This is a genomic window from Chryseobacterium sp. G0162, assembly GCF_003815715.1.
Taxonomy (GTDB): Bacteria; Bacteroidota; Bacteroidia; order Flavobacteriales; family Weeksellaceae; genus Chryseobacterium.
This window is the reverse complement of sequence record NZ_CP033922.1, coordinates 3,419,043-3,649,728: the sequence shown is the minus strand read 5'-3', so window position 1 is coordinate 3,649,728 and position 230,686 is coordinate 3,419,043. Positions and strand designations below refer to the sequence as shown.

Annotated in this window: 211 protein-coding genes, 1 tRNA gene, 1 other RNA gene and 1 pseudogene (2 of these 214 only partly in view); 80 read left to right on the top strand and 134 right to left on the bottom strand. The window is 34.6% G+C overall.

Annotated features, from left to right (window positions below; all coding sequences use genetic code 11):
• Window positions 1-771, top strand: partial view of a hypothetical protein gene (locus tag EG344_RS16530; RefSeq protein WP_185145567.1) — the 3' portion only. Its footprint begins 45 nt before the window's first position; only the last 771 of its 816 coding nucleotides appear in the window; its start codon lies off the left edge, out of view; the stop codon is at window positions 769-771.
• A 100-nt stretch (window positions 772-871) separates the two neighbouring features.
• On the opposite strand, the gene EG344_RS16525 is transcribed toward EG344_RS16530, so the two are convergent.
• A complete protein-coding gene (locus EG344_RS16525; protein WP_123910475.1) occupies window positions 872-1,594 on the bottom strand; it encodes a phytanoyl-CoA dioxygenase family protein in 723 nt (240 codons plus the stop codon).
• Window positions 1,595-1,597: 3 nt separating this feature from the next.
• Window positions 1,598-2,848, bottom strand: a complete 1,251-nt coding sequence (locus tag EG344_RS16520; RefSeq protein ID WP_123857330.1) for a dicarboxylate/amino acid:cation symporter — start codon at window positions 2,846-2,848, stop codon at window positions 1,598-1,600.
• Between the two features lie 220 nt (window positions 2,849-3,068).
• Here EG344_RS16520 and EG344_RS16515 point away from each other — a divergent pair, with 220 nt between their 5' ends.
• From EG344_RS16515 to EG344_RS16500, 4 genes are all read left to right on the top strand, one after another.
• Complete coding sequence (locus EG344_RS16515; RefSeq protein WP_123910473.1) at window positions 3,069-3,551, top strand: BON domain-containing protein; 483 nt, start codon at window positions 3,069-3,071, stop codon at window positions 3,549-3,551.
• Between the two features lie 10 nt (window positions 3,552-3,561).
• Window positions 3,562-3,981 (top strand): SH3 domain-containing protein, encoded by a 420-nt coding sequence (locus EG344_RS16510; protein ID WP_123857332.1) that lies wholly within the window; start codon window positions 3,562-3,564, stop codon window positions 3,979-3,981.
• Window positions 3,982-4,058: 77 nt separating this feature from the next.
• Complete coding sequence (locus EG344_RS16505; protein ID WP_123910471.1) at window positions 4,059-6,764, top strand: TonB-dependent receptor; 2,706 nt, start codon at window positions 4,059-4,061, stop codon at window positions 6,762-6,764.
• Window positions 6,765-7,155: 391 nt separating this feature from the next.
• Complete coding sequence (locus EG344_RS16500; protein WP_123910469.1) at window positions 7,156-9,015, top strand: CocE/NonD family hydrolase; 1,860 nt, start codon at window positions 7,156-7,158, stop codon at window positions 9,013-9,015.
• Window positions 9,016-9,215: 200 nt separating this feature from the next.
• Here the strand turns inward: EG344_RS16500 and EG344_RS16495 are convergent, their stop codons facing one another.
• From EG344_RS16495 to speB, 3 genes are all read right to left on the bottom strand, one after another.
• A complete protein-coding gene (locus EG344_RS16495; protein WP_123910467.1) occupies window positions 9,216-9,827 on the bottom strand; it encodes an alpha-ketoglutarate-dependent dioxygenase AlkB family protein in 612 nt (203 codons plus the stop codon).
• A gap of 230 nt (window positions 9,828-10,057) precedes the next feature.
• A complete protein-coding gene (locus EG344_RS16490; protein WP_123910465.1) occupies window positions 10,058-10,900 on the bottom strand; it encodes a bifunctional helix-turn-helix domain-containing protein/methylated-DNA--[protein]-cysteine S-methyltransferase in 843 nt (280 codons plus the stop codon).
• Window positions 10,901-10,969: 69 nt separating this feature from the next.
• On the bottom strand, window positions 10,970-11,830 hold the full coding sequence (gene speB, locus EG344_RS16485) for an agmatinase (RefSeq protein WP_123857337.1): 861 nt from the start codon (window positions 11,828-11,830) through the stop codon (window positions 10,970-10,972).
• A gap of 262 nt (window positions 11,831-12,092) precedes the next feature.
• Between speB and EG344_RS16480 the strand changes: the two genes are divergently transcribed.
• Complete coding sequence (locus EG344_RS16480; protein WP_123910463.1) at window positions 12,093-12,752, top strand: HAD family hydrolase; 660 nt, start codon at window positions 12,093-12,095, stop codon at window positions 12,750-12,752.
• Window positions 12,753-12,867: 115 nt separating this feature from the next.
• Here EG344_RS16480 and EG344_RS16475 read toward each other — a convergent pair whose 3' ends face one another.
• From EG344_RS16475 to EG344_RS16455, 5 genes are all read right to left on the bottom strand, one after another.
• Window positions 12,868-14,262: an arginine decarboxylase gene (locus tag EG344_RS16475; protein ID WP_123857339.1), complete on the bottom strand. Its 1,395-nt coding sequence runs from the start codon at window positions 14,260-14,262 to the stop codon at window positions 12,868-12,870.
• 122 nt (window positions 14,263-14,384) lie between these two features.
• Complete coding sequence (locus EG344_RS16470; protein ID WP_123910461.1) at window positions 14,385-15,260, bottom strand: tyrosine-protein phosphatase; 876 nt, start codon at window positions 15,258-15,260, stop codon at window positions 14,385-14,387.
• Between the two features lie 217 nt (window positions 15,261-15,477).
• Window positions 15,478-16,107, bottom strand: coding sequence for a thiamine diphosphokinase (locus EG344_RS16465; protein WP_123910459.1), 630 nt, complete (start codon window positions 16,105-16,107; stop codon window positions 15,478-15,480).
• Window positions 16,097-16,666, bottom strand: a complete 570-nt coding sequence (locus tag EG344_RS16460) for a cob(I)yrinic acid a,c-diamide adenosyltransferase (protein WP_115969229.1) — start codon at window positions 16,664-16,666, stop codon at window positions 16,097-16,099. Before EG344_RS16460 ends, EG344_RS16465 begins: the two co-directional genes overlap by 11 nt.
• A gap of 324 nt (window positions 16,667-16,990) precedes the next feature.
• A complete protein-coding gene (locus EG344_RS16455; RefSeq protein WP_123910458.1) occupies window positions 16,991-17,575 on the bottom strand; it encodes a hypothetical protein in 585 nt (194 codons plus the stop codon).
• A 176-nt stretch (window positions 17,576-17,751) separates the two neighbouring features.
• Here EG344_RS16455 and EG344_RS16450 point away from each other — a divergent pair, with 176 nt between their 5' ends.
• Entirely contained in the window at window positions 17,752-18,243 is a 492-nt protein-coding gene (locus EG344_RS16450; RefSeq protein WP_123910456.1) for a DinB family protein, read from the top strand.
• 78 nt (window positions 18,244-18,321) lie between these two features.
• On the opposite strand, the gene EG344_RS16445 is transcribed toward EG344_RS16450, so the two are convergent.
• The 3 genes and pseudogenes from EG344_RS16445 to lptB form a co-directional block, all read right to left on the bottom strand.
• Window positions 18,322-19,278 carry a helix-turn-helix transcriptional regulator gene (locus EG344_RS16445; RefSeq protein WP_123910454.1) on the bottom strand — a complete coding sequence of 319 codons (957 nt, stop codon included), beginning with the start codon at window positions 19,276-19,278 and terminating at the stop codon, window positions 18,322-18,324.
• Between the two features lie 40 nt (window positions 19,279-19,318).
• The gene (locus EG344_RS16440; protein ID WP_123911839.1) at window positions 19,319-21,046 is read right to left on the bottom strand and encodes an ABC transporter ATP-binding protein; all 1,728 of its coding nucleotides are present in this window, start codon (window positions 21,044-21,046) and stop codon (window positions 19,319-19,321) included.
• Window positions 21,047-21,594: 548 nt separating this feature from the next.
• Window positions 21,595-22,320, bottom strand: a pseudogene (gene lptB / locus EG344_RS16435) (LPS export ABC transporter ATP-binding protein); the annotation flags it as partial.
• A gap of 148 nt (window positions 22,321-22,468) precedes the next feature.
• On the opposite strand from lptB, the gene EG344_RS16430 reads away from it, so the two are divergent.
• From EG344_RS16430 to EG344_RS16425, 3 genes are all read left to right on the top strand, one after another.
• Window positions 22,469-22,765, top strand: coding sequence for a TM2 domain-containing protein (locus EG344_RS16430; protein ID WP_123910451.1), 297 nt, complete (start codon window positions 22,469-22,471; stop codon window positions 22,763-22,765).
• A 68-nt stretch (window positions 22,766-22,833) separates the two neighbouring features.
• Window positions 22,834-23,007: a hypothetical protein gene (locus tag EG344_RS23995; protein WP_164464452.1), complete on the top strand. Its 174-nt coding sequence runs from the start codon at window positions 22,834-22,836 to the stop codon at window positions 23,005-23,007.
• Between the two features lie 267 nt (window positions 23,008-23,274).
• Entirely contained in the window at window positions 23,275-23,457 is a 183-nt protein-coding gene (locus EG344_RS16425; protein WP_123910449.1) for a bacteriocin, read from the top strand.
• A gap of 63 nt (window positions 23,458-23,520) precedes the next feature.
• Here EG344_RS16425 and EG344_RS23990 read toward each other — a convergent pair whose 3' ends face one another.
• Both EG344_RS23990 and hemB read right to left on the bottom strand, forming a co-directional pair.
• The gene (locus EG344_RS23990; RefSeq protein ID WP_164464451.1) at window positions 23,521-23,664 is read right to left on the bottom strand and encodes a bacteriocin-like protein; all 144 of its coding nucleotides are present in this window, start codon (window positions 23,662-23,664) and stop codon (window positions 23,521-23,523) included.
• A gap of 141 nt (window positions 23,665-23,805) precedes the next feature.
• Window positions 23,806-24,795 (bottom strand): porphobilinogen synthase, encoded by a 990-nt coding sequence (gene hemB / locus EG344_RS16420; RefSeq protein ID WP_123910447.1) that lies wholly within the window; start codon window positions 24,793-24,795, stop codon window positions 23,806-23,808.
• 118 nt (window positions 24,796-24,913) lie between these two features.
• Between hemB and EG344_RS16415 the strand changes: the two genes are divergently transcribed.
• The 3 genes from EG344_RS16415 to EG344_RS16405 all read left to right on the top strand — a co-directional run bounded on the left by EG344_RS16415 (window position 24,914) and on the right by EG344_RS16405 (window position 27,596).
• Entirely contained in the window at window positions 24,914-25,264 is a 351-nt protein-coding gene (locus EG344_RS16415) for a T9SS type A sorting domain-containing protein (RefSeq protein ID WP_123857350.1), read from the top strand.
• 105 nt (window positions 25,265-25,369) lie between these two features.
• Entirely contained in the window at window positions 25,370-26,281 is a 912-nt protein-coding gene (locus EG344_RS16410; protein ID WP_123910446.1) for an ABC transporter ATP-binding protein, read from the top strand.
• A gap of 4 nt (window positions 26,282-26,285) precedes the next feature.
• Window positions 26,286-27,596 carry an ABC transporter permease gene (locus EG344_RS16405; RefSeq protein WP_123910444.1) on the top strand — a complete coding sequence of 437 codons (1,311 nt, stop codon included), beginning with the start codon at window positions 26,286-26,288 and terminating at the stop codon, window positions 27,594-27,596.
• Window positions 27,597-27,816: 220 nt separating this feature from the next.
• On the opposite strand, the gene EG344_RS16400 is transcribed toward EG344_RS16405, so the two are convergent.
• The 8 genes from EG344_RS16400 to EG344_RS16365 all read right to left on the bottom strand — a co-directional run bounded on the left by EG344_RS16400 (window position 27,817) and on the right by EG344_RS16365 (window position 35,559).
• Complete coding sequence (locus EG344_RS16400) at window positions 27,817-28,488, bottom strand: porin family protein (RefSeq protein WP_123910442.1); 672 nt, start codon at window positions 28,486-28,488, stop codon at window positions 27,817-27,819.
• Window positions 28,489-28,505: 17 nt separating this feature from the next.
• Complete coding sequence (gene sucD, locus EG344_RS16395) at window positions 28,506-29,378, bottom strand: succinate--CoA ligase subunit alpha (protein WP_123910440.1); 873 nt, start codon at window positions 29,376-29,378, stop codon at window positions 28,506-28,508.
• A 90-nt stretch (window positions 29,379-29,468) separates the two neighbouring features.
• Window positions 29,469-30,371, bottom strand: coding sequence for an LpxD N-terminal domain-containing protein (locus EG344_RS16390; RefSeq protein WP_123910438.1), 903 nt, complete (start codon window positions 30,369-30,371; stop codon window positions 29,469-29,471).
• Window positions 30,372-30,438: 67 nt separating this feature from the next.
• The gene (gene efp, locus EG344_RS16385; protein ID WP_123910436.1) at window positions 30,439-31,005 is read right to left on the bottom strand and encodes an elongation factor P; all 567 of its coding nucleotides are present in this window, start codon (window positions 31,003-31,005) and stop codon (window positions 30,439-30,441) included.
• 39 nt (window positions 31,006-31,044) lie between these two features.
• Window positions 31,045-31,839, bottom strand: coding sequence for an acyl-ACP--UDP-N-acetylglucosamine O-acyltransferase (gene lpxA, locus EG344_RS16380; protein ID WP_068944369.1), 795 nt, complete (start codon window positions 31,837-31,839; stop codon window positions 31,045-31,047).
• Window positions 31,840-33,237, bottom strand: a complete 1,398-nt coding sequence (locus tag EG344_RS16375) for a bifunctional UDP-3-O-[3-hydroxymyristoyl] N-acetylglucosamine deacetylase/3-hydroxyacyl-ACP dehydratase (protein WP_045500260.1) — start codon at window positions 33,235-33,237, stop codon at window positions 31,840-31,842. It abuts the gene before it with no gap.
• Window positions 33,230-34,261, bottom strand: a complete 1,032-nt coding sequence (lpxD, locus tag EG344_RS16370) for a UDP-3-O-(3-hydroxymyristoyl)glucosamine N-acyltransferase (protein ID WP_123910434.1) — start codon at window positions 34,259-34,261, stop codon at window positions 33,230-33,232. Before lpxD ends, EG344_RS16375 begins: the two co-directional genes overlap by 8 nt.
• Window positions 34,262-34,332: 71 nt before the next feature.
• Window positions 34,333-35,559 (bottom strand): HD domain-containing protein, encoded by a 1,227-nt coding sequence (locus EG344_RS16365; protein ID WP_123911838.1) that lies wholly within the window; start codon window positions 35,557-35,559, stop codon window positions 34,333-34,335.
• Between the two features lie 285 nt (window positions 35,560-35,844).
• On the opposite strand from EG344_RS16365, the gene EG344_RS16360 reads away from it, so the two are divergent.
• The 4 genes from EG344_RS16360 (at window position 35,845) to EG344_RS16345 (ending at window position 40,329) form a co-directional block, all read left to right on the top strand.
• On the top strand, window positions 35,845-37,485 hold the full coding sequence (locus EG344_RS16360; RefSeq protein ID WP_123910432.1) for a S41 family peptidase: 1,641 nt from the start codon (window positions 35,845-35,847) through the stop codon (window positions 37,483-37,485).
• 132 nt (window positions 37,486-37,617) lie between these two features.
• On the top strand, window positions 37,618-39,162 hold the full coding sequence (locus EG344_RS16355; protein WP_123910430.1) for a bifunctional response regulator/alkaline phosphatase family protein: 1,545 nt from the start codon (window positions 37,618-37,620) through the stop codon (window positions 39,160-39,162).
• 112 nt (window positions 39,163-39,274) lie between these two features.
• Window positions 39,275-39,565 carry a YciI family protein gene (locus EG344_RS16350; protein ID WP_123910428.1) on the top strand — a complete coding sequence of 97 codons (291 nt, stop codon included), beginning with the start codon at window positions 39,275-39,277 and terminating at the stop codon, window positions 39,563-39,565.
• Window positions 39,565-40,329 carry an exodeoxyribonuclease III gene (locus EG344_RS16345; RefSeq protein ID WP_123910426.1) on the top strand — a complete coding sequence of 255 codons (765 nt, stop codon included), beginning with the start codon at window positions 39,565-39,567 and terminating at the stop codon, window positions 40,327-40,329. The genes EG344_RS16350 and EG344_RS16345 overlap by 1 nt, the downstream gene beginning before the upstream one ends.
• Window positions 40,330-40,405: 76 nt before the next feature.
• Here the strand turns inward: EG344_RS16345 and EG344_RS16340 are convergent, their stop codons facing one another.
• The 36 genes from EG344_RS16340 to EG344_RS16165 all read right to left on the bottom strand — a co-directional run bounded on the left by EG344_RS16340 (window position 40,406) and on the right by EG344_RS16165 (window position 81,077).
• Window positions 40,406-40,777: a septal ring lytic transglycosylase RlpA family protein gene (locus tag EG344_RS16340; protein WP_103293848.1), complete on the bottom strand. Its 372-nt coding sequence runs from the start codon at window positions 40,775-40,777 to the stop codon at window positions 40,406-40,408.
• 1,064 nt (window positions 40,778-41,841) lie between these two features.
• Window positions 41,842-42,594, bottom strand: coding sequence for a hypothetical protein (locus EG344_RS16335; protein ID WP_123910424.1), 753 nt, complete (start codon window positions 42,592-42,594; stop codon window positions 41,842-41,844).
• Between the two features lie 19 nt (window positions 42,595-42,613).
• Window positions 42,614-43,288, bottom strand: a complete 675-nt coding sequence (locus EG344_RS16330; protein WP_123857362.1) for a hypothetical protein — start codon at window positions 43,286-43,288, stop codon at window positions 42,614-42,616.
• 382 nt (window positions 43,289-43,670) lie between these two features.
• Window positions 43,671-44,972, bottom strand: a complete 1,302-nt coding sequence (rimO, locus tag EG344_RS16325) for a 30S ribosomal protein S12 methylthiotransferase RimO (RefSeq protein ID WP_123910423.1) — start codon at window positions 44,970-44,972, stop codon at window positions 43,671-43,673.
• A 96-nt stretch (window positions 44,973-45,068) separates the two neighbouring features.
• The gene (gene rfbC, locus EG344_RS16320; RefSeq protein WP_123910421.1) at window positions 45,069-45,614 is read right to left on the bottom strand and encodes a dTDP-4-dehydrorhamnose 3,5-epimerase; all 546 of its coding nucleotides are present in this window, start codon (window positions 45,612-45,614) and stop codon (window positions 45,069-45,071) included.
• Between the two features lie 15 nt (window positions 45,615-45,629).
• On the bottom strand, window positions 45,630-46,199 hold the full coding sequence (locus tag EG344_RS16315) for a sugar transferase (protein ID WP_123910420.1): 570 nt from the start codon (window positions 46,197-46,199) through the stop codon (window positions 45,630-45,632).
• Window positions 46,200-46,212: 13 nt separating this feature from the next.
• On the bottom strand, window positions 46,213-47,349 hold the full coding sequence (locus tag EG344_RS16310) for a DegT/DnrJ/EryC1/StrS family aminotransferase (protein ID WP_123910418.1): 1,137 nt from the start codon (window positions 47,347-47,349) through the stop codon (window positions 46,213-46,215).
• 38 nt (window positions 47,350-47,387) lie between these two features.
• Complete coding sequence (locus tag EG344_RS16305) at window positions 47,388-48,029, bottom strand: HAD family hydrolase (protein WP_123910416.1); 642 nt, start codon at window positions 48,027-48,029, stop codon at window positions 47,388-47,390.
• Window positions 48,019-48,990 (bottom strand): ATP-grasp domain-containing protein, encoded by a 972-nt coding sequence (locus tag EG344_RS16300; RefSeq protein ID WP_123910414.1) that lies wholly within the window; start codon window positions 48,988-48,990, stop codon window positions 48,019-48,021. Before EG344_RS16300 ends, EG344_RS16305 begins: the two co-directional genes overlap by 11 nt.
• Window position 48,991: 1 nt before the next feature.
• A complete protein-coding gene (locus tag EG344_RS16295; RefSeq protein WP_123910413.1) occupies window positions 48,992-49,597 on the bottom strand; it encodes a sugar transferase in 606 nt (201 codons plus the stop codon).
• Complete coding sequence (locus tag EG344_RS16290; RefSeq protein ID WP_228412751.1) at window positions 49,597-50,559, bottom strand: glycosyltransferase family 4 protein; 963 nt, start codon at window positions 50,557-50,559, stop codon at window positions 49,597-49,599. The genes EG344_RS16295 and EG344_RS16290 overlap by 1 nt, the downstream gene beginning before the upstream one ends.
• Window positions 50,560-50,799: 240 nt before the next feature.
• Window positions 50,800-51,939, bottom strand: coding sequence for a non-hydrolyzing UDP-N-acetylglucosamine 2-epimerase (wecB, locus tag EG344_RS16285; protein ID WP_123910409.1), 1,140 nt, complete (start codon window positions 51,937-51,939; stop codon window positions 50,800-50,802).
• Between the two features lie 15 nt (window positions 51,940-51,954).
• The gene (locus EG344_RS16280; protein ID WP_123910406.1) at window positions 51,955-53,073 is read right to left on the bottom strand and encodes an NAD-dependent epimerase/dehydratase family protein; all 1,119 of its coding nucleotides are present in this window, start codon (window positions 53,071-53,073) and stop codon (window positions 51,955-51,957) included.
• A gap of 2 nt (window positions 53,074-53,075) precedes the next feature.
• A complete protein-coding gene (locus EG344_RS16275) occupies window positions 53,076-53,483 on the bottom strand; it encodes a WxcM-like domain-containing protein (protein ID WP_123857374.1) in 408 nt (135 codons plus the stop codon).
• Between the two features lie 23 nt (window positions 53,484-53,506).
• Entirely contained in the window at window positions 53,507-54,541 is a 1,035-nt protein-coding gene (locus EG344_RS16270) for a polysaccharide biosynthesis protein (protein ID WP_123857375.1), read from the bottom strand.
• A 3-nt stretch (window positions 54,542-54,544) separates the two neighbouring features.
• On the bottom strand, window positions 54,545-55,555 hold the full coding sequence (locus tag EG344_RS16265) for a glycosyltransferase (protein ID WP_123910403.1): 1,011 nt from the start codon (window positions 55,553-55,555) through the stop codon (window positions 54,545-54,547).
• Window positions 55,542-56,813: a glycosyl hydrolase family 28-related protein gene (locus EG344_RS16260; protein ID WP_123910401.1), complete on the bottom strand. Its 1,272-nt coding sequence runs from the start codon at window positions 56,811-56,813 to the stop codon at window positions 55,542-55,544. The genes EG344_RS16265 and EG344_RS16260 overlap by 14 nt, the downstream gene beginning before the upstream one ends.
• 29 nt (window positions 56,814-56,842) lie before the next feature.
• Window positions 56,843-57,943, bottom strand: a complete 1,101-nt coding sequence (locus tag EG344_RS16255; protein WP_123910398.1) for an EpsG family protein — start codon at window positions 57,941-57,943, stop codon at window positions 56,843-56,845.
• 1 nt (window position 57,944) lies between these two features.
• Complete coding sequence (locus EG344_RS16250; RefSeq protein ID WP_123910395.1) at window positions 57,945-59,102, bottom strand: glycosyltransferase; 1,158 nt, start codon at window positions 59,100-59,102, stop codon at window positions 57,945-57,947.
• A 2-nt stretch (window positions 59,103-59,104) separates the two neighbouring features.
• Entirely contained in the window at window positions 59,105-59,980 is an 876-nt protein-coding gene (locus tag EG344_RS16245) for a glycosyltransferase family 2 protein (protein ID WP_123910392.1), read from the bottom strand.
• An 11-nt stretch (window positions 59,981-59,991) separates the two neighbouring features.
• Window positions 59,992-61,089 (bottom strand): glycosyltransferase family 4 protein, encoded by a 1,098-nt coding sequence (locus EG344_RS16240; protein WP_123910389.1) that lies wholly within the window; start codon window positions 61,087-61,089, stop codon window positions 59,992-59,994.
• A 1-nt stretch (window position 61,090) separates the two neighbouring features.
• Entirely contained in the window at window positions 61,091-62,260 is a 1,170-nt protein-coding gene (locus EG344_RS16235; RefSeq protein WP_123910385.1) for an acyltransferase family protein, read from the bottom strand.
• Window positions 62,261-62,277: 17 nt separating this feature from the next.
• A complete protein-coding gene (locus EG344_RS16230; protein WP_123910383.1) occupies window positions 62,278-63,777 on the bottom strand; it encodes a lipid II flippase MurJ in 1,500 nt (499 codons plus the stop codon).
• 29 nt (window positions 63,778-63,806) lie between these two features.
• Window positions 63,807-64,796 (bottom strand): mannose-1-phosphate guanylyltransferase, encoded by a 990-nt coding sequence (locus tag EG344_RS16225; protein ID WP_123910381.1) that lies wholly within the window; start codon window positions 64,794-64,796, stop codon window positions 63,807-63,809.
• Window positions 64,796-67,156 carry a GumC family protein gene (locus tag EG344_RS16220; RefSeq protein WP_123910379.1) on the bottom strand — a complete coding sequence of 787 codons (2,361 nt, stop codon included), beginning with the start codon at window positions 67,154-67,156 and terminating at the stop codon, window positions 64,796-64,798. The genes EG344_RS16225 and EG344_RS16220 overlap by 1 nt, the downstream gene beginning before the upstream one ends.
• Before the next feature lie 73 nt (window positions 67,157-67,229).
• A complete protein-coding gene (locus tag EG344_RS16215) occupies window positions 67,230-68,522 on the bottom strand; it encodes a nucleotide sugar dehydrogenase (protein WP_123910375.1) in 1,293 nt (430 codons plus the stop codon).
• A 65-nt stretch (window positions 68,523-68,587) separates the two neighbouring features.
• Entirely contained in the window at window positions 68,588-69,409 is an 822-nt protein-coding gene (locus EG344_RS16210; RefSeq protein ID WP_123910373.1) for a polysaccharide biosynthesis/export family protein, read from the bottom strand.
• A gap of 37 nt (window positions 69,410-69,446) precedes the next feature.
• Window positions 69,447-71,375: a polysaccharide biosynthesis protein gene (locus EG344_RS16205; protein ID WP_123910371.1), complete on the bottom strand. Its 1,929-nt coding sequence runs from the start codon at window positions 71,373-71,375 to the stop codon at window positions 69,447-69,449.
• Window positions 71,376-71,661: 286 nt separating this feature from the next.
• Window positions 71,662-72,126: a regulatory protein RecX gene (locus EG344_RS16200; RefSeq protein ID WP_410494003.1), complete on the bottom strand. Its 465-nt coding sequence runs from the start codon at window positions 72,124-72,126 to the stop codon at window positions 71,662-71,664.
• A 51-nt stretch (window positions 72,127-72,177) separates the two neighbouring features.
• The gene (glyA, locus tag EG344_RS16195) at window positions 72,178-73,443 is read right to left on the bottom strand and encodes a serine hydroxymethyltransferase (RefSeq protein ID WP_123910369.1); all 1,266 of its coding nucleotides are present in this window, start codon (window positions 73,441-73,443) and stop codon (window positions 72,178-72,180) included.
• 186 nt (window positions 73,444-73,629) lie between these two features.
• Window positions 73,630-74,544, bottom strand: coding sequence for an NAD(P)/FAD-dependent oxidoreductase (locus EG344_RS16190; protein WP_123910367.1), 915 nt, complete (start codon window positions 74,542-74,544; stop codon window positions 73,630-73,632).
• 108 nt (window positions 74,545-74,652) lie between these two features.
• Window positions 74,653-76,176: a glycosyltransferase family 39 protein gene (locus EG344_RS16185; RefSeq protein WP_123910365.1), complete on the bottom strand. Its 1,524-nt coding sequence runs from the start codon at window positions 76,174-76,176 to the stop codon at window positions 74,653-74,655.
• Between the two features lie 208 nt (window positions 76,177-76,384).
• Window positions 76,385-77,596 (bottom strand): efflux RND transporter periplasmic adaptor subunit, encoded by a 1,212-nt coding sequence (locus EG344_RS16180; protein ID WP_185145565.1) that lies wholly within the window; start codon window positions 77,594-77,596, stop codon window positions 76,385-76,387.
• 109 nt (window positions 77,597-77,705) lie between these two features.
• Complete coding sequence (locus tag EG344_RS16175; RefSeq protein ID WP_123910362.1) at window positions 77,706-78,977, bottom strand: ABC transporter permease; 1,272 nt, start codon at window positions 78,975-78,977, stop codon at window positions 77,706-77,708.
• A gap of 93 nt (window positions 78,978-79,070) precedes the next feature.
• Window positions 79,071-80,303 carry an ABC transporter permease gene (locus EG344_RS16170; protein WP_123910360.1) on the bottom strand — a complete coding sequence of 411 codons (1,233 nt, stop codon included), beginning with the start codon at window positions 80,301-80,303 and terminating at the stop codon, window positions 79,071-79,073.
• 84 nt (window positions 80,304-80,387) lie between these two features.
• The gene (locus tag EG344_RS16165; protein ID WP_123910358.1) at window positions 80,388-81,077 is read right to left on the bottom strand and encodes an ABC transporter ATP-binding protein; all 690 of its coding nucleotides are present in this window, start codon (window positions 81,075-81,077) and stop codon (window positions 80,388-80,390) included.
• Between the two features lie 423 nt (window positions 81,078-81,500).
• Between EG344_RS16165 and EG344_RS16160 the strand changes: the two genes are divergently transcribed.
• The 5 genes from EG344_RS16160 to EG344_RS16140 all read left to right on the top strand — a co-directional run bounded on the left by EG344_RS16160 (window position 81,501) and on the right by EG344_RS16140 (window position 87,279).
• A complete protein-coding gene (locus tag EG344_RS16160; RefSeq protein WP_123860591.1) occupies window positions 81,501-82,475 on the top strand; it encodes a ribonucleotide-diphosphate reductase subunit beta in 975 nt (324 codons plus the stop codon).
• A 108-nt stretch (window positions 82,476-82,583) separates the two neighbouring features.
• Complete coding sequence (locus tag EG344_RS16155) at window positions 82,584-82,874, top strand: hypothetical protein (protein WP_123910356.1); 291 nt, start codon at window positions 82,584-82,586, stop codon at window positions 82,872-82,874.
• A 56-nt stretch (window positions 82,875-82,930) separates the two neighbouring features.
• Window positions 82,931-84,589 carry a ribonucleoside-diphosphate reductase subunit alpha gene (locus tag EG344_RS16150; RefSeq protein ID WP_123857397.1) on the top strand — a complete coding sequence of 553 codons (1,659 nt, stop codon included), beginning with the start codon at window positions 82,931-82,933 and terminating at the stop codon, window positions 84,587-84,589.
• A gap of 542 nt (window positions 84,590-85,131) precedes the next feature.
• A complete protein-coding gene (locus EG344_RS16145) occupies window positions 85,132-85,704 on the top strand; it encodes a hypothetical protein (RefSeq protein WP_123910354.1) in 573 nt (190 codons plus the stop codon).
• Window positions 85,705-85,710: 6 nt separating this feature from the next.
• Window positions 85,711-87,279: a hypothetical protein gene (locus tag EG344_RS16140; protein ID WP_123910352.1), complete on the top strand. Its 1,569-nt coding sequence runs from the start codon at window positions 85,711-85,713 to the stop codon at window positions 87,277-87,279.
• A 178-nt stretch (window positions 87,280-87,457) separates the two neighbouring features.
• On the opposite strand, the gene EG344_RS16135 is transcribed toward EG344_RS16140, so the two are convergent.
• On the bottom strand, window positions 87,458-90,643 hold the full coding sequence (locus EG344_RS16135; protein WP_123910350.1) for a TonB-dependent receptor: 3,186 nt from the start codon (window positions 90,641-90,643) through the stop codon (window positions 87,458-87,460).
• A gap of 203 nt (window positions 90,644-90,846) precedes the next feature.
• Between EG344_RS16135 and EG344_RS16130 the strand changes: the two genes are divergently transcribed.
• Together EG344_RS16130 and EG344_RS16125 are read left to right on the top strand one after the other, a co-directional pair.
• On the top strand, window positions 90,847-91,737 hold the full coding sequence (locus EG344_RS16130) for a DUF72 domain-containing protein (protein ID WP_123910348.1): 891 nt from the start codon (window positions 90,847-90,849) through the stop codon (window positions 91,735-91,737).
• 133 nt (window positions 91,738-91,870) lie between these two features.
• Window positions 91,871-92,101 (top strand): hypothetical protein, encoded by a 231-nt coding sequence (locus tag EG344_RS16125; protein ID WP_123857402.1) that lies wholly within the window; start codon window positions 91,871-91,873, stop codon window positions 92,099-92,101.
• Window positions 92,102-92,149: 48 nt separating this feature from the next.
• On the opposite strand, the gene EG344_RS16120 is transcribed toward EG344_RS16125, so the two are convergent.
• The 6 genes from EG344_RS16120 to EG344_RS16095 all read right to left on the bottom strand — a co-directional run bounded on the left by EG344_RS16120 (window position 92,150) and on the right by EG344_RS16095 (window position 98,661).
• On the bottom strand, window positions 92,150-92,668 hold the full coding sequence (locus tag EG344_RS16120) for a hypothetical protein (protein ID WP_164464450.1): 519 nt from the start codon (window positions 92,666-92,668) through the stop codon (window positions 92,150-92,152).
• Window positions 92,669-92,782: 114 nt separating this feature from the next.
• Window positions 92,783-93,430 (bottom strand): HD domain-containing protein, encoded by a 648-nt coding sequence (locus tag EG344_RS16115; protein WP_123910344.1) that lies wholly within the window; start codon window positions 93,428-93,430, stop codon window positions 92,783-92,785.
• Window positions 93,430-94,272 carry a serine aminopeptidase domain-containing protein gene (locus EG344_RS16110; protein WP_123910342.1) on the bottom strand — a complete coding sequence of 281 codons (843 nt, stop codon included), beginning with the start codon at window positions 94,270-94,272 and terminating at the stop codon, window positions 93,430-93,432. Before EG344_RS16110 ends, EG344_RS16115 begins: the two co-directional genes overlap by 1 nt.
• Window positions 94,273-94,362: 90 nt before the next feature.
• Complete coding sequence (locus tag EG344_RS16105) at window positions 94,363-95,253, bottom strand: ribokinase (protein ID WP_123910340.1); 891 nt, start codon at window positions 95,251-95,253, stop codon at window positions 94,363-94,365.
• A gap of 66 nt (window positions 95,254-95,319) precedes the next feature.
• The gene (locus EG344_RS16100; RefSeq protein WP_123910338.1) at window positions 95,320-95,955 is read right to left on the bottom strand and encodes a DUF4241 domain-containing protein; all 636 of its coding nucleotides are present in this window, start codon (window positions 95,953-95,955) and stop codon (window positions 95,320-95,322) included.
• A 90-nt stretch (window positions 95,956-96,045) separates the two neighbouring features.
• The gene (locus tag EG344_RS16095) at window positions 96,046-98,661 is read right to left on the bottom strand and encodes a valine--tRNA ligase (RefSeq protein ID WP_123910336.1); all 2,616 of its coding nucleotides are present in this window, start codon (window positions 98,659-98,661) and stop codon (window positions 96,046-96,048) included.
• 128 nt (window positions 98,662-98,789) lie between these two features.
• Here EG344_RS16095 and EG344_RS16090 point away from each other — a divergent pair, with 128 nt between their 5' ends.
• Together EG344_RS16090 and EG344_RS16085 are read left to right on the top strand one after the other, a co-directional pair.
• Entirely contained in the window at window positions 98,790-99,254 is a 465-nt protein-coding gene (locus EG344_RS16090; protein ID WP_123910334.1) for a DUF1573 domain-containing protein, read from the top strand.
• 208 nt (window positions 99,255-99,462) lie between these two features.
• Window positions 99,463-100,332: a polyphosphate kinase 2 family protein gene (locus EG344_RS16085; RefSeq protein ID WP_123910332.1), complete on the top strand. Its 870-nt coding sequence runs from the start codon at window positions 99,463-99,465 to the stop codon at window positions 100,330-100,332.
• A 69-nt stretch (window positions 100,333-100,401) separates the two neighbouring features.
• Here EG344_RS16085 and rnpB read toward each other — a convergent pair.
• An RNA gene (rnpB, locus tag EG344_RS16080) (RNase P RNA component class A) lies at window positions 100,402-100,725 on the bottom strand.
• 154 nt (window positions 100,726-100,879) lie between these two features.
• On the opposite strand from rnpB, the gene EG344_RS16075 reads away from it, so the two are divergent.
• From EG344_RS16075 to EG344_RS24525, 4 genes are all read left to right on the top strand, one after another.
• Entirely contained in the window at window positions 100,880-101,371 is a 492-nt protein-coding gene (locus tag EG344_RS16075) for an RNA polymerase sigma factor (protein WP_045500386.1), read from the top strand.
• On the top strand, window positions 101,364-102,038 hold the full coding sequence (locus EG344_RS16070) for a beta-carotene 15,15'-monooxygenase (RefSeq protein WP_123910330.1): 675 nt from the start codon (window positions 101,364-101,366) through the stop codon (window positions 102,036-102,038). The genes EG344_RS16075 and EG344_RS16070 overlap by 8 nt, the downstream gene beginning before the upstream one ends.
• 60 nt (window positions 102,039-102,098) lie before the next feature.
• Window positions 102,099-103,724, top strand: coding sequence for an AMP-binding protein (locus tag EG344_RS16065; RefSeq protein ID WP_123910328.1), 1,626 nt, complete (start codon window positions 102,099-102,101; stop codon window positions 103,722-103,724).
• A gap of 95 nt (window positions 103,725-103,819) precedes the next feature.
• Window positions 103,820-103,984, top strand: coding sequence for a bacteriocin-like protein (locus tag EG344_RS24525; protein WP_410493983.1), 165 nt, complete (start codon window positions 103,820-103,822; stop codon window positions 103,982-103,984).
• 46 nt (window positions 103,985-104,030) lie between these two features.
• Here the strand turns inward: EG344_RS24525 and rpoN are convergent, their stop codons facing one another.
• From rpoN to EG344_RS16040, 5 genes are all read right to left on the bottom strand, one after another.
• Window positions 104,031-105,494 carry an RNA polymerase factor sigma-54 gene (gene rpoN, locus EG344_RS16060; RefSeq protein ID WP_123910326.1) on the bottom strand — a complete coding sequence of 488 codons (1,464 nt, stop codon included), beginning with the start codon at window positions 105,492-105,494 and terminating at the stop codon, window positions 104,031-104,033.
• Between the two features lie 159 nt (window positions 105,495-105,653).
• Window positions 105,654-107,102, bottom strand: a complete 1,449-nt coding sequence (gene asnS / locus EG344_RS16055) for an asparagine--tRNA ligase (protein WP_123910324.1) — start codon at window positions 107,100-107,102, stop codon at window positions 105,654-105,656.
• A 111-nt stretch (window positions 107,103-107,213) separates the two neighbouring features.
• On the bottom strand, window positions 107,214-107,813 hold the full coding sequence (locus tag EG344_RS16050) for a CDP-alcohol phosphatidyltransferase family protein (protein WP_123910322.1): 600 nt from the start codon (window positions 107,811-107,813) through the stop codon (window positions 107,214-107,216).
• An 11-nt stretch (window positions 107,814-107,824) separates the two neighbouring features.
• Window positions 107,825-108,400, bottom strand: a complete 576-nt coding sequence (locus tag EG344_RS16045) for a hypothetical protein (protein WP_228412750.1) — start codon at window positions 108,398-108,400, stop codon at window positions 107,825-107,827.
• Window positions 108,397-109,047, bottom strand: coding sequence for a hypothetical protein (locus EG344_RS16040; RefSeq protein ID WP_123910320.1), 651 nt, complete (start codon window positions 109,045-109,047; stop codon window positions 108,397-108,399). The genes EG344_RS16045 and EG344_RS16040 overlap by 4 nt, the downstream gene beginning before the upstream one ends.
• Window positions 109,048-109,222: 175 nt before the next feature.
• Here EG344_RS16040 and EG344_RS16035 point away from each other — a divergent pair, with 175 nt between their 5' ends.
• From EG344_RS16035 to EG344_RS16015, 5 genes are all read left to right on the top strand, one after another.
• Window positions 109,223-110,152: a helix-turn-helix domain-containing protein gene (locus tag EG344_RS16035; RefSeq protein WP_123910318.1), complete on the top strand. Its 930-nt coding sequence runs from the start codon at window positions 109,223-109,225 to the stop codon at window positions 110,150-110,152.
• Complete coding sequence (locus EG344_RS16030) at window positions 110,149-110,955, top strand: helix-turn-helix domain-containing protein (RefSeq protein ID WP_123910316.1); 807 nt, start codon at window positions 110,149-110,151, stop codon at window positions 110,953-110,955. The genes EG344_RS16035 and EG344_RS16030 overlap by 4 nt, the downstream gene beginning before the upstream one ends.
• Window positions 110,956-111,075: 120 nt before the next feature.
• Window positions 111,076-111,915, top strand: coding sequence for an SDR family NAD(P)-dependent oxidoreductase (locus tag EG344_RS16025; protein ID WP_123910314.1), 840 nt, complete (start codon window positions 111,076-111,078; stop codon window positions 111,913-111,915).
• A gap of 101 nt (window positions 111,916-112,016) precedes the next feature.
• Window positions 112,017-112,931, top strand: coding sequence for a helix-turn-helix domain-containing protein (locus EG344_RS16020; protein WP_123910312.1), 915 nt, complete (start codon window positions 112,017-112,019; stop codon window positions 112,929-112,931).
• A gap of 84 nt (window positions 112,932-113,015) precedes the next feature.
• On the top strand, window positions 113,016-114,659 hold the full coding sequence (locus tag EG344_RS16015) for a serine hydrolase domain-containing protein (protein ID WP_123910311.1): 1,644 nt from the start codon (window positions 113,016-113,018) through the stop codon (window positions 114,657-114,659).
• A 77-nt stretch (window positions 114,660-114,736) separates the two neighbouring features.
• Here EG344_RS16015 and rimM read toward each other — a convergent pair whose 3' ends face one another.
• The 4 genes from rimM to EG344_RS15995 all read right to left on the bottom strand — a co-directional run bounded on the left by rimM (window position 114,737) and on the right by EG344_RS15995 (window position 117,091).
• Window positions 114,737-115,279, bottom strand: coding sequence for a ribosome maturation factor RimM (gene rimM / locus EG344_RS16010; RefSeq protein ID WP_123910309.1), 543 nt, complete (start codon window positions 115,277-115,279; stop codon window positions 114,737-114,739).
• A 14-nt stretch (window positions 115,280-115,293) separates the two neighbouring features.
• On the bottom strand, window positions 115,294-115,848 hold the full coding sequence (locus EG344_RS16005) for a 30S ribosomal protein S16 (RefSeq protein ID WP_123910307.1): 555 nt from the start codon (window positions 115,846-115,848) through the stop codon (window positions 115,294-115,296).
• Window positions 115,849-116,022: 174 nt separating this feature from the next.
• Window positions 116,023-116,532, bottom strand: a complete 510-nt coding sequence (locus EG344_RS16000) for a nitroreductase (RefSeq protein WP_123910305.1) — start codon at window positions 116,530-116,532, stop codon at window positions 116,023-116,025.
• A gap of 109 nt (window positions 116,533-116,641) precedes the next feature.
• Window positions 116,642-117,091, bottom strand: coding sequence for a hypothetical protein (locus EG344_RS15995; protein WP_123910303.1), 450 nt, complete (start codon window positions 117,089-117,091; stop codon window positions 116,642-116,644).
• A gap of 130 nt (window positions 117,092-117,221) precedes the next feature.
• Here EG344_RS15995 and EG344_RS15990 point away from each other — a divergent pair, with 130 nt between their 5' ends.
• On the top strand, window positions 117,222-117,584 hold the full coding sequence (locus EG344_RS15990) for a DUF805 domain-containing protein (RefSeq protein WP_123910301.1): 363 nt from the start codon (window positions 117,222-117,224) through the stop codon (window positions 117,582-117,584).
• A gap of 36 nt (window positions 117,585-117,620) precedes the next feature.
• On the opposite strand, the gene EG344_RS15985 is transcribed toward EG344_RS15990, so the two are convergent.
• Window positions 117,621-118,145 carry an SRPBCC family protein gene (locus EG344_RS15985; RefSeq protein ID WP_123910299.1) on the bottom strand — a complete coding sequence of 175 codons (525 nt, stop codon included), beginning with the start codon at window positions 118,143-118,145 and terminating at the stop codon, window positions 117,621-117,623.
• Window positions 118,146-118,360: 215 nt separating this feature from the next.
• Here EG344_RS15985 and EG344_RS15980 point away from each other — a divergent pair, with 215 nt between their 5' ends.
• The 7 genes from EG344_RS15980 to EG344_RS15950 all read left to right on the top strand — a co-directional run bounded on the left by EG344_RS15980 (window position 118,361) and on the right by EG344_RS15950 (window position 124,310).
• Window positions 118,361-120,379: a M3 family metallopeptidase gene (locus EG344_RS15980; protein WP_123910297.1), complete on the top strand. Its 2,019-nt coding sequence runs from the start codon at window positions 118,361-118,363 to the stop codon at window positions 120,377-120,379.
• Window positions 120,380-120,417: 38 nt separating this feature from the next.
• Window positions 120,418-120,801 carry a tetratricopeptide repeat protein gene (locus EG344_RS15975; RefSeq protein WP_123910295.1) on the top strand — a complete coding sequence of 128 codons (384 nt, stop codon included), beginning with the start codon at window positions 120,418-120,420 and terminating at the stop codon, window positions 120,799-120,801.
• 4 nt (window positions 120,802-120,805) lie between these two features.
• The gene (locus EG344_RS15970; RefSeq protein WP_123910293.1) at window positions 120,806-121,219 is read left to right on the top strand and encodes a hypothetical protein; all 414 of its coding nucleotides are present in this window, start codon (window positions 120,806-120,808) and stop codon (window positions 121,217-121,219) included.
• 21 nt (window positions 121,220-121,240) lie between these two features.
• Complete coding sequence (locus EG344_RS15965) at window positions 121,241-121,939, top strand: M949_RS01915 family surface polysaccharide biosynthesis protein (protein ID WP_123910291.1); 699 nt, start codon at window positions 121,241-121,243, stop codon at window positions 121,937-121,939.
• Window positions 121,940-122,021: 82 nt separating this feature from the next.
• Window positions 122,022-122,222 (top strand): YqaE/Pmp3 family membrane protein, encoded by a 201-nt coding sequence (locus EG344_RS15960; protein WP_185145564.1) that lies wholly within the window; start codon window positions 122,022-122,024, stop codon window positions 122,220-122,222.
• A 147-nt stretch (window positions 122,223-122,369) separates the two neighbouring features.
• Window positions 122,370-123,101, top strand: coding sequence for a class I SAM-dependent methyltransferase (locus EG344_RS15955; protein WP_123910289.1), 732 nt, complete (start codon window positions 122,370-122,372; stop codon window positions 123,099-123,101).
• 108 nt (window positions 123,102-123,209) lie between these two features.
• Window positions 123,210-124,310 (top strand): serine hydrolase domain-containing protein, encoded by a 1,101-nt coding sequence (locus EG344_RS15950; protein WP_123910287.1) that lies wholly within the window; start codon window positions 123,210-123,212, stop codon window positions 124,308-124,310.
• 62 nt (window positions 124,311-124,372) lie between these two features.
• Here EG344_RS15950 and EG344_RS15945 read toward each other — a convergent pair whose 3' ends face one another.
• Both EG344_RS15945 and EG344_RS15940 read right to left on the bottom strand, forming a co-directional pair.
• Window positions 124,373-125,773, bottom strand: coding sequence for an MFS transporter (locus tag EG344_RS15945; RefSeq protein ID WP_123910285.1), 1,401 nt, complete (start codon window positions 125,771-125,773; stop codon window positions 124,373-124,375).
• A 39-nt stretch (window positions 125,774-125,812) separates the two neighbouring features.
• Window positions 125,813-126,376, bottom strand: a complete 564-nt coding sequence (locus EG344_RS15940) for a TetR/AcrR family transcriptional regulator (RefSeq protein ID WP_123910283.1) — start codon at window positions 126,374-126,376, stop codon at window positions 125,813-125,815.
• Between the two features lie 147 nt (window positions 126,377-126,523).
• On the opposite strand from EG344_RS15940, the gene EG344_RS15935 reads away from it, so the two are divergent.
• From EG344_RS15935 to EG344_RS15925, 3 genes are all read left to right on the top strand, one after another.
• A complete protein-coding gene (locus EG344_RS15935; protein ID WP_123910281.1) occupies window positions 126,524-127,192 on the top strand; it encodes a hypothetical protein in 669 nt (222 codons plus the stop codon).
• A gap of 11 nt (window positions 127,193-127,203) precedes the next feature.
• Window positions 127,204-127,599, top strand: a complete 396-nt coding sequence (locus EG344_RS15930) for a VOC family protein (RefSeq protein ID WP_123910279.1) — start codon at window positions 127,204-127,206, stop codon at window positions 127,597-127,599.
• A gap of 339 nt (window positions 127,600-127,938) precedes the next feature.
• Entirely contained in the window at window positions 127,939-128,553 is a 615-nt protein-coding gene (locus EG344_RS15925) for a hypothetical protein (protein ID WP_123910277.1), read from the top strand.
• A gap of 2 nt (window positions 128,554-128,555) precedes the next feature.
• Here EG344_RS15925 and EG344_RS15920 read toward each other — a convergent pair whose 3' ends face one another.
• Together EG344_RS15920 and EG344_RS15915 are read right to left on the bottom strand one after the other, a co-directional pair.
• Window positions 128,556-129,575 (bottom strand): NAD-dependent epimerase/dehydratase family protein, encoded by a 1,020-nt coding sequence (locus EG344_RS15920; protein ID WP_123910275.1) that lies wholly within the window; start codon window positions 129,573-129,575, stop codon window positions 128,556-128,558.
• 59 nt (window positions 129,576-129,634) lie between these two features.
• Window positions 129,635-130,210, bottom strand: a complete 576-nt coding sequence (locus EG344_RS15915) for a Crp/Fnr family transcriptional regulator (RefSeq protein WP_123910273.1) — start codon at window positions 130,208-130,210, stop codon at window positions 129,635-129,637.
• Between the two features lie 129 nt (window positions 130,211-130,339).
• On the opposite strand from EG344_RS15915, the gene EG344_RS15910 reads away from it, so the two are divergent.
• A complete protein-coding gene (locus tag EG344_RS15910) occupies window positions 130,340-132,712 on the top strand; it encodes an outer membrane beta-barrel family protein (protein ID WP_123910271.1) in 2,373 nt (790 codons plus the stop codon).
• A gap of 144 nt (window positions 132,713-132,856) precedes the next feature.
• On the opposite strand, the gene EG344_RS15905 is transcribed toward EG344_RS15910, so the two are convergent.
• Both EG344_RS15905 and EG344_RS24395 read right to left on the bottom strand, forming a co-directional pair.
• Complete coding sequence (locus tag EG344_RS15905; RefSeq protein WP_123910269.1) at window positions 132,857-133,252, bottom strand: hypothetical protein; 396 nt, start codon at window positions 133,250-133,252, stop codon at window positions 132,857-132,859.
• Window positions 133,252-133,386, bottom strand: coding sequence for a hypothetical protein (locus EG344_RS24395; RefSeq protein ID WP_262697020.1), 135 nt, complete (start codon window positions 133,384-133,386; stop codon window positions 133,252-133,254). Before EG344_RS24395 ends, EG344_RS15905 begins: the two co-directional genes overlap by 1 nt.
• 102 nt (window positions 133,387-133,488) lie before the next feature.
• Here EG344_RS24395 and EG344_RS15900 point away from each other — a divergent pair, with 102 nt between their 5' ends.
• The 5 genes from EG344_RS15900 to EG344_RS15880 all read left to right on the top strand — a co-directional run bounded on the left by EG344_RS15900 (window position 133,489) and on the right by EG344_RS15880 (window position 137,388).
• Entirely contained in the window at window positions 133,489-134,109 is a 621-nt protein-coding gene (locus EG344_RS15900; protein ID WP_123910267.1) for a TetR/AcrR family transcriptional regulator, read from the top strand.
• On the top strand, window positions 134,087-134,575 hold the full coding sequence (locus EG344_RS15895; protein WP_123910265.1) for a GNAT family N-acetyltransferase: 489 nt from the start codon (window positions 134,087-134,089) through the stop codon (window positions 134,573-134,575). Before EG344_RS15900 ends, EG344_RS15895 begins: the two co-directional genes overlap by 23 nt.
• A 389-nt stretch (window positions 134,576-134,964) precedes the next feature.
• Window positions 134,965-136,164, top strand: coding sequence for a tyrosine--tRNA ligase (tyrS, locus tag EG344_RS15890; protein ID WP_123910263.1), 1,200 nt, complete (start codon window positions 134,965-134,967; stop codon window positions 136,162-136,164).
• Between the two features lie 138 nt (window positions 136,165-136,302).
• On the top strand, window positions 136,303-136,851 hold the full coding sequence (locus EG344_RS15885) for a hypothetical protein (protein ID WP_123910261.1): 549 nt from the start codon (window positions 136,303-136,305) through the stop codon (window positions 136,849-136,851).
• 96 nt (window positions 136,852-136,947) lie between these two features.
• Window positions 136,948-137,388: a GNAT family N-acetyltransferase gene (locus EG344_RS15880; protein ID WP_123910259.1), complete on the top strand. Its 441-nt coding sequence runs from the start codon at window positions 136,948-136,950 to the stop codon at window positions 137,386-137,388.
• 353 nt (window positions 137,389-137,741) lie between these two features.
• Here EG344_RS15880 and EG344_RS15875 read toward each other — a convergent pair whose 3' ends face one another.
• The 8 genes from EG344_RS15875 to panD form a co-directional block, all read right to left on the bottom strand.
• Window positions 137,742-139,253 carry a helix-hairpin-helix domain-containing protein gene (locus EG344_RS15875; RefSeq protein ID WP_123910256.1) on the bottom strand — a complete coding sequence of 504 codons (1,512 nt, stop codon included), beginning with the start codon at window positions 139,251-139,253 and terminating at the stop codon, window positions 137,742-137,744.
• A gap of 6 nt (window positions 139,254-139,259) precedes the next feature.
• Window positions 139,260-140,528, bottom strand: a complete 1,269-nt coding sequence (locus tag EG344_RS15870; protein ID WP_123910255.1) for a PP2C family serine/threonine-protein phosphatase — start codon at window positions 140,526-140,528, stop codon at window positions 139,260-139,262.
• 12 nt (window positions 140,529-140,540) lie between these two features.
• Window positions 140,541-141,584, bottom strand: a complete 1,044-nt coding sequence (locus tag EG344_RS15865) for a TerY-C metal binding domain-containing protein (protein ID WP_123910253.1) — start codon at window positions 141,582-141,584, stop codon at window positions 140,541-140,543.
• An 18-nt stretch (window positions 141,585-141,602) separates the two neighbouring features.
• On the bottom strand, window positions 141,603-142,241 hold the full coding sequence (locus EG344_RS15860) for a vWA domain-containing protein (protein WP_123910251.1): 639 nt from the start codon (window positions 142,239-142,241) through the stop codon (window positions 141,603-141,605).
• A gap of 81 nt (window positions 142,242-142,322) precedes the next feature.
• The gene (locus tag EG344_RS15855) at window positions 142,323-142,997 is read right to left on the bottom strand and encodes a TerD family protein (RefSeq protein WP_123910249.1); all 675 of its coding nucleotides are present in this window, start codon (window positions 142,995-142,997) and stop codon (window positions 142,323-142,325) included.
• Between the two features lie 25 nt (window positions 142,998-143,022).
• Window positions 143,023-143,598 (bottom strand): TerD family protein, encoded by a 576-nt coding sequence (locus EG344_RS15850; RefSeq protein ID WP_123857455.1) that lies wholly within the window; start codon window positions 143,596-143,598, stop codon window positions 143,023-143,025.
• Between the two features lie 183 nt (window positions 143,599-143,781).
• A complete protein-coding gene (locus tag EG344_RS15845) occupies window positions 143,782-144,807 on the bottom strand; it encodes a lysylphosphatidylglycerol synthase transmembrane domain-containing protein (protein WP_123910247.1) in 1,026 nt (341 codons plus the stop codon).
• A gap of 3 nt (window positions 144,808-144,810) precedes the next feature.
• Window positions 144,811-145,161: an aspartate 1-decarboxylase gene (panD, locus tag EG344_RS15840; RefSeq protein WP_002976902.1), complete on the bottom strand. Its 351-nt coding sequence runs from the start codon at window positions 145,159-145,161 to the stop codon at window positions 144,811-144,813.
• A 399-nt stretch (window positions 145,162-145,560) separates the two neighbouring features.
• Between panD and EG344_RS15835 the strand changes: the two genes are divergently transcribed.
• Window positions 145,561-145,851: an HU family DNA-binding protein gene (locus EG344_RS15835; RefSeq protein ID WP_027379880.1), complete on the top strand. Its 291-nt coding sequence runs from the start codon at window positions 145,561-145,563 to the stop codon at window positions 145,849-145,851.
• Window positions 145,852-146,331: 480 nt separating this feature from the next.
• On the opposite strand, the gene pdxH is transcribed toward EG344_RS15835, so the two are convergent.
• Window positions 146,332-146,973 (bottom strand): pyridoxamine 5'-phosphate oxidase, encoded by a 642-nt coding sequence (gene pdxH, locus EG344_RS15830; RefSeq protein ID WP_123910245.1) that lies wholly within the window; start codon window positions 146,971-146,973, stop codon window positions 146,332-146,334.
• A 24-nt stretch (window positions 146,974-146,997) separates the two neighbouring features.
• Between pdxH and EG344_RS15825 the strand changes: the two genes are divergently transcribed.
• The gene (locus EG344_RS15825) at window positions 146,998-147,549 is read left to right on the top strand and encodes a YqgE/AlgH family protein (RefSeq protein ID WP_123910243.1); all 552 of its coding nucleotides are present in this window, start codon (window positions 146,998-147,000) and stop codon (window positions 147,547-147,549) included.
• 104 nt (window positions 147,550-147,653) lie between these two features.
• Window positions 147,654-148,238, top strand: coding sequence for an N-acetylmuramoyl-L-alanine amidase (locus EG344_RS15820; protein WP_123910242.1), 585 nt, complete (start codon window positions 147,654-147,656; stop codon window positions 148,236-148,238).
• An 82-nt stretch (window positions 148,239-148,320) separates the two neighbouring features.
• Here EG344_RS15820 and EG344_RS15815 read toward each other — a convergent pair whose 3' ends face one another.
• The 9 genes from EG344_RS15815 to EG344_RS15775 all read right to left on the bottom strand — a co-directional run bounded on the left by EG344_RS15815 (window position 148,321) and on the right by EG344_RS15775 (window position 159,345).
• Window positions 148,321-149,136 carry an aminotransferase class IV gene (locus tag EG344_RS15815; protein ID WP_123910240.1) on the bottom strand — a complete coding sequence of 272 codons (816 nt, stop codon included), beginning with the start codon at window positions 149,134-149,136 and terminating at the stop codon, window positions 148,321-148,323.
• Between the two features lie 78 nt (window positions 149,137-149,214).
• A complete protein-coding gene (locus EG344_RS15810; protein ID WP_034696870.1) occupies window positions 149,215-149,601 on the bottom strand; it encodes an START-like domain-containing protein in 387 nt (128 codons plus the stop codon).
• A 189-nt stretch (window positions 149,602-149,790) separates the two neighbouring features.
• Window positions 149,791-150,966: an aspartate aminotransferase family protein gene (locus tag EG344_RS15805; RefSeq protein WP_123910238.1), complete on the bottom strand. Its 1,176-nt coding sequence runs from the start codon at window positions 150,964-150,966 to the stop codon at window positions 149,791-149,793.
• Window positions 150,967-151,129: 163 nt separating this feature from the next.
• Window positions 151,130-152,872: an OstA-like protein gene (locus EG344_RS15800; RefSeq protein WP_123910236.1), complete on the bottom strand. Its 1,743-nt coding sequence runs from the start codon at window positions 152,870-152,872 to the stop codon at window positions 151,130-151,132.
• Window positions 152,873-152,875: 3 nt separating this feature from the next.
• A complete protein-coding gene (locus tag EG344_RS15795) occupies window positions 152,876-153,349 on the bottom strand; it encodes a Fur family transcriptional regulator (protein ID WP_002976876.1) in 474 nt (157 codons plus the stop codon).
• 67 nt (window positions 153,350-153,416) lie between these two features.
• Complete coding sequence (locus EG344_RS15790) at window positions 153,417-155,408, bottom strand: KUP/HAK/KT family potassium transporter (protein ID WP_123910234.1); 1,992 nt, start codon at window positions 155,406-155,408, stop codon at window positions 153,417-153,419.
• 125 nt (window positions 155,409-155,533) lie between these two features.
• Window positions 155,534-156,514: a pyruvate dehydrogenase complex E1 component subunit beta gene (locus EG344_RS15785; protein WP_045500521.1), complete on the bottom strand. Its 981-nt coding sequence runs from the start codon at window positions 156,512-156,514 to the stop codon at window positions 155,534-155,536.
• A 360-nt stretch (window positions 156,515-156,874) separates the two neighbouring features.
• Window positions 156,875-157,294, bottom strand: a complete 420-nt coding sequence (locus EG344_RS15780; protein WP_123910233.1) for a DUF2147 domain-containing protein — start codon at window positions 157,292-157,294, stop codon at window positions 156,875-156,877.
• 122 nt (window positions 157,295-157,416) lie between these two features.
• Window positions 157,417-159,345, bottom strand: coding sequence for an LTA synthase family protein (locus tag EG344_RS15775; RefSeq protein ID WP_123910232.1), 1,929 nt, complete (start codon window positions 159,343-159,345; stop codon window positions 157,417-157,419).
• Window positions 159,346-159,434: 89 nt separating this feature from the next.
• Between EG344_RS15775 and EG344_RS15770 the strand changes: the two genes are divergently transcribed.
• The 5 genes from EG344_RS15770 (at window position 159,435) to EG344_RS15750 (ending at window position 162,572) form a co-directional block, all read left to right on the top strand.
• On the top strand, window positions 159,435-160,148 hold the full coding sequence (locus EG344_RS15770; protein WP_123910231.1) for a CDP-alcohol phosphatidyltransferase family protein: 714 nt from the start codon (window positions 159,435-159,437) through the stop codon (window positions 160,146-160,148).
• Between the two features lie 59 nt (window positions 160,149-160,207).
• On the top strand, window positions 160,208-160,972 hold the full coding sequence (locus EG344_RS15765; RefSeq protein WP_123910230.1) for a 3'-5' exonuclease: 765 nt from the start codon (window positions 160,208-160,210) through the stop codon (window positions 160,970-160,972).
• A gap of 6 nt (window positions 160,973-160,978) precedes the next feature.
• Window positions 160,979-161,380 carry a DUF2007 domain-containing protein gene (locus tag EG344_RS15760; RefSeq protein ID WP_123910229.1) on the top strand — a complete coding sequence of 134 codons (402 nt, stop codon included), beginning with the start codon at window positions 160,979-160,981 and terminating at the stop codon, window positions 161,378-161,380.
• A gap of 80 nt (window positions 161,381-161,460) precedes the next feature.
• Window positions 161,461-162,066: a fumarylacetoacetate hydrolase family protein gene (locus tag EG344_RS15755; RefSeq protein WP_123910228.1), complete on the top strand. Its 606-nt coding sequence runs from the start codon at window positions 161,461-161,463 to the stop codon at window positions 162,064-162,066.
• Between the two features lie 59 nt (window positions 162,067-162,125).
• On the top strand, window positions 162,126-162,572 hold the full coding sequence (locus tag EG344_RS15750; RefSeq protein WP_123910227.1) for a universal stress protein: 447 nt from the start codon (window positions 162,126-162,128) through the stop codon (window positions 162,570-162,572).
• Window positions 162,573-162,651: 79 nt separating this feature from the next.
• Here the strand turns inward: EG344_RS15750 and EG344_RS15745 are convergent, their stop codons facing one another.
• On the bottom strand, window positions 162,652-162,885 hold the full coding sequence (locus tag EG344_RS15745) for a DUF6341 family protein (protein ID WP_123910226.1): 234 nt from the start codon (window positions 162,883-162,885) through the stop codon (window positions 162,652-162,654).
• 42 nt (window positions 162,886-162,927) lie between these two features.
• Between EG344_RS15745 and EG344_RS15740 the strand changes: the two genes are divergently transcribed.
• Together EG344_RS15740 and EG344_RS15735 are read left to right on the top strand one after the other, a co-directional pair.
• On the top strand, window positions 162,928-163,833 hold the full coding sequence (locus EG344_RS15740) for a DUF6427 family protein (protein WP_123910225.1): 906 nt from the start codon (window positions 162,928-162,930) through the stop codon (window positions 163,831-163,833).
• Between the two features lie 6 nt (window positions 163,834-163,839).
• The gene (locus EG344_RS15735; RefSeq protein WP_123910224.1) at window positions 163,840-164,424 is read left to right on the top strand and encodes a DUF3109 family protein; all 585 of its coding nucleotides are present in this window, start codon (window positions 163,840-163,842) and stop codon (window positions 164,422-164,424) included.
• A gap of 159 nt (window positions 164,425-164,583) precedes the next feature.
• Here EG344_RS15735 and EG344_RS15730 read toward each other — a convergent pair whose 3' ends face one another.
• The 12 genes from EG344_RS15730 to EG344_RS15675 all read right to left on the bottom strand — a co-directional run bounded on the left by EG344_RS15730 (window position 164,584) and on the right by EG344_RS15675 (window position 177,958).
• Window positions 164,584-165,270 (bottom strand): hypothetical protein, encoded by a 687-nt coding sequence (locus tag EG344_RS15730; protein ID WP_123910223.1) that lies wholly within the window; start codon window positions 165,268-165,270, stop codon window positions 164,584-164,586.
• Window positions 165,271-165,466: 196 nt separating this feature from the next.
• On the bottom strand, window positions 165,467-166,801 hold the full coding sequence (locus EG344_RS15725; protein WP_123910222.1) for a trigger factor: 1,335 nt from the start codon (window positions 166,799-166,801) through the stop codon (window positions 165,467-165,469).
• A gap of 136 nt (window positions 166,802-166,937) precedes the next feature.
• A complete protein-coding gene (locus tag EG344_RS15720) occupies window positions 166,938-167,510 on the bottom strand; it encodes a hypothetical protein (protein ID WP_123910221.1) in 573 nt (190 codons plus the stop codon).
• A 55-nt stretch (window positions 167,511-167,565) separates the two neighbouring features.
• Window positions 167,566-169,950, bottom strand: a complete 2,385-nt coding sequence (locus EG344_RS15715; RefSeq protein WP_123910220.1) for a TonB-dependent receptor — start codon at window positions 169,948-169,950, stop codon at window positions 167,566-167,568.
• 292 nt (window positions 169,951-170,242) lie between these two features.
• Window positions 170,243-170,596 (bottom strand): hypothetical protein, encoded by a 354-nt coding sequence (locus EG344_RS15710; RefSeq protein WP_123910219.1) that lies wholly within the window; start codon window positions 170,594-170,596, stop codon window positions 170,243-170,245.
• Between the two features lie 144 nt (window positions 170,597-170,740).
• Window positions 170,741-172,669 (bottom strand): ABC-F family ATP-binding cassette domain-containing protein, encoded by a 1,929-nt coding sequence (locus EG344_RS15705; RefSeq protein WP_123910218.1) that lies wholly within the window; start codon window positions 172,667-172,669, stop codon window positions 170,741-170,743.
• A gap of 267 nt (window positions 172,670-172,936) precedes the next feature.
• Window positions 172,937-174,280: a T6SS phospholipase effector Tle1-like catalytic domain-containing protein gene (locus EG344_RS15700; protein WP_123910217.1), complete on the bottom strand. Its 1,344-nt coding sequence runs from the start codon at window positions 174,278-174,280 to the stop codon at window positions 172,937-172,939.
• A 153-nt stretch (window positions 174,281-174,433) separates the two neighbouring features.
• Window positions 174,434-175,111 (bottom strand): response regulator transcription factor, encoded by a 678-nt coding sequence (locus EG344_RS15695; protein WP_123910216.1) that lies wholly within the window; start codon window positions 175,109-175,111, stop codon window positions 174,434-174,436.
• Window positions 175,080-175,844: a sensor histidine kinase gene (locus EG344_RS15690; protein WP_228412749.1), complete on the bottom strand. Its 765-nt coding sequence runs from the start codon at window positions 175,842-175,844 to the stop codon at window positions 175,080-175,082. The genes EG344_RS15695 and EG344_RS15690 overlap by 32 nt, the downstream gene beginning before the upstream one ends.
• Before the next feature lie 17 nt (window positions 175,845-175,861).
• Window positions 175,862-176,485 carry a hypothetical protein gene (locus tag EG344_RS15685; RefSeq protein WP_123910215.1) on the bottom strand — a complete coding sequence of 208 codons (624 nt, stop codon included), beginning with the start codon at window positions 176,483-176,485 and terminating at the stop codon, window positions 175,862-175,864.
• Between the two features lie 17 nt (window positions 176,486-176,502).
• The gene (locus EG344_RS15680) at window positions 176,503-177,273 is read right to left on the bottom strand and encodes a hypothetical protein (protein ID WP_228412748.1); all 771 of its coding nucleotides are present in this window, start codon (window positions 177,271-177,273) and stop codon (window positions 176,503-176,505) included.
• 64 nt (window positions 177,274-177,337) lie between these two features.
• Window positions 177,338-177,958: a DUF5715 family protein gene (locus EG344_RS15675; protein WP_123910213.1), complete on the bottom strand. Its 621-nt coding sequence runs from the start codon at window positions 177,956-177,958 to the stop codon at window positions 177,338-177,340.
• Between the two features lie 220 nt (window positions 177,959-178,178).
• On the opposite strand from EG344_RS15675, the gene aqpZ reads away from it, so the two are divergent.
• A complete protein-coding gene (aqpZ, locus tag EG344_RS15670) occupies window positions 178,179-178,895 on the top strand; it encodes an aquaporin Z (protein ID WP_123860595.1) in 717 nt (238 codons plus the stop codon).
• 251 nt (window positions 178,896-179,146) lie between these two features.
• On the opposite strand, the gene EG344_RS15665 is transcribed toward aqpZ, so the two are convergent.
• The 4 genes from EG344_RS15665 to EG344_RS15650 form a co-directional block, all read right to left on the bottom strand.
• Complete coding sequence (locus tag EG344_RS15665; RefSeq protein ID WP_123910212.1) at window positions 179,147-179,692, bottom strand: hypothetical protein; 546 nt, start codon at window positions 179,690-179,692, stop codon at window positions 179,147-179,149.
• 88 nt (window positions 179,693-179,780) lie between these two features.
• On the bottom strand, window positions 179,781-180,773 hold the full coding sequence (locus EG344_RS15660; RefSeq protein ID WP_123910211.1) for an acyl transferase: 993 nt from the start codon (window positions 180,771-180,773) through the stop codon (window positions 179,781-179,783).
• A 194-nt stretch (window positions 180,774-180,967) separates the two neighbouring features.
• Window positions 180,968-181,738 (bottom strand): UDP-2,3-diacylglucosamine diphosphatase, encoded by a 771-nt coding sequence (locus EG344_RS15655; RefSeq protein WP_123910210.1) that lies wholly within the window; start codon window positions 181,736-181,738, stop codon window positions 180,968-180,970.
• Window positions 181,739-181,762: 24 nt separating this feature from the next.
• Window positions 181,763-182,209: a 6-pyruvoyl trahydropterin synthase family protein gene (locus EG344_RS15650; protein ID WP_123910209.1), complete on the bottom strand. Its 447-nt coding sequence runs from the start codon at window positions 182,207-182,209 to the stop codon at window positions 181,763-181,765.
• Between the two features lie 269 nt (window positions 182,210-182,478).
• Between EG344_RS15650 and EG344_RS15645 the strand changes: the two genes are divergently transcribed.
• Complete coding sequence (locus tag EG344_RS15645; protein WP_123910208.1) at window positions 182,479-183,945, top strand: tetratricopeptide repeat protein; 1,467 nt, start codon at window positions 182,479-182,481, stop codon at window positions 183,943-183,945.
• Window positions 183,946-184,250: 305 nt separating this feature from the next.
• Here the strand turns inward: EG344_RS15645 and EG344_RS15640 are convergent, their stop codons facing one another.
• From EG344_RS15640 to aceB, 7 genes are all read right to left on the bottom strand, one after another.
• Window positions 184,251-185,492: an erythromycin esterase family protein gene (locus tag EG344_RS15640; RefSeq protein WP_164464449.1), complete on the bottom strand. Its 1,242-nt coding sequence runs from the start codon at window positions 185,490-185,492 to the stop codon at window positions 184,251-184,253.
• A 48-nt stretch (window positions 185,493-185,540) separates the two neighbouring features.
• On the bottom strand, window positions 185,541-186,983 hold the full coding sequence (locus EG344_RS15635; RefSeq protein ID WP_123910206.1) for a serine hydrolase: 1,443 nt from the start codon (window positions 186,981-186,983) through the stop codon (window positions 185,541-185,543).
• Window positions 186,984-187,072: 89 nt separating this feature from the next.
• Window positions 187,073-187,456: a hypothetical protein gene (locus tag EG344_RS15630; RefSeq protein ID WP_123910205.1), complete on the bottom strand. Its 384-nt coding sequence runs from the start codon at window positions 187,454-187,456 to the stop codon at window positions 187,073-187,075.
• A complete protein-coding gene (locus EG344_RS15625; RefSeq protein ID WP_123910204.1) occupies window positions 187,446-187,847 on the bottom strand; it encodes an acyl-CoA thioesterase in 402 nt (133 codons plus the stop codon). Before EG344_RS15625 ends, EG344_RS15630 begins: the two co-directional genes overlap by 11 nt.
• A gap of 139 nt (window positions 187,848-187,986) precedes the next feature.
• Window positions 187,987-188,562 carry an OmpH family outer membrane protein gene (locus EG344_RS15620; RefSeq protein ID WP_123910203.1) on the bottom strand — a complete coding sequence of 192 codons (576 nt, stop codon included), beginning with the start codon at window positions 188,560-188,562 and terminating at the stop codon, window positions 187,987-187,989.
• A 227-nt stretch (window positions 188,563-188,789) separates the two neighbouring features.
• Window positions 188,790-190,070, bottom strand: coding sequence for an isocitrate lyase (aceA, locus tag EG344_RS15615; protein ID WP_123910202.1), 1,281 nt, complete (start codon window positions 190,068-190,070; stop codon window positions 188,790-188,792).
• Window positions 190,071-190,188: 118 nt separating this feature from the next.
• Entirely contained in the window at window positions 190,189-191,763 is a 1,575-nt protein-coding gene (gene aceB, locus EG344_RS15610) for a malate synthase A (RefSeq protein WP_123910201.1), read from the bottom strand.
• 127 nt (window positions 191,764-191,890) lie between these two features.
• Between aceB and EG344_RS15605 the strand changes: the two genes are divergently transcribed.
• From EG344_RS15605 to EG344_RS15595, 3 genes are all read left to right on the top strand, one after another.
• The gene (locus EG344_RS15605) at window positions 191,891-193,363 is read left to right on the top strand and encodes a helix-turn-helix domain-containing protein (RefSeq protein WP_123910200.1); all 1,473 of its coding nucleotides are present in this window, start codon (window positions 191,891-191,893) and stop codon (window positions 193,361-193,363) included.
• A 58-nt stretch (window positions 193,364-193,421) separates the two neighbouring features.
• A complete protein-coding gene (locus tag EG344_RS15600; RefSeq protein WP_123910199.1) occupies window positions 193,422-194,075 on the top strand; it encodes a ComF family protein in 654 nt (217 codons plus the stop codon).
• Between the two features lie 136 nt (window positions 194,076-194,211).
• Window positions 194,212-194,898 carry an alpha/beta fold hydrolase gene (locus EG344_RS15595; protein ID WP_123910198.1) on the top strand — a complete coding sequence of 229 codons (687 nt, stop codon included), beginning with the start codon at window positions 194,212-194,214 and terminating at the stop codon, window positions 194,896-194,898.
• Between the two features lie 2 nt (window positions 194,899-194,900).
• Here EG344_RS15595 and upp read toward each other — a convergent pair whose 3' ends face one another.
• Window positions 194,901-195,551 (bottom strand): uracil phosphoribosyltransferase, encoded by a 651-nt coding sequence (gene upp / locus EG344_RS15590; protein WP_123910197.1) that lies wholly within the window; start codon window positions 195,549-195,551, stop codon window positions 194,901-194,903.
• Window positions 195,552-195,692: 141 nt separating this feature from the next.
• Here upp and EG344_RS15585 point away from each other — a divergent pair, with 141 nt between their 5' ends.
• Window positions 195,693-199,613, top strand: a complete 3,921-nt coding sequence (locus EG344_RS15585; protein ID WP_123910196.1) for a Pls/PosA family non-ribosomal peptide synthetase — start codon at window positions 195,693-195,695, stop codon at window positions 199,611-199,613.
• A 31-nt stretch (window positions 199,614-199,644) separates the two neighbouring features.
• Complete coding sequence (locus tag EG344_RS15580; protein WP_123910195.1) at window positions 199,645-200,127, top strand: GNAT family N-acetyltransferase; 483 nt, start codon at window positions 199,645-199,647, stop codon at window positions 200,125-200,127.
• 119 nt (window positions 200,128-200,246) lie between these two features.
• On the opposite strand, the gene der is transcribed toward EG344_RS15580, so the two are convergent.
• Complete coding sequence (gene der, locus EG344_RS15575; protein WP_123910194.1) at window positions 200,247-201,557, bottom strand: ribosome biogenesis GTPase Der; 1,311 nt, start codon at window positions 201,555-201,557, stop codon at window positions 200,247-200,249.
• Between the two features lie 257 nt (window positions 201,558-201,814).
• Here der and EG344_RS15570 point away from each other — a divergent pair.
• Window positions 201,815-201,885: transfer RNA gene (locus EG344_RS15570), tRNA-Gln, on the top strand.
• Between the two features lie 177 nt (window positions 201,886-202,062).
• Here EG344_RS15570 and EG344_RS15565 read toward each other — a convergent pair.
• The 3 genes from EG344_RS15565 to EG344_RS15555 are packed head-to-tail and all read right to left on the bottom strand — an operon-like array spanning window position 202,063 to window position 209,114.
• Window positions 202,063-202,494, bottom strand: a complete 432-nt coding sequence (locus tag EG344_RS15565; protein WP_123910193.1) for a hypothetical protein — start codon at window positions 202,492-202,494, stop codon at window positions 202,063-202,065.
• Between the two features lie 8 nt (window positions 202,495-202,502).
• Window positions 202,503-208,670: an RHS repeat-associated core domain-containing protein gene (locus tag EG344_RS15560; RefSeq protein ID WP_123910192.1), complete on the bottom strand. Its 6,168-nt coding sequence runs from the start codon at window positions 208,668-208,670 to the stop codon at window positions 202,503-202,505.
• Window positions 208,671-208,676: 6 nt separating this feature from the next.
• Window positions 208,677-209,114 carry a T9SS type A sorting domain-containing protein gene (locus EG344_RS15555; protein WP_123910191.1) on the bottom strand — a complete coding sequence of 146 codons (438 nt, stop codon included), beginning with the start codon at window positions 209,112-209,114 and terminating at the stop codon, window positions 208,677-208,679.
• A gap of 849 nt (window positions 209,115-209,963) precedes the next feature.
• On the opposite strand from EG344_RS15555, the gene EG344_RS15550 reads away from it, so the two are divergent.
• Genes EG344_RS15550 through EG344_RS15535 form a run of 4 tightly spaced genes read left to right on the top strand, consistent with a single transcriptional unit; the run spans window position 209,964 to window position 219,478 of the window.
• Window positions 209,964-211,565 (top strand): T9SS type A sorting domain-containing protein, encoded by a 1,602-nt coding sequence (locus EG344_RS15550; protein ID WP_123910190.1) that lies wholly within the window; start codon window positions 209,964-209,966, stop codon window positions 211,563-211,565.
• A gap of 3 nt (window positions 211,566-211,568) precedes the next feature.
• Window positions 211,569-215,213, top strand: a complete 3,645-nt coding sequence (locus EG344_RS15545) for a DUF5977 domain-containing protein (RefSeq protein WP_123910189.1) — start codon at window positions 211,569-211,571, stop codon at window positions 215,211-215,213.
• 5 nt (window positions 215,214-215,218) lie between these two features.
• Window positions 215,219-218,797 (top strand): DUF6443 domain-containing protein, encoded by a 3,579-nt coding sequence (locus EG344_RS15540; protein ID WP_228412747.1) that lies wholly within the window; start codon window positions 215,219-215,221, stop codon window positions 218,795-218,797.
• Entirely contained in the window at window positions 218,798-219,478 is a 681-nt protein-coding gene (locus EG344_RS15535; protein WP_123910188.1) for a hypothetical protein, read from the top strand.
• Between the two features lie 59 nt (window positions 219,479-219,537).
• On the opposite strand, the gene katG is transcribed toward EG344_RS15535, so the two are convergent.
• The gene (gene katG, locus EG344_RS15530) at window positions 219,538-221,814 is read right to left on the bottom strand and encodes a catalase/peroxidase HPI (RefSeq protein ID WP_123910187.1); all 2,277 of its coding nucleotides are present in this window, start codon (window positions 221,812-221,814) and stop codon (window positions 219,538-219,540) included.
• A 503-nt stretch (window positions 221,815-222,317) separates the two neighbouring features.
• Between katG and EG344_RS15525 the strand changes: the two genes are divergently transcribed.
• Together EG344_RS15525 and EG344_RS15520 are read left to right on the top strand one after the other, a co-directional pair.
• Window positions 222,318-222,785, top strand: a complete 468-nt coding sequence (locus EG344_RS15525; RefSeq protein ID WP_123910186.1) for a heme-binding domain-containing protein — start codon at window positions 222,318-222,320, stop codon at window positions 222,783-222,785.
• 5 nt (window positions 222,786-222,790) lie between these two features.
• A complete protein-coding gene (locus EG344_RS15520; protein WP_123910185.1) occupies window positions 222,791-223,201 on the top strand; it encodes a thiol-disulfide oxidoreductase DCC family protein in 411 nt (136 codons plus the stop codon).
• Between the two features lie 144 nt (window positions 223,202-223,345).
• Here EG344_RS15520 and EG344_RS15515 read toward each other — a convergent pair whose 3' ends face one another.
• A complete protein-coding gene (locus EG344_RS15515; RefSeq protein ID WP_123910184.1) occupies window positions 223,346-224,785 on the bottom strand; it encodes an alpha-amylase in 1,440 nt (479 codons plus the stop codon).
• 187 nt (window positions 224,786-224,972) lie between these two features.
• Between EG344_RS15515 and EG344_RS15510 the strand changes: the two genes are divergently transcribed.
• Both EG344_RS15510 and murA read left to right on the top strand, forming a co-directional pair.
• Window positions 224,973-225,641 carry a DUF4290 domain-containing protein gene (locus tag EG344_RS15510; RefSeq protein ID WP_123910183.1) on the top strand — a complete coding sequence of 223 codons (669 nt, stop codon included), beginning with the start codon at window positions 224,973-224,975 and terminating at the stop codon, window positions 225,639-225,641.
• Window positions 225,641-226,948: a UDP-N-acetylglucosamine 1-carboxyvinyltransferase gene (gene murA / locus EG344_RS15505; RefSeq protein WP_123857510.1), complete on the top strand. Its 1,308-nt coding sequence runs from the start codon at window positions 225,641-225,643 to the stop codon at window positions 226,946-226,948. The genes EG344_RS15510 and murA overlap by 1 nt, the downstream gene beginning before the upstream one ends.
• Window positions 226,949-227,382: 434 nt before the next feature.
• Here the strand turns inward: murA and EG344_RS15500 are convergent, their stop codons facing one another.
• Window positions 227,383-227,694 carry an NIL domain-containing protein gene (locus EG344_RS15500; protein WP_123857511.1) on the bottom strand — a complete coding sequence of 104 codons (312 nt, stop codon included), beginning with the start codon at window positions 227,692-227,694 and terminating at the stop codon, window positions 227,383-227,385.
• Window positions 227,695-228,007: 313 nt separating this feature from the next.
• Complete coding sequence (locus tag EG344_RS15495; protein WP_185145563.1) at window positions 228,008-228,640, bottom strand: YiiX/YebB-like N1pC/P60 family cysteine hydrolase; 633 nt, start codon at window positions 228,638-228,640, stop codon at window positions 228,008-228,010.
• Window positions 228,641-228,762: 122 nt separating this feature from the next.
• Between EG344_RS15495 and EG344_RS15490 the strand changes: the two genes are divergently transcribed.
• Together EG344_RS15490 and EG344_RS15485 are read left to right on the top strand one after the other, a co-directional pair.
• Window positions 228,763-229,464: a response regulator transcription factor gene (locus EG344_RS15490; protein ID WP_123857513.1), complete on the top strand. Its 702-nt coding sequence runs from the start codon at window positions 228,763-228,765 to the stop codon at window positions 229,462-229,464.
• Between the two features lie 16 nt (window positions 229,465-229,480).
• Window positions 229,481-230,686, top strand: partial view of an ATP-binding protein gene (locus tag EG344_RS15485; RefSeq protein ID WP_123910181.1) — the 5' portion only. It continues 162 nt past the right edge of the window; the window shows 1,206 of its 1,368 coding nt (coding positions 1-1,206); the start codon lies at window positions 229,481-229,483; the stop codon falls past the right edge of the window.

Genomic DNA, 230,686 nt, shown 5'->3' with positions numbered 1-230,686 from the left:
ATTGATGCACAAAATCATTCTCAACCTAAAGATCATACTACTACTCTTCAGGAGGTCATTGCTTCTCCTCACATTAAAGCAGACAGAATCTTTGATTTTTCTACAAAAGTTGAGATCATTCCACAAAGTCCGGGTGATAAAATTTATTATATGGTGATGGATGCTAATGATGTCAATAAAAAAAAGAAATTCATAGTTTACAAAAAGCCATTCACTATCAGCAGGACCACACGGATTCAAGCCTATACAGAAAGAAAAAGGGAAAAAAGCTCAATTGCAACTGCAAATTTCAACAGAAGACCTAATTACTGGGAAGTAACCACTCTTTCAAAAGTTGATCCTCAATATGAAGCCACCGGAAAATTAGCATTAATCGATGGGATCAGAGGGGATATAGACTGGAAAAAAGGAGACTGGCAGGGATATCTGGGACACAATTTTGAAGCGGTAATCGATTTTCAGTCCCCTTTGCAAATCACCCAGATTTCCTCTACTTATCTTCAGGACAATAAAGCACGTATTCTAATGCCTAAAAAAGTAGAATACTATGCCTCCATGAACGCTAAAGATTTTATTTTACTCAATACTATAGACAATGATATTGATCCCAAAGATGAAAAAATTCAGACCAAAGATTTTACCACAGAAATTCTTCCTACCGAAGCAAGATACCTTAAAGTAAAAGCTTATTATTTTGGAAAACTTCCCGGATGGCATCAAAAAACCGGTGGTGAAACGTATATCTTCGTTGATGAAATTACTGTACAATAGTAAAAATGATGAAAAATGAAGGTTCATCTAAAATAATTGACTTCAGCTTTTCAACCCAAAGATAAAGCCCTTCGAAAAGTTCGAAAGGCTTTACCTTTTATTAATTCATCCTTTCTGCCCATTGCAACACTTCCGGAAGCTCCATATCAGAAAATTCAATGTGAATGACTCTTCTTTTTTTACCATTGGTTGTTCGGTTTGAGCCATGCAGCGTAAGAGGTTTCATAAGCATCACACCACCTCTCTCAACCTTACAAATCTCTTCAGTTTCTACATTCCAGTCTATTGTTTCCGGTCTGTAAATTCCTTTTGCATGAGAGTGAGGAACTACTTTTAAAGCTCCGTTATGTTCATCCGTATCATCCAGATGAATTCTGATCGTATAGATGTTTTCTAAAATATTCAATGGCGGTTGTACAGCGAACTGATTTTGTTTTGTAGTCCAGGGGCCAAAATTAGGTAGCTCCAGTTTTTTATCAACTGAAATGGTCAGATCCTGATGATAAGCCACATACCAATTGGAAGTTTCCGGTTTATCAAAATAGATACTTTTTACCACAAAATATCGATCACCAAATATCTCCTTGATGAGGTTTTTAATATTGTCATTAAAGATGAGGTTTTTAATTTCCGGAACTTCTTTTAAAAACTGTCTGATAGCAAACAGGTCTTCGGATTTCCTAAAGTTCTCTTTTGAAGTGTCTATATTATCGAGAATGTTAATGATTTGAGCAACTTCTGCCTCTGCAAATACTTCATTAATAACTGAAAAGCCATATTTTTCAATATGGCTTTTAGAATGTGATAAGTTTGTTAAACTCATTATTTAAATTTTGTCTAAAGGTTCGGTTAATTGTCCTTCCCACTTCGATACTGCTGATGTAGCCAGCGTATTTCCTAATACGTTAGTCATACTTCTTCCCATATCACAGAAGTGGTCAATCGGTAAGATTAAAGCAATTCCTTCTGGTGGAATTCCAAACATTGAACAGGTTGCTACGATAATTACCAAAGAAGCTCTCGGAACTCCGGCAATTCCTTTTGAAGTTAGCATCAATACTAAAAGCATGGTGATCTGTTGTCCGATTGTCATTTCAATTCCATAGATCTGAGCAATAAAAATAGAAGCAAATGTCATATACATCATACTTCCATCCAGGTTAAAAGAATATCCTAAAGGTAAAATAAAAGATACGACTCTACTGTTACAACCGAATTTTTCAAGCTCTTCTACCAATTTTGGAAATACCGCTTCTGAACTGGTTGTAGAGAAAGCAATCAACAAGGGTTCTTTAATTCTTTTTAATAGATCAAATAGTCTGTTTCCTAAGATAAAATATCCTACCAATAAAAGAACCAGCCAAAGTACTCCCAATGCGAAGAAGAAATCTCTCAGATAGATGGCGTACACTTTAAAGATTTCAAAACCGTTGGTAGCCACCACAGCTGCAATTGCTCCCAATACTCCTAAAGGGGCAAACCACATGATATATCCTACCATTTTAAGAATACCATGAGCAATGATATCAAAAAGCTTCACCACTGGTTTAGAGTATTCTTCTCCTAAATTAGCTAAAGCAACTCCGAACATAATCGCAAACACTACAATCTGCAATACTTCATTGGTTGCAAAGGCTTCAAATAAACTTTTAGGAATCATATGCTTTACAAAGTCTTCTAATGAAAAACTTTTACTGCTTTTCAAAAGATCTTCTGCTGAGGCAACGTCCTGAACCGGTAATTTAGTTACATGTCCTGGCTCCAGCCAGTTTACAAGTATCAATCCGATAAAAAGAGAAATCAAAGAAGCGGAAATAAACCAAAGCATTGCTTTTGTTCCTACTCTTCCGATCATTTTGATGTCACTCATTTTAGCAATTCCTACCACAAGTGTAGTAAATACTAAAGGTGCAATAATCATCTGTACCAACCTGATGAAAACCGTTCCCAACAGTTTTATGTTCTTAGAAAAAGGTACTGCACTTTCCGGATACTGCACGTGTACAATTCCTCCAATTCCTACTCCCAGGATAAGCGCGATGATAATTGCTATAAAAAGTTTATTCTGTCCTTTCATATATATAGTTCAATTTGCGCAAATATAATGGTTTTTGAATTGACAGAATATTTTATTCTCATCATGTGAAAGCCGTATTAAGTTTTTGAAACATAAAAATTAAATCGCTGGTTCAGAAAATATTGTAAAAAATTTAAGAAAGATTTATTGAATTTTTATTCTTTTGGTACAAATTTTATTATTACATTTGATTGTATAACAACATTAATAAATATACAATATGAAAAAAACTATCGCAATGGCTGCATTAGCTGTAGCTGTATCTTTCGGGGCAGTTTCTTGTAAGAAAAAAGTTTCTGATGCCGAACTTCAGACTCAGGCTACCACTGTAGTAACTTCTAATCCCAATGCTTCTGTTGAAGTAAAAGAAGGTGTGGCTCACTTAAGCGGAACTTTCGCGGATCAACAATCTAAAGATGCAATGATTGCACAATTAAAAGCAATTAAGGGAGTAAAAGAGGTAATGGATATGTCTAAAGTTGAAGTAGCTCCAGCACCTGTTGAAACTAAATCTGCTGTAGATCCAGCTGTTCAGAAAAAAGTTCAGGATGCAGTAAAAGATTTCCCTACAGTAAAAGTAGAAGTTATCAATGACGAGCTTACTCTTACAGGAAATGTTTCTAAAGAACAGGCTAAGAAAATTAAGCAGTCTGTAGATGCGTTAAAAGTTGGTAAAGTAAAATTTAACTACACAGTAAAATAATTAATTTAAAATGAGCACATTACAAGATAAATATTCAGGCGTAGTTTCAGCGGCTCAGTCTGCTGGAATTTCAAATTTACAGGTTCAGGAACAAGACGGAATTTTATATGTTTCCGGAGATGCTTCCAATACAGCAGCGAAAGATGCTGTTTGGAATGCTTTAGGAGCTATTGATTCTACCTATTCTGCTTCAGATATCAATATTGATGTACAGGTTGCAGGTCTTGCTTCAGGAGCTTCTCTTACGGTAGCTACAGATGAATCTAATCTGAACATCAGACAAGAGCCTTCTACTGAAGCTGCTGTAGTAGGAAAAGCTGCAAAAGGTTCTGCTGTAACGCTAATTGAACAGACTTCTGATGACTGGTGGAAAGTAAAAACTGCTGACGGTCAGGAAGGATATGCTTACTCTAGATATTTAAGAGCATAAAAAATATTTTTTGAAATATTCTTAAGAGACATCCCTATATTGGGATGTTTTTTTATTTTTACGTTTTGGAAAGCTCAATGAAGAAAATCTTATTATTCGTGTTTTTGGTATGCAATTTCCTGATTGCCCATGCCCAAAGACTCCATATTGATGGAAAAATATTTGATCCGGAAAAAAAAACGGTAGAAAATGCCACCATATATCTGCTAAAGGCTAAAGATTCCTCCATCATCAACTATACAGCAACCAATAAAGAAGGTAAATTCTCATTACAAACTGATGAGATAAGAGAACCTTCCTTTTTAAAAATTGATACCGAAAAATTATCTTATTCAAAGGCTCTCGAAAAAATTGAGCAGTCATTATCCCTGGGCGACATAGAACTTGAAAAAAAGAAAGTGATTAATATCGATGAGGTAAAAATCACTGTATCTCCTGTGAAAATTAAAAATGACACCATAGAATTTAATGCTTCTGCCCTTAAAGTACGACCGGACAGTCAAATAGATGAACTTTTGAAACAGATTCCGGGAGTAGAGATAGGCAATGATGGAAAAATTACAGTTAATGGAAAAGCCGTAGACCAGATTATGGTCAATGGAAAACCATTTTTTGATAAAGACGGAAAGACAGCATTACAAAATCTTCCCGCAGATATCATTAAAAACATCCAATTTACCACCACTAAAACTAAAGAAGAGGAACTGACCAAAAGAGCTCCGAAATCTCAAAACACCACCATTAATTTTAATATTGATGAGAAAAAGAACAAGGGCCTTATGTCAAAAATATTGGCGGGATATGGTTCTGATAAGCGGTATGAAGGAAATGTATTCTTAAATTATTTTAAAGGAGATACCAAAATCAGTGCTTTAGCATCCGCTAATAACATTAATTCAAAGAGCAGCTCGGGAGATCAGATCTTTGACACAATGGGACGTGGCAGCGGTCAGCAGGGAGGTGGAATTCAAAAATTCAGCAGCTTTGGACTGAATTATAATGACAAGCTTGGAAAAGATGCTAATCTTGACAACCTCAGCTTACAATATACAGATTCTGAAACAGAAACCCGTTCCAAAGCTTCAAAAACGACCCTTCTTCCCGACTCTACTCTTAAAACGGATTCTGAGAGCAGTAATGAAAATGAATCAAGGCAATATAATTTCAACAGTTCAGTAGGAATAAAACTGGATTCACTGACCAACGTTTATATAGCTCCTTCCTTTTCAAAATCAGAAACATTCAGCACAGGACGATCCATATCTTCAACTTTAAAAGATAATCAACTTTTGAATGAAAGTAAAAACATCACTCAAACTAAAGGAGAAACCAATACTTTCAGCCCCAATATTAATTTTTTCAGAAACTTCCGAAAAAAGAACAGATCACTGATGGCCATGATCAATACTTCTATTACGGAGTCTAACAATAATAACATCAATCAGTCACTGAATACTTTTTATAAAGATTCCGGGATGACTACCGACAACCGCGATCAGTTGCAGAAAACCCGTTCCCAGGATAATAATTATAGTTTTATGGCTAAGTATACGGAACCTGTCTCAGATTCTGCAACAATAGGTTTTAGTTTACAATACAACTCAAAATTAACCAGAGATCTAAAGGATTTCAATGATTTTGATCCTGCCACAGGACAGTATTCTCAATACAATACTCGTCTTTCCAACAGTATGGATCAAAGAATCAATCAATTTACCCCTGAGTTATCTTATTATCTTTATAAAAAGAAATTCGGCTTATGGGCTATGGTAAATGCTGATATCTCAGATATGAATGTAAATTCAGTTTTTAATGGGCAATTATACAACCTTCAGAAAAACTTTGTCCTTCCCAGGTATTCAACCAATATCCGATATTCTTTTAAGGATCGCCAGTCATTGATTTTATCCAACTCTTCCAGTTTCACGATTCCTGATCCCGGAAAAATGATTCCTTTTAAGGATGAATCTAATCCTTTAATTACAAATACTGGAAATCCCGATCTTAAAAATACCTGGAGCAACGAAACAAACCTATCTTTCAACAGTTATAACATCATCAAGAATCTAAACTATTATATCATGGCTGGATTCACCTATAGAAATAATGATGTTATCAATTATTCCAAATATGATAATTCAGGAAGACAGATTATTACCTACAGCAATATCAGCGGAAATAAAAGCTTTAGCTTCAGCACGGGCTTAACCAAAACGTTTAAATGGAATGACCATAAGCTAAGAATAGCTCCAAGATTCAGTATGAATTACAATTACAATAATGGATTCATCAATGGTGAAGCATATAAAAGCAGGGCCTATAGCTTCAACCCTGGGCTTAATCTGAATTATGAAATCAAAGATATTTTTACCATAAAACCCTCCTATAGTCTTGGATATAGCTTTTCAAACTATACAAACTATAATGTGAACACAGTGAACACAACCAACCAGTCTTTAAAGGTTGAAGTCACCAATTATTTGTTTCAAAAAGCTTTTTTCATCGGGAATGATTTTTCTTATAATACCAATTCAAATATTGCTCCGGGATTTAAAAAAGATTTCTACTTCTGGAATGCCAGTGTAGGATATTCATTCTACAATAAACAGCTGACTGCAAAAATAAAAGTGTATGATATACTGAATCAAAATCAAAGTGTAAAAAGAACGATTACGGATTCTTATTTTGAAGACCGTGAAGATCTGATCCTGAAACGATACATCATGTTTTCCCTTAGTATGAAACTCAATAAGTTTGCCGGTAAAAAACCTAAAAAGAACTAAACACCATACTTTTATATATTTTTATAAATTGCCGGAAATTTTCCGGCTTTTTTAGTTTTAACCGAAAAAGTCACAAAAGTTCTAAACACTTAAGTTATTTTTAATTGGCTACTAACTGTTTGAGAAGTATATTTAAGCTTCCGAAAACCTAAGATTTCATTAATATCTCAGTTGAAGACGTAAGTATTCGCCTCTATTGGAGAAGTGACAAAATCTACGATTTTGACAGGGTAATTCTATCCGCCCACGACCATCCTTCTACCCCAAAATTCTATTACAAATTCCACAATCAACAGTAAAAAATCAAAACAAATCCACTTTTAAAGGAAGATTCATCTGAGAAAATGCTGGGAAAGTATTTTTATTTCTAAATTAGCCACAAATTTTACTTATGAAGACCCATATTTCAGTTGTATTCATTCTTCTTTTCATTCTTGGAAAGGCTCAGAATACGGAACAAAAAGACAATTTCGTTAAGGATAACTTTACCAAGAAGGAATTTTATATCCCCATGCGTGATGGCGTGAAACTTTTCACTGCTGTTTATATTCCTAAAGATATTTCAACCAAGAACAAATATCCGTTTCTAATGCAGAGAACGTGCTATAGCATTGCTCCTTATGATGAAAATGAATACAAAACCAAAGTGGGCCCTAACACCTATCTGATGAAAGACAAATACATTTTTGTGTATCAGGATGTACGTGGAAGATATATGAGCGAAGGAACTTTCACCAATATGACTCCACAGGTAGAACGTAAAACTAAAAAAGATGTTGACGAAAGTACAGATACCTATGATACTATAGACTGGCTTTTAAAAAACGTTAAAGATAACAATGGTAAGGTAGGACAATTCGGAACTTCTTATCCCGGGTTCTATACAGCTGTAGGAACATTAGCACAGCACCCGGCCTTGGTTGCTTCTTCACCGCAAGCTCCTATTTCTGATTTCTGGAATGATGATTTTCTTCACAACGGAAGATTTATGCTGGGATATTTCAGAACATTCCCTGTTTTTGGAGTTCAGAAAACAAAACCAGAGCAAAAGGCTTGGTATATGGATTCCTTCATTAAACAAACTTCTGAAGATGGTCTAAAATTCTACAGAGACATGGGAACCCTGAAAGATGGCTATGAAAAGTACTATAAAAATAATTTCTTCATGACGGAAATTATGAATCATACCAATTATGATGAATTCTGGCAAAAAAGAGGACTGCTTCCACATCTTAAGAATATCAACCACGCAGTAATGACTGTTGGAGGCTGGTTTGATGCGGAAGATCTTTCCGGACCTTTAAATATCTACAAAACGATTGAGAAAACAAGTCCAAAGGCTAAAAATACGATTGTAATGGGCCCGTTCTCTCATGGTGGATGGTCTCAGGAACAAGGTAAGCATTTTCACAGTGAGACTTATTTTGGAGACAGTATTGCAACGTATTACCAGAAAAATGTAGAAACAAAATTCTTCAATCATTATCTGAAAGGAAATACTAAAGAAGATGCCGGGCTTCCTGAAGCTTTGATGTATGATACCGGAGCAAAACAATGGAAAGAGTTTACCTCTTATCCTCCTAAAAATGCTCAGAAAGTAAATTTCTATCTTTCTGATAAAACATTAAAAAATACTTCAGGACAAGGATATTCAGAATATTATAGTGATCCTAATAATCCGGTTTTAAGTTCTGACCATTTAAAGGATTTCAATGGTTTTACTCCTAAAAATTATATGTCGGAAGATCAGAGATTTGCTGTAGGAAGGCCTGATGTATTAACGTTTACAACCGATGTATTGACAGAAGATATGACTTTTGCAGGAGAAATTATGGCAAAATTGAATATTTCGTCATCTTCTACAGATGCAGACTTTGCGGTAAAACTAATTGATGTTTATCCCGAAGATTTCAAACCGGCTGAAAAAAAAGACGGTGTGATTTATGGAAACTATCATCAAATGGTAAGAAGTGAGATTATGCCTGCAAGATTCAGAAATACCAAAGAGAAAGGAGAAGCATTAGTTCCTGATCAGAAAACAGCGGTAAACTTCAGGCTTCAGGATGTGGTTCATACCTTCAAAAAAGGACATAAAATCCAGATTCAGATCAGCAGTACTTGGTTTCCATTATTTGCTTTAAATCCTCAGAAATTCATGGATAATCCAAATTTTGCTTCTAAGGAAGATTATACCAAAGCATTTATTAAAATATACGGTGACAGTTCTATTGAGGCTGAAATCTTAAAATAAATTGAAAAAGCTGTTCGGATGAACAGCTTTTTTATTTTTGGGTTCCCACAGATCTCACAGGTTTACACAGATGATGACGTTATAAATTTGCATGATTTGCTTAATCCGCGAGAGCTTTTTATTCTTCAATAAAGATGATTATTTCCCACTGATTACACAGATTTTCACAGATGATTGCGTTATCAATCTGCGAGAGCTTTTTATTCTTCAATCGTTCTGAAAGTAAGGTTTACTCTTGGGGTTTTCACTTTTGTTGTAGGTGGAAGTCTGTGAAGCCAATTGTCCTGAGTGGTTCCTTTCATAATAAGCAGACTTCCGTTTTCAAGAAATATTTCTACCTTTTCTTTAGTTGTTTTATGCTTAAATAAAAACTTTCTTTCAGCTCCGAAAGTCAGGGAAGCGATGGCTCCATGTTTTTTCAAATCGGTTTCTCCGTCACTGTGATAAGCCATTCCTTCACTGCCGTCATGGTATAAATTAAGTAAACAGGAATTGTAAGTTTCACCTGAAACTTCCTCACATTTCTGTTTTAGTTTCAACAGCTCTGGCGTCCAGGGTTTTGCATATTTTGTTCTATTGGAATAGGTATATTCAAATGCTTTTTCTCCGAACCAAGCTACTTTCCGTTTAGTAAGAATTAATTTTCCGAAAACTACAGCCTCATCATTTTGCCATGGGATCTGATTAAATAAATAATCATAATACACATCAGATTCATCTTTTGAAAACACTTTTCCATAGTACAGAACGGTGCCATCATAAGATAAGAGGCTTAGAGGATAATCCGGTGTTTCGTCGAATAGGCTGAGCATTATTTTTTGTTTTTAAGAATACAAATTACGTAATGTTTTGGAAATAATTAAGGTAGTGAACCATCCCGTCAAAAATTCAAAGAATTTGTGACACCCTCCGCAGGAAGAGAATATTTTTCTCTTTAACTGAGATATTGATAAAATCAGAGATTTTTTAAGAACCTAAGTGGACTTCTCAAGCAGTTAATTGTCACTTAAAAAACTTTTGTGACTTTGTGGTTAAAAATATCTTAGGAGTAAAGTTGTGAACTCTCCCACTCCACAATCATCTGCTTTCTATCACTTCCCCATCGGTAACCGCCGAGATGTCCCGTAGACTGAATGACACGGTGACAAGGGATGAGAAATGCCACAGGATTACTGCCTATCGCCGTCCCCACTGCTCTTGAAGCTTTAGGATTCCCTATTTTTTCTGCTAAACTGCCATAAGTAGATAGTTTTCCCATAGGAATGGTTAATAAACTTTCCCAAACCTTTAACTGAAAATCGGTACCTTTTAAATGAAGTTTGATCGTATTGAGTTTCGTCCAGTCTTTATTGAATATAGACAAGGCGTTTTTCTGAAGGGTATCTTGCTTTTCAAAAAAAGAAGCATTAGGAAATTTATGCTGTAAATTCCCTAATGCTGTTTCTTTATCGTTTTCAAAAGCCATATAGCAGATTCCTTTTTCTGTAGAAGCTACCAGGATATTCCCAAACGGACTTTCTGAAAAACTATAATTGATAACAAGGCTTTTTCCACCATTTTTATATTCTGCCGGAGACATTCCTTCTATTTTCACAAACAGATCATGCAATCTGCTTGTACTGGAAAGTCCCGTTTCATAAGCGGTATCAAAAATACTTGCCTTTTCTTCCTTCAGTAAATTTTTAGCATGTTCAAGACTAATGAACTGTAAAAATTTTTTCGGACTTGTTCCTGCCCAATCTGTGAAAATCTTCTGAAAATGGGCCGGACTCAAGTGAATATTCTCTGCCACTTCCTCCAAACTTGGCTGAAGCCTGAAATTGCTCTGGATATACTCTATCGCTTTAGCAATTCTGTTGTAATCTATTTGACTTTGTGTGGACATTTTGTATTGTTTTTACCTCACAAATTTCCAAAGAATATACGGCAGAAAAAATCCGATTCTTGCGGAATATTAGTTATCGTTGTTATAAATATCGTTATAAGCAAGCATTTTATAGTATAACTTAGCCGCAAGGAAAGCTGTTGGCTTAGCCATTGGAGAATCCATTAATTCTACAATATCAAATGCCACTACGTTACATTTTTCAAATACTTTTCTTAATAATTCCAATGTTGGATACCATTGTAATCCACCCGGTTCAGGAGTTCCTGTAGATGGAGCAATAGAAGGATCGAAAGCATCAAGGTCAATTGTGATATATACGTTTCCTGAAACTTTTTCCAATACATCATTCACCCAGTTCTCGTTGTGAGCAATCTCATGAGCAAAGAATACTCTACCTTCTGGTAAATACTGAGCTTCTTCAGCATCCATAGAACGGATTCCCACCTGAACTAAGTTATGCTTCTGGTTTGCTTCAAACACAGCACAAGCGTGATTAGAAGTAGAACCATGGAACTCAGGACGTAAATCTGTGTGAGCATCTAACTGAAGAACTGTAAGGTTTTCAAATTTCTCACCTACTGCACGAATAGAACCAATAGAAACAGAGTGCTCACCACCAAATAAAGTGAATACTTTTCCTTCATTGTTCAATAGCTCTTTTGTTTTTTGATAAACAGCTTCTGTCATTGCTTCAGGACTAGAATTTTCTGAAACTTCTCCAGCCAGATATACTCCCTGAAGGTAAGGCTCAGTTTGTGTTTCAATGTCATAAAGCTCCATATTTTCAGAAGCGTCTAGGAATAATTCCGGACCTTTATCAGCTCCTTTTCCCCATGTTGAAGTTCCATCATAAGGAACAGTTACCAACATTACTTTCGAATTCTCTAACGTTGCGTTTTCCTCGGGAATTCCTGCGTATGTTTTCATGCTTTATTTTAAAATTTTAATGTTGTAATTAATGACAAAGATACGAAGAGTTTGTGAGTTGGAGAGTAAGAGTTGAGAGAGTTTGTGAATGAAGGTTTCTGAGTAAATATGAACTTTCCCTATAATAACTTCCAGCCTCCAGCTTCTGGTCTTACTCTACTCCTTATCTCAAAACCAGTCAGTTAAGAAATGATATTTCCCTAATTCTGCATTAACTTTCACCTTTCAGCTCAATTTCCTACTTTTGTGAAAAACTTAGAATATGTCTTTAAAAGCTGTTCTTTTCGATATGGATGGGGTAATTGTAGATACAGAACCATTGCATAGAAAAGCCTATTTCAAAACGTTTGATGAATTGGAAATTGCAGTTTCCGAAGATTTATACACTTCTTTTACCGGTGCTTCAACAAAAAGGGTTTGTGAAACATTAATCAGTCAATTTGACTTGAGTCATACACACGAAGCGATTGCAGGGATCAAAAGATCACATTTTAAAGATTATTTTTATAATGATGATGAGTTTGACCTGATTCCAGGAGTAAAAAACCTGATTCAGCATTATCACGAAAATGATATCAAGCTTATTTTAGCTTCTTCTGCAACGATGATAACCATTAATATGGTGTTTGAGAAATTCGGACTGGAAAAATATTTCAGTGGAAAGATCAGCGGTGCGGATTTAAAGGAATCCAAACCTCATCCGGAAGTTTTTCTATTGGCAGCTGAAATGGCAGCTGAATCTGTTGAAAACTGTATGGTGATTGAAGATTCTACGAATGGCATTCTGGCAGCCCACAGAGCTAAAATATTCTGTGCTGCTTATAGAAGTCCACATTCAAAAAATCAGGATTACACATTAGCTGACACTGTGGTTTCTGATTATGAAGACCTTGAACTGGATAAAATTTCAAAATATTTTTAAATAAAAAAGCTCTCAGATATCCTGAGAGCTTTTGTTATGTATAAGTTGTGGCTAAAGCCAATCGACTTATTATTTTTTGTAAACAGGGTTTAGCCCGTTTCTATTGATTACAAAATTATTTATAACCTAAAAGTCTCAATATATCTTCCGGTTCCTGTTTTTCACGGAAAATTTCATACTGTAATTCACCGTTTTCATCTTTCTGAATAAGGACGTGTCTTGGCTGAGGCATCAGACAGTGGTGTACTCCACCATATCCTCCGATGGTTTCCTGATAAGCTCCTGTATGGAAGAATCCGATATACAACGGCTTCGTATCACTGAAAACAGGCAGATAAATGGCATTCGTATGTTGTTCAGAGTTATAATAATCATCTGAATCACACGTCAATCCCCCTAAAAATACTCTTTCATAGCTATCCTCCCAACGGTTTAACGGAAGCATAATAAAGTGTCTTGAAATGGCCCATGTATCAGGAAGTGTCGTCATGAAAGAAGAATCAATCATGTTCCACTTTTCTCTGTCATTCTGACGTTTCTGAGAAATGATCTTATAAAGGTTTGCCCCACTTTCTCCAACGGTAAAGCTTCCAAATTCAGTATAGATGTTTGGTTCTTCTACTCCTTCTTCTTCACAGAATTTTTTGATCTGAGAAACAATTTCCTCTACCATATATTGGTAATCGTAATCAAAATTCAGAGAGGTTTTGATAGGAAAACCTCCACCAATATTCAATGAATCCACTTCAGGAGCGATTTTCTTCAAACGTGCATATACACGAAGACATTTGTACAATTCGTTCCAGTAGTAAGAAGTATCTTTGATTCCCGTATTAATGAAAAAGTGAAGCATTTTCAATCTTGCATTCGGGTGTTCAGCGATCTTCTGGCTGTAATAAGGAATGATATCTTTATATCCGATTCCTAATCTTGAGGTATAAAATTCGAACTTAGGTTCTTCTTCTGAAGCGATTCTGATCCCGATATTGAACGTAGAATCTATACTTTCTGTAAGCTTATCCAGTTCACGGTAATTATCCAAAATCGGAGTAATGTTTCCAAAACCACTATTGATCATATCTGAAATATTGGTCAGATAGTCATCAGTCTTGAATCCATTACAGATTACCTCAATGTTTTTATCTACTTTCCCTTTCTCATAAAGAGATTTTACAATATCCATATCATAGGCAGAAGACGTTTCTATCGAAATATCGTTCTTCAGTGCCTCTTCCAATACGAAATTGAAATGACTGGATTTTGTACAGTAACAGTAGGTATAATTCTTTTTATATTCAATTTTTTCAAAAGCTTCTTTAAACCAGCTTTTGGCTTTTTGAATATTTTGAGAAATTCTCGGCAGATAGCTAATCTTTAGCGGAGTGCCAAATTGTTCAACTACGTCCATCAATGGAACGTCGTGAAACAACAAATTGTTCTCAGAAACATTAAATTCCTCCGTAGGAAAATATAATGTCTGATCAATAAGTTCCGAGTACTTTATTTTCATTTCTAAACAAGTGAATTAAGAAATGCAAAATTGCTAAAAAAGTTTGATTTTTAGGTGTTAAAATTATTATAATTTTAAATAAAACAACAATATTGTTGTTTAGAGAAATTTACCCCTGATAATCAGAGGGTAAACTTTTGAATATATCCCTCTCTTTTGACTTCAGAAATACCTAATACCTGTTGAATATAAGCATCAATAGAACCATATTTTTTATCAATCGCTCCAAAAGCTGCATCAAGGTATCTTTTTTCTACCCAACTTAACTTCTCCAAAACCTGTAAATCCATCTTCGGATACAGGAAATGAAGGTTATTTGCTAATCGAAGTCTTTTCTCTATCAAAGGCTTTCGAAAATTGTTGGACAAAAGATATTCATTATAGATGGTTTCTTTATCAAATTTCAATATTGTAAGGAGTAAAGCGGTTACAATCCCGGTTCTATCCTTACCTGCTGTACAATGATAAAGAACAGGTTTCTCAGATTCCAGGATCTCTGTAATGATGGTTTTTATGATTTCCGGATTTTCGGTAACATATTCACGATAAAAATCAATCATTCTTTTGTCTGCATCAGAAGCATTTACCTTTCCTTTCAGCACAAGTTTTCTTGCCTGTGACAACTGATCTCCTTCATCTTCAAATGCTGAATATTTTTTATACGTAATTCCATTCGGCAAATGATCAGGGCTCTCAAAAATCTCTTTTGAATTCCTTAAATCTATAATTTCTGTAATGCCTAATTTTTCAAACTCATCAAAAGATTTCTCTTTAAGTTTATGAAGATGAGCACTTCTGTAGAACATTCCTTCTTTTAAAGATCGTCCTTCGGTATTTTTAATATTGCCAACTGCCCGGAAGTTATGAACCTTTTTAATCTTAATCACCTTTTCCGTTTGGTTTTTACCATATTCAGGGCGCTCAAAATGCTGTGTTTTGCATGAGAAAATACAGAATAATGAAATAGTGACAACCGATATTTTGATGAATGTATTCAATATTTTTTTTGTTTAACCACAAAAGGCTCAAAAAAAGCTTCTCAGAACATATTTTGAGACTTCTGTGGTTTAAAATTTTACTTTATTATTAGGTTTTGGCTAAAGCCAATAGACTTTATTTTATACTAAAACCCATTTCTATTGATGTAATATCAGATTAATTTTATTATCTGAAAAAATGGATTAACACCATTTTTGTGATTCATGCTTTTTTAAATTACAAATAATTTTTGCCAATAAAAATCAACAGATCTCCTTTTTCATAGGTAATGGAAACCTCATCTTCCACTGCAAAATTCCGGGTTCCGATTCTTGAGGTAATGTTTAAACTTCCATTATCCAAGGGCCAGTTCAATCCTTTTGTTGTAATTTTTTCAGCTGCAGGAAATGGATATAGGGAAACCATTTTATCTTTTATTCCTTTTATTATAAAATTTTTAGGAATGAAGTAATATTCTGAAAATTCATCATAAAACTTCACTTCCAATTTATCTTTAAATGCATAAGCAACCGTCAGATTTCCTAAAAAGTGATCCTGCTCACCCCCACTTCCGCCATAAACATCTACATTCTTCCCTCCTTTTTCAATGATAATATCCAGTGCTTTATAAAAATCGGTGTGATTCTGATCCGGCGTATGGATAAACTTTTCCTGGTAAATATTTTCATCAGATCCGGAATGGGAATCAAAATCACCGGAAATAAAATCCAGTTTATCTAAAGGAAATCCAATCCTTTTAAGATAATGAAAAGCACCATCTGTACAGGCAATCAAATCATAATGATCCGGATTTGGAAAAGTTTTGGGAGCTTCCCCGTTGATGAAAAGTAATACTTTATCTCTCATTCGGGTTCCAATATTCTTCCGGTTCGTTGTTTAGTTTTGATATATACCTTGCCAATACGAAAAGATAATCTGATAATCTGTTTAAATATTTTATTAATTCAGGACGTACCTCTTCAGCCTCATTTAAGAACACCAATGAACGTTCTGCTCTTCTACAGATGGTTCTTGCCGCATGTAAAAAGGTTGCAGGTTTTCCACCTCCGGGAAGAATAAAATATTGAAGAGGTTCCAGTTTTTCGTCAAAAATATCCATCCACTGCTCCAATTCCTCGATTTCTGTTTCTGAAATAATGATGGGAAGACGCGATTTTCCGTTTGCCAACATCAGTTTATCTACAGGTGTTGCCGCTTCTGAACCTACCGTGAATAAATCAAACTGGATTTTTTTCAATTGTCTCAAAACTTCTTCATCCTCAATATGACTTTTTGCAATTCCGATGAATGAATTGAGCTCATCTATATTTCCATAACTGTCAACTCTTGCACTGGCTTTAGAAACTCTTGTTCCGCCATAAAGTGCCGTCTGACCTTTATCTCCTGTTTTTGTATAAATTTTCATAGTACTAAAATACCTTTTTTTGGACAATGTAAAAAGTAAAATGTATTCATGATAGGTATGTAACACTATTATTAGAATATATTTAACCACAAAAGGCGCAAAAGTTTTTAAACACTTAAGTTATTTTGGTTGACCACTAACTGCTTGAGAAGTGCACTAAAGTTTTCTGAAAATCTCCGATTTCCAACCATATTTCAATTGAAAGACTGTACACATTCCCTCTTCATCAGAGAAATGGCAAAAATTCAAAGATTTTTTGTCGGAGTCGTCTTCACTCGCAATGACTCTCATAAAAAACGGCCGGCAAAAGCCGGCCAATCCAAATTATTTATTTACCTCTACGTATTGTATGATGGTCTGGTTTTTAGGGTTGTAGATAAGCGTACTACTGTTAGGGAATCTTTTCAGCTTATAATACTGAATACTTTTATCCGTTTTAATATCTTCTAAAAAGCTTGTATCAAAAGTATTATCCGGAAGAAATTTTGAAAGAAGACTTATTTTACTGACGATGCTTTGTCCATCAATTTTTCTTGCTGTTTTATCTGATTTTCCTTCATCAGAAGTCGCCTGCTTTTCTAAAAAAGGAAGCACTACAGCAATATCTGCTTTGTATTTAAAGATATACCCTTCGGTTCCTGTAGGAAGTTTTATTTTTTTTCCTTTTTCTTCTGAAATCATATCAGATCCGGCATTAGAAAAAACAGTATTGAACTTTACATCCTCAGAATTTGTTAGTGAATTAATAGATTCATTCACTGTTTTTTTAACAGTCTCTTCTACTGCTTCCTGAGCTTTCTGCTGTACCTTTTCTGTGGTTTCCTGAACCGTTTGATCTATCTTTTCTTCAATTTTATTACATGATACTAATAAAAAAGTGGCCATAACAGGCAAAATATACTTCTTCATAATTCTAAATAATCATTTTCTTTTTATTAATATACTTCTCTTAAACGGAAAAGTAGTCTTTAATATTTTAGCAAAGAAATAAAATATTTTTTCAGCATCAAAAATCCTACTGACAAACTGTTGTCATCACCCGCTCATACCTTTGTATCAACAATAACAAACAAAAACGATACATTATGACAACTACAGCAACAGCAACCCAGCAATTCATGACTACTGAGCAATTATTAAAGGATTGGCAAGGGCACAGAAACCTGACAAGAAGAGTAATTGAAGCTTTTCCAGAAAAAGAATTATTTGAATTTTCAATTGGTGGAATGAGACCATTCGCTAAAATGGCAACAGAACTACTCAATATTGGAGGAGTTGCTTTAAAAGGAATCATTGAAAATAATATGGAAGCTTACAACGAAGAAGGTTTTACTCCAAAAACCAAAGAAGAACTCCTTAAAAAATGGGATGAAGAAACTGAAGTTATCAATCATTACTTCAGACAAATCACTGAGGCGCGCTTCCAGGAAACGTTTAATTTATTCGGACAATATGAGTTCCCGGTATATGAGAACATTCTTTATTTTGTAGATAACGAAATTCACCACCGTGCACAGGGATATGTTTATCTGAGAGCTTTAGGAATTGAACCGCCTTTCTTCTGGGAAAGATTCTAATAAAAGTATCCTTAATAAACCATTTCATCTATTTGCCAATAAAAGTCAATCTCCCTCAGCAGTTTTCTGCTGAGGTTTTTATTGATGTCTTTCCATCATTTTGACAAGCAATTCGCCCATTCTAACCCGAAGACTTTCCGGCTCAAGGATGGTGGCATAGTCTGCAAAAGTAATAACCCAGCGGGGAAATCCATCGTTGATCCATTCTGTTTCAAAAGTAAGTTCCATTCCCAGGTCGGTTTCTACTTCTTCAATCAGACCATAATATTTTTTAGAATTGACAAGGTGAGCCATTATCTTTTTATCTACCAGGAGTTTTGCCTTCACTTTATTCCCATGTGATTTTCTGTAATCATTAATCTGGCCATATTCTTGCAAAAAGGGAGTCTGTGTTTTGAAAATCTGCAAAATACGATCTACCCTGAATTGTCTGAAATCTTTCCTCAACGTACAGTATGCCATGATATACCAAAAATTAAATTCAAAGAAAATCCCAACAGCTTCAATCGTTCTGTTAGTTACTCTTGAATCCACCGTCTGGTATTCAATATTCAACTGTGTTTTCTCGGCAATACTTTCCAGAATAATGGGAATAACATTCTTCAGAGAATCTTCCTCCTTCTGTTGGGCATGAAAATTAAAAACATCAATCTGTTTTTCAATATTCTGAATCAAATTTTTATCTGAATACCTCAACACCGAACGTACCTTTTCCATAGCAGTCTGATAATGATTCCCCAAACTCTGGTGGGAGAACTTCTGCATAAGCTTTTCAGCAGTAATAAAACTCAAAACCTCTTCCTTGGTAAACATCACCGGTGGAAGTTTATAGCCTTCCATCAGAGAGTATCCGTTTCCTGCTTCTCCAATGATTGGTATTCCTGCATTCTCCAAAGTTTTTACGTCCCGGTAAATGGTTCTTACACTGACATCAAATTTTTCAGCCAGATCCTGTGCCCTTACTACAGGTTTAGACTGCAGCTGGGTAAGAATGGCTGTGACGCGGTCTAGTTTTTTTAGATAGTGATCGTTCATGTTCTGACACTTGTTGGCTGAAGATAAGCCAACAAAATTATTAATTTTCTTTAAGAGTATTCACCAATTTATCGAGATTTAAACTTCTTGCTGAGGCATCAAAGATTTCACGATAGGTTCCTTCTTTATTGTACAGTTCATCATGAGTTCCATTCTCCACCACTCTTCCTTTTTTCATAACATAGATCATATCTGAATCCAGAATCTGAGATAATGAATGGGAAATTATGATTACAGTTCTTCCCTCTTTAATAGCATCTAAAGAATTTTTAATCTGTTCGGTAGCAATGGCATCCAGACTTGCTGTAGGTTCATCCAGAAATATAATCGGAGGATTTTTCAGAAACAGTCTTGCGATGGCAATTCTTTGTTGTTGTCCTCCGGAAAGTTGGGTAGCATCATGTTGATAACCGGTAGGAAGATCCATAATCTGATCATGAAGGTATGCTTTTTTAGCTGCGGCCTGAATTTCTTCAAAGCTGGCATTCATATCTCCGTAGCGGATATTGTCTTCAATACTTCCCTGAAAAATGTGATTCTTCTGAAGAACGAGTCCCAAATCACTTCTCAGAAATGTATTATCAAATTCATTTAAGTTCACATCATCCAGTAGAATTTCTCCTGAATCTGGCAGATAAAATTTACATAAAAGATTAATTACCGTTGATTTTCCAGCTCCGCTTAATCCCACCAATGCGGTTGTCTTGCCATTTTCAATTTTCATGGAAACATCGTGTAAGGCTTGTGTTCCGTTAGGATAAGTAAAGTTTACATTTTTCAGTTCAAAAGTTCCTTTAATTTTCTTTTCTACAAAACTTCCATTCGGTTCGGCTTCATTATCAGCATTAAGAATATCAAAATATCCTTCTGCATAGATCATTGCATCATTCATATCATCGTATATCCTATGTAGTTGACGAATTGGTGCTGATACATTGTTGAAAAGCATAATATGAAGCATAATGGCTCCGATAGTCATCTGTTGATCGAGTACCAGATAAACTGTTAGAAGGATAATTAAAACCACTCCAAACTGTTCTATGAAAGTTTTTAATCCATCATAAATAAAGTTGGTTCTTCTGGTGAACATCTGGCTTTCCATCAGCTGCATCTGCAGATCATATTGTTTTTTACCTTCAAATTTTTCACGAACAAAACTTTTAATGACCATAATAGAATTAACCAGATTCAATAGACCGGAGGTTTTCTTTTCCCTCTGATTTCTAAGTTGCCGACGTACTCCACTTAGTTTTTTAGCTTGTAATGAACTGATGTAAAAATAGATTGGAACAATGATCGTAGAAACTGCTCCCACATATACATTCTGCATATACATAATGATAAGCGCAATAATCGCATTGGAAAAAAGCGGAAGAATATCAATGAAAAAATTCTGTACTAGTTTTGTTAAACTTTCAATACCGCGGTCAATTCTGATTTGTAACTTTCCAGATTCGTGGTTTTCATCATTAAAATAAGCCACACGATAGCCCAAAATTTTATCAATGGCAGATTGTGCCAGCACAGAACTGACATTAATTCTAATCTTTTCCCCATAAAACTTCTGCCCGAAGTTGATAAAAATATTCAATAGCTCCTTTCCCAGTAAAATAATAGAAATAATGATCAGGATATGAATTCCTTCTGTCATCGGATGAGGAAGATGAGTAAGCTTGGTTACCTCATCTACTGTATACTTCAATACAATTGGGTTTACTTGTGCGGCTAAAGCACCAAGAAATGTAAGAAACAAAGTTCCGTAAATCATCGGCCGATAAGGTCTGATGAATGGAACAAGTTGTTTATAAATCCCAAATAAAGTAACTGTTCTGTTGAATGGTTTTGCCATAGGAATTATTTAAACTGAAAAACGTACCGTTTCGAAAAGAAAAGGTACGTTTTATTATAATTTTTAGCAAGTATTTCTTGCTTATTCTAAGATTTATCAAATATTAAGATATATATGATCCGGGACTATTTTTATCCCTCATACATATATGTCGTCAGATAATGAAGCTCTGGTCTGCTTACCTCTTTAGATTCAGCTTCTGCCTGCTCCAGAGAATATTGTGAATTGATTTCTTTTTTCTGGAAAACAAATGAGTTGTTTGCATTTTTATCCACTACGTCATTAAAGATATGTTCGATCTCAGAATTAGCCAGTGAAGCAAAGCTGATATCCTCAAAACCATACATGAGTCTCAAGTCATCAAATTGCTTAAAGTTTTCATCTACAAATCCTTGTAGTTGAGTTTTTGAGTCAAAATTACCTGCCCAGATATTGTAGGCATATTTTTTCTTTTTCGGTTTGTCTAAAATGCTTTGGTATACAAAGTTTTCTCCAAGATAAGCTTCTCTTACCTGTGGATCATTAGCCAAATCTTCCGGAAGTCCTTCTTTAAGAATCTTCCCTTCAAACATAATATACGTTTTGTTGGTAATAGCAAGCGTCTGCTGTACATTGTGGTCAGTGATTAGAATTCCGATATTTTTATCTACAAGACTTCTTACAATCTTTTGGATATCTTCCACTGCAATTGGGTCTACCCCAGCGAAAGGTTCATCCAGAAGAATAAAATTCGGGCTTGTAGCTAAACAACGGGCAATCTCCGTTCTACGTCTTTCTCCTCCGGAAAGAAGATCTCCTCTGTTTTTACGAACGTGCTGTAAAGAAAATTCCTCGATCAGTTCATCACATTTGATTTGCTGTTCGCGTTTTGAAAGTTTTGTCAACTGCAATACTCCCATAATATTTTCCTCTACAGACAATTTTCTGAAAACGGAAGCTTCCTGTGCCAGATATCCGATTCCCTTTTGGGCTCTTCGGTACATCGCATCTGTAGTAATCTCCTGTTTATCCAGAAAAATTTTTCCTGAAGTAGGCTTAACCAACCCTACGATCATATAAAACGATGTAGTTTTTCCTGCCCCGTTCGGACCAAGCAAACCAACAATTTCTCCCTGCTGAACCTGTACAGAAACGCCTTTTACAACTTTTTTAGGACCGTATTCTTTGATTAAGTTTTCTCCGCGTAAAATCATAGGGCAAATATATCAAAAATATAAACTTCACTTATAGGTTAATGTAAACTTGTTGATCTTAAATGTAAACTTACTCACTTCCAAATCATTGTAACTTTTCATTATTTTAAACTACTTATTGTAAAAAATCAATTACAAACATTAAGAAATGGAAAATTACGGTTACACCAAAACAGAAAATACAGGAAATCAGCAACAGACTAATATGCCTTACCGTTCAGAGAAAAAACTTCCTGCTGCTCTATTGGGTATTCTTGTAGGTTGGCTAGGCCTAAATAAATTTTATCTTGGATATACCAAAGAAGGCATTATTCAGTTAGTTCTGAACATTGTTACCTGCGGGATTGCCTCTATTATTCCTTTTATTGAAGGCATCATCTATCTTTGTATGGATGACAGACAGTTTGATGAGACCTATGTCTATGGAAGAAAACCATGGTTATAATTAAATATCAAAAACAATATGATATATTTTCATTATTTTAGAATAACTAATTAATAAAAATATTCACCATGAAAAAATTAACAAAAAAAGATTTGAAAATAATCAACGGCGGATACATTGGATACCCAGATGACTATGGCAATTGTCTTCCAGGGTGGTATCTTTGCCCTACCAATGTCTGTATTTTTGATGACGGCGGGAACAAACCTATAGATCCAAAAGATTCGTTTTGCTTTGGGTAAAAAAATGGCTGTTCAAATCTGAACAGCCTATTTTATATATTATTTCTATGATCATTATTCCCCTTGAATAATAAAATGGTTTGCTTTTTTGATCATCTTTTCTGTTTTATCACTTCAGCAGTAAAAGACTCTTATAATACCCATCTTTAAGAAGGATAAATTAATACCAATATATTGAGCATTCATTTTTTCGCAAAAGAAAAATATCTCAAAACAGTGTGATATTTTTTATTATCTTAGGCTCACAAACCAATAAAAATAATTATTATGAAAAAATTAAGTAAAAAAGATTTGAAAACAATCAATGGCGGAAGTATTCGTTTTCCTGATTCACAAGGCAGATGTCCTGCTGGTTGGTACCTATGCCCTACCAATGTTTGTGTGGATGATAAAGGCGGAGAAAGTCCTATTCGTGAAGGACATCGTGATTATAAAGCATGTTTTGGATAAAAAGCTACATTATACAAAAAAGAGATTGCTGATGAAGCAATCTCTTTTTTGTATGTATGTCAATTAATCAGGACAAGCTACATGATTGATTGTGCATGGGTGCCAAATACCTTTACATAATGTCCCGCAATTTGGGTCATCAATGATTACTTCTCCTCCTTTAATTCCTTTCAATTGGTTTCTTTCGATCTTCTTTAAATTTTTCATAATTAACTATTTTAATTTTTAGAATTCTAATATAAGAATATTCTCTATATAAAGAATTATTTCGAAAATATTTTTTGAAAGCTCACAAAAAAAATAGACTGCCTTACTGACAGTCTATTTTAAAAGATATTTGAATTTCTTTTATTTGTTTAAAATCATCGCTGCTTCCTTAGCAAAATAAGTAAAGATTATATCTGCACCTGCTCTTTTGAAACAAGTAAGACTTTCAATGATCGTTTTGTCGTTATCCAGCCAACCGTTCTGAACCGCTGCTTTCACCATCGCATATTCACCGCTTACGTTATAAACAGCAATTGGAAGATCAATGGCTTCACGTACTTTAGAAACGATATCCAAATAAGGAAGACCTGGTTTAATCATGATAACATCTGCTCCTTCATCAATATCTTTAAATACTTCGTTCAAAGCTTCACGAGTATTGTGGAAATCCATCTGATAAGTCTTTTTATCTTTCGGAATTTCAACATTTTCTTTAGGAGCACTGTCTAAAGCGCTTCTGAAAGGTCCATAGAAAGAACTTGCATATTTTGCAGCGTAACTTACGATACCAACATCTGTGAATCCACTTTCTTCCAATGCTTCACGAATTACCTGAACTCTGCCATCCATCATATCACTTGGCGCCACAAGGTCTGCTCCTGCTTCTGCATGAGATACTGACATTCTTGCTAATGCCTCGTTGGTAGCATCATTTAAGATTTTTCCGTTTTCAATAATTCCGTCGTGTCCGTAGATTGAATAAGGATCTAAAGCAACATCAGGCATTACCACCATCCCTGGAACAGCATCCTTGATCGCTTTGATTGTATTCTGCATCAATCCGTTTTTGTTCCATGCTTCTTTTCCTGTATTATCTTTTAGATTTTCGGACACCTTCATGTACAAATTGACAGCTTTTACGCCCAAAGAAAATAATTCCTTACATTCTTTTACTGTTAAATCTATGCTTCGCCTGAAAATTCCCGGCATCGACGGGATCGGTTCCTGCATGTTTTCGCCCTCCATTACGAAGATCGGCATTACAAAATCATCAGTTGTAAGCACATTTTCTCTTACCAAACTTCTGATAGATTCATTAACTCTAAGTCTTCTATTTCTTGAATGTATCATTTTGGAATACTTTTTGAATAAGTTTCTACAAATTTACTATAAGTTATACAAAAAACTATTGTATGAAATTATAGAATTTGTTATATTTGTTATATATATTCGAGAAATTATAAATTTGATGAAAAAATTTTTACTTTTATTTTTATTTGTAGGCGCTTTTGTTGGATTTTCCAACAATTTACAAGCTCAGCTTAGAGAGCCGGGTTCCATCACTCAGAAGGCAGATGATGGTGTTTTGCTTGCCTATCCAAATCCTGCAAAGGATTTCCTTATCATTAAGGCAAAAGATTCTTCTTTGAGAATCAAAAGTGTGACTTTTTATTCTATTTTGGGTATGCAAGTTGCCAATTATACAGTCAATATGAACTCCGGAGAGATTAATATTGAAAAATTAAAACCCGGAAAATATCTGATTCGTTATATTTTGAGCGACAACACGCAGAAAGTTACTCAAATCGTGAAACAATAAATTAAGATCCTGATAATCATCAGGATTTTTTCTTTTATAGCAATCTCTTTTAATATTTACGTAACTTTAAGGACTTTTTTCTACTAATTGTAAAAAAACAACTTAATGCTAAGAGCTGAACATATTAAAAAGACCTATAATACCGGAAAAAAGGTCGCATTGGATGATTTCAGCATCCATGTTCCTAAAGGAAGTATTTACGGGCTTTTAGGACCCAACGGAGCCGGAAAAACTTCATTCATTCGTATCATTAACCAGATTACCCAGGCAGACTCCGGAGAGATCTTAATCAATGGAGAAAAACTGAATCCAAACCACATTAAAGATATCGGTTATATGCCTGAAGAAAGAGGTCTATACAAAAATATGAGTGTAGGTGATCAAATCCTGTACTTTGGAGAACTAAAGGGAATGAGCAAGAATGATGCTCTGAATGAAGCGAAAAAATGGTTTGAAAAACTGAACATCGACCAATGGTGGAAGAAAAAACTTTCCGAACTGTCTAAAGGAATGGCACAAAAGATTCAATTTGTGGTAACCGTACTTCACCGGCCTCATCTTTTAATCCTTGATGAACCTTTCTCAGGTTTCGATCCTGTAAATGCCAATCTCATCAAAGATCAGATCATTGATTTGAAAAATAACGGAACGACCATCATTCTTTCTACCCACAGAATGGAAAGTGTGGAGGAAATGTGTGATTATGTGGCACTGATTAACAACTCCAAGAAAATCATTGATGGAAGGGTTTTTGACGTTAGAGAGAAATTCAAGAAAAATATTTTTGGAATTACCCTTTCTGAAGTGAATAGTGAACAATTAGAGACCTTCAGGAACAAATATGAACTTTTCAACTTTTCCAATGAAAACAGTCTCGTTTCTTTTGATCTGAAAAATGAATCGGATCAAAATAATATCCTTCTTGACCTTGTGCAGGTAGGAAAAGTAAGATCATTTGACGAAAGAATTCCTAGTATGAATGAAGTGTTTATTAACGCTGTAAGTAACCATTCTTAATTTTATGAAAAATATTTTTTTAATTACAAAGAGGGAGTTTCTTACGCAGGTTAAGAAAAAATCCTTTATCATATTGACTTTATTGGCACCTGTTATGATTATTGCCTTTGGTGCAGTAATCGGATTAATGTTTAAGGCCAATGAATCGCACAGTATTATTGAGGTTGTTGACAAAAGTGGTTTATTCACGAATCAGTTGAAATCTAACGATAAACTGAACTATGTATTTGTTTCTGCAGCAGATGAAAAATCCAAGATCAATAATTTAAAAGGAAATGAATCTCTAGACGGGATCTTAATTTTACCTGAATTAAAAGGGCAAAATTATGAAGAGCTTGAATCAGGAGCAAGATTGGTTATCAACAGTAAAATGGGCTTTGACACCAAACAGAAAATTGTTTCTGATATAAGTAATGTTGTTAAAAAAGAAAAAATCAAGCAATTAGGAATCCAGGAAACTCAGCTGAATGATCTTGATAAGAGTTTTAGCCTGAAAACGATTAATGTTGCAGATAACAACAAGGAAGATTCTGACCTTACTTTTGGTGTTAAATCCGGACTTAGTATGGTTCTGATGTATGTTACCTTTATGTTCATTATTATCTACGGAGTAAGAGTAATGCGAAGTGTACTGGAAGAAAAGAACAACCGTGTTGTAGAGATCATTATTTCTTCTGTAAAACCTTTTGAACTAATGATGGGTAAAATCCTTGGAGTAACATTGGTTGCTCTTACCCAGTTTTTGATCTGGATTACCATGTCTGTGATCGGAGCTTTGGTTTTAAATACGGGATTCTCTCCACTTCAACAAAACGTTCCCGGTGCCAATGAACAAATGGCAAGTAAACTGGATATGACACAGCTTGCTACCCAAATTTCCCACAGCTTACTGGAGCTTAACTTCCCATTGATTATTTTTGTATTTATTGTTTTCTTCCTTTTAGGATATATATTTTACAGTTCCATTTATGCAGCCATTGGTTCTGCGGTAGATAATGAAACAGAAACACAACAATTCACTTTATTTGCAATTTTACCGTTAACTCTGGGAATGTATGGAAGTTTTTCATTAATGAACAATCCTGACGGTCCAATGGGCTTCTGGTTATCTATTATTCCATTTACTTCACCGGTGGCGATGATTGCCAGAATACCGTTCGGAGTTCCGGCATGGCAAATTGCCTTATCTATTGTGCTATTATTGGCTACCACCGTCTTTATGATATTCCTTGCTGGAAAAATCTATCGTGTAGGAATTCTGATGTATGGAAATAAGGCTACTTTAAAAGAGCTTTGGAAATGGATTAAAGGTTAATTCCCAGGATAAAAACTTTGAAAATTTAAAGGGCCAATTTGTAACAAGCGAATTTGCTCTTTTTTATTTCTAAAATAAATAATCCTGGTTTTAGCTAAAACTTTCACATCATAGAATACAATGGTTTCATCTACTATCTGACTGGTCAGTTTACTAGTATATGGCATAAAAAATCCCGGAAAGTTATTTCCGGGATTTTTATATATTCTGAATAAATAGTTTATTTGAATATGTAGTTTAAGGTAAGAGCGATCACCTGTTCAGATTTTTTCTTGTCAGAACCACCTTTTTCTTTTCCAAGATTCGGGTAAGTATCTGAAAGGCCTAAGTCATATTTTACAGCTACTTCAAGTTGTCTCTTATAGCTATATCCTACACCGAATCCTATCCCCCAGTTAAAGCTATTTGCTTTTCCATTTACACCAGGAGGTTGTGAAGGATCACTTCCATCCGGATAATAATAAGGTCTGGTTGCAGGAGCATCTTTAACATTTTGATTGAGCAAAAAGTTAAATCTAGGTCCTAATAATCCAAAGAACTCAGATTCTGATTCTGAAAAGTACCCTTTGAAATAAAGAGGTACACTCAAATAGTTATTAGCATATACTGCGTTATAACCACTCGCATTCTTAGCGTCACTATCTTTCCCAGTTTCTCCTGCCCCGTAGTATAGAACTTCAGGTTGGATATAAAACTGGTTTGTTTTTCCTACGGGAATTAAAGCCAAAGCTCCACCTTGAAAGGCGTATCTTGGGCCTGAAGGATTATGGGCATTTGAAACTCTTGAATAGTTTAATCCCGCTGTAACCCCGAATCTTGTATTTTTCCATTGCACTTGTGCAAAGGATAAAGTGGAAAGGGTTAAAGCTGAGGCTAATAAAAGTTTTTTCATATTGTTTGGTTTTTATATTATCCTAGAATTTTCGCTACAGTAGCACCGATATCTGCAGGAGAATCAACAACGTTGATACCATTCTCTCTCATGATTTCCATCTTTGCCTGAGCTGTATCTTCTGCACCTCCTACGATAGCACCAGCGTGTCCCATTGTTCTTCCTTTTGGAGCTGTTTGTCCAGCGATAAATCCTACAACTGGCTTAGTAGATCCACTAGCTTTATACCATCTAGCAGCTTCTGCTTCAAGTCCTCCACCGATTTCACCAATCATTACAACAGCTTCAGTTTCAGGGTCGTTGATGAATAATTCAAGAGCTTCTTTTGTAGTTGTTCCGATAATTGGGTCACCACCAATACCGATTGCTGTAGAAATACCGTAACCTGCTCTTACTACCTGATCAGCAGCTTCGTAAGTAAGGGTTCCTGATTTTGAAACGATACCTACTTTCCCTTTTTTGAAAACGAAACCTGGCATAATACCAATTTTAGCTTCTTCAGAAGTAATGATTCCAGGGCAGTTTGGTCCGATTAATCTGCAGTCTCTGTCAGCGATGTAAGATTTTACTTTTACCATATCAGCTACAGGAATACCTTCAGTAATACATACAATTACTTTGATCCCTGCTTCAGCAGCTTCCATGATAGCGTCTGCTGCGAATGCCGGTGGTACGAAAATAATACTTACGTTTGCTCCTGCTTTTTCAACAGCGTCAGCTACTGTGTTGAATACCGGTTTTCCTAAGTGCTCGCTTCCTCCTTTTCCTGGAGTAACACCACCTACTACATTTGTTCCGTATTCAATCATCTGACCAGCGTGGAAAGTTCCTTCGTTCCCTGTAAATCCTTGTACAATTACTTTAGAATCTTTGTTTACTAAAATTGACATTTTATTGTTGTTTTAATTTATTTATTATTTTATTAATGCTCACAAATTTACTCAAATTTCTTTGATTTTGGACAAAACCTTTGGAATTGTTTATTTGAGATTTCTCAGCTTTACTTCTTTTTTCAGATAAGTTTTGAAATCTTCTGCAAACATGCCGATATAGGTTCCTTTTTCAAGGTCTCTGTTCACTCCGGTTTTCCCTAAAAGCACAGATCCGCTCTCGATTTTATTCCCGGAAGCAATTCCCACTTGTCCCCATAAAGTTACTTCATCTCCAATGATACAACAGCCGGCAATTCCAACCTGAGAGGCTATCAGACATTTTTTCCCGATTACAGTATCATGTCCTATCTGAATCTGATTATCCAACACTGAACCTTCACCAATGATAGTAGAATCTGTAACCCCTCTATCAATGGTACATCCATTACCTATTTCCACATTATTTTCAATCACTACATTTCCTACAGAAATTAAGCGGTCAAAATTCCCATTTAATTTTCTGTAATAGAAGGCATCACCTCCTAATACTGTATTAGACTGAATGATTACATTATCTCCGATAACAGTTCTGTCACCGATCACAACATTTGGGAAAATTAAGGTATTTTTTCCAATCTTCACATTGTTTCCAATGACTGCAGAGGAGTGAATTTTTGTCCCTTCCCCAATTTCCACATCATGAAGTTGTTCTGTAAAGTTGTAAATTCTTGTAAAGTGGGTATTGATCTTATTAAAGTCTCTGAAAGGATCCTCAGAAACAAGAAGCGCTTTACCTTCGGGACAATCTACTTCTTTATCAATTAAAATGATAGTTGCTGCAGAATTTAGTGCCTTGTCGTAATATTTAGGATGATTCACAAAAACGATATCACCAGGTTTTACCATGTGAATTTCATTGGTTCCCAATACTTCAAAGTCTTCAGGGCCAATAAATTTTGAACCTATTAAATCTGCAATCGTTTTAAGCTTTTGTGGAGAATGGAATCTCATAACAATAGATTTTCTTATAAAACAAAATTCGGAGTGCTAATGCAAACCGAATTTATGTAAATTTTATTTATTCTTTTACTCTTTCTAAGTAGCTGCCGTCTTCAGTGCTCACTTTAATTTTGTCTCCCGGTTCAATGAACAACGGCACCATTACTCTTGCCCCTGTTTCAACGATTGCGTTTTTAAGAGCATTGGTTGCAGTGTTTCCTTTTACACCCGGATCAGCTTCAATGACATCCAGATATACTGATTGTGGAAGTTCAGCAGAAAGTGGAGTTTCATCAGCTTCTTTCAAAATGATTGTTACTTCTTCACCTGCTTTCATCAAGTTTGAGTTTTCAATCATATCTTTATTTAAATATAACTGAGAAAAATCATCGTTATTCATGAAGTGGAATCCGTTCTCATCATCATAAAGATACTGGAACTTTCTTGTGATTACTTTTACTTCTTCAATTTTGTGACCTGCAGAGAATGTATTATCTAATACTTTTCCATTTGTCACAGATTTTAATTTTGTTCTTACAAATGCAGGACCTTTTCCTGGTTTTACGTGAAGGAACTCAATTACTTTAAAAATATCATTGCTGAATTCGATGCAAAGACCTTTTCTGATATCGTTACTTGTTGCCATTAATATATATTATCTTTTTTTACTTAATTTTTAGCACTTTTAGTTGCTGTCTTTTCCTGTACCGTATCCTTTCACAATACCTCTTGGTGAGTTCTGGATAAATTGAAGAATCTCATCTCTTTCTGCCGTTGGAAGCATTTCTTTTTCAATATAAGCTAATGCTTGGGAAACGTTCATCTTCATTTGGAAAATAGCTCTGTAAATCTTTTGAATTTCAAAAATCTTCTCATTGGAAAAACCTCTTCTTCTAAGCCCTACCGAGTTAATACCAGCATATGAAATAGGATCTCTTGCTACTTTTACATAAGGTGGAACGTCTTTTCTGATCAAAGACCCTCCGGAAATCATCGTATGTTTTCCGATCTTACCAAACTGCTGAACAGCAGATAATCCTCCCATTACAGTAAAGTCTCCGATCTCAACATGTCCTGCAATACCGCAACCATTGGCAATAATTACATTATCTCCTATGATACAGTCATGCGCAACGTGGGAAGTAGCCATAATAAGGCAGTTGCTTCCTACTTTGGTGTACCCTAAAGCTTTTGTTCCTCTATTTATTGTTACACATTCCCTTAAAGTAGTATTATCTCCAATAATGGTTCGTGTATCTTCACCATCGAACTTTAAGTCCTGAGGAATAGCAGAAATTACAGTCCCGGGAAAAATTTTACAATCCTTCCCTATTCTTGCTCCATCCATGATGGTAACATTTGGACCAATCCATGTTCCTTCTCCAATTTCTACGTCCCCTGCAATTGTAGTAAATGGTTCTACAATTACATTTTTGCTGATTTTCGCACGTTTATCTACGGCTGCTAACTGATGAATCATTTAATCAACTTTATTTTTTGCAACTTGAGCCATAAGCTCTGCTTCTACTGCCACTGTATCTCCTACATATCCGTACCCCTGCATGTGCACAATACCTCTTCTGATAGGTTCTATTAATTCAATTTTAAATATAAGTGTATCTCCCGGAATTACTTTTCTCTTGAATTTCACTTTATCAATCTTGATAAAATAGGTAGAATAGTTTTCTGGATCAGGAACACTTGCTAAAACTAGAATACCACCTGTCTGAGCTAAAGCTTCAACCTGAAGAACTCCAGGCATTACTGGCTCTTTAGGGAAATGACCAACGAAGAAAGGTTCATTCATTGTTACATTTTTCAATCCTACTACATGAGAGTCTGAAAGTTCTAGAACTTTATCAATTAATAAGAACGGAGGTCTGTGAGGCATTAGCTTCATGATTCCGTTGATATCGAATACCGGTTCTTTTGTTAAGTCAAAATCCGGAACGTTTTTCTTTTTCTGCAATTTCCACTGACGGTTTAATTTTTTTGCAAATTGAGTATTTACAAAATGTCCAGGTTTGTTAGCAATAACCTTCCCTTTAATTTTTACCCCTGCCAAAGCTAAATCACCAATTACATCCAGTAATTTGTGTCTTGCCGCTTCGTTAGGATAGTTTAGGTTAAGATTATCAAGAATACCGTTGGGTCTGATGGATACATTATCTTTACCAAAGGCTTTTTTCAATTTTTCTGTAGTTTCCGGAGTTAAATCCTTATCTACATAAACGATCGCATTGGAGATATCTCCTCCTTTGATCAATCCGTGGTCTAAAAGCATTTCCAATTCATGTAAGAAACTGAATGTTCTTGCAGAAGAGATTTCGTCTTTAAACTCGGAAATATTTTTAAGGGTAGCATTTTGAGTTCCTAACACTTTAGTCCCAAAATCTACCATGGTAGTTACTTCGTAAGTATCTGAAGGAATAATTGTGATTTCCGAACCTGTAGCCGGATCACTGTAAGTAAGCACTTCTTTTACAACCAAATATTCTCTGGCCACATTCTGATCTACAACTCCTACACTTTCGATAGCTTCTACAAAATACTTTGATGATCCATCTAAAATAGGAGGCTCAGATGCGTCCATTTCCAACACTGCATTGTCTATATCACAACCTACTAAAGCTGCCAAAAGGTGCTCACAGGTAGTAATTTTTACGCCAAGCTTTTCTAATGTTGTACCTCTTTCTGTTGCTACTACATAATTAACATCAGCTTCAACCTGAGGGTGTCCCTCTAAATCGGTTCTTACAAATACAAATCCCGTGTTTTCTTTTGCGGGTTTGATGGTAAGTTTTACTTCTTTACCAGTATGAAGGCCTATTCCAGAAAGGGTTACTTCTTCCTGAAGCGTTTTTTGCATATCACTCATTAGTATTATCTTTTGAGTTATTCTCAAGATTATTTATTCTGTTAACTATTTCAGGGAAATTTCTGAAATGAACATAGCTTCTTAAATAGTCATTATAGCTGATTGCCGGTGAACCATATAAAGTTTCTCTATCGTTAACACTTGAATTCACACCACTTTGGGCCTGAATTTTCACTTGGTTTCCGATTTTGATATGTCCGACAACTCCTACCTGACCTCCAATTTGATTCCAGTCTCCGATGGTAGTAGAACCTGCAATTCCAGCTTGTGCTGCAATGACATTATTCTGTCCTATTTTCACATTATGGGCAATCTGGATCAGATTATCAATTTTTGTCCCTTTTCCAATGATGGTAGAACCTATTGTTGCTCTGTCAATACTACAGTTTGAACCAATTTCTACATCATCTTCTATGATTACGTTTCCTAGCTGTGGAATTTTTTTGAAGCCTTCAGCAGTGGGCTGAAACCCAAAACCATCTCCTCCTACTACTGTATTGGAATGAATAACACAATTGTCCCCAATAATACAGTAATCGTAAATTCTGGCACCACTGTCTATTTTACAGTTTTTACCAATTTTTACTCCTTTACCAATATATACATGTGGATAAATTTGTGATCTATCCCCGATCTTAGCTTTCTCAGAAACATATGTAAACGCTCCTATATACACTTGATCACCTATCACAGCTGAATCATGGATGGATGAACCATCTTCAATACCTTCTTTTCTTCCTCTCATCTCCTGATATAAATTCATCAGAATCTGAAAAGATAGATAGGCATCTTTTACTACAATTAAGGTTGGGTTATAACTATTTTCGTTCAGAAGTTTTTCCGAAACGATGATTACGGAGCATTTTGAGGTATCTAAAAAATGAGAAAATCGATCTTGTGCTATAAAAGAAAGATGTCCTGATTCTCCATTTTCAATTGGAGAAACCCCTGTAATAAGTGCGTTCTCATCACCTATTATTTTTCCGTCAATAAAACTTGCAATTTGCGAAGCTGTGAATTCCATATTCTGCAAAGATAAGAAATTCTATAATTTGCAAACATTTTTTGATTTCAGATATTCAATTTTAATATTATTTAAGAATCCAAGCGAGAGATATCTCTTGGAAACATAAGGATATAGCGTGTTGTTTTATTTACCATCAACCCTGATAAAAGCTGATCTTCTGATTCGTGTAGTTTCATTCTTTTACCATTTTTCTGCAATAAATAAATCGGCTGCTTTTCAGTATCGTAAGGTAAAAGTTTCCTTTTGATCTCATAAACCAATTCTTTCCCGTTATCAATTCCAAAAAAATCATTGGTGATTTTTGTTTTTTCTTCAATAATCTTCTCATTAAAAGGGTGTGATGAAATAATAGTCTTCGGAAGGTTTCTCTGAATAACACTTTTACACCAATAGGATAAAACAAAATCATCAGAATTCTGCCATTCTTTCATAGCCTGAATCACATCATTATCATCTAATCTTGTAAATCTTTCTATATCTTCATCTGTTGCTGCACTCTTTCCACGGTATAAAAAATATTTCAGATTTTCTGTTGCTGGAAGTTCAATCCCCTGAGAAATCAGATATTTTGCTCTTTCAAGAATCTTTACCAACAGGAATTCAGCTAAGGCTGAGGTTTTATGATAATATACCTGCCAGTACATAAACATTCTGGCCGTTAAAAAGTTTTCTATAGAATAAATTCCTTTTGCATCAATAACCAGTTCTCCTTCTTCACACACATTCATCATGGAAATAATTCTCTGGGTATTAATATTCCCTTCAGATACGCCTGTAAAAAAGCTATCTCTTTTCAGATAATCTAATCTGTCCACGTCCAATTGAGATGAAATCAGCTGGTTAAAAAACTTTCTATGATATTGTCCCTGAAACATTTCAATAGCCATGGATAGCTGACCATTAAATTCTTCGTTCAGTTTATTCATTAGCAATAAAGAAAGTTTTTCATGATGCCAGTCATCCATCAGCATACTCTCCAAAGCATGGGAAAACGGTCCGTGTCCGATATCATGCATTAAAATAGCCAACATCGCTCCTTTTTCCTCTTCTTCAGAAATCTTAACCCCTTTCTGCTTTAAGGTTTCCAAAGCAGTAAACATCAAATGCATCGCACCCAATGCATGATGAAACCTTGTATGTGTAGCACCTGGAAAAATCAGATTTAAAAGACCGGTTTGCCCAATCCTTCTCAATCTTTGAAAATAGGGATGTTCAATAATATCAAATAAAATTTCGTGAGGAATCTTGATAAATCCATGAACAGGATCGTTGATAATTTTTAGCTTATTCTGCATTGGAACGTCTGTATGAATAAACAAAGTTAGGGATTTTTAATTTGAAGGATGATTAAATTAGTATTAAAAGGCTGGAAACAGGAAGAGGGAAGTTATTGTTCACAACAAGCAGTGAATGCCAATTCATTTTGAGAATAAATGATAGGTACAGACTTGTTATCATAACGAACCTCTATTAACTTCCCTCTTCCGGTTCACGGCTTGCTTACCTTTTCCCATATTCATCAAAAAACCTTTGCGGTTCTTGCCTTAATCACTTATCTTTGAGAAAACTCAATTCTTTTGATGAGAAAACGTTTTCTTTTCATTTTTTTATTTTTAAGTCTTCATTTTTCCGCACAGGTTTTATCTGAAAATCAAAAACTGGAATCCCTTTGCAGAGTTTGGGGATTTCTAAAATATTATCACCCTCAAGTAGCAAAAGGAAATCTGAATTGGGATCTGCAACTTTTCAAAAAAATTAATGAACTTGAAAGAATCAATGACAAAGCAGCGTTGAACGATTTATATTCCCGTTGGATTGAAAGTCTTGGAAAGATCAATGAGTGTACAGAATGTCTACAAGAAACTGATAAAACATATTTCCTGAAAAACTTTGATCTGAGCTGGATCAAGAATTCAGATATATTCACTCAAGCCACGTCTCAGAAACTTCATTATATTGAAAACAACCGTAACATCGGTAACAATCATTATATAGGAAAAGGAGGGAGAAAAATATTTTTCAGAAATGAAAATTCTTATGGATCAAAATTCACTTCCAAACAGATCAGTTTATTAGAGCTGTTCAGATATTGGAATTACGTGGAGTATTTTTTTCCTTATAAATATGAAACGGATCAAAACTGGAATGATGTTCTTACCGAAATGATTCCAAAATTTCTTACGATTAATAATGACCAGGATTATCAATTGACTTTGGCTGAACTGGTGACAAAGACTGATGACTCCCATGCCTTTCTTTTTTCACCATTAATTAGTCTTCATCAATATGGAAACAGAAAACTTCCGGTAGAATATTCCTATGCAGAAGGAAAATTAGTTATTACAAAGATTAACGACAATCGATTTCATGAAAAAACGCCATTCAATATTGGTGATGTTATTTATGATGTAAATGGAAAAACAATTCCTCAAATGGTCAACAGCCTCGGAAAATACATTCCTGCCTCCAACTCCTGGGGAAAAGTAAATAAGGTAAAAAGTAAACTTCTTTTCAGTAGTAGCGATTCGCTTTCCGTTAAACTAGAAAGAAACGGACAGAATATGGAGGTAATTGCTAAAACTTATTTTATTAAAGATATTATTATCAAGAAAGTTCCGGCTCCTCAAAAATGGGAGTTCCTGGATGAGGAAAAAAAAACAGGCTACGTCCATATGGGAATCCTTGCTAAAGATGATGTGAGTGAAATGTACAGAAACCTAAAATCTGCGGAATCAATCATTTTTGATCTTAGAAATTATCCCAAGCTTACCATCATCCCTCTAAGTGAACTGCTACTCCCCCAATCCACCACTTATTATCAGTTCAACTTCCCGGAAACAAATTATCCTGGTAAATTTTATAGCAGAAAGAACAATATTGGCCGCAAGAATCCCGATTATTATAAAGGAAATGTAATCGTTTTGGTAGACGAAAATACCCAAAGTCAGGCGGAGACTACCACAATGATGTTCAAGCAGCATCCAAAGTCTAAAGTGATCGGCAGCAATACTTCCGGTGCTAATGGAGATATTATCAAGTTTAAAATTGCAGACCTGGATACTTGCTTTACCGGCCTTGGAGCCTACTATCCGGATGGCAGAGAAACCCAAAGGATTGGAATTATTCCGGATATCCTGGTAAAACCAACTGCAGAAGGGCTCAAAAACGGCAAAGATGAAGTTTTGGAAAGAGCTTTGCTATATATAAAAAATAAGAATTAACTCATACAGAAACAGGAAGTGTGATAGGCCATTTCCATTTAACTAATATTTAACTTTTAAACTTCCTATTTTGTGAGATTTTAAAAGGATTTGGTCAACATTTTGATACAATAACCATGTAAAAAATAAATTATGTCAGAAAAGATATTATGGATCGATGATGAAATAGATTTACTTAAACCTCATATCGTATTTTTAGAAAAGAAAGGTTATCAGGTAACCCCTGTTAACAATGTAAATGAGGCTTTGGAACTTATGGATTCAGAGAAATTTGCCCTAACGCTTATTGATGAAAATATGCCTGGTATTTCCGGGCTGGAAGCAATTCCTATGATTAAGGAAAAAGACAACTCCTTAAAAATAGTAATGGTAACCAAAAGTGAAGAGGAACACATCATGGAAGAGGCTATCGGTTCCCAAATTGCAGATTACATCCTAAAACCAGTCAATCCTAACCAGATCTTACTTTCGTTAAAAAAGAACCTTCAGCAGGAAAATCTTGTAGAACAAAAAACTATTTTACAATACCAACAAGAATTCAGAAACCTTTCTATGGAACTTTCTTATTTAAGAACCTACCAGGACTGGGCTGAATATTATAAAAAGATACTAAGCTGGGAAATCAAGTTCGATAAAGTGGCAGATAATGAATTTGCGGATCTTCTACAGTCTCAAAAGGAGGAAGCTAATATTCAGTTTGCCAAGTTTATTGAAAAAAATTATGCAGACTGGCTTACTGATTCTGATAAACCTCTGATGAGCCATACCCTTTTTAAGGAAAAAGTAAAGCCTGAGGTTGAAAAAGAAAAAGTTCTTTTATTAATGGTTGATAACCTTCGTTACGATCAATGGAAAGTGGTTGAGCCATTATTTACAAAATATTACAATAAAATTTCGGAGGATTATTATTACAGTATCCTTCCAACTGCTACACAGTATGCAAGAAACTCCTTCTTTGCAGGTCTGATGCCATCGGAAATTGAAAAACGTTTCCCTGATAAATGGTTTAATGACAATGAAGAAGGAAACAAAAATGAGTTTGAACGTGACTTCCTGGAAGATCAGATGAAGAGAATTGGTCTTGGTTCGAAATCTATGAAGTACCTGAAAGTATTGAACGCTGATTTTGAAAGAAAGATCTATGATGATTTCAATCAGCATAAGAACAATGATCTTTTGGTGATTGTTTACAACTTTATTGATATTCTTTCTCACGCTAAGACCGATAATCATATTGTAGACCAGCTTATCCGTGATGATAAGACTTTCCGTTCTCTAACGCTTAATTGGTTTGAAAATTCTTCTTTATTGAAGATTATTAAAACAGCAGCTGAAAACGGTTATAAATTAGTGATTACCACTGACCACGGAACGGTTTATGTTAAAAAGCCAAGCAAAGTAGTGGGCGACAGAGAAACCTCTACTAATATCCGATATAAAACAGGTAAAAGCTTAACGTATGATGATAGTGATGTTTGGGCGATTACCAATCCGGAAAAACTTTTCCTTCCCAAAGGAAACCTGAGCTCGAAGTATATTTTTGCTAAAAACAATATATTCCTTGCTTATCCTAAGAACTACAATCATTTTGTAAATTACTATAAAGAAACCTACCAACATGGTGGAATCTCATTGGAAGAATGTATCATTCCTATCAGCATTTTAGAACCCAAGTAGTTTTTTTCATAGTTTATTTAATTTTGGGTTTAAAGCGGGAAAAATCAATTGATTTTTCCCGCTTCTTTTTTTATAGTCTGTAAGAGTTCCTATCTTCGTAAAAAAATAAAAAATGTTCATTATTTCACTTACGTATAAAGTACCTATTGAAAATGTGGAGCGCTATATTCCGGAACATAATTCCTTTCTTCAAAAACATTATGACTTAGGGTTTTTTATTGCTTCGGGAAGAAAAGAGCCAAGAACCGGGGGAATTATTATATGCAGAGCTGCTTCTAAAAATGAGGTTGAGCAGATCATCAAAGATGATCCTTTCAATATCCATCAAATAGCGGATTATGACATTACCGAATTTATTCCCTCGAAATACAACGAAAATTTTAAAATATTTATAGAAAACTAATGAAATTAATTACATACAATGTCAATGGAATCAGAGCCGCGTTTACCAAAGATTTCTTGGGTTGGCTTACAGCTGCAGATCCGGATATAATCTGTATTCAGGAAAGCAAAGCCGGAAACGACCAGATAGACATCGAAAGTCTTGAGAAATTAGGATACCACAGCTATTGGCATTCAGCAGTAAGAAAAGGCTACAGTGGTGTAGGAATTGCCTCCAAAGTAAAACCTAATCATGTGGAATATGGTTGCGGTATTGAAAGTTACGATAATGAAGGAAGAGTCATCCGTGCTGATTTTGATGGATTCTCTGCCATTTCAGTATACGTACCTTCTGCATCGAATATTGAAAGACTTGATTTCAAGATGCAGTTCTGCCATGATTTTCTCACTTATATCAAAAACCTAAAAAAGGAGATTCCCAATCTTATTATATCAGGGGATTTTAATATCTGTCACGAGGCGATTGACATTCACAATCCTGTTGGCTTAAAAAACGTTTCTGGATTTCTTCCTATGGAAAGAGAATGGATGACCGATTTCATCAATGAATGTGAATTGATTGACAGTTTCAGGTTTTTCAACAATGAGCCTGATAATTATACATGGTGGAGCTACAGACAAAATTCAAGGGAAAGAAATAAAGGCTGGAGACTGGATTATAATTTCACGTCTTACAGTTTAAAAGATAAACTTACCCGGGCTGCTATTCTAAAAGAGGCAGTACATTCAGATCATTGTCCCGCCTTATTGGAACTGGATGTATAATATACCTCCATATCCATATCTATCAACACAAAAGCCAGCTGAAATCAGCTGGCTTTTTTTAATTTAAATCATAAAATTAATCGACAATTTCATATTCGACCGGAATGGTACCATGATTGATATCTCCGATCTCATCGAACGCAGCTTTAGACATGTCTAAAGATCTTGATGAATGGAAAGGTCCTCTATCATTAATCCTTACTATTACCTCTTTCCCATTTTTAAGGTTTGTTACCTTAACATTTGTTCCAAATGGAAGCGTTCTGTTTGCTGCAGTAAACTTTGAGTTATCAAAGATTTCTCCGCTAGCAGTTTTTCTACCGTTAAATTTATCGTGGTAGTACGATGCATAACTTGTTTTTTTCGCATCTAAGGCATTACTTGTAAATGAGTAAACACCTAAGGTTGAAATCATCATTATGATTACGAGAATGAATCTTTTCATCATTTTGAACTTTTATTGGTTTTGACAGGGCAAAAGTATCAGGAATCTCATTAACTCCCTATTTCAATTGTTAAAAACTGTTAACAAAATCTAAATTAAATGTTAACCAACCCTGCAAGCTCCTATGAATAGGGATTTTAAAGACCAGTGTTAAAAAGTGTTAAAAAAATGAGCGAAATGTTAATTTAATTAACTAATTTATGCATAATTCAAATAAAACCAAAACACAAATAATTAATAACCAATAACTTACAAAAAAGTAAAATATAAATTAAATGTATAAAACTAATTTTTGAAAGACTAAAAATGTTAAGAGTCTCTACAGCATAAAATAGCTGATAGAATAGCTCTAACGTGACAAATTTTAATTCTAAGGAATTATTTTAACAGCAATATTAGGTTCAAAATTTAAGGTTAATTAATTGTTACCTCAAATCATATCCTATTTTTATTCATTATTTATTTAAAAGATCAACTTCTCTTGGTAATTCTCTTTCAAAAATAAGGGTTAAGAATCAGATGAAAAAATTTTTTATAAGAAAAGTAAACGAGTCTCTTATATGTATATACATATGCTTCATCTATTTCATATGAAAATCTTATCCCTAAAAAGCAACAAATTATATTTAATACAGTACTTCTTTCCAATTTATTTTTAATTGGTTTTAAAAGGCCATTATCAAATCTTCTCCATTACGAAACTTATCTCTTGAAACGTAAACGATCTAAGTATCCTATATATCAGTAATTAATTCATAACATACTTAAATACCAAAAAATCAAATTAGATTCAATTTTTCTTGTTCTTTTAATTTTAACCAGGATTTATTTTAAATGATATCTTGTTCTGATTCTTATCTAATTAACATGAGAGGTATTCTAAATAAAACATTATTACAGGATAAAAACCAACGAACTAGCTGCTGGTTTTAATTTGCAATAAAATACTTTTATGCTCTTTCAATTCAACACGGTCATAAAATATTCTGATAACATTTGGGCGGATTAAATAAAAAAGCCGATGAAAATTAAATCATCGGCTTCTATAAGTTATAATTAATCAAAAATTAATTGTTTGTTTTTGTATACTCTACAGTATAGTTATATGTTCCTGCAGGATAAACTACAGACATACTTGGTGACCCTGTTACAAAAGAACCATCAGCGGCATATGAATATACACTGTTTGAGTATACATTATTTGTTCCTGACTGATAAATTGTTATTCTATAAAGGCTTCCTGGGCTTGCAATTGCAGCCTGGTTTGAATAGGCTGTAGGAGCTGTAGAAGTTCCACTCGTGGTGAAGGTTCCTCTCTTAGCATATATCTGATTTCCGTTGATTGCTGTATTTGTAGTTGTTTCAGCAGTAGCGATATTCACTCTTGGGCTTGATCCTATTGGCAACCATCTTCCTGTTGAAACAGCAGCACTCCCTGTAGCAGTACCTGCTACTATTGGGTTAGAGAAATAATAAAAACCTGGAGTTACAGCAGAAGCAACAGTTGGATTATTAGTCCCTGTTAACGTGTTCCCTGTTCCTGTATTGTAAACAATCATTCCATCAAAACCTGTAGGAAAATTGATTCCATCCACATTGTCTGTTTTAAATACCCATGTAGTAAGATTAGTTCTTGGATATACTAACCCTTTACCATTTGTATTAGATGAATTGGCACTTGGATCGAAATTTGAACTTGCGTCCAAGAATACATTCTCATCTGTAACTGTAGAAACAGGTTGCTGGTTAGTTGCAATCTGAGCATGGGATAAATTAGATGAAAGGAAACAAAATATGCTAAATAATACTATTTTTTTCATTATATTGGATTTTTAAATATTAGTTATACGATATTGAAACCCATTTTGTACCATCAGACACAAATTGTTTTCCTCTAAATTGTAGAACAGTAGCAGTACCTGCAAGTGCAACACCATTTGCAGATATTACAGTAACCGTAGTTGCTGATGTATTCTGATTCGAGATTACCACTACTCTACCTGCATTTGTAGCATCAGCAGCAGGTAATGTTATTGTAACTCCTGCAGCAGCAGCTGTTACAATAAGGAAGTCACTATTAGCAACTGTATAAGCAGCACCGGTAACAGATGCAGTAGTCCCTACAATACCTTCGTATCTTTGAGTTCCACCACCACCTACAGGTTTCCAAACGTTATTCCCGTTTGTACCATCATAATAATAAAATCCATTAGCTGTAACATTAACTGTTTTACCAGTTCCTGTACCTCCTAGTGCGTTAATAAATACAAGCGCTCCATTTTGAGCACTCGCCGCAGTAGCATTACCATTAGCATAAGCTGCAGTTTTGGCTTCAAGATCAGCTCTTGATAGACGAGGGACTAATAAGGCATCAGGTCTAGTAGCATCGGTACTAGCTACTACATCTAAAGTCGCGGCAGGTGTGGTTGTGTTAATCCCCACTCGCCCCTGCTGAGCCTTTGAAAGAGCCGTAAAGGCAACGAGCATCGTCGCTGTTAATAAAAATTTTTTCATAAGTTTTTAAAGATTTTAATTACATTATTTTTCATCAATATTTCCAAAAGGAAAATGAATACCAACTTGCGATTATTATATTATACTAATACAATTTACAAAAACATTTTTTTGTAAATTTTAGCCAATTTTAACAAATAACTTATTGATAGCACATGATTTAAAAACATTGCTTATGGCGCAAATTTAAGACATAATTTTCTAATTTTCATACTTTATAAAAGAAAATTAAAAATTCTTAACACACAAATCAACAAAATATTGAAAATCAACTATATAAAAACATTAATACGAATTATTTTTTGTTAAATTTAATTAATATTTCATATTTTATTCTTCAAAATACAAAACTTTTCGTTCTGATTAATAATGGTTTATATTTTTATATTAATTCACCATATAGGTCAAATTCTTCAGCCGAAGTAATCTTCACATCTGCGAATTCTCCAATGGAAATATACGTATCCTCAGCTGACACCAAAACGGTATTATCTACATCCGGAGAATCATATTCTGTTCTTCCAATAAAGTAGTTTCCTTCCTTACGATCAAACATACATCTGAACACTTTCCCCACTTTTTCCTGGTTCTTTTCCCATGAAATCTGAGATTGCAGTTCCATGATCTCTTCTACCCTTGATTCTTTTACTTCCTGTGGAATATCATCTTCCAATACATAAGCACCAGTATTTTCTTCATGAGAATAAGTGAAGCATCCCAATCTGTCAAATTTCTGTTCTCTTACCCAATCTTTAAGTTCCTGGAATCTTTCTTCAGTTTCTCCCGGATATCCTACAATCAGGGTTGTTCTGATTGCCATATCAGGAACTTTCTCTCTGAATTTTCCTAAAAGAGCATCAGTCTTTTCATGGGTAGTTCCTCTTTTCATAGATTTCAACAAATCAGAATTGATATGCTGAAGAGGAATATCTATATAATTACAAACTTTAGGTTCTTCACGGATGATATCCAAAACATCTTCAGGAAAACCGCTTGGGAAAGCATAATGAAGACGAATCCATTCTACTCCTTCTACTTTTACCAATTCTTTCAGTAAGTCTCCCAATGCTCTTTTTTTGTAAATATCCAACCCATAATAAGTAAGATCCTGAGCAATAAGAATTAATTCTTTCGTTCCTTTTTTTGCAAGTTTTTGAGCTTCAGAAACTAACTTTTCAATTGGAGTGGAAACGTGCCCGCCTCTCATCAAAGGAATTGCACAGAAAGAACATGGTCTGTCACATCCTTCTGAAATTTTTAGGTATGCATAGTGTTTTGGTGTAGTCGTTAATCGCTCTCCTACCAATTCATGCTTATAGTCTGCTCCAAGATGCTTTAATAATAAAGGAAGATCTCTTGTACCAAAATACTGATCTACATCAGGAATTTCTTTTACCAAGTCTGGTTTGTATCTTTCGGAAAGACATCCTGTAACGAATACTTTTTCTACTTCACCTCTGTTTTTAGCCTCTACATAATCTAGAATGGTATTGATTGATTCTTCTTTAGCATTATCAATAAATCCGCAGGTATTAATAACCACAATATCTCCGCGATCTTCATGAACCACTTCCTTCCCATTGGCTTTCAACTGGCTCATTAATACTTCAGAGTCATATACATTTTTGGAACATCCAAGTGTAACTACATTGATTTTTTTCTTCCCTACAGATTTTGTACGCATCTTTTTGATTTTGAGTCTGCAAAGATACAAAATATTAAAGAGTTAGGCTTACAAAAATAAAAACCACTTTAAAAAAGTGGTTCTCAGTATTATACTTTAAAAGTTTTTTTCTTTAAAGCCAGGGGCATTCTGGTCCTTATCTGAAAGCAAAGCATCTTTTTCATCAATTTTCCAATCTATATCAAGATCAGCATCGTTATATTTCACACTTCCTTCAGACTCTTTATTATAAAAGTTATCACATTTATAAGAGAATACTGCATGGGTACTCAATACGGAAAAACCATGCCCAAAACCTCTTGGTACATAAAGCTGTAATTTGTTTTCCGCAGAAAGTTCAATTCCAAACCATTGGCCAAAAGTTGGAGAATCTTCTCTAAGATCAACTGCTACATCCCATACACTTCCTTCAAGGCATGATACTAATTTGGCCTGGGCATGTTCGCCTTTTTGAAGATGAAGCCCTCTTAGAACGCCATAAGAAGACTTGGAAACATTGTCCTGAACAAAATGTCCTTTCATTCCTGTAAGTTCTTCAAACTTTTTCTCGTTGAACTTTTCAAAAAAATACCCTCTATCGTCTTCGAAAATAGTAGGTTCTATAATGTAACAATCTTTAAGTGGGGTTTCTTTAATTTTCATAATAGTCAGAAAATTTTATTTTAAAATAGTTATTAGGGTTCTCAATAGGATTTTGATATCATTGCTGAAAGATATATTTTCCAGATAATCCAGATTCATTCTTACTTTATGTGGAAATAATACTTCATCATTATATTGCAACGGATCTTTCTGCATCTTAAGAATATTTTCTTCATCCCTGTATACAATACTGGCTTCACATGTCAACCCGGGTTTTAATTCCAGTACCTTTCTATCTACACCTTTAAGTTTATCATAATATCCTTCAATATCTGGTCTCGGTCCCACAAAACTCATATCTCCTTTTAAAATATTGAACAATTGGGGAAGCTCATCCAGTTTTAATTTTCTGAGAATTTGCCCTGTTTTTGAACAGGTTCTTTTTTTCCCATGAATGGTTTTAAACTTAAAAATCGTAAAAGTTTTTCCATACTGACCAACTCGTTTTTGAAAAAAAACACCATTGGAAGATGTATCTAAACTAGCAATAATGAATAAAATAATCAGCAGTGGTATCAGAAAAACAGTCAACATTATCGCAAGGATAAAATCAAAAACAGTTTTCCAATATGTATACTGATTCATTTATTTCTAAAAATTAAGATCCGAAGAATGCTTTTATGACATTTGATATTCTTACTCTATCTTCATCAGATAAATTAGAACCTGAAGGTAAACATAATCCGTTATCAAATAATTCTTCTGCTACTTTTCCCCCATAATAAGGTGCATTGGCAAAAACCGGCTGAAGGTGCATTGGCTTCCACAAAGGTCTGGATTCAATATTATCTTCAAGGAAAGCTAAACGAAGCTCTTCACGGGTTTTTCCTGTAACTTCAGGATCTACGACGATGGCGGAAAGCCAATGGTTAGAGTAATAATCAGCATCTGGTTCAGAAAAAACAGTTACTCCATCAATGGTAGCGAATAAATCTTTGTAAAATTCATGCATTGCTCTACGTGCATCAACACGACTTGACAAAACTTCCATTTGCCCTCTCCCAATACCTGCCGTTATATTCGACATTCTGTAATTGTAACCGATATGTGAATGCTGATAATGAGGTGCATTATCTCGTGCCTGAGTTGATAAAAAAACCGCTTTATCTTTATCTTCCTGAGAACGGCAAACTAATGCTCCACCTCCGGAAGTGGTAATAATTTTATTTCCATTAAAGGATAATACTCCAAAACGTCCGAAAGTTCCGGCTGCTTTTTCTTTGTAAGTTGAACCTAATGCTTCAGCAGCATCTTCAATGACAGGAATATTATATTTTTCGGCAATAGCAGAAACTTCATCCACTTTATAAGGCATTCCATATAAATGAACCGCTAAAATAGCTTTAGGAGTTTTCCCTTTTGCAATTCTGTCTTGTATGGCTTCTTCCAATGCTTTTGGACAAAGGTTCCAGGTTTCAGTTTCTGAATCTACAAAAATGGGAGTTGCCCCTTGATATGCAATAGGATTTGCTGTTGCAGAAAAGGTCATGGATTGACAAATAACTTCGTCTCCATACCCAACACCCAATTCAATTAAAGCCAAATGAATTGCAGCAGTTCCCGCAGATAATGCCGCTACTTTTACCTCTGCATTTAAAAAATTCTCTAAATCTTCTTCAAATCCATTAACATTAGGTCCAAGTGGAGCCACCCAGTTTGCATCAAATGCTTCGTGAATATATTTTAATTCTGTTCCTCCCATATGGGGTGAGGATAACCATATTTTTTCTGACATTATTTTGTTTTTACTAGTGCAAAATTACTTATTCAACTTTATAAAAGTTTACTTATTTCGTTTAAATTTTTAATTCTATACTGTGGTAAATATTCACTTTCCAGTTCAAAATTCTGTTGATGAATATTTTGACCATTATCTAATAAGCAAATGCTTATCCACCCCAATTTATTGGGTGTTATAAAATCTTTCTTTGGATTATCCGCAATATAATAATAGTCTTCTATTCCTTCTTCTATAAAGATAAGATAATTCTTTTGGTCTGGTTTAGTAGATCCAAATTCTTCTGAGACGATCACTTTATCAAATATTGCTTCAACCCCCAATGCCTTCAGTTTATTTCGTTGAGTTACAGATCTGCCATCAGTTATAAGCCCAATTTTATATCCCTGATTTTTTAAATTCAAAAGCAATTCTTGAGTATCCTTATTTAAATGAATTTTTGGAAAATGATTTCTGTAAATTTCTAATAGATCTTTTACCTCAAATTTTGAATATTGAATATTTAAAAATTCAAAAGCATTTTCCCCTCTTTGATATTTAGAAAACATTTCTTCGTAGAGCTTTTCCTGAATTTCAGGATCTACAATTGATGCAATTTCTCTATAAGCGGATTTGAGGTAATCAACCTCATACATCAATGTATCATCCAAGTCAAAAATAATGTACTTAGCCTTCATAGTTGCGAACTAAAACTTCGTCATCATATCGAAGCATTAACAAATTATTTTCCCAGCTATCAAAATATTCAATAGAATGATTTAAAATATATTCATCAATTAAGTATTTAGGATAATTGGCTCCTGCTAAATAACTCAATGGGTAACCTCCTCCAAATCTTGGATTAATTTCAATTCCTATTATTCGCTTTGATTCCTGATTAAAGAAAAACTGCATAGTCAAACAACCAACTGCTCCTTCAATGTGAGACAACCGTTGCTTTACATACTCTACGATTTCGTTTTTATTTGTAACCCCTTTATTGACTTCTCCGGCACGAACAAAAATTCGTTTCCTGGGAACAATACATTTTAGGTCTCCATTTTTATCAAAATAAGTATCTACCGTATATTCATCATGTTTTGCATGATCAATATACTCCATAAACATCAATTTGGGATTTTGAAAATGATAATCAGTAAGATCTGATTCATTTTCAATAAGAAAGGTATCTTTGCTTAAAGAACCATCGTATGGCTTTATAAATAAAGGAAATGAAAGATTATTTTTGTCTAAATCTTGGGGAATATCAATATTATTTTCAACAAAAAATTGATTGATGATTCTTTTATCCCGACATGCTTTTACAAACCCAAGTCCTGAAACAATCGGAATAATTCCTTCTTTTAAAAACAATTCTTTATGCTCTGCTAATACTAATAATTCAGTATCAATTGTGGGTATAATTAATTTTATACTTAGCTCTTTACAGATCTGAATAAGCTCTGAAATATAATTAGAATCTGTTACTCGTTTTACTGTTCGGTATCCATCAGAAACATGACAAGCTGGTGCCAGTATAGGGTTTAAGTCAACCGTATAAACTTTATTATTTTCGTTAAGTTTTTTTATTTCTTTTTGAAATGCTTTCACTAAAGAAACCCGTTGTCCTGCTGAAGTGATTAATATGTTTTGATTCATCTTAATTATTTCCGTTAAATACTTCCATTGTTGCCTGCCCTTCTTGTGAAATTCCTTCTCGTACAAATACTTTTTTTAAAGTAAGAAAAAATATTTTAATATCTAATACAAAGGAAACATGTTCTACATACCATACATCTAGTTCAAATTTCTTTTTCCATGAGATTGCATTTCGACCATTCACTTGAGCCCAACCTGTAATTCCAGGTCTAACGTTATGTCTTCTTTTTTGCTCTATATTATACAAAGGAAGATATTGAGGTAATAAAGGCCTTGGTCCTATTAATGCCATATCCCCTTTTAAAACATTTATTAATTGTGGAATTTCATCCAACGAAGTTTTTCGTACAAAAGAGCCAATTCCCGTCAGTCGTTCAGCATCTGATAAAAGATTACCATTGGCATCTTTTTTATCATTCATCGTTTTGAATTTTATGATCTTAAAGATACGCTCATTCATTCCTGGGCGAAGTTGAAAAAAGAAAGGCTTACCGTCATTAGCAAAATACAACCCAATAGTAACGATTATAAAAATTGGAGAAAGCAGTATTAGTCCAATTAACGCAGCAAAAAAATCAATAAAACGTTTGAAAAAATTTTTATACATTATTTTAATTTGCTAGATATCAAAAAATAAGATTTATCAACAGTATATTTATTAAGAAGCAGTTTTTCAGCATTGTTTCCTAAAACAGATAAATCTTCATTTAACAGTTTGTTTAAACAATTTTGCATAGATTCCTGATCTCCCGATAATACTTTATATCCGCATCCATTCTCTTCTACAATATCCCCAATGTCTGTATTCGGATCAGTTGCGACCAGTACAGGCATCTTCATTTCTAAATAAGATAATAAGCGTGAAGGAAAATTAGGAATTAAAAATCTTTTATCCAAGAATATCAATCCAATATCACATGCTGCTAACATTCTATCATAATCTTCTTTAGGAAGGCTCTGTAAAAGTTTAGCATTTTTAGGTTGTTTTGCATCAAACCATTCTTTCATTCTTGCAAATTCTGTCCCACCACCAACAATCAGAAAAAAAGCTTCTTCATTTGTTGTTACTTCAATTGTTTCTAACAGAAAATCCAAGCCTTGAGGTTTGCCCAAGTTACCACCGTAAACAAATACTTTCCTGTCTGCAGGAATATTGTATTTTTCACGAATTGCTTTTTTCTCTTCATCGGAATAACTGAACTTTATAGGCTCAATGGTATTCGGATTAACCTCTACTTTTTTCGGGTTTACTTCCGGATTATGTGTTAATACAAAACTGACATTTGCAGGGGACATACATCCTATGGTATCAGAAATCTGGTAAAGTTTTTTTTCTTTTTTTAAAAATTGTTTATGAATAAAACCACCTTCTTTCAACATCGCCATATCTACTGCGTTTTGAGGAAAAATATCCTTTAATAACAGATAGCTATAAGCATGATCCCGTTTTTTTATAAATTCAATTACTTTTGCGAACGTAATAGGAGGTGTTGAATACAACACCAAGTCAAATTTTTTATGAGCCAGATACTTTTTTATGGCTGACAAAAACTGAAATTCAATTGCCAAAGTACCAATACCTTTTTCAACAATATTCGTTTTTTGGATATTGAATGTTTTAACCTGAAGTATTGAAACTCCTTCTTTCTGTTTAAAATTCGTAGAAATTTTCTGACGTCTTTCTACAGGAGTAACAATGGTAACGTCATGACCTTCATCTCTAAACTTCCGCAACAGATCCTGATAGATACCCCGCTGTTCAACCGAATCTATACTGGCTAACGTGAGAAAAACAACATTCATATTATCTTAAATTTCTTCGGACCAAACCGTTCTTTTGATATAATCTGTGTAAGAAATAATAATTCTTACTACTTTTTCTGAAACATTTGGCATCGAGTAATCTGCTACGGGTCTGAAGTTTCTTTCTTCATCTACTTTTTGCTGTAATACCTGAACTAATCCCTGCATAATTCTTTCTGGAGACAAACCAACCATCATTACAGATGCTTCTTCCATCGCTTCCGGACGCTCATGTGCCTGGCGAATATTTAAAGCTCTGAAATTTAAGATTGATGACTCTTCAGAAATGGTTCCTGAGTCTGACAGACATGCATAAGCATTCATTTGCAATGCATTATAATCGTGGAAACCTAGAGGTTTTAAAAACTGAATTTCAGGACGCATTTCAATTTGCATCTTATTAATCATATTTTGTGTTCTAGGGTGTGTAGAAACAATAATCGGGTATTGATATTTTTCTGCAATAGCGTTAAGAGATGTCATTAATCCACGGAAATTCTTTTCAGAATTGATATTCTCTTCACGATGGGATGATACTACAAAGAATTTACCTTTTTCAAGGTTTAATTTTTCTAAAACATTAGAAGCTTTAATTTCAGGTAAATAATGATTTAAAACTTCAAACATCGGCGAACCGGTTTTGATAATTCTATCTGCCGGAAGCCCCTCTCTTAACAGATATTCACGGGCAATATCAGAGTAAGTAAGATTGATGTCTGCAGTATGATCTACAATTTTACGATTGGTTTCTTCAGGAACTCTTTGGTCAAAACATCTATTTCCGGCTTCCATGTGGAAAATTGGAATATGCCTTTTTTTAGCAGGAATTGCACAAAGACAGGAGTTAGTATCCCCTAAAACTAAGAAAGCATCGGGTTTCAACTCTTCCAAAAGCGGATCAATTTTAATTAAAATATTTCCTACCGTTTCAGTTGCGGTCTTACCAGCTGCTTCTAAAAAGAAATCAGGTTTACGAAGACCTAAATCTTCAAAGAAAATTTGGTTAAGTTCGTAATCATAGTTTTGTCCTGTATGGACGATAATATGTTCAACAGCTTCGGATGCATCCAAAGCTGATAATACTCTTGATAATCTAATAATTTCTGGACGTGTCCCAACGACCGTCATTACTTTTAATTTTTTCATTTTTATGTTTAGCTATTAAACAGTTTCAAAATAGGTATCTGCATCTTCCGGGTTGAAAGGCTCATCAATCCAGAAAATTGTATACAAATCTTCGTTTCCGATGTTTTTGATATTATGGGTATACCAAATCGGCATATCTACATAAGCAGGCTCTGTTCCATCTAAATAAAAGTCTAAGACTTCATTCGTATCAATTTTTCTTAATTGAATTAAAGCTTTACCCTTAATTACGGCAAATCTTTCAATTTTACGAGTGTGGTAATGATTTCCTCTGGTAATATCCGGAACTGTAGTTGAGAAAGAACATTGGCCACCAATTCCTAAACGAATTACTTCTACAAATGCACCTCTCGGATCTGTATGTTGTGTGAATTTAACTGGAAAATGAGTTTTATAATCCATATAAGAACGATAAGTGTTGAACAAATTATGTTCGAATTTATCTTTCAGGACCGGGATCTCTCCACCATCAAAATATTTTACTTTATAGTCATTCAATAAAGCTAATACTTCTGAAACTTTTTTAGTTGAAGTTGGCTCTATAAATAATTCCGGTTCACTTTTTTCTGATCGAATTTCGTTAATAATATTCATGACCAATTCCTGAACATAAATCAATTTAACTTCACCGTCATTTACTATTGTTGGCATTTCGCCATGTGTCAATTGATAACAAAAAGTAGCAACAAATGAATTATAAAAAGGTTTTCCAAAGGCTCCAAAAACATTTGGAATAATCAAACCGGTTACTTTCCCTCCATTTTCATTGGCCCAGTTTACAATGGCTTCGCGGCCCTCACGTTTTGATCTTCCATACAGATTATCTCGTTCTTCCTGTGTAGAAGACGAAATCAAAACATGAGCTTTAGAATGGGTTCTTTTTAACGATGCAACCAGCTTATTTGACAATGCAACATTTGTCTCATAAATCACTTGCTCAGAATCATGACGATTCATGGCTGCTAAATGTACAATTACATCACATTTTTTAGTGAATTCATCTAATTTATCGTCGTCTTCAAAGAATTCTTTTTGAAAATCAACAGTTTCAAATTCTTCTGGAAATAATCCCAAAGTATTGTATAGATGGCTTCCAACGAAACCTTTTTGTCCAGTAATTCCTACTTTTTTCATAGTTAATTTTTAAAGTAATCTAATGAGAATCGGTATTCGTCTTGGATTTCGCCCAAGGCATAATCTGCTAAAACCAGTAATTTACTTCCTTCTTTTTTTGCTTGAATTGCAGTTATATACCCTGCTGGAATATGCAGATAAGTTAAGGATTCGCAATCTAACTGATATTTCGTAATCATTAAATCTTTTGAAGGTTGAGTAAAGTCATCAATTTGGATCACTGACACTTCAAACTCCCCTTTCATACAAGCAAACCAACGTTGCTCTATTTTATGGCCTTGCCAGCCTCTTATAAACTCTGTAGAATGATTCTCTATGGTATAAATACGTTTAACTTCTGAAGCATCAAATTCATTATTGAAAGTGATAATTCCTCTCTCATCTTCATGTTTTTTACCAGCCAGAATCATAATTTCCCGAATTTTAAATCTAATTAATATGGATATTGCATAACGTCTTCTCCAAAAATTTCTTTTCGAATAAGCGGTAGTTTAGAAATTAATTTTTTAAGCCCTTCAACTCCTTGCTGTTCTGTGTTATGAGAATGGTAATCTTCTATTTTGGAAACATCTTCTTCACCTTCCGAAAAATACTTAGCATAATTTAGGTCTCGATTATCAGCTGGAATACGATAAAAGTCTCCCATATCTTCTGCTTTAGTCATTTCTTCACGGGTACAAAGCGTTTCATATAATTTTTCTCCGTGACGTGTTCCAATAATTTTAACAGGAACTTCTTTTCCTGTCATTTCGATTAATGCCTGAGCCAAATCTCCAATACTTCCTGCTGGTGCTTTGTTTACAAATAAATCTCCCGGATTTCCATTTTCAAAAGCAAATAAAACCAAATCAACGGCATCTTCCAATGACATGAAAAATCTTGACATATTAGGATCTGTTATCGTAATAGGCTGCCCTTTTTGAATTTGATTTAAAAACAAAGGAATAACTGACCCCCGGGATGCCATCACATTGCCATAACGTGTTAAGCAAACTACAGTATCGGTAAGGTTTCTGGCCTCAGCAACTGCAACTTTTTCCATCATTGCTTTAGAAATACCCATGGCATTAATTGGATAAGCCGCTTTGTCTGTAGAAAGACATATCACTTTCTGAACCTTGTTGGCCGCAGCTGCCCGAATTACATTTTGGGTACCTTCCACATTGGTTTTTACCGCTTGCATCGGAAAAAATTCACATGAAGGAACTTGCTTTAAAGCAGCAGCATGAAAAATATAGTCTACACCTCGTGTCGCTGGTTCTACCGAACTATAATCGCGTACGTCACCGATATAGTATTTAATTTTATCATCCTTATAAAGATTTCGCATATCATCTTGTTTCTTCTCATCACGAGAAAAAATACGAATTTCTTTAAAGTGGTCTGTTTGTAAAAAACGATTCAAAACAGCTGTTCCAAAAGAACCTGTTCCACCTGTGATTAATAGTATTTTATCTTTTATTTGCATGTCTTAATTTAATAATTTAATCAATTGATTTATTTCATTTTTAATGATTTGCTGTGTTGAATGTACGTTATTTTTTATACTTTCTACCAATGCGAGATAAATACTTTTTTCTTCAAAAGGATCAAAAGTAACACTTGGTTCGCATACCTGAAACATATAAGGTAAATTAGCCCCAATCACTTTACAGCCACACTCTATAGCTTCTACAATACCTAGCCCAAAGCTTTCTTCCAAAGATGGAAAAACTAAATATTCGGTTTTATTATATCGTTCTATTAACTGTTCTCTTTTAACAAATCCTAAATTAACGATAGGATATCCTTGGTTTATTTTCTCTTGAATGAATTCTCCCAGAGAAATAAATGTGCCAAGATCCACTGTTATATATAATTTCCCTCTTTTTGTTTCATCATAAAATTTGCAAAATGCATTTAATAACCGAATATGATTTTTATGCGGGGTACCTGCACTTACATAAATATATGAATCAGCTTCCCTCTGATTTTCTTTATTTATTAAATCCTCGTTTGGATAAAATGGCAGTGTTACTACATTATCAGCGTTAAATGTATATTTTTTCAAAAAGCTTTCTTTCATCAAATTGCTTTGCACTAAAAGAAAATTTGTATTCTTCAAAAATTTAGAAAAAATAAAGGATTTTACTCTAAACAATAATCTTTGGGAAATATTAAATTCTTTCGGAATAGTAAGAAATAGTCTTTGTTGAAGATAGGTATAGACCGGTATATTTAGCTGGAGCGTTGGAGGTAAATTTCCAAAACAGAATACTTTAGTAAACTTTTGAGAATTATTCTTATAAAACCTATGTCTGTTAGATAAGGATGCTTTTAAATACTGCTTTCGATCAGATGGAATGTAGCCAAAATCATTTGAACATCTTTCATCAAAGAGATAAAAAACTTCCAATTTATGATCCACTAACTTCTGAACTAAATAATCAAGAAGAACTTTCCCCCCACCATTGTTAATATACAAAGCATCAATTAATAACATTATTATTCAAAATTGTGTTTACATTCGACTCTATTTCATAGTTCCTATTCGTATTGTATTTTAGTTTTCTTAAAATACCAAATTCCTTAGCAGCAATTATTTTAAGGTTTTTCGCACCGCCCTGACTTGTAAATGCTAAACATCCTTCGGAAATATTATAAATGGAAACCTTCGGAATATAAAAATCAGTTTCAAAATTAACAAATCGCATATTATTAAAAAAATAATTTCCATTAATTACATCATTGTTAATTTGTTTTACTCCATACTTTCCTGAGCCAAGATAACAATTATCTATGATTACATTGCCTGGGCCAGTTAAACCAAATCCTATCTCGGTAGTTTCAATATGACAATCCCGTACTTCTGTTGATGCACCACACATAATGGCGATTCCACCTTCTGCATATCCTTTATTTCTAAGAGTACCAATCTGCTCAATATCTACTCTCTGTATCATTAATCTTGAACCTTTTTCTTCTATTCCTATTTCCGAACAACCTGTAATTATTCCATCAGTAATTGATGTAAAATAACTTCCATTTTCAAAAACTATTCCTTTTCTACATGCACCAACAAAAAAGTCACGTATTTTATTATTGACAGCTGTATTTCCTTTAATTCCAATATCAAAATTTGAAATTCTTAGTTTTTCAAGAAAATAAAAATTTGAATTATTAAGGATTAAACCGGTTGTAGAAGGTTTATTAGATCCACGAATACTTAATTCACTTACTTTAGCACTTGAAACATCTTTATAAGGTGAAAGTCTGATACCATCCGCTAAACAGTTGATAACCGTTGCATTAATTCCTTCTCCAGTAATGCTGATAAAGGGATCTCTCACTTCAATCACTTTACTTGTCTTATAGATTCCTTTTGGAATAAATAGGGTTCCACCATCAAAAGCCGCAAGATAGTCTATTGCCTTCTGAATACCTGCAACATCATCATTTTTACCATCTCCTTTACTGCCAAACCACTTTGCGTTAACATTTCCAGAAAAGTTTCTTTTATACAATTGTCCTTTTATATTAATAAAAATAACCTGGTCTGCTTTATAGTTTTTAGGAAGTGAATTTTCATATTTTTCAAAAGTAAACACTTCATTTACATTTTGATCAAGAAGAAAAACTTTATCTGTTACATTAATATTCTTACTATTTTGTACAGCATCGTTAATTGACATATACTTAACATCTTGAGAAAAACAAAATGTGATATTAAAAAACAAAATGATTAAACAAATATTTTTCATACATTAAATAATTATGAGTTCAACTTATATTATCCGACTTTGACAGGAAACTCTTTATTAAAAATTGACTTATAAGGAATATATAGATCTTCATAAGCACTAATCACTCCACTAAATTTAAAGCCTAAGTAAATAATCATCAATAGCATCAACATATTCTTATAAATTTTATTTTTTGTCAAAGAAACGAGTACTGGAAATAAAAATATTTGGAAAATTTCGTAGTATCCAGAAAAACGAATCAATGCAACTGAAATAGGAACAAACAAGATAAATAGTACAACACTTATTAAATAAAGATTGAAAATACCTCTAAATTTTTCTTCTTTTTCATATTTATCAAAAAAATACACAATAAAAATGGCCAATAGTCCTAATCTATAAATAACTCCCCTTATCATTGTCTCCATGGGCGAATAAGCAGAACCAAATGCCTCATCAGAGCCTGATTCCAGGTATAAAGTACCTCTTTCAGAAACAGATCCCAAACCACTACTCGCTACTATTGCTAAAAGTGAACTTGCAACAAGGGTTAAAGCAAAACTGGAAGCAACAATTATAATTACTTGCTTTCTGGATAATTTTAAAGTATATATCCAGTATGCAGGTAGAAAAATGAAGGCCGATTTATGAAAAAGCATTGCAATGAAAACTACTAGTAAGTACAGTAATAGTTTCCGTTGAAAAATATAATGAAAAGAAAACACACACACAGCAATTGCTATGGCTTGTCTTGTAAAGAAAATACTCGCAATGGAAAGGCTCAACCAAACCAACAAAGATATGAGTAAGCCATCTGAATATTTCTTAAGTATATAGTAGAAACAAAAAAATATAATAGCGCCTTCACAAAATAACAGCACTGAAAGATTTCCTGTTAGATCATAAACAATTACATTAAGTTTACTAAAAAGGAATTCGTAGCTATTCTTTAAATATTCATTAGATCCAATATTTTCAAATATGAATTTGTAGGCTTCCCAATCTGAGCCTCTTTCCCATCGGAGAAAAGACAAGCAAAAAAATAAGAGTATAAAAAATAACATCACAGGTTTGCCAAAACGCTTACCTATATTGAGTTCAATAAAGCTTAGAAATGCTATTATATAGAAAATAAGATATAAATACATTCTAGTTATTTTTTATAATTAAGGGTAAAACAATATGCTTCCAATCAAAAATATTTTTAATTTTCTCAAATTCAATTCGTAAATCAAAATTTACATTTTTTTTATCCACAACATCTTTTATAATATCTTTCATTTCTTCTATGTTTTCACAAAGATACCCTACTTTTCCGTACGAAAATACATGATTAAAATAGCTGTTTTTTAAGGCAATTATTGGTTTATTATGATTAATTGCATCAAAAATGGCACCGCTTGCTGTTAAGCGATATTGATTTTCATTATAAAAAAACAAAATGAAATCTAATTTTTGAATGGCATCATTATATTCTTTGGTAGGTATCGAAGTGTTAGGCTTTGCTAAAAAACGTAACAACGGATAGTTTTCAATATTATAATTATGTTTTCCGATAACATGAAATTCAATTACGCCTTGATGAATGGAACTTTCTAAATGTTGTGACAATTTAATAAAGTCACTCATTCCTTTGTTTTCACCCACAGTACCTACTATTCCCATTCTAATTATATTAGAATCCGAACTTTCAGACACGGCATTGCTATCAAAGAAATAAGGATGCTCAATGCTCTTAATAATTTTGGAATTAACGGGAAATATTTGTTTAAGGTTATCTTCTATAGATTTCCCCAATGTTAATATTTGTATGTTTTCCGATATTTTATTTTTAAAAAAATGTTTCAATAAGCTTTTATAAAGAAATATCGGTTTATTTTTGGGTACGTCTTGGATCATATACTCCAATTCCCCATGGGTTATTATCCCTAATTTTATATCAAAAATATTGACTAATGAATTCAGATACAAAGTGCTAAATTCATTCAAATTAGCCAAAATTATTTTTTCTTTTCTATTTTTAATAAGTAAAAAAAACAATAAAAAACTTGCTAATAGTTTTCTTAAAAAAATATGATAAGACTGGCTTCCCTTTAAAACTTTAATTTTTTTAAAATGAATCTTAGACTGATCATATGACAATGCTTTGTCATTTAAAATTTTCGTAATTGCCTCAATACAAGAATCTGATGATATATAGGTTATTGAATCATAATTTTTTTCTAAAATTTTAAAAAAAGCTGTATTAAAAATCTCATGAAAATTCCCTATTGAATTTGTATCGATAAAAACAATATCATTTTTCATATTTAATAAGATTTAAAATTTGCCTTTAGAAAATCAACCTTTTCTTTGATTGTATACTTCTTACTCCCCAACCTTCCCAACGTTGCAAAAAAATCTAAGAAGACATACTTATAATAATCTTTGCTATCATGTTTTTTTAAGTAACGATTTCTACTTTGGTGTATTACAGTTCTTTTGAAATTGGAAACAGTAGCTCCCAGATCACTTCCACCCTCTAAATGTATAATTTTTGTCGTTGTTAGAATATAATTCTTATATCCAAGATTTGCTAATCTTTTTTGTAAATCTGTTTCTTCATAATATAGGAAGAAATTTTCATCAAAGCCTCCAATTTCTTCGTAAATATCCTTTGAAATCATCAAATCTGCCCCTGTGACAAAATCAATTTCTTGTGATTCTTTTTTTGTTGAAATTTCAAGTTCTTTGATCGTTTTTCCCAAATAACTGTTGATATAATTCTTAGCTTTCGGAAAAAAACCACCACTATTTATAAAATTATTTCCTTCATCAATTAAGATACAGCCCAAAGCTCCAATATTCAATTCTTTTTGATTTGCAATATAGAAATCCAACATTTTTTTTATAGAGTTTTCTAACAAGATCGTATCAGAGTTTAGTAAAAAAAGATATTGACCTTTTGCTGATTTTGCTCCCATATTATTGGCAGATCCAAAACCCAAATTACGATCAGATTGAATATATCTAATATTTTCAGTTTTTGAAAGAATTTTTGAGGATTCATCACTAGAAGCGTTATCTACTACTATGATCTCATAAGTGAAATCACTTGAAAATTTGCGAATACTTTCTACACATTCCAATGTTAGTTTACAAGTATTATAATTTACAATAATAATAGAACATTCTAAATTTTGCATTTTTTTTAAACTTATTTTGATTCTAGTAATTCATATAATCTTTTTACCAAAACACGCCAATCGTAGTTTTGTTCTGCATACTCCATAATGCTTTCTGCAGAAGGTAAATGCATTTTTTCATCTATAATATCTTGAAGAATTGAAGATAATTTTTGAGAATCACCTATAGGAAATAATTCCCCAAATTTACCAAAACTAGAAATTTCTTGTGCTGGTAATAAATCGCTGGATACTAAAAAATTCCCATGTGCGAGAGCTTCTACCAATACTAAGCCAAAGCTTTCATATTTTGAAGTTAAAACAAAAATCTTTGATTTAGCATAATACTCATCTAAAAGCTCTCGACTAGAAATATTGCCAGTAAATTCTATTTTTCCCTTTAACCCCGGAGCATTTAAAAAAAAATTATCAATCGTCTCTGAGAAACTACTATCATAGGGTCCTACAATATCAACTTTCCAGTTTTTTAAATCTATGTTTGATAAAGCAGATAAAAAATACTTAATACCTTTTTCTTCTCCACTCACTCTTCCAACCCATAGAAGCCTATTCTCTTTTGGGGTGTTATTTTTTGAACTTTTGATAAATCCATTTGGAAGGAAACTTACGTTAATATATGAAAACTCATTTATAAAGTTGGCAACTTTATTAGTCTCAACCGTAAATTTTCCAGTTTTATTATATAAGAAATTTCTAATTTTATAGTTAATAGACTTAGGATAAAATTTCTCATTTAAAAAGGCATCATTTGCATCCATTTTAAAGTAAAATTTAAGCCTATTAAAAGATAGTATTTTAAATAGGAAACTAATGAGAATTTTTTTGAAGGAAGGATGAAACATCATTATATAATTCATGCTCCAAAAATGACAAAGCAAAAAAAGAAAAATATTTAGATCTTCATTCTTAAAAACTTTTTTTATCGGCTTATAATGTAACCCTTTAACTTCATTTTTTAAATAAGGCAAGTTTTCAGGCTTTTCATAGAATGAGATGTAAGACTCATAGTACCCCTCCTTTTGCAACATGTAAGGAATCATCCCAACATCTTTTACCAGGTGTACATTTTGTCCGATAGGAAATATACAATGAAACTTCTTTTTCCCCATACTATTTTTTTTGAATTAATGAAGTGATTTTTCCTGTTTTCTTCATTATTGGTTCTTCTATTTTTTTAAAGGTCAAATAACAAATTGAAATTAATATCGGTGTTAGGACTGCAATTATTAGCCAATATTCAAGTGGTGACAGATTTTTTGCAAATTCATATGGAATGATAAATTTAAAAGTAGTAAATAATAATATCGGATGTAATAAGTAAATACTATAGGATATTTGTCCCAAAAATCTTGAAAACTTTGTGGTTAATAAACCAAATAATGTGTTTCCAATTGCAATAAGTAAAAAAATAGCAAATAATAAGATAGCCACCCAATACTGGTGTTCATTAACTTTCATAAATAAAAAATAAAAGAAAATTAATATCAATAATATACTATTCCAAAAAGGAGTGTTGGGATTTTTAATATTTACTTTTCGAACGGCATAGGCTGCAATAACGCCTCCGGTGAAAATGTAAAAATAATAGACATCCGGTTTTAAAAGAACTGTAAATACACTGAATAGAATCGTTGAAATAATGAATATTAAAGTATTGCTCTTTGATCTAAAAAAGATCAAATTCAATAGGGGTAATGAAAAATAAAATAACCATTCATACTGTAAACTCCAAACAACCTGTGCAATGATTATAGTTGTTTCTTTACAAGCGTTAATATCAGTAATTCCTAATAAATTAAAACTCAACCATTGCAAAATTTGTCTTATTAAAAGCAACGGTGGTACATTTAATTTAAAATTTGATAGAACAAATACAAAAAAAAGAATAAAAAAGAATGCAAAATAATACAGAGGCATTAACCTTGTACATCTCGATATGTAAAGCCTTACCCAATCTATTGGCTTCGTTTTATTATCATATAATTTCAAAAAGAAAAGAAATGATGTGATCATGAAAAAAAACAAAACACTGATAGATGCGCTTGCATAAAATAGTTTTGAATTAACAAATGTCCAAATTCCATTTTTGAGATAAAAATACCAGATTGCAGAATGCCCTATAAAAACAAAAAAAGCTAGATATCCTCTCAATCCATCAATGCTAAGATATTTTACATGTTCAAGCTTTTCATTAGATAATTTTTGCAATACAAAACTACTCAAAATACCTACAACAAGTATTAATACAAAAAAGATTGGATTTAAAGCATCTACGCTCATTCTTAATAATTTAATATTTATTTTTTTATTTTATTCTTGATTGCCTTGAAAACTACTTCACGTTCCTCAATTTTTAAAACTACACTTAGTCCCAATGTAAAAACACAAAGCAAGAATCCCATACAAGCCATTTTTAGAATTGAATTACCAATACCAATGTATTTCCCGGCACAAAACATAAGTAAGCATAATAATAATATGAACAAAATATATTTAAACAATTCTAGCCTCAATTCTTTTTTAAATGGATACTCTCTACTCATCAGGAAAGCAAAAACCCCATGAGCAATAGCTATTGATATTGGAAAAGTGTAAATTCCTAAGATTGGCCTGCAAAAAAGATTAAGTAGCACAACAAGAACTTGTGTGAGCATCCCCATTAATGCATAAAACTTTTGTTTTTCAGATGCCAACAAACTCATTCCAAACAAGATATAAGAGAACAAACCAATTAATGCAACAGCATACAAAACAGTCATTTCTGAAATAGCAGAAAGCTGTTCATGAGAAATACTTCCTTTATCATAAAGAAAATCTACGACAGCAGGTGCTGCCCCTACCAGAAAACCAATAATTAGCCCTATTAATAAAATACCTAACTGAAATACCTTTCTAAATTCGCTATTGAAATTTTCTCTTTCAGATCTTATGTAATATTTAGATAATGTTGGTACCACAACTGTTGTTACAACACTTAGAACTATACTATATAATAGCATAGGTACACGGTTAGAAAAATCTAAGATAGAAACTGAACCTGTTCCTAATTCTGCTGCAAATATTTTTTCTAATAATGTATTTATTTGTCCAAAAAAATAAGGTAAAAAAAATGGAATAGCAAAGAGGAAAAACATCTTAAATCCATCAAACTTAAAATTCCAGCGATAGTTAAAAAGCGGAATTTTTTTCCTGTAAAAATAAAATAGAATAAAAAATATCAGTAATAATGTTGAAATATAATAAGATATTGCTAAAGCGTAAATTCCGAACTGATTTACAAACAATAACAGTAAAATGATATTTAATATATTTGAAAAAAAGCTTGATATTTCTGCAACAAAAAAAATTTCATAAGCATTTAAAATACTTATACCAATTTGCATTAATTGATTGAATAATAATGCTGGAGCTACATAAATGAGCATCTTTTGGAGAATTTCCAATTGAGCTTCATTGTAATCAGGAGCAATGATATGAGCAAAAAATGTATTAAATAATACAATTAATACAATTCCTAAAATTGAAAAACAAATAAAATAAAATAAAAGAGACTGTGTTTTATTGATAGCATACTCTGCATTTTCTTTTTCTTTAAGAAAAACAAATTTTGTACGAAATGTTTCATTGATCGGTCCCCAAATAGCAAGATCCAAAGTGGTAATGGTTGCAAAAGCAAGTAACCAAATGTCTTTTTCTATGCTGACTCCAAAGTAGCGTGCCGTAAGAGACAACAACAATAAATTAACAGGTATCTTGAGTAATTTCAAAAAAAACAAGATACTAATTTGCTTTCTCATTCTATATATGCATTAATGAAACAGCAAAACTATTGCAGATTGGCGGGAACATTCTCACAAATCTTCTTCACATCTTGGGACTTCTCTCTTTTCAAAACTAAGATAGCATCTTCAGTAACCACCAAAATACTTTTTTTAATTCCTAAAAACTCTGTATGTATATTGCTTCCAATAACCATATTTCCATTTTCATCCGTCGGATGTCCATTGTTCTTTAAATAATTATACAGAGACTCAAAGGATCCCATATCAGACCATTTAAAATTTGATTTTACGACTTTAAGCCGGTCAGTCTTTTCCATTACTGCATAATCTACAGATATAGATGGAATATCCATGCTTTCTCTAAGAGGCAGTTTATCCCCTATTCTTGCATTAAAAGCAATTTCGGACTTTGTATACACTTCAGGTTGATATTTTTTAAGCTCTTCTAAAAAAATGCCAGCCTTAAAACAAAACATCCCTGAATTCCATAAAAAATTACCCTTTACTATAAATTCCTGGGCAGTTTCCAGATTAGGTTTTTCTCGAAATCCTAATACATTATTACCGTGCACCTGAATATAGCCAAAACCTGTTTCCGGTTTAGTAGGAACTAATCCAAATGTAACAATTGAGTCCTGTTTCGCCAGCTGAATTGCTTCATTAACAGATCTTGCATATTCTTCCTCATCTTCTATTAAATGATCAGAGGGTGTAATGAGTAAAATATCATCTTTATCTGCTGAAAATGCAGCAAAAGCTATGGCTGCCGCAGTGTTTCTGGGTGAAGCTTCTACTATTTGCTGATATTCTTGTATATTAATCTCTTGTAAAGCTTCCGAAGACAATTCAAAATTATCTGTATTCCCTATCACAGTCAAACGGTCACATAGACTTATATTTCTAGTTGCTGTCAATTGAAAAAGAGATTTTTTTCCAAAAATATTCAGATATTGCTTGGGCCTGTGTTTTCTGGATAAGGGCCAAAGCCTGCTCCCCACTCCCCCAGAAAGTATAATATTAATAATTTTAGTCATTATAGTCTCTCTTTAATCTTTTCCAACCAGGTTTTTTCCTTCGCTGAATAACCATAGCCATATTTATTACCATAACCATAATGGTTTTTATCCACATCATTAAGCACAAAACCTACATTCTTAATTTTATGGTTATCAATATTACTATTAGCAAACTCAATAAGAGATTTTTCGGTATATCTCGATCTTGTAACGTATAATGTGGCATCAGCTAAGTCTGCAAATAAGAACGTATCCGTTACTAATAATAGAGGTGCAGTATCTATAATGATATAATCATACTTAGTTCTCAAATGATTTAACAACAACTCATATCTTCCATTACTTAGTAATTCTGTTGGGTTTGGTGGAATCATTCCTGAATAAATTACATCGCAATGTGGATTAAATGAAGTGACATGTATTATATCTTCTACTTTGGTTTGATCTGAATACAGAAACTCTGTCAAACCAGTTAAGCCCCTTCTCGATGTATTGTAACGTTGAAGCTGAGGGTTTCTTATATCTGAACCTATAATAATCACTTTCTTATTAGGCGTTGCTAAAGTCAGAGCTAAATTAACAGAAACAAAAGTCTTTCCTTCTCCTTTAACCGAAGAAGTAACAAAAACAATTTTTCCATGATCCTTTTTAGGTAGTAAAAAGTTCATATTAGTAATTAAAATACGGAAGGCTTCTGCCATCGGTGAAAGGTCATTAACCTGTACAATATCCGGATCTCCCTTTAAAACGCTTGGTAATTCTCCTAATACAGAAGCATGAGAAAGTTTCTCTAAATCATGCTTACTTTTAACTTTATTATTAAGCAATTCTTTAATGTAAATAAAAATGACAGGTAGAAAAAGTCCCAATAATAGTGAACCTCCAAGGAAAAGCATTTTTTTAGGAGCTACAGGACCAGGTGATGCATAAGCATAGTCTATAATTCTGGCTTTATTTGCTGTAACGGCCAATGAAATTGCCGTTTCTTCTCTTTTCTGTAATAGAAGCAGGTATAAGCTCTCTTTTATCTGTTGCTGTCTCTCAATACTTCTAAACATTTTTTCCTGTGCAGGAATTTTGGTGATTTTTGAGCTTATTATATTTTGTTCGCCCTGATATTGATTTTTAGCTAATTGTAATCCTGTTCTATTCTTCAATAGACTTTCCATAACAGAGCTTCTTAGAGAAGATATTTGCTTATTAAGATCTATGACTACAGGGTTCTGAGGAGTTGCATTTTCAAGTAACCTGTTTCGCTCTAAAACAAGCTGATTGTATGCTGTTATACTAGCAGCAGCGGCGGTATTATTTAATCCGACATTGGAAGGTAATATATGAGTATTATTTTGCCTTCCCATAAAATCGATTAAAGCATTGGTAAGCTCAAGTTGAGATTCTAAATCAATTTGTTTTGATCTAGCTTCAGCTGATGTTTCAAGACTTATTTTAGCTTCTGTTGATAAATCAGTAATTTGGTTGCTCGATTTGAAACGTTCTTTTTCATTTTCAACCTGTCCTAATTCTTTTGATATAAGATTTATTCTATCGTCAATAAAATCTTTAGTCTTTTTTGATTCTGAATTCTTATCACTAATAGCATCATTATTATATGCTTTTACTAAAGTATTTACAATATCCTTAGCTTTATTTACATTCGCATAATTCAATGATAAATTAATAACTGTTGATTCTTTATTAATTAAGCTTACATTTAATATTTTCTGTAAATAATTCACAGTACCTTCTATAGTAGAATAGATAAAATGTATATTACTCAGATCTTCAGCCTTAGACTTATTATACATCGGGTTTTTAATGATCAATAAATTAGCATAAGGTAAGCTGACTGTTTTATTGAACTGTGTTTTAATTTCCGGAAAGCTATCACTTGTTAAAACAATATTTTGACCAGAAATTTTAATGTTTACCGGTGTTATTCTTTGGGTATACTCCTTTTCGTTAATAACTTGAATGGTTATAGGAGATGTCTCTTTGTAGAGTTCCTCATCATTTAATTTGGATTTTGTATATATTGAAGTCTGCAGATTATTCTGCTTTACCACTTCATACATAAGTTTTTTAGACTTGAAAATTTCTATTTCATTCTCAATACTATTCGTTCCCATTCCTCCAAAACCAGATAAGTCTTGTAAAACACCAAACTCACCTCCTCCCACAGTAGGACTTTTTTTAGCGTCTTTAATAAGAACGGATGACTGAATATTATATATAGGTGTAACAAACTTTAAGTAAAAGTACGTTGCAACTAAACATATAATAGGAACAATAATAAACCACACCCAGTTTCTCAAATAGGGTTTAATTATCTCCTGAATATTAATTTCTTTTTCTGATCCTTCAATAACTGGATTATCCATTATTTAGTTTTAAATTTTACAATTTGCTATGTTGTCTTATTTTAACAACACATATTAATTAGTTTTTTAATAATTAGAGCCTTGCATCTACTAAACTTCGATCAATACAAGCTTTAGTATCAAAAATAATACTATCCTCTTTTTTTATTTTTTCAAAATCTAATGTGAGAAATTCTTTGTGAGATACAGCAATGATAATTGAATCATATTTTTTATTTTCCTTAAACTGATCTAGAATAGTTACCCCATATTCATGTTTTACTTCTTCTTTATCTGCCCACGGATCAAAAATATCTACCTCTACCCCATAATCTTTTAATTCATTATAAATGTCAATCACTTTTGTATTTCTTACATCAGGACAATTTTCTTTAAAAGTTACTCCTAAAATTAAAGCTTGAGAATTTTTGATAACATTTCCTTTAGCTATAAGCAATTTTACCACTTTTGATGCTATAAATTTTGCAATTGAATCATTTACCCTACGCCCTGATAATATAACGTCCGGATGATAGCCCAATTGCTCAGCTTTATGTGCCAGATAATATGGATCTACAGAAATACAGTGTCCTCCAACAAGGCCAGGTTTATATTTCAGAAAATTATATTTTGTTCCAGCTGCTTCAAGAACGTCATTGGTATCAATCCCCATTCTATCAAAGATAAGGGCCAACTCATTAACAAAAGAAATGTTTACATCTCGTTGAGCATTTTCAATCGCTTTTGAAGCTTCTGCTACTCTAATACTAGGCGCTTTGTGAGTACCTGCTGTAATTATTTTTTTATATAAATCGTCAACTTCCTGTGCTATTTCAGCTGTAGATCCGGAAGTGACTTTCATTACATTGGTTAAGGTATTTATTTTATCTCCCGGATTGATTCTTTCAGGGGAATATCCTACAAAGAAGTCTTCATTAAATTTTAATTCTGAATATTTTTCCAGAATTGGAACACATTCTTCTTCAGTACAGCCAGGGAAAACAGTAGATTCATATATGACAATATCTCCTTTCTTGATAATTTCTCCCAGCATCTTTGAAGCTGTAAGCAATGGGTTCAGGTCCGGAGCATTATATTTATCAATAGGTGTAGGTACCGTTACAACAAAAACATTACAGTCGGCAATTTCCCGAATATTACTTGTTCCTCTATAACCAATAGTTCCTTTTGACTCATTATAACGGTTTAAACAATCTTTAAGTTTATCAATATCTGCTTCTAATGTCGTATCATGACCATTATTAAGCTCATTAATTCTTTCTGTATTAATATCAAAACCCAAAACCGGATAATGATGAGCAAATTCCAAAGACAAAGGTAATCCTACATACCCTTGTCCTATAATGGCTATATTATATGATTTCATTTTTTGTGATTCTTTCAAATAATTAAATTAACAATATTATTTTTGATAGTTTAATTACGTAACTTTTATTTTTTAAACAAACCAATAACAACAGCAAGAGCTGTCACACCAATAGAAATAGCAGTAAGGTAAAGTCCTGTATTAGGATTCTGTCTTGATACTATTTCTTTTGCTTTAGTTGACTGAACAATAATGGCGTCACCTTGTTTTAAATTAAAAAACGGAGAATTAATCAAGTTAGCGTCCTGTAGATTAATTCTACCATGAGTAACTTTTCCATCTTCAGTTCTTACCACCAATACGTCTGTTCTTTTTCCATATCCGGTTAAATCACCAGCAAGTCCTAAAGCATTCCAAATAGTTGCCTGTCCGTTAGTAATGGTATAATCTCCTTGCCTGTTAACCTCCCCAAGTACTGTAATTTTAAAGTTAGTAAGTCTTACACTTACAGTTGGGTTAATAACATATTGGCTTACTTTTTCTTTTAATTCATTTTTAACATCAATCAGTGTCTTACCTGTTGTATTAATTGTACCAATAACCGGAAAATCGATATTACCATTATTATCTACAATATAAGTAGGTCCTGTTATTGTTGTTGTTCCCTGGCTAGGCATATTGCCTCCTGCATTGGTATTACTAGGCTGAACCATTTCAGAAGAAGAATAGCTCTGATTAAATGGCTTTACTACATCCATATCTTTAGCGGTAATCAGGATAACCAGCTGATCTCCTGTCTGTATTGTATTACCAGAATTTTTTGCAGATGATTCAATAGCCACTTGTTCTATATTCTGCATATAGTTTAAATCATTCTGAGCATTATCTTTAACCTTACATGATACTAATAAGAGTATAGAAAACAGTCCTAATATTTTACTTTTCATATTTTAAAATTGTACAAATATACATTTATATTTTTTCCTATTTATCCAAAACCTCGTAGATAGAATTATTACTTATAAATTCTGGTACGATAAGCTTAAGAATCTTAACAACTTCTACTTTTTCCTGCATTACAGAGGCTTCCGTTATCTGATTTACCAAACGTTCTATTTCCGAAAACGACATGGTAGGATCTTTAGAAACCATAATTTTTTCATTATGTGTAGGAAGCGTTTTTGCATTATCACTTAGGAGTTCTTCGTATAGTTTTTCCCCTGGTCTTAATCCCGTATAAATAATTTTGATATCAATATTAGGCTCAAAACCTGATAGTTTTATCATTCTTCTTGCTAAATCAAGAATCTTCACAGGTTCACCCATATCAAAAACAAAGATTTCTCCTCCCTGTCCCATAGTTCCAGCCTGAAGAACAAGTTCACATGCTTCAGGAATGGTCATAAAGTATCTTACAATATCAGGGTGGGTGATGGTAACAGGCCCACCTGCCTCAATCTGTTTTTTGAAATGAGGAATAACAGATCCATTTGACCCCAAAACATTTCCGAATCTTGTGGTAATAAATTTTGTTGTATTACCTTCAGCGTGTTGTAAAGACTGAACAAATAATTCGGCTGCCCTTTTCGAGGCTCCCATTACATTGGTAGGATTTACCGCCTTATCTGTTGAAATCATTACAAATCTGTTGACCTTGTAACGACTGGATAAAACAGCTATATTTTTTGATCCTAAAACATTTACACGGATTGCCTCGTTTGGATTATCTTCTACAAGAGGAACATGCTTATAAGCTGCAGCATGGTATACCATTGAAAAGTTATACGTCTGGAATAACGGCTCAATTCTGTGAATATTGGAAACATCAGCTAATACAAATTTAAATCTGATATGAGGAAATTTCTCCTTCATTTCAAGTTCAATATCATATAATGGGGTTTCAGCCTGATCAAGTACAACAATCAAAGAAGGGGTAAACTGAGCTACCTGTCGGATAATTTCGCTCCCTATTGAACCAGCTCCCCCGGTAACTAATACATTTTTACCGTAATGTCTGCTTTTAACTTCCTCGTTCTCAATCTTGATAGGTTTTCTATTAAGAAGGTCCTCAATTTGAAGATTTCTTATTGATCCGCCTAAATCACTATCTCTCAATTTTTGAACAGAAGGAGCTTTAAATACATTCAGATCTTTCTCTAAAAATAAATTGACCCAGGAATTCATTTCATCCTTTGCCATCATTTCTTTTACAATAATAACCCCGTCAATAACAAGATCATCTTTTGTACTAGTCTCAATCTTTTCTTTTGCATAGATTGGCTTTCCAAGCAATGATGCTCTTTTTGAATCGGTTCTCTGTGTTAAAAAACCAACTACCTGATAAGGAAGATTGGGGTTATCTAAAATGGCTCTTGCAATAGCAATAGATTGTTCATCAATTCCCAGTACTAAAATCCGTTTTTTCAATGCACTTCTTCTGTATTCTCTTACAATGTGAAAAAATTCTTTAACATAAAGTCTAAAGAGAAATAATCCCATAAAAGAGATCACAAAATACAGTACCAGATAAGGAGTTAAAATAAACTTTCCACCTGTAGTCCAAAAGTATACTACATTAATTGTAGCAACAACAAACATCGTACTGAAACACGATACAAGTAATTTGAACAGATCTATAAAAGTTGAATGCCTGATGATCCCGGCATACGTTTTAAAAATATACATAAAGAAAGTGTTCACCAAGATTATAAAAGCAAAAACAATACTTTTATCCTGATGGTAAATAAATTCTTTTTGTGTAATTTTTTCTATAATATAAGTAGAAAGAAATAGGGATATAACCAGGATAATAATATCTATTACCAATATTATCCATCTAGGAAGATATCTTACGTCTGAGAGATTGACAACATTATCTCCTCCAAATATTTTTTTTCTAAGAGAATTGTACATTGTCTATATTTGTGTCCATATTTTTAATTAGTGTAAGATCCAATTATCCACCAATGATAATTTCGATACAATCATGCAAAAATAAAATAAAATTCTATTTAGATACTGAAATCAAAAATAAATTTGATGTTTAACTATTTTATGAAACCTTTAGGAGTCAATCAATAGAGCAAATGGTTGACAAAAATCATACCATAAAAATTCAGCTAAGGGTGATATTTACCCATAATACTCTTTCTTATTTTTTTTAAGCTCAAAAAAGATAACTTTAAATTTTATTCAATATTTAGTCAAAAATATCATTTATTTTCTCATATTCAAAGCCTCTGCTCATTAAATATTTTATAGTCTTCACTTTTTTCTGATATTCCTGCAATCCTTTCTGTTTTGAAGAATAGTCTTCATAGATTCTTGTGATCGTTTTGATGTAATCATCTTCATATATTTCATCAAAACACATACTGATCAGTTTTTCAGAGATTTGCTTCTGCTTAAGGTTCATTCTGATCTTATTCCTTCCCCAATGTTTAATGTAAAATTTCCCTCTGATATAGCTTCTGGTAAACCTTTCTTCATTGAGGTAATTTTCTTTCATCAGATAGAGAATAATTTCTTCTTTTGCCTCTTCAATCAGGAGAAATTCTCTCATTTTCTGCTCCACCTCCGCATGACAGCGATCCTGATACACACAATAACTGACCAGTTTCTGCTTGATTTCATCAAAAGTAAAAGATTTCTTTTCCATGTGAATAAAAAAAGAATGAGCTTTCTGCCCATTCTTTATAGTATATTATATTTTATATTAGTAGTTGAATAATGCTTTACCTTCCATTAATTCATTTACTTTCTTTCTTACAGATGCAAGAACTTCTTCATTTTTGATGTTGTCCACTACTTCAGAGATTAATCCTGCAATAGTTTCCATATCATTTTCTTTAAGTCCTCTTGTTGTAATAGCAGCTGTACCTAATCTGATACCAGATGTTGTAAATGGAGACTTGTCATCGAAAGGAACCATATTTTTATTACATGTAATATCAGCAAGTACTAATGCTTTTTCTGTTTCTTTACCGTTTACTCCTTTATTTCTAAGGTCTACCAACATTAAGTGGTTATCTGTACCTCCACTCACGATATCAAAGCCTTTATCGATCATTGCTTTTGATAACGCCTGAGCATTCGCCTTCACCTGTTTTGCATAAGTTTCGAACTGACCATCCAAAGCTTCCCCGAAAGCCACTGCTTTACCAGCAATTACATGCTCTAACGGACCTCCCTGAATTCCTGGGAATACAGCTCCATCTAATACCTGGCTCATCATTTTTGTTTCTCCTTTTGGAGTTTTGTGGCCATAGGTATTTTCAAAATCTTTCCCCATCATAATCATTCCTCCTCTTGGACCTCTTAGGGTCTTATGAGTAGTAGTGGTCACTACGTGGCAGTGTTCAAATGGAGAGTTTAATAATCCCTTAGCTACTAAACCTGCAGGATGAGCAATATCTGCCCAAAGTGTTGCTCCGATTTCGTCAGCAATTTCTCTAAATTTAGCATAGTCCAGATCTCTTGAATAAGCAGAGAATCCGGCGATAAGCATTTTTGGTCTTTCTCTTAAAGCAACTTCTCTCATTTGGTTATAGTCGATAAGACCAGTCTCTCTTTCTACTCCATAAGAAACTACTTGATATTGAATTCCTGAGAAGTTAACTGCAGAACCATGAGTAAGGTGTCCTCCCATAGAAAGATCCATTCCCATGATCTTATCTCCCGCTTTCAAAACAGCAAGATAAATGGCTGCATTCGCCTGAGATCCGGAATGTGGCTGCACGTTTACATAGTCTACTCCGAAAAGCTCCTTTGCTCTGTTGATCGCTAATGTTTCAACCTCATCTACTACTTCACATCCTCCGTAATATCTTTTTCCGGGATACCCTTCAGCATATTTATTTGTCAGTACACTTCCCATTGCTTTCATCACGTTTTCAGAAACAAAGTTTTCTGATGCGATAAGCTCTAATCCATGGGCCTGTCTTTGTCTTTCCTTTTCAATCAGGTCGAAAATAATATCCATTTTACTTTTAGTTTTTGAAATTTTTCACCCCAAATGTACGGAATTTTCGTTGAGATTTTGGCATCAAAAAATATGATTTTAGACCTGATTTTTTATAAAAGCTTCAAAATATTGCCTATTTATAAATTTTCTTCAATCAACGGTCTTCTGTAGTTTTCCATATTACATTTCATACAGATCAGTATATTATTTGTATCCAAATTCTTCTTCTGAGAGCTCTTTATTGACCATTGCTCCAGCAAAATTACCCTGAGCCACAGCATTCGCTACAGATCTCATCATGGTTACATTATCACCACAGGCAAAAACTCCGGGAACTGATGTCTTCTGCATAAAATCTACTTTAATAAAGCCTTGTTCCGTCAGTTCACAACTTAAAGTTTCTGACACATCAATATTCTGTTCAAAAGGAATTTTCGCATACAAAGCTTTTAAAGAAACTGTTTTTCCGTTGGTAAAGATGAGTTTTTGAATATATCCGTTTTCATGTTCAATACTTTTAATTTCATCTTCGTTAAGCTTGATTTTATTCTGCTTCAATTTCCCAATCTGCTCACTGGTAAGTTTAGTTTTTCCGTTCGTAAATAAGGTTAACTCTTTTGTTAAATTAAAGACCAATTTAGAAAACTCGTACGCCATATCTCCGTCAGAGAGAATTCCCGTTACTTCATTCTTGACTTCATAACCGTGACAATAGGGACAGTGTATGACAGAAATTCCCCAACATTCAGTGAACCCCGGAATATCAGGCATCATGTCCTTAATTCCCGAAGCTAAAATGATCCTTCTCGCATAAAATCGATCACCAGAAGATAGCTCTACATAAAAATCATCAGTATTCTTCCCTACTCTCATTACTTTACCATCATAAAACTGAATTGTTTTATATTTTTCCACATCCTTTTTAGCGAGCTCTCTGATTTCTTTTGGCGTTTTTCCGTCGTGGGTAATAAAATTATGCGAATGAGGAGTCTGCCTGTTACATGGTTTCCCATGATCTATAATCAATACATTCCTTAAAGATCTTCCTAAAGCCATCCCTGCTGATAAACCGGCATAACTTCCTCCTATGATAATAACATCAAAATTTTTGCTTTGCATATTTTCTGTTGAGATATAATTTATTGCAAATACAAAACTACAACAAAAGCTCATTAATGCAACTTGATTGCGTTATTTTTTTTATATTATCTTACTTTACATCAAAGTTTATTTTTTCCATCGATCTTTTATTTCAATTATTTCATCTTTAAGTCTCTTTCGTATATCAATTTTCGCGTCTTCAAAACTAAAAATCACAGTTCCTTTTTCTCTTGCATATGGATTGGTAACAGAATCCGCCATTACAGAATGATTAAAGAAAGCACCTGTCTTTTCTAGTTCATCTTCTGCACTATCTTTGATCCTAATTAGATTTTTATACTTTTTACTTAAATCAAACCAATTGACATAATCTGCATTGAACGACACTGCCTTTATTCCCTGCTTAGAATAGAAATTAATTGCTCCCGCCTGCCCATAATTATCACAAAGTACTAAGGTGTTTCCTGATTTTGACAAACGCGCATATTGTTGATCTACTTTCTGAGCCAGTTCTTTCCATCCCAACATATCTGCAAAATCCTGAGGTAAGGAATGGTCTTTACCATCTTCCCAGCGCAAAAGTCCATACTTTTTATAAGCTTCGGGATTCTCCGCTATAGATTCTGGAGTTTTATTAGGAAATGCTAAATTATATATAGGTACAAACAGAAGAATAGGGTGTAAAATACAAACAGGTTTGAGAAATCTCTTCCATCCACTATTCAAAATACTCTCAAGATAAACCGCTCCAAACCCTATATAAATTGGATAAATACCTATTGCATAGTAATCTTTTGCTCTAAAAAACATAAATACTGATAGGGTGATAATATACCCCCAGAAGAAGAACCTGATTTTCTCAAAAGACTTAAAAAACAACAAAGCATAAAAACCAAACAGGATAACAAAAGTTACTCCAATAAAGAATAAAAGCTGTGATTTCAAAAAGTCGAACCGGTTGACATTCACTAACTGGATTTCGGATAATTCTTTCATATGATGAATTACCGGAAAGCCGTTATGATACTGCCAAATAAGGTTGGGGAAAATAATCACCAAAGCTAGAAGGGCAGCTCCATAAGTATGAGGATTTGCAAAAATTCTTCTTTGTTTGGTTAGTAAAAGAGCAGGTAAAAATCCTAATGCGAGAAAAACGATATTGTATTTATTCAAGATTCCTATCCCAAAAATGACTCCGCCCCAATATAGCCAACTTACTTTTTCAGTATTGATATATTTTATCAGTATATAAAAAAAGGAAGTCCATAACAAAACATCCAGTGAATTGGGCTGATACAGCATATTCAAGCGAAGTAATGAGGAAAACAATAGCCCTAAAGCAGCAAGAATACAAGCAAAAAGCCCTCCTTTTAATTCTTCGACAGCTTTCCAGACAACCACTATCGTCAACGCTCCGAATAAAGCCGGAAAAAACCTGATCCAAAATACAGAATCACCCAATACTTTTATCAGCCATGATATCCACGAGCTCACAGGAGGAACAGAAATATACCCCCAGGCAATATGATTTCCCTGGTCCAGGTGCAAGTACTCATCTCGCTGCAAATCGTATTCGGGACTTACCAATGTATATTGAAGAATAAACTTTACAATGATAAAAAGAATAAGAATCAGACTGCTTTTCTTCATGATTATAATTTAAAAACTAAAAATAAGACATTTTAAACTTCATATTTATTACATATTGCAATACTTTATCATAAAAAAGCAGAACATTTTAAACTGATTTAATTTTTTGATGAATCATTTCAACCTGTACCTTAAGGTTTTTCATTCAAAAAAAATCCCGAAGTATATACTCCGGGATCTTACAGTTTAAAATGTATAGTGTAGTTTATTATTTTGCTTTCGCTTTTTCTTTCAACTCTTCTTTGTCTTTATCGGATGGGTTCCAAACTTTTACTTCTGAATCTTTTGTAATATTTGATCCCGGAAGAATCTGAACATTAATTCCATCACTAGCTCCAAGTTTCAGGTATACCTTCTTAAATTTCCCGTCTTGCTGCTTTACTTCTACAAAAGGTACATCTTTCCCTTGCTTCTTTTCATACTGAACAAGAGATTCATCAAGCAGTAAAGCATTTTTCTGAGAACTTAACACGATTTCTCCGTTAGCAGAGAATCCAGCTCTGATATATTCATTATTAGGATTATCTACGTTTCCTTCTACCGGAAACTTAATGGTCCCAGCATTATCTTTTCCTTTGGGAGCAATCATTGTCAGTTTTCCAGGGAAAGTTTTATTCTGTAAGGCACCGATAACAATATTCATATCCATACCTTGCTTCAGTTTTCCTGCCTGAGCTTCATCAATTTCTCCTTTAAAGATCAGAGAGTTCAAATCTGCTACTGAACAAATTGTAGTTCCTGCATTAAAGTTGTTCGCTTCAATTACCTGACTTCCCAGTTTTACAGGAACTTCAAGAACTGTTCCTGAAGCTTTGGAACGAATTTGTGTGGTTGCCAAACCTTGCCCCTGAAGTTCAGGAGTAGCTCCGGTTTTAGCAATCTGCAATCTTTTCTGTGCGGTATTCAACTGCTGCTGGGAATTCTTAAGAGTTTGTTGCTGAGAGAATAATTGTTGCTGAGCATTAAGGAACTCCTGTCTTGAAGCTACTCCTTGCTTATACAGTTTATCTTGCATCTCAAATTGCTTCTGCATATTCCCAACATTCATCTGCGCATTGCTGATCTGAATCTGTGCATTCTGAACTTCCTGCTGAGCAGCATTCACTTCAGAAATACTAGGTACAATTTTCACGGTAGCAATTAGCTGACCTACTTCTACTCTGTCTCCTTCTTTTACTAAAATTTTATCGATAATCCCTGTAATATTGGGCTTAATTTCAATTTCTTCCTTTGGAACAATTTTTCCGGTGGCCATTACCTTATCATCCATATTCTGAATGCTCGGTTTGCGGGTAAGGAAAGCCTCGCTTTCTTTGGAGTTCGATTTCACAAGATAACCAATCCCTGAGAACAATGCCACTGCAAATAAAAGCCCCAAGACTATATAAATGGCTTTTTTCCAGGTGAATTTCTTTTTCATATGTATAGTTTATTTTTTAATTAAAGGATTGAAAGATTTAAAAATTAAAAGATTAATACCCTATGGTTCTGATCATTTTCAAATTTTCAAATTATTTCATTTCAAATTATTATTCTGTTCTTAATGCTTCAATCGGCCTGATCTTTACTGCTCTCTGTGCAGGGATCATCCCGATAATTAATCCCAATATGACCATTACTGCCATGGCAGCAAATACATTCCCATAGTTTACCGTTGGGTTATAAAAAGGAAATGAGTCCTGTCCCTGAGTAGCTATATTTAAAATCATCAGCACAAAGATTCCAAACATAAATCCTAACAATCCGGAAGAGAGCGTAATGACAACACTTTCAAGCAAGATCTGGTTTCTTACCTCAGCTGGCTTTGCTCCTAATGCCCGTCTGATACCTATTTCCTTTGTTCTTTCTTTTACGGTAATCAAAAGAATGTTTGAAATGGCAATAACCCCTGCCAGGATCGTTAATGTTCCTACAATAATGGTCAAAAGCTGCATCCCAGTAAGAAAACCGGTCAGTTTTTTAAACTCTTTGGCTACGTTTGCACTTCCGAAAGCATTGGTATCTTCAGGCGAAACTTTATTCTTTGATTTTAATATTTGTTTTATCTGATCCTCCAGGGTATTAAGGTTAGCATTAGGTTTCCCTACAATAGCAAACAGATCAATCTGATCTCCTGCATTATACATTTTAGTATAAGTAGATAATGGGATAAAAGCACTCTGGTCACTTTCAAAACCACCTCCTTTTTTCACTCTGAAAACTCCGATTACATTAAAAAACAACCCTTTGATGTTAATCGACTTTCCGATTGGATTCTCTTGTTTCTTGGAATCAAAAAGATTCTTATAAATTTCTTCACCAATAACCACTACATTTTTATTTCCAGAAACGTCTGCATCATTGATGTAGCGTCCGTAAATAAGTTTCTTTTCTGAAATTTTATTTCCTACAGAATAATCTCCTGTAAGAGAATAGGTAGCACTTTTTCCGTTTCTTGACATGGATTCACCTGGGGTTCCTGTGAAGCTTCCTCTTGCGTTTTGTGGTGATATGTAATCAATATCGGTCAATTTCTTTTTCAGCATTTCCATATCGGATAAGTTCAAATGAACATCTCTTCCCTTTGGAAATCCTTCATACGGAATAGATGTTTTCTGTGCCCACAGGAAAATGGAATTGGTAGCAAACCCGGAAAACAATTTATCGAAACCATTCTCCATGCCTTTTGCTGCCCCAAGAAGGCTTACATACAAAAACATGCCCCATCCTACTCCAATCATGGTAAGAAATGTACGGAGTTTATTATTCCTCAATGAATAATAGATCTCCTGCCAAGTATCTTTTTTAAATATGATATTCACCTTTCTGAATTATAAATTATTAATAGTTGTAAAAGAGTAAATCAACAGACTGTCATCATTACTGCATTTCCAAATTATTTCATTTTCAAATTACTATTCTGTTCTTAATGCTTCAATCGGTTTAATTCTTGAGGCTCTGTATGCCGGAACAAATCCTGCAATCAATCCGGAGAACACTAATGCAACAAATGCCATAACGATGGATCCCCAGCCTACACTTGGACTTTTAATAAAAAACTCTTCCAGGCTATCACCAATCAGGTTTAATGTTAAGACACCTATTCCTATTCCTACAAATCCAGAGACTACTGTAATCACAACACTTTCCTGAACAATCAGGGCAACAATTCCTGCCGGTTTGGCACCTATGGCTTTTCGTACTCCAATTTCTTTGGTTCTTTCTTTTACGATGTACACCATGATATTACTGATCCCGATAATACCTGCCAATAAAGTTCCCAAGCCAATAAACCCTACGATTGCGGTTAGTACTGCCATAAAAGTGAAGGTATCATTCATATTTTTGGCATTATTCCAGACACGGACTCCATTTTCATCATCAGGAGAAACATTTTTTCTCGCTTTCAGCTTATCTCTCAGTTCATCTCCATATTTAATAGCTTCCTGAGGGTTCAGCAGTTTATCATTATAGGCAATATAAACCGTATTCACAGTGTCAGAACCTTTTTTCATCTGCTGTAAAGTAGTAATGGGTACCGTAATATGTCTTTCATCTCTATCTCCACCATCATCTGAAAATACCCCTACAACTTTAAACATTGTCCCGTTAATATCTAACTCCTTCCCGATGGAACCTCCATTTTTAATAAGGTCTCTCTGAACCATTCTTCCGATAACGGCTACATTCTGTTTTCTTGCTAAGTCGAAGGAGTTAATATACCTTCCATCAACAAGCTTTCTGTTTTCAATAACCTGCTCTCCCGGTTCTGCACCATGCACCTGATAAAGACCACTCTCCTTACCATATTTTACCATTAAATTGGTAGCATACCTTGGGCTGGCTGCATCTACTTTCTCTTTATCTGTATTGACAAGAAAATTGTAGTCATCATTATTCATATTTACCGTCCTGTCGGATTGTAATCCTTTATAGGCTAAAGTTGTTTTTCCTGTATAAATGGTAATCAGGTTTTTGGCATCTCCTGCAAACCCTTCTGAGAAAGCATTCTGAAGCCCTTTTCCTATTCCAAAAAGTACAATAAAAATAAACAGCCCCAAAGCTACCGTAAATCCCGAAAGTACCGTCCGAAGTACATTACTACGGATAGAACTGAATATTTCCTGCCAACGATCTAGGTCAAACATTTTTATTACTATTAAAAGACTGAAAAATCAAAAGATAAAATCATTCAATTTTCAAATTATCTCATTTTCAAATTATCAAATTGTCTAAAGCACAATCTGCTTAATAAACTCATCGCTTTCAATGACACCATCCTTCAGAATTACATTCCTTTTCGTCTGTGCTGCTACATCCGGTTCGTGAGTTACCACAATGATGGTTTTTCCTTCATTATTAATATCCTGAAGAAGTTTCATAATATCATGCGTGGTCTTTGAATCCAATGCTCCGGTAGGCTCATCGGCCAATACTACTTTTGGGTCCGTGATAAGTGCTCTCGCAATTGCCACTCTCTGCTTCTGTCCTCCTGAAAGTTCATTGGGAAGGTGGTTTGCCCACTGAGTAAGACCTACTTTCTCCAGATATTCCAGAGCTTTCTGGTTACGTTCTTTTCTTGGCACATTCTGGTAATATAATGGAAGTGCTACATTTTCAAGCGCTGTTTTATAACTGATAAGATTAAAAGACTGGAAAATAAATCCTAAAAATTTACTTCTGTACTCTGCTGCTTTTACTTCTGATAAATGCTCAATAGGAACGCCATCCAATTCGTAGGTTCCCGAGTCTTTTTCATCCAGAATACCAATAATATTAAGAAGTGTAGATTTTCCGGAACCGGAACTCCCCATGATGGAAACAAACTCTCCTTCTAAAATATCCAGATTAATACCCTTCAAAACATGAAGTTTACTTTTTCCCGTATCGTATGATTTGTGTAAATCCTGAATTACTAGCATTAAGTGATGTATGTTTTATACCCAATAAGTAGATGATATTTTCAAATTGTTACAAGAATGAAAATTTATTCAAATATTTTTTTGTTTAACACCTTAAGCCTTTATTTAAAATAGTTTATCAAATTTTGTTTAACTGTAACTTAAGTTTTCCATGTATTTATCCCCTATATACCCTTCTAGCCTATTATTCGAGCCTGTTTCATGTAAATGTGGAAAACTTTTACAGCTAAAAGTCAGTCTATTAGTATTTACCTCTTTCAAAATCAGTTCTTTTTTTCGAACTTTGTCATTAGATTTTGCTCAGAAACGAAAACTTGCAGTGTGAATAACTTAAATTCACAACCACCACAAAAACAAAAAGTTACACACCTTCTGAACATTATCCACAGAGATCTGAATTATTTAATTATAAAGATATTTAATATGGGAATTTTTGATAAGAGAGTAAGCTATAAGCCATTTGAATACCCGGAGGTTCTTCAATTTGTAGAAGCCATCAACAAATCGTTTTGGGTACATTCGGAAGTGGACTTTACTGCAGATGTACAAGATTTTCATTCGCAGTTGGAACCACATGAAAAGAATGCTGTGAAAAATGCGCTTTTAGCCATTGCACAGATTGAGGTGTCTGTAAAGACATTCTGGGGGAATTTATACAACCACCTTCCGAAACCGGAATTCAATGGATTAGGATCTACTTTTGCAGAATGCGAATTCCGTCATTCTGAAGCATATTCCCGTTTACTGGAGGTATTAGGATATAATGACGAATTCCTTAATGTCATTGAAATTCCAGCGGTAAAAGGTAGAATTGAGTTCCTTGGAAATGCCTTAAAACATGCTAACTCTGCTACTCCAAAAGAATATGTTTCTGCATTATTGTTATTCAGTATCTTGGTAGAAAACGTTTCTCTTTTCTCTCAGTTTGCCATCATCCTTTCTTTTACAAGATTCAAAGGATTCATGAAAAATGTTTCCAATATTATCGCATGGACTTCTGTAGATGAGCAAATTCACGCTAACGCAGGAATCTATCTGATCAACAAGATCCGTGAAGAACAGCCTGACCTTTTAACAGAAAGCGATATTGAAGATATCTACACCCTTGTAGACGAATCGATCGAAAAAGAAGGAGATATCCTTAGCTGGATCTTCGAATTAGGAGAAATCGACAACGTATCCAAAGAAGATCTATTAAACTTCATGAAGTACCGTGTGGATGACAGCTTGAAGAAAATCAACATGAAAACAAGATACAACATCACTCCGGAACAATACAGACCAATGGTATGGTTCGAAGAGGAAGTTTTCGCTAATTCACTAGATGATTTCTTTGCAAAAAGACCTGTAGACTATACAAAACACGATAAGAGTATTACAGCAAACGACTTGTTCTAACGTAAAGGCGCGAGCGAAGCGAGCGTCAAAGCTGATAGTATTAGGAACAAAAAATTTCTTATATTTCAAAAAACAGAACAATCGTTGACTTAATAAACACAAATAGATATGATTAATGTAATGGTAAGCTATACCGTAAAACCTGAATTTGTTTCTTCAAATAAAGCCAATATTCAAAAGTTTTTAGAGGATTTTAAAAACCTGGATCAGTCAGCATTTGAATATAAGGTTTTCGTAAAGGAGGATGGCGTTACATTTCTACATTATTCAAACTACATCAATGAAGAAGTTCAGCATGAAGTTTTGAATATTCCGTCTTTTAAGGAATTTCAAAGAGTAAGAGATGAAAGTGGGTTGAACGACTCTCATAAAGTAGAATTTTTACAATCAATAATATAAAAAAAACAAAATTCCGGAGTGGTAATCTCATTCCGGAATTCGAAAATATAACATCTATGGAAGAGCAAAATTCAAATATATGGTGGCTCAATGAAGAGTCTGAGCAAATGCTGAACAGAGGATATCTGTTGAAAGGTGAAACGGTAGACGGAGCTATCGACAGAATTACCACTGCTGCTGCAAAAAGATTATATAAGCCGGAACTTCAGCCCGCTTTCAAAGAAATGATTACAAAAGGATGGATCAGTTTCTCTTCTCCTGTATGGGCTAATATGGGAACAGAGAGAGGTCTTCCCATCTCTTGTTTCAACGCTCACATTCCGGACAGCATTGAAGGAATTACTCATAAAATGGGTGAGGTTATCATGCAGACAAAAATCGGAGGAGGAACTTCAGGGTATTTTGGAGAACTTAGAAACAGAGGAACAGCTGTAACAGATAACGGAAAATCTTCCGGAGCGGTTTCATTCATGAAGCTTTTTGATACAGCAATGGATGTTGTTTCTCAAGGAGGTGTAAGAAGAGGAGCATTTGCAGCTTATCTGGATATTGACCACGGAGATATTGAAGAATTTTTATCCATTAAAGATATCGGTAGTCCTATTCAAAACCTGTTCACCGGAGTATGTGTTCCGGATTACTGGATGCAGGATATGATTGATGGGGATATGGACAAACGTAAAATCTGGGCAAGAGTATTGGAAAGCCGCCAGCAAAAAGGCCTTCCTTATATTTTCTTCACCGATAACGTCAACAGAAACAAACCACAGGTGTATAAAGACCTTGGAATGACGGTAAACGCAAGTAACCTTTGTTCTGAAATCATGCTTCCTTCCACCATGGAAGAATCATTCATCTGCTGTCTGTCTTCCATGAACCTTGAATTGTATGATGAGTGGAAAGATACCGATGCTGTTAAATTAGCGGTATACTTCCTGGATGCTGTATTATCTGAGTTCATTGATAAAACTGAAGGAAACTACTACTTACAAGGAGCAAGAAACTTCGCCATGCGTCACAGAGCTCTTGGATTAGGAGTTTTAGGATACCATTCTTACCTACAGAAAAACATGATTCCTTTTGAAAGTTTTGAAGCAACTCAGTTCAATGCAAGAGCATTCAGACACATCAAAGAACAGGCTGAGCAGGCTTCAAGAGAGTTAGCCAACATCTACGGAGAGCCGGACGTACTGAAAGGATACGGATTAAGAAATACTACTACAATGGCTATTGCTCCTACCACTTCAAGTTCTGCCATCTTAGGACAGACTTCTCCTGGAATTGAACCTTTCTCTTCTAACTATTATAAAGCAGGTCTTGCTAAAGGAAACTTTATGCGTAAGAACAAATACCTGGCAAAATTATTAAAAGAAAAAGGCTTAGATAACGAAGAAACATGGAGAACAATCATGTTGAACCACGGTTCTGTACAGCACCTGAATGAGCTTACTCCTGAAGAGAAGGCAGTATTCAAAACATTTAAGGAAATCTCTCCGATGGAGGTTATTTCTCAGGCTGCACAAAGACAACAGTACATTGACCAGGCACAATCATTGAATCTTCAGATTCCTTCTACAATGCCTGTAAAAGATGTAAACTATCTCTATATTGAGGCTTGGAAAAAAGGAGTAAAAACACTTTACTACCAAAGAAGTTCTTCTGTTTCAAAAGAAATGATGGTGAACTTTGTATCTTGTTCAAGCTGCGAGGCATAGAGGAACAAATAATAAACATCTATATAGTAAGACACGCTTTTTAGCGTGTCTTTTTATTATAATTAAAATTTAACAAAAATTTAACATTTAGGTTTAAAAAACTTATTTTTATTTAATCATCTATTAATACTGAAAATATCAGACCTTCGCTCCCCAAACAGTGAATCAAGTCCTTATATCATTGACTTTCCATTATTAATATGAAGTAATTTTATTTACATTTGTTGAAGATAAACCAAATAAATCAGTTTTTAACAAATAAAATACTAACAATCAAGCTTATTATTAAACATAAATTTAATACAAAATAAAGATTGTATTCTATTTAAATTAATAAACCTCTTTGGTGATTGGGAAAAATTATTACAACTGATTATTTTTTTAAAACACAACATAAAGAGAAAAAAATACACCATCAATACAACACAATATAGAGTGTTCTAATTCTTCCTTTAATTTAAAAACACAAAAAATAAAATTCAGATAACGAATTACTCTTAGCAAAAATTGCTACAATATAAACACAAAAAATTATTTCGAAAATGAACAAAGTTATTACCCTAATGATGGCTATGGCCAGTATTACTTTCTACGCACAGGTAGGAATCAATACTACTACTCCTGATCAAAGCGCAGCTTTAGATGTTACAAGTACTTCCAGAGGCGTACTTCTACCAAGAATCAGCAATCTATCTGCTATTACCAATCCAGCTACGGGACTTATTATTTTTGATGCCAACAAAAAATGCATCAGCCAAAATGTAGGAACTCCTGCAACCCCGGATTGGACCTGTCTTTCTCCGTATGTATCCAAATTTTTCTACATGCCGAGTGTTGTTTTTGACACCACAACAACTTCAACAGGCCAAACGAAAGATCTGTACACATTGTATAAAAATCAGTTTTCTAATGTCCCAACAAATGCAAGAAGTGCATCTGCTCCGGCTTCAATCCCTTTTTTCCCCAATGCAACAGATTTATATTATTACGTGACGGGTTATGACCCATCTGTTTTTAAAATAAACAGCGTCAGCAGCACAGGTGTATTGAATTATGATGTTTTATCAAATGCAACTTCAGCATCTTTTATCAACATCGTATTCGTTGTAAAATAAGCAGCCATGAAAAAGAATTTTAAAAGGCTGTCTTTGATGAGCCTGGTTTTTGGATTGCTTACAAACTTTATGTATGCACAGACAGACAGTACTGAAGTCGCAAGTATTTATGGATTTTATTCCTATTCTAATTCGCTTATGAATGCAGCTTCAGCTTCTGAACTTACGATACAGGGAAATGCCTCCCATACTTCTACAGGAGTGCAGCTTACTCCTGCAAGCTCTGGGCAATTTGGAGGATTATTTATCAATGGAAGGACGTTTACTTCGGTAAACGGACTTCATGTTGAGTTTGAATATGATATGAAAAACGGGACTCCTTTAAGTGGTACTTATGGAGACGGTTTATCATTTTTCTTATATGACGGAGCCGTGACAAGCCCTACAATTGGTGCTCCGGGAGCAGGCCTTGGCTATTCATATAACAGAGCGCAGAATACCTACGCAAGTCAGAGAAAGGCAGGTTTATCATCCGCCTATCTCGGGATTGCACTGGATGAGTTTGGGAATTTTAAATCCAAGCGTTTTCAGGGTGAATCAAGGGTAAATGGAATTGCAGGGGTAACCTGGTCTCAACCCACAAGTCATGTCACCTTAAGGGGTGCAAAAGGCGCTGCGATCAATACAACAGGGTTAGGAGATGGTTTTACAGGATATCCTGTTCTGATTACACGATCTACTTTAAGCAATTCGGGAACTGTGGGCAGGGTATTACAAACTGACAGAAGCTACCTGACTACTTCCAACACCCTTTCGTCAGTGTTTGATCTTAGAAACAATGCTGGAGAATTCAGAAAAGTGTACCTTGACCTGATTCCCCATTTTATAAGCAGTACCACCACAGACGGATTTGATATAAAAGTTGATATCCAGACAACACAAAACGGAACACCTATTAATGTCATCAATTATTATCATTATAAAACCTCTGTACCTTATACAGAAAATGCCAATCCTCAAACTACTGACTTTAATAGTTCGGATACAGAAGGCGCTGCAACTTCCCAAACGCTTAATGCAGCAACTCCAGCCTTTCTAAAGCTAGGTTTTGCAGCTTCTACGGGTGCCGCATTCCAGCAACATATTATCCGAAATGTAAAATTAACACTACCTTATTCAGCAGTGACAAATGATGATGCAGCTTCTACGTGTAAGTTTCAATCAGTTAACATCCCGGTTTTCAATAATGATATAGCCTACAAAGGTCCTATCAGCATTACGACTCCCCCCACTGGAAGCAATACCAATATTGATTATTCAACCTTCAGTTTTGCAAAGACCAGCGATACAGATCTTACGTTGTACCGTAAAAAAATAACTACTGAAGGGACATGGACCTACAACAAGTCAACAGGTATTGTCACATTCAGTCCTTCAAGTGGATTTACCGGAACAGCAACTATGACTTATACAGTAAAAGGAAGAACAGTGAAAGATTCCAATGGTAAAATTGTTGAACCTTATGGTGACACTGCTTATCGATCTGTTCCGGCTACAATTACTGTCAGTTTAAAAACTACCGGCTGTATTTACTCTGCCATTTCAAACAGAATGGTAACACAAACGATAAAATAAATAAATAAATAAATAATCAAAAAAAGATCTTTTTTTGATGGAATAGAAGAGATAATATTGCTCAATTAGTATTAAGTAATATTATTTCTTCTTTTATTGTACACAGCAAAAAAAGGCCCGGAAAGAAAATCCGAACCTTTGAAAAAGAAGTATATTGAGTAATATAAAAAAGTAGTAATTAGAAGTTATACCTTACTCCTATCTGAGCCTGGAATCTTGATGCAAACTGATCTATTGTATAAGCAGATCCCGGTGTTTTGAAGGTATAAGTAGGATCTCCGGCTGAAGGTTGTCCCGGTGCCACATTTCCAACTTTTGTAAGCCCTACGCTGGCGGTAGAGTTGAAAGTATTAGGAACAAAGTACACTTTACCCCAATCTTTATTCAATAAATTAGTGAAATTAATGATACTTAAAGAGATCTGGATATTGTTCTTAGATTTTTCACTCAATCTGATCTCATCCATAATTCTGATATCTGCCTGAATATTCCAAGGGGTGGTATCTCCATTTCTTTCGGTAAACTTTCCTCTTCTTGATTTCAAGTAATCATTGTTATTAACGAAGTTCTCGTAATCTGCAACCTGTTGCTGAGCAGTTACCAGTACATTTCCTGATCCATCTTTTATAGGAACAATATATTTAGCCGCTTCAGCAGCATCTTTAAAGATATAAGCAAGGCCTGCCGCTTGCCCCGTATTGGCAATTGTACTGTTTATAAATCCCCATGAGAAAGGGTTTCCTGATTGAGCATTAAAATATACATTGGTAGATAACCTGTTAGATTTGGAAATATTAAACGCATATCCAAGGTTAGCTACGATCCTATTCTTGATCGCAAAATTGGAAGTTGTCAACTTAGGATCATTTGGAGTCAGAGACTGATTCATCTGCCAGTTACTTTCCATCGAGTTTCTGATACCATTCGTTATATCTTTCGCATCACCATACGTATAGGCTGCAAAGAAATTAAATCCGAAATTGTATGATTTTGAAATCTGAGCCGTCAGGTTGTAACGGTACCCATCTTTTGTATTGGATAATAGATATGCATTAGAAAAATTACTATTGATATTCGTTGTATAAATCGGCATTTCGTGATTAACATCATAACTGTAGTAGGTCACATTATCCGTTTTATTTACCTGTTGGAATTTAAGGTCATACAATACTTTGGTGTAAATCCCTTCTAATGTCAGTTTATATCCGGAAAGGGTATAATCGAATGCAAGGGAGCTTCTCCATACTCTTGGCATCTTAAAGTTATTATCAATAAGGTCAACCTGTACTTTTGAAGAATTTTGCCACTTCGGGAAATTAGCTCCCACCAACGGATCTCCGTTAGCAGCAATCTGTGCAGTAGTAGGAGCATTATAATCATAGCTTCCGAAACCTACTCCATCATTATAATAAGCATATCCTAACCATGCAAATGGGATTCTTCCTACAAAAATACCCGAACCTCCTCTTAATACCATAGACCGGTCTTCCGTAACATCGATGGTAAACCCAAGTCTTGGAGATAAGGTAGGCTTGTTAAGATAACTATTGGTTAGCTGGCTTAACGGAGTATAACTATAAGTATTTCCGAAATAAGGGTCTTGAGGAGAGTTATTAACAGCCTGACTTAATTGGGGTTTATTAGGTAAATCTGTATAATCAACCCTTACTCCCGGTGAAAGTCTCACTCTTCCCAAATTGATCTCATCCTGCAGATATAATGAAAGAAGGTTAACTTTATATTGCGCATAAGGATTGTCGAAAAGCTCTTGTCTGCTGTTTCCGTTAAAAGGATAGGTTCCTCTTATCCTTGCAGGCGTACCATTATAAAAATCATTTAGTGACTTATAAGATATTCTTCCATTCAAGGCGTTTACAAATCCATAATTGATATTATATAACTCATTGTGAGTTCCTAATAAGAAAGTATGATTTCCGGTTTTATAGGTAAGATTATCCGTAATTTCAAAAGTTTTCTGTTTCATATTGAAAACAGTAGCTTCTCTGTCATTTCCTAACAAAATAGTTCCACCGTTATGGGTAATTTCAACCTGCGGGAACATCGAATTCGCAGAAGTAGGATCTCTATAATCGTGAATAGAAGAATAACCAACCACTAAATTGTTATTCCATCTATCATTAAAACGGCTTTTCAATTCAAGGGTAGTTGTAGAAGCCGTATTTTTTTGAACAAAATCCATACTTGAAAATCTGAAATTGGCACCATCTCTTTCAAGGTTGGATGCCTGGGAAAATACCGTATTATTTTTGATGGATAAAGTATGCTTATCATTGATCTTCCAGTCTAGCTTATTAAAAAGCTTAGCACTTTCAGAAAAGTTATTGTAACCGTTAAAGCTTCCTACATTGAATCCGTACTTCTTTTGCACGAAATCTGAAATGTTCTGAGCCACAGACTCGTTTATCAATCCATTGGGATCATTGGCGTTATAAAATATCGGATCTACCCTTTTGGTATATTCCAGATTTGTGAATAAAAACACTTTATCTCTCACTACTGGCAGCCCTACTCTTCCTCCATAAATAAAATCAGAGAAATCACTTGGCATTTTCGAATTATCACCTACTCTGTTTCTTCCTGTGATTGCTGCATTTCTACCATACACATACATAGAACCCGTAACGTCATTGCTTCCGCTTCTGGTTACCGCATTGATACTTCCCCCAAGGAAATTTCCAAGCTTCACATCATAAGGAGCAATATACACCTGTACATCCTGAATGGCATCCAAACTAATTGAATTGGAACGCGTGCTGCTTCCAGGCATCCCTGAAGTACCGGTCTGGCCTCCTAATGAAGGACTGAAACCAATTGCATCGTTGTTGATCGAACCATCAATCGTAACGTTATTATAACGGAAATTGGTTCCATTGAAAGAGTTGTTGGCACTCTGAGGAACTAATTTGGTAACATCCTGGATCCCCCGGTTAATATTGGGAAGCCCTGAAATCTGCGCCTGGCTAATCCCAACTCCATATTTTACATTAGTCTTTTTCGAGGTAATCTTCACCTCATCAATGGTCTTTTCCTTGTTTCCAACTTCTACCACCGGAAGATCGTTGTTTCCTAATGAAAGTTGTAAATTAGGATTTTCATAAATAACCTGTGACCCGTCAGATATCTCCAATTTATAAGGACCTCCCGGTTGAAGATTATCTAAACTAAACTGTCCTTTACTATTACTTTTGGTTTCAAAGGTACTATTGGTAGGAATATGTACTACCCTTACTGTAACTTCAGAAGAAACACCTTTTAATCTTCCAAAAATTTTAGAGCTGGTTTCCTGTGAGAATGCAAATCCAAAAGATAATAAAGCAAAAGCACAGATCAATTTTTTCTTCATATTTTTATTGCTACAAAACTTGTTGCAAAATTAGATTGAGGAAAGATGAAGTATGGTAACATAGAATTAACATTGCGTAACATAAAGTTTAACATTTCCTTAAAAAAAGCTTAATGTTCATGTAATTTTCTTCTTCATTTTATACCCTTTCTATGAAAATACAGTGAAAAAATGATTAATTTTAAACATTAAAACCGCTTAATATGAAATTCGGACAAGTAGAAGACCCATCAAAAATAGATTTCACCCTTCCTAAAGATCACTCCAGAACTAAAGAAATTTTAAGTCTTAATAAAAAAGGACTGGAAAATATTTCAATCGGATGTGCCAAATGGAACAAAACGGACCTTAAAGGATTCTATCCCAAAGGAACCAAAGATGAGTTAACATATTATGCCACTCAATTTAATTCCATTGAATTAAACGCTACCTTTTATGGAATGCCCACTCCGGATCAGGTAAAAACTTGGAAAGAAAAAACTCCGGAAAATTTTAAATTTTTTCCTAAGATTACCAACACTGTTTCTCACTTCAGAAGACTGATTGACGTTACAGATCCCGTTACCCATTTTGCATCAGCCGTGATGAATTTTGATGAAAAACTTGGAATGGCTTTCCTTCAGCTTCATGATAACTTTAAACCAAAAGATTATGACAGGCTGGAAAAATTTGTAAAAGAATGGCCTAAAGAAGTTCCTCTTGCTATAGAACTCAGAAATACGGAATGGTTTACTGATGAAGAAATTCTAAACACTACCTGTGAGCTTTTTGAAACTTATAATATCACTAATATTATTGTAGATACCGCCGGAAGAAGAGATATGCTTCACATGCGTCTTACCACCCCCAATGCGTTTATCCGATATGTAGGTGCCAATGCAGAAAGTGATTATGAAAGACTGGATGATTGGTTAAAACACCTTACTCAATGGAAAAAAGACGGGCTTCAGAATCTCTATTTCTTTGTCCATCAGAATATTGAAAAAGCCTCTCCACTTCTTTCCGCTTATTTCATCAAAAAAATGAATGAAGAATGGAAAACAGAAATCCATATTCCTCAAATGGCCACTGAAAATATGGGAAGCCTATTTTAGTTAAAATTTTAAATAGACTAATTTTAATTTACAGTTCAAATTACAACAAAAGCTTTTTCATAACGGAAAATTTTATAAATTAGAGTAATACCCATTCATAGTGAATAATGGTATACTTAAAAAAATCAATGTCATGAAAAAGGAAATTTGTACAATCAGCGTCTCCAGCAACTGGCTTGGCGACGAATATACCTTCTATGAAGACCATACTATAAAAAGGGTATATGATAGCCATAGCCTGAACTCCAATAAAATTGAATGGCTGGAACCTCATCAGATCAGTAAACAGAACAAAGATAAATTAGTAAAAGAATGTCCTGAGGAATTTAAAGAACAGATTATGCACCTTCTGGATTATCCTTAATAATAAAACTCTCGCAGATTTTGTGAAATCTGCGAGAGAATATATAACTTATTTATTTTTCTTCAGAAGCAATACCAGATTGAGAAATAAAAGCAGAAAGTCCAATGTAATCCAGATTCCCAGCTTTGTATTTTCATAATTGTAAGCATCCACCTGTTTTTTAGCAGCTTCAGACAGCTTCATGCTTTGGTTGATATAATTCTGTACTTCCACAATCTGATCCATATTCTTATTAGGAACAGAATGCTGTGAAAAATACACCAGATTTTTCTTTCCAAGATAACCTACAATCCAATACTCATCAGACTTGTCCATTTTCAGATATTCTATCCTGTAATATTCCGGACGTATTTTCCCAATATGCTTAGGTTCAAGGCTAGTGGTATTATCAATTTTATTGACATTAATAAGATAAAAATCCAATGCTTGAGGAAGTTTATTAACAACTTGTAGTCCTACAGAGTTATCCACAAATGCCACAGCACTTTTCTTTATAAACCAATACGTAAAAATTGAGATAGAAGAAACTACTGTTACAATACGGAACAGTCTTGCCCATTTTGCCATTCCTCCTGATTTTACTTTATATAAAATCAAGGAAAATATACACGCCCAAAAGATAACAAGAATGAAAAATACCATACTGCAAAGATACTGATTTCAGATTTTTTAAGAGAATGTCTAATCTACATTCCACTCTTTATAGAATTGGTCAAGGAAATTCAGCATATAATCATGTCTTTCCTGTGCCATTTTTTTCCCATGTTCGGTATTCATCAGATCCTTCAGCAACAATAATTTTTCATAAAAATGATTGATGGTTGTACCATTAGACTTTTTATATTGCTCTTTTGACATATGGAGATCAGGCTGGACGTTGGGATCATACATCGGATTATTTTTAAACCCTCCAAAATTGAATGTTCTGGCAATTCCTATGGCTCCAATAGCATCAATACGATCAGCATCCTGCACAATTTGTAGTTCAATAGATGGATCGGCAGGTGCCTGACTTCTGTTTTTAAATGAAATATTTTCGATCACAAATAAAACCTTTTCAATGGTTTCATTGGGGACATTTTGCTTTGCTAAAAATTCTCTGGATATTTTCGGAGCTATGGTTTCATCTCCGTTATGAAATTTAGGATCTGCGATATCGTGTAATAATGCAGACAATTCTACTACATTGGGATCACAATTCTCTTCTGTTTCAGCTATTTTCTTAGCAAGTTTCCATACTCTTTCAATATGGAACCAGTCGTGTCCTGCCTCTGCACCCTCTAGTTTTTCCTTTACAAATTCTACGGTGTTGTTAATTGTACTTTTCATTAATCTATCAGTTCATTTAAAATAATATTCCAGAGCTTGTGATTATAGCTTCTAAAAAAATTAACATGACCTATTTCTTTTTTCTCAGATTCTGCAGTTTTCACCAGTCTATACGTAGGTTTAAGATTAGGATAAGTATTATTTAAAAGGCTCAGAACTCCTTTTTCTGTTAACCATACATCATCCTCTGCACGAACTACAAATACTTTCTGTGTCAAATTTTTAGAATAATCATCAATTTTCTCCAACAGTCTGTTGGTTGATTTTTTGTTTAAAATTAAGGTTCTCCAGTCATATGCACAATTTTTTGGAAGACTTTCTCCCAGCCCGAACCAATTGGCAGGAAAGTATCCTAGCAATGAGGTGGTTAATGGCTGTACAATTCCGAACCCGAGGTATGCTTCAATTTTTGTCTTTAGCCTGAGGTTTCCTACAAAGGCATTCTGGGTTCCTACAAATATCAATTCTTCAAACATTTCAGAATCTTTATTCATTCCCAAAATCAAAGCTCCTACAGAATGTCCCAGACAGAATTTTCTATACTCAGAAAACCTATTTTTAATGTATGTGGTTACTATTTTATAATCCTTTGAACCCCAAATTCTCATAGATCCCTGGAAACCTTTCATATGGTCCGGTTTAGACAATCCTATTCCTCTATAATCATAAGTCATTACAGTAAATCCCTGCTCCGAAAAGTATTTTGCAAAAGAAAAATATACCTGTTGCTTAACTCCCGTTGCAGAGTTAATGAGCAATAATTTTCCATTATTTTTTTCAGGATGAAAAAGATGGACAGCCAGGGAGGCATGATCTTCTGTGGTAAGTATTAGTTTTTCCATAGGATAAAAAGAAAAAATCCACTATAAAAGTGGACATTTTCAGTATATTATTATGTTTAGTTTTGAACTTTCGATATGCCGTAAATAGCTTTAAGAAAAGAAATCTGACATTCTTGGTAAGCCAGTTTGTGATCCTTTACTTCCGGAAACCCGGGATGAAACATCATTTCCAAATTTCACACAGTCTTCAACAGAGTTCCCATGGCAAAGTGCAATTGCAAATCCTGAAGTAAATGCATCACCCATTCCCATTTTATAAACAGTTTTATCTTTATTCTTCCTGTAATACTTCATTTCTGTACCGTCAAAATAAATGGTAGAATTGGTATCATCTCTTACAAATACTTTATTAAAATATTTTTTAAGAACTTCTTCTCTTTTTTCTTCACCAAAAATAATAAACAGTTCATTACTTTTGGCTACAATAAAATCTACCGCTTCCAAAATTTCATCACTCACCCTCATAGCAGGAGAAGCATACAGTCCTACTTTTTTACCATATTTTTTAGCCTTTTTCACTGTATATTCCACAACATCCATCGAAACCTCAAGCTGTATAAGGACAAGGTCAGAAGTATGGAAATAACGGTCAGCCTCATCAATATGAGATTTATTAAGGTATTTATTGGCAGCAGGGACCACTACAATAGCGGCATTTCCCTCAGAAGTGGTTACATAAGCTGTTCCTGTTGACTCTTTATCTGTTTCATGTACAAAGCCTACATTCACATTTTCCCCCACCAGATTTCTCATGATCTGCTGTCCCAAAGGGTCCATTCCAACACAACCTATAAAATAAACACTGGCTCCCAATCTTGCAGTTCCTACTGCCTGGTTGGCTCCTTTTCCACCAAAATAGCTTTCTGAGTTAACAGCTAGAACCGTTTCGTTAGGTAAGGGAAGTTTATCGGTTTCCAAAACAAGATCTATTGAGGAGCTGCCTACAACGATAATTTTTGGTTGTTCTGATGAGAAATTCATTGTGTTTTGATATTAGTTTAAAAATTATAACAGACTAAATTCCATGCCAAAAATAACTAATTTTACCTAACTTATTTCAATAAATTCTGTAATAATCTTCACTGGTGATTGATTTTTATCAAAAGCAATGTAGCTGGCATAAAAACCTTCCCCATATCCGGTCTCAAAAGCAAATATTGTCCCAGGATGAGTTTCTGAAGGCTTTAGAAATGCATATTGATCTATTGCACCATTTTCATCAAAGAAATGTCCATGGAAAAACTCTTCATAAATTCCCATAAAGTCTCCACCTTTATTCTGATAAAGTTTCTGTTCCAATTCATTCAGACTGTTTTGAGTATCCACATCCATAAAACAGCCCATACCGCTTTCTACCGGATATCCAAAAACCTCTCCTTCTGCCAGTTCTTTAATATTCTGTCCCGCAGTAGTTGCGAGCTTCCAGTCTTTAATTTCTTTAGTATTGAAAATAATTTCCGCATAGGCTACGCAATTGCTTTCTCTTTCCTTATGTAGCATCACAGAAAATTCTCCTTTTGGAAATTCTGTAGAAAATGGAAGCATATCATTAGTGATTAAAGGATCACAAGCGACCAGCTTTCCACTGGAAAGATAAATTTTCCCTACTTCAAAGCTTTCTAATAACGGATTTTCTACAAAGTCCTTCGAAAATAGCTTTTTTATGTTTTCTATATGTGTCATTTTATTTATTCTTTAAACCATCAGGCTGGATACAAGTTTTCATCTGTACCCAGCCTGATATTAAGACAACGCATTGTCTTTATTGTAAATTTATAAACTTTTCAGCTTCTCTTCCAAGATCGCAATCTTGTCAAGAGCATCTTTTTGTTTCTTACGCTCTACCTCTACAATTTCAGGTTTAGCATTAGCCACAAACTTTTCGTTGGAAAGCTTTTTATCTACTGAAATTAAGAATCCTTTCAGATACTTTAATTCTTCTTCAGTTTTAGCTTTTTCTTCTCCTAAATCTAAGTTTTCACTTAAAGGAATAGAAACCTCAGTTGCGCCAACAAGGAATGTAAAACTTGGCTTATCTGTTTTCGTTCCGAAATGAATTTCAGATACATTTGCCAACTTTCTTACTACCGCTTCATTTGCAAATTCAGTAGCATTCGTATATATCTCGGCAGCTTCTCTTGGTGAAATTCCTTTTGTCTGACGGTAATTTCTAACTCCAGAGATCAATTCTGCCGCAGTCTCAAAATTTTTAATGATAGCTTCATCAAATGCACCTGCTTCTTTCTGCTGAGCAATCACTAAAGCTTCTTCAATATTTCTTTCTGAAATCGTCTGCCATAATTCTTCAGTTAAGAAAGGCATGAACGGGTGAAGTAACTTCATAAGTTCTTCAAAGAAATATATTGTTTTTTGATAAACTTCTTTAGAAATACCTTCTCCGTAGTTTGGTTTAATTGCCTCAAGGTACCAACCACAAAAATCGTCCCAAATTAATTTATAGATCAAGTGAAGGGCATCAGAAATTCTGAATTTCTCAAACTGATCGTTGATCTCAACAATCGTTTTATTTAATTTATTTTCGAACCATTCGATTGCCTGGTGATCTGTAGCGATTGCAGGTTTGTCTTCATGATTCCACATGTTGATCAAACGGAAAGCATTCCAGATCTTTGTCATGAAGTTTCTTCCCTGAAGCATTAAATCTTCATCAAAAAGAAGGTCATTTCCTGCTGCAGAACTCAGTAGAATCCCTACACGAACTCCATCAGCTCCATATTTATCCATTAGCTCAAGCGGATCCGGAGAATTTCCTAAAGATTTTGACATCTTTCTTCTCTGCTTGTCTCTTACGATTCCTGTAAAATAAACATTCTTAAATGGAACTTCTTTTCTATATTCCAATCCGGCCATAATCATTCTCGCTACCCAGAAGAAAATAATATCCGGTCCTGTAACCAGGTCAGAAGTTGGATAGTAATAATTGATATCTTTATTTTCAGGATCAAGTAATCCATCAAATACAGACATTGGCCACAACCATGAAGAGAACCAGGTATCTAATGCATCATCATCCTGTCTAAGGCCTTCTATAGTCAGGTCCTGATTTCCTGTCTTTTGTTTTGCTAATTCTAAAGCTTCTTCTTTGGTTTCAGCAACTACAAAATCATGTTCTCCGTCTCCATAATAAAATGCAGGAATCTGTTGTCCCCACCACAGCTGACGGGAGATATTCCAGTCACGGATGTTCTCCATCCAGTACTTGTAAGTATTTTTAAACTTATCCGGATAGAATTTTACTTCATCATCCATTACTACATCCAATGCCGGTTTAGCAATTTCAGACATTTTAAGGAACCATTGTACTGAAACTTTAGGTTCAATAACTGCTCCAGTTCTTTCAGATGTTCCTACTTTATTTACATAATCTTCTGCTTTTAGTAAAAGATCTTTTTCTTCTAATTCTTTCGCGATCTGCTTTCTTACATCAAATCTGTTTTGTCCTGCATAATGAAGACCGTGTTCGTTAAGATTTCCGTCATCATCTAATGCATCAATCATTTTCAGCTGATGTTTCTGCCCGATCTCATAGTCATTGGTATCGTGTGCAGGAGTAATCTTTAAAGCTCCTGTTCCAAATTCAATATCAACATATTCGTCTTCGATAATAGGAATTACTCTGTTAACGATCGGTACAATTACATGCTTACCTTTTAAATGAGCATATCTCTCATCATTAGGATTAATACATACCGCAGTATCCCCAAAAATAGTTTCAGGACGTGTAGTGGCTACCGAAAGGAACTCTTCTGAACCTTCAATCTTATATTTAAGGAAATATAATTTTCCGTTCTGTTCTTTAAAAATTACCTCTTCATCTGAAATGTTTGTTTTTGCTTCAGGATCCCAGTTTACCATTCTGTATCCTCTGTAGATTAATCCTTTATTATAAAGATCTACAAAGCTTTTGATAACCTGTTGCGAAAGCTTATCCTCTAAGGTAAAACGGGTTCTGTCCCAGTCACATGAGCATCCTAATTTTTTAAGCTGCTCAAGGATTGTTCCTCCATATTTATTAGTCCATTCCCAAGCGTGCTCAAGGAATTGTTCACGGGTAATATCTGACTTATTGATTCCTTCAGACTTCAGTTTAGCAACAACTTTAGCTTCGGTAGCAATGGAAGCATGATCTGTTCCCGGAATCCAACAAGCATTAAATCCGCGCATTCTTGCACGACGGACCAGAACATCCTGAATGGTATTGTTCAACATATGTCCCATGTGTAATATCCCCGTCACGTTTGGCGGTGGAATGACCACGGTATATGGTGGTTTTTCATTAGGCTCTGAATGGAAATACTTATTTTCCAACCAGTAATTGTACCATTTCTGTTCTGTTTCCTGTGGATTGTACTTTTCTGAAATCTGCATAAATTCTATTTCTTTGGCTTGCAATTTGCAAAAATAGTCTAAAGAAAAAAATTTTTAAGCATGAATTAAAATAATTTTTAACTTTGTTTCACAAAATTTATCTAACAAACATATTAACATTCAAGAATATGAAGAAATTAATCGCAGGAATTGCATTATTCGGAACATTTGCTCTTGCATCTGCACAAACTATTACGTTTGATAAAACTACTTTCGACTATGGTAACATTAAGCCTAGTTCTGATGGTACAAGATTCTTTACTGTAACAAACACTGGTGATAAGCCTTTGATCATTTCAAACGTAAAACCATCTTGTGGATGTACAACTCCTGAATTTAGCCAGGATCCGATTATGCCAGGAAAATCTGCTAAGATCAAAGTTGGATACAACACAGCTCTTACAGGAGGATTCAACAAAATGATCGAGGTTTTCTCTAACGACCCTGCCAACAGCAGAAGTGTAATCTACATCAAAGGAAACGTAGATGCTAACGCTCCTGAACCAAAAGTATTAACTCCTGCTGAGCAGAAAGAAGCGGCTAAAGCTGAGAAAAAAGCGGCTAAAGTTGCTAAAAAAGCAGCTGCGAAGTAATCTCTACTCAAAAAATAATGAAACCGTCTCTATTGAGGCGGTTTTTTATTATATTTATATTGAATATGAAAGATTAATATTTAAGTTTGGACTAAAACCAAATGGATGATATATTAGCTAAAGCTCACCTCTATTCATATTAACATTCTAGTATATTGCTGTTTAGCAATAAGATCTCGTATCTTGTATCTTCAAATAAAAAAAATATATGGACACCAATTTCTCAGATGACTTTAAGGTAAATGGAAAATTTTCAATAAAAAAAGCTTCTACCTCTTACAAAGGGAAACTTACAAAAGAAGAAGGAACACAATTATTAATCCAGGAAAAAGAAAAACTTCGTGAACTGCAGGAAAGACTTTATGCTGATGGAAGTCAATCTCTTTTGGTTGTACTTCAGGCTATGGATGCTGCCGGGAAAGACAGCATGATAGAACATGTTTTTGGAGGAGTAAATCCTCAAGGCTGTAATGTAACCAGTTTTAAAACTCCAAGTTCAAAGGAATATTCTCACGATTTTCTGTGGAGGCATTATCTGGCATTGCCTCAGAAAGGAATGATAGGAATCTTCAACCGTTCTCATTATGAAAGTGTTTTAGTATGTAAAGTTCATCCTGAATATAATTTAAGTGAAAAAACATGGTCTTCTGTAAAAGATTTTGACAATAAATTCTGGGAAAACCGCTATGAAAGCATCCGAAATTTCGAAAAACATCTTGCTCAAAACGGAACCACCATCATCAAAATATTCCTGAATGTTTCGAAGGATGAACAAAAGAAAAGACTACTGGACAGAATCAATGAGCAGGAAAAAAACTGGAAATTTTCGGCAGGAGATCTTCCTGAAAGGGCACTATTTGACCAATACATGGAGGTTTATGAAACAGCAATCAACGAAACGGCAAAGGATCATGCCCCATGGTATGTACTTCCTGCGGATAATAAATGGTTTGCAAGAACGGCAGCTATTCAGATTATTATAGACACACTGGAAAAAATGAATCTTAAATATCCCCAGCTTTCGGAAAAAGACAGATTGGGCTTACAGGAAGCAAAAAAACAATTGGAAAGTGAATAGAAAAATCCTCAGATGAATACATCTGAGGATTTTTTATGCTGATAAACTATAGCTTATAATCATCAAAAAATCACGAGAAAATCTATAAGCCGGATTTTGTACTTCCGAAGAAGCGCCTGTTATTTATCTACGTGGTACATTGCTGCAACACTTGAGCTGATTACCCCTCGGTTTTCAGGACGAGCCGCCCCTATTTCCATTGCTGAAAAGAACCGATATACTTACCATTGCACCGCAAAGAGTTTACCTGGTTTCACTACAGCCGAACTGTACTTGCTTTCTGTTGCACTTGTCCTACCCTCACGGGTGACGGATGTTATCCGCTTTGCTGCTCTATGGTGTCCGGACTTTCCTACCTCCCGTAAACGGGAAATCAACAAGCCGATTTTCTCGTAGGTACAAAGATACATAAATTTCACGGGAAAAAATATAAGAGTGCTGGAAGCTTCAGGCTTCATGGTATGATGAGAATTATCTTTGATAATTTCACTATAATTATTCTTCCCCAATTACCACATTATTATTATCTTCGTGCCATTATACATCTATGGATTCCAGAGAGAAAGAATTTGCGCAGCTCATCAAAGATAATCAGGGCCTGATTATTAAGGTATCGCGCTTATATACCAATTCGCTGGAAGATGAAGAGGATCTTTTCCAGGAAATTGTCTTACAACTCTGGAGAAGTTATGACTCTTTCAAAGGAAATTCCAAGATTTCAACATGGATGTACCGTGTAGCGCTTAATACAGCCATTACCCTCTTTAGAAAAAAAAGCAAAAGCCTTCCTACAAATGAGCTGGACATCAACCACAAGGACTTTGTGGAAGATGATGATGAAAAACAGCAACAGATTTCGCTTTTGTATACTGTAATCAAGACTCTTCCTAATATAGAAAGAGCCATTGTCATGATGTATCTTGACGATCTGCCTTACAAGGACATTGCAGAAAACCTCGGAATTACTGAAGTTAATGCACGTGTGAAAATGAACAGATTAAAGAAAACCCTTAAAGAACAGATGGAAAAATATGCCTGAATTTGATTTAGATAACTTTAAAAAGACCTGGCAGGAACAACCTGTACAGCCAAAATATGATAACAGCGAGATTCGTCAAATGCTGAATAGAAAATCACGTAATTATGTAAAGTATATTTTCTGGATCAGCGTATTTGAGTTTTTGTTCTTTTCCGTTTTGGGCCTATTCTACTTCTTTCAGGATGATGAATCTGACGGATTCCGTAAAATATTGGAGAAACTGGGCACTCACGAAGCTCCCGAAGTGGAAAACAATTTCAGTCACTTTTATTTGGCCATTAAAATTCTGAGCGTATTAATTACAGCCTATTTTGTACTGAAATTCTACCAGAATTACCGTAAAATAAAGATCGAAGAGAACCTCAAAGGTCTTATTACCAGAATTATTGGTTTCAAAAAAACCGTCAATGCTTTCATTCTGATTAGTATCGTATTGCTACTTGCCTTTACTTTTGTATTGGTAGCTTTTATCTTTTACACTTTAAATTCCCAAAATATACAGCCTTCCGGTTCTGACCTTACTGTCATTATTGTTGCCATTACCATCAGTACCTTATTAGCCATATCTATGATCTGGGTCTATTACAGATTGGTGTATGGAAGTATCATCAAAAAACTTGATAAAAACCTGGAGCAGCTTAAAGAAATAGATTCTCAGGAAAATTAGCATTCATAGGCTATAGTTCAAGATATTATTGTTAATTTTATTTCACCAAATCTTTTTACTATGCCTTTATCATACGTTTATGGAGCATCTGACGTTCCATTATTAGGACAGACCATTGGAGGAAATCTTAAAAGTACTGTCGAAAAATTTCCTAACCAAGAAGCTCTTGTCTGTGTTCATCAGGGTTACAGAGCTACTTACCAGGAATTTTACAACCAAACAACCGCTATTGCAAAAGCACTGATATTTTTAGGAGCAAAAATCGGTGACAGAATAGGAATATGGGCTTCTAACCGCTATGAATGGGTACTTTTGCAATATGCCACTGCCAGAATCGGAACCATTTTAGTCAATATTAATCCTGCTTACAGAACCCATGAACTTACGTATGTGCTCAATCAGTCCGAAGTTCGTTTTATTTTTTCTTCCTTAAGCTTTAAAAGCAGCAACTACAAAGAAATGGTTGAATATGCCAAGGAAGTATGCCCCACTTTAGAACATGAAATTTTCTTTGATGATAACTGGGAAGCCTTCGTAAACAATGGACAAGAAGTTTCTGATGAAGTTCTCCATAGTTTTGAAGAACATGTACAGTTTGATGACCCCGTCAACATTCAATATACTTCAGGAACTACCGGGTTTCCAAAAGGAGTTACTCTTTCGCATCACAACATTTTAAATAACGGATACTTTATCGGTATCCGGTTAAAGTACACAGAAAAAGATCGTGTATGTATCCCTGTTCCCTTCTATCATTGCTTTGGCATGGTGATCGGAAATATATGCTGTACAGCTCATGGTGCCTGCATGGTGATTCCTAATGATAGTTTTGACCCTGATATTACATTAAAGGTTGTTTCAGATGAAAAATGCACCTCTCTATATGGTGTTCCTACTATGTTTATTGCTGAACTTGCCGTAAAAGATTTCGATACTTATGATTTTTCAAGTTTAAGAACCGGTGTAATGGCCGGTTCTGTATGTCCACCGGAAATTATGAAGAAAGTGGAAAATCTTATGAATATTAAAGAAATGAGCATCTGCTATGGAATGACAGAAACTTCTCCCGTATCTACACAAACCTTAATTGGGACTCCATTGGAAAAACAGGTCAGTACAGTAGGAACCGTTCAGGATCATCTTGAAATAAAAATCATTGATGAAAGTGGAAAAATTCTGAAACGCGGTGAACATGGCGAGCTTTGTACAAGAGGCTACTCTGTTATGCTGAAATACTGGAATGATCCTGAAAATACAAAAAAGGTATTAGATGATGCCCGATGGATGCATACCGGTGACATGGCTGTTATGGATAAAGATGGCTATATTACCATTTCCGGAAGAATCAAAGATCTGATTATTCGGGGTGGAGAAAATATTTCTCCTAAAGAAATTGAAGACTTTTTATACACTTACACCAACATTCTGGATGTTCAGATCATTGGAGTACCCAGTGAAAAATTCGGAGAAGAAGTGATGGCTTGGGTAAAAGTAAGAAAAGGCTTTACGATTACAGAACAAGAGCTATTAGAATATTGTAAAGGAAAAATTGCCCATTATAAAGTTCCGAAATACTGGAAATTTGTAGATGAATTCCCAATGACTATTTCCGGAAAGATAAGAAAAGTGGAAATGAGAGAGGTTTCCATGAAAGAATTAGGATTGGGCAGTCTAAAAGAAATTTAATTCCCATTAACTTGTTAAGTTACAACATAATTACAAAAATAATTGTATATTAAAGCTAATACAATCTAATCAATAACACCCAATCTAAAACAACTATGAAAAACCTAAAAAAATTACAAAGAAATGAGTTGAAAAGTGTAACAGGAGGAGAAATTTGCTTCTGTCTGGTTAGTCCGGATGCCTGCTTTGAATTAAATATTAATAATGAAGGAAAACATTATTCTTTTGACTGTTGCACAATGACATGTAAACAGGATTAAAATCAATAAAAAAAGCATTTCAAATTTGAAATGCTTTTTTTATATTTTAAAGTTCTTTTCTTAATCTGGCAACAGGAATATTGAGCTGTTCACGATATTTTGCAATCGTTCTTCTGGCAATATTATAGCCCTGTTCTTTTAAGATCACTACCAAAGCATCATCTGTTAATGGTTTTCTCTTATTTTCTTTACTGATAACCTCCTGAAGGTGGGTTTTGATCTCCTTAGTAGAAACCTCTTCTCCGTCATCATTGGTTAAGCTATCTGAAAACAGATCCTTAAGGTAAACAATACCATTTGGGGTATCTGCATATTTACTTTTTACCACTCTGGAAATGGTAGAAATATCAAATCCGGTAATATCTGCCACATCTTTTAAGATCATTGGCTTCAGAGATTTCTCATCACCCGTAATAAAATAATCTTTCTGAAACTTAACAATAGCAGTAATGGTCTGTAATAAAGTATTCTGACGCTGATTAATTGCATCAATATACCATTTGGCAGCATCCAGCTTTTGTTTGATAAACAAAGCCGCCTGTTTATGCTCAGAAGAGTTCTTATCATGTGAATAGGTGGTAAGAATATCTTTATATTCTTCAGATACTCTTAATGTAGGCGCATTTTTACTGTTAAGCATAGGAATAACCAGCCCATCTTTCACCTGAATTACAAAATCCGGGATAATTTCCTGGTTGATGGTAATGGTTTGGGTATCAAAGTTTCCTCCAACTTTTGGGGACAGTTTTGAAATTTCCTCTAATGCATCTTTCAGATCTTCTTCCTCAATATCATACTTCTGGATAATCTTATTATAATGCTTATTCGTTAAAGCATCAAACTGATATCTCAGGATATTGGCAGCTAAAGAAACAGCTTTATCAGAGCTTACTTTCTTTTCGATCTGTAGTAATAAACATTCCTGAAGGCCTCTTGCTCCTACTCCAGGCGGATCCAGCTTCTGAACGTAATTTTCAAGGATATCATCTACTTTTTCCTTAGTAGTATAAATTCCTTGTGAGAAAGCAAGATCATCTACGATAGATTTAATCTCTCTTCTCAAATATCCGTCCGTATCAAGGTTACCGATCAGGTATTCTGCAATCTTCAGATCTTCTTCACTGATATTAACCAGATGAATCTGTTCTCTCAGATAATCATATAATGACTGGCCTTCCGTTAAAAGACTTTCATTGTCAAACTCTTCATCATCCGGAGAGTAGTTGCTGGAAGCGGTTTTATAGCTTGGTTCGTCGTCATAAAGATATTCATTAACGTCGAAATCTGTTTCAATACTTTCTGTACCCTCATCCTGATACGCATCTTCCAGGGAAGAATAATCATCTTCCTTAGAATCCTCCTTTACAATTTCCAAAGCAGGGTTTTCTTCTAACTCTCTCTCCAACTCCTCTTCAAATTCAAGAGTATGAAGCTGAATAAGCTTCATCAACTGGATCTGCTGAGGAGCCAGCTTCTGTCCTAATTTGAGTTGTAAGTGTTGTTTAAGCATATTAATATTGGCGTTTTAACATAACATATTCTACGAATTTAATAAATTTATTTGATAAAAAATACATTTAGCATGATTTTTGCTTTATACTTTTTACTTAATAAACTATTGAAAAATAAAAAAAGCCTTATCTTGATGATTAAGGCTTTTTTTATAACTCTAGAATTCAGCGCTTTTCGGTGTCCTTGGGAAAGGAATTACGTCTCTGATATTCGTCATTCCTGTTACAAAAAGAACTAGTCTTTCTAATCCTAAACCGAAACCTGCATGCGGTACAGAACCGAATTTTCTGGTATCTAAGTACCACCAAAGTTCATGTTCATCTACATGCATATCTGCCATTTTCTGTTTTAAAACGTCTAATCTTGCTTCTCTTTCAGAGCCACCGATGATTTCACCAATACCTGGGAAAAGAACATCCATTGCAGCTACTGTTTTGTTGTCTTCGTTCAGCTTCATGTAAAAAGCTTTGATTTCTTTCGGATAATCGAACAATACAACCGGGCATTCAAAATGTTTTTCAACCAAAAATCTTTCATGCTCAGACTGAAGATCTGTTCCCCAACTTTCAACAGGGTAAGCAAATTTTCCTTTTTTGTTCTCTTTTGAGTTCATTAAAATTTCGATAGCCTCTGTATAGCTCACACGCTTAAAACGTTTAGCAATTACATTTTCAAGTTTCTCAATAAGACCTTCTTTTGCTCTTTCTTTTTCTGGTTTTGTCTTTTGTTCTTCAGCAAAACGGTTGTCTAAGAACGCAAGATCATCTTTACAGTGATCCAATACATACTGGATTACATATTTTAAGAAATCTTCTGCAAGATCAATGTTATCTTCAAGGTTGTTGAAAGCAACTTCCGGCTCTATCATCCAGAATTCAGCAAGGTGTCTTGTTGTGTTTGAATTTTCTGCACGGAAAGTAGGTCCGAATGTATAAATTCTTCCCAATCCCATGGCTGCAGTCTCTCCTTCAAGTTGTCCCGAAACCGTAAGGTTGGTTTTTTTACCGAAGAAATCCTGTGCGAAATCAATTTCGCCCTCTTCAGTTTTTGGCATATTGTTCAGATCGAAGTTGGTTACTCCGAACATTTCTCCTGCTCCTTCAGCATCGGCTCCTGTAATTACCGGAGTATTGATATAGAAGAACTGGTTTTGGTTGAAGAATGAGTGAACGGCAAAGCTTACTGCGTGACGTACTCTGAAAACAGCTCCAAATAAGTTGGTTCTGAATCTTAAGTGTGCCTGCTCACGAAGTTTTTCCAAGCTGTGTTTTTTAGGCTGAAGAATGGTGCTTTGAAGCTCTTCTGTAAAGTTATCTCCTAAAATAATAATCTTTTTAGCAACAATTTCTACAGATTGTCCTGCTCCCTGGCTTTCCACTACTTCACCTACAACTTTAAGAGAAGAAGCTGTGCTAATATTCTTGATAAGTTCTTCATCAAAATTTTCGAAATCAACAACTATCTGCAAATTATTAATCGTAGAACCATCATTAAGTGCAATAAAGCGATTAGCACGGAATGATCTTACCCATCCGTAAACTGTAATGTCATGATGTAATACTTTCTTGTAATCCTTTAGGATTTCTTTGATCGTTTGCTTTTTCATTTGTTGATAATAAATTTTTGTATAAAAATTAATGGTCGCAAAGTTACAAAAAAACGGCGCAACTTGATGATTGCACCGTCTTTAAAAATCATTTATCAATTATTTAATACTTTAATTAAAGAAAATGGTCTTTTTTCTTTGCTTTCCATTTCTGATTTTCAGCGCATGATACCAACTGGGAACATCATATTGCCACTGGGGAAGGAACATAATAATCAGAATAACATCAATATGAGAAATCAATCCTAAGATTACTGCCAGATCAAAGGTCCAGCCTGCTTTCTGAAAGGCTATCAAATAGGTAAAGGCCAACAAAAGGCTTAATCCCCACATTTTTGACAAAAAGGCATGCGTACAGATTTCTTTTCCAAATTTCCAGATGCTTATGATATAACATAAAGCTTCCATGATGAAGATCAGCAGTATACTTTTCCATTCATTAATAATCAGATCCGGGTTTAGGAAATAAGAAGCAAATCCCAATGAAAGCCAGAAAACAAGATCGGTCTGACTATCCATTCGTCTTAATTTTTCCGAAGAAATACCGGTTTTACGGGCAATAATTCCATCAAAAATATCAGTAAACAATCCAAAATACATTAGAATCAGAATAAGTTGACGAGCTGATTCTCCTACATAATATCCCAGATACAGAATAACAAAGGCTGTAATAAAACGCGATAAGATCAATAAATAAGGAATATTTTTCATGACTATTATTTTTAATTAATTCTTTTATATTTTTCTGCATAATTGATGGTGTATCCTGACCAGAAAAAGAGTAAAAAAGCTCCGCTGTTATCATAATAATCCTGAATCAGAAGGTTATAATCTTGGGTTAAACCTATTCTTGACCGGAAATTACGGCAGCCTCCAAACAAATAAGGAATTTCATCACAATCAGAAGTGAAGTTATCCAGTAAAAACAAACCATTCTTCAACCTGGCTTTATATTTAAAGGTATATCCAATAGTATTGTCTTTCAAAAATAGGAGCTGTACTTCATACGTTTTATTTTTTGCTAACGGTACGGATTTTATAATGAGCTTATTAAAATCCATCACTTCTCCATTTTTCATAGCCAACATTTCTCCAACACTCTCTGTTTTATCAGATTTTGTATTGTTATTCCCAATATGTTCATAGCCTTTATATTCATATTGCCCATCAATCATCTGAACATTTTCTTTATTCAGCTCCAAAAGATCATCCTGAATCATTTTTCTGCTGAAACTTACACACGAATTCAGGCTCAGTGCTACGACTGTAAAAGCAGTTATTAAAGCAAGATTTTTCATGGCTGTTCATTGTTTTTTTGTTTCTTAAAATTCCAGTTGATGAAAGGCAGTTTCCGCTTTCCATTTTCATTCCACGCCCCAATCTGGAGCCCACGGAAATCTTTGCAGCTGTTATAAAGACCGATCTGAAGACCGAGGCATTTCTGTCCCACATTAGCCAATGGTGCCACAGAAACTCCTTTTATTTCATGATGAAAATTAAGAATGGGAGAAACAGCTATTCCATTTGTTACTGCATAAGTATTGATATTACTTGAAATATTAATCTCCAAACCATTGGTTACTGTAGGTTCCATATTGATCAATGACAACTGAACTCCATTAATTTTATTCATTTTATTTTCTGGAATAACACCATAATTATTGTTCAGACTCCATCGGTCTGCACCGGGTAAATACACAATGAGTAATGCAGGAAAAAATAACCCTAATGGATTAAAACCCATTCCCAATCCATTTACTTTTTTAGGAGTAAATCCATCTTCCTGATCAAAGTATTTAAGCAAAACTCCATTGATATTTCTGGTATTTTTCGAAGGTGAAAATCCAATAACTTTATGTTTTAAAGAATCTACTCTTATTGTGTCTGAAGCATAGCACAGACTGTTGAATAAAAGCATTGTTATTAAAAAAAATTGTGCTTTCATAGCTTATGATTTTAAAATTATATTTCAAAATTATCAGCCGAAAGCCCAGGAATGAATGTGAAAAAAAATTAAAAAATTCATCCTATTTGTGAAAATCGCAAAACATATGGATAAGATATTATCAAAAAAGGCTTTTTACTCTCAAAAAATATTACATTTGTGAAAATCACAAGCCATGCATCAGGAAGCTTTATTAAAGGAAATCCGAAGAAAGATAGGTGACAGATCGTTGAATGATGAGATTGCTAATATTCTTAATATCAGCTATGATGCTGCCCATCGGCGGACTTCACTGAAGGCCAAATTCAGTTTTGAGGAAGCCCTTGAACTCGCCAGGTATTACCAGATATCACTAGATCAGTTTCTGGGAACAGAAAATCAATTGGTTGTTCAAAGAACACAGCCTGTAAAAACAACTGATGATCTTTTACATTACTTTGAAAATTCTCTTAAAATACTCAATGTTTTCCAGGATATTACAAACTCTAAAGTTTATTATTCAGCCAAGGATATTCCGTTCTTCTATACAATTTCAGACTCTATTTTATCCCGTTTTAAGTTTTATGTATGGATGAATTTATTGAATCAGGATAAGTTTTTAAGTCCTTTTCAGGATTTTAATATGCAATATCATTCAGTAAAAAATGAAATGCTCAGAGATTTATATAATAAACAGAATGTTACGGAGATCTGGAATGACACTACAATAATGAGTGCATTAAGGCAAATCAAATTTTATTCTGAAATGAGGTTACTGAATAACAATGATATTGAATTGATTCTTGAAGATCTTAAAAACCTGTTGATGGAACTGGAAAATAAAACGCTGGAAAAATCTAATTTTCAGATTTACATCAATGATCTGGTGATTCTCAACAACAGCATTTTATTTAAAAATGAACAGCAATGTTCCTTTTTTATTCCGTTCAGTATGTTCGGATATATGATGACGAATGATAAAATAACCTGTGAAGATTCATTGAGTTATTTCGAACATCAGATCAAGAATTCAAGATCACTGAATGAATCCGGAAACCGGGAAAGAAAAATGTTCTTCAATACAATGTATGAACAGATTGACCAACTAAAACAAAACCTATCATGAACACTCTTCGTAACGGCGAATATTTCGGAGAAACCAATCAAATAATCAATCTAGAAGGATTGACCATCACCGATACGGAATATACCCATTCTTATGTAGACTGGCATTATCACGAAAATGCTTACTTTACTTTTCTCTTGCAGGGCAATATGACGGAAGGCAACAAAAAAGAAACATACGGATGCTCAGCAGGAACATTGTTGTATCATCATTGGGAAGATCCACACTATAATATTAAACCGGATGTTTTTACCAGAGGTTTCCACATAGAAATCACTCAAAATTGGTTTGAAAAGTTTAATATTCAGAAAAACAAAGTTGAAGGCAGTTTCAATATTAAAGATCCAGCCTTCAAATTATTGGCACATCAGATTTTTAAAGAAACAAAAACCAATGATATATCTCTCGAAATGGCAGTTAATCAAGTGTTATTACATCTTTTGAGTAGATTAACCCATGAGAAGGAAATCAAAGAAACAAAACCGTTGTGGGTAGGCCAGATTAATGAAATCTTACATGAAAATGTTGCTGAAGCCCTAAATCTCACCGAACTTTCTAAAATGTTGAATATCCACCCTACTCATTTAAGCAGAGATTTTCATAAATATTTCCATTGCAATCTGGGAGAATACCTCCGAAAATTAAAGATTAATAAATCTATGGAACTTCTCAATTCGCCTTCTTCATTAACGGATATTGCCCTGGAGTGCGGTTTTGCAGATCAAAGTCATTTCATCCGGTGCTTCAAAGAAAATATAGGAATTACTCCCTTGAAATACCGAAATCTATTGAAAGTTCATTGAAATCTTTTCGAATACAATCACCATTCACGATTTGGATACATCATTCCCCGATTTGGCTACATTTTACCTCCTGTAAGTTTTCATCTTTGTACCATCATTTAAACAAAAAAATATTTAAAAATGGAAACAAAAAAAGTATGGTTCGTGACAGGAGCTTCAAAAGGCTTAGGATTCGAGCTGGTAAAAAAATTATTATCCGAAGGATTTCAGGTTGCTGCTACCAGCCGTACCGTTGAATCCCTTATTTCTACCATTGGAGAAACTTCAGAAAATTTCCTTCCACTCAGCGTCAACATCACAGATAACGATGATATAAAATCCGCCATTGTTAAAACGGTGGAACATTTCGGCCGAATTGATGTAGTTGTCAACAATGCCGGCTACGGACAAATCGGGACGCTGGAGGAACTTACTGATGAAGAAGCAAGAAAAAATTATGCTGTGAATGTTTTCGGAACCTTAAATGTAATCAGAAATGCCATGCCTTATCTTCGTGAGCAAAGATCAGGAAACATCTTCAATATCTCTTCTGTCGGTGGATATTCTGCTAATTTTCCGGGTTGGGGAATTTACTGCTCAACAAAATTTGCTGTTGCCGGATTTACAGAAGCATTAGCTGAAGAGGTAAAAGATTTTGGGATTCATGCTACCGTTGTATATCCGGGATATTTCCGTACGGATTTCTTAAATAAAGATTCTGTGAGAACTCCATCAAATCCTATTCAGGCCTATGAAGCCGCAAGGAATTCTGAACAGGCTCACCTTAATGAAATCAATGGTAATCAGCCTAATGATCCAGTGAAAGCAGCTGATGTTCTGATCCAGATCAGCAAAGAGAAAAATCCTCCTGTTCATTTATTATTAGGAGTAGGAACAATGGAATTTCTAAATAATAAAATTGATATTTTAAAGAAAGATGCTGAAAAATGGGAAAATCTGACTGTTTCAACAGCAATTTAATATCATCATGATACCCTTCAGCTCCGTTCATTCTGAATGGAGCTGAAGGCTTTGTAAAACAATGTATTGTACTTTTTATAAAAACAATTACCTTAGCCTTTATGAAACAGCCTGTTCGTTTTAATACTATTGCAGATTTTCATGCTTTCTGCAGTCTTCCAAACCCTGAGCATCCCCTGATCAGCCTGATAGATTATAGTAAAGTACATTATATGGTGGAGGATGAAGAATTAAAATGGATACAGAATTTTTATTCCATCGGATTGAAGAAAAATGTCAATCCAAAATTCAATTATGGGCAGCAGCAATATGATTTCGATTCGGGAGTGTTGTGTTTTGTTTCACCACAGCAGTTTTTAAGTCTGGAAATAAGACAGGATATTCAGGTAGAACCTACTGGATTCTTATTGCTGATTCACCCTGATTTTCTTTGGAATACGTCATTAACAAAAAAAATAAAATCTTACGATTTCTTTAGCTACCAGGTGAAAGAAGCCCTTTTTCTTTCAGATAAAGAAGAAAAGATCATTCTTGAAATTCTTAAAAATATTGAACGTGAATATCAGTCAAATATTGATAAGTTCACCCAGGAACTGATTATTGCACAGATTGAATTGTTATTGATTTATTCTGACCGTTTTTATGAACGTCAGTTTTTTACCAGAAAAAAATCAAGTCATGAATTGCTGCATAAATTTGAAGAGCTACTCTCCGGATATTTTGAAAGCGGAAGTCTCGTAGAAAATGGAATTCCCTCTGTGAAATGTATAGCTGAACAGATGAATATTTCACCCAATTACCTTGGTACCCTACTTCGTCTTCATACCCAGCAAAATACACAGCAGCATATTCAGAATAAATTAATTGATTCAGCGAAAGAACGGTTAAGCACGACAAGTTTATCCGTGAGTGAAATTGCTTATGAACTTGGTTTTGAACATCCACAGTCTTTCAGTAAGCTGTTTAAACAAAAAACGAATCAGTCACCAGGAGAATTTAGAAAGCGGTTCAATTAGAATACATGATTATAAAATAGCATGTTAATTTCATTCTATTTTACTGTAAAGAAGTTTATTATTTTTGTTTAAATACTTCTTGCCATGAGAACAGCTCTATTATTGATTTTTATTTTCACCTTCTATCTTTACCAGGGACAAAGCAAAAATATTATCAATCCAGAAAAAATTGAAAATCCCATTCAACAAAAATATTCCGGGAAAATTGTATTCCTGAACAAAGCTGTTTCACTTGAAAACCTCAAAGATTTAGATATTATTACTTCTTCAGTATTTCAGGAAAACGGAGATCTTGGTATTTATGTTTTTTTTGACAATTCTCTGATCAACTACCTTCATAAGCTTGAACCTAATTGGACTGCGGATGAACTCCTTAAAAAAGGAAACTTTCAATTCTCATTTTATGTTGACGAAAAACTGATTTATAAAGAAAATCTCAATACAGGTGCCGAAACTTCAGAAAATAAAAAAATGAAGACCACATTAAGAATTCCTCTTCTCAGCAGTAAGAATGAAGATTCATGGGGAAGGTACTTATGGATGCGTTTTTATAGGGGTCATGACGGAATTGATGCCCTGGCTGAGGGAGACCACGTTTTAAAAATTGAAATCCGTCCCTATCTGAATACAGGATCTATTATTACAGGAAACATTATTGCAGAAGGGCAAATCCGTCTTAATGTTCCTAAACAGAATATTCCTGAACATCAAATCGCAATTCAGCCTGTCATGCCTGACATCGGATGGAAGGTTTCTGAAGAAAAACTGAATATTGCAACGATCAGAAATCTAAACAAAAAAATTGCGGAAGAAAGGTTCAAAAATATTACCAGCATTGTTGTTATTAAAAATGAAAAGCTTCTTCTTGAAGAATATTTTAACGGATCAGGAAGAGACTCTTTACAGGATACACGTTCGGTTGGAAAAACATTTGCTTCCGCATTGATGGGAATCGCTATTCAAGAGGGTTTTATTAAAAACGAATATCAAAATCTAAAGGATTTTTATGATTTAAAATCTTTTGAAAATTACTCACCCCGAAAAGATAGTGTTACTATAAAAAGCTTATTAACAATGAGCTCGGGTTTTGATGGTAATGACCAGGACTCTGAATCTCCAGGGAATGAAGAAAATATGTATCCTACCGATCATTGGGTAAAATTCACATTGAATTTGCCTATGACTGAAAATAAAATCGGTAAAAACTGGAATTATTTTACAGCTGGAGTTGTAGTAACAGGTGATATTTTAGATAAATCTCTTCCCAAAGGATTGAAAGACTATGCTGATAAAAAATTATTTCGGCCTCTTGGAATTAAGAGCTATAAATGGCAGTTTACTCCTCAACAAAAGCCTTCTTTAGCAGGCGGCTTACGGATGAGAGCCTTAGATTTTGCAAAGTTCGGACAATTATATAAAAATAAAGGGAGCTGGAATGAAAAAATGATATTAAATACGAATTGGATAAAGAAATCTTTCACTAACTATTTCTCAGATAATAAAGATTTTGAAGGCTATGGATATTTGTTCTGGAGGAAAATTTATAAAGTGGGAAACAAAAATCTGGAAGCTTATCAATGTAGTGGGAATGGAGGAAACAAGATTATTGTATTTGTAGATGTACCAATTGTAATGGTTATTACAGCTACAGCATATAATAAACCCTATGCACATTCACAGGTTGATAAAATTATACAGGAATATTTATTACCAGCTATTTATGAGTAATAAAATGGGTAATGAGTAATAAAAAATGGTGAATAAAGTGAATAATCAATAGTGAATTGATTATCAAAAAAGAAAATTTATTCGTCTTTCTTAGATGGAACTAGAAATACATCAATAAGACCTTCAGGAAGTTTCATTTTGATTGTTCTTTGTTCCCTGTCAACTTCAAGAATCCAGTCTTTAATCATAGGAATAACCACTTCTTTTCCATCCAGATTGGTGATGAAATACACCTGTGCTGTCTGATCGTTTACAGATCTGATAACCCCACAGTTGTTATCATGTTCATCAAGAATTTCAAATCCGATGATTTCGTGGTAATAGAATTGTTTTCCTGAAAGTTTAGGCAATGTAGTCAACGGCAGGTAAACACTTTTACCTAAAACCTGATCTACTATTGCTTCAGAAGAGTTTTTGAATGCAAGATTCAGAGCATCTAATTTGCTCCATGATGATTTTTCAATAAAAAATGGAACCAATAATCCGTTGATTTCAACGAATATTGATTCCAATTTATTGTAAAGCTCGGGCTGGTCGGTATCCAATTTAAGGATAACGTTGCCCGCAAGTCCGTGTCTGCGTGTTATTTTCCCCAACAAATAGCAATCTTCTTTACGCATAACCGGAAATGTTCTTAAGCTTCAGTGTTTTCTTCAGTTTCAGCAGCAGCTTCTCCTTCTGTAGCTACTTCTTCAGCAGGTGCGTTTGCAGCCTCTTCAGCAGCTTTAGCATCAGCTTCAGCTTGTGCAGCAGCAGCAATTCTAGCTTCGTTTACTTTTGCTTCAGCTTCTAAAGCAGCTTTTTTAGCATCAGATTTAGCAGTTGCTAAACCTTCAACTTTACCTTGTACTTTAGATTCTTTAGTATCTAACCAAGCGTTAAATCTTTTTTCAGCTTCAGCTTGATCAAAAGCTCCTTTAGCAACACCACCTTGTAAGTGTTTTTTGTAAAGAGCACCTTTGTAAGATAAAATAGCTCTAGCAGTATCAGTAGGCTGAGCACCGTTGTTTAACCACTGTACAGCAGAATCAACGTTCAACTCGATAGTTGCTGGGTTAGTAATTGGGTTGTAAGTTCCTAGTTTTTCGATGAATCTACCATCTCTTCTAGCTCTAGAATCTGCAACCACGATGTGGAAGAAAGGTTTTCCTTTTTTACCGTGTCTTTGTAATCTGATTTTTACTGACATAATGTTTGAATTTTACGGGAACTCGTCCCAGTTAAATATTTAAGAGTGCAAAGATAGACAAAAATTCTGATTGAACAATGGTTTAATGTAACAATTTATCAATCTAGCAATGTAACCATATTTTGCCCCTCTTTTGTAAGAATTTAACTGGTGCATTGGTAAACTGTTATATTGTTATATTTTTCCCATATAGAAAAGCCCCAGACACTTCTGGTTTTCTTCTATCGTCAAAGATACTTTCAAATGGTCAACAATTGTAGGAGAACTCCAGTAACAGCCAATATTATTAGCTGTACAGCTCAAATACATATTTTGTACAGCCATTGAAGTAGCCGCAATTTCTTCCCACTCAGGAACCATTCCGCTGAAATTAACGACAATAGAAACAACTACATTAGCTTTATTGATTTTAAAACCAATATCATTATATTTTTTCTCTAAGAATAATTGTTCAGGCTGAGTGGCTTTATAGATCGCCTGCATTTCTGAAGCCAGTTTTGCCTTTTCCTCTCCTTTGAATATTTTGAAACGCCAAGGCTTAGTACGCTTATGATTGGGAGCTAAAGTGGCTGAATGTAAAATTTCATCAATAACTTCCTGAGAAATTTCTGCCTCCGTATAATCTTTCGGGAAAATACTTCTTCTTTGCTCTATGATTTCTTTTAAAACTTCTGCTTTATTCATAGAGACAAAAATACAACATGTAAGTTAATTTACAGGAGAATAGATAAAGATTTTGATTTGGGATACGAGGTTTTGAGTGGTAAGAGTGGTATTGGTTGAAGAAATAATATCACAACACTTCTATGATTTTCTGATGAATTTTATTCAATGTAAACTCATCTCCTGCTTTCATTCCCATCATTTTTTTGGCCATAGGACTTTCAGAAGAAATGGCGTAGAATCGGTCTCCTTCAAAGAAAAATTCGCCTAATGACACAGAAATATAAAAACGGGCTTTATTAGTAATCACTAAGGAGCCCAGCTGAACTCGGTCTGTAGAGGTATTCAAAACTTTTCCCATATTTCGTTTGAGATCATTTAAAGCACCAAGCTGTCGCTGCATCTGATAGATTTCCTCCTGCATTTCTTCCCGCATGCTATCATACTTTGGTGTTTTTTTGATATCACGACTGGCCTCCAGAGTAAATTCAATGAAGTTTTTAAGCTTTTCAATTTTTTCTGCAATGGTGTTTTTTACAAAGTCTCTGATATCTCTTTTTTCAAATACGGTCTTCTCCATACAATCGTTTCTTTATATAAAGATAATATTTTTCTAATAATATTGTTTGACTTAGTCTACAATTACTCTTTTCAAAATATTTCTTTTTTGAGAATTATGTTTAGATTTGCCTTTTTTAAAACTAAAAATCATGTTTAAATCACCATTTTCATTTGATGGGAGAATCAGAAGAACAGAATATGGATTATCATATCTTATATACCTGGTATTTTATGTTCCTTTCAATATTTATTTTCAGCTTAACCAGGAACCTTCAGGAATGGTTATGATACTTTTCTTTATCCTTCTTATTCCGTCTCTTTGGTTTCTTCTTGCACAGGGTGCAAAAAGATGTCATGACAGAGGAAACTCCGGATGGTTTCAGCTAATTCCTTTTTATAGTTTATGGATGCTATTTGCAGAGAGCGACCACGGGCCTAATGAATACGGACCTAATCCTAAAGGAGAAGGAAATTATAACGCGATTAACGAGATCGGTAGAAAAGAAATTTAATCAATAAGCCTTGCACAATGTACAAGGCTTCTATTTTTATTTTTCTGATAATTTCTTCAGGTCATTCAGTCCCTGCCCAAACATTTTATCCATATTGCTTTCCATCATAGGTTTCATAATCTTCATCATGGCATTCAGTTCATTATCAATCATCCAGGTTACTTTTGTTCCATTACCTTCAGGAGTCAGTATCATGTTACTTTTAGCATTTCCTTCAAAGGGTTTTATGAAATGAAGCTGCGTAGCCAATTTTTCATTGGGGCTAATGGCTGTGATGGATTGTTCTCCTTCACTGTCATCTCCTTTCCAGTGATAAGAATCTCCTATTTTATCTCCTTCACCGGAATAAGTAATTTTAATATTTTTTATTTCTTTAGAAAAAGGATCCCACATATTATATCCTTTTAAAGAACCTGTATATTGCCAAACTTTTTCTTTGGGAGCATTAATGACAATAGATTTTTCATAATGATAATCTTTACTGAAAGCCAGCATAGCAATAACAGCATATACAATAACCAGCAAAAGGATAATGCCGATAAATTTTAAGAGTGTTTTCATAGTCTATATAATATTTAAGGTTATTTATTTCAAAATGAAGATCTCATCTGCTTTCAAAATTAAATATTCTGACATCATCCCCTCTTTGCATAGGACAAGATTATTTAAAGATAAGGCATTTTTGTCATAACTTGGCTTTAAGGCATTATTTTTGAGACTTTCAGCTTGGATTCTCCGATGAATCCTTACATTTACGTTTAACTAAAAATCGAAAAATGAATATTTTAATAGAAAAATTCAACACACCATATCACTCAGCACCTTTCGGTGACATTAAAAATGAAGATTACCTTCCTGCTTTCAAGGAATTAATTCAAAAATCTGAAGAAGAAATCAATGCTATCGTTGACAACCCTGAAGCACCCACTTTTGAAAATGTTATTGAGGCATTAGCTTATTCCGGTGAGCAACTGGATGTGGTATCGAATATCTTTTTCAATTTAAATTCTGCTGAAACCAGTGACGAAATCCAACAGATTGCCCAGGAAGTTTCCCCGATTTTAACGGAATACTCTTCCAAAATCTCTCAAAATGAAGCCCTTTTCAATAAAATCAAAAAGGTATATGATGAAAAGGAACAATATAACCTTAATGAGGAACAGGAAATGCTTTTGAATGAAACCTATAAAGGTTTTGTAAGAAGTGGTGCCCTACTGAATGAAGAAGACAAAGAAAAATTAAAGAAGATCAGCATGGATCTTTCTATAAAATCCCTACAATTCGGACAAAATGTACTGGCTTCTACCAATGCTTATTTCAAACATATTACAGATAAAGAACAATTAGCCGGAATTCCGGAAGCGATTGTTGAACAATTTGCTGAGGAAGCTAAAGAAAGAAATCTTGAAGGCTGGGTGGTTACGTTACAATATCCAAGCTATATCCCATTCATGACGTATGCTGAAAACCGTGAACTGAGAAAGGAACTGGCATTGGCGAATGGTAAAAAGTCTTTTGATGGTGGAGAATATGACAATCAAAACCTCATCAAAGAACTTCTCCAGTTAAAACAACAGAAAGCTGAACTTTTAGGCTATAAAAATTATGCAGATTTTGTTCTGGAAGAAAGAATGGCAAAATCTCCGGCAAAGGTTATTGACTTTCTCAATGAGCTTTTAACGAAGGCTACTCCTTACGCTGCCAAAGAAATTGACGAATTAAAATCTCTGGCAAAAGCCAATGGAGTTGAAGAAATGCAAAATTATGATCACGCTTTTTATGCTGAAAAATTGCGTAAAGAAAAATATGATCTTAATGATGAAGAACTGAAGCCTTATTTCCCGTTAAATCAAGTTCAGGATGCTGTTTTTGGATTGGCAGGTAAACTATTCGGATTAACTTTTGAAGAAAGAAATGACATTCCGAAATACCATGAAGATGTAAAAGTTTATGAAGTAAAAGAAAACGGGAATTATAAATCTCTCCTTTATGTAGATTATTTCCCAAGAAAAGGGAAAAGAGCCGGCGCATGGATGACCAGCTATAAAAATCAATATAAGCAGAATGGAGAAAACTCCCGTCCGCATATTTCTATTGTTTGTAACTTCAGTAAACCTACAAAAGATACCCCTAGCTTGCTGACCTTCCAGGAAGTAACGACTTTATTCCACGAATTCGGACATGCTCTCCACGGAATGATGGCTGACACTCAATATCCTACTCTATCAGGAACTTCTGTAAAATGGGATTTTGTGGAACTTCCCTCTCAATTTTTAGAAAACTTCTGTTATGAACCTGAGTTCCTGAAAACATTTGCCAAACATTATAAAACCGGAGAAGTTCTTCCTGACGAAAAAATTGAAAAGATTGAGCAGTCTAAAAACTTCATGGAAGGATACCAGACTTTAAGACAACTAGGTTTCGGATTACTGGATATGAACTATCATACAAAAGTTGCAGAGCTGGAGAATGAAACTGTAAAAGAGTTTGAAGATCAATACACCAAAGCGACAGCACTTTATCCAACCAATCCTGAAACCGCGATGAGTCCAAGTTTCTCTCATATTTTCCAGGGTGGATATTCTGCAGGATATTATTCTTACAAATGGGCAGAAGTATTGGATGCTGATGCATTCCAGTATTTTAAGGAAAATGGAATCTTCAACCCTGAAATTGCATCCAAATACAAAGTACTTCTTTCTTCAGGTGGAACAAAAGATCCTATGGAACTATATAAGGCGTTCAGAGGAAGTGAGCCCAAGGTAGAAAGTTTATTAAAAAGGGCTTTTGGATAGTAAAAAATTTAATACGAAGGAAAAACCTTCAAAAACAAATGAATAACATATCACAAAGACTTGAAAATGTAAAAAAACTCCAGGCGAAAAGGTGGGAGAATGAAGATCATTGGGATGAACTAAACGATCTTTTAGTGAAAGAATTAGATGAAATTCTGCTTATTGAACCTGAGAATACTTCTGCACTCATCAACATGGGTGCAATCTATTCCGATATGGGAGAAAATGAGAAAGCTTTGGATTATTTAAAAATGGCTTTAAATCTGGGCTCGGTAGATAAAAACCTTTTCGTAAATCTGGCCATCGTTATGATTTATATGGAAAAGCATCAGGCTGAATATTTAGAATATCTGGAGGACGCTGAGGGAAAAATTGAGAATCCGCTTACTTTTAAAGCTTATTTTGACCCTCAATCTCATTAAAATTATGATAGAGAAATTAAAAAAATTAGAAGCAGCTTTTAATGAGTCATTAAAGGCTGCTCTTGTCAATATTACCCCTGAAAAGATTGATGAAATCCTCAACAACAGAGATTCTTCAGAATTTTCTGATGCATGGATGAAAGCATACCAGGCAGTTGATGGAAAAGAAATAGACGAAGAAACCGAAGATGCTGTTACGCATATCCGTAAAGATATTTTTATCTCTATGTTCAAAGCTACCAGTTCTTCTGAGCTGCCAGCGTATATTTCTGATGACTTTGGATTAATTTCGTCTTACTATATTCACGATATTGAAAACAGTTGGGTAACCAATTTACTGTTTACTTATCTTAAGCATCAGATTCCTCAGGGAGACTTGATGGATACAGAGAAAACGATAAATGAATTGATTCAATAAATCAGAAAAGAAAAATAATCTATGAAAAAAACGCACCTACTCTATTGCCTTCCGTTTCTATTCTTTTTACACTGTAAAGAAGAAAAGAAAAATTCAATTTCAGAAACTCAATCACCGGAAGTTAATCAGGTAGAAAAAACAGATTCTTTGGTTACTACAAGAATTGATTCTTCCCAAGTTCCAAAAGCATTAAAATATAAAGGAAATTTCAAAGAAGGATTCCAATGGAAAGATAAAACAGGAGAATATATAGTTGTTACATCTGAAACCGGAAAGTACAGAAATGAAAATTTTCCTCATGAAAATGATGATAGTGCAGATGCTGAAGTTTTTGGGCAATCTTACTCTTTAGAAAATAATCAGCTGGTATGGAAAGTCAATGATTTTGTCAAAGACTGTATGGTAGATATAGATGCTGAGTTTAAGAAAAATACTTTAAGCGTAACAGATCTTGATAAAAACGGTATTGCTGAAGTCTGGATCATGTATAAAATTGCCTGCAAAGGTGATGTAAGTCCTTCAGATTTAAAGATTATCATGTATGAAGGAAAGCAAAAGTTTGCCATGCGTGGACAAACAAAAATCCGAACAGGAATGGAAAATCATGGTAAACCTGTATTTGAAGGAGGATCTTATACCTTTGATAAGGCTTTTCAACAAGGCCCAAAAACTTTCAGGGATTATGCTGAAGAATTATGGAATAAGAATAGGGAAGATTAATTGTCTGTGATTTTCTACTTTGTCCTAAAAATCAATACATTTGACAAATAAAAACGATATCATAACCTTAAAAATTTAAATCATGTTTTTAGCAATTGTACTTCCTTTTCTATCTTTTATTGTTAGGGGAAAAGTTCTCACCGGAATCATTTGTTTTTTCTTACAGATTACCTTAATTGGCTGGCTTCCTGCTGCCATCTGGGCAGTGATGTCTTTAAATAATGAAAGAGCCAATGAGCGGAACGAAAAATTAATCCGTGCTGTACGTGAAAGTCAAAAATAAATCATTTGCAATTTATACTCAATCCTTTATTTACATAAAGGATTTTTTTTTGAAAAATTTTGAATCAGCGTTTTAAAACTTTTTCAGCTAATAATCGTAAATTTATAGTTCATTAATTCCGTTTAAAAGCTGTAAATTTTTCCCGCCATGAAAGAAAATAAATACGATAACCCGTCTTTTTTTGACCAGTATGAGAAGATGCTCCGTTCCCAGTTGGGATTAGAGGGAGCCGGAGAATGGCATGCCCTGAAAAATATGTTACCGGATTTTAAAGATAAAAATGTGCTTGATCTTGGCTGCGGATTCGGGTGGCATTGTCGGTATGCTATGGAAAATGGAGCAAAATCTGTTATTGGTATTGATCTTTCAGAAAAAATGCTGACCAGAGCACAAGAAATTAACAATCTCGAAGGAATTCTCTATGAAAGAAAAGCATTAGAAGATGTTGATTATCCCGCAGAACAATTTGATGTTATCTTAAGTTCATTAACACTGCATTATGTGGAATCATTCGATAGAATTTCTCAAAATATCTATCGATGGCTTACTTCAGGCGGCCATTTTGTATTCTCTGTGGAACACCCTGTTTTTACTGCTGAAGGAGGTCAGGATTGGATGTACAATAAAGATGGAGAGAAAATAGCCTGGCTAGTTGACCGGTATTTTATGGAAGGAAAAAGAAATACTACATTCTTAGGGGAAAATGTCATCAAGTATCACAGAACTGTTACCTCCTATCTGAATGTCTTATTAAAACATGGCTTTAAGATCAAAGAAATCATTGAACCTGAACCTAATCATGAAATGCTGAAAGAGATCCCAGAAATGAAAGATGAACTCCGAAGACCCATGATGTTACTAATTTCAGTAGAAAAATAGAAACTTATTTACCCGGTATACAACAAAAATAATTTTTAATGTCACTTAGTATATTGTATAACATAGTAATTAAAATAATACATATCTTTGTATAACAAATTACATGATATGATTACCAAAAAATTAATAACCTTCCTAATAGCTCTGCTGATTTGCAGTACTGTGGATGCACAATTACTCACCCAAAAAAACGAAAAGAAAATAGACAGCCTCATACTTACCGGATTTGGAAACCAAGATGAGCCGGGAGGTGTTTTTATGGTCGTTCAAAAGGGTAAAAGCCTTTATAAAAAAGCTTTCGGAAAAGCTAATCTGGAACTTGGTGTTACAATGACGCCTGAACATGTTTTCCAAATCGGTTCTATGACCAAGCAATTTACTGCTGTAGCTATTCTAATGTTGGAACAACAAGGAAAACTTAAGGTAAATGATCCCATCTCAAAATATATCACAGATTATCCTAATGGTGATAAAATCACGATTCATCATCTTCTTACCCACACTTCAGGAATTAAGGATTTTACAAAGATGAAAACTTTGTCTTCCATTGCTCAAAAAGAAATGGAACCCAAAGCTATGGTTGATTTTTTCAAAAATGAACCTGTTGATTTTGCACCAGGTGAAAAGTTCGATTATAATAATTCAGGATATGTTGTTCTTGGTTATATTATAGAGCTTACTTCAGGAGATACCTACGAAAATTTTATCAAAAAAAATATTTTTGATAAAATTGGGATGACCTATTCTTATTATGCTTCAGACCGAAAAGTAATTCCTCAAAGAGCTTACGGATATCATAAAAAAGAACATGGATACGTGAATAAGACTATTATTAGCTTCAGTGTTCCTTTTTCTTCAGGCTCACTGATGTCTACCGTTGATGATTTATGGAAATGGCAACAAGCTTTGAATCAAAATATACTATTAAATCCTCAACAAATTCAAAAAGCCTTTCAAAAATATAAACTTAACGATGGGGAAGAATTTACGTATGGCTATGGATGGCATTTGAAAGAAATCAACGGAACTCCGGATCGCGAGCATGGCGGAAGTGTATTTGGTTTCAAAAGTATGGGCGTTTATATTCCTGATGCAGATATTTATGTAGTAGGGCTAAGTAATTGTGATTGTCATTCTCCAACCGATATTACCCGGGATATTGCTAAAATAAAATTAAGTGAAATAAAAGCACCCTTAAAAAAGCCTTAAAACAAAACTCCAACGACGATGAATGTCATTGGAAAAATTAGCACCTGGATGATTCGGTGGATTTATCTTCGTCTTTCGGGAAGAACAGACTGAGGAACTTTAAAAATACACACAAGTACAATCGCCAAACATAGAATATTAATCAGTATTGCTATGGTAAAGGCATTATGATAATGCTGTATTAAAGGTTTTTCTCCCAATAAATAATAAAATACACTTCCAACAACAACAATTCCCATAATTGCAGCAATCTGCTGAAAGGTATTGTAAACACCGGAAGCATTTCCTATTAGTTTTTCAGGCATTCCGGAAAGCGCAATATTGGCCAGTGACGGAATTACAGAACCTACTCCTAGCCCATGTAAAAATAATAACAGATATAACTGGTAAAATTCAATGGATCCATTGAAGAAAATAATCTGAAGAACCAAAATCAGTATAATAAAACCAAGTCCTGCCACCAGGGCTTTTTTTCCATACCTCAGGATCAGTTTCACTGAAAAAGCTGAAGCCAGGATAAAACCTAATCCCTGAAAAACAATTACTTCTCCAGCCCTCAACGGATTAATCATTAATCCATCCTGAAAAAATAAAGAGAGAATATAGAAATAAGAATCCAGCATAATAAAGAAGAAAGAAACAGCTACAATACCCAAATTGAAATTTTTAAAGTGTAACAACTCAAAGTCAATCAGATAAGGCTTATTATTTTTCAGTTTATCTTTCTGATTTTTTATAAAGAAGATTAAAATCCCCATAGAAACAGCCATGAGCAATATATTCAGAACAGAAAAAATTTTCTTTTCAGAAACGGTAAGTGTATAAGTCATGCTGAAAAGCCCTGCAGACAACAGCAAAACACCCCAGTTATCAAAGGATTGTTTTGTAGTGACTCTGGATTCTTCTAAGTTTCTTACACTGAAAAATAAAGCTACCAGACAAATAGGAATATTGATCAGAAAAATAAGTCGCCAAGGCTCTTCTAAAGTGGTTAGAGATGAAAAATATCCTCCCAGAAACTGTCCCAGGATTGTCCCGATCCCAATGGTAATTCCATACCAGCCCATGGCTTTAGTACGTTGTTCATGATCCGGAAATAAGATCTGGATCATAGAAAGAACCTGTGGGGCCATTAATGCAGCGCTTATCCCTTGGGCTAATCTTGAGATCATCAGCTGAAGAGCGCCTTGTGAAATGCCACAGGTAATGGAACTTATCATAAAAAAGACCAAGCCGATAATGAAAACCTTCTTTCTTCCATATACATCACCCAAGCGTCCACCAGTAATAAGAAAAGAGGCAAACCCGATGAGGTAAGCAGCAATCATCAATTGCATTTCTCCGTTAGATGCCTGAATATCATGTTGTATGGAAGGTATGGATACATTGATGATAAAAATATCCATGATTGTAAGCAACTGACCAAACAGTATAACAAATAATTTCAAATAGTTACGTTTCATTTTTATATAGATATATCTATTTTTTAATTTATAAAAAAATTAAGGTAATAAACCCTGAATCATTTTTTTCACCATATCAAAAGAGTCATTTTTCTTAGTAATGGTGGAAGTTACTACCGCTCCTTCTATCAATAAAAATATATTTTCGATGATTAAATCAGGATCTGAGCATTGCTTTCCTTCACAATATTCATGCACAATCTCACGGATAATTTCTTTCTGTTTTTCTTTATGATTTTTTGCAAAACCGGATACTGCCGCATTCCCCTCTCCTATTTCAGAGACAATTTTAATGAAATGACATCCTGCGAACTTTGATGATTGCTGTAGTTTTTTACGATAATCAATGATTGCTGATATCTTTTCTTTAGAATCAGAAAGATAAGCAATACTTTTCTCAAGACCTTCAAACCAATCCTGCTCTTCTTTGATTAAATAAGCCTGAAGAAGATCATTTTTGGATGCAAAATGATTATACAGCGAACCAATAGCGATATCAGCTTCAGCAATAATCTGATTGATTCCCGTAGAATTATAACCTTGCTTATAAAATAATTCTGAAGCTACTCTGATGATCCTGTCTCGCACTTTTTCTTTTTTCATCCTGAAAATTTTAGCAAAGCTAAGTAAAAAATAGAGAAGTCTATCTATTTTTATAATAAAGAATTTCTCTCTGTTCATTAAAATTCTTCTTCATGAATCATTATTATTGATAAAATAGCCCGATATTTAAGCTATAAAAGACAAGCCATGTTCAACATTTTCAAGAAGAAGAAAAAAATTAAAGCTAACCTTCATTCTGTAACCATTCCCGATCAGGCATGGACAAAAGTTTCGGAAGATAATGAAGCTATAAGATGGGTAAATCCACAACAATCTGCCTTAATTGTCCTTCATTTTTTTGATAAAGAACCTGATCTTCCTACGGCAAAAGATCTTGATTACCTACAAAAGTTTTATCGAAATATTGCAGCAGCATCTAATGGTGGTATTATTGAAACGGATATTATTCATATCCATAACATCCCTTGTGTAAAAACCATTATTAAATATCCCCAACAGGAAACAGGGATGATTTATATTGCTTCCATCACTATTCCTTTTGAAAATTGCAGTTATGTAATAAAAATTCAGGCTGATGAAATAGGAATTACAGGGATGAGAGATGCGCTTATTCTTGACAGATTACACAAAGCCGGAGAAGTCGAAATTGATGAAGAAAATATGAAAAACTGGTTCGGAGATCCTTATGATCCGGAATTTAAGCAGGGAACTTTAATGAATCAGTCTGAATTGGAAAAATACGATCACGAATTCCCTGAGCATCCACTTTCCATCACCAGATCTCTTCTTAGATCCATTGCTACAACAATGATTTTCAAATCAGAAATAAAAGCGCTTCCTTCATTTAAAAAATAAATAACATCTCAATGAATTCATCCAATCCTGTAGTTTATTTTGAAATTCCTGTACATGATCTTGAACGTGCAGAAAACTTCTATTCTGCTGTTTTCAATTTCAGTTTCGAGAAAGACATCATCGATCATTATGAGATGGCCCTCTTCCCTTTTGAAGAAAAGAACAGTGGCATTACCGGTGCACTGGCTAAAGGCGATGTTTACAAACCTACCAAAGATGGGGTTATTATTTATTTTAAAACCGAAAGTATTGATGCTACCCTTGAGAAAGTTCTTCAACATGCAGGAACAATTCTTTATCCCAAAAGAACAGATGAGAAATATGGTTTTGCAGTGGCAGAATTCGAAGACTCAGAGGGAAACAGGATTGCTTTGCATGAAACAATGAGTAAGGAAGATGGAGACTGAGAGATGGAAGTTATTAAGTACATAAAAGAAAAAACTCCACTATTGAAACATTGAGCTATAGAAGTATTTTATAAAATAATTTATTACTTCTGTGTTAAATGTGAACCCCATAAGCACATAGGATTATTATCAATGACTGTTTTCGGTCTAAAATAACTTTTGAAACGCTTTTGGCATCAAAAAGATCTATGTTTCTATGTGGTTTACAACTTCCTGCCTCGATCTTTCAGCTTACATCCCCAAATGCATTCCATTCATCGCATAACATTTTTCAATCTATGTTTCAGCATATTTTGTATCTTTAATTACCATTTCAATAAAAATATTTGGTAATTCGTTATGACAGAAGAACTTTATTTCATCAAAACCAATCCAAATATTGCCAAAATCAATTTGTACAATAAGCTTTGTCGTGAAGAGGAAAATTTTCTGAGCTTTCTCCAGCCTGATGGAAGAGCAAGTCTTGAAATCATCAAGGATAAAGTAAAAGATTCTGTGGAAGAACTTAACAGACAAGAACTTTTAAATATATTTTTATGGTTTAGCAAAGCTTACCCTTCTGATCATGAAGAAATAAAAACTCAGCTGTTTATCAATGGAATTGATCTTTTTTATGAAATTCAATCCCCATTACACACTGCAAATTTCCTACAGGTTCTTTCTGATTATGAAAAACTTTCTCAGGAAAATATGAATTATATTGTCAATGCTCAGAATTTTAATCAATTCCTGATCTACGGAATATTCCTTACAGAAATAATCAACAGGGAACAAGGTAAAGAAAACATTCTTTCTGATTATCTGAAACCTGATTACCCAACTTTATATACATTGGCAGAAAGTCATTCGGCATTAAAAAATATTGATGAAAAAAGCAATACAGATCTCCAAAAATACTTCAATGACCTGTATGACCTGACTAAATTTTATAAAGGTTCTATTATTCAGCTATAATTCTAAACTTCCTTTAAAAGTTCTGGATTCTTTAGTAAATAATCAAAGGCTTCCTTTACAGCCTGTTCAGGACTTTTTGGATTAAAACCCAATTCATTTCTGGCTTTGGAAATATCAAAATCCTGTTGCAATCCGGAAAACATTGAAATATCTTTCCTCGTCAATACCGGAGCTTTACCACTCAACTTTGCCGTGAATTCCATCAAAGCAGCAATCGTATAAAGAATTCCTTTGGGAACAGAATTGGGAACTTTTAATTTTAGATCCGGATATAGTCTATTGGCCAAAATCGTTGTATCGGTAATGGTCATGCATTTTTCATTGGCCAGAATATACCGTTCTCCAGAGCGTCCTTTTTGGGCTGCCAGATAACATCCTTCCGCAACATCTTTCACATCTACCCAATTCAGGGTAATCTTTGTATCTACGGGAATCTGTTTATTCAGAATAAGCTTTAGTACTCCATAAGATACATTTAAAGGCAGAAATGATTCACTTCCAATCATCGCAGATGGCATAACGGAAACAAGTTCTACCCCAAGCTTTGCTGCCAGTTCAAAAGCTAATTTTTCACCATCATTTTTAGAATTATAGTACATATCCCTACGATCCGGATTATACCCATTGCTTTCCTTTATGGGTAATTGAGTATAATCAAGTGCTGCAATAGAACTTACATAGACTATTTTCTTTACTCCAGCTTCGGCTGCCGCTTCAATAGTATTTCGGGTTCCTTTGATATTGACATCATAAATTTCTTTCTTAGGATCTTTAGCCCATAATTTAAAGGAAGCTCCTACTGCATAAAAGGTTTCTACTCCCTGAAGAGCTTTTACAAAAGAGGCTTTATCTGTAATATCAGCCTGCATCAGCTCGCAGTTCAGTCCTTCAAAAGGTTTTGTATTTTGGATATTGCGTACTGTTGCCCTTACCTGAACGCTTTGTTTCAATAAAAACCTGACTAAATTATTTCCTAAATGTCCATTAGCTCCTGAAACGAGGCTTAGATTATTCTTTGTCATTGCATTGATTTTAATGCAGCAAAGTTCATGCTCCTGCTTACGAAACCACTTGACTTTTGTTAGTTAATTATTTTTCTTCTGATTCTGCTCAGACTTTCCGGTTTCATCCCCAAAAATGAAGCAATATATTGAATAGGAACATGCTGAATAATTTCCGGATAATCCTTTAATAGTTTAACATAGCGTTCTTCGGCGTTCAACGTTGACAATTCTCTGGAACGGTTTTCATTATAGGCAATAGAATGCTGAAATACTGAAATACTAAAATCTTTCATTACCTGACTTTCAGCGACAAGATGATCGAGATCTTCTTTGCTAATTCTCAAAAGTTCACAGGCCGTAATGCACTCCACGCTATGATCAGAAACGGTTCTGTTGATAAAATGAGAATAAGAGGTGAAAAATCCGGGTGGACAATTGATATGTGTTGTTACTTCATTTCCGTTCTGATCCAGATAAAAAAGTCTGAGATACCCCGAAACAATATAATAAAGATAATTAGGAACCTTACCAGGCTCTTCTATCACAGTATTTTTTAAAAAAGATACAGGCTCGAAATACTGTTGAACCATTTCAATTTCTTTTGGAGAAAAATCATGGCTGGAACACATGTATTGTAGAAGCTTATCGTGCATTGAAGTTGAGTTTATATCTATTACAAAAATAATCAAAAGAATACTCAAATATTTTTGCAAAGAAAAAGATTTTTCACAGCCCCATGTAATATTCTCTGCAAAATAATTGTCTTGTATAAAAAGCTAAATATGAACCGGAAAATTATTCTTCTTTTAAGTCTTGTTTCATCTTCATTCGCATTGGCACAAAGTGTAGAAGGGACTGTTACAGACAAAGAAAATAAACCGATAGCGGAAACTGAAGTACTCATCACAAAAAATGATATTAAATTTTCTGCAATCACAGATGAAAAAGGTTTATTCAAAATTCCTTTGAAGGAGGATGGGAATTATCTACTTGAGATTATAAAAGACGGGGTAAAAACCAACAGTGAGAAAATTACAGTAAAAGGAAATGCAAGAAAGGACATTCAGATCAAGGATGAACCTGTGGTACAGAAAGTAGAAGGAGTAACCGTTACTGCAATGAAAAAATTATTCGAGAGAAAAGTAGACCGTTTGGTCTTCAATGTTGAGAATTCTGTAGCATCTCAGGGAATTGATGCTATAGAAGCTCTCGCTAAAACACCTATGGTAAAAACCAGTGACGAAGCGATAAGTATTGCCGGGAAAAGTAATGTCGCTGTAATGATTAATGACAGACTCCTGAACCTGAATGGACAGGAACTTATCAATTATCTGAAGACAATCCGTTCTGATGATATTCTTAAAATTGAAGTTATTACCACACCTCCTGCAAAATATGATGCAGAAGGAAAAAGCGGACTCATTAATATTATTCTTAAGAAAAATGCCAATCTGGGCTGGAATGGTTCCATTCAGACCTCAGGAAATTATTTTTGGGGAAAACCTACCGTTTCTTCCAGAGGAGGTGCTACCTTTAATTATCAGGGAGAAAAGCTCTCATTAAGTACCAATCTATCAGCCGGAGATAACTATTGGCAGTATAATATTTACAATAATATGTCCGGTATCACCAATAACAATTACTGGAACAAAGATGGTGACAATCTTAATAATTACAAATACAAAAGCGGAAATATAAAGGCTGAATATAAGATCAATGATAAACATCTTTTCGGAATCAACTATAACTACTCCCATAGTAATCCTAAAGAAATAGGCGTAAGTGAATCGACCCGTTTCAATGGAAAAGAAATCATTACTATTTCTTCTGATTTCAACAACAGAAACAGCAGAGATGTTCATAATGCCACTGCATTTTATGAAGCTAAAATAGACAGTACAGGAGGAAAGCTGAATGTAACAGCTAATTTGATGCTGAATAATTCCAACGCGAGAAACTTCTCCAATACCTATACTCCGCAAGAAGTTTATACCATGGCTAATCCTATCAGTAAATACAGAATTTATTCAGGACAGGCTGATCTGGAAAAAACATTTGGTAAAATAAAAACAGAATCCGGGCTAAAGTATACAAAGATCAAAAATGATTCGGAGTTTAATTTCTTCGACATTATCAACGGACAAAATCAGCTTAATGCCGGTAAAACCAATACATTCCTTTATAACGAAGAAAACTATGCTGCTTATTTTTCAACCAACTTTAAGATCAATGATAAATGGGATGCAAAGGCGGGACTACGTTACGAATACACAACACTGGAGGGTATTTCTATGAATGATAATATTTCCACAACGATCAAATATGGTAAATTCTTCCCCACGGCTTATTTAAGTTATAAGCCTAATGAAAACAATTCTTTTTCACTAAGCTATTCCCGCAGAATTTCACGTCCTTATTTTGGAAATCTGAATCCATTTAAGTATTTCACCTCCAACTTTGAGTATACTACCGGAAACCCGTATCTGCTCCCTTCATTTTCGGATAATTTTGAATTCGGATATGTTTTGAATAACAAATTCAACATTACGCTGTATCACAGTTACAATAAAGACAGCTGGGACAGAATTCAGATGATAGATGAGAATTATAGATACACCATTGCTAAGAATTTCTATAATGAAAATCAAACCGGAATCAATATCAGTTACAACTACAACAAATTGAAGTGGATGGAATCTAATATTTTTGTTAATGGCTATTATACCAAAGCAAAATCTTATGACCCATCTATTCTGCCTGTTCCTCCAGGATATAGTGCCAATATCAACATAGACAATAGTTTCTTCCTCAATAAAGATAAAACAGTGACTTTCTTACTGGGATTTTGGGGAAGCCTTCCTAATAGAGATGGAAATACCTATTACTACACCAATTCTTCATTGTATACAGGGCTAAAGTTGAGTTTTATGGATAAAAAACTTCTTGTCAACCTTTATTTGAATGATGTACTGAATACCAACCGTGAAAAAGGAATCGAGTATTATCCGGATTACAATATTGATTACCAATACAAAGGAATAACCAGAAACGTTCATCTTTCCCTTACTTATAAATTCGGAAATAACAATGTAAAAGGAGCTACAAAACAGGTGAAATTTGAAGACTCCAACAGAGCAAATGGTGGTAATAATTAAGACCCCATTCTCTTTAGCATAAAAAACAAAAAACAGGATAAAAACAATAACCCGCGACCGGCAGTTCCTTTTCAATAAGGTTCTGCCGGTCTTTTAAAATAATCTGCATTTTAAATAAAACTTTGTGTCAAATTCAAAAAAGCTTCAAATCTTTAATATTGATCCAATGTACTCCACCCCTTTTTTTAAAACAGAAAATGATCTGATCTTAAAAAAGTAATACAACATTCCTCCAAGAAAATAGGATAATACATCAAAAATATCCCCTGTGAATAAAGGTGAAAGTTTCGGGCAAAGGATTTCAAACAAAAAAGATAGATATAAAATGGATGTGAGGACAAATTTAAAATCCGGTTTCCAGTGAAATCCCAACAATGAATTCATGATATATTCTATCAGATAACAGTACATCGGAATGGTAATAAAATCAGTAAAATGATTATTGATAACAGGAATAAAAATACCATTCTTTCTCAGCAGGATCATCACTGCCCAGACAGCCAATCCCAACAAAAACCAATATGAAATCTGCTTTTTCATCACATGTGCAGTACGGCCATGATAAATCCGATGATAACCTGAAGTACTTTGGCCATGATATCCTGAATATCGGTTTCATTGTTCTTTTCACTCTTTCCAGCAGCCTCGTAATCAAACTTTTGTTTTCCTTCCATTGTAATAAGATTTGATATAACAAATATACCTAAATTAGAACAATTGTTCTAATTTTTAAAATATGATTTATTACCAGCCTTTATTATTCTTATCTTTGAAAGATGAGCACAAAAGAAAAAATTTTGTTCAAGGCACTGGAACTCTTTAATGAAAAGGGATACAACAATATTACAACAAGGCATATTGCAGCTGAACTTTCCATCAGCCCGGGAAATCTTCATTACCATTTCAGGCATTCTGAAGACATCATCAAAATCCTATTTGCTGAGCTTACCCTTAAAATGGATGAACTACTGAACAAAATGAAGGCAAAAGAAAACAAAACATTGGAAGATCTTTACATTTTAACCTCTTCTACTTGTGAAATTTTCTATCATTATCGGTTCATTTTTGTCAATCTTGTTGATGTATTAAAAAAAATCCCGGAGGTTGAGGCAAAGTATGAAGGAATTAATTTTAGCAGAAGAGAGGAGTTTCAATTGATCTTCACCGATCTTCAAAAAAACAATATTTTAAAAAAGGATATTCCTGATTTTATCATCAATAGTCTTACCGAACAGATTTTTATTCTAGCAGACAACTGGCTTACTCACAACAGACTGATCTCAAAACTGAATAAAAAAGCCGCTATTGAGTCTTACACCCTTTTACTGATGAATCTCTTCTATCCTTTACTCAATAAAGAACAGCAAAAAATTTATGAAAAACAGTACATCCAATAATCCAATCACCATCAGAAAATCAAACCAGGAAGATCTTTCTGAGATGCTGCTGCTTTTTAAGGATACTATTACAGCTGTTTGCAAAGAAGATTACAATACAGATCAGCTGGAAGCCTGGAAATCCGGATCAGAGAATACAAAAAGATGGCTGAACGTCATGGAAGAACAATATATTCTAATTGCTGAGTCCGAAAATAAAATAGTTGGTTTTTGTACCCTTGACCAGGGAAATTATATCGATTTGTTATTTGTTCATAAAGATTATCAGCATCAGGGAATTGCTTCCCAGCTCTACCACCTCATCGAGGAAAAGGCTTTAGAGCAGGATCAAAAATTACTGACTGCTGAAGTCAGCAAAACGGCAAAACCTTTTTTTGAAAGGATGAATTTTAAGGTCATTCTGGAACAAACAGTGCATGTAAAAGGGATTGATATCATCAATTATAAAATGGAAAAATACTTATAACATGATAAAAAACATATAAGCGTATTTTTAAGAATTTGTGGCACAAAATTAGCTTCAGAAATGGCAAGTAAAATTGTTTTGAACCATTATTTTAGACCATTAAGATACGTAAATGGTTAAGTTTTTTCTTTAAAAAACAAATCTTGTTATAACCACTACACTACATCTTAATGGTTTAAATATTGGAACTTCAGGAGAAATCCTATATATTTACAATATTAATGAAACACTTAAACAGCATATTGCGTCTTCCATTCTTCAGTGAATATTACACTCCGGGCTATCGTTCGGGAAGACTTTCTATATCTGTATTCTAAATTAAATAATCTAATTAACATATAGAGCCCGGACAGTATTGTCCGGGCTTTTTTCATTTAAAACTATTCAACATGATTAATACATTACAAGAAAATGTCTCTATTATTCTGCCTGAAAACGGATTGGAAGAGAAATTAAAACAAGCTAAAGAAGAAAATCGAACACTTTCTATCAAATTAGGGTTTGATCCTACTGCTCCTGATTTACATCTGGGACACGCCGTTGTTCTTAAAAAACTGAAGCAGTTTCAGGACCTGGGCCACCAAGTTATTATTGTAGTGGGAAGTTTTACCGCAAGAATTGGTGATCCTACCGGAAAGAACAAAGCAAGAAAACCATTAAGTACTGAGGATGTTCAGCATAATGCACAGACTTATATCAATCAGCTCTCGAAGATTATTGATGTTGAAAGAACAAAGATTGTCTTCAATTCTGACTGGCTTGACGCATTGAATTTTTCTGAGGTGATTCAACTGCTATCAAAAGTTACGGTTGCACAGCTGATGCACAGAAATGATTTTAATAAAAGATTTACAGAAAATACCCCTATTGCCATGCATGAATTGGTATACCCTATTCTTCAGGGCTTTGATTCTGTAAAAATTGAGTGTGATATCGAAATGGGAGGCACCGATCAGCTTTTCAACTGTACGATGGGAAGACAACTACAGGAGGTTCATCAGATGCCGGCGCAGATTGTAATGTGTATGCCGCTATTGAAAGGATTGGACGGAAAGGAAAAAATGAGCAAGTCTTTGAACAATATTATCGGGTTAACTGATGAACCGAATGAAATGTTTGGAAAAACCATGTCTATTCCTGATGCATTAATTGATGAATTCATCGACCTTACCACTGATTTTTCAATGGAAGAGAAAGAGAGCTTAAAATCAAAAATAGAAAACGGTGAAAACCCGATGAATATAAAAAAACTCGTGGCTAAAAATATTATCCGTCAATACCATAATGAGGAAGCCGCTGAAAATGCAGAACTGTTCTTCAATAACCAATTTCAGAATAAGAATTTTGAAGAAAAAAACTTTGATCCTGTTTCTATCAGCGTACTGAATCATGTTCAGCATAAAACAACTATTCTTGAACTTTGTCATCAGTTAAAAAAAGACCTCAGCAAATCTGCAGTTCGAAGACTTATCGAAAGTGGCGGTGTGCAGATAAATTCTGTTAAAACCATAAATCCGGATGAGGAAATAGTGTTGACAAAAGAGGTCAAAATAAAGATCGGTAGAAGAAGCTTTTTTGAATTGGTCTAAAATAAGAGATTGAATGCCGGAAGTATAAAGAATTCTAAATTCAACAACTATTTCCGGTATTCCTCACCTCTCTAAGGTGATCTTTTTATTTCCAAGTCTAATTAAATCAATATCTTCGCCTTCAGAAATAAAAAAGTAATGACGCAGGCTGAAATCCTTACCCTGATTGATGAAGAATTATCCACAGATCATATAAAAACTGAACTTAGTCAACAAAAGATTGTCTGGATAGATCATTTGGGTACTGAAAATTCAGTGTCACCCCACCAAACAGCGATCAATAAAGATGGGATTATTGCCTGGTGGCAATGTAATGAAGCGGGAAAAGAAAAGGTTCATATCAGACTGAAAAAAAAGAAACTGCTTACATGGAAACCACCTATTAATACCTTGGGACAAGCAATTTTCCGGGATGGTCTTTTGTATTTTCATGAAAATTATCTTATCATTAAGTATAAAGATACTTATTATCAGAGATTGTTTATTTTTAATATCGAAACTTTAAAGGATGAAGAAATCCTTATCAATGCACTTACCATCCAGGTCAAAATAATAGAAAATGAGTTGTTTTTAGGAGGTCTTTACCCGGATGAAGAGTTTATAAAAATAACAATGTATCCGGATCGCATTGAAAAAGAAAATATTAATGAAGCATATCTTCAACAAAGAAATATTACATTTGATTAAACTTTAAATCAAGTTCAGGAAATATTGTTAAAGATAGGTACTTATTAATTTTTCCGGTCAGGGAAAGTATGGCCTGAAATTCGAATTAAAAAAACTATGAAAACTCCACTTACTTATCAAAAAGCTACAGAAAAAGATATTGATTATCTCCTTGATCTGAGAACAAAGACCATGGTTCCGCACTATGCAGAATCTAACCTTCCTACAGACCAGGAAACGACACTTCAACGGATCCTCTATCAGTTTGACAAGGCCTCTATTATTTTTCTGGACCATAATCCTATTGGGCTTCTGAAAATAGATCGAGCAGATACCAATATCGATATATTACAGCTTCAGATTGATCCCAGCCAACAAGGCAAAGGATTAGGAAGAATGATCCTGGCTGATATTTTAGAAGAAGCTTCTGCAACAGGAAAAACGGCTTCTTTAAGTGTTTTAAAAACCAATAAGGCTCAGCATCTATATTCGAGTTTAGGGTTCAAAATCGTAAACGAAGATGAGCATTCTTACTTCATGAAGTTCTCTCCTTTTTAGCACAAATACTTTACACTAATAATCTTATGCAGAAAGCTTTTAACTTAAAGTTTTTTAAGTGTGAAAAGAGCTTTTGTGATTTTTATGGTTGATTTTATTTTCCCACAGATACGGATTTTCACAGATAATTGTACAAAAAATCTGTAGAAATATTTTACTCTCGTTGATTGAGCAGATGATTGTGTAAAAATCTGTAAGAGTATAAAAAAATAGAGGTTTGGTCTAAAGCCATTGGAGTTGGGTAAAATATAAAAAAGCGGGCTAAAACCCACTTCTATTGAATTTAAATACTTTTATTTTATTGTTGAGATTATATTTACGGCTTCATTCTCCTCGCTTTCTGCCTAATTGAACTACTGATTTGCCATTGTTACATAGATTAATCTTCCTCCATCTTCTGCAGACAACAATATTTTCTTTCCATCAGTCAGTTCAACCATAGATCCCGGCGGAATTTCTTTCTGTTCTGTAATATCTTTCATACCTGATAAACTTTGATTGACCAATACCCACTTTCCCTGATGAAATGTAAAATATCCTACAGGTATTTTATCCTGCATAGCCAGGTTTTCATTTCTAATCACCTTCCTTGAAACATGCCATTTGAACAAATATTGATTATGGTACACCATCAATCGGTGGTTTTCCGGTTTCCAGACCTCATCATCAAATCTAAAGTATAAATCAAGAACCGGAAGTGTTCCCTGATGTGGAGTTCCGCAGAAAGGACATTTCGGATTGCTGGTATTGTCAAAGACGTACCATTTTTCAGTACATTCCGGATTCTTACAAGGCTGTATCAGATCTACTGTTTTCAGCAAAGCTGTTTCCCATTCGTTGGCAGTGGGGCGCCTGATCGGGTCGTGTAATCCCTCTATAAATGTTTTTCTGAACAAATCTGTAATATACGGACCTGTTACGGTATAAGGGTTCTTTTGCGGATCGCCCCAGAAAACATCCCATTTCCTAAGATGATCGGCTCTTACATTATTGGAAGGATCATTAGGATGTTCTACAAACAGTGCTTTTTCACCCATAGATATGAGTTCATCCTTTTCAGAATCCAGATCCCAGATCTTTCCACCTCGAAGAGGGTGTCTTCTTAACAGATACATGTAAATCAAAACTGCAAGAGCATGCAGATCGGTTTTTTGATTAGGCAGATGTCTTCCCGGATCCTGAAGTCCCAAATGTTGGGTCTTTAAAACTTCAGGAGCTATAAAATCTGCCGTCCCTATGACTTCCGGTGGAAATAATTTGGGGACAACAAGACCATCAATATCAATAATACAGGCTGATTTGGTTACAGGATCTACTAAAATATTGTTATAAGACAAATCTGAATGAGCTAATCCCATCTGATGAAGCTTCTTTACTCCTCGGCTGATATTAATGGCAATCTGAAAATAGCTTAACCAGTCCCCAAGTTCAGACTGATCCAGCCTCAGTGGATACTGCGGATTTCTAAACATCGGAGCTGTAAACCATTTTCCTACTTTATCTTCACCCTGAATATTATCAGAACCTACATATCCTTTAGCAAAGAAAAATTTTTGATTGTAAATAGGAACAATAATTCCAGTCAGCCTATCTTTTTCAACAATATCATAAGGCCATCTGAATATTTCATTCAGAAAATATTCTGCAGCATTTCCATTTTGTATACTTTGAAGATAAATAGAAACAATTCTCATAATTCTTTCCTTCTGCCCCTCATCCAATGGATTTCTATAAAAAGCAACTACATACTTCCTATCCGGCGAGAAATAAACATCTTTTACTCCACCCTGAATGGGCTTTTCATCTACATACTCATAGGACTTGGCTGCATCCAGAACAGAAACAACCTTAATGGTATTTTTCATATTGAATTAATAAATTATGGCTAGTGTACGGTCGTCATGATTACCTTTGCTCCAGAAATCAGTCCAATGCAGAAGCTGTTGAGCAATCTTGGCATCATTGATAAAGTCTATCTTAGCAAGATCATCGTTATCTCCGTTAAGATCATTAAAAAACATTTTCCAGCTTTCTGTATCTTCCAGTTTGTTCTCTGTAAGGAATTTCGGATCATAAATACCGTCTGTCATGAGCACCAGATATGAAAAATCTTCAACACAAGTTATCCTGAAACGGGAAGCAATATGATTACTGAAAATTTCCTTCATCGTCATAAAACGGGTACCACCACTGAATTCTCCCACATCCATAGTATTCAGAAGTTCTACCGCGGAAAAATCTGTATTGATGAGGTTAATTGGGCAGTCTCCTACTCCGAAACTCAGGATAACATATCCAAAACTGAACTTTTTAACCAAAGCAAAAATAAGAGTAGCATGAAGATCATTAATGGAGAGTTTATTTTCTGCAGCGGTTTTTTCCAATGTGTTATGAACGTATAAAACCCCTTTATACAGAACTCTTATTACATTTTCTTTCGCTTCATCCAGTTCTTTTTGCAAATTTCCTGGGGTATAAATGATAGTGATATTATTTTCAATTTCATTTAAAACATCCGGATCACTTAAAAACTGATTGATAGAAACTGTTGCCAGCCTTGAACCTTCCCGTGCCATTACAGCAGAACCGGCACCATCAGAAACGGAAATAACATTCCATTCTGCAAAAAGTTTATTCACAGCAAAATCATCTTCTCTGAATTTTCCTTCATGAGCATGAGAACGGCCCCTTTTAGAAGCTACAACAATTTTTTTATCAGAGAATGTTCCCTGAAATGAAACCTCATCTTCTTTATAAAAATCGGCATTTCTATCACTTGGAATACTCTTCCATAAATCTTTGGGATCAACATTAACCAATAGCTGAACTCTCTTAATCTCAATATTCTCTCTATCCTCGGTGTGGAAAAATTCAATATCCAGATGATAAAGATTATGGGCCACCGGAATTCCGGAAATGCTGTTATTTTCAAACACAAGACCGGTTTCTTCTAAGTTGTTGACAGTTTTAATCCTGATATTTGGAAAATCAGACATTCCAAAGCTGCATTCATAGAACTTCCCTGAATGGGCATGTTGCAATACCCAGTGAGCTTCTTTAAATTCTTCTTTCTCTTTATAAATTGCCCCTTTTCCCATAGGCTCTTTCCCGGTTCCAAAATAAAATGAAGGTATTTTCATGGCTCATATGATTTAACCTAACGTTCTATTGATATCAAATCCTCCCCCGGAATATCCGTAATAATCTGAAGTTCCACACCAAGGGCATTTATTATATCCTTCTCCTTGAAGGCAATGAATTCCACCGCAAGAGCAGGTGGCAAGAGCAATAGGATTGGCACATTGCGGACATGAAGTTCCGCCCTGAAGTTCTTCTATTGAAATTTTCAGATGACTCCTTTGTGCAGAAGACAGTCTGTAATAGGATTTTTCATCAATTTTATAAGCTCCTTCCAATTTATAATATCTGGTAGACATCCCCGGAATACTTGATTCCCCGAACGTTTTTTTTAATTTCATCAGATAGAGCTTGTCCGTCTCTGAGCATTTACCATTCAAAACCACAAAATTATTATCTGGAAAACGCTGCTCCATCTGTGGATCTACCTTTTCAAGAATAACAGAATCAATTTTGGAAAGATTGATTCCTTCTTTTTTTGCTTCAGTAACACTTTGGCTGGTTGTTTTAATAGAATCTGTTACCCATTTGAAGAATTCTTTATATGAATTTTCATCTGTATTATTGAAGAGTAAAACGTTATCCGCCAATGAGCCTAAAAGCCTATAATTTGTATTTTCCCCTATAGAAACGGCAATGGTATTAGCCTTTCCATTATACTTGGTATTCCATCTTTCGATCGCTTTAGTCGCATCATCCGTTGGAACACCGTCTGTAAACAGAAAAACAATAGGTTTCCAGTCACCTTTACGGTCATAAGTTGTCTTTACTACATCCTTATCAATACAATCCATAATTTTAATCAACCCCTGAGACAACGAGGTTCCGCTTCCAATCGGAATTTTAGGCGGATAAAAACTGATAATATCCTGCAATGGCGTAATCACTTCAGCCTCTCCGGCAAAACCTACCACGGAAATATAAACTGTTTCCAGTGAATACGGATCTTTTTTCAGCTCTCTGACGATATTGGAAATTCCTTCCTGTACCTGCTCAATTGGATCTCCTACCATAGATTCGGAGACATCGATCAAAAAATAAATGGGTAGCCTTCTCATATCTGTAAAGACATTTTTTTAAATAATAATAGTAAGCTCCGACGGTGGCGGAGGCAATGTTACATGATCTGCTGTATTTTGTGAATGCCCACCTTGTGTAATAGAAGAACTCACCCATTTGAAAAAGGAAGAAAGGGTAATAGCATCTGTAGTATCAAGCTTTACGACATGATCTGTAAGTTCCTTAAGAAACTGCTCATCAGCTTTGGGACCTGCTGCACAACCTACAATACCGCCAAACTCAAGACCTCTAAGTACAGGAATCATTTGTCTGTATTTCTGAATATCAGAAGGTTTTCCGTCTGTAAATATAAAAAGTAACGGCTGCCAGTCCCCTTTTTCATCAGCAGATCCTTTTACAACATCTTTCTGAACAAGTTCAGCTACCATTTCTAGCGCTGCTCCCGTATGGGTGGGGCCACTATCCGGACAGGTAATCTCCATGGGATAAAAATTGGCAAGAGCAGTTAACGGAATAATATTCTTAACCTCTCTATCAAAGGTTATGACACTTAAATGAAGGCTTTCCATCGCTTGCGGATCTGTACGAAGCATGCTGATGAGTCCATTGAAGCCGTTGTTCAGCGCCTGGATGGGTTCCCCATTCATGGAACCGGAAGTATCCAGTAAAAAATAAGCTAATAATCTTCTGGTCATAAGGCGGTTATTAATTCTGAAGCCGGCGGAGGAAGTCGAAGACTTCCCAGCCGGCTTATATGTTGAATAGAAATTTACAATCTAGTTTGAATATGAGTACTGCTGTCTCAGAATATCAATAAAGTTATCCGTATTGTGAGGTTCTCCTACTGCACGGAACTTCCAATCTCCATTATGACGATAGGCCTCTGCAAAAACCATTGCACACATTCCGTTCATACTTGAATCTCCGGAAAGGCTGTATTTTGTAATTTCTTTACCTGTAGCATCCACGGCACGGATAAATGCATTTTCAATCATTCCAAAGTGTTGGTTATTGGTTCTTCCCTGGTAAATGGTAACCAAAAACACAATTTTCTGATAGCTTTGATCCAGCTGATCCAATTTTACAATGATCTGCTCATCATCCCCATCTCCGGCACCGGTTCTATTATCTCCCGTAAGCCATACATTTCCACTCGGATGCTGCATAGAATTGAAGAAAACCACATCTCCCTGATACAATCCCATCTGTCTTCCGTCATTGGTCTGAACCGTTCTTCCCAAATTGGCAACCTTTCCGCTACCATCCAGAAGAAATGCTACTGCATCAAGATCATATTCAGCTTCCTTATTAAAAAGTTTCCCAAAGAAACCTCCTTGTTTTCTTACATCCCATCCTAAACCGATCGTTACTTTCGAAAGGTCATAAACACTTTCTCCACGGTCATTTTTTCTTAAATCAATCGTTTGACCTTTCTGTAAATTAATTGCCATAGCTATTGTTTTGTGTATTTAATGTTTATTTGATGATTTGTCCTTTATAATATTTTTCAAGGAAGAAGCCAAGATCTGCTCTGTATCCGATTCCTGAAGCTTCAAACTTCCAGCTTCCGTTTCTTTTATACAGTCTTCCGAATTCTACTCCTGTTTCAATGGAAAAGTCTTCATCCAGTTCATATTTTGCAATCTCCTGGTGAGTACTGTTATCTACCACTCTGATATAAGAATTTCTTACCTGTCCGAAGTTCTGTTTTCTTCTTTCAAAGTCTTCAATAGTTACCACAAAAAGAATTTCCTCAACTCTTGAATCTACTTTATCAAGATCAATAATGATTGCCTCATCATCATCCCCGTCACTGTTCTTTCCACTTGGATCATCTCCGGTATGGGTAAGAGCTCCATCCGGTGAATTTAAATTATTATAAAAAACAAAATATTCCTCGCTTACTAATTTTCTGTCAGAATCGATCATAATTGCTGAAGCATCAAGATCGAAGTCGTAGCCTGTCCCTTCATTAGGATCCCAACCAAGTCCTATCGTCATTTTAGTCAGTCCGATCTCGATCTTTTGTCCTTTCTGTAGATTAATTGCCATAGTATTTTATGTTATGAATTATTTTTTCCATTAAGATAGATTTGATTTACGAACTGACCAAATTTATTTGCTAAAAATAATGGATATAAGACAAGTAAATCTAATTTCCTCCTTGAAATAAAAGACAATAAAAAAGGTCCAATTAAAAAACTGGACCTTTATATCATATAATTGTTGAATTAATTATTTAAAAACCTTTTCTGAAGCGGCTTCATTTCTTGCTTTGGCTAACATAGGAATAGAAATAAGTCCCATTACCAACATAATCACTATCTGAAGCGGTAAAGAAATAAAAGAATAGGTCAGCCCCATTTCACCACCAAGGTCAGCACTTTTTCCTACTGAGATAAAAAGAGCCATGAAACCATACTTCATCGCCAGATTATAAGCACCTATCCCACCACTCGCCGGAATAATCATTCCTAATGTTCCTACGACAATAATGAAGAAACCATCTGCAAAGGTAAATGCAGAAGTTTCAGGAAGTGCAAAACATACCAGATAAGCTGCAAAATAATAGGAAATCCAGATTCCCAGTGTATATAATATAAATTTCCCTTTTTGTTTTAATTTGAAAATAGTAGTCAATCCCTGAAAAATTCCATCTATAAAATTGACAATCTTACCTAGAAATGGAATATTTGCCAATCTCTTTTTAAAAGCAAAAAACAAAACCGTACCTCCAATTAATACAGAAAGAACAAGTAAAATTTTGTTAGGATTAATAGTAACTCCTGAATTTTCATAGAATGACAAAATAGCTTCATATTTAAACAATAATGTCAGCCCGAGAAAACCAAGCATACAGATTAAATCTACCACTCTTTCCAGAATAATTGTTCCAAAAGATTGGTCTACAGGTACTTTTTCTACACCATATAAAGCGGTAGCTCTTGCCAGCTCTCCACTCCTTGGAATTGTCAGGTTCATTAGATATCCAAATGAAATAGACCAAAGTGAGTTTGAATTGGAAATACTATGTCCCATCGGTTCCAGCATCAGGTTCCATCGAATCGCTCTGAACCAATAAGCAAGAAGGCCAAAAACAGAGGCAAATAATACCCAAAGATAATTAGCTTTAGCCAATGACTGTTGAATCACTTTAAAATCAAGTCCCCGTAAGGCAAGCCATAAAAAAAAGCCTGCAAAAGCAAGCGATATTACTATTGTAAGTATTGATTTTAAAGGATTTTTTGATGTTTTCTCCATGAATTACGTAAGAAGGTTTGTTTTTTCATCCGGGAAAACGATCTTCGGCTGGAAGTCTTTAGCTTCTTCAGGAGTCATCTGCGCATAAGCAATAATGATGATAATGTCATCCTTCTGTACTTTTCTTGCAGCAGGCCCGTTAAGACATACTTCTCCGGATTTTCTTTTCCCTTTGATAACATATGTATCAAAACGTTCTCCGTTGTTCACATTGACGATATAGACCCTTTCTCCCACTACCAAACCGGCAGCTTCTATAAGATCTTCATCTATCGTTATACTTCCTATATAATTAAGGTCTGAGGCTGTCACTCGTACCCTATGGATCTTGGACTTAAAAACTTCTATTAACATGCTGCAAATTTATTAATAAAAATTAATAAAACAGACCTTCACTACCATTAAAAAACTCCCATAAACAACGGGGTTTAATTTTATAAAACACAAAAAAAGAGATCATTAGTTATATTATTAACAATTATATTCTTAAAAACATCAATACTTTACACACAATTTAGGATTTAATAAATACAGGAAATAATATTAACTTTTTGCTAAAGTCAATAAACATAAGCATTTGGCATGATTTTAGTAACCCGTAACGTAGATTTTTCGTTGAAATACGAATTATCATATTTTAACTGTTTTCACTGAAAAGTAAAAAATTTGCATAAGTTTTTATAAAAAAATTGCACAATTAGAAAATAGTATTATATTTGCTATAATTACGAACTAACTTTAATATTAAAAATTATGAACAAGTCTGAATTAATCGACGCAATCGCAAAAGATGCAGGTATCACTAAAGTTGCAGCAAAAGCTGCTTTAGAATCTTTCATTGGTAACGTAACTTCTACTTTAAAGAAAAAAGACGGAAAAGTTTCTTTAGTAGGTTTCGGTACTTTCTCAGTAGCTGAGAGAGCGGCTAGACAAGGGATCAACCCTGCAACTAAAAAACCAATCAAAATTGCTGCTAAAAAAGTTGCTAAATTCAAGGCTGGAGCTGATTTATCAAACGCAGTTTCTGGTGCTAAGAAAAAATAATCATTCAGATTACAAAAATTCAAGACCGTTTCCTGGAAACGGTCTTTTTTTTGTCTTATAATTACAGATATTAGATTATGAATTCCTATATGTAAATATAAGTCAATAGAGTAACAGAGGAATATTCACATATTAGGAAAACCTTTTATAACAGCACTCTGCTTATTAAAATATTATGATTTAACATGAACCGGGTCTTATTCTAAACACTCTACAAGCCTTCTAATTTCTTTTATCAATATCTCTACGGTTTAGATCCAAATTAAGTGATTAGAATGGAGGAAGGTTGTAAAGAGAATGAAAACATTAATATTAGTAAGTTTTGGCTAAGCCTTTAGGTTAGGTATAATAAATAAGCGGGCTAAAGCCCGCTTCTGTCGATGTATACAACTTTATGTGATACTTTCCTTCTTGTCTTTGACAATGAATAGATTTTAGGTAAACTCTGGACATCCTATCCCTATACCTACAACCTATTCCTTATGGAGCCAGTCGGGAAATCTTCCAGTCCAGACCATCCAACGTATAAACAATTCTGTCGTGAAGACGGTTAGGTCTTCCCTGCCAGAATTCAATTTCATAAGGTTTTGCAAGGTATCCTCCCCAATGATCTGGCCTTGGAACTTCTGCGTTTTCGTATTCTTTTTCAAGGTCTTTTAATTTTTCTTCCAGAAATTCACGGTTAGGAATTTCCTGACTTTGTGGAGAAACTACAGCACCTAACTGGCTTCCTTTCGGTCTTGAATGAAAATAACCATCACTCAAGTTCTCTGCTACTTTTTCAAGATCAGCTTTAATGATAATCTGCCTCTCCAGGTTAGGCCAGAAAAAATGCAGGCAAGCTTTATGATTATTTTCTATTGCTTTTCCTTTTCTACTGTTGTAATTGGTATAAAAAATAAACCCTTCATGAGTGTATGCCTTCAACAATACCATTCTTGTTCTCGGACAACCATCTTCCTCTACCGTAGATACTGCCATGGCATTAGCTTCTGAGACCTCAGGGCTCTCGCTCGCATCCAAAAACCAGTCTCTAAACTGCTCAATTGGATTTTGTTTTATCTCACTTTCAATAAGTTGGGATTTATCATACACTTTTCTTTTGTCGTGCAGGTTTTCCATAAATATTTTTTATTAAATTTGAGTATGAATCACTCATACAAAGGTAAAATATTAATCTCGACACCTGACATTTCCGGCGATATTTTTTCCAGATCGGTAGTATTGGTTATTGAACATAACGAAAGTGGAGCTTTTGGTTTGATCCTGAATAAAAAAAACAGCCAGATGAGTAGCAAATTCAAAGATTTCTTCGATTTTAAGATCGAGGTCTATGATGGTGGTCCTGTAGAAAATGACAAGGTATTTTTCATTGTAAAAGGAGATGAAAAAGTGACTGAAATTTATACTGATATCACTGATGAATTTTATCTTACTGAAGATATTGAACGGATCATCAATGCTGTTTTGGCCAATGAACTGGATATTCACAATATCAAAATCTTTTCCGGATATTCTGGATGGGCTCCTAATCAACTGGATAGTGAGGTTCAGAGAAAGATGTGGACCGTAGTAGATGTTTATAATCTGGATTACACTCTTCCGAATGATCAGACTTTATGGAAATCTATCATGCAGAATCTTGGCGGAGAATTCTTACTTTGGGCTAATTCTCCTGAGGATATTTCATTAAATTAGCAATATCTCTTTCAGATCAATAAAATAATTAACAAATTTTAATATTTCGTTAACCAATTTTAAAGAAACTTTTCCCGTTCTTTGGAAAACCAAAAATCACTGAAATGAAAGGTATTACATTACTTGCTTTATCAATCTTTTCGACTGCTTTTTTATCATTCACTCCTCTTAACAAGAAATATATTGTCATCGATGCCGGCCATGGCGGAAATGATAATGGTGCCGTCTATGGGCGCTTTAGTGAAAAAGATATCACATTAAAAATCGCGAAAGAAATTCAAAAGCTTAATGAAAAGCAGGAGCAATACGAAGTGATTTTAATAAGAAATGAAGATACTTACCCAAGTCTTTCTGAAAGAACGAATCAAATCAACAAACTGAATCCGGAAATGGTCATTTCACTCCATGTTAATACTTCTCCTCAGGCAGAAACACCTAAACATGGAACTGAAATATATGTTCAAAATGCTGAAGACTCTAAGAAACTGGCGGGAAAAATCTATAAAAAATTTAATGTCCGTAAAATTGAAGAACGTAATAATCTTCATATTTTAAGAGAAACCAAAGCACCTGCTGTATTGGTTGAGCTTGGATTTATTAATAATTCTGCAGACAGAACTTATATTACCAGTGAAAGCGGACAAAAAGAAATCGCAAGAAAATTCGTTGACATTATCAACGGAAATTAAATATAGAAACAATTTCTGATTTACTCAGAATAAAACCCGGTAAAGGACTTTGTAACTTTGTTGTTTACCGGGTTTGTCAATTTTATGAGTTAAAACTCTTTTTCCAACTTTCTACCAATTCTGTAAATCGGGAAGTTTCAAAGGTTTTATTTCTTATTTTACCTACAGAAAATATGCCTTTCTCATCAGAAATCATTAAAATTTCTTCTGCTTTCTGAGATTCAAATGCAATAATTTCATGCTCCTGGATATCAGCCAGTTTATTTTTATGTAAGAAAGTAACAAAATTTTCCATTAAAGGCGAGATGTAAGCCCCTTCCGTCTGTTTTGGAACTTTAATAATATCACCTTCCATCAATAAAAGGTTACCGGAAGTAGTACGGGCAATTCTTTTATTAGGGTTTAAAAGAATAACATCATCAAGATCATTTTCCTGAGCATAAATTCCTCCATAGATATTTTCCGGACTGTGTACTCTGATATTGCTTAACAGATTATTATTTACATTAATTTCCTTAATCATATCCAGCTCCAAAGGTCTCTGATGAACCGCAAGTATATCGTCCATCTCTTCAACTTCATAAAAATAAGAAATTGAAGATTTCGCCAATGTCACAGCATCCTGATTTCTAAATACCTGGAAATTAATAATTCCATTTTTTATTCCTTTGCCGTCTATAATATCCTTTTGGAATAAAGACTGAAAAAACTCCAGGGTATAAGTTAAAGGAATATTCATTCTCATCTTTCTCATGGAAGCCATCAGGAAGAAATAACATTCTTCATCCATGATCAATTTACCGTCTCTTACAAAGAAAGAAACCTTCACTGCATCGCCCCAAAGAAAGGCTCTGTTCTTTACATTCAATGCGTCCGATGTAAAATATTGATTTTCCAATTTTTGATGTGATTTATTTACAAAAAAATAATGAACGATAAATCGTTCATCAGTTTTATCATTTGATACAGCCCTGCATTATGCAGCACCTAATTTTATTCTGAGATTCTCAATAAGATTTTCCCAATACATTGCGTTTTCTTCTTCGTCACCTTCTTCACAGAAATCTGTAATATTCAGTGCCAAATCTTCTGTAATATCATCTATAGTGATAGTCATTTCAAAGAAGTTTTTCGTTCCTTCATCTTCTTCCCATCTGAAACGCACGAAACCTTCAGGCTTATATCTGATCAAAGTGGCCTTTTCAGCAGGTCCTCCACCCCAGCTAAAAAAGAAATCATCGCCTTTCTCTGTAACCTCATCCGCAAACCATTCAGACAACCCCTCCGCTGTAGCCAGATATTCGTATAAAATCTCTGATAAACAATGCATTGGGAATTCGTAATGGACTTTATGTTTCGCCATATAATCTTTGTTTTTATCGTCCCGCAATATATAAATTAATTTTTTTATTACACAAAATTGCAGTTACTTTTTTAAAGAATATGCATGATATTTATCAGAGATTATAAATATGTATTATGTTAAGTATTAGCCTTTAAAATTACCATGTAAAGCATAAAAAAAATCTCCCCGTTTGGAGAGACTTTATCTTTAATCTTCATTCAGAATATCAAGTATAATCTGACAACCTTCTCGAATTTCATCAAGAGATAATGTAAGGGGTGGAGAGATTCTCAAATATTCATTTCTGTACAACTGCCAGAATACAATAAGTCCTTTTTCCATACATTTTTTAGCAACATGTAAAGTATACTCAGGTTCTCCAAGATTTACTGCCAGCATCAGACCTTTACCATTAATATTTTTAATCTTCGGATGTACCAAAAGTTCTCTGAACAGCTTCTCCTTCTCTTCGATCTCTTCCATTAGACCGCTTTCCAGCACTTCTTTCAAAGTAGCATAGCTGGCTGCAGCAATCAGTGGATTTCCTCCAAAAGTAGTAACGTGTCCTAACTTCGGAGAATGAGATAACGTTTCCATAATTTTTCTGGAACTCATGAAGGCTCCTACCGGAACACCGCCTCCCATTCCTTTTCCCATCACAAGAATGTCCGGAACAATTCCGAAATGTTCAAATGAAAACAGTTTTCCTGTTCTTCCAAACCCAGGCTGAATTTCATCCAGAATTAAAAGTGCTCCTACTTCTTCACATCTTCTTTTCAGTTTAATCAAATAATCGGTATTCGGTACCAGAAACCCCGCAGCCCCTTGAATGGTTTCCAGAATTACACAGGCTGTTTTTTCTGTAATCTTATCAAACTCATTTTCATTATTGAATTCAATAAAAGTAATCATAGGCAACAATGGGCGGAATTCTCTTTTATGATTTTCATTTCCTGAAACACTTAATGCTCCATGGGTGTTTCCATGATAAGAGTTTTTAAAAGAAATAATCTCCTCTCTTCCTGTATATCTTTTAGCCAGCTTCAAACTTCCATCAATAGCTTCTGCACCGCTATTCACCAGATACGTTACCTCCAGAGGTTCCGGAGTAGCTTCTGCAAGTAATTTACATAATGCAATTGGTTTTTCCTGAGCATACTCTCCGTATACCATTACATGAAGATATTTATCAGCCTGTTCCTTGATCGCGTTGACTATTTTGGGATGGGAGTGTCCCAATGTATTGGCAGAAACTCCCGCTACAAAATCAAGGTATTTTCTCCCGTCTGTCCCATAGATATAATTTCCTTCCGCTTTTTCAACTTCAAAACCTGCAGCAAATTTTGTGGTTTGTGCCTGATATATAAAAAAATCTTTGTGCATTTCCATTGTCTCAAAAAATTTCAGCAAAGCTATAAAAGATTCGTCAAACGCCGAAATTATTGATCGGGAATAAAAATTACTCTTAAGTTATTAAGAGTAATTTTATCAGTCTAAGCATAAAAAAACAAAAAACCGCTTTAAAATAAAGCGGTTTATATTGTAATTATTTTCTTACTCTTTTTGGCTTCTTAGCCTCTTCTTTGGCCCGTTGTTTTTCTATAACTTCCTGGGCCTGGTCATACAGCTCGTTATCAGAAGAATATTTGGTTTCTTCATAATTTGGAGTATCTACCAGTATATCCTGCCATTTCCTGATCCGGTCTTTAGTATTCCAGTTAAAATCAGGAAACTTTCTTCTTGAAGGTTCTATTTTACTCATCGGATAGGTATCTGCGGTAGCCCCAATACTGCAAGAAATAATCTGCAAGGCTCTTTCCTCAAACAAGGCACCAATAATACCGCAAGCTGAAAGTGTGATTCCAATTCTTTCCGGCTTTTGGGTTTCTTTGTTTACATCATCTACATAGGCAATAGACTGTGCATTTCCAACCACTCTGGCCTCTTTAATATCATTACCCTGATAGTAAACGGTCATATATTTCCCTTTCACCTGATTGAATTCATCTTTCAGGGTTAAAGAATCTACTTTACTAATAGCAAAGGCATTTCCGATTACTTTTAAGGAGTCTATATTTTCATTCTTAGTATTAAAATAGGCTTCCACTTTATCTCCTGTCACTTGCTTTTCACCACTCCATAAAATAGGTTTTGTATACATATGCATAACACCATCCGTCTCATTAAAAGCAATAGAGTCTGCTCTTCCTTGTGCATTGGATTTATACATTCTTGCTTTTTTATAGGCTCTTAAAAAGCTTTTCTTTATACTGATATCTAAAGAATCCGGTTTTTGATAAGAGATAATCTTTTCTGCTGCAAAATACGCGGTATCTTTTTCCATAATTTTTACAGCATAGGGATTTTTAGTCATCATTGAAGAATCTTTTTTCTCAAAGATTTCACCATATCCCCCTTTCATGTATCTTCTTTCTTTCGGATCATCCAGTTTTACATTACCTGTAGCTTTTCCAAAACCTGTGATCTGATTAAAATACATATCATCACCGGTAAGGATTTTATCATTATAAAAGATCTTGGAATTTTTATTCAGGAAAGCTTCTTTGGTTTCCATTCTATAGGTTCCTCTTTCTGTGTAAACCCTGTTTTTAGGATTAGCTCTATTGGTAATGGTAGTCGGTCCAAAAAATTCGGCTACTTTGGTATTTTGATTCTGCTTGATATTAACTCCTTCAATGATGTATTGAGCATTGTCTATTTTCACATTTCCTACAAAATCAATCATTTTGGTATCGAGAAAATAGGTTGCGGATTTGGTATACATCACATTCCCTTGGTTGTCAGAAATGGTACCTCCTGTATTAAAATAAGCCTGGCTCGACAGTTTATCATAATACAAAATATCAGTTTTAATGGTCTGCTTAGGATCTGTTAAAACAACATTTTTTCTGGCAACACCTTTTTGGGTATTCCCATCATATTCCATTTCTCCTGCGGTAATCACAGAACCATCGGCATTTTGAAGTTTTGCGTTTCCAATTGCTTTAGCAAAGTTTTCTTCACTATACAAAACAACTTCATCTGCGGTAAGTATAGATCCCTTTTGTTCTATCTGAACATTTCCTACGAAATACTGATTACCATCATACTTTGTGGGATCTTTAATAATTTTATCTGCGTTGATAAGTTTTATTTTATCTTCAGGTTTCAACGGCTGTGGTTTTGCAGGTGAAGGAGTCTGTAAATAGGGATCTCTCTTCACAGGAGTTTTATCCTGCGCAAAACTAAGCGTAGAAATAAAGATAAACAGAAAAAGGATTTTTCTCATTAATTAGTCATTCTTAGTGCCATAGAAATATAGCGAATGAGAATCAATTTTTACGCCAAATGCTTCTTCAATGGCTTCTTTGATTCCTTGAATTCTTGGGTCACAGAATTCAATAATTTCTTCAATTTCTTTATCAGAGTCTTTTTTGTAGATCACCAGGTGATCATGCTGTTTGTCAAAATAAGACTTCTCATAAGATGAAGAGGTAAGGGTCTTTTCTCCGAATTGATGCTTACGGATTAAACCGGCATCAAGGAAAATTTCAATAGTATTATAAATAGTTGCCTTAGAAACATGGTATTTCTTCTGCATCATCAGAAGATACAGATCATCAACATTGAAGTGATGATCCATATTATAAATTTCTTCTAATATCGTATATCTTTCAGGAGTGTTTCTGAACCCTTTTTCTAATAAGTAGTTTCTTAAAACATCCTTGATCAAAGCTATATTTTTTTCTTTTTGTATTGTATCCATTAAAAAAATTATCTACAAATTTATTGAATTTTATTTAAATAGATAGTATGGTTTAAATACTCCAGAATTATGAGTTGTGACGGAAGTACCCGGACTGTTCAATTTTATTGTCATAAACTGTAAGTTCCGTAATAGGGGCAGATTCTACTTCTACGTTGTGCGAAGACACTCCCCATGCTTTAAAGTCATCACTTCCGATATACTTCACAAAGTTGTAAATATTAAGCGTAATCTTCTGTTTAACAGTTAAAAGTATATCGTTGATATAGGTGTTATCTATGATCACATATTTCAAATCTGGCGGTATATCATGCGCTCTTAGAGACGGATGACTGCTTCTTGAAGGAATGGTTCCATCTGCCATAAGATCTCTCAATACCATATTGAAATAGTCATTGATTCTTCGGTCTACCTTAAATCCTAAAAGGAAATTAATCTTATACACGGTTCCAGGAAGAATTTCATCTACCGTATACTTGAATGTATATGGATCCTCCTGATTCACAATACTCAGGATAAAGTAATGATCTGCTCTTTTTGGCTGTTTTTTGATGATGGAATAAATAATTTTGGATTCTACTTCATCATTTCTTTTAGCCCTGCTCAGATAAGCAAGGTTTGTTGCATATTTTGGAATGGTTTCATCCAGCTTCATATCCTTAAGGATGGAAATGTATTTATCAATTTTTACATATTGGATGAAATTTGCTTTAATTAATCTTCCGTTGTACCATGCGTACATACATACAGCGATAAATCCACCTAACACCATTGTTAACCAACCTCCATCTACAAATTTAATGACGTTGGCATAGAAGAATCCTGATTCCAGGAACAGATATACAACAGCAAAACCTGCAATAAAAATCTTACTCACTCTTGTACGGCTCAGCCAGAATAAGAGAAGAATTGTAGTCATCAACATGGTAATGGTAATGGTAAGTCCATAGGCAGCTTCCATACGTTCTGATTTCTGGAAGAATATTACTACTACAAAACAGAAAGCCATCAACCCCCAATTAATTCTAGGAATATACATCTGTCCTTTAATCCCTGAAGGATATTCAATATGCTGATTGGGCCAGAAAGAAATAGACATAGCTTCTGAGAACATGGTAAATGATCCTGTAATAACCGCCTGACTGGCAATAATTGCTGCCGCAGTAGCCAGGATTACACTTGGTAGAACAGCCCATTCCGGCATAATTCCAAAGAATGGATTCACTCCGTTATGTACCTGATGGTAGTTATCCAATAGCCAAGATCCCTGCCCTAAATAGTTCAGGATAAGCATAAGCTTAACAAAAATCCAGCTGATTCTGATATTCTTTGCTCCACAGTGTCCCAAATCCGAGTATAAAGCTTCGGCTCCGGTAGTACACAGGAATACGGCCCCCATAATTACAATGGCACTTGATGAATGCGTAATCAGATTATACGCATACATTGGATTGAAAGCCCTGATGATCTCAATATGGTCAAAAATATGCATTGATCCGGAAATTCCTAAAACAAGGAACCAGGTCACCATCACAGGTCCAAAGAACTTTCCAATAGAAGCTGTTCCGAACTGTTGTACGACAAAAACAATGAATAGAATGATTAAGGTAATGAGAACTACCGGAGTTTCGGGGTTATAGATTTTTAACCCTTCAATTGCAGACATCACCGTTAAGGAAGGGGTGATTACACTATCTGCTACGAGCGTGGAGGCTCCAATAATGGCGACTACATACAGCCATTTTTTCTTGAGTTTTTTTACCAGTGAATACAACGCAAGAATTCCACCTTCCCCTTTGTTATCTGCTCTTAAAGCAATAATCACGTATTTCAGGGTAGTCTGAAGCGTCAATGTCCAGATGATACAGGATAATGCTCCTTCAATGTATTCATCAAATGGCATCGTAGCGCCTTCTTTTCTTGCATTCACAATCGCCTTCATTACATAGAGTGGTGAGGTACCAATATCTCCGAAAACGATTCCAAGCGAAACTATAACGCCTACAAATGAAAGCTTCTTTAGGTCAAAGTGATGACCGCCTTCTGTAACTTCTGCCATATCAGCCAATTTATTTTTTTAAAAGCGCAAATTTATATCAATTTTATGACCCTAAGAATTTTTCTTCATGAATATAATAAATGAAAAAACTTCCTTTCGGAAGTTTTTCTCTATAATCTATATCATTATTTAACGTACATCGCTTTTTTGATTTCCTCTTTTACTTTTTCAAGCTTAGGGAACCATTCTGCAAATAATGCAGCAGAGTAAGGTGCAGGTGCATCAGGAGTAGTAATTCTCTTGATTGGAGCATCTAAATAATCGAATGCTTTTTGCTGTACCATATAAGTAATTTCAGAAGATATTGATCCAAATGGCCAAGCTTCTTCTAAGATCACTAATCTATTTGTTTTCTTTACGGATGCTAAAATAGTATCAAAATCTAAAGGACGAACTGTTCTAAGGTCAATAACTTCAACAGAGATTCCTTCTTTCTCCATATCTTCAGCTGCCTGCATTGCCAACTTCATGATCTTACCAAAAGAAACTAAAGTAACATCTTTACCTTCTCTCTTGATATCTGCTTTTCCGATAGGTAAGTAGTACTCTTCTTCAGGAATTTCCATTTTATCACCATACATTTGTTCAGATTCCATGAAGATCACCGGGTCATTATCCTGAATAGCTGTTTTCAACAATCCTTTTGCATCATAAGGGTTTGAAGGTACTACCACCTTAAGTCCAGGACAGTTGGCAAACCAACCTTCAAAAGCCTGAGAGTGAGTAGCTCCTAATTGTCCTGCAGAAGCAGTAGGTCCACGGAAAACGATTGGGCAGTTCCACTGTCCACCACTCATCTGACGGATTTTCGCCGCATTATTAATAATCTGATCAATTCCTACTAAGGAGAAATTGAATGTCATAAATTCTACGATAGGTCTGTTCCCATTCATTGCAGCTCCTACAGAGATCCCTGTAAATCCAAGTTCTGCAATCGGTGTATCGATTACTCTTTTTGGACCAAATTCATCCAGCATTCCTTTTGAAGCTTTATATGCACCATTATATTCTGCAACTTCCTCCCCCATCAGGTAAATGGATTCGTCTTTACGCATTTCCTCGCTCATTGCCTGCGCAATTACCTCACGAAAAGTATATTCTGCCATATTTTCTTGAAAAATTTAGACTACAAAAATAGTGTTTTTTTATTATACACATAATAAAAAGGTGCCTCATTTGAATGAGAAGTCTCAATATTAATAATAAGCTAAGAACGAATATTTTGTGATGGAGGGAAGCTGGAGGCTGGAAAAGAGAGGTTATGTAGGCTTAAAAGAATAACCAAATATCTTTTTATTGCCTTTTTTCACTGACGGAATTATCATAAAACCAACAATAGTTTCCAGCTTCTTCTATCCTTTGCTCCTATCCTTATAAGTGGGGCGATTTTATTTTCGTTACCTATTTTTCAAAAAAATGACATTTCATTTCTGAAATGTCATCTTAAAATTCTATTTAAACTTATATTAATTAGCTTTCTCCCAAACCTGGGTTCTTCCTAATAATGATAATCCCAAATACCCTCTTACATTAAGCTTATCACCGCTTTTTGTAATGGTACATTTGTAAGTTTTTCCTGTTTTAGGATCTGTGATACTACCTCCGGTAAACTCATCCCCTTCTTTTTTCAATCCTCTGATGATTTCCAATCCTAAAATTGGTTTACCTTTTCTGTCATCTTTACAAACTGTGCAATTAGGATCAGCAGGTTTTATTAATAATTGAGAAACCTTCCCATAATACTTACCATCAGATTTTTTGAATATCTCTACAATAGATTTAGCTTGTTTTGTTTCATCATCTATTGTCTTCCACTTTCCTTCTATCTGCGCAAATGTCATCACACCAAATAAAGAAAGCGCGAATGTTAACATTATTTTTTTCATATTTCTATAGTTTTAATTTTAATACAATATACTTTTCTATGTATTGATAAAAATATAAATTAATTCTTAACGAACAAAAACTTTTATTATACAAAGCATAAAAGAGCAAATAATTAGATTTATTAATTCAGCTTTCTATTAATCACTCTATCCATATAATCCTGATACCATGCTTTTGCAGTCTGTTTTCCCTGTTCTACTTCAGGTGTTTTTAACTGGTTAATCAGGTTCTTCTCAAGAGCAAGATCAGATTTATTATATACTCCGACAATTTCCTTGCCATCAAAACGATAGATATAATTTCCAATCATAAACTGTTCATTATTTCCATCCGAATTGACCATAATACTTGGGTATTTCTTATCACTTACCAAACTTCTCCCCCAGCTTCTGATAGGTTTATTATACCCAATCAGGTCTGCAAGTGTAGGATAAATATCTATTTGCTGAGCTATTTCAGGGTTTTCTCCTTTAAGCTGATATGCTGGATTGGGGGAATATAATACCAATGGAACGGCAAAACGGTTCATCGCTTTTTCATATTCCGGATAGTAAATCTGATTGGTATGATCTCCTGTGAAAACAAAAATCGTATTATGAAACCAAGGTTGCTTTTTAGCCGTTTCAAAATATTTTTTTATTGCATAATCCGTATACTGTATCGGCTCGTGCATTTCTATTTTTCCTTTTTTAAATTTCCCTTGATACTTCTCAGGAATTTTGAATGGATGGTGAGAAGACGCCGTAAAAACGGTAGTCATAAAAGGTTGTTTTTTTCCTACATTCTTAGCAAAATACTGAAGGAAGGGTTCATCCCAGATGGCCCACATTCCATCAAAATCCTCATCATGATTGTATTCTGTTTTCCCAAAATAATGTTTAAACCCTAAGATATTACCAAATCCAAGGAATCCCATAGAGCCATTTGGAGCTCCGTGGTAGAAAGAGGTATCATAGCCCAGATCATTACAGACAGAAACAATAGACTGAATTTTCTGATTGGAGTATGGAGAACCTGTAAAAGCGTCAGTAAGACTCGGAATTCCTGCCAATACACTGCTCATTCCATGAATAGACTGCCTTCCGTTAGCAAAAGTATTTGGAAAAATAAGACTCTGAGTCGCCAGACTATCCATAAAAGGAGTGTACGAAACGTAATCTTTAATATTTTTATCTTTATTAAATGCTCCTGAATACTCTCTCCCAAAAGATTCTACTATAAAAATTACAATATTGGGACGGTTTTCTACCTTTCTATCATATATTTTAAGAGGCTGTACATTCTCTTCAATATACTTTTGATCTACAAAATGAACTTCCTTAAAATTATTGGTATTTAAAGTTCTGAAGAATGAGAATGTACTATTGAGAACCAAATTACCCTGTAATGGATTGGCTACAAAACGAGTGGCATCCACCATATTGATCGGCCTCGTACTGTGTTTGAAATCTCCTCTGATCCCTCCTACTACCAAGACTGCTGTAATACACAAAGTAACGATGGAAGATAAAAAATAAGGGAGTAATTGAGCCGGTTTTGCTTCATCAACTTTTACTTTTTTATACAGGAAAACCCATAATCCCATTAAAACAATAAACCAAATCAGCACAAAAGGATGCTGACCAACAGAAATCATGAGCGTCTGGGAAACATTGGATTCATGCTCTGCTACCTGAAATACTGCTGAAGTAAGCCTTGATTGGGAGAACTTATAATAAATAAAATCTCCGAAATTCATACTATACGCCAATCCGTTCGTCAGAAAATAAATCCAGAAAAGGACTTTCTGAAACCCTTTTTTGGTATTAATGACCAATGGAAGAAGACTTAATAATATAAATAGCGCATTGACGTACAATATAGCAGTGGTATCGAAAGCAGCACCATGATAAGCCAGTTTAAGATACTCTGAAACAGAGTCTACTTTAATCAGATCTTTATTAAAATACCAGAATAAAAGTCTTGCAATCTGATAAAAAGCATAGGCTAAAAAAATCCTGTAAAGCAATGCCAGAACTTCCTGTTTTCTAAATCCTTTTAAAAATTTCATGTGGCAAATTTACATCAAAATCACTTTATTGCGTTTTTTAGTACATATTATTTTGAGTTAGAATTTTTAAAAACTGTAATTTTGTACTTATGAGTTTTATAAAGAATAATCTGGCTAATGCCTTAACCCTGGCTAATCTATTTGCTGGATGCGTGGGTGTAATACATCTTATTTTGGGAGACTATCAAACAACGGCAATATGCCTTGTCCTCTCCTCTATTTTCGATTTTTTTGACGGTTTTGTAGCCAGAGCCTTAAAATCAAACTCTAATCTGGGGCTTCAGCTCGATTCTCTTGCAGATATGGTGAGTTTTGGAGTTATCCCCGGGGTTACTTTGTATAAAGCCCTTGAGCCATTCGGAACTGAGCTTCTTGGACTTCATTTCCCTTTTGAAATTAAGTATATTGGTTTGGTAGTAACTGTTTTCTCCTGCTTAAGACTTGCAATCTTCAATCTTGATGAGGAACAGAGATATTATTTTAAAGGATTAAATACGCCAACCAATACCGTTCTTTTATTTGGTTTGTACTATGCTTTTAAGGAAACCGGAAATTTTAGCTTCCTTTTTGAAAATGCATTACTGCTTATCATCCTTGTATTCCTTACGTCATGGCTTCTTATCAGCCCGATCAAAATGATGGCAATGAAATTTAAATCCAAGGCGTTAAAAGATAACTATCCAAAAGTAGTATTATTGATTGGCGGGATTGCTATTCTTTCCATCTTCAAGATTGTGGGAATTCCGATGCTGGTCATCTATTATATATTGGTATCACTTATTTTTCAAAGACAATTAAAATAGAAATCAGAAAGGACTCTGATTTTTAACATTAACACATTTTCAAATTATTAATTATAGACATGAACTTAAAACTCCATAAACCCCTTTGCATTTTTGACCTGGAAACGACAGGAACCAACATCGGAAAAGATAAAATTGTTGAAATTTGTATCTTAAAAGTAAATCCGGATGCCTCCAGAGAAAGCAAAACATGGCGTGTGAATCCGGAAATGCCAATTCCTAAAGAAAGCAGTGAAATTCACGGAATTTATGATGAGGATGTGAAAGATTCACCTACCTTCAGGGAAATCGCTTCTAAAGTAATGGAGATGATTGCCGGCACTGATCTGGGAGGTTTTAATTCTAACAGATTTGACGTCCCTCTTCTAGCTGAAGAGCTGCTAAGAGTGGGTATGGATTTTGACCTTAGCAAATTCAGATTGGTAGATGCACAGACTATTTTCCATAAAAAAGAACCTAGAAATTTAGGCGCTGCGTATCAGTTTTACTGTGGAAAAACACTGGAAAATGCACACTCAGCAGAAGCGGATGTAATGGCTACTTTTGAAGTTCTGGATGCTCAGGTAGGAAAATATGATGACATTCCGAATGAAATTGCTCCATTAAGCGAGTTTACTTTCCATAATAAAAATGCAGACCTTGCCGGATTTATCGGATATAATGATAAGCAGGAAGAGGTGTTCAACTTTGGAAAATATAAAGGACAGGGAGTAAAAGCTGTGTTCCAGAAAGATCTTGGATACTTTGCATGGCTTCAGAACGCAGATTTCCCACTGTATACCAAAAAAGTATTCACCAAAATTCAACTATCAAGTAGATTTTAAATAAATATGTCTGGTCTGGTTCGTTTTAAATTTTATGAAACTGCCCTTGAAGCAAATAGGGACAAACAGATTCTGGCTGAAAACGGAATTAATAGTTTCATTGCCAATGAACAGCTTATTCAATCGGATTGGCTGCTGTCTCAGGCTGTAGGTGGCATTCAGCTTCAGGTTTTTGAAGAAGATCTGGAAAAAGCAGGTCAGATTCTACAGGATTATAAAGACAATGAACAATACTCATTGGAAGTAGAACATACTATTGAAAACCCGGAGTTTGATTTTGTTTGTCCTAAATGTGGTTCTAATCATATTTACAGGGATGACAGGGCTACCAGTTTCTTTGGAATTTCATTTCTGACAAGCCATAAATTTGTATGTTACTATTGTGGGAATGAATTTACCCATGAATAAATACTCCAATAAAATATTTACATTAATCAGAAGATTGCCTCGTTCCTCATAACCATGCAGTCCAAAATAAATAAAGAATTATGAAGATCATTTGTATAGGAAGAAACTACAGCGAGCACGCTAAAGAATTAGGAAATGAAGTTCCTGAGAACCCTGTTATTTTCATGAAGCCGGATACAGCGGTTTTAAAAGGAAATGATTTTTATATTCCGGAATTCTCCAATGATATCCATTATGAACTTGAAGTAGTGGTAAAGGTATCAAAAGGTGGAAAATACATTCAGAAGGAAACCGCCCACAAGCATTACGAAGAGCTTAGCTTAGGAATTGATTTTACAGCCAGAGATCTTCAGAGTGAATTGAAATCAAAAGGATTACCATGGGAGCTTGCTAAAGGTTTTGATGGTTCTGCTGTGGTAGGAAGCTTCTTTAAAAAGGAGAATTTTAACCTTAATAACCTTTCTTTTTCGTTATTAAAAAATAAAGATAAGGTTCAGGATGGTAATACAAAAGATATGTTATTCAATATTGATGATATCATTTCTTTTGCCTCTCAGTATTTCACTCTAAGAGTGGGAGATCTTATTTTTACCGGTACCCCAAAAGGAGTTGGAAAAGTAGATGAAAATGATATTCTGGAAGCTTATCTGCAAGATGAAAAAATCCTTGATATCCGAATATTATAAGTATTTAATATAAAAGTCTGATAAATTTTTCATATCTTTAGGTAACAAAATGAAAGGTTATGATAAATATTGTATTACCCGTAGATTTTGGGGACAAAACAGACCAACTGGTGGAAGGTGCCATAAAATTTGCAAAACAACTTAATGGTAGAATTTACCTGATCCATGTTGCACCATCAGATATCGGCTTTGCCATTGGTGATATGGGATTTCAATATTTTCCGGAAGTGGAAGCGAATGAAATCAGGGAAGAATTGGTTCAGCTTAATAAAATTGAGCAAAGAATCATCGCCCATGATATCGATTGTGAACATCTTTTAAAACAAGGATTGGCAAAAGATATCATCCTGGAACACGCCAAAGCAAAAAATGCAGATTATATTGTGATGGGATCACATGGGAGAAGCGGAATTTATGATGTCTTTGTAGGAAGTCTTACCAAAGGACTGACAAAAAGCTCAACTGTTCCTGTTTTAGTACTTCCTATCCACGACACGACTAAGTAAGAAAAAATTTTAATCGTTAGTAATAAAAAAACCGATCAAATAAATTATTTGATCGGTTTTTTACTATATAACCAATTAATTAACCTTCTTTTTTATAGATATTCGGATCGTAGTAAGGGTGCTTACCCTCTGTTGGAGAATAATAATCTTTATCTTTATCACCACCTAATGTTACTACCAGCACGTAGCACCAGTAAGTAAATAATACACAGCAAACTATAAATAGAATCCAGTTTAAAACATTTCCAAAAGCATCAAAGAACCCGAAACTCGATTTGAAAACTTTGCTTAAGAATAGAAAGAAAGACGTCATTATTTTCCTTTTTTAAATTAACTTTGTACAAATTTATAAAAAATGTTTAAATTACTTTCAAAAGAAAGCAATATTTTTTCAATTCCTGTTTATATTGGTTGTCTTCTTTTAGTAGTCGTAATATTTAACATACTGAATTTCAATACTTACGAAGCAATTATTGCCGGAATTACTTTTCTGGGAATTGCTTTGGGATATTTTTGTTTTCACAGCATTGCTCTTAATTATCAGACGCATCTTCCATTATTCTTATATACGTTTTTTATTTTTGGGCTGTATCCGGGTAATCTAGACATAGGAATTGCGGTTTCATTATTAACCAATTCCTTTCTGATCTTACTTTTAACCAGCGCAGATGAAGATATAAGGAAGAAGTCATATGTATTGGTAGGTGCCATCGTAGCATTAAACTTTATTTTCCTTCCAACCACCTGGCCGATGGCTGTTTTTGTAATTATTCATGTGGTGGCTACCTCTGCCAAAGTAGGGCTAAACCTGTTCAGATTCCTTTTAGGGGTTATTCTGATTACATTCAGTTATTTTTCTGTCATGTATTTCGTTCAGTTCACTACATGGAATATTGATTATTTTCCGTTTGGAAAGATGAAACCGGTGACAGATTATACAGAATTACTCCCTTTAATTCCTGTGGCATTGATGCTTATTTATGCCGTATATGACCATTTTCAAAATTATAATAAGAAAAGCCCGATAAGCAGATACAAATATACTTTTCTGCTGGTCTTTTCATTAGCTCAGCTTGTTACCATCATTTTATATATGAATAAAAGCTACGAATATTTGCTGCTTCTGGCATTTCCGTCAAGTATTATTCTAAGCAGAATGATGAGATTCTTACCCAAATATTGGATGCAGGAGGCCAGCTTATGGCTTATTATTTTGAGTTTACTTACCTTTAAAGCAGGTACGTATTTTGATTTATTTTAAAAAATTATGATTCAGATAGACGATAAATTGATTTCTGAGGAAATCTTTTCCGAAGAATTTGTGTGCAACCTTACCAAATGTAAGGGAGCATGTTGTGTAGAAGGTGATGTTGGAGCTCCACTGGACAAAAATGAGCTTGAAATACTGGACGGTATTTTTGACAAAATCAAACCTTATCTTACTCAGGAGGGCATTAAAGCTCTTGAGGAGCAAGGTACGTGGACTACTGATCCACACGACGGAATGTATGTTACTCCCATGGTAGAAAACCGTGAATGTGCTTATGTAACTTTTGATGATAAAGGAATTACAAAATGTGGTATTGAAAAAGCATATGAAGACGGTGCTGTAGACTGGCAAAAACCTATTTCATGTCATCTATACCCTATCCGTATTACAGAATATTCTGCATTTACGGCTTTAAATTATCATGAATGGAATGTATGCAGCGATGCCTGTACGCTTGGAAAAGAGCTTCAGGTTCCTGTTTATAAATTCCTGAAAACCCCATTGATCAGAAAGTACGGTGAAGAATTTTACTCCGTTCTGAGCGGAGCTGCTGATGAATGGAAGAAAGAATATGGTTCATAGATAATCTTCTTTACATAAAAAAGCCGGAATTATTAATTTCCGGCTTTTTTATATGTAAAGAATGAAAACTGCGTGACGGATAATGGAGATTATTAACACTAAAATTAATAATTGCTCTCAATAACTTCCGGCTTCCAGCCTCTGGCTTCTTACTTTTACCTATTTAAAATCAGCATCCGTTACTCCGGAATTAACTGTAATCTTAGTGGTTTTAATATTCACTTTCTGACCTGCCCCTTCTGCTTCTACATCTGCAGGAAATTGTAGCCCGTCTACAGCCATATAACTTTTTATCGTTACATTTCCTTCTCCGGCAATTGTCTTATATAAAAGTCCTGTAGCAGCATCAAAATAAAATTTTCCTTTATCTGAAGATAACACATTGTAGTCTTTACCATCTAGTTTTTCTACAGCAACATTTTGAAAAGCAGCTCCGTCAAAAGCTAGAGCATCCACCGGTTTTGCTTTTTTCAGTTCAGCAACTTTGTCTGCAGGGATTGCGGTTTTGTTTCCCATCTGATCAAAATATCCTTTTTCACCATCGAAAAACTGAACCATCTGCTGCCCCATAAGCGACTGTACAGACTTGAATTTGTTACCCATTTTTTTGGTAGTCATGTTAATTTCCATTCCTTGAGCAGACATGGTATTTTCCATATAAAGCGTTTTTACGCCTTCTAATTTTTCTTTTCCTCCCAATGCCTTAAAGTAATTATCTAATACTTCTTTAGCTGTTAAGGTTGATTTGGCAGCCTCCGTTTTTACAGAAGCGGCATCTTTCTTCTGAGCTGTTGCCGGAACGGAGAAAAGTACGGCACAGAAAAATGGAATGATGATCTTTTTCATATATATAATAAGTTTAAAGGGTAAATATATGAATATTGGCGGACATGGCTAAATATGAGTAATGAGTAATAAACAATAGGTAGTAAGTGATGATGAATAAATGATACTGAGAAGATTCAGAGAAAATTCAGAAAGGAATAGAAGTAAAAAAACCGCCAAAAATTGGCGGTTTTGAAATATTTATATCTGAGTATAATTATTTTTTAAGCTCTTCTAAAAATTCGTCGTGAGAAATTTTAGTTTCTTTTTTGCTCGCTTTTTCAAGAATTACATCTTTTAATTTAGCCATAGCTACTTCAGAAGAGATTTGTCTTACTTGCTCCTGATCTTTCAACATTTCAACAGCATATTTTTGGATCTCCTCATCACCTAAGTGGTGGATTCCGTAGATAGCCAATTGGTTTTTCACTAATTGCTCAGCTTGTGCCAATACATCAGCATAGTCAAGGTTGATTTCGTTATCAGTCATCAATTTACCTTCGATGATCTGGTATCTCAATTGGTTTTTCTCAGCTTCAAGGATTTCTTTAGCCTGATCTTCAGACTGGATGTTCTGGTTAGAGAACATTAACCATTTTACTAAGAAAGTTTCAGGAAGAGATACTTCTTCTTTTTCAGTAACTTGCTCTAATACTTTATTCACAAAGTGAACATCAGCATTTTGTTGGAAATACTCATCTAATTCAGTCTTAACTTTATCTTTAAGCTCGTCTTCAGATGTAATGTTTCCTTCTCCGTATACTTTGTCGAATAACTCCTGATTAAGTTCAGCTAAGTTTAATGAATAGAAGTCTTTTACTTTCACTTCAATTTCATTGTGGTGTAAGTGTTCTACTTCTTCTTTTCCGAATCCTAATTCTTTAGCTAATTCTTCATCACCTGCAAGAGTTTCTTTAGTTACTTTTACAGATCCATCCATTTTCAAAGCTTTTACTAATTTGAAAGCTTCTTTGTTTTCACCTGTAATGGTAACGTTCTTTGGGTGGTGGTGGTGCTCTCCTTCAGCATCTTCTTCCACAACTTGAGAAACTTCTAAAGCGATGTAAGAATCTTTAGTGATTTTATCTTGAGGAACCTGCTCAGCGAAACGCTTCTGCATATTTTCAATACTCTTGCTGATTTCTTTTTCAGAAGCTTCTACTTTGTAGTGAGGTGCTTCATATTTAGCTAAATCTATAGTGAATGCAGGCTCATATCCTACTTCGAAAGCAACTGTTACCTGATCAGCGTTGTAATCTAATTCGTTTACTGGCTGAGGAATAGGCTGACCAACTAATCTTAACTTGTTTTCGTTAACATAGCTGTTCAAAGCATCAGAAACCTGTCTGTTGATTTCTTCAAATGCAATTCCTGCTTCATATTGTTTTTTAACCATACTCAAAGGCACTTTCCCTTTTCTGAATCCAGGAACTTGCGCATTTTTAGCATAATTAATCAATTGCTTTTCTACTTTTTCTTTGTAGTCAGATTTCTCCAATGTTACAGTAAGTAATGCACTTACATCATCATGGTTTTGTGCGGTAACCTTCATTATTGATTAAAATTTTAGGTTGCAAAAATATGAATTTTTTATTAGAATCACTCATTTAAAATCAACTAATACAGCCAAATATTGTTAAATAAAAAACCGCCGAGATTTTCGGCGGTATAAACAAGATTAATTATCCTTAATTGCTTAAGTTATATTTAGCTTCGGCATCAGTTTCCCCTCCTGTTACGCTTCCCCAGGCAGTTCCTGATTTAGCGTCATTTACACTTTGTGGAGAGTGAATAAGTGTTAATTTTAGGAATGGTGCATCCCCATTCACTGCTTTTGTAACAGTCCATTTTGTTCTTAGTCCTACTCTTTTTCCATCATTTCTTAAATCACTTCCATCCAATCTTTCTACTGTAATATCAGACTTTGGAAAATCAAAAATAAGAAAGTGCTCATTTTTAGCATCAATAATTTCCTTCGTAGCATCTTCACTTCCATTTCTGAATTTTGCTTCAACAGTATAGCTCTTTCCATCTTTAAGAGGTATAGTAGGTATTCCTCCGGCTCCGATACTGTAGTCATATGGAATTGTATTTGTAGTTCCATCTTCAGTCACCAACAGTACGATGTTTGTAAGCTCTTCCTGAGGAAGGTCATCTTCTTCCGCAGAACCATTTCTCTGGCAAGAAATAACCGTAGTAACAGTAATAAATAAGACAGCTAATAATTTGATTATATTTTTAGTATTGAATTGTTTGTTCATTGTTAATAAATTTAAAATTTGTAAAATTTTGATTGAATAGTTTTAAAAAAAATCTTTAGAATTTGTACCTAAAGTTTAAAATAAAGTTTCTTCCCGGTTCATCTGCAAAGAATCTCAAACGATTCAGGTACTCCCTGTAAGAAGTATTGAAAAGATTGTTTACAATAAGTCCTGCCGAAAAGTTTTTGCTGATATTGATTCCTGTTTGAATATTCCATAGTGAATATCCACTTGGCGGTGTACTGATATCAAGCATTTTATCCACCAGTTCTCCATTTACATAAAGTTCCAACGGCACATTTCGAATCGGGAATCTGGTTTGTTTTAGGAATGTTTGATTTTCAACGGTGAAATAAAAATTATTCCATTCTTGTTTTTTAAACTGCAATGCATTGGAAAAGTTTGGTGGCATCATTAGAATCAACGGTTCGTTGTTCGTATCATCCTGTCCATAGACATAGCTTCCTCTCCCTACATAAGTCAAATCATCTGTCAGTTTCCAGTTAACATCCAAATCCACCCCATACATTTTCGCATCAATCTGCTGGTATACCCATTCTGGGAACACTCCTCTGATTGTCCCTTTTATACCTACCGGAACTTCATTAATGAAATTTTTTGTGATGAAGAAATAAGGATTTACAGAAACATTCAAGCCTTTCAGAATATTAAACTTTGAGTCTATATTCAAGTTAAACTGATGTCCCTGCTCATTTTTTAGCCCCATATCTCCAGTTTCGATCACTCCAGCTGAGTGATGCAGACCATCTGAAAATAATTCCGCTACATTTGGAGCCCGCCCTACTTTTGCATAATTAAATTTCACATCAAAATTTGCATTAGGACGATATTCCAACCCTGCATTGAAGGAAACATTATTATAATTAAGTTGAGGACGTGTCAAAACTCTGTTTTGATCTGTTTTTACATAAAATTGGGGATAAGTATCTGCATAGGATTTCTCCCAGTCACTTTTATCGTACCATTTGGTCACATCATAACGGGTGAAGTCATATCTTGCTCCTGCCTCAAAATTAAATTCAGAAGAAATTTTGTATTTGAAAACAGAATAAGCTCCTGCAGAATATTTATCATAATTCGGGATCAGACGTCTTGCCTTTGTCGCCGGGTCTGAATAATTATTCTGAAAACCGGCATCAATCCCTGTTTCTAATGACCATTTTCCTCTTTCTATCAGATCATTGATATTAAACTGGTGGGTCATCAGTTCCAAATCAAGAGCCGGTGTATCTTTCAATTCACCTCTTCTGATATCATATTCCTGTCTGTGATTATACTGATAACTGTATGTAGCCGACAGTTTTCCGATATTTTCAAATCTTTTGAAAGCCGAAACTTTGGCAATATGATGTTCAACGACCTGTCTTGGATTATCAATATCATAACTGAACTTACCAGAATACACTGGAGGGTTTGCATTCATTGCTCTATCATAATCCCCGGTTGTAGAGACATGTGAATCTCTTAAAATCCCAATATTTTGATTGGTCAAATAATAGTCGAAAGAAATTCCCCTTTCAAAAGTATTATTCTGAACGGTAAAATTAAATGATGAAAAATCCATTCCTGTATTTTTCAAATTATAATCCGGAGCGCTCTGATCTCCTAATTTTTTGATGCTTCCCCCGGATTTTATGGCCCAACCATTCTTCCATATTCTGGCAACATCTACATCAAGTCCCAGCCCTCTTCCGTTGGAAATTCCCGTAAGTCCTATTGAACCTTTAAGAGTATCTTTTTTAGGAAAAACTTCTGGTTCCAGTACTACTACTCCCCCTATGGCATCACTACCATACTTCAGGGCAGAGGCTCCTTTGATCACATCAATATGCTGAAAATTATTAATATCAACATTGGGAGCATGTTCTACTCCCCATTCCTGCTCTGCCAATCGTACTCCATTATTTAAAATGCTGATACGACTTCCATAAAGACCATGAATAACCGGCTTTGAAATATTATTTCCAGTTTTCAGAGCAGTTACCCCTGAGATTTTAGATAACAAGTTTCCAAGATTATCTGTAGAGTTTTTCTCTATATCCGATTTACTAAGTGTCTTGATTACCAATGAACCATTATTTTTATGATTTCCATGTATGGTAATGGTTTCAATATCATTACTGTGATGCTCCAGTGTAATGACCAGATGTACATCCTGATCAACTCCTATATTTTCAGTATAATCATTGCAATCAGGATGTTTTGCAATGAGTGTATACTTCCCTGCAGGGACTTTATCAAAGGAGAACACTCCTTTTTTATTTGTTTTGGCTGTAAGATTCCCAATTTTCACCACTGCATTTTCCAACATGGTTTTATCATGAAAATCCTGAACCGTTCCTTGTACAGTATACGTTTTCTGTGCACTCGTAAATGCTGATCCACAAAAGATCAACAACAGGCAATATATCAATTTCATTGTAAAATAGATTGATTGCGTACCCTTTTAATAATAGGTACATTTTTCGTTAAAATTTATTGAATGGGCTTGGATTCATAATACAATGCGTGATATGCATGTAAAATGTATTATTAATAATGACAATCGTGAAGTTAAATATAGTAAAAGTAAGTAACTGAGTAATTTTAATTAGTATTACTACTTACGCAAAACCAGCAGTTGCTTTTTCAACTACTTTAGACATTAAACTTCAAATCTTGAACATAAAACTCTAGAAAACAGAGCTATAAACCCAATAAGAATGTATTGTTTAGGAAATTGTGGGCGGTCCCCGAAGTTGAAAGGTAAATTTGGTCTGAGACCAGATTTTTTCCTGAATAGCAATAATTTGCTTTACTTCGTGCGTATAATGCTCAAAGCTAAAGCTAAATTCTTCAGGAGCTAATGTGTGTCCGGTCACCAAAAAGTGGCAGGCCAGACAGTCACCCGCTTTCTCTTTAGTAACGGCTTTCGTCACAGAATTTTCGACTTTTTTAAAGTTAAATGCCTTAAAATAATCTACCGATTCGTGGTGGTGAAAGCTCTGAGAAAGCAGCGCGATGAAGTACACCCCAAACAATAGCCTGGAGATAAATACTTTTAAGTTTCTGCTTTCTTTAATCATGGTTCAAAATTATGAAAATAATTTAATTTTCAGCTACAACTTCTATTAAATTACTTTTACAGTTCACTATTGATAAGTAGAAAACTATATTTTGTTACAAAAAAAAGCTTCATAAAGTAAATTATGAAGCTTTTATATGATTAATTAATCAAGTTGGGTTCCTAAGTATTCCCATTCCTGTAGAGCATTATCCAGCTCTTCTTTAGCTTTATTGTAGTTTTCTAAAGTTTCATCGGAAGGATTTTCTTTAGCGAAAGAAGCTTCCATTTCTTCTACTTTAGCTTCAAGTTCGGAAATTTTCTCTTCTACTTTCTTAATTTTATTCTGAATATTTTTTTGTTCCTTACTGACAATATTAGATCCCTGACTATTGCTAACAACAGGTTTTTCTTCTACTTTCTTAGGTTCTTCCTTCACATCACTATGAAGTTTCGCCTTTTCTGCGGAAATCTCTCTGATGGTTTCTTTTTGTCTGTACTCAAGATATTCATTGATGTCTCCAAGGAATTCTTTCATCTTCCCGTCACGGAATTCATAAATTTTATCACAAAGTCCCTGCAGGAATTCTCTGTCGTGAGAGATTACGATCAATGTCCCTTCAAAATTCTGTAATGCCAACTTAATGATCTCCTTAGACTGAATATCCAAATGGTTGGTAGGTTCATCCATAATCAATGTATTGAAAGGACGAAGTAACAGTTTACAAAGTGCCAGACGGTTTCTCTCCCCTCCGGAAAGTACTTTCGTTTTCTTGCTAACAGCATCTCCCTGGAACAGGAAAGATCCTAATAGGTCTCTTACTCTTGGTCTGGTTTCTTCTGTAGCAGCATCTTCCGCTTCTTCAAGAACCGTTTTATTAGGTGTTAAAACCTCTTCCTGATTTTGGGCAAAATACCCGATATTTACATTATGTCCAAGATTCCAGGCACCTGAATAATCTTTGATGTCTCCAGCTAAGATTTTAGCCAGGGTTGTTTTTCCCTGTCCATTCTGTCCTAGAAGTGCAATTCTGTCTCCTCTTTGAACAATAAAATCTACGTCGTCAAAAATCTGTTTCTGACCATAAGCTTTCCCAAGATTTTCTGCTTCAAAGATCACTTTCCCTGGAACCATAGACTGTACGAAACGGATATTGAATTTTGAAACGTCTTCATTATCCACTTCAATACGCTCAATTTTGTCTAATTTCTTAATAAGGGATTGTGCAAAAGAAGCTTTGGTAGCACTTGCACGGAACTTATTAATGTTATCTTCCATCTGCTTGATTTCCGCATCCTGATTCTTTTTAGCCTGAATCAGTTTTTCACGGCGGTCTTCGCGCATAACAAGATATTTGGTATAATTGGCTTTATAGTCATCAACCTTCTTATTATTGATATCAAAAGTACGGTTACAAACAGCAGTCATGAACTGTTTATCGTGACTTACAAGAACAATGGCTCCAGGATAATCTTTTAAGAAGTTTTCCAGCCAGATAATAGATTCCATATCCAGGTGGTTGGTAGGCTCATCGAGAAGCATAATGTCATTCTTTTGAAGAAGCAGTTTTGCCAATTCGATTCTCATTCTCCACCCTCCTGAAAATTCATCAGTAATTTTTTGAAAATCATCAGCTTTAAATCCTAAACCAAACAATACTTTTTCCATATCGCCTTCCAGATTGTAGGCATCATGGTTCATTAAAAGGTCATTCAGTTCGGTCATTTTATTAATCAAATCCGCATAGGAATCACTTTCGTAATCGGTTCTGATTGTCATTTGGTGATTAACCTCTTCGAGCTCATTTTTCCATGCATTAATTTGCTCAAAAGCCTGCATCGTTTCAGCCCAAACGGTTCTTCCTTTCACGAAATCAAGATCCTGCTTCAGGAAACCAATGGTAATGCTTCCTTCTTTAACCACTTCTCCTTCGTAGAAGTTAATTTCTCCGGACAGCATTTTCAATAAAGTAGATTTTCCTGCCCCATTTTTTCCTACGAGCCCTACTTTATCATCCTTTTTAATGGTGAAATTTACGTTTTGAAATAAATAATTTCCTGAATGATGTAATCCTAAACTTTGAACCGAAAGCATTTTAATTGATAATTAGTAATGAATAATGAATTTTCGGGTGCAAAAATACGGAAAAAGAAATGAATAGCCCAGAAATAAAAAAACTGACCATTTTGGCTGGTTTTTTATCCGTCAATTTTCCAGTAAGGTTTATTAAAAAACATTCAGAAGCTATGCTATTATGTACGAAATTTAAAATTCAGTAATTCTAAAAAGAGGTATTATCGATAAAGGGAACATCTAAAACGATGCTCCCTAACCTAAATTTAAAACTAAAAAGAAGTGAGATTAATTATTGATTTCATCCAGTTTTGTTGTTTTAGTCTTGATAACTGAACGAGTCCAGATATCATTATTGGGAACACTTGTTCCGTAAAGAAAGTCAGCTACAAAACTGTCTTCAGGAAGATGAAGTTCGGCAGAAAGTCTTGCATGACTGTTTTGGTCTACAATAGTACTGCTTGAAACATTCAGTCCGTTGTTGAGAAGTTCAACATTCATTTCATATTCGGATCGTTTTGATAAACCATCGTGATAAAGCCCGAAATTTGCAGCAATATGGATATAATCGGCCAGTTTACTGTAATTGTATTTTGGTCTTTTATCTAGGGAAAGGTCTTTTATATACATCGTCATTTCTTCATATAAACTTTCTAACAAAGGATGTCTGCTATAATCTGTCTCCAAATCTTTTCCTGACGTAAAAACGGGTGAAATTTCATTGGTTTCTTTCAGCATCAGTTTCCCATATAGTTTTGAGAGTTCATTGTAAACTTTATCTCTGCAGACATAAGCTTTAGAAAAAGCATCTTTTCTTTCCACTCCGAATCCGGAAAGTAAGGCATTCCATATTTTATTTCCTTCAGTATTCGCTTTTCTGCTTCTTATATTTTGAACATAATTCTTCAGATCCTCTGTATTGGCAAAATCTGTAGATATATATACAGATTGTGGTCCTTCCAGATACCCACCTCCAATATCTGCATGGGCTCCCGGAACAAAAATTTCTTTCCAAACGGCAGTCGTATTCCTGAACTGATAATCCTGCATCATTTTTGAATTTTCAAAAAATCCCGTCAGTGGAAAAAAGAATCGGCATTCATTGATTGCACAGATATGCAATACATTTTCCACATGATAAGCCCCACTAAGATCATATGTATTAAATGGTTTGGACTCTACCGTATCAAAAGCTCCCAAAAACTTCACTTTAATCTTAGCTAAAGAATAGTTGGAGAAAAGCCAATGACTAAAAGTTCTGGCCAGCATTCCTCCTCTTCCGAAACCATATAAATAAAAATGATATTCACAGTCTACATCATGAATAATCTTCTGTACAAAGTTTTCTGCTTTCTGAAGTTTATCATCTGAAGAATATCCTTTTCCATAAGGTGGATTGGCACATGTTGTGATGGCAAAATTGCTATCCTCCCCGCCTGAAACGGTTCCTATTCCCTCAATATATATTTTTTCGTTACCGATAAATAACTTGTATAATTTATAGATATTGGTAAATGCCCCATGATAGCTTTCATTATTATTCAGTGGTTTATCTGCTGAAAGTGCATTTACTCCATTATTTCCTGTGCCGTCAAAGAAAATTCCGACGGAAATCACTCTACTGTCATTCATTCTGTTGTTAATTTTTTATGACAGATCTTCTCTGTACATTTATGTTTTTATTTAAAATCCCTCAAAGAGACATTCCAAAATAACGGAAGAAAGAGCAGTTTGACTAGAGTGAAAAGTACCAAATAAAAAATTCCGTATTTCTACGGAATCCAATCAAATTTTTTCGAGTGAGTAAATATTGTTTACAATAGCATAAATGACTATTCCCACAGTATTTTTGGCACCTATTTTTTCAAGAATACGTTGTCTGTGACTTTCAACGGTCCTGGGGCTGATAAAAAGTTTCTCACCAATTTCATTGTTTGTAAATTCCTGGCAGATCAATTTTACAACATCTTTTTCTCTTTCAGACAACTCATCTTCAGTTTCAAAGAGTGAATTTTTCTTGGCTGAACTGTTCATATAGGTAAACAACATCTGATGATCTTCAGCCGTAAAGTAAACTCCATTTTTATCAACCATCGTAATGGCATCAATAAAGGTTTTCTTATCTGAGTTTTTAGGAAGGAAAGCTGAGACGCCCAACTTAACCATATATCCTAAAACGGATGTTTTGTAGTGGGAAGAAAGAATAATGATTTTAAGATCCGGATATTTTTCTTTGAGAATTTCTACCAGCTCAAAACCATTCATCGGCTTCATCTGAATATCTACCAATGCTATATCTGGAAATTCTTTTTCTGAAAGTTTTTCCAGATATTCTATAAAATCAGGTCCGTTATCTGCAGTGAGACATACAGATATATTTTTTTCATTGGACAGCAGCATTTTTACCCCTTCAAGGATTAGCTGTTCATCATCAATCAGTGCTATTTTGATTTGGGAACTCATGATGTTTCGGAATTTTAATGATTAAACGACTTCCTTTATTTAAAAAAGATTTTTTCCATTTATGAAGGGCATTCATCGATTTGATCCTGGATTCGATGTTCTTAATTCCCATCCCTTTTTTCACTTCTTCATATTCGAATCCTTGTCCATTGTCTGAAATAACGACCGCCATATTTTGTGGATAATCTTTAATGTAAATCCAAAGATCCGTCGCTGTTGAGTGCTTAATGACATTGGTAGTAAACTCCTGAATGATCCGGTACAGCTGTACTTCTACAAAGAGATCCTTCTTTTCATATCCGGGCATTACCTGCATGGATATATTAATTTTGTGAGAAAGGTTGGCGATGAGTTCTTCTACATATAAAACCAATCCCACCGATTCAAGATTAACAGGATATAATGAATGGGAAATACTTCTGGCAGCATCAATCAGTGAAGACATCTGGCTGTAAATATTTTTTTTAATCAAATCATCTCCCCTGGTATCCAGATTATTAAGCCATAAGGAAAGGATATTGAGTCTGTTTCCTATATCATCGTGAATCATCACGGCTATTCTTTTACGTTCTTCTTCCTGGGCCTTGATGTTTTCCAATGCCAGCTTTTTCTGATGAAGAACTTCTGCTTCATGCTGTACATTTTTTTCCTTGATAATCCTGCTTATAAAAGTTCTGTAGGCAAGCAGAATAAAAGATACTATAATTGCTATGGTAACAATTATAAGAATCAAAAGGTTGATATTTAAGGTTACTTCTTTAATCGGATGAAGGTGTATATAAGTGAACAGTATAAAATACTTGAAAACACGTTATTGGCACTGAAAAGAATATAATAATTATTTTCTGAAAGATTGGCGATCTGATGCTGAATGATAAAAATAAATACTGAAACGGAATAATAGAAAAAAATACTGGCATCTACCCATAGAAAACGATTCTGGTCTGATGTCTTTTTAATTTCATTAATCAGAGCAACTCCTGAAAGGCAGATGATAATGATATTGGAAACCACCTTTGCAATATCGGCATTGACAGGATAGTCAAAACTATATTTTGAGATCATAAAACTCACTGCAATTACAGCTCCCAATCCTAAAAGATATTTAGGCCAATTCAGCTTTCTGACAAACAGGCCTGTCAATAAAAAAAACTCTCCGGCAATGTAGAACGGATAAAGAAATGAGGTATCATTAAGCCTGAATACGTAAGGCAGAGCAAGATTCAGTAATTCAATAAAAAACAGAAAAGCAATACAATAAAAATATTGCTTTTCCTTAAGATTTAATATGCGGTATTTAATAGCTCCCAACACTATAACAGCCAGAAGCAATCCGTAGTTTAGGAATAAAATCGTCTTATAAAGATCTGCCATTCCTTTTATTTATTATTTTAAAATTCACCTTCCATTCCTGGTATACGGCAGATAGGTGGACATGGTTTTGCCCAGTCATACATATTGGAAATTGTCTCTGCACGTTGTGAGTTTTGAAGATCTTCGCGGAAAGAAATGAAAATAAGAGTTACCAACATTTTTCCATATACTTTATTGTACTTAAGCCCGAAAGAACACTTAATTTCTCTCAGCCCAGGATCTGAAAGACATAGATCTGCAGTAGGTACATAAAATCTTTTAAAGATGCCCAATCCTTTAGATTCCTCATGCTCTTTATAAAACCAATCCATTCCTGATTCTCTCCAGGTTTCAATAGCTTCTATAGCAATATCCTGATCTAAAATAGGTTTATTGGATATAGGGAAAGCCATATCTGAATTTTGCTCTACTTTTTCAAGTCCTTTCGAAAGAATGGCATTTTTAACAATAGTATATTCCTGAACTTCCTGGAGTTTTACATCTTCATTAAGCTCAGTAAGAACACTGAAAGGATATTCTTTTTGATCTATTCTGTCTCCCTTCTCATTCATAGGGTAAAAAATCAAGATTACCTGATCTTTCCAAATTCCCATTGCTGCACAGAACTCAGGATAGTCTTTATAACTTTTCATCCAATTGAGTGGGCCATCTGCAATATTAAAGACATAATTAGTAGGAAGTAAATCTTTTATTTTGAAAAAATTGCAACGGCAAAGTTCCCATTCGTCTGCAGCAGCTTTACAATCTCCTACAGGAAGCAAATAATCTACGATGTTTAATGTTGTCATAAGCATGGTTTTTTAGTTGTATAAAATTATATAAACTAAACATGCTGTGCAAGTAGCAATTTAATTAATAATTACGCACTGTAATATGATAGCAACTTTGTTGTTTTTCTTTGATGTAATAAATTCTACCAGCATCCGCGTAGTGCTTTAAAACTTTCTCCAAAGCTACCTCCATCTTGGGATTGTATTTTAGAACATTATTAAATCGTATATAAGAAATATCAAAGGAATTCCCATAGTTGTGGGAGCTGATTCCTAATGAAGCATTAGAATTGACTCTTCTCAATCTGCATTGATCTTCCAGAGTCCGGGTAATGGATGAAACAGTGAATGTGCCTCCTTTTGTTGCCTTACTGAATTTGGAACCTATATTTTCCAGCGTAGTCTTTCCTTTAGAAACCATATAAGCTTTACTGTAATCAAGTTTTTGTACCTGATATCCTTTTCCGGACTTCTTAATTTTATGAAATTTTCCGTTGCTGATATATTTCTGTACAGTCTTGGAGTCCTTCAGTAAGTGTACTCCAAAACTTTTGGAGGCATCCAGATGGGGTTTGTAAAGTGCAGTAGGTTCAACCTTCAAAACAGTTGTAAGATCATAGCAGGGAAGCATTTTTTTGGCCGCCTGCGAATAATGTAAACTATACATAAAAGGTACAAAAACCACGCAAAGAAACTTTCTCATTAACCACCACTTTAAATTACTAACGAAGGATAAAACAATTATGTCAGCTCATTTAGCAACAACGATAATCGTATCCCGACAAATCCCAAACAAACATCAAACCAATTTGTTGAATTTACAATTTTTGTTCCTCTAATTTTGAAATATTTTTTCAGTTTTAACTTTTTACTTTAAGATATAAATTCTACATTTGAGTTACATTTTTAAAATAAACAACATGATAAAAAAACTTTTCGCTGAATTTTTCGGCACATTTTGGCTTGTTTTCGGAGGTTGCGGGAGCGCTGTTTTTGCAGCCGGTGTTCCTGATATTGGCATCGGACTTTTAGGGGTTGCTCTTGCCTTCGGTCTTACTGTTCTTACCATGGCATATGCTGTAGGACATATTTCAGGCGGTCACTTCAACCCGGCAGTTTCTTTCGGACTTTTAGCGGGGGGAAGATTTTCTGCAAAAGACCTTATCCCTTATATCGTAGCGCAATGTCTTGGTGCTATTGTTGCTGCAGGATGTCTATACACAATCCTTAACGGAGCCGGAGTTGTAGATTTCTCAAAACCGGGAGCATTTGCTACCAATTTCTATGGAGAAGCGGTCTACAACGGAAAAGCATTCAGCATGGGTGCAGCATTCCTTGCGGAATTTTTACTAACAGCTTTCTTCCTTATTGTTATTATGGGTGCAACGGATAAATGGGCTAATGGTAAATTTGCTGGTATCGCCATTGGTCTTGCTCTTACTTTGATTCACCTGATCTCTATTCCCATTACGAATACTTCTGTAAACCCGGCCAGATCTCTTTCACAAGCAGTTTTCACAGGCGGATTGGCTATGTCACAACTTTGGCTGTTCTGGGTAGCTCCAATTCTTGGTGGAATTGTAGGTGGATTAATCTACAAATTCTTACTTCAGAGAGATACTGAAGAAGTAACCGACTAATAAATTTTAGAATTATAAATATCTATAAAATCCTGTCTGATGACGGGATTTTTTTTACGCTATGTAAGAGCTTGATTTTATTTTATGGAGGTAAAAAAACGACTTCATTATTAATAAAGGACTTTAGCTATGCCCCTATGTGGTAAAAAATAATACATATTTTCTTTCAACTGATGAAAATATTACAAAACCTGTTAGGTTTATATTCAGCTCCTAATCAATTCCTTTCGATCTTGGAATAAAATATTTTCTTACTTCTTATTTTTAAGATCAAAAGGATTTTTGAAAATGAGTTCTTCATGCTTTCCTTTGATTTCCATTTTACGTTGAAGTAAGTTCAATGCCATTTTTCTGATAAAAAGATCTTTATCATTCAACTTCCAGTAAGAATCTTCGTGGAGCCTTTTGGGTGGACGGATGAGATAAAACTCCGTATCCCAGGTATCTGCATTATGATAAAACTCAATAATACCGCAATGCTTCGGAATAGTATCAGAATCTACCATTCCCATGGGTAATAAAAAACTGAAAGCATTGCAGACATAATCTCCACAGGAAACTTTATCGTGTTTCAGAAATTTTTCTCCTGAATCTTTATTAATATATGATTTTTTGAAGTCATTTTTAAAATCACTTTTTGAAAGCTTGATTTCAATTTCATGGCTCATTCCTTCAGCATCTATGATGAGAATATCCGCCTCCCAATCAGCCTGGAAATAGTTGGTGAGTACGAGTTCTTTTTCAAAATCGCAGTGGGTATGAATATAGGCGTGAACAAGCTCTTCTATTTTTAGCATACTATAATATTTAGATCGGAGATATTAAGACATGAGATATGAAACTCTATCCAAAACCCTGCATGATGAATTCCGAAATTGGCTTTATTTAGCTCACTAATAAGCTGCAGCCTCTGATATCAGAGTGATCTATTCTTCCCAGCACCTGAAATTTGTCGCCTATTATTTTTCCCAAATCCTGGGTAGCAATAAAGGAGCAAGAATGCGTATTGGCCAAATCGATGATATTAATTGCACCTGTTCTTCCTTCTTTTTCATAGGACAAAGGGTCTTCTACATTTCTGATCTTAATCCGCATCCAACTAGGGCACTGGTATTCGTTATTTCCAAGAGAATAAGCCTGAGACAACAACTCTGTCATTGAATACTCTGAGTAGATTTTATCTGTTTTGAATCCTTCCTGTAAAGTTTTCAAAAGTTCGTCTTTTGTCATTTCTTCTTTTCGTCCTTTCATCCCACCGGTTTCTATAACGATTAGGTTTTCAAGAACCTTTAGAGATTCTTCACTTCGCTCAGAATGACAGTAGTCTAAGAAGTCTAACAACGCAAAGGAAACTCCGAAAAGAATTACTTTTTTATCCTGTAATTGGTTTAAAAGATTGAAAAGATCGGAATGATTGTAAAGGAAGTACCCGTTTTCAGGCTTTTCAGATTTTTTCATCAGATAATCCACCATATAAATCAGTGATGAATTCTGTCTTTCCAGATAACTTGGAAGTAGTCCAAGGAAAATAAAATCTTCTGGTTTACCAATGAATTGTTCGAAGCTTTTGTAAATACTTTCTTCATACAAATTCGTATTGGCTATGAAATGCTTTGAAAGATTCATCTGTGTGGTCCCTGAACTCTGAAAAAATAAATCTGTAGTCACATTTCTATCCAGAATCTGATGGTTTTTAAACATTTCAATCGGAAGAAAGGGAATTTTCGACAGATCATCAACCTCATCCGGACTGATGTTTAAAAAATCTACAAACTTCCTATATATCTCAACATTTTCATACTGATAACGAAATGTTTTCAATGATGCATTCAGGAAATCCTGTTCAGTCTGTATGTTGAATATATTTTTCGTCTCCATAATTTTTTCAATCGTCTTATTACTTCAGTGTAAAGCAATTATTGGAATAAAATATTTTTATTTAATGTTTTTTTAATATGAGAACCTGACTTTGGTAAACTTCTTGCAAGTACTTCATTGGAATATGGATTAAAAACAGAATGAGTCCCCCACTCATTCTCAAATTACCTCTTTTTAGGGGTAATTTTTTTGTTTTATTTCTCGAAAGTATTCAGTTCAAAGTCTTTTTCAAAAACGCCATAGGTAAAATAGGAAATCCAGTCTCCCAAATTGATGTATTTTGAATTTTGTTCTAAATCTAATACCATAGGAAGGTGACGGTGCCCATATACGAAATAATCAATCTTTTGGGTCCTCAGCTTCTCCTTCGAATAAATGATAAGGAATTCCTTATCTTCTCCTAAGAATGCTTTGTCTTCTTCTCCTGAGATCATTTTATTTTTTTGAGAAAGATACAAGGCCACTTTCATAGCGATATCAGGGTGAAGCCATTTGAAAAACCATTTTGCCACCGGATTGGTAAAAACTTTTTTCATTCTCTTATATCCTTTGTCACCAGGTCCGAGACCATCTCCATGAGCCAGCAAAAACTGTTTCCCACCCATTTCAAAATATTGCTTCTGGTAAAAAACCGTGCATCCAATTTCCTCTTCGAGATAATCTTTCATCCAAAGATCATGATTTCCCACAAAAAAATAAATATGGATTCCTCTGTCTTTCAGCTCTGCAATTTTCCCTAGAACACGGATATATCCTTTAGGTACCACATGTTTCCACTCATGCCAGAAGTCAAAAAGATCACCCATTAAAAATAAAACCTGAGCATCTTCTTTGATCTGATCCATCCATCGTATAAATTTTTCTTCACGTACCTTACTTTCTTTAGGAGTAGGTGCACCGAAATGCTGATCTGAAGCAAAATATACTTTTTTTCCAGGTTCTAAATTAATTGTTGTTTTTAACACCTTCTGAGCTTTATGAGATAATAATTATTGATTGTCTTCTGCAAACCATTCTCCATAAGAGTTTTCTGTCTCGTGAAGTTTAAGATAAGCCAAAGAAATTCCTTCCGGAAGTCTTGATTTTATTTTGGCTGCAATGGCATACAGCATATTTTCACAGGTGGGCTGAAAGCTGCAATAGATTACCTTATGCCCTTTCTGTTCAAGATCCTCACCCAATTCTTTATGAGGAGACAGGGCATTTAAAAGCACTGCATGATCCCAAACGTCTACGATCTCAGATTTTACGATACTTTTGATATCTCCGAAATCAACTACCATCCCGTTTTTAGGGTTATCAATATCATTAATCGGCTTTCCTTTCACTGTTACAAACAGCTTATAGGAATGTCCATGCATATTTTTACATTTCCCATCATAGTTGTACAGTACGTGAGCTGTTTCGAATGTAAAAATTTTTGTAATACGTATCATAGTGCAAAGATAAGGAATTTGAGATGAGTGTAAAATGATGTTCGGAAAAGAAAAATCCTTATATTTTACCTGACCATACTCATAATTCGGAGCCTTTTTTACAATATATATCCCGTAGTAATACCAAAGAAGGGATTGATTATTATTTTTTAAATAATTAACTTTGAAGTATGTAATAATCTTGATCAGAATTGATTTCTTAAAAGTATTTTAATTACAGTTCCCGAAAGACTATTGGTTTATTTATTGAAATTTAAATTCTTAATACAATGAAAAACCAGGCGTATAAAATAATATTCGTTTTTTTTCTTTTTTTCCTGTGCGTTGTAAAAGCATATCAGTCTGAAAATACAATACCTGATAAACAAGAGCAGTATAAAAAAGAACTGATGCAGTATGCCAAAGATTTTGGTGATGCTCCCAAGAAATATATTGATAAGTTTGAAACATTACGCAAAAAAGCGATACAAGAAAACATCAGAGATGTTGCTACCGAATGTCTGTATTATCAAGCTTATTGCTTTTATTTTACCAATAAAAATGACAGTTCCAGTATTTATTCTCAAAGAGCGATTGAAGAAGCCGAGAAATATAATAATAAAACGATCAAAGCAAAAGCTATGGGACTGCTTGCTATGGTATATTCCAGACGTGGATTTACAAATCGAGCATTCAGCTTATTGGATGAGGCAGTAAAAGAACTGGCCCCGGACGACCACAAAACCAAAGCCCAGCTCTATGCACAGGGACTACAGATTTCAATGTATGCCAATAACCAGGATAAAGAAGACCGCTATTCTATGCAATCTCTTAAAGAAGCAGAACTTTCCGGGGACAAAAGAACACTTCGTATGGCATACATAGGCCGGAGCCGCATCGAAAACTATAAGGGAAATGGTGAGCAGGCAAAAAAACTACTGAGAAAAGCAATAACAACACTCAATGGTGCCGAAGATAATTATATCAGCGCTCATATCAATATGGGATTTGGAGAAATTTATCACAATCAAAATAAGCAGGATAGTGCAATAATCTATCAACTGAAAGCTTTAAAGTCTGCTATGGCGATAGGCGATAAAAAATTTTTAGCAGATATTTATAATGCCCTGAAAGCATCTTATAAAGCAAAAAATGACTTTGAGAATTATAAGATTGCTGATGAAAATGCCGAAAAATTAAACGATAGCCTAAGAGTAATAAATATTTCAGAACAGGAAACAGTATTAAATTCCCTTGAAAAAGATGCGAAGGATAAGCAGCTCAGAGAAAAAAGAAAGTATCTTATTGTTACCGGTGTCTCCATTCTTTTATTATTGATATTCCTCTTTATACTGATAAGATATTACAGACGTCTATATAAGCTGAAGCTTACTACCAGGGAAAAAGAAGAAATAATCCAAGAAAAACAAAACAAGATCAATACATTGGAGGATGAGATCCAAAAGGATTCTATAGATGACATTTTGCGCTATGCCAGAGAGGATCAGCCCGTTTTCTTAAAAAAATACAAGGAACTTTATCCTGATCTTTTCAAAAAACTGGAAACAATTGCCCCGGAACTGACTTCCGATGATCTTAAATGCTGCGCTATGATGCATCTGAACTTTACCGCAAAAGAAATAGCTTACTACACCCATGCATCCATCCGTACAGTGGAAAACAGAAAATACCGTATCCGTAAAAAACTAAATGTGAAATCTTCTGTGGACCTAAACGAATTTTTAATGAACTTATAGAAAGAACTTATACTTGCCTGAATATCCATAATTGATAATAATATTTTCATATTTAATTATTAATCAATAATTTACAATAGACACATTTAGTTTTACGGCGTATTTTAGAAGCGAAGAAGATTGTAGCAATCACTTCCATAAACCTAGAGATACGAGCCTGTTTGTCCAATGGTTAATAGACTACGGGGTTCGATGAGATAAAGAGATTTACTGTATACTCTGCAAGATATTATAGAATTTGACAGGACTTATTTCAATATGGTTATTAATTAAATCGATATTTTTGAAAGTCAATTAAAACTTAATTAATTCACTAAATGTTCTGAGGCATTGGTTTGTTTTATGAAAACAATTCCATCAAAACACTCATTAAGCTTTAGAGGCTCTGTGATTGTAAATTTCTCTGTTGCAGGAGTGATAGGACCATACCCTACAAATCTCATTTTAAAAGCTTGTCCGTATATTTTTTCTGAGCTTTCATTAAAATTCACAAAATAATTTTCATAATGATGATTCCCCAGCTTCACCTCCCAACTGTTTTCCAATGGATTTGGGAGTTGATATGATGTATATTTATTACTTTTCACTGCACGTGGATCAGTGGTAGCACTGTAGTTTCCAAAAGAGGTAGAAGTTGCTAATGCATAATACTTTTTTCCATATTTTTCTTTAATGTATCCCCCCATTCCATCTACCAGAACCGGTTTGAGAGCAATATGACCGTTATGGGCAAAAAGAATCATTTTTTTATTATAGGTAGTTTGAATCTTCCCGATCATTTCAGCCATAATAAGGTCTCTGGAAACATCATAATTTTTTTTACTTGCTTCATAAGGAATTTTAAACCCTTGTTCAAGGTTGTATAAAGCCAGTTTTGAGCTCTGATCCATTTTTTTTCCATACAAACTGTCTACTTTTTTAACTAATAAAAATCCTTCTGTTCCATTTTTTATGACTGCTTTCATGTCTAATTTAAAAGAAGGGTCATTCTGTTTTTCCCACATTTCATCCTGTGACCCGGCTTTTAGTTTAATCTCATTTGCTATCGCGGTGTATTCTTCTCCTAAACCAACAGATTTCTTCAAAATTTCCGCACTATTTGTCAGAACATCTGTATCGAACCCGGAAATAATTACTTTGTCTTTATGATTTTTATTATAATCTCTGATCCAAGTCAACAGATTGTAGATTTCTTTTGTCTGCCAGATGGAAGTTATATATTTTTTTAAGGCCATATTTAAATCAACTTCCGAGTTAACAGCTTCATTCAGAAAAGAAGCATCCCCATAGGCACTTTCAAATGCTATAATTTTAAAATCATTTTTACCAATTAACTGTTTTGATATCTCACTTCTAATTTCATTAAACTCTTTGGTTCCGTGTGTTCCTTCTCCCAGTCCGACTATGGTATGATCCTTCAGTTGTTCACCGATATTTTTTATAGCTTTAGCCATATTTTTATGATCTGTAAACTGTTTGGGAACTTGAATTTCGTTTTTAGTATTTTGTGAAAAAACCATTAAGGAAGATGATAGAAAGACTATCATTAAGTATCTATTTAACATATAATATATTTTAAAATTTTTAAACCCTTTTTAATCAATTGTTAGGACTAAATTATTATCCTGAGTTCCGTCGGTATTGGCTGCATTGTAAGGAATAGTAAGCCACCCATTTTTGTTCATCACAAACTTAAAACCATAAGTTTTTCCTTTTTCAAACTGGGATTTTGGCAATGCAACCTCGAAGACATTATCCTTTTTTGGAGTCATCTGATAAGAAGGATCATTCATATTCCAATTGTTAAATGCACCTGCTACAGAAATATTTTTAATGAATTCCGTACTAGAATTTTCAGGATATTGATAGGAAAAAATCAGTTGGTCATTTTCTATTCTGTATCCATATATTTCCTTCTTCAGATTGGGATGAACAAAAGGCTCTGCAATCGTGATTTCTTCAGCCAGCATATAAGGATTCATCAGGTTTTTATCTATAATTCCTGCAATATGATTCACCATTTGATACATCACAGGAAATCCCTTATTTGCATTATACATGACAACAATTGCCAAATTTCTATCCGGAAAAATACTGTAGGCACTTACATTTCCTCCAGAAAAACCATATGACTTTGTATTATTGTTATCTGTAATTTCCCAACCATGCCCGAATTCCCAGTCATTATTTTTATAATGGAATGGTTTCCACATCATCTTTTTTGTTTCCGGTTTCACAAAATCATTTTTACTGAAATGGATGCTCCACTGTAAAAAAGCGGGAAGTGTAACCGCCAAACCATTCGCTGAATGAGATCTCACTCCATCGATAGAGGTTAATTTCTCATACTGCTTCTTCTCCGGATTATAATTGTATTTCCCTACTCTATTAGGGATTTTCTCAATAGAATTGGATGAAAAAACCACCTGATTATGAGAGTCCGGGAATTGGTTTTCCAAAATATACTCTTCAAAAGTCTTTCCTGTTATTTTTTCAATAATCATGGTAATCAACAGATAATTCGTCTGATTGTACCGATAATGGTCCCCAGCTTCAAATTCATTTTTTTCCTTAGACAAACGGCTAATGACTTCACTATGGGTTGCTTTTTCTGAGAAATCTTTAACATCAGCCATATCCGGAAGTCCCGAAGAATGGGAAAGAAGATTCTTAACCTGGATATTTTGCCAGTCTTTTGGCAGATTGCCTATAAATTTTGAAATCTTATCATCTACTGACAATTTTCCTTCCTCAATAAGTTTAAAAAGGCCAATATTAGCAACCAGCTTTGTATTGGAGTATATCCTGAACATGGACTTGGAATCCACTTTTTTATCACTTTCCAGGTTTTCACGCCCGTAGTATTGCTGGAATGTTACCTTATCATTTTTTACAATTCCTACGGCCATTCCGGGAATTTCATTGATTTTGATAACATCTTTTATATAGCTGTCAATTGCTTTTGACTGTTCTGCTGTCTGGCTGAATCCTAAAATGGATACATTAAAAAATATAGCTGTTAAAATGGATTGTTTCATTCTTTGTTCATCTATTATTCATAAGACAACAAAAAACTTTATTATGTTACAATCTTTTTTTATTTTTTTGATAAATGATTCGGTAAATTTCAATTAGGCTGTAATGGTTCAATTTTGTACCCTAACTCAGCTAAATAATTCAATCCATTTTGTTTCTCTATCTTATTCTTTCCGGTCCAACCCTTTTCTATTCCCTGTAAAATAAATTGATGTATATATTGGGGTTCATTGATATTGACCACTTCTATGGAATTTGTTTTGGTATTCATCAAACTGATTCCCGATTTCAGAGGCTGCCCCATAATATAATCATCAAAGGTTAGAAAATCAATGATTAAGGGAGCCTGTTTTTCACCATTTAAAAATATCTTTACAGTAAGCGTATTGGTTTCCGTTTCGGCATGAAATTGATCGGTAACAGAATATAAATACGCTCTCTGATTTATAATTATTTTTCTTAATTTATTCTTCACTCTGCTTTTTTAATTTTTCCAGCCAATTGTTTTCCAGCCTCTTAATCTTCTTTGCATTTGTATCAAATAGCACCCAAAGTGTACTTGAATCCACTACCAGTTCGTCATTACAATAGAATTCTACTTTCCTTGGCTGCTTAGCTCCTTCCGGGTTTTGCGGATAAGTTTTTACTGTAATTATATCATTGAGATATACTTGTTTTTTGTAACGAATATGATGATCCAGAAGCATCCAGGCATCATTCTCATATTCAGTTTTCTGTTTTAAAAGATTCCAGTGTTCTGCTGCTACTTCTTCTACCCAATGTACATATTGCACGTTATTGACGTGGTTATTCTGATCGATATGTTGTTCTGTCACTTTAATCTGTTTTTCATACACTAAATCCATCTTGTTGAAATATTTACCCAAATTTATGATTTAAAATAAAAGATTTCCAATGCTTTCCGTGCAAAAAAAACTATTTATGGTAAAGAAAAACGGAACCAGATAAATCTGATTCCGTTTTATAGTATTCAATACATTGAAATTATTTTTTAGCTTTTCCTGCTGCAGGTTTAGAAGTTGTTGCTGTAGCTCCTAATTTTGCTTTTACTTGTGCAGTAATATCTTCACTTTCATCTGTGTAAACAAGGTTACTTCCCTGCGTGGCAATATCAAATACAAAGCTTAAGTTTCTTTCTTTCGACACTGTAAAAATAGCTGTTTTTATTTTTTGTTGTATTGGAGTAAACAGTTCGCCCTGCTTAGCAGAAATTTCTTTAGCTGCCTGTGCTCTTGCCTCTTCAATTTTTTTACCCAAATTGTCTAATTCCGTCTGTGCTGCAATCAGTTCTTTAGTTAAAGCTTCTTTATTAGTATCGTTGAATGTTTTTTCTTTATCCTGTGCTACTTTCAGCTTTGTCTGATATTCATTAATCAGTTTGTCAATTTCAGACTGTTTTGTTTTAGTCAGATTATCAATAGATTCGCCAGCTGTTTTTACTTCAGCCATATTGTCAAAAATATCTGCAGTATTTACACTTCCGATCTTCTGTTGAGCATTTACAGTATTAGCCGTTAAAGTTAATCCTGCTGCAATAAAAAATAATTTAATTAGTTTCATTATAATATATACTTTTTCGAAAATTCTTTTTTTCCGTGTCCAAATATAGTATAATTTTTCATTTAAGGTCATCCTCATTTTTTAGCCTTACTTAAAGTATAAAAACTATTCAAAAACAGTGTAAAAATCATACAAAAACATTCATCACCAAAAGTTCCTTCAACATAAAGCCCTCCCCAAAAATTGAGAAGAGCTTCGATAATATGTATAATGCAAAAAACTGAGCTTTAGTGAAACTGAGCCGTCTCTGTAGAATCTTTCATCGCTACGGTAGCTGAAGATCCGTTGGTAACAATATTCTGAACCTCATCAAAATATCCTGTTCCTACAAAGGACTGATGTTTTACAGCCCTGAATCCTTTCTGCTGTAAAGCAAATTCACGCTCTTGAAGTTCTGAATACCCGGCCATTCCTTTCTCTTTATAGGCTAAAGCCAATTCAAACATCGCCGTATTCAAAGCATGGAATCCTGCCAATGTAATAAACTGGAATTTATATCCCATTTTAGCTAACTCTTCACGGAAAGTAGACATTTCTTCAACACTTAGTTTAGCCGCCCAGTTGAATGAAGGCGAGCAGTTATATGCAAGCATTTTTCCGGGAAACTTTGCATGAATTCCATCGGCAAATCTTTTAGCCTGCTCTAAATCCGGATTTGAAGTTTCCATCCAGATCAGGTCAGCGTAAGGTGCATAAGACAATCCTCGGTCTATCCCCTGTTCTACTCCATTTCTTACTACATAAAATCCTTCGGAAGTTCTTTCTCCTGTTACAAATTTTTTATCTCTGTCATCAATATCTGAAGTGAGTAGGTCTGCAGCATCTGCATCTGTTCTCGCAATAATAAGACTTGGAACTCCCAATACATCAGCGGCCAAGCGTGCTGCAATCAATTTATTAATGGCTTCCTGAGTAGGCACCAGTACTTTTCCACCTAAATGTCCACATTTCTTTGCAGAGGAAAGCTGATCTTCAAAGTGTACACCGGCAGCTCCTGCTTCAATCATTTGCTTCATCAGTTCAAATGCATTCAGGTTTCCTCCAAAACCGGCTTCAGCATCTGCGATAATGGGAACTAGATATTCTTTATCTCCGGCTCCACTTACTGACTGAACCTGATCTGCTCTTAATAAAGCATTATTGATTTTTTTCACTACAGATGGTACTGAATTCGCTGGATACAAAGACTGATCGGGATACATTTCCCCAGAGAGATTTGCATCTGCTGCTACCTGCCATCCTGAAAGATAAATTGCTTCTAAACCGGCATCCACTTCCTGCACAGCCTGATTACCTGTTAATGCTCCCAATCCTGCCACATAATCCTGAGTATTTAATTTCTCCCAGAATTTCTTAGACATTTCTGTTGCAATCGTATAATCAATAGTATAAGAGCCACGAAGTTTTAAAACTTCTTCTGCGGTATAAGGTCTTTTTACACCATTCCAGCGTGGGTTTGTCAGCCAATCTTGCTCTAGAGCCTGGATTTGTTCTTGTCTTGTTTTCATAATATTTGGATTTTGTTTGTTGAGTTATAGGGTTCGAGATTCGGGATACGAGGTTTAGAGTGATTATCAACAGATGTAAGATTAAAACTCTTAAACACTCAAGTCTTCTACTCTCAAACTAAATAAAAGGATATGCTTTCAGGGTTAAAAATTCTTCAAAATTTTCTGAGAAGATCAATTCATTAAATAATTCTTTGGCAAGGTTGAATTTTCCGTTTTTAAAACGGGCTTCTCCCACATATTTTTCAATATTGTCCATTTCTTCGGATTCCCATTGAAGAACCATATTTCTGGTTAATGTTCTGTCGTCGCTTAATACCGCTTCATTTTTCAGCCATTGCCAGATTTGTGTTCTTGAAATTTCAGCAGTAGCGGCATCTTCCATCAGGTTATAAATTGCTGCTGCTCCTGTTCCCATCAACCAGCTTTCGAGATAGAGGATTCCTACATTGATATTCTTTCTTACTCCTTTCTCTGTAATTTCACCTTTCGGGATTTCCAGCAGATTACTTTCCTGTATGTTGTATTCAAATTTTTTATCGATCTGATTTTTGGAAGGCATATATTCATCAAAAATATCTTTAGCTACTGAAACTAATGCAGGATGTGCTACCCAGGTTCCATCATGGCCATTCTTTACTTCCCTTTCTTTATCGCTTCTTACTTTTTCGAACGCAATATTATTGGCTTCATCATCATTTTTTACAGGAATTTGCGCTGCCATCCCACCCATCGCATGAACATTTCTTTTGTGGCAGCCTTCAATCACTCTTTTTGAATACGCACTCATAAAAGGCGAGGTCATTGTTACCTGATCTCTGTCCGGAACAATAAATTCCGGAAGGTTTCTAAACTTTTTGATATATGAGAAAATGTAGTCCCATCTTCCGCAGTTCAAACCGGAACTGTGTTCTTTTAATTCATATAAAATTTCATCAATCTGAAATGAGGCTGTAATGGTTTCAATTAAAACCGTTGCTTTGATAGTTCCTTGTGGAATTCCCAAATATTCCTGAGCAAAGACAAATACTTCATTCCACCACCTTGCTTCTTTATAATGTTCCAATTTCGGAAGATAAAAGTATGGACCACTTCCCTTTTCCAGAAGCTTTTTTGCATTTTTGAAGAAGTAAATTCCAAAATCTATCAGGGATCCTGATGTTTCTTCATCATTAATCTTAATATGTTTTTCAGGAAGATGTAATCCTCTCGGACGGACTAACAAAACGGCTGTCTTTTCATTCAGCTGATAAGCTTTTCCTGCTTCGTTGGTAAAATCAATGGTTCTATTAATAGCATCGGAAAGATTAATTTGTCCCTCCATACCATTTTCCCAAGTCGGCGAGCTACTATCTTCAAAATCTGCCATGAAGGTAAAGGCTCCGGAATTCAGCGCATTAATAATCATTTTACGGTCAACCGGACCTGTAATTTCTACTCTTCGGTCTAATAAATCTTCCGGCAATGGTGCGCAAACCCAATTTCCATTTCTGATCTCTTCTGTTTCCTTCAAAAATTTCGGAAGAATTCCCTGATCGAATTCTTTCTGCGTTTTTTTTCGTTCTTCCAGAAGTGCTATTCTTGTATGATTGAAATTCTGGTGTAATGCGATTAAGAAATCTATCAAATCGGGAGTGAAAATTTCTTCAAACTGCTCTTGAGCCGTAATTTTTAATTGAGTCTTAGTTTCCATAACATGTTGATTTTGTGATTTGATATTACAAACATAAACAAAAACTTTTATAAAACAGCGAACGTTCGCTAAATTTATTTAAAAATTATTATGCGAATAATCGCATCTAATTATTTATATTTGAGTAATGAATTCAGAAAGCGACTTTATCAAAACAGTCTTCGGACTAAAACTGAAACAACAGAGACAAAAGAAAAACTGGTCTCTACAGGATCTTGCAGTAAAGACGGGATTATCAAAATCTTACCTTAATGAGATTGAAAACGGGAAGAAATACCCAAAACATGATAAGATCATCCAGCTTTCTGATGCACTGAACTGTACTTTTGATGATTTAGTTTCTACAAAACTGGATAAAAGCCTTGCTCCTTTTAATGAAATTCTACAATCTGATTTCTTCAAGGAAGTTCCTTTGGAATTATTTGGGATCAACAAAAATAATCTCATCAGTATCATTAGTGATGCCCCTAAAAAAGTCACCGCTTTTATCAATGCTCTGATAGAAATTTCCCAAAATTACAATCTTGGAAAGGAAAGGTTTTATTTTGCTGTTTTGAGATCTTTTCAGGAATTGTATGATAATTATTTTCCGGAAATTGAAGATAAAGTAAGTTTATTCACGGAAGAAAATCATCTTCAAATTGATAAAGATTTAAAGTCTGATATTCTGGAAACCATTCTTACTGAAAAATTTAGTTATACAATTCAATGGGAAGATTTTGAAAAATATGGAACACTGGATAATTTACGATCCTTATTTTTTCCGGAAAAAAAATTATTACTTCTGAATAAAAAGCTTGAAAAGGATCAGAAAACATTTATCCTGGCAAAGGAAATAGGGTTTAATGTTTTGGAATTGAAAGTTCGTCCTACCACTTATTCATGGCTTGATTTTGGGAGTTTTGAAGAAATCCTTAATAATTTTTATGCTTCTTACTTTGCAGGCGCCTTATTAATTTCTAAAGAACCAGCCATTGAAAAAGCCTCTGAATTTTTCCAGCAAAATACCTGGGAACCGGAGAACTTTGCCAATCTCATTAACAGTTTTACCCATTCACCTGAAACTTTTTATTACCGACTCACCAATATTCTTTCTGCGGAAATGGGAATTAAGGATCTGTTTTATTTATGTCTGGTTAAAAAGAAAGGCTCTGAAAAGATTCAAATTCTTAAAGAACTTCATCTAAATCATCAACAGGCTCCTCATGCCAATGCAATGAATGAACATTATTGCAGAAGATGGATTGCTGTAAAAAACCTACATCATTTAAAGGAAAATGAAACTCTTACGGATGCTCAGATTTCTCATTATAAAGATCAGGGAATAAGCTATCTGGTTATTTCTACCTCTCAGAAAAATCCTTTTTCTGATGGAAGCAACAGAAGTTATTGCCTTGGGATTTTACTAAACTCACAAACGATCAAAAAAATCAGCTTCATAAAATCTCCATCATTAAAGACCATTAATGTAGGAGTTACCTGTGAAGCCTGCAGTATCCCAGACTGTGAAGTAAGACAAGCGCCACCGGTTAGATTAGAAAAAGAACATTTTAACCTTAGCATGAAGAATGCCATTGAGAAGATAAAGAAGGATTTTTAAGTTGAAGGTTTGGGTATAAAGACTCAAAACTATTTTATATCTTAGTAAAAACACACTTATGATATTAGATCTGCTCTTTCCCAACCGGTGCCTTCATTGTAATAGAATTATTGAGAGTGATCTCTTAATATGTGATCTATGTTTTGGTCAAGTTCATTTTACACACTACAATTATTTCGAAAATAATCCAGTAAAGGAAAAATGCAAACTTCTTTTTCCTGTTGAAAACACTTATGCCCTTATTCAGTTTGAGGAAGATAGCTTAAGCCGAAAAATTATTCATGAATTAAAATACAGAAACAGAGAAATTACAGGAAAAATTATTGCAGAATGGACTACCGAGCGATTGGATTTTAAAGATCAAAAACCGGATCTTCTGGTCAGCGTTCCTCTTCACCCTAAAAAACAGAGAGAAAGAGGTTATAATCAGCTTCATTTGTATACAGAAACCCTTTCAAAATATTATGAAATCCCGTTTAATCATCAAATCATCAAGAGAAACTACTATTCCAAAGCCCAAGCGCTAAAGAATAAGAAGCTTAGATTGGAAACGATCAATACCTTTTCGATTACCCAATCTATAACGGGAAAGCATATTCTGCTCATTGATGATGTTTTTACAACAGGAACTACGATTTCCTCTATTGCCTGGGAGATTTTAAATGCCGGAGATAATACGGTGAGTGTCCTGGTGATAGCAATGGATGTATAGAAAAGTGAAGAATCAAAGTTTAAAGCTTATAGGTTTCTATTGTACATCTACCAACCCTTTAAGGCTAAATTCTGGTATGATTCCTTCGTTTTCGTGTTCCGAATCTTTTGCTTAATTTTCCGGAAAACAAATAATCATGCCGAATTTGGTTTTATTGCATGGAGCTTTAGGTCACTCCGAAATATTCAACCCTTATCTGGATGACCTTTCATCCTATTTTACGATTCATACCCCTTTATTTTCAGGACATGGAAATAGTGAACTTCCTTCAGATGGAATTAATATAGAGAAATATACCCAGGAGTTAGCAGAATATTGTACAGAAAACAATCTAACGGATGTGCATATCCTGGGACACAGCATGGGTGGTTATACTGCTCTTTGCTACGCCATGAAACATCCTGAAAATGTACATTCGATTATGACTTTGGGGACAAAATTCGATTGGACTGAGGAGCAAGCTTTAAAAGAAAGTAAAATGCTTAATCCGGATGCTATTCTTGAAAAAATCCCTCACTATGCTCAGACTTTAGAGAAGCAACATGGTTCAAAATGGAAACACTTACTTCCTGCTATTGCTGATTTAATGATTGATCTGGGTAAAAATCCACCATTGAAAAATAATCTTTCTGCCATTAATATTCCGGTTCAGATTATGGTAGGAGATAAAGACAATATGGTCACTATTGACGAAAGTACAACCGTTTACAGAGAACTTCCCAATGCAAAATTGGCCGTACTTCCTGAGACAAAGCATCCCATGGATAAAGTACGACCCAATTTATTGTTGAATTTAATAAAAGATTTCTGGAATCTTTCCTAACATTACCTTTGAAGTTTTTCTCCGTAGCTTAAATCTCCGGCATCGCCCAATCCTGGTGTAATATAGCCTTTGGATGTCAATTCTTCATCAATAGCTCCTACCCAAATATGAGCTTCAGGATAAGCATTTTGGACCGTTTCAACACCTTGCCTTGAAGCAATAGCTGCTACGATATGAAGTTGAGTTGGACTTCCGTTAGTCAATAGATCTTTGATGGCTTCAATCAGAGAAGCTCCAGTTGCCAACATAGGGTCTGCTACGATTAAAGGTCTGCCCTCAATACTTGGACAAGTCAGATAATCCTGCTTGATAGAGAAATAATCATTGGCATCGTGCTTTCTATAAGCTGCTACGAAACCACAATCTGCTCTGTCAAGATAGTTAAGAATCCCTTCGAATAATGGAACACCCGCTCTTAAAATGGTTGTAATCACTGGTTGTACTGCAATTTCCCTAGTTTTAATGGTATCTAAAGGAGTTTGGATTTCAACATCTCTTACTTCTAATCCTTTACTGATTTCAAATGCCGCAATTTCTCCGATTCTTTCCATATTTCTTCGGAATCTCATTCGGTCATGCTGAACTTGAACGTTTCGAAGTTCATTAATCCATTCATTAACAAGGGAAAAATTTTGCGATAAAATAGTAAGCATGAAGATTTTAGGTTTTAATTACAGTTAGTAAAACATTAATTGCTGCAAAATTACAACTAAAAAACGAATTTGCAGATTGGATATGAGTAGAAATAAACTACATTTATGTAATTTTCCCAACACATATATATTATATTTTTAATGATGAAAAGTCTGATTTTAGGAAAAATCAGTCCAGAGTTTATAAAAGACGAAACTCTGCCTGAATTACTGGTTCCCACTTTTGAAAAATATGAAGGAAAAACGGCCTTTATATTTAAAGATAAAAAAATATCTTATGCCGAACTGGATAGTTGGAGTAATGCTATTGCTCTACAATTGCAAAGCCAGGGTGTACAACCCGGTGACTGTGTAGGGGTCTGGTATCCAAGAAGCCTAGAACTTCCAGTAGCGATACTTGGAATTTTAAAAGCAGGTGCTTCTTACATTCCTCTAGACCGGGAAATGCCTGAAGACAGAATCAAGAAAGTTTTTACTGATATTCATGTTAAAACTTATTTTTCAGATACGGATGCACACATCCACTGTCGGCCATTGTCAATTGCTTCTCAACCGCAAGAGATCGTTCCACCTCCTGCAATCCGTTCTAATCCGGATAGCTGGGCGTATGTATTATTTACTTCCGGAAGTACTGGAAACCCTAAAGGAATTCCCATTTCCCACCGAAACATATGCCACCTGGTACGTTCCGAGCAGGATTTTATAGAGATAAGAGATACGGACATTGTTTATCAGGGGTTTTCCGTTTCTTTTGACATGTGGTGTGAAGAGGTATGGATCAGCCTTTTTGCCGGAGCCACCATTTGGATTGCCGATGCTACAACGGTAAAAGCGATCGATGAACTCAGCCACGTTTTAACAGAAAACAATATCACGGTACTTCATGCGGTGCCAAGTATTCTGGCCATTATAGATGAGGTCCCTGCCATCAGGTTTATTAATACCGGTGGTGAGGCCTGCACTAAGCAGGTTCAGGAGAAGTGGGCCAAACCCTACAGAGTATTTATTAACAGCTACGGCCCAACAGAAACCACTGTTTCATCTAATATGGTAAGGCTGAACAGTCAGGAAGATCTTACAATTGGCCCTCCGCTTCCCAATTATCACATTGCTATTATTGATGAAAATATGAATATTCTTCCAAGAGGAGAACGTGGTGAAATGATTATTTCAGGACCAGGAGTAAGCAATGGTTATTTTAATCTTCCGGAACTCACTGAACAAAAATTCCTGCCCAATCCTTTTCCGGAGCTTCCCGGAGACAAGATCTATAAAACGGGAGATGCTGTTATCATAAGGGAAGATGGATTTATTGATTTCCAGGGAAGAATAGATGACCAAATTAAACTCCGAGGGTACAGAATTGAACTTGGCGAGATAGAAACCCATCTGAACCAACTTAAGGATGTTTCCTCCGCTGCCGTAGCAGTAAAAGAAGATTCTAATGGACAAGGTCAACTTGTTGGATATGCTGTTATGGGTAATGAAGCTTCATTTGATGAGAATGAAATGAGAAAGGAACTGGCTAAATTTTTAGCTCCCTACATGGTTCCTATTTCCATTGTTCAGATGAAGGAAATGCCAAGGATGCCGAGTGGTAAAATTGACAGAAAACGTCTTCCTCTTCCGGAAAGCTTTACCGTTCATCAAAAAAATGATGATATTAACATTGATATTGAAGCATCTGTAGAGGAAAGACTATTGCAAACCCTAAAATGGGTATTTCCGGGAAAGGATATTAATCTGAATCAGGATTTTTTCACCGATTTGGGAGGGCATTCTCTGCTTGCGGCTACTTTAGTATCACATTTACGTCAGAAAGCAGGAATTCCGACTGCCTCATTAAAGGAAATCTATGAAAACCGTCCACTATCGGCCTATTCGGAATGCCTTAAAAATAAACAAACACAAAAAGCATCCCATCAGGAACCTTTTCACAGGGTTTCAACTTTGCAGTATATCGCCTGTAATATTGCCCAGACTATAAGTCTTCTGGTTGTATTTGCCCTGTTGAGTATCCAGATATTTTTTCCTTATTTAAGCTATTATTATTTTCAGCTTAACGGATATGGATTGCACTATGCATTATTAAGTGCATTTTTGCTGTACACTTTAATTCCACCAGTATATTCCCTCATTATTGTCTTAACCAAATGGCTGGTGATCGGAAAAATTAAGGAAGGAGATTATCCGCTTTGGGGTTGGTATTATTTCAGGTGGTGGTTATGGAAAACCATCAAAAGATTAATGCCTTCTGAATTTATCGTAGAAACACCATTATATCCAAAATATTTAAGATTACTGGGAGTAAAAGTGCATCCAAGCGCCCAGCTAAGCTTATTACCTATTGCTGCTGAAGACCTTGTTACCATTGATGAAAATGTAAATACAAGTTCAGGTTGCAGTATCGATAACGCTTCTGTTGAAAATGGTATTTTAAGAATAAGAAAAGTACATATTAAGGCTCATTCTTATCTTGGATCTTCTGTCATTGTATGTGGAGATACAGTGATTGAAGAATTTGGAGAACTTCAGGACTTGAGCTGTCTGAATGAAGGAGGAAAAATCGGATTTGGTGAAGTATGGAATGGGAGTCCTGCTGAAAAAGTAAGGGTAAAAACAGGAGAAGAAGTTGAAGTCCCTAAGCTTTCTTCGGCGGCTAAAAGAAACCGGTATGCTTTGTTATATTCATGTTCTTTATTTTTCTTTCCGCTTCTGATTGTTTTACCATTGGCTCCTACACTTTACACCTTGTATTATCTGGATGACCGTTCTTCTGACTATAGTTTTTATTATCTATGGCAGGCTCCGATACTTTCCACTGTATATATTTTACTGTTTATCGCTGTTGTAAGTATTCTTACAAGGATTTTACAATACAAAATGAAACCGGGAATCTATCCTGTATACAGTTTTACCTATTACAGAAAATGGATCAAGGATCAGATCTTTAATCTGTCGCTTATTATTGTTCACCCGCTTTTTGCTTCAATCTATATCAGTAAATTTTATAGAATGATGGGTGCAAAAGTGGGGAAAAATGCCGAAATATCAACAGCCAGCGATGTTTCACACCATCTTCTGGAGATTGGTGAAGGCTCCTTTATTGCAGATGCAGTTATTTTGGGAGAACATGATGTAAGAAATGAAAAATTAATTTTATCTAAAACAACTATCGGAAGTAACAGCTTTGTAGGAAACAGCGGACTTATCCCGCAAGGATATGAATTAGGAGACAACATGCTGATTGGTGTATTGAGTAAAGCTCCTTCTGAAGAACAGCTTCAAAACTCATCTGAAAGAGACTGGTTCGGATCTCCACCAATAGGACTTCCTTCGAGACAGAAATCTGACGGGTTCCAGGATAACCTCACCTACAACCCTTCTTTCGGTCTTAAACTGGCCAGAGCTATTGTAGAGGGAATCAGAATTATTCTTCCACAAACGGTAGTTATTATATGCAGTGTATTATTTATTGCCTATACCAGTACTTATTTAGAAGGGAAAATCTTTTATCTGTTGTTATTTGCTCCTTTTTATTATTTGGGAATCGTTGCCTTACCTTCTTTTTTCTTTACAGTATTACTGAAATGGATATTCGTAGGAAAGTACAAGAAAACCGAAATGCCGATGTACAGTCTGAAAGTATGGCTGAGTGAAGGAATTACGACCATCTATGAAGCACTTCCTGTACAGTTTTTCCTTGACTTTCTTCGTGGTACATGGTGGCTCCCTTTCTTCATGCGTTTTCTGGGAGTTAAAATAGGTAAAAGAGTATGGCTAAACACCACTGATATTACAGAGTTTGATATGGTATCCATTGGTGACGAATCTATGCTGAATGAAGACTGCGGACCTCAAACCCATCTTTTTGAAGACAGAATTATGAAAGTGGGCGGGGTAAAAATCGGAAGTCAGACAACCATCAACTCCAGAACAATTATTCTATATGATACTGAAATTGGAAATAATGTAAACATCGATGCTCTTTCATTAGTCATGAAAGGAGAAGTTCTTTCAGATAATACTTCGTGGTATGGAAGCCCATTGAGAGGGAAATAATTAAGCCGGAATTTGGTAAAAAAATATCATTATGAACTATTCCATCAAAAAAATTAAAATCACTGAAAATTTGCCTATCGTAGATGAACTGGTAGGAGAACTTCACATTTCTGAAAAAGAGATGAATAATAACACTGCCGACTGGAGTCAGATCCGGGACAATTATCTCCGGTTTATGGCAGAATGTGAGGAAGAAAATAAGGGTACTTTTCTCATTGCAGAAACTGATGGAAAGGCCATAGGTTTCCTGTTTGGATATGTTGATGAAAAAGATGACAGTAATTTTGAACTGGGAGAAGGCGATGATCTCTATGTTTCTGAAGGATATGTAAAAAAGGAATACAGAAAGCAAGGTATTTATTCAGCTCTTAATAAAGCATTTGAAGAGATATATTCTGATCATACCATCCGAAAAATATATCGCTTTACACTTTGTAATAATGATACGATGCAGCGTTGGCTGGCTTCGCAGGGTTATCGTCCGGTAAGAATCGTTTATGAAAAATGGCTATAATGAAAGGCAGAAAGTTCTGTTTTGTGGAAAGTATTGTAAACAATCATATTAAAGTATCATTTAAAATAAAAATCTAGTAGGAAAACCTACCAGATTTTTTTATGATAAACACTGTTCTTTTATTTTTGTCTGAAATATACTTCAATCGGAACTCCGGTAAACCCGAATTCTTTTCTCAACTGGTTTTCAGTAAATCTCTTGTATGGTTCCTTCACATACTGTGGCAGGTTACAGAAGAATACAAACTGTGGTGATGGTGTAGGAAGCTGAACGCAATATTTAATTTTAATATATTTTCCTTTCAATGCAGGTGGTGGTGTATTTTCGAAAATAGGAAGCATCACTTCATTCAATTTTGAAGTTTTAATCTTCTTCTTACGGTCTTCATAAACCTCCATTGCTAATTCTACAGCTTTTAAGATTCTTTGCTTCGTTAAAGCTGATACGAATAGAATTGGAATATCCTGGAACTGACCAATTTTATCTTTGATTGATTTTTCGAAATCACGCATTGTATTGGTTTGCTTGTCTTCGATCAAATCCCACTTGTTCACAAGAATAACAATTCCTTTTCTGTTTTTCTGTGCTAATCCGAAGATATTCATATCCTGAGATTCCCATCCCTGAGTAGCATCTACCATGATGATAACAACATCAGAATATTCAATAGAACGGATTGATCTCATTACGGAATAGAATTCCAAGTCTTCATTTACTTTAGACTTCCTTCTCATTCCGGCTGTATCTACCAATACAAACTCGTGACCGAATTTATTATATAAAGTTTGAATACTGTCTCTTGTAGTTCCTGCAATATCGGTTACAATATTTCTTTCAACATCCAATAAAGCATTGGTCATTGTAGACTTTCCTACATTTGGACGACCTGCGATCGTGATTTTAGGTAATCCTTCAAAAGGATCTTTATATTCTGTAGTTGGGAAATCCTTTACAATATCATCCAATAGATCTCCTGTTCCTGAACCTGTAGCAGAAGAAAGCGTATAGTATTTATCAATTCCTAATTGGTAGAATTCTGTTGCAGGAAGTTCTTCTTTCGATGAATCTACTTTATTGATAACGATATAAATTGGCTTGTTGGATCTTCTAAGTAGTCTGTAAATTTCGTGATCAGTATCTGTAAGCCCTTCTTCCACATTCATCATAAAGATAATAGAAGTAGCTTCATCTACTGCTAATTGTACCTGTTTACGGATCTCTTCTTCGAAGATATCATCGGTGCCTACATCATATCCTCCGGTATCAATTACCGTAAAGTCTACTCCATTCCAGTCAGATTTTCCGTAGTGACGGTCTCTGGTTACACCGGCTGTAGAATCTACAATAGCCTCTCTTCTCTCTAATAAACGGTTAAAAAGCGTGGATTTCCCTACATTGGGACGTCCAACGATTGCGACAATATTTGACATAAAAAATGTTTAATAATCCTTTTGCTGTGCTAAGGATAAGTTATTAATGGGTTACTCCAACTTTTGGAGCCCAATTTTTTGCAAAGATAAGATTTTATTATTTAGTATTAGAAACCTTCCTGATTCTGGAAAATTTCCACAAAAAATAATTCTTTGGCTATCAACGAATAAGCCTGCTACTCCCCTATTATGTTCATAATTTTTTAATTTTGATTTTCGTATTTAAAATAAATTCTATAATTTCGCACCATCGAAACAGACCTATAGTGTAACGGTAGCACTCCGGTTTTTGGTACCGTCAGTCGGGGTTCGAATCCCTGTGGGTCTACAAACCATCCTTTTTTAAGGATGGTTTTTGTTTTTTATAGATTTAAAAAAATTACAAAGCCCAATCTGGTTATATTAATTTTTATATTAGTGTTGTTTCTAAATTGAAAAATGAATAAAAAAGCACCTACATTTCTGTAAGTGCTTCGTTACTATTATTTTACTAAAATATTAAATGCTAATTTCCATCATAGGTTATTACCCAATTCATATTTTTCAAATCCTGTAATGTAAGATCGTATCGTTTCAAAACGAGATTATTTGCTTTAACATAATCCCATCCCTTCGTCTCTAAAATAGATCCATCAAAAACGTAGACCATCATAACACCGGATGGTATTAAAGAATGATACAGATTTTCATACGATGTTTTAGATGATAATACATTTTGGGTGGCCTGATCTGCTTCAACCTTATTATATCCTCCCAGTTTAGGATCGGGACTTTGCTTATAAACGCCTGTATCAGGATATTCATAGGAACTTAACACATACAAAGTTTTATGAGTTTTGTTTACAAACGTTATTACCTGGTGGCTATTTTCAGTGTTGCTGTATGCACAAGAAACAAGCATCATCATTGTACTTAGCAGAAGAATAACATTTTTCATAAAGTTTATTATTTATTAATAAAATAATTAGAAATTCCTGAAATCGCATACCCTGAAGTTGCAAATAATACAGCATCATACCACTTCAGATGAGTAAGATTATTGGACAGGGCCATTTGATTTGCAATATCGTTATACGATTTAGACCAATCATATCCTACGATTACATTTCTTCTATCCCAGCCGTTATAATTCTCAACATGCTTATTAAAATAGGTAAAAGCCCTTGAATTCGCATCCTGTTCTGCAAAGTGTAAAGTATGATTATTTTTGCTTAATGTATCAAAGAAACTTGGTATCGCAAACTTTTGCATATAGAACAGACCAAATTTCTGGCTTTGTAAATAATGACCATACTCATGCTGGAATAAACTATTGTTGGGATCTGCCTGTAAACCTCTATCACCAATTATAAAGTTTCCAAGTGTAAACCCACCCCAATTTGGTTTATAAGATTCTACTGCTGTTGCACCATCATAGTAAGTAACACTTTTTACTCCTCCGAAGAGATTATAGAATCCTGAGGAAAGGTATCCCAACATTGACTGATCAGACTCCCATGTAAATCTGCTCAGGATCTGTCCGAAATTACCTTTAAATAGGCCCATATCAATTTTCCAGGCTTTTGAAGTTCTACTATAGTCATAATCACTAAAATTGACACCATGAGTGAAAATATTTTTAAATGTATCAAAAATAGCAGTAATAAATGAAAACAGTTCTCCACTTGGATCTGTATATGCTAACGGATTATTCAGTACATATCCATATCGATTATAATTCTGGGTATTAAAAGGATCCTGAATATAGTTATCTACAGAAAGGAAAGTGTGCAGTCTAGGATCGTACATTCTTCCATTCATATGTATCAACCCAACCTGAAAGAAATGCTCATGTCCTGTATAACCACGCTCAATCATTAAATCAGGAGCTACTTTGTTTAAATTAATTATCTTTCCGTTCTTTTCTAAATACACAAGATTTCCCCATGGATCAAAATGTCTTCGTTCTTCAACATTACCCTTTTGATCTGAAATTGCTAAAATGGTCGACTGGTAATCTCTATGAAGATAATGTATTCCTTCACTCAATACATCCATATTAACATTAAAATCTTTGATATAAACAGCTGGAGCAGTGTAAGGATCATAAGCTATATAAGTGATAATCCGGGTCCCCAATGCATTAACATTTGGCTTTCCTAAATAATTATAATTAATGATCTCAACAGAGCTATCATCAGAATAGATTTTTCCTTTTCCATATACAGAAAAATCAGTATAAAAATCTTGATCTGCAGCCGATCTCTTTTGATGAATATTATAATTAAAGTGAGCCATTTCGTATCCTTCCTGTTTTATTACAGTCGGCATTCTGTACGAATTATATTCGACCTCCTGCAGAGTGTTTACACTGTAATATGAATCACCAACAGGATTCAGATTAATGGTTTCTTTTTTATATCTGTTAACGCCATCGTATTTGTAGTCGCCCACATTGCTATTGTTGTCTATTCTTCCGTAGGCATCATAGGTCTGTGATTGCGATCCGTTGGGATTAGTCCAAGCTACAAGTCTTTGTTGATTATCATATTCGAAATTTTCTAACCATCCTCCCTGAATCACTGTACTGTTTCTGTTTTGCAAAGTACCGGTCATAGCAGAAAAATTATAAATATTCTCAATAATATTTGCACTGGTGCTATTATAGTGTTTTATAGAATGAAGATAAAAATTACCATCATATTCATTATTTATTTCTGTTCCATTACCCAACTGAGCATTTAAAGCGTCTTCTTTTTCATTTGTTTTGTTAAGCTGCCATATTAATTTATCTCCATCATCTGTAATTCTATATAAAACTCCACAAGATGCATAAAAATTCTTATGCTTAAATTCGCTGGATACAGAATTAACCAGGGTCTGAGTAAATTCTTCGCTTATTCTTCCAAAATTATCATATGAATAATTTTTCTTAAATGTCGCAAAACCGTTGTCTTCTTCTTTTTCTGCAAACCTATAGTAATTATCATATTGGTAATTGAATGTGTTTGGAATACCATTTGAAGTTCCCAGCTCGGACTCTAAAAGCCCTAGCGAATTGTAATTATAATCTGTTTCTATATCTGTAGCATCCCCTTCAATTTTCTTATGAACAAGCCTTCCAAACTGATCATAAGTGAAAAATGTTTTTCCTTTAGGATTTTCTTCTTTTAAAAGTTGTCCTAAAATATCATATTCATAAGTATAATATCCCCCTACAGCCGGATCATACATTTTTGTTTTTCTTCCCCATCCATCCTGTTCAAATTTTATGACATATCCGCCATAATCTGAATTTTTTAATGCTCCATTGGCAAAATATGAATAATTAACCGTTCCGCCATTATCACTGGATTTGATCTTATTTCCCCAGGCGTCACTTGTTGTGGTCTGTGTTTTTGTTCCTTCAACTACTGTAACATTTAAGCCATTATAGCTAGTGGTTATTATCTTCCCTGTTGGGAAAATCATTTTTTTGATTCTATTATATTCATCAAATTCACTCACCATCCATTGAGATGGTGTTACGGTAGAAAAATATGGATTACTAACTCTATATGGTTTATCAAAAATGTTATAGTCTGTCCGTATGTCAATCCACTTATTATTTAAACTCAACTTTCTTTCCACTCGTTTTCTTCCCCATACATCATTATAGGTTTCACTAGTTGCACCAGTAGGTTCAGTAACTTTAATTTTTATTCCATTAGTAAAATCCCCGGATGTGATCCAGTCATAAGTAAAGTTGGTTTCGTTATTATAAATATCTCTTTCTTTTATTTTCTTTTGCCAACCATCATGCTCATAAGATACTGTCTGATTAAGATGATTGGTTTTCGATAGTAAAAATCCGAAAGCAGAATTATAGTTGAATTTATCTTCAAAACCTAAAATATTGGTAGACTTTACGATGAATCGTCCAGAGGCATCATACTGCATTTTTTCAACTCTCGCAGTCATATTAGGTGCAGACATTGTTTTCTGAATTAAATTTCCATAATTATCATATTGATAATCTTCTGTTATAAAATCTGTAGCATTTCCTTTTTTCTTGAATTGAGAAACCAGATTATTAGCATAAGAAAGCAATTGTTCGGTTGAAAATGTTTCGGAACCTAACGTTTGAGTTTCTGTCTTTTTAGTTTGTCTTCCAATAAAATACTGGTTTGAGATTCCTGAAGGGTTGTTATCAAATTCAAGAAGGGTTGTTTTTTCGCCACCTGCAGCGACATCTCTGGTCTTTGTGGCGTTATTATAAACATCATAGACATCAAAATATGTATATTTTGTAACTCCTGTCAGATTGTCAATCTGCTGTATCTCTGTTGGTAAATTGACAAATACTTTGTTAGATAGCAATGTTGAAGAAAATGTCTTCCGTGTTTTTGTTACAAAACTTGCTGGAGAATCAAAATTAGGACTTCCATTAATAAGATAAGATTCAATATTAGCTCCACGTTTTTGAGGGCTTTGTTTTGACACGGTCCACAATTTCTGAGTTACCGTTCCTCCATACACAGATGAAGTAGCAACTCCTTTAAATCCTAAAAAGCCAATTCCTTCAAAATTTACAACCGCTCCTTTGTACTTATAATCCTGAATTTTGCTTTCCCCATTGAAACTTTTCGTAACCTGTGCTACCAATTGGGTAGAAAGGGAGTTATTGATGTTGGCATAAGGATAAAGTTCTTCCTGATCTTCTGCATATACTCCGTTTCCATTATCCAGAAGGGGACTGTAGTTTATTGTCGTTAGGATATCATTTTCTTTTATCCTCTTTAAAGCAACATCTACCCTGTTATCTTTTTTGAAAGACACATATTTAATTTTATCTCCTCCAAAGAAAGCATAATCTAAGTTCTGATTGGTAGCAGTCGGATTATTTAAAAAGATCGGAGTTCCTTTATTGGTAGCTCCTCCATTTGTAAAGTTATTTTGCCAGTTATCAATATAAGCGGAGAATGCAGGAAACCCGTTTGCATCATTACCCATATTATATCTGATACTTCCTTTATCTCTCACGGTAAAATTATCTCCATACTGATTGTAAGGATAATTCCATTGTCCTCCCTGTGGATAATTATAAGGAGTAAGCACATCATGTACAATAGCATCTGCTTTACCATCGCCATTAATATCTGAAAATATATAATAAAATGCCTGCTGCATATAACCACATAACTGACCTCCGGATCCATTTGGATAACATGTATTGATAACCTGAGGAGCATAGTAGGTAATTCCTGTATTAATATATCCAGGCTGGAAAGTTTTTCCGTTGGAAACCAAAATGATCCAATTTGAGCTTCCGTTAGCATCAGGAGTAATTAAGTCCGTTTTACCATCACCATTAAAATCAGTTAAGTAAATAGGCTTACTTAGTGTATAGAAAGAATTACTGGTTTCATGCAGCAAAGTAAAACTATTGTTTTCAAAACTGAAAACAGAAATTTTCAAATTGTTCACTACATAAAGATCAGATTTCCCATCCCCATTAAAATCAGCAACATACAACCTAGATGAAGAAGTAATTATATTATTTGATCCGATAAATAATGGATCTTGAGTGCCTGTATTATTAGCATCAGATTTAAGGAAATAAAAATTAGAAATATTATTATAATTATTCTGTGTACAACACGGATTGCTTCCATCTCCGGGATCAATAACCGGTCCGTTGCCACAGTTACTCGTTGTATAAGAAGTATAATAAGGAAAAGATATCGCTAAGATATCAGATACCCCATCGCCATCAAAATCTCCTGAAATATATTTTTTCGGAATTCGCGAATAGGTAGGATTATCCATGAAGCATCCATAATTTTCCGCAGTCGGAAAAGTATAAGAATTTGAGAATGTTAAATCTAAAGAATTATATGTTGTATTAGAAATATAGTTATTAACCTTAACAATCTCATCAGGTAACATCATAGATCCATTGCTGCTAACAGTTGACAATGCATCAAGACCGTAGAATTTATTATTAGCCAAAACAAGTTTTGTTGAGAAAATATCAGTGAATTTTTCAACATTTATTAAACTACCCGAAATGTTTGACGAAGAATTTAATAAAGTACTCGAATTAAATCGATACAATTTATCTTTAGAACCCGGATAGGTCATAAAATCAAGGGCACCATCTTTATCAAAATAGCCAGAAACATAGTTCCAGCTTGAATTGTCAAAAGCAGGAGATACATTTGTCACTGTTCTGGAATTATTAGTAAGCCCATTAACTGTTGTATCATATTCAAAAATAATAGGAACAACAGATTCCCCTGCTGAATTAAATTCTTTAATCTGTGTTAGCCTTTCGTAATTTAGAGAGGTTACATCATAAGTCAATCCATATTTTCTGTATAATTGACCGTTACCCTTAACCTCAATTCTTTCCAATTTTTTGGTTAAGTAGACAAATTTCGAATCATATACATAATTCTGCTCATTGCGGGAACTATTCTGATAATAAAAATTGATCTCGTTAACCGGAGTATATTGTCCTACAGACGGATTCCCTCCATATTTAACAGTTGATAAATAAATGGTATTTGCTCCTTCCTTGCTATAACCATATTCAATTCTGTTATATTTAACATCATCAATCTGGCTGATCTTCCATTCGAATGAATTTTTGGAATTCGCATCATTTCCATAAATAGCAACATTTCCGTTTGGATAATAAACAATAAAATAGGAAGGTCCATCAGGAGTAGTGCCTTTGGAAACAATTTTCAAATTTGAATAATTTTCTGTTTGATATTCAGCATTATCTCCTCCATAAGTTCCAGTCTTCAAAATAAGTCTTTGACCATCCAAAGCAAATCTATCACTGCTATCATAGTCAATAGGATCAATAACTCCGTCATGAAATTTTGTTGAGGATACTCTTGTAATAGAAGATATACCTTGAATATTCCAGCCCCAGCCTGCAACCCCGTTGCCCGACTGATTTGAATAATCCAATGAGATGCTTGGCACCATGTCCTTTATGCCCGGTAAATTTTTAATAGGGACAGAATAGCTTGCCCCACCGGCCAACGAAACTGAAAAGTTGCCATCTGTTTTTCCAACGCTTTGTGATCTCAGAAGCGAAGTAAGAAATAAAAATATTAAGAAAACAAATCTTTTTTTCATATTGTATTAGTTTTTTAATATTTTATAAGTTAACTTTTCTCCGTTCGTCAGATGAAATACGACAACATACATTCCTATAGGCTCTTTTGACAAATCAATCATAGCCTTCATCTCACCCCTTTTAAATTCTAAAGGTCTGATTTGTGTAAAATTATACGCAACATATTCTATCTTTTGAATTAACAGATCTGTCTCTTCAGACCAAATAAGCGTTACTTTATCCCTCGTAGGATTGGGATATATTTTAATTTCTGATGGCTTTTTAGGAACTTCTGCAATAGAACTGTTTTTAATTGCCGAGGACTTTGCTACGTGAGTACATCCATCACAGTATTTTCTGACGACCTGATTCCCTCCTGAATCATATTTGAATGTTAAAGTTTGAGAATGGGAAAACTGAAATGCCAGAAAAGTAAAACTGATCAAAAATTTAGTTTTTTTCATGATTATTAGTATTATGGTTAATCCCAAAATTAACAAATATTATGAATCAAACAATATTTTATTAATATTCTTTAACATTAACCTGCGTTTTCATAATGATTCCTCACTTTAATAATGAAATGAAACAGAATATGTAAAAATATATAAAAGGCTTCAACACTAAGAAAGCAACGACTCAGCTTGCTGGAAGAAACTGGATTTCATGATTGATTCGTAAATAAATTGAAACGGTTCCGCCTGGTTGGATGTATTCTTTTTTATAAAAAATAACAGATTGAATGTCTTGTTCATTGTATAGTAACTTTAATTGTTTAATAATTCAGTTTTGTTACCACTTTTTGCAAGATGTTTATTTTTTAAACTAGCTGTTGGTTAGGTTTTGCTTAGTTTTTAGTGATGTATTTTTTTAGTTTTTTGATACTATTATAAAAAATAAAAACCGCTGTAAACATTGATATTTACAGGGGTTTAATTTATTTTGGCGTTGCTTTTTTGTTTTACCTACTATCTTAAAAATCACCTCGTTATACTCTTAAACCATCAATCCCTTTTTATTCTAAAATAATTCAATATTATACCTCTGTATCATTTTCATTTCTAATAGGTAATTTCTACTTCAATCAATTCAATAATTTTAGAAATTTTCTTAGTAATCAAAACTAAATTTTATCACGATATAATTTGGTGTTCTATAAAAATACTTTTGTACCAAAGAGAAGTAATAAAATTTAATTCTACTCAATAGTGATAAAAATCACATTAAATCCCTTTATAATGAAACAATAAACATGTTAAAAAGTGTTAAGTTTGTAAAAATTAAAACTAATACTAACTCAAAAACAACAGAGAATGAGAAAACTCTATCTCAGTGCATTTACTTTATGCATTGCAGGAGGCATATCTGCCCAGGAAGTATTATGGCAAAAAGATATAAAATCCTCTACACAGGATTTCCTGAGCCAGATCACAACCACCATCGATCAGCAATACCTTATCACCGGAAGCAGTATTCAAACTAAGGATCAAAGACTGAACAACGGTTACGATTTCCATGTGATAAAACTAAACCAACAAGGAGAAGAGTCTTGGGAAAAATACTTTTCAGGAACGGGCCATGATTATTTATCTGCTACAGTAACCACACAGGATGGTGGATTTCTGTTGGCCGGAACTTCCTGGTCAGGAAAAGGATTAGATAAAAAAGAAGAATCCAAAGGAGGTTCAGACATTTGGCTCATCAGAATTAATGAATTCGGAGATGAGCTTTGGCAGAAAACCTTGGGGATGTCATCCAATGAAGAAGCAGGAGCTGTCATTCAAACTAATGACCAAGGCTTTTTTGTGGCTGGTAATATTCGAAATGCTTTTGATAGCTATGGTTCAAAAGATGTTTGGGTAATTCGTCTGGACAAGGAGGGTAACGAGCTATCTCAGCTTATTCTAGGCGGAAGAGGACTTGATGAAATTGAAAAAATGATTCCTACGAAAGATGGAGGAGCATTGCTAGGAATTTATTCAAGGAGTTCCGAGATTCGAATTCCGGGTTCCGGGGACTCCCCAAAAAGCCAAAATCCAGAACCTCGTACCACAAATCCCGCATCCCGAACCGCAAAAGCCAGCAGTAATTTTGGCGAGGGAGACTATTGGATCGTTAAGTTAGACAAAACCGGAAAAGTAGAATGGGAAAAAAACTTTGGAGGTAAAGGAGATGATCATATCAGAACCTTGGCCTTAACATCAAATGGATATATTATTGGTGGTGAATCGAGATCAGAAAGATCAGGAAACAAGACTGTAGGTATTGAGGAAGGAACTGACCTTTGGCTGATTGCTCTTAATGAGAGCGGTGATGAACAATGGCAAAAGTCTTATAATTTCAAGAACCGAGATATTCTTAAAGGAATGAGTGTCGTTCATTCAGCGGATGATAAATCTTCAAAAGGTATTCTGCTTGGAGGTTATACTCAGACTGAAGGGAAAAGGGAAAAAGAAGATGAAACATTTTGGATACTTTACCTTGATCACAACGGTGATGAGCAATGGAGAAAACATGTAGTAGCAGGTAATAAACAAAAAGAAGAAAGACTGTCGGATGTGAAACTGAACAAGGATGGTTCTATTATCATAGCAGGAACTACTGCTGAGGAACTGGGCAGAGAAAACTGGAAAATTGTAAAACTCGGTGACAAGCAAATCAATCAATTAATTCCTAAATATGATATTAAGATTTATCCGAATCCTGTATCAGAGTACGCCTATGTAGAGATTGGATTTGATTTTAAAGAAGCTGATATCATACTCTACGATATGAGCGGAAGACAGCTTCAGAATTTAAAGACAAAAAATAAAGTGACTAAGATTGATACTCAGAATCTGGTCCAGGGAGCTTATTTAATCACTATAAAAACGGATAATAATAAAACCGCCAACGCAAAATTAATCAAGAAATAAATTATGAAATATAAAGTTTTAATACTATTGCTCCTTTTAAAGACAATACTCATTGAAGCCCAATTTGGTCCGTTTTCAGAAGGGCAAAGATATCATGCTCCAGATTTATTTAAAAAACCTGATATTGCTTCTTTAGGAGTATATGGTGATACTGACGTTAATATATCTGAAGGGAAACCTAACATCAATATTAATCTATATACCATTCATGTTGATTCTCAAAATTCATTTGATATAGGGCTATATTATGATACAGCAGGCAATAAACCTGATAATTTACCCTCATGGACAGGCTTAGGATGGAATCTTACAAGTGCAGGTTCTGTCACAAGAAGCTTAAGAGGTGAAGTGGATGAGGTAGATGGAAATGCCTATTACTTTAATCCGGGAAACTTTTTGGGGGCCGATGATTGGGATTCTTATGGTAAAATGCAAACCTATGTAGCCAATAGCAAGAATATAGAAAAAGCAGCATCACCTGATATATTTTATTTTTCTGCTGGCAATCTTCATGGAAGCTTTTTTAAAAACCATCAGGGTAAATGGATTGTTAACTGTAATGAACAAGACGTTATTGTTACTGATGTTTTAAGAAATAATGACTTAGGTATGCCAAGCTTCATTTATTCATTTACCATTACAGACAGTAAAGGAAATATTTACACTTTTGGAGGTAGCCCTGAGTCTATTGAAAGATATAAATTAAGAAAAAAATATATTATAGATGTTGAGTTCTACAATTATGTTAAAAACTGGCATTTAACAAGTATAAAATACAACACCAATAAAAAAATTGATTTCAGTTATAGTCAGGTAGGTAGAGTTTATAACAAACAAATGTTTGCCAACTACAAGCTGCATTCCTTTAAAAACTGGACTGGCTCTATTGGTTGTTCCTTCAATATCAACAAAGCTGATTGTTTCAGACTTGCCACTTTTGAAGAAGGAGATCTTTCTTATCTCAATAAAATTACGTTTGATGCTGGTGAACTTATATTTAACAGATCAATTGCCAATAGTCTGGAGTTTAAAATGAGTGGAGCAACCATTGACAGAAATGATATTAGACCGGACAATAACTATTATAATTATAAACATAGATACAAACTTGAAAGCATTGTCATCAACCACAAGAACACTATGGTGGATAAGATTTCATTTGGATACGACGAAAATCCATCCAGACGTTTGAAACTTCAAGCTGTTATAATAGGAAAAGATGCTCCAACAGCTAAAAAATATGGATTTGAATACAACCCTAATCTATTTCCTGATTTCCACAGTACCAATACAGACCACTGGGGATATTTTAATAATAGATACTTTAATCCCTATTCTGTAAATCTGGATAACTTTGCCCAGGTAAGTGATAACTATTATCAATCTCGCGAACCTAATTTCCAGCTTAATGAGATTTTAGAAAAGATTACCTATCCTACAAGCGGTTACTCTAAATTCATTTATGAGCCTCATACCTATTCCGGAACTCTTGCTTATAATAATGGTTTTTATCCAAGTTATGGTCCTGATAAGACAACAGGTGGGTTTAGAATTAAAGAAATTATCGATTTCGATGGAAGTCTGGAAAAGAAGAAGCAATACTTTTATGTTAATGATTATTATGGGAATAATCCATTATCTACCGGGGTAACATCAAAGATACAAAGCTATGCTTCAGGAAATGTTATCATGCAGGAAATGTCATCCTCCAATATATTTAATGCTACCAATAATTCTCATATTGTGTATACTAAAGTATATGAAAAGCTTTCTAATGGAGGGGTTACAGAGTATATTTTTTCCAATCAGGATAATGGATATATGGATCTTAAAGCAAGTAATTTTTTAACAGGATGCAGGTTTATGTTAGGATTTGCGGGTCCTCCGCCATCAAGCTCTATCAGCTGGGGAGGCAGCCAGACAGAATATTACAATCCAGCTTCAACATTCTATAAGGAATACAATTCTCTAGAAAATGAAAGAGCCAAAATATTATCGAAAACAGAATATGATCATTTAGGTAAAAAGCTTACAAAACATACTTATGAGTATTCCAATGACCCTCAAAGGTTTGAAAAATATGGTAGATTTTTAAGTCTTGAAATCGGAGATTATGGGATATTTAGTTCACTTGCTCCGGCTGGCACACCTCAGGCAACTGAAAGATACATGACCTCTTTAGCAGAAGTATCAGCCTACAGAGTATATTTTTACAATCATTATTTAAAATCCGAGACCACTACAACATACAGTGGAAATAAAGAGTCTTCTACTACAAGAAAATATTTTTATACAGGAGCCTATCATAATCAACTAACTAGTGAAGAAGCAGTTCTACCAGATAATTCAACAATAAAGACAACCTATAAATATGCTATGGATTTAAGGCAGGGAAATCAGCCAGGACAACACCTTCCCCCTTATCGTGCAATTCCTTACATGGTTGCCTATAATATGATAGGAATTCCCATGATTACTGCCAGTTATAAGAATAATATCTTCCAGAAAAAAGATCAAACCTTCTTTGAGGTCAGCCCTGATACTAGTCTTTTAGTATTACCTAAAAATATTTCGTCTTATACGGAAGATGGAACAATAGCGGCTCACCCTACTCTAGGACTACCTTCTCCTGAGTTTGCCAATTCAGAAATTACATACGATAAATATGATGATAAGGGGAATCTTTTGCAATACACCCTAAAAGATAATATTCCAGTAACGATAATCTGGGGCTATGGACAAACACAGCCTATTGCCAAAATTGAAGGGATTACCTATGCTGAACTTGCAACAAAATTAGGCTTTCAAAATACCAATTCAGGTTACACTACCTTACCTATTGTGAGCAGTTCAGATTCTGATACCAGCGCGAATTATGAAAAACAAACTTTCATTCCGGAACTGGATAACTTCAGAAAAAATCCTGCTTTAAAAGACTATCAGATTTCAACGTATTCTTATGATCCATTAGTAGGAATTACAAGTATAACCCCTCCTTCAGGAGTAAGGGAGTATTATATTTACGATACAGCCAATAGACTGGAACGAATTGTTGATATCAACAATAAAATTATTAAGGAATATTCTTATAATTATAGCAACAAGGTTACTGCTCACAAAAGCGCTGCAGCGAGTAAGACTTTTACCAGAAATAATTGTGCCTATATAGAAAACCCAGGAAATTATACCTATAGCCTGCCCCAAGGAGCCTTTGTATCCTTCTTCAATCAAGGTGATGCTGATCAAATGGCACAGAATGAATTAAACCTTAATGGTCAAAATCTCGCTAATGCAAATGCTACATGTGAACCCAAGCCATTCGATTGCACTGTAACTACAGACTTTAATGTATGGAACAATTCATCAACCTTTTTCAATCGTGTAGCCAATAATAATTATTATGGAAACTATCTTGTTACTATAGCTTTTAACACCAAAAACTATAATTGGGGAAATGCAGGAACAAGAGTTAAAATCGGAAAGATCAATGGAATGTGTCGCCCACAATTTTCCAAACATATATTTGCTCATCCATGGAGTATTGATGTAAATAGTAATGGAGACGTATATGCCAGTCTTTTTTCAGCTACTACTTCTTATAACCCCAATTCAGATATTATTCTAAGTTTTGCTCTTCCTATTAACTAATAATCATGAAAAAAAACAATACAATATTTATATTTCCTTTGTTTTTAGCGAATGCAATTTCCGCTCAAACCAATACGGAAAATTATATACAAACAAGAGTCTATCGGGATTCCATAGCGACTTCGAGCCCAAATGCCAGTAAAATTGAAACCGTACAATATTATAACGGGCTGGGTAAAGAGAAACAGAAAATTAATGTAAAGGCCTCTCCATTGGGGAATGACCTTGTCATCCCTACCATATACGACTCAGCAGGTAGACAAAGTAGAGAATATTTACCGATTCCACAATCATCAACCAGTAATGGTGAAATTTATCAGCAAGCAGCGGGAAGCATCCCCTTCCCTGTACCGGATGCTACCAACTTTTACAATGGTGAGAAAATATTCACAGAAAAAACTTTTGAGAATTCTCCTATTGACAGAGTTTTGCAGCAAAAAACAGCGGGTGCACAATGGGATACTCATCCTTTACAGTTTAATTATGACTTTAATAATGGGGATGAAGTAAAAAAGTACGTTGCCACTTTTGACTATACCACAAACAAAGCCAAAATTATACAATCGAACAACCATACTGCTAATACACTAATTAAAAAAATAACAACAGATGAAGATGGCAACCAAACGATTGAATATAAAAACTCAGAAGATCAGGTGCTTCTTCTCAGAAAAGTAATTAGTGCTACGGAAAATGCCGATACCTATTATGTGTATAATGAATACAGTCAACTTGCTTATATCATTCCTCCTCTGGCTTCAGCAGGAACTTTAGATGATAACATTGTCAACCTTCTTTGTTATCAGCTTATATATGACAGAAAAAACAGAGTTATAGAAAAGAAGCTCCCTGGAAAAGGATGGGATTTTATAGTATATGACAAGAGTGATCGTGTCATCATGACCCAGGACGCTAATCTGCGCAAATCAGGAAAATGGTTTATTAATAAATATGATAAAATAGGAAGAGTAGTCTATACGGGAATTATTCCCGGAGGCAGCAGATCTGAGATGCAAAATCAAGCAGGAGACAAATATATTGTTGAAACCCGTGATTCAAATGGATTCACCCGTAATGGAATGCAAATATTTTATAGTAATAATATGTTTGTAGATATCGAAACGGTATTGACTATAAATTATTATGATACTTATCCTTCTTTACCACCCGAAATAACAATTCCTGCTTCCATTATGAATCAATCGGTAATCACTGATAACTCTGCTGCTTCTATAAGCACAAGAGGGCTCCAGCTAGCATCTTATACAAAAAATGTAGAAGATGATAATTGGACCAAAGGGTTTACATTCTACGATAGAAGAGCAAGAAATATAAGCACTTACACTCTTAATCATTTAGGTGGGTACACAAAGATTGAAAAAGAATTAAGTTTCACTGGATTGGAAAAAAAGAAAGTTACTCTTCATAAGAGAGTCTCTACTGATATTGAAAGAGTGATTACTGAAAATTTCGATTATGATCATCAGGACAGACTGGTTGTACATACCCACCAGGTAGATAATAATCCTATAGAAATCCTGGCTCAAAATAAATACAATGAAATTTCTCAACTGGAAAGCAAGAAGGTTGGAGGAACGGATCCTTCCCAGCCTCTTCAAACTATGGATTACCGTTACAATATCAGAGGCTGGATGACCTATATCAACAATCCCAATAGTTTAGGAAATGATTTATTTGGATATAAAATTAACTATAATCAGGTAGATGGACTTGAAGTTCCTAATCAGGATTTTACAGATTTAAAGGTAAAACCCAGATTCAACGGAAATATTGCTGAAGTATCCTGGAAAACTCTTGCTGAAGATAATGAACCTCTAAAAACATATGGATATGTCTATGATCCCCTCAATAGACTTTCAGCAGGATTTTATCAAAAAGCAGGAAATGAAAGTGCCAAAGAATTCTACGAAAAAATTGATTATGATTTCAATGGAAATATTTCAAGACTGAGACGATCAGGTGAAATGACTATAGGAAATACTACTGCATTTGCCATTGATAACTTGAAATATGATTATATAGGTAATAAGTTAACAAAAATTACGGATCAGCAGCAAAACCCTACCGGTTATCCCTATATTCCTACTCCGGCAACCATTACTTATGATAATGATAATAGTGAAGGGAATGGAAATATGACCAGTCATCCAGATAAAGGGATTTATCAAATAACATATAATTACCTCAACTTACCCAATTACTATGGAATTACTCAAAGTGATCCTTTTTTCGGAGCCAAAAACTACAATTTATTTTACTTCTATAGAGCCGATGGAACGAAAATAAGTAAGACGTATTCTTCGGGAGGAGGAAAAGGACAGGACTCAACCACTCAAATCACTGATTATCTGGATGGGTTTCAATACACCTATTATGAAAATTCAGGACCGTGTCCATGGTGCAAAACCAGTATCACTTTTGATCAAGAAAATTTAAAAGGAGGTATTATTGGTCCTATCAAACCAATTAAACCAAAATGGATTCTTGATTTTGTTCCAATTTCTGGAGGTTTTTACAGTTTTACAGAAAACCGCTATATTTACCAATATGTAGATCATTTAGGAAATGCTAGAGTAAATTATGCTAAAAACAGCAGTGGAATCCTTGAAATAGTTGACACCAATAATTATTATCCTTTTGGGCTTAATCATATAGGAGGAGGAAGTAAAGGCCTTTTAGGTGGCTATTCGAATTACAAATACAACGGTAAGGAACTTCAGGAGAGTGGTATGTATGACTATGGAGCTAGAATGTATATGCCAGACATCGGGCGTTGGGGTGTCTTGGATCCACAGGCAGAAAAGTCACGTAGATTTTCACCTTATTCATATGCTCTAAACAATCCTATCCGCTTTACAGATCCAGATGGCAGAAGTGAACTAGACTGGATCAGAAAAGATGGAGTTTGGCAGTATAATGAAAATATTACAACAGCACAACAAGCACAAAAATTACCCGGTGTAGATGGTTTTGCTGAAAATGGTACAGTTCTAGCCAATGCAAGTATTGATGGAGGTAAAAGAGGTTTCGTACAGTTGAACAAAGGAGGTACAGCAGATTGGCTTGACACAGACGAACTAGGGTCTATGAAAGCAATCTTTCATGCTTTACCAATGTCTTTAGGTGGAAAATGGACAACATGGACACATGAAGATTTCCCTCAAATCACCAATACAGGAGGTCTTGCAAGAACAGATTTTGATGCAAGTACTTGGGATAAATTCAGACCTGGGGACAAAGTCACTAACTTAGATTGGGGAAGTTTTGTTGCTCCTAGTACTTTCCCTGCAGATGGTTCTAAAAAAATGGCAACATGGGCAGGTAGAATCTATGCAGCAGTATGGGGTGGAGACAGAATGAGAGAATTCTCTGATCTTTTTCGCAGTCAAAAGGGAAGTGATACAGTTTACTCTTCATACCCAACCTGGACAATTGATCAAAAAGGTAGCTTTAAAGATACGATTCCTGGAATTTGGCACAGAAGAGATGATACATTAGCCTATCCGCGTTTAATAGATAGAACTGATTCATCGAGACATATAAAAATTAAAAACTTTAAATAAATGAGAGGTATTTTTTTCATTTTTATAATTATTTTTTCATTGGTTTCCTGTGAGAAATCAGTCAACAAGGTTGCAACAAATAAAGACATAATCACAACTGATTATTTTTCAACTGCAACTAATTTGAATACTTTAAAAAATGTCAACAGAATCAAAATCAACGATTCTCTAACAAAAGTTAGTGGTGTTTTTAATCAGTATCGGGTTGATGGGTATATCAATAATACAGGGCAAAAAATAAATTGGTGGAAAATCATAAATACTAGAGACAATAATGAATACAATGCTAAAGTAGAATATCGGATTATTGATAATAAAGAAAAGGTAAATCAATTTATTCTTTTTAATAATCAAGGAAACTATAATAAAAACAGTAAGTTTTTTAGCAAAGAAAAATTAAGCAAAGGAGAAAATACTTTTAAGTATAGCTTTTACACGCCTAGTGAATACCCCAAAAAAAACTTATTAAAAAAGTTTGAATATTTTCTTTATATTGACAATAAGGAAGTGAAACACTCAGATTTGGATTGCATACAGGAAGATTCTCATTTCTTTGTGAATGTCGAGGCCCCAAAATCAAATCAGAAGATTATTATAAAAGGATTATTTACTGAATTATTTGAAGATAATAATAAGAATCCCGGTCAGAATGAAATTTATGTTCTGGATACATTAAAATAATAACAAAAGCAACAGGCTGCCTTTCCAAGGCAGCCTGTTTATTATTAATATTAAAAAAATTAAGCTAAGTCAAATCTATCCAGATTCATCACCTTCGTCCAGGCAGATACAAAATCATTGATAAATTTACCTTGTGCATCAGCACTTCCATATACTTCTGAAATTGCTCTTAGCTCAGAGTTCGATCCGAAAACAAGATCTGCACGGGTAGCTGTCCATTTTGGCTGACCTGTTTTTCGGTCTGTTCCCATGTATATTTCTTTATCTTCTGACATGGCCTTCCATTGGGTTCCCATATCCAAAAGGTTAACAAAGAAATCATTAGTAAGAACCCCTGGACGGCTGGTGAATACCCCATTTTTTGAACCATCAAAATTAGTATCCAAAGCACGCATTCCTCCTACCAAAACAGTTAATTCCGGAGCAGTAAGAGTTAATAACTGTGCTTTATCAATTAATAAGGATTCTGTAGAAACAGTGAATTTCGTTTTCAGATAATTACGGAATCCATCAGCGGCAGGTTCCAGATATCCCATAGATTCTATATCAGTTTGTGCTTGAGAAGCATCCATTCTTCCTGGTGCAAAAGGGACTTTCACCTCATGACCAGCATTTTTTGCAGCAGCTTCTACAGCTGCACTTCCTGCTAAAACAATTAAATCTGCTAAAGATATTTTCTTACCTCCATTTTGAGCATTAAATTCATTTTGAATCCCTTCCAATACTCCTAAAACTTTCTGTAATTGAGCTGGATTATTGACTGCCCAGTTTCTTTGAGGCTCTAATCTTACTCTTGAACCATTAGCTCCTCCTCTCTTATCACTTCCTCTGAAAGTGGAAGCAGAAGCCCAAGCTGTTGAAACCAGTTCAGAAATAGTCAATCCAGAGCTCAAAATTTTCGCTTTAAGTGCTTCAACATCGGCATCATTAACCAATTCATGATCTACTTCCGGAATAGGATCCTGCCAGATTAGTTCTTCCTGAGGAACATCCGGTCCCAGATAACGGGCACGAGGTCCCATATCTCTGTGGGTTAATTTAAACCAAGCTCTTGCAAAAGCATCTGCAAACGCATCTGGATTTTCATAAAAATGTCTTGAAATTTTTTCGTACACCGGATCTAATCTTAATGAAAGATCGGTTGTCAACATAGTGGGTCTATGCTTTTTATTAGAATCAAATGCGTCAGGAATGATTTCCGCACCGTCTTTTGCTACCCATTGGTGAGCTCCGGCAGGACTTTTCGTCAGTTCCCATTCATTTTCAAATAAATTTTTAAAGAAATAATTGCTCCATTGAGTCGGAGTTTCTGTCCATGTTACTTCTAAACCACTGGAAATAGCATCTCTTCCACTTCCGGACTTATAGCTACTTGACCATCCTAATCCCTGCTGTTCAATTCCGGCGGCTTCCGGTTCTTTGCCAACATGATCTGCCGGACCAGCACCGTGGGTTTTCCCAAAAGTATGTCCACCTGCAATTAAAGCTACAGTCTCCTCATCATCCATCGCCATACGTCCGAAAGTATCTCTGATGTCTTTAGCTGCTGCAATCGGATCAGGGTTTCCATCCGGTCCTTCAGGATTTACATAAATTAGTCCCATCTGCACCGCTGCCAACGGATTTTCAAGGTTTCTTGAGTGAATGTCTCCATCTGCTTTATCATCGGTAGGAAGAACCGCAGAATGTCCTTCAACGACCCCTTCAGAACCGTGAGCATATCGTAAATCTCCACCTAACCATGTTTTCTCAGATCCCCAATATACATCTGCATCCGGTTCCCATACATCTGGACGTCCTCCTGCAAATCCAAAAGTTTTGAATCCCATAGATTCAAGGGCTATATTTCCTGTAAGAATTAAAAGGTCTGCCCATGATATATTTCTTCCGTATTTCTGTTTAATAGGCCATAATAATCTTCTTGCCTTATCAAGGCTTACGTTATCCGGCCAGCTGTTCAATGGGGCAAAACGCTGTTGTCCTGCTCCTGCTCCACCTCTACCATCGCCCACACGATAGGTTCCGGCACTGTGCCAGGCCATACGGATAAATAATGGTCCGTAATGACCAAAATCTGCCGGCCACCAATCTTGTGAATCCGTCATTAACGCGTGAAGATCTCTTTTCACTGCTTCAAGGTCAAGGCTTTTAAATGCTTCTGCATAATCAAAGTCCTGATCCATAGGATTAGACAGTGATGAATGCTGGCGCAAAAGATCTACTCTTAACTGATCCGGCCACCAATCTTTGTTTTGGGTACCTTCACCTGCTACATTCTTCTTCATTGTTCCGTTGTGAAACGGGCATTTACTGATGTCATTCAAATCTTTTTCCATTGTCGTTTATTTATTTTTTATATTGATTAATACAGCTTAAGTAACTTCTTTATTGTAAGGACATGACAAACTTACAACGTTCATTCAATAAATACAATCTATTAATAATTATTTCAATGATAGTTAAAAACTATAACAAAACAGCTCCGACAGCATCTGAACTATAGACACAATTGTGGTATTAAGTTAGTCATTTTTTAAATCCATTGGGTTACCTCTGCTCTATTTAGAATAACTCAACGTAAGAGAAAAAAGCAGGAAGGGGGAGGCTGAAAAATTGAAAGTTTCTTGTAGTAAGAAAACAACTTTACAAATTCATTTTGTTGATTCGCTTTTTTTCCAGTAACAAAAACTTCACTTGTTCAGCTCTGGCATCAACCTAAAACCTTTTCATAAAAGAACATCTAAACTTAGTCTTCAAGTACCTCCCGATCCCATCTTCCAACTTTCAGTCTCACCATTAAAAAATTAACTATCTTTATAATCCACAAACATAAATTTCTATGAAAAAAGTACTCATTATTCTCCTTGTAGCCTTTATTATCATTCAGTTTTTTCCTATCGATAAAACCAATCCACGCCCTACACCCGGCATGGACTTTTTGAAAATAAAAAATACTCCTGAAAAAGTAGCCAAGATCATCAGGACATCCTGCTATGACTGTCATTCCAATGAAACTAAATATCCGTGGTATGCTGATATTTCACCCGTCTCATGGTATGTAAAAAATCATATTAATGAAGGCAGAAAGCATCTTAATTTTTCTACCTTTGCAGTATATGAACCTCAAAGACAGCTTCGTAAGCTTGAAGAGTGTATGGAAATGGTGGAGAAAAAAGAAATGCCGCTTGAATCCTATTATATCGGACATCAGGATGCCAAGCTAACCGATGAACAGCGTGCAGATCTTGTGAAGTATTTCAAACAAGCCAAAGAAGACACAGAAAGAAGGATCATGTTTAATAAATAAAAGTTGTGGAAAACTGGGAAAACAAACATATTGTATTTTTTGACGGAGATTGTGGCGTCTGCAATTTCTGGGTGCAATGGATTCTGGAAAGAGATACCAAAGACCAATTTATGTTTGCTTCACTTCAATCCGAATTCGGACAGCAGTTCTTATCAGAAAGAGGTTTAGAATCAAAAGTTTTCAACACTTTATACCTTTGGAAGCCCAAACAGTATTATTTCATAAAATCCAGAGCGGTCCTCCAAATTGCCAATATCTTAGGCGGAATTTATAAACTTTCAGCTATTGGTAAAATAATGCCAGCCTTTCTGAGTGACAAGGCTTATGATGTTATTTCTAGAAACAGAATGAAACTGGCTAATCAGAAATGTTTTCTTCCGGATCAGCATCAGAAGAAAAAGTTTATTCAGGTATAATTTCCCACAGATTTCACATCTACACAGATATTTATATTATTCATAAAGAATCTGTTTAATCAGCAAAATCTGCGAGAGATTATATTATTTTGAGTTCAGAATCCGACACTCATTACTCATTACTCATTACTCATTACTCATTACTTATAAATTAAGCGACCACACAGAATAGCTATTCGGAGGGCACTGAATTTTCACCCGTTTATCTCCTTGTGTTGTAGGATACCAGCTTGAATTTCCGGTAAAATCCTTAATCTGCTGATTACTCCAATTCGTATCGATCCATCTTTCCTGCCAGCTTGATGAGGTGTTAATATAAACCACAAGTCCCGGATTCCCATTGTAACCGTTACGTCTTGCGATATATTCATCATTATCTGTATATAAAATAGAAGTGGTTCCTGTAGCTTTATTGTTGTGAATCCAGATCAGGTTGTTCAGCCTTTCTTTATTCAGCCATTCTTCATAGTCTCTGTAAAAAATAGTAGGATATCCTTCATGGGTTAGAATGTAAGCATAAGCAGGCATTTTATTATAAATGATATCCGTATCATGATTGGCAACGAAGGTCACCGCTTTGTACGGGTTTCTTTTCCACATCATATCATCATTAAGTACATTCAGATTTCCGTTATCGAAAGCTTCATCCATTTTATAATAAGCAGCGAAATCAAATACGGAACTGTTGGCATTATTAGCCCACCATTCTAAGGTATTCACATTAGAGTCCCATAATTCACCAACAGAGAAGCCTCCCACTTTAGAGTTCCAGGTATTCACAACCCAAGGTCCGAATCCTTTCACATAATCGAATCTCCAGCCATCAAACTTCATTACATTTTTATAATATTTTGCGACAGAATCATCTCTTCCCCATAACCAATCCTGTACATGTGGATTGGCATGGCACAAATCCGGGAATCCACCAAAGGAACCTTCATCATTATTTCCATAAGCATTTTTATAAAAGTCATTGTAGTTTCTTTGAAATTTTCCGGAAGCAACTCCTGAGAAATTAGTCCAGGTATTAGTTCCGGTAAATGGATTAGCTTCAGACTGACCGCCACTGTTGTGATTGATAACAATATCAGCATAGACCTGCATATTTTCTGCATGGGCCTTTGTAATCAATGCTTCCAGTTCGGTTCTTGATCCAAACCGGGTTTCTGTACTTCCGTTCTGATTAAAGTTTCCGAAATCATAATAATCTGTAGGGTCATATCCCATGGAATAGGCTCCGTTTTGGGCTTTTGAAGCCGGAGGAAGCCACACAGCGCCAACTCCGGCATTGGACCATGCCGTTAATTTATCTTTAACAGTATTCCACCAATTTCCTCCATCGGGAACATCCCAATAGAATCCCTGCATGAGAACGCTGCCACCAGGACCTGCCACAAACTTTGCCTGCGCTGATCCAGATCCAGTTCCCGTACTGAATGGTCTTCCGTCATGATGGGTTACATTTACTATTTTATCATGTACCTCTTCCTTCTTCACGGATTTTGTACTTAATTCATCGTTATTCTGGCAGGAGCCAACAAGCGCTAAAGCCAGTAGGGAAAGAATAAAATGTGTTTTTTTCATTGGAATATTTAATTATCAATATGACAGCCAATTTACAGTTTTATTAAAAACAAATTCAAAATAAGGAGAAATATTTTTGTTTTAAATAATAATTCAAAGAGAATTGGATCTGAAATTTTCATTAAAAAATCATAAATTTTTAAGATTCTCGAAACAATTTTTCTTTTAATCCATATATTTGCATACTATGGAATACAATACCCAAAAAACTCAGCTTCATATGCCGGAATACGGCAGAATTATACAACAGTTGGTTGAGCGCTGCAAAGAACTTCCTACCAAAGAGGAAAGGAACGAAATGGCTATGGCAATCATCGATTTTATGGGTCAGAGAAACCCACAACTTCGCGACGAGGAAAATTATAAACATAAACTTTGGGACCATCTTTTTATTCTTGCTAATCATGATCTGGACGTAGAATCTCCTTATCCGTTCCCTACCCCGGAACAATTGGCAGAAAAACCTAAAAGAATGGAATATCCAAAACTTCAAGGTGACTTTAAGTTTTATGGAAAAAGTATTCTTCAATTGATAGAAAAAGCAATAGAACTGGAAACAGGTGATGAAAAAGAAGCCCTTATCGAGGTTATTGCCAACAATATGAAGAAATCCTATAATGTTTACAATAAAGAACACGTAACGGATGATGTTATCTTCAGACACCTGAAAGAATTGTCTGAAAACAGGTTGGATCTTACAGGAATTGACTCTCTTGAAAAAAGTAAGATTTACTACACCAGCAATAACAACAACCGAAATAATAACAATAACAACAATAGGAACAGTAACAATAAGAATAATAACAACCAACCTAATAAAAGAAGGCATAATAACAATCATAAAAACAGAAAATAATGAGTGGAACATTTCAAATAAGAGGAGGGAAAAGACTGCAGGGTGAAATAACTCCACAAGGAGCCAAAAATGAGGCTCTACAAATTTTATGTGCAGTGCTGTTGACTGATGAGGAAGTAAGGATTAAAAATATTCCGGATATCCACGATGTAAACAGATTGATTGAAATTCTTGGAGACTTCGGTGTAAAGGTTACTAAAAATGGTCATGGAGACTACACTTTCCAGGCTGATAAGGTAAACTTCGACTATATAAAATCCAATGAATTTAAAAAAGACGGAGCCAAACTTCGTGGATCAATTATGTTGATGGGTCCTATGTTGGCACGTTATGGAGAAGCTTATATGCCAACTCCCGGAGGTGACAAAATCGGAAGAAGAAGACTGGATACCCATTTCCAGGGATTGGTTGAACTTGGTGCTGAATTCCATTACGACGAAGAAGAATATTTCTATTCTTTAAAAGCGAAAGAACTTACAGGAAAATTCATCTTATTAGAAGAAGCTTCTGTGACCGGAACAGCTAATATTGTAATGGCTGCCGCTTTAGCAAAAGGCAAAACAAGAATTTATAACGCTGCCTGCGAACCTTATCTTCAGCAATTATGTAAAATGCTGAACAGAATGGGAGCTAATATTTCAGGAATCGGATCTAACCTTCTTACCATTGAAGGAGTAGATTATTTAAGAGGTACGGAACATACCATGCTTCCTGATATGGTGGAAATCGGATCATGGATTGGTCTTGCTGCCATGACGAAATCTGAAATCACCATCAAAAATGTAAACTGGAACCAATTAGGAGTTATTCCTAACACCTTCAGAAAACTGGGAATTGAGCTTGAGCAAAGTGGTGATGATATTTATATTCCTGCTCAGGAACATTATAAAATTCAGAAATTTATTGACGGATCTATTCTTACCATTTCTGATGCTCCATGGCCTGGATTCACCCCGGATTTATTATCCATCATCTTAGTTGTAGCTACACAGGCAAAAGGAAGTATCCTGGTTCACCAGAAAATGTTTGAATCCAGATTATTCTTCGTAGATAAATTAATTGATATGGGAGCTCAGATCATATTATGTGATCCACACAGAGCGACCGTAATCGGATTAAACCAGGAAGCTCCGTTAAGAGGAACAACAATGGTTTCCCCGGATATCAGAGCCGGAAATGCCCTTCTTATCGCTGCTCTTTCTGCAGAAGGAAAATCTATTATCCACAACATCGAGCAAATCGACAGAGGATATGAAAACATCGATGGAAGACTAAAAGCACTTGGTGCCGATATCGAAAGAATCTAAACTTATTTTTATTACATAGAGCGTTCAGAAAAGTCTGAGCGCTTTTTTATGACTATATCTCACCATTCTAACATAAGCTTCGTTAAATCAATTTTAATTGATTATTACTTTGCTTCCTTAGAATATAAGGTTTGGAAATAAAAATTTGCGTTTACAAAATAATACAAGTTCTTTTTAGAACCACCCCGTCAAAAATTCTTTGAATTTTTGACACCCCTCCTTCGGAGGGGAATTTTCGCTCCTTCAATTGTAATCTTTGACAACATTGAAAATTTACCCTGGAAAATTTATTCTTTATTTCATCTTTTTTCATATTAAAATATCTGTGTAATCTGTTTGATCTGCGAGATAATAAAAAATTATTCAGAATAAAATAAAAAGTGCCCGGTAAAAGAACCAGACACTTTGAGTAATTAAAACTATATGAATCTCCCTTAAAAATACTTTCGGCAGAGATATTCTACCGTTGTATTCAAAAGTTTATTTTTATTCAGATAGACTTCCAGTTTTTGATAGTCTTCTGAATTGACATTAATATACAACTGTACCGAACCAAAACTATATCCGTTCACATACTCCACATTCGCTGATAACACTCTATGACATATCCCCATTTGATTATAGATGGTATTCATTAAATGCTCAAATTTCATTTTGCCATTCAATTCTATTTCCAATAATAATTCTTTTTTAGGCAGGTTCAGTTTATTTTGAAAAACCTGCAGGCTTGGGTTAGGTGTAATCATTGCTAAACATTTTGGGTTAGTACTCAGATCATATTGCGCTCTGCATTTAAATCTGTCACAAAAATATAAAAAAATATTAGTCCACCAAATTAGTAGACTAATGTTTTTTAAAAATTAACATAAAAAAAAGAAGCTATTAAGCTTCTCTATATTTTAGTCAGATTCGGTATGCAAGGAATTCGGAGACTGGAAGTCATGAAATGACAAACATCAATAACACTCTTTTCTATCATTCCTAACACGACCTAATTCCGGCCTTCATAAGTAATATCAACAATAATAGCTTCCGGCATCTCTCCTCCAGCATCCAGCCTTAAAGGTCTCCTACTCTTTCTATTTTTTCAGATCCGGCCAATCCGTTCGGATTACAACCAGGCTCTCCTTCAGGAACTTTAAGGTTCTTCTTAGTATAGAATCCTTCCCAGAATGCATTTGTTTTTCCTGTCTTAGGATCAATAAATGTCATAGGTTCTAATTTAAAAATGTGATCATTCCGAAAAGCTCTTTCTACAAAATCTGAACAGTAATAAGAATCTTCATCCAAAATATAGTTGAAATTATAAGGCTTTCCCAACATAGAATGAGCCTTTTCAATAGCAACAGGAATTGATTTCTGATATTCGGGTTTCAGACGATAGACTACAACATTCTGCTGATCCCTTTTTTGATCTTTAACAAAATCCTTGAGAGTTTGCTTTTGGGACCCCCCTTTTGGAGCAGCATGCAAAACAAATAACTTCTTTCCTTCTTTTTCAAGAATACCGATGTGATCGAAAGAAGCTATTTTCTGCTTTTGGGTAACATTATTAATGGCTCCGGAAAGTCCTGTTTCTTTAGCTGTAACAAAAAGTAAATCTCCGTTTTGAAGCTGGATAGTATTTTGCTGGGTAGTACATTGAGTCAAAAACAACACTAATAAACATAAAATGCCCGCAATTCTACTCATTCTTTTCTTAAATTCTAACATTCAATTATATCTCTATTCCGCCAAAATTACAAAATAGAATTCATTACATTTGTGAAGAATATCACTTCACCTTTTCACTCACAAACACTTCACCTATTCTTATGCCTCATATTTTATTAGTAGAAGACGATGACAGACTTTCCAAGCTTATCACAAAAGGACTTCAGGAAGCTGAATTTGAAGTAAGTACAGCATATGATGGATCAACAGGACTAAAACTGGCATTGCAGAAAAATTATGACCTTGTAGTCACTGATATTGTTTTGCCTAAAAAAAGTGGTCTGGAGTTTTGTAATGAAATAAAAGCTCTGAAACCTAATCTTCCGGTCATAATGCTTACAGCTTTGGGCACTACGGACGACAAATTGGAAGGATTTGATGCCGGTGCCGACGATTATATGACCAAACCTTTTGAAATGCGTGAGTTGGTGGCGAGAATTAATGTCCTTCTAAAGCGTTTTTCACAACAGAGACAGCAAAAAGTTTTTGTCCTTAAATATGAAGGGATTGAAATGAATCTGGAACAGAAAACGGTAAGCAGAGATCATGTTCCTATCAAACTGACCCCTAAAGAATTCAACCTTCTCAAATTTATGATGGAAAACTCAGAGAAAGTACTTTCCAGAAGTGAAATTGCAGAAAAAGTATGGGAAACCCATTTTGATACCGGCACTAATTTTATTGATGTGTACATCAACTATATCCGTAAAAAAATTGATAAAGATTTTGAGAATAAGCTGATCCATACCAAAGCAGGAATGGGTTTTATTCTTAAAAAAGGGTATGAAGAACATCAACAATAACTTATACTTATAAGGCATGAAAATAAGAACCCGGCTTACCCTACTTTTTACCTTTGTCACGGCTATGTTGATGATATTTTACGGTATTGCAGTATACTATTCTTCGAGTGAAGCCAGGGAAGTTTCATTTTATGCCCAACTCAGAAACGAAGCGGTAGCAAAAGCCAATCTTTTTTTTCAAAGTACATTAAGTGAAAAGGAAATGCACCGTGTTTACAAGAATAACACAAAAACAATTAATGAAGTTCAGGTAGCCATCTATGATCCTGAGTTCAATCTGGTCTATCATGATGATTCAAAGGTAGATTTTGTTAAGGAAGATCCGAAAATGCTTTCCAGTATTCTAAAAAAGAAAGACATCAGTTTTTTCATTGATGATCTGCAGGCTATAGGAACCATCTATTCTCACAATGGAAAGGAATATTTGGTAACCGCTGCGGGGTACGATCAATATGGTTATAAATCAATCAATCATCTTCTAACCATCAGTATTATTGCCTTCATTAGTATCTTAATATTAATTTATTTAGCCGGAATATTTCTTTCAAAAAAAGCATTGAACCCGCTAAGTGAAATGGTTCATCAAATAAAGAATATCACTGCCGGGAAATTACAACTGCGCTTAAAAGCCACGGGTGAGAAAGATGAGCTTAATGAACTGGCTGAAAATTTCAACGGAATGCTTGAGCGCCTGGAAAATTCGTTTGATGCTCAAAAACATTTTGTATCCAATATTTCACACGAACTGCGTACCCCACTATCTGCTATTATTACAGAACTGGAATTCTCTTCTGAAAAGGAACAGACCCAGGAAGAATATCAACAGACTATTCAATACGCTTTGGATGACGCCCGTAATATGGTAAAGTTATCCAATAGCCTGATGGATCTTGCCAAAGCCAGCTATGATCCTAATGAAATCAGTTTTTCAGAAGTACGATTGGATGAAATTTTATTAGAATCTTATTCGAAAATAATAAAGGAAAATACAGAATATAAAGTTTCATTGAATATTGATAACGCTATAGAAGAACATCAGCTTGTTGTGCAGGGAAATGAATATTTGTTACAGGTTGCTTTTAATAACCTCATCGATAATGCCTGCAAATATTCGCCGTTCCATACCTGTCTGATTGATGTAAAAGTAAATACCGAAAACCTTCTGATCCGCTTTATCAATACAGGAATTACCATTTCACAGGAAGACTTACTCCATATTTTT

Bases quoted from the DNA above. Each gene is read 5' to 3' on its own strand.
- EG344_RS16140 (WP_123910352.1), top strand. From the start codon at position 85,711: ATGAAAAAGAATTTTAAAAGGCTGTCTTTGATGAGCCTGGTTTTTGGA.
- aceA (WP_123910202.1), bottom strand. From the start codon at position 190,070: ATGAAAACAAGACAAGAACAAATCCAGGCTCTAGAGCAAGATTGGCTG.
- EG344_RS15755 (WP_123910228.1), top strand. From the start codon at position 161,461: ATGAAGATCATTTGTATAGGAAGAAACTACAGCGAGCACGCTAAAGAA.
- EG344_RS15835 (WP_027379880.1), top strand. From the start codon at position 145,561: ATGAACAAGTCTGAATTAATCGACGCAATCGCAAAAGATGCAGGTATC.
- EG344_RS16335 (WP_123910424.1), bottom strand. From the start codon at position 42,594: ATGAAAAAAATAGTATTATTTAGCATATTTTGTTTCCTTTCATCTAAT.
- EG344_RS16190 (WP_123910367.1), bottom strand. From the start codon at position 74,544: ATGCAAAGCAAAAATTTTGATGTTATTATCATAGGAGGAAGTTATGCC.
- EG344_RS16480 (WP_123910463.1), top strand. From the start codon at position 12,093: ATGTCTTTAAAAGCTGTTCTTTTCGATATGGATGGGGTAATTGTAGAT.
- EG344_RS15620 (WP_123910203.1), bottom strand. From the start codon at position 188,562: ATGAAACTAATTAAATTATTTTTTATTGCAGCAGGATTAACTTTAACG.
- EG344_RS16220 (WP_123910379.1), bottom strand. From the start codon at position 67,156: ATGGATAATCCAGTTATTGAAGGATCAGAAAAAGAAATTAATATTCAG.
- EG344_RS16360 (WP_123910432.1), top strand. From the start codon at position 35,845: ATGAGAAAACGTTTTCTTTTCATTTTTTTATTTTTAAGTCTTCATTTT.
- EG344_RS16020 (WP_123910312.1), top strand. From the start codon at position 112,017: ATGAAACAGCCTGTTCGTTTTAATACTATTGCAGATTTTCATGCTTTC.
- EG344_RS16300 (WP_123910414.1), bottom strand. From the start codon at position 48,990: ATGAATCAAAACATATTAATCACTTCAGCAGGACAACGGGTTTCTTTA.
- EG344_RS15995 (WP_123910303.1), bottom strand. From the start codon at position 117,091: ATGGAGAAGACCGTATTTGAAAAAAGAGATATCAGAGACTTTGTAAAA.
- EG344_RS16345 (WP_123910426.1), top strand. From the start codon at position 39,565: ATGAAATTAATTACATACAATGTCAATGGAATCAGAGCCGCGTTTACC.
- EG344_RS16035 (WP_123910318.1), top strand. From the start codon at position 109,223: ATGCATCAGGAAGCTTTATTAAAGGAAATCCGAAGAAAGATAGGTGAC.
- EG344_RS15945 (WP_123910285.1), bottom strand. From the start codon at position 125,773: ATGAAACGTAACTATTTGAAATTATTTGTTATACTGTTTGGTCAGTTG.
- EG344_RS24395 (WP_262697020.1), bottom strand. From the start codon at position 133,386: ATGGAAGGAAAACAAAAGTTTGATTACGAGGCTGCTGGAAAGAGTGAA.
- EG344_RS15685 (WP_123910215.1), bottom strand. From the start codon at position 176,485: ATGGCAGATCTTTATAAGACGATTTTATTCCTAAACTACGGATTGCTT.
- sucD (WP_123910440.1), bottom strand. From the start codon at position 29,378: ATGTCAATTTTAGTAAACAAAGATTCTAAAGTAATTGTACAAGGATTT.
- EG344_RS15975 (WP_123910295.1), top strand. From the start codon at position 120,418: ATGAATAACATATCACAAAGACTTGAAAATGTAAAAAAACTCCAGGCG.
- EG344_RS16505 (WP_123910471.1), top strand. From the start codon at position 4,059: ATGAAGAAAATCTTATTATTCGTGTTTTTGGTATGCAATTTCCTGATT.
- EG344_RS15900 (WP_123910267.1), top strand. From the start codon at position 133,489: ATGAGCACAAAAGAAAAAATTTTGTTCAAGGCACTGGAACTCTTTAAT.
- EG344_RS15730 (WP_123910223.1), bottom strand. From the start codon at position 165,270: ATGAAAAAGATCATCATTCCATTTTTCTGTGCCGTACTTTTCTCCGTT.
- EG344_RS23995 (WP_164464452.1), top strand. From the start codon at position 22,834: ATGAAAAAATTAACAAAAAAAGATTTGAAAATAATCAACGGCGGATAC.
- der (WP_123910194.1), bottom strand. From the start codon at position 201,557: ATGTCAAATATTGTCGCAATCGTTGGACGTCCCAATGTAGGGAAATCC.
- EG344_RS16310 (WP_123910418.1), bottom strand. From the start codon at position 47,349: ATGTCAGAAAAAATATGGTTATCCTCACCCCATATGGGAGGAACAGAA.
- EG344_RS15765 (WP_123910230.1), top strand. From the start codon at position 160,208: ATGAACTTAAAACTCCATAAACCCCTTTGCATTTTTGACCTGGAAACG.
- EG344_RS16295 (WP_123910413.1), bottom strand. From the start codon at position 49,597: ATGTATAAAAATTTTTTCAAACGTTTTATTGATTTTTTTGCTGCGTTA.
- EG344_RS16075 (WP_045500386.1), top strand. From the start codon at position 100,880: ATGGATTCCAGAGAGAAAGAATTTGCGCAGCTCATCAAAGATAATCAG.
- EG344_RS15905 (WP_123910269.1), bottom strand. From the start codon at position 133,252: ATGAAAAAGCAGATTTCATATTGGTTTTTGTTGGGATTGGCTGTCTGG.
- EG344_RS16390 (WP_123910438.1), bottom strand. From the start codon at position 30,371: ATGAGATTCCATTCTCCACAAAAGCTTAAAACGATTGCAGATTTAATA.
- EG344_RS16205 (WP_123910371.1), bottom strand. From the start codon at position 71,375: ATGTACAATTCTCTTAGAAAAAAAATATTTGGAGGAGATAATGTTGTC.
- EG344_RS15490 (WP_123857513.1), top strand. From the start codon at position 228,763: ATGCCTCATATTTTATTAGTAGAAGACGATGACAGACTTTCCAAGCTT.
- EG344_RS15865 (WP_123910253.1), bottom strand. From the start codon at position 141,584: ATGAGAAGGCTACCCATTTATTTTTTGATCGATGTCTCCGAATCTATG.
- EG344_RS15515 (WP_123910184.1), bottom strand. From the start codon at position 224,785: ATGAAAAAAACACATTTTATTCTTTCCCTACTGGCTTTAGCGCTTGTT.
- EG344_RS15820 (WP_123910242.1), top strand. From the start codon at position 147,654: ATGAAAGGTATTACATTACTTGCTTTATCAATCTTTTCGACTGCTTTT.
- EG344_RS16015 (WP_123910311.1), top strand. From the start codon at position 113,016: ATGAGAACAGCTCTATTATTGATTTTTATTTTCACCTTCTATCTTTAC.
- EG344_RS16245 (WP_123910392.1), bottom strand. From the start codon at position 59,980: ATGCAAAATTTAGAATGTTCTATTATTATTGTAAATTATAATACTTGT.
- EG344_RS16030 (WP_123910316.1), top strand. From the start codon at position 110,149: ATGAACACTCTTCGTAACGGCGAATATTTCGGAGAAACCAATCAAATA.
- EG344_RS15700 (WP_123910217.1), bottom strand. From the start codon at position 174,280: ATGAATGACAGTAGAGTGATTTCCGTCGGAATTTTCTTTGACGGCACA.
- EG344_RS15580 (WP_123910195.1), top strand. From the start codon at position 199,645: ATGAACTATTCCATCAAAAAAATTAAAATCACTGAAAATTTGCCTATC.
- EG344_RS15660 (WP_123910211.1), bottom strand. From the start codon at position 180,773: ATGGAGACGAAAAATATATTCAACATACAGACTGAACAGGATTTCCTG.
- EG344_RS15725 (WP_123910222.1), bottom strand. From the start codon at position 166,801: ATGAAGGTTACCGCACAAAACCATGATGATGTAAGTGCATTACTTACT.
- EG344_RS16130 (WP_123910348.1), top strand. From the start codon at position 90,847: ATGAAATTCGGACAAGTAGAAGACCCATCAAAAATAGATTTCACCCTT.
- EG344_RS16525 (WP_123910475.1), bottom strand. From the start codon at position 1,594: ATGAGTTTAACAAACTTATCACATTCTAAAAGCCATATTGAAAAATAT.
- EG344_RS16040 (WP_123910320.1), bottom strand. From the start codon at position 109,047: ATGAAAGCACAATTTTTTTTAATAACAATGCTTTTATTCAACAGTCTG.
- EG344_RS16235 (WP_123910385.1), bottom strand. From the start codon at position 62,260: ATGAGCGTAGATGCTTTAAATCCAATCTTTTTTGTATTAATACTTGTT.
- EG344_RS16145 (WP_123910354.1), top strand. From the start codon at position 85,132: ATGAACAAAGTTATTACCCTAATGATGGCTATGGCCAGTATTACTTTC.
- katG (WP_123910187.1), bottom strand. From the start codon at position 221,814: ATGGAAAAAGATTTGAATGACATCAGTAAATGCCCGTTTCACAACGGA.
- EG344_RS16375 (WP_045500260.1), bottom strand. From the start codon at position 33,237: ATGAGTGATATGCAAAAAACGCTTCAGGAAGAAGTAACCCTTTCTGGA.
- EG344_RS15990 (WP_123910301.1), top strand. From the start codon at position 117,222: ATGTTTAAATCACCATTTTCATTTGATGGGAGAATCAGAAGAACAGAA.
- EG344_RS15510 (WP_123910183.1), top strand. From the start codon at position 224,973: ATGGAATACAATACCCAAAAAACTCAGCTTCATATGCCGGAATACGGC.
- EG344_RS15915 (WP_123910273.1), bottom strand. From the start codon at position 130,210: ATGCACGATAAGCTTCTACAATACATGTGTTCCAGCCATGATTTTTCT.
- EG344_RS16490 (WP_123910465.1), bottom strand. From the start codon at position 10,900: ATGTCCACACAAAGTCAAATAGATTACAACAGAATTGCTAAAGCGATA.
- EG344_RS15545 (WP_123910189.1), top strand. From the start codon at position 211,569: ATGAAATATAAAGTTTTAATACTATTGCTCCTTTTAAAGACAATACTC.
- EG344_RS15960 (WP_185145564.1), top strand. From the start codon at position 122,022: ATGTTTTTAGCAATTGTACTTCCTTTTCTATCTTTTATTGTTAGGGGA.
- EG344_RS16355 (WP_123910430.1), top strand. From the start codon at position 37,618: ATGTCAGAAAAGATATTATGGATCGATGATGAAATAGATTTACTTAAA.
- rimM (WP_123910309.1), bottom strand. From the start codon at position 115,279: ATGCGTAAAGAAGATTGCTATTTGTTGGGGAAAATAACACGCAGACAC.
- EG344_RS15880 (WP_123910259.1), top strand. From the start codon at position 136,948: ATGAAAACTCCACTTACTTATCAAAAAGCTACAGAAAAAGATATTGAT.
- EG344_RS16045 (WP_228412750.1), bottom strand. From the start codon at position 108,400: ATGAAAAATCTTGCTTTAATAACTGCTTTTACAGTCGTAGCACTGAGC.
- EG344_RS15550 (WP_123910190.1), top strand. From the start codon at position 209,964: ATGAGAAAACTCTATCTCAGTGCATTTACTTTATGCATTGCAGGAGGC.
- EG344_RS15540 (WP_228412747.1), top strand. From the start codon at position 215,219: ATGAAAAAAAACAATACAATATTTATATTTCCTTTGTTTTTAGCGAAT.
- EG344_RS15785 (WP_045500521.1), bottom strand. From the start codon at position 156,514: ATGGCAGAATATACTTTTCGTGAGGTAATTGCGCAGGCAATGAGCGAG.
- EG344_RS15985 (WP_123910299.1), bottom strand. From the start codon at position 118,145: ATGAAAACACTCTTAAAATTTATCGGCATTATCCTTTTGCTGGTTATT.
- EG344_RS16500 (WP_123910469.1), top strand. From the start codon at position 7,156: ATGAAGACCCATATTTCAGTTGTATTCATTCTTCTTTTCATTCTTGGA.
- EG344_RS16105 (WP_123910340.1), bottom strand. From the start codon at position 95,253: ATGAATTTCTCATCAGAACAACCAAAAATTATCGTTGTAGGCAGCTCC.
- efp (WP_123910436.1), bottom strand. From the start codon at position 31,005: ATGGCAACAAGTAACGATATCAGAAAAGGTCTTTGCATCGAATTCAGC.
- EG344_RS15585 (WP_123910196.1), top strand. From the start codon at position 195,693: ATGATGAAAAGTCTGATTTTAGGAAAAATCAGTCCAGAGTTTATAAAA.
- hemB (WP_123910447.1), bottom strand. From the start codon at position 24,795: ATGATACATTCAAGAAATAGAAGACTTAGAGTTAATGAATCTATCAGA.
- EG344_RS15810 (WP_034696870.1), bottom strand. From the start codon at position 149,601: ATGGCGAAACATAAAGTCCATTACGAATTCCCAATGCATTGTTTATCA.
- EG344_RS16125 (WP_123857402.1), top strand. From the start codon at position 91,871: ATGAAAAAGGAAATTTGTACAATCAGCGTCTCCAGCAACTGGCTTGGC.
- EG344_RS16495 (WP_123910467.1), bottom strand. From the start codon at position 9,827: ATGCTCAGCCTATTCGACGAAACACCGGATTATCCTCTAAGCCTCTTA.
- EG344_RS16410 (WP_123910446.1), top strand. From the start codon at position 25,370: ATGCTAAGAGCTGAACATATTAAAAAGACCTATAATACCGGAAAAAAG.
- lpxA (WP_068944369.1), bottom strand. From the start codon at position 31,839: ATGATTCATCAGTTAGCAGCCGTAGATAAACGTGCGAAAATCAGCAAA.
- EG344_RS16110 (WP_123910342.1), bottom strand. From the start codon at position 94,272: ATGGAAAAACTAATACTTACCACAGAAGATCATGCCTCCCTGGCTGTC.
- murA (WP_123857510.1), top strand. From the start codon at position 225,641: ATGAGTGGAACATTTCAAATAAGAGGAGGGAAAAGACTGCAGGGTGAA.
- EG344_RS16215 (WP_123910375.1), bottom strand. From the start codon at position 68,522: ATGAAATCATATAATATAGCCATTATAGGACAAGGGTATGTAGGATTA.
- EG344_RS16005 (WP_123910307.1), bottom strand. From the start codon at position 115,848: ATGTCAGTAAAAATCAGATTACAAAGACACGGTAAAAAAGGAAAACCT.
- EG344_RS15740 (WP_123910225.1), top strand. From the start codon at position 162,928: ATGTTTAAATTACTTTCAAAAGAAAGCAATATTTTTTCAATTCCTGTT.
- EG344_RS16250 (WP_123910395.1), bottom strand. From the start codon at position 59,102: ATGAAAAATGATATTGTTTTTATCGATACAAATTCAATAGGGAATTTT.
- EG344_RS15600 (WP_123910199.1), top strand. From the start codon at position 193,422: ATGATATTAGATCTGCTCTTTCCCAACCGGTGCCTTCATTGTAATAGA.
- rimO (WP_123910423.1), bottom strand. From the start codon at position 44,972: ATGCGTACAAAATCTGTAGGGAAGAAAAAAATCAATGTAGTTACACTT.
- EG344_RS15965 (WP_123910291.1), top strand. From the start codon at position 121,241: ATGAAAAAAACGCACCTACTCTATTGCCTTCCGTTTCTATTCTTTTTA.
- EG344_RS16150 (WP_123857397.1), top strand. From the start codon at position 82,931: ATGGAAGAGCAAAATTCAAATATATGGTGGCTCAATGAAGAGTCTGAG.
- EG344_RS15665 (WP_123910212.1), bottom strand. From the start codon at position 179,692: ATGCTAAAAATAGAAGAGCTTGTTCACGCCTATATTCATACCCACTGC.
- EG344_RS15720 (WP_123910221.1), bottom strand. From the start codon at position 167,510: ATGAACAAACAATTCAATACTAAAAATATAATCAAATTATTAGCTGTC.
- EG344_RS16170 (WP_123910360.1), bottom strand. From the start codon at position 80,303: ATGTTTGACCTAGATCGTTGGCAGGAAATATTCAGTTCTATCCGTAGT.
- EG344_RS16520 (WP_123857330.1), bottom strand. From the start codon at position 2,848: ATGAAAGGACAGAATAAACTTTTTATAGCAATTATCATCGCGCTTATC.
- EG344_RS15825 (WP_123910243.1), top strand. From the start codon at position 146,998: ATGAATCACTCATACAAAGGTAAAATATTAATCTCGACACCTGACATT.
- rpoN (WP_123910326.1), bottom strand. From the start codon at position 105,494: ATGCTTAAACAACACTTACAACTCAAATTAGGACAGAAGCTGGCTCCT.
- EG344_RS16365 (WP_123911838.1), bottom strand. From the start codon at position 35,559: ATGCAGAATAAGCTAAAAATTATCAACGATCCTGTTCATGGATTTATC.
- EG344_RS16305 (WP_123910416.1), bottom strand. From the start codon at position 48,029: ATGAAGGCTAAGTACATTATTTTTGACTTGGATGATACATTGATGTAT.
- EG344_RS15760 (WP_123910229.1), top strand. From the start codon at position 160,979: ATGTCTGGTCTGGTTCGTTTTAAATTTTATGAAACTGCCCTTGAAGCA.
- EG344_RS16180 (WP_185145565.1), bottom strand. From the start codon at position 77,596: ATGAAAAAGAAATTCACCTGGAAAAAAGCCATTTATATAGTCTTGGGG.
- wecB (WP_123910409.1), bottom strand. From the start codon at position 51,939: ATGAAAAAATTAAAAGTAATGACGGTCGTTGGGACACGTCCAGAAATT.
- EG344_RS16090 (WP_123910334.1), top strand. From the start codon at position 98,790: ATGAAGAAATTAATCGCAGGAATTGCATTATTCGGAACATTTGCTCTT.
- EG344_RS15650 (WP_123910209.1), bottom strand. From the start codon at position 182,209: ATGATACGTATTACAAAAATTTTTACATTCGAAACAGCTCACGTACTG.
- EG344_RS15715 (WP_123910220.1), bottom strand. From the start codon at position 169,950: ATGAAATTGATATATTGCCTGTTGTTGATCTTTTGTGGATCAGCATTT.
- EG344_RS16135 (WP_123910350.1), bottom strand. From the start codon at position 90,643: ATGAAGAAAAAATTGATCTGTGCTTTTGCTTTATTATCTTTTGGATTT.
- EG344_RS16405 (WP_123910444.1), top strand. From the start codon at position 26,286: ATGAAAAATATTTTTTTAATTACAAAGAGGGAGTTTCTTACGCAGGTT.
- EG344_RS15980 (WP_123910297.1), top strand. From the start codon at position 118,361: ATGAATATTTTAATAGAAAAATTCAACACACCATATCACTCAGCACCT.
- EG344_RS16270 (WP_123857375.1), bottom strand. From the start codon at position 54,541: ATGCAAATAAAAGATAAAATACTATTAATCACAGGTGGAACAGGTTCT.
- EG344_RS16210 (WP_123910373.1), bottom strand. From the start codon at position 69,409: ATGAAAAGTAAAATATTAGGACTGTTTTCTATACTCTTATTAGTATCA.
- EG344_RS16415 (WP_123857350.1), top strand. From the start codon at position 24,914: ATGAAAAAATTTTTACTTTTATTTTTATTTGTAGGCGCTTTTGTTGGA.
- EG344_RS15875 (WP_123910256.1), bottom strand. From the start codon at position 139,253: ATGAAAAATACCATTAAGGTTGTTTCTGTTCTGGATGCAGCCAAGTCC.
- EG344_RS15705 (WP_123910218.1), bottom strand. From the start codon at position 172,669: ATGCTTTCGGTTCAAAGTTTAGGATTACATCATTCAGGAAATTATTTA.
- asnS (WP_123910324.1), bottom strand. From the start codon at position 107,102: ATGAAAAAGCAAACGATCAAAGAAATCCTAAAGGATTACAAGAAAGTA.
- glyA (WP_123910369.1), bottom strand. From the start codon at position 73,443: ATGGATATTATTTTCGACCTGATTGAAAAGGAAAGACAAAGACAGGCC.
- EG344_RS16085 (WP_123910332.1), top strand. From the start codon at position 99,463: ATGGACACCAATTTCTCAGATGACTTTAAGGTAAATGGAAAATTTTCA.
- speB (WP_123857337.1), bottom strand. From the start codon at position 11,830: ATGAAAACATACGCAGGAATTCCCGAGGAAAACGCAACGTTAGAGAAT.
- EG344_RS16025 (WP_123910314.1), top strand. From the start codon at position 111,076: ATGGAAACAAAAAAAGTATGGTTCGTGACAGGAGCTTCAAAAGGCTTA.
- EG344_RS15560 (WP_123910192.1), bottom strand. From the start codon at position 208,670: ATGAAAAAAAGATTTGTTTTCTTAATATTTTTATTTCTTACTTCGCTT.
- EG344_RS15495 (WP_185145563.1), bottom strand. From the start codon at position 228,640: ATGAGTAGAATTGCGGGCATTTTATGTTTATTAGTGTTGTTTTTGACT.
- EG344_RS16510 (WP_123857332.1), top strand. From the start codon at position 3,562: ATGAGCACATTACAAGATAAATATTCAGGCGTAGTTTCAGCGGCTCAG.
- EG344_RS16240 (WP_123910389.1), bottom strand. From the start codon at position 61,089: ATGGGGAAAAAGAAGTTTCATTGTATATTTCCTATCGGACAAAATGTA.
- EG344_RS15870 (WP_123910255.1), bottom strand. From the start codon at position 140,528: ATGAAAATACCTTCATTTTATTTTGGAACCGGGAAAGAGCCTATGGGA.
- EG344_RS16465 (WP_123910459.1), bottom strand. From the start codon at position 16,107: ATGAGAGATAAAGTATTACTTTTCATCAACGGGGAAGCTCCCAAAACT.
- EG344_RS16065 (WP_123910328.1), top strand. From the start codon at position 102,099: ATGCCTTTATCATACGTTTATGGAGCATCTGACGTTCCATTATTAGGA.
- rfbC (WP_123910421.1), bottom strand. From the start codon at position 45,614: ATGAAAATTAAAGAAACCCCACTTAAAGATTGTTACATTATAGAACCT.
- EG344_RS15745 (WP_123910226.1), bottom strand. From the start codon at position 162,885: ATGACGTCTTTCTTTCTATTCTTAAGCAAAGTTTTCAAATCGAGTTTC.
- EG344_RS16120 (WP_164464450.1), bottom strand. From the start codon at position 92,668: ATGGCAAAATGGGCAAGACTGTTCCGTATTGTAACAGTAGTTTCTTCT.
- EG344_RS16280 (WP_123910406.1), bottom strand. From the start codon at position 53,073: ATGAAAAAAGTAGGAATTACTGGACAAAAAGGTTTCGTTGGAAGCCAT.
- EG344_RS15635 (WP_123910206.1), bottom strand. From the start codon at position 186,983: ATGAAACAATCCATTTTAACAGCTATATTTTTTAATGTATCCATTTTA.
- EG344_RS15920 (WP_123910275.1), bottom strand. From the start codon at position 129,575: ATGACAAAGAATAATCTAAGCCTCGTTTCAGGAGCTAATGGACATTTA.
- EG344_RS15605 (WP_123910200.1), top strand. From the start codon at position 191,891: ATGAATTCAGAAAGCGACTTTATCAAAACAGTCTTCGGACTAAAACTG.
- EG344_RS16475 (WP_123857339.1), bottom strand. From the start codon at position 14,262: ATGAAAATAAAGTACTCGGAACTTATTGATCAGACATTATATTTTCCT.
- EG344_RS15800 (WP_123910236.1), bottom strand. From the start codon at position 152,872: ATGAGAAAAATCCTTTTTCTGTTTATCTTTATTTCTACGCTTAGTTTT.
- EG344_RS15885 (WP_123910261.1), top strand. From the start codon at position 136,303: ATGACGCAGGCTGAAATCCTTACCCTGATTGATGAAGAATTATCCACA.
- EG344_RS16185 (WP_123910365.1), bottom strand. From the start codon at position 76,176: ATGAAGAAAAGCAGTCTGATTCTTATTCTTTTTATCATTGTAAAGTTT.
- EG344_RS16225 (WP_123910381.1), bottom strand. From the start codon at position 64,796: ATGACTAAAATTATTAATATTATACTTTCTGGGGGAGTGGGGAGCAGG.
- EG344_RS15680 (WP_228412748.1), bottom strand. From the start codon at position 177,273: ATGACAACATTAAACATCGTAGATTATTTGCTTCCTGTAGGAGATTGT.
- EG344_RS15525 (WP_123910186.1), top strand. From the start codon at position 222,318: ATGAAAAAAGTACTCATTATTCTCCTTGTAGCCTTTATTATCATTCAG.
- EG344_RS15805 (WP_123910238.1), bottom strand. From the start codon at position 150,966: ATGCACAAAGATTTTTTTATATATCAGGCACAAACCACAAAATTTGCT.
- EG344_RS16350 (WP_123910428.1), top strand. From the start codon at position 39,275: ATGTTCATTATTTCACTTACGTATAAAGTACCTATTGAAAATGTGGAG.
- EG344_RS23990 (WP_164464451.1), bottom strand. From the start codon at position 23,664: ATGAAAAATTTAAAGAAGATCGAAAGAAACCAATTGAAAGGAATTAAA.
- EG344_RS16340 (WP_103293848.1), bottom strand. From the start codon at position 40,777: ATGATGAAAAGATTCATTCTCGTAATCATAATGATGATTTCAACCTTA.
- EG344_RS16330 (WP_123857362.1), bottom strand. From the start codon at position 43,288: ATGAAAAAATTTTTATTAACAGCGACGATGCTCGTTGCCTTTACGGCT.
- EG344_RS15770 (WP_123910231.1), top strand. From the start codon at position 159,435: ATGAGTTTTATAAAGAATAATCTGGCTAATGCCTTAACCCTGGCTAAT.
- EG344_RS16265 (WP_123910403.1), bottom strand. From the start codon at position 55,555: ATGTTATTAATTGATGCTTTGTATATTAACAATGGTGGGGGGAAAGTT.
- EG344_RS15780 (WP_123910233.1), bottom strand. From the start codon at position 157,294: ATGAAAAAAATAATGTTAACATTCGCGCTTTCTTTATTTGGTGTGATG.
- EG344_RS16455 (WP_123910458.1), bottom strand. From the start codon at position 17,575: ATGAAGAAGTATATTTTGCCTGTTATGGCCACTTTTTTATTAGTATCA.
- EG344_RS16165 (WP_123910358.1), bottom strand. From the start codon at position 81,077: ATGCTAGTAATTCAGGATTTACACAAATCATACGATACGGGAAAAAGT.
- EG344_RS16230 (WP_123910383.1), bottom strand. From the start codon at position 63,777: ATGAGAAAGCAAATTAGTATCTTGTTTTTTTTGAAATTACTCAAGATA.
- EG344_RS16430 (WP_123910451.1), top strand. From the start codon at position 22,469: ATGGAAAATTACGGTTACACCAAAACAGAAAATACAGGAAATCAGCAA.
- EG344_RS16315 (WP_123910420.1), bottom strand. From the start codon at position 46,199: ATGAATCAGTATACATATTGGAAAACTGTTTTTGATTTTATCCTTGCG.
- EG344_RS16400 (WP_123910442.1), bottom strand. From the start codon at position 28,488: ATGAAAAAACTTTTATTAGCCTCAGCTTTAACCCTTTCCACTTTATCC.
- EG344_RS15790 (WP_123910234.1), bottom strand. From the start codon at position 155,408: ATGGCAGAAGTTACAGAAGGCGGTCATCACTTTGACCTAAAGAAGCTT.
- EG344_RS16070 (WP_123910330.1), top strand. From the start codon at position 101,364: ATGCCTGAATTTGATTTAGATAACTTTAAAAAGACCTGGCAGGAACAA.
- EG344_RS16515 (WP_123910473.1), top strand. From the start codon at position 3,069: ATGAAAAAAACTATCGCAATGGCTGCATTAGCTGTAGCTGTATCTTTC.
- EG344_RS15640 (WP_164464449.1), bottom strand. From the start codon at position 185,492: ATGATAGTCTTTCTATCATCTTCCTTAATGGTTTTTTCACAAAATACT.
- lpxD (WP_123910434.1), bottom strand. From the start codon at position 34,261: ATGGAATTCACAGCTTCGCAAATTGCAAGTTTTATTGACGGAAAAATA.
- EG344_RS15645 (WP_123910208.1), top strand. From the start codon at position 182,479: ATGAAAAACCAGGCGTATAAAATAATATTCGTTTTTTTTCTTTTTTTC.
- EG344_RS15970 (WP_123910293.1), top strand. From the start codon at position 120,806: ATGATAGAGAAATTAAAAAAATTAGAAGCAGCTTTTAATGAGTCATTA.
- EG344_RS15925 (WP_123910277.1), top strand. From the start codon at position 127,939: ATGACAGAAGAACTTTATTTCATCAAAACCAATCCAAATATTGCCAAA.
- EG344_RS15845 (WP_123910247.1), bottom strand. From the start codon at position 144,807: ATGGAGAAAACATCAAAAAATCCTTTAAAATCAATACTTACAATAGTA.
- EG344_RS15850 (WP_123857455.1), bottom strand. From the start codon at position 143,598: ATGGCAATTAATCTACAGAAAGGACAAAAGATCGAGATCGGACTGACT.
- EG344_RS16425 (WP_123910449.1), top strand. From the start codon at position 23,275: ATGAAAAAATTAAGTAAAAAAGATTTGAAAACAATCAATGGCGGAAGT.
- EG344_RS16100 (WP_123910338.1), bottom strand. From the start codon at position 95,955: ATGACACATATAGAAAACATAAAAAAGCTATTTTCGAAGGACTTTGTA.
- aceB (WP_123910201.1), bottom strand. From the start codon at position 191,763: ATGGAAACTAAGACTCAATTAAAAATTACGGCTCAAGAGCAGTTTGAA.
- EG344_RS15595 (WP_123910198.1), top strand. From the start codon at position 194,212: ATGCCGAATTTGGTTTTATTGCATGGAGCTTTAGGTCACTCCGAAATA.
- EG344_RS16460 (WP_115969229.1), bottom strand. From the start codon at position 16,666: ATGAAAATTTATACAAAAACAGGAGATAAAGGTCAGACGGCACTTTAT.
- EG344_RS15710 (WP_123910219.1), bottom strand. From the start codon at position 170,596: ATGATTAAAGAAAGCAGAAACTTAAAAGTATTTATCTCCAGGCTATTG.
- panD (WP_002976902.1), bottom strand. From the start codon at position 145,161: ATGTTAATAGAAGTTTTTAAGTCCAAGATCCATAGGGTACGAGTGACA.
- EG344_RS15855 (WP_123910249.1), bottom strand. From the start codon at position 142,997: ATGGCAATTAATTTACAGAAAGGTCAAACGATTGATTTAAGAAAAAAT.
- EG344_RS16260 (WP_123910401.1), bottom strand. From the start codon at position 56,813: ATGAAAAATATTTGTTTAATCATTTTGTTTTTTAATATCACATTTTGT.
- tyrS (WP_123910263.1), top strand. From the start codon at position 134,965: ATGATTAATACATTACAAGAAAATGTCTCTATTATTCTGCCTGAAAAC.
- EG344_RS16445 (WP_123910454.1), bottom strand. From the start codon at position 19,278: ATGAACGATCACTATCTAAAAAAACTAGACCGCGTCACAGCCATTCTT.
- EG344_RS15930 (WP_123910279.1), top strand. From the start codon at position 127,204: ATGAATTCATCCAATCCTGTAGTTTATTTTGAAATTCCTGTACATGAT.
- EG344_RS15625 (WP_123910204.1), bottom strand. From the start codon at position 187,847: ATGGATTTAGTGTATGAAAAACAGATTAAAGTGACAGAACAACATATC.
- EG344_RS15935 (WP_123910281.1), top strand. From the start codon at position 126,524: ATGTTCAACATTTTCAAGAAGAAGAAAAAAATTAAAGCTAACCTTCAT.
- EG344_RS15950 (WP_123910287.1), top strand. From the start codon at position 123,210: ATGATTACCAAAAAATTAATAACCTTCCTAATAGCTCTGCTGATTTGC.
- EG344_RS16000 (WP_123910305.1), bottom strand. From the start codon at position 116,532: ATGAATAAAGCAGAAGTTTTAAAAGAAATCATAGAGCAAAGAAGAAGT.
- EG344_RS15860 (WP_123910251.1), bottom strand. From the start codon at position 142,241: ATGACCAGAAGATTATTAGCTTATTTTTTACTGGATACTTCCGGTTCC.
- EG344_RS16115 (WP_123910344.1), bottom strand. From the start codon at position 93,430: ATGAAAAGTACAATTAACAACACCGTAGAATTTGTAAAGGAAAAACTA.
- EG344_RS15775 (WP_123910232.1), bottom strand. From the start codon at position 159,345: ATGAAATTTTTAAAAGGATTTAGAAAACAGGAAGTTCTGGCATTGCTT.
- EG344_RS15910 (WP_123910271.1), top strand. From the start codon at position 130,340: ATGAACCGGAAAATTATTCTTCTTTTAAGTCTTGTTTCATCTTCATTC.
- EG344_RS16275 (WP_123857374.1), bottom strand. From the start codon at position 53,483: ATGATTCTGGCTGGTAAAAAACATGAAGATGAGAGAGGAATTATCACT.
- EG344_RS15695 (WP_123910216.1), bottom strand. From the start codon at position 175,111: ATGAGTTCCCAAATCAAAATAGCACTGATTGATGATGAACAGCTAATC.
- EG344_RS15795 (WP_002976876.1), bottom strand. From the start codon at position 153,349: ATGGATACAATACAAAAAGAAAAAAATATAGCTTTGATCAAGGATGTT.
- EG344_RS16050 (WP_123910322.1), bottom strand. From the start codon at position 107,813: ATGAAAAATATTCCTTATTTATTGATCTTATCGCGTTTTATTACAGCC.
- upp (WP_123910197.1), bottom strand. From the start codon at position 195,551: ATGCTTACTATTTTATCGCAAAATTTTTCCCTTGTTAATGAATGGATT.
- EG344_RS15500 (WP_123857511.1), bottom strand. From the start codon at position 227,694: ATGATTACACCTAACCCAAGCCTGCAGGTTTTTCAAAATAAACTGAAC.
- EG344_RS16160 (WP_123860591.1), top strand. From the start codon at position 81,501: ATGGGAATTTTTGATAAGAGAGTAAGCTATAAGCCATTTGAATACCCG.
- EG344_RS15940 (WP_123910283.1), bottom strand. From the start codon at position 126,376: ATGAAAAAAGAAAAAGTGCGAGACAGGATCATCAGAGTAGCTTCAGAA.
- EG344_RS15750 (WP_123910227.1), top strand. From the start codon at position 162,126: ATGATAAATATTGTATTACCCGTAGATTTTGGGGACAAAACAGACCAA.
- EG344_RS15955 (WP_123910289.1), top strand. From the start codon at position 122,370: ATGAAAGAAAATAAATACGATAACCCGTCTTTTTTTGACCAGTATGAG.
- EG344_RS16440 (WP_123911839.1), bottom strand. From the start codon at position 21,046: ATGATTTACGGAACTTTGTTTCTTACATTTCTTGGTGCTTTAGCCGCA.
- EG344_RS16095 (WP_123910336.1), bottom strand. From the start codon at position 98,661: ATGCAGATTTCAGAAAAGTACAATCCACAGGAAACAGAACAGAAATGG.
- EG344_RS16155 (WP_123910356.1), top strand. From the start codon at position 82,584: ATGATTAATGTAATGGTAAGCTATACCGTAAAACCTGAATTTGTTTCT.
- EG344_RS15675 (WP_123910213.1), bottom strand. From the start codon at position 177,958: ATGAGAAAGTTTCTTTGCGTGGTTTTTGTACCTTTTATGTATAGTTTA.
- EG344_RS16450 (WP_123910456.1), top strand. From the start codon at position 17,752: ATGACAACTACAGCAACAGCAACCCAGCAATTCATGACTACTGAGCAA.
- EG344_RS15735 (WP_123910224.1), top strand. From the start codon at position 163,840: ATGATTCAGATAGACGATAAATTGATTTCTGAGGAAATCTTTTCCGAA.
- EG344_RS24525 (WP_410493983.1), top strand. From the start codon at position 103,820: ATGAAAAACCTAAAAAAATTACAAAGAAATGAGTTGAAAAGTGTAACA.
- EG344_RS16255 (WP_123910398.1), bottom strand. From the start codon at position 57,943: ATGTATTTATATCTTATTTTCTATATAATAGCATTTCTAAGCTTTATT.
- EG344_RS15565 (WP_123910193.1), bottom strand. From the start codon at position 202,494: ATGAAAAATGTTATTCTTCTGCTAAGTACAATGATGATGCTTGTTTCT.
- EG344_RS15555 (WP_123910191.1), bottom strand. From the start codon at position 209,114: ATGAAAAAAACTAAATTTTTGATCAGTTTTACTTTTCTGGCATTTCAG.
- pdxH (WP_123910245.1), bottom strand. From the start codon at position 146,973: ATGGAAAACCTGCACGACAAAAGAAAAGTGTATGATAAATCCCAACTT.
- EG344_RS15895 (WP_123910265.1), top strand. From the start codon at position 134,087: ATGAAAAACAGTACATCCAATAATCCAATCACCATCAGAAAATCAAAC.
- EG344_RS15535 (WP_123910188.1), top strand. From the start codon at position 218,798: ATGAGAGGTATTTTTTTCATTTTTATAATTATTTTTTCATTGGTTTCC.